The 164,333-nt window shown below is 66.3% G+C and carries 143 protein-coding genes, 1 tRNA gene and 3 pseudogenes (1 of these 147 only partly in view); 81 read left to right on the top strand and 66 right to left on the bottom strand.

All coding sequences use genetic code 11. The annotated features are described in order from the left end of the window. The 5 genes from pdxY to AE618_RS00760 form a co-directional block, all read left to right on the top strand. Positions 1-602, top strand: the 3' portion of a protein-coding gene (gene pdxY, locus AE618_RS00740) for a pyridoxal kinase PdxY (protein WP_054207146.1). It extends 247 nt beyond the left edge of the window; 602 of the gene's 849 nt are visible here — the last part of the coding sequence; the start codon falls outside the window, past its left edge; the stop codon is at positions 600-602. 179 nt (positions 603-781) lie between these two features. After that, a complete protein-coding gene (locus AE618_RS00745) occupies positions 782-1,900 on the top strand; it encodes an endonuclease/exonuclease/phosphatase family protein (RefSeq protein WP_054207147.1) in 1,119 nt (372 codons plus the stop codon). A gap of 22 nt (positions 1,901-1,922) precedes the next feature. After that, positions 1,923-2,825 (top strand): PhzF family phenazine biosynthesis protein, encoded by a 903-nt coding sequence (locus tag AE618_RS00750; RefSeq protein ID WP_054207148.1) that lies wholly within the window; start codon positions 1,923-1,925, stop codon positions 2,823-2,825. 29 nt (positions 2,826-2,854) lie between these two features. Further along, positions 2,855-3,574 carry an NUDIX hydrolase gene (locus tag AE618_RS00755; RefSeq protein ID WP_156330031.1) on the top strand — a complete coding sequence of 240 codons (720 nt, stop codon included), beginning with the start codon at positions 2,855-2,857 and terminating at the stop codon, positions 3,572-3,574. Positions 3,575-3,623: 49 nt separating this feature from the next. After that, on the top strand, positions 3,624-5,711 hold the full coding sequence (locus tag AE618_RS00760) for a M3 family metallopeptidase (RefSeq protein WP_054207150.1): 2,088 nt from the start codon (positions 3,624-3,626) through the stop codon (positions 5,709-5,711). Between the two features lie 118 nt (positions 5,712-5,829). Here AE618_RS00760 and AE618_RS00765 read toward each other — a convergent pair whose 3' ends face one another. Then, on the bottom strand, positions 5,830-6,174 hold the full coding sequence (locus AE618_RS00765) for a hypothetical protein (protein WP_054207151.1): 345 nt from the start codon (positions 6,172-6,174) through the stop codon (positions 5,830-5,832). A 63-nt stretch (positions 6,175-6,237) separates the two neighbouring features. Further along, complete coding sequence (locus AE618_RS00770) at positions 6,238-6,879, bottom strand: YoaK family protein (protein ID WP_054207152.1); 642 nt, start codon at positions 6,877-6,879, stop codon at positions 6,238-6,240. Positions 6,880-7,317: 438 nt separating this feature from the next. Between AE618_RS00770 and AE618_RS00775 the strand changes: the two genes are divergently transcribed. From AE618_RS00775 to AE618_RS00885, 25 genes and pseudogenes are all read left to right on the top strand, one after another. Continuing rightward, entirely contained in the window at positions 7,318-8,901 is a 1,584-nt protein-coding gene (locus AE618_RS00775; protein WP_054207153.1) for a 2-isopropylmalate synthase, read from the top strand. A 253-nt stretch (positions 8,902-9,154) separates the two neighbouring features. Continuing rightward, on the top strand, positions 9,155-10,429 hold the full coding sequence (locus AE618_RS00780) for a solute carrier family 23 protein (protein WP_156330032.1): 1,275 nt from the start codon (positions 9,155-9,157) through the stop codon (positions 10,427-10,429). A gap of 143 nt (positions 10,430-10,572) precedes the next feature. Next, positions 10,573-10,648, top strand: a tRNA-Lys gene (locus AE618_RS00785). A 472-nt stretch (positions 10,649-11,120) separates the two neighbouring features. Then, positions 11,121-12,359: pseudogene (locus AE618_RS00790) on the top strand (IS256 family transposase). 207 nt (positions 12,360-12,566) lie between these two features. Further along, positions 12,567-14,018, top strand: a complete 1,452-nt coding sequence (locus AE618_RS00795) for a sigma-54 dependent transcriptional regulator (RefSeq protein WP_054207155.1) — start codon at positions 12,567-12,569, stop codon at positions 14,016-14,018. A gap of 432 nt (positions 14,019-14,450) precedes the next feature. Continuing rightward, positions 14,451-15,413, top strand: a complete 963-nt coding sequence (locus tag AE618_RS00800) for a hydrogenase (protein ID WP_054207156.1) — start codon at positions 14,451-14,453, stop codon at positions 15,411-15,413. Positions 15,414-15,438: 25 nt separating this feature from the next. Continuing rightward, the gene (locus AE618_RS00805; RefSeq protein ID WP_054207157.1) at positions 15,439-17,046 is read left to right on the top strand and encodes a nickel-dependent hydrogenase large subunit; all 1,608 of its coding nucleotides are present in this window, start codon (positions 15,439-15,441) and stop codon (positions 17,044-17,046) included. Between the two features lie 75 nt (positions 17,047-17,121). Continuing rightward, a complete protein-coding gene (locus tag AE618_RS00810) occupies positions 17,122-17,508 on the top strand; it encodes a hypothetical protein (RefSeq protein ID WP_248310701.1) in 387 nt (128 codons plus the stop codon). Between the two features lie 10 nt (positions 17,509-17,518). Beyond that, on the top strand, positions 17,519-17,833 hold the full coding sequence (locus tag AE618_RS00815; protein WP_054207158.1) for a hypothetical protein: 315 nt from the start codon (positions 17,519-17,521) through the stop codon (positions 17,831-17,833). Further along, the gene (locus AE618_RS00820; protein ID WP_156330033.1) at positions 17,806-18,306 is read left to right on the top strand and encodes a hydrogenase maturation protease; all 501 of its coding nucleotides are present in this window, start codon (positions 17,806-17,808) and stop codon (positions 18,304-18,306) included. The genes AE618_RS00815 and AE618_RS00820 overlap by 28 nt, the downstream gene beginning before the upstream one ends. Further along, complete coding sequence (locus AE618_RS00825) at positions 18,303-18,629, top strand: hypothetical protein (protein WP_054207159.1); 327 nt, start codon at positions 18,303-18,305, stop codon at positions 18,627-18,629. Before AE618_RS00820 ends, AE618_RS00825 begins: the two co-directional genes overlap by 4 nt. Positions 18,630-18,711: 82 nt before the next feature. Then, positions 18,712-19,713 carry a hypothetical protein gene (locus AE618_RS00830; RefSeq protein ID WP_054207160.1) on the top strand — a complete coding sequence of 334 codons (1,002 nt, stop codon included), beginning with the start codon at positions 18,712-18,714 and terminating at the stop codon, positions 19,711-19,713. Positions 19,714-19,748: 35 nt separating this feature from the next. Next, a complete protein-coding gene (locus AE618_RS27130; protein ID WP_082364890.1) occupies positions 19,749-19,934 on the top strand; it encodes a hypothetical protein in 186 nt (61 codons plus the stop codon). Positions 19,935-19,947: 13 nt separating this feature from the next. Further along, positions 19,948-20,169, top strand: a complete 222-nt coding sequence (locus AE618_RS00835; RefSeq protein ID WP_054207161.1) for a hypothetical protein — start codon at positions 19,948-19,950, stop codon at positions 20,167-20,169. Positions 20,170-20,173: 4 nt separating this feature from the next. Then, on the top strand, positions 20,174-21,046 hold the full coding sequence (locus AE618_RS00840) for a NifU family protein (protein WP_054207162.1): 873 nt from the start codon (positions 20,174-20,176) through the stop codon (positions 21,044-21,046). Further along, positions 21,043-22,221, top strand: a complete 1,179-nt coding sequence (locus AE618_RS00845) for a hypothetical protein (RefSeq protein WP_054207163.1) — start codon at positions 21,043-21,045, stop codon at positions 22,219-22,221. The genes AE618_RS00840 and AE618_RS00845 overlap by 4 nt, the downstream gene beginning before the upstream one ends. Next, on the top strand, positions 22,218-24,587 hold the full coding sequence (gene hypF, locus AE618_RS00850; RefSeq protein WP_248310702.1) for a carbamoyltransferase HypF: 2,370 nt from the start codon (positions 22,218-22,220) through the stop codon (positions 24,585-24,587). Before AE618_RS00845 ends, hypF begins: the two co-directional genes overlap by 4 nt. Next, complete coding sequence (locus AE618_RS00855) at positions 24,557-24,844, top strand: HypC/HybG/HupF family hydrogenase formation chaperone (RefSeq protein ID WP_054207165.1); 288 nt, start codon at positions 24,557-24,559, stop codon at positions 24,842-24,844. Before hypF ends, AE618_RS00855 begins: the two co-directional genes overlap by 31 nt. Further along, positions 24,841-25,980: a hydrogenase formation protein HypD gene (hypD, locus tag AE618_RS00860; RefSeq protein ID WP_054207166.1), complete on the top strand. Its 1,140-nt coding sequence runs from the start codon at positions 24,841-24,843 to the stop codon at positions 25,978-25,980. The genes AE618_RS00855 and hypD overlap by 4 nt, the downstream gene beginning before the upstream one ends. Then, a complete protein-coding gene (gene hypE, locus AE618_RS00865; RefSeq protein WP_197280635.1) occupies positions 25,977-27,023 on the top strand; it encodes a hydrogenase expression/formation protein HypE in 1,047 nt (348 codons plus the stop codon). Before hypD ends, hypE begins: the two co-directional genes overlap by 4 nt. Positions 27,024-27,049: 26 nt before the next feature. Beyond that, positions 27,050-27,223: a DUF6732 family protein gene (locus AE618_RS27725; RefSeq protein ID WP_156330034.1), complete on the top strand. Its 174-nt coding sequence runs from the start codon at positions 27,050-27,052 to the stop codon at positions 27,221-27,223. Between the two features lie 53 nt (positions 27,224-27,276). After that, positions 27,277-27,519, top strand: a complete 243-nt coding sequence (locus AE618_RS00870; protein ID WP_054207167.1) for a hydrogenase/urease maturation nickel metallochaperone HypA — start codon at positions 27,277-27,279, stop codon at positions 27,517-27,519. Then, positions 27,519-28,448 (top strand): hydrogenase nickel incorporation protein HypB, encoded by a 930-nt coding sequence (gene hypB, locus AE618_RS00875; RefSeq protein WP_054207168.1) that lies wholly within the window; start codon positions 27,519-27,521, stop codon positions 28,446-28,448. Before AE618_RS00870 ends, hypB begins: the two co-directional genes overlap by 1 nt. Positions 28,449-28,825: 377 nt before the next feature. Then, entirely contained in the window at positions 28,826-29,386 is a 561-nt protein-coding gene (locus AE618_RS00880) for a HupE/UreJ family protein (RefSeq protein WP_248310709.1), read from the top strand. Continuing rightward, positions 29,383-29,982, top strand: a complete 600-nt coding sequence (locus tag AE618_RS00885) for a HupE/UreJ family protein (RefSeq protein ID WP_054207170.1) — start codon at positions 29,383-29,385, stop codon at positions 29,980-29,982. The genes AE618_RS00880 and AE618_RS00885 overlap by 4 nt, the downstream gene beginning before the upstream one ends. A 218-nt stretch (positions 29,983-30,200) precedes the next feature. Here AE618_RS00885 and AE618_RS00890 read toward each other — a convergent pair. Next, a pseudogene (locus AE618_RS00890) lies at positions 30,201-30,425 on the bottom strand (transposase); the annotation flags it as partial. A gap of 574 nt (positions 30,426-30,999) precedes the next feature. Next, positions 31,000-31,842, bottom strand: coding sequence for a hypothetical protein (locus AE618_RS00900; RefSeq protein WP_054207172.1), 843 nt, complete (start codon positions 31,840-31,842; stop codon positions 31,000-31,002). Between the two features lie 278 nt (positions 31,843-32,120). Between AE618_RS00900 and AE618_RS00905 the strand changes: the two genes are divergently transcribed. The 3 genes from AE618_RS00905 (at position 32,121) to AE618_RS00915 (ending at position 34,924) form a co-directional block, all read left to right on the top strand. Then, on the top strand, positions 32,121-32,720 hold the full coding sequence (locus tag AE618_RS00905; protein WP_054207173.1) for a TRAP transporter small permease subunit: 600 nt from the start codon (positions 32,121-32,123) through the stop codon (positions 32,718-32,720). A gap of 152 nt (positions 32,721-32,872) precedes the next feature. Then, positions 32,873-34,531: a TRAP transporter large permease gene (locus tag AE618_RS00910; protein ID WP_054207281.1), complete on the top strand. Its 1,659-nt coding sequence runs from the start codon at positions 32,873-32,875 to the stop codon at positions 34,529-34,531. 138 nt (positions 34,532-34,669) lie between these two features. Next, positions 34,670-34,924 (top strand): hypothetical protein, encoded by a 255-nt coding sequence (locus AE618_RS00915; RefSeq protein WP_054207174.1) that lies wholly within the window; start codon positions 34,670-34,672, stop codon positions 34,922-34,924. A 21-nt stretch (positions 34,925-34,945) separates the two neighbouring features. Here AE618_RS00915 and AE618_RS00920 read toward each other — a convergent pair whose 3' ends face one another. Next, a complete protein-coding gene (locus tag AE618_RS00920) occupies positions 34,946-36,334 on the bottom strand; it encodes a M20 family metallopeptidase (protein WP_054207175.1) in 1,389 nt (462 codons plus the stop codon). Between the two features lie 123 nt (positions 36,335-36,457). Between AE618_RS00920 and AE618_RS00925 the strand changes: the two genes are divergently transcribed. Beyond that, entirely contained in the window at positions 36,458-37,879 is a 1,422-nt protein-coding gene (locus AE618_RS00925) for an SNF2-related protein (protein WP_054207176.1), read from the top strand. A 75-nt stretch (positions 37,880-37,954) separates the two neighbouring features. Next, positions 37,955-40,582, top strand: coding sequence for a malto-oligosyltrehalose synthase (gene treY / locus AE618_RS00930; protein ID WP_054207177.1), 2,628 nt, complete (start codon positions 37,955-37,957; stop codon positions 40,580-40,582). Positions 40,583-40,731: 149 nt separating this feature from the next. On the opposite strand, the gene malQ is transcribed toward treY, so the two are convergent. Next, on the bottom strand, positions 40,732-42,798 hold the full coding sequence (malQ, locus tag AE618_RS00935; RefSeq protein WP_054207178.1) for a 4-alpha-glucanotransferase: 2,067 nt from the start codon (positions 42,796-42,798) through the stop codon (positions 40,732-40,734). A gap of 120 nt (positions 42,799-42,918) precedes the next feature. Then, entirely contained in the window at positions 42,919-45,114 is a 2,196-nt protein-coding gene (glgB, locus tag AE618_RS00940) for a 1,4-alpha-glucan branching protein GlgB (RefSeq protein ID WP_054207282.1), read from the bottom strand. A gap of 209 nt (positions 45,115-45,323) precedes the next feature. On the opposite strand from glgB, the gene AE618_RS00945 reads away from it, so the two are divergent. Beyond that, positions 45,324-45,635 carry a DUF2934 domain-containing protein gene (locus tag AE618_RS00945; protein ID WP_248310705.1) on the top strand — a complete coding sequence of 104 codons (312 nt, stop codon included), beginning with the start codon at positions 45,324-45,326 and terminating at the stop codon, positions 45,633-45,635. Between the two features lie 164 nt (positions 45,636-45,799). Here AE618_RS00945 and glgA read toward each other — a convergent pair whose 3' ends face one another. Beyond that, positions 45,800-47,332 (bottom strand): glycogen synthase GlgA, encoded by a 1,533-nt coding sequence (glgA, locus tag AE618_RS00950; protein ID WP_082364893.1) that lies wholly within the window; start codon positions 47,330-47,332, stop codon positions 45,800-45,802. Between the two features lie 217 nt (positions 47,333-47,549). Here glgA and glgX (AE618_RS00955) point away from each other — a divergent pair, with 217 nt between their 5' ends. Next, the gene (glgX, locus tag AE618_RS00955; RefSeq protein ID WP_054207179.1) at positions 47,550-49,637 is read left to right on the top strand and encodes a glycogen debranching protein GlgX; all 2,088 of its coding nucleotides are present in this window, start codon (positions 47,550-47,552) and stop codon (positions 49,635-49,637) included. Between the two features lie 155 nt (positions 49,638-49,792). Here glgX (AE618_RS00955) and glgX (AE618_RS00960) read toward each other — a convergent pair whose 3' ends face one another. The 3 genes from glgX (AE618_RS00960) to AE618_RS00970 form a co-directional block, all read right to left on the bottom strand. Continuing rightward, a complete protein-coding gene (gene glgX, locus AE618_RS00960; protein WP_054207180.1) occupies positions 49,793-51,748 on the bottom strand; it encodes a glycogen debranching protein GlgX in 1,956 nt (651 codons plus the stop codon). Positions 51,749-51,917: 169 nt separating this feature from the next. Next, positions 51,918-54,377, bottom strand: a complete 2,460-nt coding sequence (locus AE618_RS00965; protein ID WP_054207284.1) for a glycogen/starch/alpha-glucan phosphorylase — start codon at positions 54,375-54,377, stop codon at positions 51,918-51,920. A 171-nt stretch (positions 54,378-54,548) separates the two neighbouring features. Beyond that, positions 54,549-54,728, bottom strand: coding sequence for a hypothetical protein (locus AE618_RS00970; RefSeq protein ID WP_054207181.1), 180 nt, complete (start codon positions 54,726-54,728; stop codon positions 54,549-54,551). Positions 54,729-54,875: 147 nt separating this feature from the next. Here AE618_RS00970 and AE618_RS00975 point away from each other — a divergent pair, with 147 nt between their 5' ends. The 3 genes from AE618_RS00975 (at position 54,876) to AE618_RS00985 (ending at position 58,526) form a co-directional block, all read left to right on the top strand. After that, positions 54,876-56,108 (top strand): putative DNA modification/repair radical SAM protein, encoded by a 1,233-nt coding sequence (locus tag AE618_RS00975; RefSeq protein ID WP_054207182.1) that lies wholly within the window; start codon positions 54,876-54,878, stop codon positions 56,106-56,108. Beyond that, positions 56,108-57,574: a UdgX family uracil-DNA binding protein gene (locus AE618_RS00980; RefSeq protein ID WP_054207183.1), complete on the top strand. Its 1,467-nt coding sequence runs from the start codon at positions 56,108-56,110 to the stop codon at positions 57,572-57,574. Before AE618_RS00975 ends, AE618_RS00980 begins: the two co-directional genes overlap by 1 nt. Before the next feature lie 190 nt (positions 57,575-57,764). After that, positions 57,765-58,526 (top strand): SDR family NAD(P)-dependent oxidoreductase, encoded by a 762-nt coding sequence (locus AE618_RS00985; protein WP_054207184.1) that lies wholly within the window; start codon positions 57,765-57,767, stop codon positions 58,524-58,526. A gap of 108 nt (positions 58,527-58,634) precedes the next feature. Here AE618_RS00985 and puuE read toward each other — a convergent pair whose 3' ends face one another. Both puuE and uraH read right to left on the bottom strand, forming a co-directional pair. Beyond that, positions 58,635-60,053 (bottom strand): allantoinase PuuE, encoded by a 1,419-nt coding sequence (gene puuE / locus AE618_RS00990; RefSeq protein ID WP_054207185.1) that lies wholly within the window; start codon positions 60,051-60,053, stop codon positions 58,635-58,637. Between the two features lie 154 nt (positions 60,054-60,207). Further along, positions 60,208-60,561, bottom strand: coding sequence for a hydroxyisourate hydrolase (gene uraH, locus AE618_RS00995; RefSeq protein WP_054207186.1), 354 nt, complete (start codon positions 60,559-60,561; stop codon positions 60,208-60,210). 187 nt (positions 60,562-60,748) lie between these two features. On the opposite strand from uraH, the pseudogene AE618_RS01000 reads away from it, so the two are divergent. Beyond that, positions 60,749-61,981: pseudogene (locus AE618_RS01000) on the top strand (urate hydroxylase PuuD). Between the two features lie 182 nt (positions 61,982-62,163). Further along, positions 62,164-64,665 (top strand): hypothetical protein, encoded by a 2,502-nt coding sequence (locus AE618_RS01005; protein WP_054207187.1) that lies wholly within the window; start codon positions 62,164-62,166, stop codon positions 64,663-64,665. Positions 64,666-64,744: 79 nt separating this feature from the next. On the opposite strand, the gene AE618_RS01010 is transcribed toward AE618_RS01005, so the two are convergent. Then, positions 64,745-65,173, bottom strand: coding sequence for a GlcG/HbpS family heme-binding protein (locus AE618_RS01010; RefSeq protein WP_054207188.1), 429 nt, complete (start codon positions 65,171-65,173; stop codon positions 64,745-64,747). Positions 65,174-65,374: 201 nt separating this feature from the next. Between AE618_RS01010 and lysM the strand changes: the two genes are divergently transcribed. The 8 genes from lysM to AE618_RS01050 all read left to right on the top strand — a co-directional run bounded on the left by lysM (position 65,375) and on the right by AE618_RS01050 (position 73,388). Continuing rightward, a complete protein-coding gene (lysM, locus tag AE618_RS01015; RefSeq protein ID WP_054207189.1) occupies positions 65,375-65,818 on the top strand; it encodes a peptidoglycan-binding protein LysM in 444 nt (147 codons plus the stop codon). Between the two features lie 301 nt (positions 65,819-66,119). Further along, positions 66,120-67,172: a TRAP transporter substrate-binding protein gene (locus tag AE618_RS01020; protein WP_054207190.1), complete on the top strand. Its 1,053-nt coding sequence runs from the start codon at positions 66,120-66,122 to the stop codon at positions 67,170-67,172. Between the two features lie 8 nt (positions 67,173-67,180). Beyond that, complete coding sequence (locus tag AE618_RS01025) at positions 67,181-67,684, top strand: TRAP transporter small permease (RefSeq protein WP_082364894.1); 504 nt, start codon at positions 67,181-67,183, stop codon at positions 67,682-67,684. Continuing rightward, positions 67,681-69,000, top strand: coding sequence for a TRAP transporter large permease (locus AE618_RS01030; RefSeq protein ID WP_082364895.1), 1,320 nt, complete (start codon positions 67,681-67,683; stop codon positions 68,998-69,000). The genes AE618_RS01025 and AE618_RS01030 overlap by 4 nt, the downstream gene beginning before the upstream one ends. A gap of 18 nt (positions 69,001-69,018) precedes the next feature. Continuing rightward, positions 69,019-69,333 carry a rhodanese-like domain-containing protein gene (locus AE618_RS01035; RefSeq protein ID WP_054207192.1) on the top strand — a complete coding sequence of 105 codons (315 nt, stop codon included), beginning with the start codon at positions 69,019-69,021 and terminating at the stop codon, positions 69,331-69,333. Between the two features lie 139 nt (positions 69,334-69,472). After that, positions 69,473-71,782 carry a xanthine dehydrogenase family protein molybdopterin-binding subunit gene (locus AE618_RS01040; RefSeq protein ID WP_054207193.1) on the top strand — a complete coding sequence of 770 codons (2,310 nt, stop codon included), beginning with the start codon at positions 69,473-69,475 and terminating at the stop codon, positions 71,780-71,782. Positions 71,783-71,915: 133 nt separating this feature from the next. Next, complete coding sequence (locus AE618_RS01045) at positions 71,916-72,347, top strand: c-type cytochrome (RefSeq protein ID WP_054207194.1); 432 nt, start codon at positions 71,916-71,918, stop codon at positions 72,345-72,347. A gap of 117 nt (positions 72,348-72,464) precedes the next feature. Continuing rightward, positions 72,465-73,388: a c-type cytochrome gene (locus AE618_RS01050; protein ID WP_156330036.1), complete on the top strand. Its 924-nt coding sequence runs from the start codon at positions 72,465-72,467 to the stop codon at positions 73,386-73,388. 68 nt (positions 73,389-73,456) lie between these two features. On the opposite strand, the gene AE618_RS01055 is transcribed toward AE618_RS01050, so the two are convergent. The 3 genes from AE618_RS01055 to AE618_RS01065 form a co-directional block, all read right to left on the bottom strand. Further along, complete coding sequence (locus AE618_RS01055) at positions 73,457-74,077, bottom strand: helix-turn-helix domain-containing protein (protein WP_054207195.1); 621 nt, start codon at positions 74,075-74,077, stop codon at positions 73,457-73,459. Between the two features lie 125 nt (positions 74,078-74,202). Next, entirely contained in the window at positions 74,203-75,132 is a 930-nt protein-coding gene (locus tag AE618_RS01060; RefSeq protein WP_054207196.1) for a DMT family transporter, read from the bottom strand. A 206-nt stretch (positions 75,133-75,338) separates the two neighbouring features. Then, on the bottom strand, positions 75,339-76,118 hold the full coding sequence (locus AE618_RS01065) for an SDR family oxidoreductase (protein ID WP_054207197.1): 780 nt from the start codon (positions 76,116-76,118) through the stop codon (positions 75,339-75,341). Positions 76,119-76,242: 124 nt separating this feature from the next. On the opposite strand from AE618_RS01065, the gene AE618_RS01070 reads away from it, so the two are divergent. Then, on the top strand, positions 76,243-77,073 hold the full coding sequence (locus AE618_RS01070) for a UDP-2,3-diacylglucosamine diphosphatase (RefSeq protein WP_054207198.1): 831 nt from the start codon (positions 76,243-76,245) through the stop codon (positions 77,071-77,073). Beyond that, positions 77,073-78,188 (top strand): glycosyltransferase family 4 protein, encoded by a 1,116-nt coding sequence (locus tag AE618_RS01075; protein ID WP_054207199.1) that lies wholly within the window; start codon positions 77,073-77,075, stop codon positions 78,186-78,188. Before AE618_RS01070 ends, AE618_RS01075 begins: the two co-directional genes overlap by 1 nt. Here AE618_RS01075 and AE618_RS01080 read toward each other — a convergent pair. Further along, complete coding sequence (locus tag AE618_RS01080; RefSeq protein WP_054207200.1) at positions 78,127-79,917, bottom strand: cation:proton antiporter; 1,791 nt, start codon at positions 79,915-79,917, stop codon at positions 78,127-78,129. The genes AE618_RS01075 and AE618_RS01080 overlap by 62 nt on opposite strands. Positions 79,918-80,038: 121 nt before the next feature. Then, positions 80,039-81,046 carry a peptidoglycan-binding protein gene (locus AE618_RS01085; protein ID WP_054207201.1) on the bottom strand — a complete coding sequence of 336 codons (1,008 nt, stop codon included), beginning with the start codon at positions 81,044-81,046 and terminating at the stop codon, positions 80,039-80,041. 290 nt (positions 81,047-81,336) lie between these two features. Here AE618_RS01085 and AE618_RS01090 point away from each other — a divergent pair, with 290 nt between their 5' ends. After that, the gene (locus AE618_RS01090; RefSeq protein WP_054207202.1) at positions 81,337-82,182 is read left to right on the top strand and encodes an AAA family ATPase; all 846 of its coding nucleotides are present in this window, start codon (positions 81,337-81,339) and stop codon (positions 82,180-82,182) included. Here AE618_RS01090 and AE618_RS01095 read toward each other — a convergent pair. Further along, on the bottom strand, positions 82,163-82,789 hold the full coding sequence (locus AE618_RS01095) for a hypothetical protein (protein WP_054207203.1): 627 nt from the start codon (positions 82,787-82,789) through the stop codon (positions 82,163-82,165). The genes AE618_RS01090 and AE618_RS01095 overlap by 20 nt on opposite strands. 75 nt (positions 82,790-82,864) lie before the next feature. Between AE618_RS01095 and AE618_RS01100 the strand changes: the two genes are divergently transcribed. The 10 genes from AE618_RS01100 to AE618_RS01145 all read left to right on the top strand — a co-directional run bounded on the left by AE618_RS01100 (position 82,865) and on the right by AE618_RS01145 (position 93,425). Further along, the gene (locus AE618_RS01100) at positions 82,865-83,437 is read left to right on the top strand and encodes a DUF2975 domain-containing protein (protein WP_054207204.1); all 573 of its coding nucleotides are present in this window, start codon (positions 82,865-82,867) and stop codon (positions 83,435-83,437) included. A gap of 9 nt (positions 83,438-83,446) precedes the next feature. Continuing rightward, positions 83,447-83,683, top strand: a complete 237-nt coding sequence (locus AE618_RS01105) for a helix-turn-helix domain-containing protein (protein ID WP_054207205.1) — start codon at positions 83,447-83,449, stop codon at positions 83,681-83,683. Positions 83,684-83,907: 224 nt separating this feature from the next. Continuing rightward, positions 83,908-84,810, top strand: coding sequence for a cell wall hydrolase (locus AE618_RS01110; RefSeq protein WP_054207206.1), 903 nt, complete (start codon positions 83,908-83,910; stop codon positions 84,808-84,810). A gap of 148 nt (positions 84,811-84,958) precedes the next feature. Further along, positions 84,959-85,330 (top strand): hypothetical protein, encoded by a 372-nt coding sequence (locus AE618_RS01115; protein ID WP_156330037.1) that lies wholly within the window; start codon positions 84,959-84,961, stop codon positions 85,328-85,330. A gap of 71 nt (positions 85,331-85,401) precedes the next feature. Beyond that, entirely contained in the window at positions 85,402-85,929 is a 528-nt protein-coding gene (locus AE618_RS01120) for a SixA phosphatase family protein (protein WP_054207208.1), read from the top strand. A 16-nt stretch (positions 85,930-85,945) separates the two neighbouring features. Further along, positions 85,946-87,391, top strand: a complete 1,446-nt coding sequence (locus tag AE618_RS01125; protein ID WP_054207209.1) for a YcjX family protein — start codon at positions 85,946-85,948, stop codon at positions 87,389-87,391. Beyond that, positions 87,388-88,398: a YcjF family protein gene (locus tag AE618_RS01130; RefSeq protein ID WP_054207210.1), complete on the top strand. Its 1,011-nt coding sequence runs from the start codon at positions 87,388-87,390 to the stop codon at positions 88,396-88,398. The genes AE618_RS01125 and AE618_RS01130 overlap by 4 nt, the downstream gene beginning before the upstream one ends. A 177-nt stretch (positions 88,399-88,575) precedes the next feature. Continuing rightward, positions 88,576-89,973: a flagellar hook protein FlgE gene (locus AE618_RS01135; protein WP_054207211.1), complete on the top strand. Its 1,398-nt coding sequence runs from the start codon at positions 88,576-88,578 to the stop codon at positions 89,971-89,973. 58 nt (positions 89,974-90,031) lie between these two features. Then, positions 90,032-91,900, top strand: coding sequence for a flagellar hook-associated protein FlgK (flgK, locus tag AE618_RS01140; RefSeq protein WP_054207212.1), 1,869 nt, complete (start codon positions 90,032-90,034; stop codon positions 91,898-91,900). Positions 91,901-91,907: 7 nt separating this feature from the next. After that, positions 91,908-93,425, top strand: coding sequence for a hypothetical protein (locus AE618_RS01145; RefSeq protein WP_054207213.1), 1,518 nt, complete (start codon positions 91,908-91,910; stop codon positions 93,423-93,425). Positions 93,426-93,539: 114 nt separating this feature from the next. Here the strand turns inward: AE618_RS01145 and flaF are convergent, their stop codons facing one another. The 7 genes from flaF to AE618_RS01180 form a co-directional block, all read right to left on the bottom strand. After that, positions 93,540-93,911 carry a flagellar biosynthesis regulator FlaF gene (gene flaF, locus AE618_RS01150; protein WP_082364897.1) on the bottom strand — a complete coding sequence of 124 codons (372 nt, stop codon included), beginning with the start codon at positions 93,909-93,911 and terminating at the stop codon, positions 93,540-93,542. Then, a complete protein-coding gene (gene flbT / locus AE618_RS01155; RefSeq protein WP_054207214.1) occupies positions 93,895-94,287 on the bottom strand; it encodes a flagellar biosynthesis repressor FlbT in 393 nt (130 codons plus the stop codon). The genes flaF and flbT overlap by 17 nt, the downstream gene beginning before the upstream one ends. Before the next feature lie 51 nt (positions 94,288-94,338). Continuing rightward, on the bottom strand, positions 94,339-95,727 hold the full coding sequence (locus AE618_RS01160; RefSeq protein WP_054207215.1) for a flagellin: 1,389 nt from the start codon (positions 95,725-95,727) through the stop codon (positions 94,339-94,341). Between the two features lie 236 nt (positions 95,728-95,963). After that, a complete protein-coding gene (locus AE618_RS01165; protein WP_054207216.1) occupies positions 95,964-96,419 on the bottom strand; it encodes a hypothetical protein in 456 nt (151 codons plus the stop codon). A 160-nt stretch (positions 96,420-96,579) separates the two neighbouring features. Beyond that, positions 96,580-97,068, bottom strand: coding sequence for a hypothetical protein (locus AE618_RS01170; protein WP_054207217.1), 489 nt, complete (start codon positions 97,066-97,068; stop codon positions 96,580-96,582). Beyond that, positions 97,055-97,432: a rod-binding protein gene (locus tag AE618_RS01175; protein ID WP_054207218.1), complete on the bottom strand. Its 378-nt coding sequence runs from the start codon at positions 97,430-97,432 to the stop codon at positions 97,055-97,057. Before AE618_RS01175 ends, AE618_RS01170 begins: the two co-directional genes overlap by 14 nt. Beyond that, complete coding sequence (locus tag AE618_RS01180; protein ID WP_054207219.1) at positions 97,432-98,565, bottom strand: flagellar basal body P-ring protein FlgI; 1,134 nt, start codon at positions 98,563-98,565, stop codon at positions 97,432-97,434. The genes AE618_RS01175 and AE618_RS01180 overlap by 1 nt, the downstream gene beginning before the upstream one ends. A 228-nt stretch (positions 98,566-98,793) precedes the next feature. Between AE618_RS01180 and AE618_RS01185 the strand changes: the two genes are divergently transcribed. Further along, positions 98,794-99,201, top strand: a complete 408-nt coding sequence (locus tag AE618_RS01185) for a flagellar assembly protein FliX (protein WP_156330038.1) — start codon at positions 98,794-98,796, stop codon at positions 99,199-99,201. 122 nt (positions 99,202-99,323) lie between these two features. Here AE618_RS01185 and AE618_RS01190 read toward each other — a convergent pair whose 3' ends face one another. The 3 genes from AE618_RS01190 to AE618_RS01200 all read right to left on the bottom strand — a co-directional run bounded on the left by AE618_RS01190 (position 99,324) and on the right by AE618_RS01200 (position 101,598). Continuing rightward, the gene (locus tag AE618_RS01190) at positions 99,324-99,869 is read right to left on the bottom strand and encodes a 2,4'-dihydroxyacetophenone dioxygenase family protein (RefSeq protein ID WP_054207220.1); all 546 of its coding nucleotides are present in this window, start codon (positions 99,867-99,869) and stop codon (positions 99,324-99,326) included. A gap of 109 nt (positions 99,870-99,978) precedes the next feature. Then, positions 99,979-100,713: an SDR family NAD(P)-dependent oxidoreductase gene (locus AE618_RS01195; RefSeq protein ID WP_054207221.1), complete on the bottom strand. Its 735-nt coding sequence runs from the start codon at positions 100,711-100,713 to the stop codon at positions 99,979-99,981. Positions 100,714-100,767: 54 nt separating this feature from the next. Further along, on the bottom strand, positions 100,768-101,598 hold the full coding sequence (locus tag AE618_RS01200) for a hypothetical protein (RefSeq protein ID WP_156330039.1): 831 nt from the start codon (positions 101,596-101,598) through the stop codon (positions 100,768-100,770). Positions 101,599-101,819: 221 nt separating this feature from the next. Between AE618_RS01200 and AE618_RS01205 the strand changes: the two genes are divergently transcribed. Further along, positions 101,820-103,034, top strand: coding sequence for an NADP-dependent isocitrate dehydrogenase (locus tag AE618_RS01205; RefSeq protein WP_054207223.1), 1,215 nt, complete (start codon positions 101,820-101,822; stop codon positions 103,032-103,034). A 633-nt stretch (positions 103,035-103,667) separates the two neighbouring features. On the opposite strand, the gene AE618_RS01210 is transcribed toward AE618_RS01205, so the two are convergent. Beyond that, the gene (locus AE618_RS01210; RefSeq protein WP_054207224.1) at positions 103,668-103,958 is read right to left on the bottom strand and encodes a hypothetical protein; all 291 of its coding nucleotides are present in this window, start codon (positions 103,956-103,958) and stop codon (positions 103,668-103,670) included. Between the two features lie 51 nt (positions 103,959-104,009). Continuing rightward, positions 104,010-104,234 (bottom strand): hypothetical protein, encoded by a 225-nt coding sequence (locus AE618_RS01215; protein WP_054207225.1) that lies wholly within the window; start codon positions 104,232-104,234, stop codon positions 104,010-104,012. A gap of 297 nt (positions 104,235-104,531) precedes the next feature. Between AE618_RS01215 and nhaA the strand changes: the two genes are divergently transcribed. Continuing rightward, positions 104,532-105,719 carry a Na+/H+ antiporter NhaA gene (gene nhaA, locus AE618_RS01220; RefSeq protein ID WP_054207226.1) on the top strand — a complete coding sequence of 396 codons (1,188 nt, stop codon included), beginning with the start codon at positions 104,532-104,534 and terminating at the stop codon, positions 105,717-105,719. A 68-nt stretch (positions 105,720-105,787) separates the two neighbouring features. On the opposite strand, the gene AE618_RS01225 is transcribed toward nhaA, so the two are convergent. The 12 genes from AE618_RS01225 to flgB all read right to left on the bottom strand — a co-directional run bounded on the left by AE618_RS01225 (position 105,788) and on the right by flgB (position 118,448). Continuing rightward, entirely contained in the window at positions 105,788-106,444 is a 657-nt protein-coding gene (locus AE618_RS01225) for a hypothetical protein (protein ID WP_054207227.1), read from the bottom strand. Then, complete coding sequence (locus AE618_RS01230; RefSeq protein WP_248310706.1) at positions 106,441-107,616, bottom strand: cyclic nucleotide-gated ion channel; 1,176 nt, start codon at positions 107,614-107,616, stop codon at positions 106,441-106,443. Before AE618_RS01230 ends, AE618_RS01225 begins: the two co-directional genes overlap by 4 nt. 7 nt (positions 107,617-107,623) lie before the next feature. Then, positions 107,624-110,266 carry an alanine--tRNA ligase gene (alaS, locus tag AE618_RS01235; RefSeq protein ID WP_054207228.1) on the bottom strand — a complete coding sequence of 881 codons (2,643 nt, stop codon included), beginning with the start codon at positions 110,264-110,266 and terminating at the stop codon, positions 107,624-107,626. 273 nt (positions 110,267-110,539) lie between these two features. Beyond that, on the bottom strand, positions 110,540-111,625 hold the full coding sequence (recA, locus tag AE618_RS01240) for a recombinase RecA (protein ID WP_054207229.1): 1,086 nt from the start codon (positions 111,623-111,625) through the stop codon (positions 110,540-110,542). A 226-nt stretch (positions 111,626-111,851) separates the two neighbouring features. After that, positions 111,852-112,385 carry a hypothetical protein gene (locus tag AE618_RS01245; protein WP_054207230.1) on the bottom strand — a complete coding sequence of 178 codons (534 nt, stop codon included), beginning with the start codon at positions 112,383-112,385 and terminating at the stop codon, positions 111,852-111,854. Continuing rightward, a complete protein-coding gene (cckA, locus tag AE618_RS01250) occupies positions 112,382-114,892 on the bottom strand; it encodes a cell cycle histidine kinase CckA (protein WP_054207231.1) in 2,511 nt (836 codons plus the stop codon). The genes AE618_RS01245 and cckA overlap by 4 nt, the downstream gene beginning before the upstream one ends. 120 nt (positions 114,893-115,012) lie before the next feature. Next, the gene (flhB, locus tag AE618_RS01255; RefSeq protein ID WP_054207232.1) at positions 115,013-116,080 is read right to left on the bottom strand and encodes a flagellar biosynthesis protein FlhB; all 1,068 of its coding nucleotides are present in this window, start codon (positions 116,078-116,080) and stop codon (positions 115,013-115,015) included. A 6-nt stretch (positions 116,081-116,086) separates the two neighbouring features. Further along, positions 116,087-116,845 (bottom strand): flagellar biosynthetic protein FliR, encoded by a 759-nt coding sequence (gene fliR / locus AE618_RS01260; RefSeq protein ID WP_054207290.1) that lies wholly within the window; start codon positions 116,843-116,845, stop codon positions 116,087-116,089. An 80-nt stretch (positions 116,846-116,925) separates the two neighbouring features. Continuing rightward, complete coding sequence (gene fliQ, locus AE618_RS01265) at positions 116,926-117,192, bottom strand: flagellar biosynthesis protein FliQ (RefSeq protein ID WP_054207233.1); 267 nt, start codon at positions 117,190-117,192, stop codon at positions 116,926-116,928. 48 nt (positions 117,193-117,240) lie between these two features. Then, positions 117,241-117,564 (bottom strand): flagellar hook-basal body complex protein FliE, encoded by a 324-nt coding sequence (locus tag AE618_RS01270; RefSeq protein WP_054207234.1) that lies wholly within the window; start codon positions 117,562-117,564, stop codon positions 117,241-117,243. A 14-nt stretch (positions 117,565-117,578) separates the two neighbouring features. Beyond that, complete coding sequence (gene flgC / locus AE618_RS01275; protein WP_054207235.1) at positions 117,579-117,989, bottom strand: flagellar basal body rod protein FlgC; 411 nt, start codon at positions 117,987-117,989, stop codon at positions 117,579-117,581. A gap of 57 nt (positions 117,990-118,046) precedes the next feature. Beyond that, positions 118,047-118,448: a flagellar basal body rod protein FlgB gene (gene flgB, locus AE618_RS01280; RefSeq protein ID WP_054207236.1), complete on the bottom strand. Its 402-nt coding sequence runs from the start codon at positions 118,446-118,448 to the stop codon at positions 118,047-118,049. Positions 118,449-118,672: 224 nt separating this feature from the next. Between flgB and AE618_RS01285 the strand changes: the two genes are divergently transcribed. Both AE618_RS01285 and fliP read left to right on the top strand, forming a co-directional pair. Next, the gene (locus AE618_RS01285; protein WP_156330040.1) at positions 118,673-120,031 is read left to right on the top strand and encodes a flagellar biosynthetic protein FliO; all 1,359 of its coding nucleotides are present in this window, start codon (positions 118,673-118,675) and stop codon (positions 120,029-120,031) included. 194 nt (positions 120,032-120,225) lie between these two features. Next, positions 120,226-120,942: a flagellar type III secretion system pore protein FliP gene (gene fliP, locus AE618_RS01290; RefSeq protein WP_248310710.1), complete on the top strand. Its 717-nt coding sequence runs from the start codon at positions 120,226-120,228 to the stop codon at positions 120,940-120,942. A 24-nt stretch (positions 120,943-120,966) separates the two neighbouring features. Here fliP and AE618_RS01295 read toward each other — a convergent pair whose 3' ends face one another. The 5 genes from AE618_RS01295 to fliL form a co-directional block, all read right to left on the bottom strand. Then, positions 120,967-124,419, bottom strand: coding sequence for a hypothetical protein (locus AE618_RS01295; RefSeq protein ID WP_054207239.1), 3,453 nt, complete (start codon positions 124,417-124,419; stop codon positions 120,967-120,969). A gap of 110 nt (positions 124,420-124,529) precedes the next feature. Then, entirely contained in the window at positions 124,530-125,360 is an 831-nt protein-coding gene (locus AE618_RS01300) for a MotE family protein (RefSeq protein ID WP_054207240.1), read from the bottom strand. Then, positions 125,357-125,815, bottom strand: coding sequence for a DUF6468 domain-containing protein (locus tag AE618_RS01305; protein ID WP_054207241.1), 459 nt, complete (start codon positions 125,813-125,815; stop codon positions 125,357-125,359). Before AE618_RS01305 ends, AE618_RS01300 begins: the two co-directional genes overlap by 4 nt. Positions 125,816-125,831: 16 nt before the next feature. Continuing rightward, positions 125,832-126,962 carry a flagellar motor switch protein FliM gene (gene fliM, locus AE618_RS01310; RefSeq protein ID WP_054207242.1) on the bottom strand — a complete coding sequence of 377 codons (1,131 nt, stop codon included), beginning with the start codon at positions 126,960-126,962 and terminating at the stop codon, positions 125,832-125,834. 40 nt (positions 126,963-127,002) lie between these two features. Continuing rightward, complete coding sequence (fliL, locus tag AE618_RS01315; protein WP_054207243.1) at positions 127,003-127,506, bottom strand: flagellar basal body-associated protein FliL; 504 nt, start codon at positions 127,504-127,506, stop codon at positions 127,003-127,005. Between the two features lie 293 nt (positions 127,507-127,799). Between fliL and flgF the strand changes: the two genes are divergently transcribed. From flgF to flgH, 4 genes are read left to right on the top strand one after another with little or no spacing between them, the layout of a single operon-like run. Further along, a complete protein-coding gene (gene flgF / locus AE618_RS01320) occupies positions 127,800-128,543 on the top strand; it encodes a flagellar basal-body rod protein FlgF (RefSeq protein WP_054207244.1) in 744 nt (247 codons plus the stop codon). Positions 128,544-128,563: 20 nt separating this feature from the next. Next, positions 128,564-129,352, top strand: coding sequence for a flagellar basal-body rod protein FlgG (gene flgG, locus AE618_RS01325; protein WP_054207245.1), 789 nt, complete (start codon positions 128,564-128,566; stop codon positions 129,350-129,352). Positions 129,353-129,366: 14 nt separating this feature from the next. Beyond that, the gene (flgA, locus tag AE618_RS01330) at positions 129,367-130,440 is read left to right on the top strand and encodes a flagellar basal body P-ring formation chaperone FlgA (protein WP_082364898.1); all 1,074 of its coding nucleotides are present in this window, start codon (positions 129,367-129,369) and stop codon (positions 130,438-130,440) included. Positions 130,441-130,461: 21 nt separating this feature from the next. After that, positions 130,462-131,214 carry a flagellar basal body L-ring protein FlgH gene (gene flgH / locus AE618_RS01335; protein ID WP_054207247.1) on the top strand — a complete coding sequence of 251 codons (753 nt, stop codon included), beginning with the start codon at positions 130,462-130,464 and terminating at the stop codon, positions 131,212-131,214. Positions 131,215-131,532: 318 nt separating this feature from the next. Here flgH and AE618_RS01340 read toward each other — a convergent pair whose 3' ends face one another. Further along, on the bottom strand, positions 131,533-132,204 hold the full coding sequence (locus tag AE618_RS01340) for a helix-turn-helix domain-containing protein (protein ID WP_082364899.1): 672 nt from the start codon (positions 132,202-132,204) through the stop codon (positions 131,533-131,535). 474 nt (positions 132,205-132,678) lie between these two features. Here AE618_RS01340 and AE618_RS01345 point away from each other — a divergent pair, with 474 nt between their 5' ends. From AE618_RS01345 to AE618_RS01360, 4 genes are all read left to right on the top strand, one after another. Next, positions 132,679-135,327, top strand: a complete 2,649-nt coding sequence (locus tag AE618_RS01345) for a methyl-accepting chemotaxis protein (RefSeq protein ID WP_197280639.1) — start codon at positions 132,679-132,681, stop codon at positions 135,325-135,327. A 323-nt stretch (positions 135,328-135,650) separates the two neighbouring features. Further along, the gene (locus AE618_RS01350) at positions 135,651-136,712 is read left to right on the top strand and encodes an HD domain-containing phosphohydrolase (protein ID WP_054207250.1); all 1,062 of its coding nucleotides are present in this window, start codon (positions 135,651-135,653) and stop codon (positions 136,710-136,712) included. 34 nt (positions 136,713-136,746) lie between these two features. Further along, entirely contained in the window at positions 136,747-137,250 is a 504-nt protein-coding gene (locus AE618_RS01355) for a hypothetical protein (protein WP_054207251.1), read from the top strand. A 27-nt stretch (positions 137,251-137,277) separates the two neighbouring features. Beyond that, complete coding sequence (locus AE618_RS01360; protein WP_054207252.1) at positions 137,278-139,512, top strand: ATP-binding protein; 2,235 nt, start codon at positions 137,278-137,280, stop codon at positions 139,510-139,512. Between the two features lie 189 nt (positions 139,513-139,701). On the opposite strand, the gene dksA is transcribed toward AE618_RS01360, so the two are convergent. The 3 genes from dksA to AE618_RS01375 all read right to left on the bottom strand — a co-directional run bounded on the left by dksA (position 139,702) and on the right by AE618_RS01375 (position 142,690). After that, a complete protein-coding gene (dksA, locus tag AE618_RS01365; protein WP_054207253.1) occupies positions 139,702-140,124 on the bottom strand; it encodes an RNA polymerase-binding protein DksA in 423 nt (140 codons plus the stop codon). Between the two features lie 186 nt (positions 140,125-140,310). Further along, positions 140,311-141,288, bottom strand: a complete 978-nt coding sequence (locus tag AE618_RS01370) for a hypothetical protein (protein WP_248310707.1) — start codon at positions 141,286-141,288, stop codon at positions 140,311-140,313. A gap of 28 nt (positions 141,289-141,316) precedes the next feature. Continuing rightward, a complete protein-coding gene (locus AE618_RS01375; protein WP_054207255.1) occupies positions 141,317-142,690 on the bottom strand; it encodes an MBOAT family O-acyltransferase in 1,374 nt (457 codons plus the stop codon). A 178-nt stretch (positions 142,691-142,868) separates the two neighbouring features. On the opposite strand from AE618_RS01375, the gene AE618_RS01380 reads away from it, so the two are divergent. Continuing rightward, positions 142,869-144,668, top strand: coding sequence for an SPFH domain-containing protein (locus AE618_RS01380; protein ID WP_054207256.1), 1,800 nt, complete (start codon positions 142,869-142,871; stop codon positions 144,666-144,668). A 24-nt stretch (positions 144,669-144,692) separates the two neighbouring features. Here the strand turns inward: AE618_RS01380 and AE618_RS01385 are convergent, their stop codons facing one another. The 3 genes from AE618_RS01385 to AE618_RS01395 form a co-directional block, all read right to left on the bottom strand. Next, complete coding sequence (locus tag AE618_RS01385) at positions 144,693-146,222, bottom strand: acyl-CoA carboxylase subunit beta (RefSeq protein WP_054207257.1); 1,530 nt, start codon at positions 146,220-146,222, stop codon at positions 144,693-144,695. Positions 146,223-146,528: 306 nt separating this feature from the next. Beyond that, positions 146,529-147,317 carry an ATP12 family chaperone protein gene (locus AE618_RS01390; protein ID WP_054207258.1) on the bottom strand — a complete coding sequence of 263 codons (789 nt, stop codon included), beginning with the start codon at positions 147,315-147,317 and terminating at the stop codon, positions 146,529-146,531. Positions 147,318-147,349: 32 nt separating this feature from the next. After that, on the bottom strand, positions 147,350-148,345 hold the full coding sequence (locus AE618_RS01395; protein ID WP_054207259.1) for a P1 family peptidase: 996 nt from the start codon (positions 148,343-148,345) through the stop codon (positions 147,350-147,352). A 182-nt stretch (positions 148,346-148,527) separates the two neighbouring features. Here AE618_RS01395 and AE618_RS01400 point away from each other — a divergent pair, with 182 nt between their 5' ends. Further along, entirely contained in the window at positions 148,528-149,172 is a 645-nt protein-coding gene (locus AE618_RS01400) for a Spy/CpxP family protein refolding chaperone (RefSeq protein ID WP_054207260.1), read from the top strand. A gap of 66 nt (positions 149,173-149,238) precedes the next feature. On the opposite strand, the gene AE618_RS01405 is transcribed toward AE618_RS01400, so the two are convergent. Beyond that, on the bottom strand, positions 149,239-149,481 hold the full coding sequence (locus tag AE618_RS01405) for a hypothetical protein (RefSeq protein ID WP_054207261.1): 243 nt from the start codon (positions 149,479-149,481) through the stop codon (positions 149,239-149,241). Positions 149,482-149,720: 239 nt separating this feature from the next. On the opposite strand from AE618_RS01405, the gene AE618_RS27730 reads away from it, so the two are divergent. Then, positions 149,721-149,873 (top strand): hypothetical protein, encoded by a 153-nt coding sequence (locus AE618_RS27730; protein ID WP_156330041.1) that lies wholly within the window; start codon positions 149,721-149,723, stop codon positions 149,871-149,873. A gap of 30 nt (positions 149,874-149,903) precedes the next feature. Here AE618_RS27730 and AE618_RS01410 read toward each other — a convergent pair whose 3' ends face one another. The 4 genes from AE618_RS01410 to murI form a co-directional block, all read right to left on the bottom strand. Then, on the bottom strand, positions 149,904-150,494 hold the full coding sequence (locus tag AE618_RS01410; RefSeq protein ID WP_054207262.1) for an NnrU family protein: 591 nt from the start codon (positions 150,492-150,494) through the stop codon (positions 149,904-149,906). A 251-nt stretch (positions 150,495-150,745) separates the two neighbouring features. Next, positions 150,746-151,363 carry a 2-hydroxychromene-2-carboxylate isomerase gene (locus AE618_RS01415; RefSeq protein ID WP_054207263.1) on the bottom strand — a complete coding sequence of 206 codons (618 nt, stop codon included), beginning with the start codon at positions 151,361-151,363 and terminating at the stop codon, positions 150,746-150,748. Between the two features lie 295 nt (positions 151,364-151,658). Continuing rightward, entirely contained in the window at positions 151,659-152,276 is a 618-nt protein-coding gene (rpsD, locus tag AE618_RS01420; RefSeq protein WP_054141911.1) for a 30S ribosomal protein S4, read from the bottom strand. A 355-nt stretch (positions 152,277-152,631) separates the two neighbouring features. Next, positions 152,632-153,501, bottom strand: a complete 870-nt coding sequence (gene murI, locus AE618_RS01425) for a glutamate racemase (RefSeq protein WP_054207264.1) — start codon at positions 153,499-153,501, stop codon at positions 152,632-152,634. 145 nt (positions 153,502-153,646) lie between these two features. On the opposite strand from murI, the gene AE618_RS01430 reads away from it, so the two are divergent. Further along, positions 153,647-154,570, top strand: coding sequence for a bifunctional helix-turn-helix transcriptional regulator/GNAT family N-acetyltransferase (locus tag AE618_RS01430; protein ID WP_054207265.1), 924 nt, complete (start codon positions 153,647-153,649; stop codon positions 154,568-154,570). 147 nt (positions 154,571-154,717) lie between these two features. Here the strand turns inward: AE618_RS01430 and AE618_RS01435 are convergent, their stop codons facing one another. Next, positions 154,718-156,007, bottom strand: a complete 1,290-nt coding sequence (locus AE618_RS01435; RefSeq protein WP_054207266.1) for a flavin monoamine oxidase family protein — start codon at positions 156,005-156,007, stop codon at positions 154,718-154,720. 400 nt (positions 156,008-156,407) lie between these two features. Here AE618_RS01435 and AE618_RS01440 point away from each other — a divergent pair, with 400 nt between their 5' ends. Beyond that, positions 156,408-158,690 (top strand): TonB-dependent hemoglobin/transferrin/lactoferrin family receptor, encoded by a 2,283-nt coding sequence (locus tag AE618_RS01440; RefSeq protein ID WP_054207267.1) that lies wholly within the window; start codon positions 156,408-156,410, stop codon positions 158,688-158,690. 87 nt (positions 158,691-158,777) lie between these two features. Here AE618_RS01440 and AE618_RS01445 read toward each other — a convergent pair whose 3' ends face one another. The 4 genes from AE618_RS01445 to AE618_RS01460 all read right to left on the bottom strand — a co-directional run bounded on the left by AE618_RS01445 (position 158,778) and on the right by AE618_RS01460 (position 164,069). Beyond that, complete coding sequence (locus AE618_RS01445) at positions 158,778-159,803, bottom strand: ABC transporter substrate-binding protein (RefSeq protein ID WP_197280640.1); 1,026 nt, start codon at positions 159,801-159,803, stop codon at positions 158,778-158,780. Between the two features lie 173 nt (positions 159,804-159,976). Then, positions 159,977-160,786: an RNA methyltransferase gene (locus AE618_RS01450; RefSeq protein ID WP_054207269.1), complete on the bottom strand. Its 810-nt coding sequence runs from the start codon at positions 160,784-160,786 to the stop codon at positions 159,977-159,979. A gap of 119 nt (positions 160,787-160,905) precedes the next feature. Further along, positions 160,906-162,756, bottom strand: coding sequence for a methyl-accepting chemotaxis protein (locus AE618_RS01455; RefSeq protein WP_197280641.1), 1,851 nt, complete (start codon positions 162,754-162,756; stop codon positions 160,906-160,908). Between the two features lie 173 nt (positions 162,757-162,929). Next, a complete protein-coding gene (locus tag AE618_RS01460) occupies positions 162,930-164,069 on the bottom strand; it encodes a dipeptidase (RefSeq protein WP_054207271.1) in 1,140 nt (379 codons plus the stop codon). Positions 164,070-164,333: the final 264 nt, after the last annotated feature.

The raw sequence follows: 164,333 nt of genomic DNA on the forward strand, positions 1-164,333 counted from the left end.
GCTCGGCGGATGTCGGCCATGGCATTCTCTCGGCTGTCGAGCGTGTCCGCGCCGCCAATCCCAAGGCGGTCTACTGCTGCGATCCCGTCATCGGCGATGTCGGGCGCGGCGTCTTCGTGAGGCCGGGAATCCCCGAGTTCATGCGCGAGCAGGCGGTGCCGGCCGCCGATATCGTCACGCCCAACCAGTTCGAGCTGGAATTGCTGACCGATATCGAGATCAGGACGATCGCCGACGCGCATCGCGCGGTCGAGACGCTGCGCGATGCCGGGCCGAAGGTCGTGCTCGTCACCTCGCTCGTCACCGACGAAACGCCCGACGACGCCATCGACATGATGGCGGCTGATGCCAAGGGCGCCTTCCGGGTGCGCACGCCAAAGCTCGACGTCAGCGTCAATGGCGCGGGCGATGCGATCGCGGCCCTGTTCTTTGTCCACTACCTGCGCGAGGAATCGGCGGCCGCGGCGCTGGCCAAGGCATCGGCCTCGATCTACGGCCTGCTGAAGCGCACCAAGGAGGCTGGCTCGCGCGAAATCCTGACGGTGGCGGCGCAGGACGAGTTCGTCACGCCGACGCACCAGTTCGTGCCCGAGAAGCTGTAGAGCGGAATGGGTCGCCTCATCCTCAGCCCTCATCCTGAGGAGCGCCGCAAGGCGCGTCTCGAAGGATGGTCGAGAAGGCTCCCGAACCCCTTGGAGCATCCTTCGAGACGCCGCTGCGCGGCTCCTCAGGATGAGGGCTATGGGCTGGATAAGCGCTCGGGTGAGGTAGCCGGCCTGCCATGAGGCTGCGCATCGGCACCTTCAACGTCGAGAACCTGCTGACCCGCCACCGCTTCTCCTCGGGCGAGCGCAGCGACACGGCGGCTGCCATGTCGCTGTTCCATCTCCCGCGCACCGACGAGCGGGATGCCGTCGAACGCTCGCTGGCGGTGGCGCTGGAGGACGACAAGCGCCAGATGACGGCGCTGGCCATCGCCGAGGCCCATGCCGATCTGTGGATGCTGCAGGAGGTGGATTCGCTGGCGAGCCTGCAGGCCTTCTTCGCCAATTACGTCCACCGCATCGCGGACCACCGCTACGGCCATTTCACGCTGATCGACGGCAATGACCGCCGCAACATCGATATCGGATTCGCCGCACGGCGCGATCTGGTCGCGCCGCAGCACGTCTCGGTGCTTTCCCACAAGGATCTCAGCTTTGCCGAGGCCGGCGCCCATGACCGGGACCTTGCAGCACTGGGCATCCCCGCCGCTGCCAAGGTCTTTGCGCGCGACTGCCTGCAGATCGAACTCGATTTCGGCGACCGCAGACTCACCCTGTTCGGATGCCACCTCAAATCGATGAACAACGGCCGCGAGGACGGCCGCCAAGCGACGCTGCCGCTGCGCCGGGCCGAGGCGCGGGCCGTCAAGCATCTCGTCAAGCGGCATTTCGGCGAGGGCTGGCGCGAGGCGAACTGGATCGTGCTGGGCGATCTCAACGCCTATCGCTTCGGCCTCGGTCCCTTGGCCGAGCGGGTCGACGAGGGCGAGAGCGGGATCGAGCCGCTGCTGGACGATTTCGCCGTCGATCCGATGGAAAGCCTGCCGCAGCACGAGCGCTGGACGCATTTCCGCCGGTACTGGTCCGAGGCCGGCCAGAGCATGGTCGAGAGGCACATGCCGCTCGACCATATCCTGCTCTCGCCTTCGCTGGCGGCCGCCAATCGCGCGCCGGCCATGCAGATGATCCGCAGGGGGCTGCCCTATCGCGTGCCACTCGATCCGCGCGAGCCGGACCGCTCGATGGCGCGGCTCGCGACCTGTGCGGACCGCTATCCGCGCGTCGGTTGGGACCGGCCGAAAGCCTCCGACCATTGCCCGCTCACCATCGATCTGGTGATACCGCAGGCGATCTGATGATACCCAAGGAATCACTGCCATGACCCGCCGCTTCGTCACGCTCGACGTCTTCACCACGACGCCTCATGCCGGCAATCCGCTGGCGGTCGTGCTGGATTCGGACGGGCTCGACACAGCCGCGATGCAGGCGATCGCGCGCGAGTTCAACCTGTCGGAGACGGTTTTCGTCTCGGCTGCGGCCGATCCAGCCCATCGCGCTGCGCTGCGCATCTTCACGCCCAGCCGCGAACTGCCCTTCGCCGGGCATCCGACGGTGGGCACCGCCGTCCTGCTGGCCTTGCGCGATGCCGCAGAGGGCAGGGGGCCCGAACTCATCGTGCTGGAGGAGCAGGTCGGACTCGTGCCTTGCGCTGTCTCTGCGACGGGCCCGCGCGTGGGTCACGCCGTCTTCACGCTGCCGCGCCTGCCAGTGCAACTGGAGCCGGCGGCGGCGCTGCCGCTGCTCGCAGGCGCGCTTGGTCTCGATCGGCGCGAGATCGGCTTCGACCGCCATGTGCCCAGCGTCGTCTCCGCCGGCGTCGGCTTCACCTTCGTTCCGGTGTCGAGCCTCGAGGCGCTTGCAGGCGTGCGTCTCGACACCACGCTCTGGGCGCAGGCGATCAGGCCGGCCGACCAGCCCAACGCCTTTGTCTATTGCAGGCGGACCCACCACGCCGGGCACGACTTTCATGCCCGCATGTTCGCGCCGGCCATGGGAGTCAGGGAGGATCCAGCGACAGGCGCGGCCGTTGCCGCCTTCGCCGGCGTGATCATGCGCTTCGAGCAGCTGGGCGACGGCGAGCACCGCTTCACGATCGAGCAGGGCTACGAGATGGGACGGCCCTCGCAGATCACGCTGGAGCTGGCGGTCGCCGACGGTGCGCTCGTGTCGGCCCGGATCGGTGGTTCGGCCGTCATGATCAGCGAAGGCGTGCTGCTGTGAACGCGGATGCGACGCTCGGGCCTGAGGCGATGAACGATTTCGCAGATGGCCATATCGTGCGGCTGCGGCAGATTGCGGCGCGGATCGAGCCCTATGACTGGGCCTTCGCACGCGAGAACGGGGATGCCATCGCCTCCCACTGGGCCAAGGTCAGCGACGGCAAGCCCGCCATGTTCAATGGGCGCATCCTGCTGCAACATCGCGCTGCCATCGAGGACGGCGTGTTCCGGGCGGCCTATTTCGAGACCGACTATGCCGCCTTCATGACCTGGCGCGATCACGGCTTGCCTGGGCCCAGGATCCGCAACGGCTTCGCGATGGGTGCGCTGCGCGCCGCCGATGGCGCCTTCCTGTGCGGACGCATGGCTAAGCACACCGCCAATGCCGGCATGGTCTATTTCGCCGCCGGCACGCCGGACCGCAGCGACGTCCGCGAGGACGGAACCGTCGATCTCGCCGGCAGCGTCGTGCGCGAACTCTGGGAGGAGACCGGGCTGACGCAGGCTGAGATCGTCGTCGGTGAGGGCTGGGACGCGGTGTTCACCGATGGCCGCATCGCCTTCATGAGGCCGGTCACGATTCCCTTGCCGGCGGACGAGGCGCGTGCGCTGATGCTGTCGCGGATCGCGGTCATGGACGAGCAGGAGCTCGACGACATCGTGATCCTGCGCAGCGCCGCCGATTGCGACCGCCACAGAATGGCACCCTTCATGAAGCCCTATCTCGCCCATATCTACGGGCAGGGTTGATCGCTCCCGCGATTGCCCTGCCGCCCGCCAGCCAGTCGAAAGCGATGTCATGACCGCGTCCAAGACCTTTGCGCCCGAAGCGCTGCCGCTTCCGTCCGAGAACCCTTTCGCCGCTGCCTGGACGACGCCGTTCGGCCTGCCGCCCTTCGCGGCGATCAAGCCCGAGCATATCCGCCCGGCTTTCGAGGCGGCGCTTGCCAAGCACAAGGACGAGATGGCGGCGACCGTGGCCGATCCGGCTGCCCCGGACTTCGCTAACACCATCGAGGCGCTGGAACGGGCGGGGCGGGCGCTGTCGCGCGTCGGCGGCGTGTTCTACAACCTGTCGGGGGCCGATACGAACGAGGCGCTCCAGGCGATCGAGCGCGAGCTTTCGCCGATCACCTCTCGCCACTGGTCGGCGATCATGATGGATCCGGCGCTGTTTACCCGGATCGATGCCGTGTTCGCCAAGCGCGAGACGCTCGGGCTCGATGCCGAGCAGAAGCGGCTTTTGGAGCGGACGCATCGCGGCTTCATCCGCTCGGGCGCGCAACTCGGGGCCGACGACAAGGCGCGGCTTGCCGCGATCAACGAGCGGCTGGCGGGCCTCGGCACGCAGTTCAGCCAGAACGTGCTCAAGGACGAATCCTCCTACGCGCTGATCATCGAGGACGAGGCGGGTCTCGCCGGGCTGCCGCCCTTCCTGCTCGCGGCGATGGCGCGCTCCGCTGCGGATCGCGGCCATCCCGGCAAGCATGCGGTGACGCTGTCGCGCTCGGTGATCGAGCCCTTCCTGACCTTCTCGACGCGCCGCGATTTGCGCGAGGAGGCCTTCACCGCCTGGGGCCTGCGCGGCGAGAACGGGGGCGAGAGCGACAACCGCGCCATCGTCGCCGAGATGGTGAAGCTGCGGGCCGAGAAGGCGAAACTGCTCGGCTTTGCCACCTTCGCGCATTTCAAGCTCGACGACACGATGGCCAAGACGCCGGAGAACGTCCGCGGCCTGCTCGAACTGGTCTGGAAGCCCGCCAAGGCTCGCGCCGCGCAGGAGGCCGCCGATCTCGCCGCGCTGGCGCAGGCCGAGGGCGAGAACGGCCCGATCCGCCCATCGGACTGGCGTTATTATGCCGAGAAGATGCGCCAGCAGACCTATGCGCTCGATGAGGCCGTGCTGAAGCCTTATCTCCAGCTCGACCGCATCATCGCGGCCGCCTTCGACGTTGCCGGCAAGCTGTTCGGGCTATCCTTCGCGGAGAGGCCCGACCTGAAGGGCTACCATGCGGATGTCCGGATCTTCGAGGTGACGGAGACTGCCAGCGGCCGGCATATCGGCCTGTTCATCGGCGATTATTTCGCGCGCGCCTCGAAGCGCTCCGGCGCCTGGATGAGCGCCTATCGCGGCCAGCGCAAGCTCGGCGGCGAGGTCCGGCCGATCATCGTCAATGTCTGCAATTTCGCCAAACCGGCGGAGGGGAAGCCTGCGCTGCTCTCGATCGACGATGCGCGCACGCTGTTCCACGAATTCGGCCATGCGCTGCACGGGCTGCTCTCGGACGTGACCTATGGTTCGCTGGCAGGCACCTCCGTTTCGCGCGATTTCGTCGAGCTGCCCTCGCAGCTCTACGAGCACTGGTTCCTGACCAAAGAGGTGATGCAGACCTATTGCCTGCATGCAGAGACGGGCGAGCCGATCCCCGATGCGCTGATCGAGACGATCAAACGCGCCCAGACCTTCAACCAGGGCTGCGCCACGGTCGAATACACCTCCTCCGCGCTGGTTGATCTCGCCTTCCATTCGCTGGAGGAGCCCGGCGAGATCGACGCGCTCGCCTTCGAGAAGGCGGAGCTTTCGCGGCTGGGCATGCCCGAGGGGATGGTGATGCGCCACCGCACGCCGCATTTCACCCATGTCTTCGCGGGCGACGGCTATTCGGCGGGCTATTACAGCTATCTCTGGTCGGAGGTGATGGATGCCGACGCCTTCAACGCCTTTCTCGAGGCGGGCGATGTCTTCGCTCCGGAACTGGCCGGCAAGCTGAAGCGCTTCATCTACTCCGCCGGCGACACGCGCGACGCGGCTGAGGCCTACGCGCTCTTCCGCGGGCGCCTGCCGACGCCGGATGCGCTGCTGGAAAAGCGTGGGCTGGCGGCGTAACGCCCAGGCGTCATGCTCGGGCTTGACCCGAGCATCTCACGACCAGAGGTCTCCGGCGCCTCATCCGGCCTGAGATTCTCGGGTCTGCGCTGCGCTTCGCCCGAGAATGACGCGCTGGTTACCCCGGATAGCCAAACTTCGCCTTCGTCGCGTGGATCTGTCCGATCGCGCCGCCGTCATTGCCCGATGCGCACGTGGTCCGGGCGCGGGCGATCTCCGAGGAGACGCGGCTGTGGACGCCCTTGGTGGTGTGGCCGCTGGCGAGATCATTGTCCATGACGGCCTGGAAGCGCTCGACTTCGCCGGAACAGCCGGTCCCGGTCGGCAGCCGGAAGGTGCTCGGGGTCACGCCGGGCACCGTATAGTCGGACGCCGGTGGTGGCGTGGGCGGCGTCGGTTGCGAGGTCTGGCAGCCGGCGAGGGCGAGCGTCAGCAGGGCGAGGGACGAGGCGATGGCGCGCATGGCGGGCTCCGGCGAAAGGCGCGACGACCTTGCCCGATTCCCGCCATCGGTCAATCGCGGCGCTCAGTCCTCCAGAGGGACGAAGGGCAGGGCGGCCGCGAAGAGCGCTGCGGCCAGCGCCGCCAGCCAGACGGCGCCCTGGCCGACGAGGTAATGCGCGATCGCGCCGTTGATGCAGCCGGTGAGCAGCCCGATCCAGAGCAGGAAATGACGGACCCAGCCGAGGCGCGGCCCGCCGGTCAGCGCCGCTGCGATGCGCTGGCCCATCTTGACCAGCGTGCCGGTCATGTAGGTGAGCGCGATGGTGACCTCGCCGTCGCGTTGGAATACGCCGTTCTCGGCGCCCATGGCGAAGGCGAGCAGCACCGCGCCGGCGAAGCTGAAGCCCAGCAGGTCGAGCGTCGCGGCGGCGACGAGCGAGAGCGCGACGACCGAAAGCACCGCCGATTTGCGCCTGCGGCCGGCGAAATGCCCGGCCAGCGAGCCGGTCACGACGCCGCAGACGAACAGGCCGAGCACGGTGCCGGCAACCGCGATGCCGCCGCCCTTGAGCCCCGCCAGCTCGATGCCGAGCCGCGTGGTGTTTCCACTCATGAAGGACACGAAGAAGCCGCCGAGGCTGATGAAGCCGATCGTGTCGATATAGCCCGCCAGTCCCGACAGGCAGAAGGCGAGTGCGATCGCCCAGCGGTTATAGAGCATCATCCGTGGCATCTCCGGCCGCGCGCCGGGGCCTGTGGCGGGCCTGTCCGCCATCCGCGCCCCCGCCGATTCGCGCTGGCGCCATCATAGCGCCGTCGTCGCGTGCCCCGTCACGAGCGATACGGCACGAGACATATGCTTGCGCAAGGCTCGCCTTTTCGGTTACATCATGACGAGCCTTCGAGGAACGCCCGTGGTTTCGACCGCCGCCCATGTCCGGATGACCGCCCGCGCCGTTGCGCGGACGCTCCGCATGCGCGCCTCCTCGACCCCGGCGCTTGGTCTGCTCCTTCTCCTTAGCCGCCCCTGAGGGCCGGCCGGGCATGCATGCCTGGGCGCTCAGGGGAGTGACGAGAACGACGACACACCGGACATAACGCGCCTGCATCCCAAGTGGCTAACTGCCAAGAGAGCGGCGCCAGCGCTTTCAGGAACACGACCATGACCGACACGATCCGGGCCAACGGCTCCGCGACTCCCGCTTCCACAAAAGACCGCGTGCTGATCTTCGACACGACTCTGCGCGACGGCGAGCAGTGTCCGGGCGCGACGATGACCTTCGAGGAGAAGCTCGAGATCGCCGAACTGCTGGATACGATGGGCGTCGACATCATCGAGGCCGGCTTCCCGATCGCCTCGGAAGGCGATTTCGAGGCGGTGTCCGAGATCGCGCGCCGCAGCAAGCGCTCGACCATTGCCGGGCTGGCGCGCGCGATCACCGCCGACATCGCCCGCGCCGGTGAGGCGGTGCGCCATGCCGGGCGGCCGCGCATCCACACTTTCGTCTCGACCTCGCCGATCCATCTGGAGCACCAGATGCGCAAGACGCAGGACGAGGTGCTGGAGATCATCACCCGCACTGTCGCGCAGGCGCGCAACCTGGTCGAGGACGTCGAGTGGTCGGCGATGGACGCCACCCGCACGCCGCTCGACTATCTGTGCCGGGCGACCGAGGCCGCGATCAGGGCCGGCGCGACGACGATCAACCTGCCCGACACGGTCGGCTATGCCACGCCCGACGAGTACCGGATGATGTTCGCCTCAGTCCGCGAGCGCGTGCCCAATGCCGACAAGGCGATCTTCTCGGCCCATTGCCACAATGATCTGGGTCTGGCGGTGGCCAACTCGCTGGCCGCGATCGAGGGCGGCGCCCGCCAGGTCGAGTGCACGCTGAACGGCATCGGCGAGCGCGCCGGCAATGCCGCGCTGGAGGAGGTGGTGATGGCGCTGCGGGTGCGCGGCGACGTCTTGCCCTACGACACCGGCATCGACGCGACCATGCTGATGCGTGCCTCCAAGACGGTGTCCAATGCCTGCTCCTTCCCGGTGCAGTACAACAAGGCGATCGTCGGCCGGAACGCCTTCGCGCATGAGAGCGGCATCCACCAGGACGGCATGCTGAAGAACCAGTCGACCTACGAGATCATGACGCCGGCCTCGGTCGGCGTGACCAAGACCTCGCTGGTGATGGGCAAGCATTCCGGCCGTGCCGCCTTCCGCTCCAAGCTGAAGGAGATGGGCTACGATCTCGGCGACAACCAGCTGGAAGACGCCTTCACCCGCTTCAAGGCGCTCGCCGACCGCAAGAAGCATGTCTATGACGAGGACATCGAGGCGCTGGTCGACGACAACATCGCCACCGCCCATGACCGGGTGAAGCTGGTGTCGCTGACGGTGATCGCCGGCACGCGCGGCCCGCAGCGCGCGACCATGAAGCTCGACGTCGAAGGCCGCATCGTTACCGAGGAGGTCGAGGGCAACGGGCCCATCGACGCGATCTTCAACGCGATCAAGACGATCGTGCCGCATGAGGCGTCGCTGGAGCTCTACGACGTCCATGCCGTCACGGAGGGGACCGATGCGCAGGCCGAGGTCACGGTGCGGCTGACGCATGAGGGCTTCTCGGTCACCGGCCGTGGCGCCGACCCCGACACGCTGGTCTCCTCGGCCAAGGCCTATTTGGTGGCGCTCAACAAGCTGATGGCCAAGGGCGTGCGCCTGCACGCCCAGGCTGCGGCGGAGTAGGGCTCCAGCCGTAGCGCCATCCCGGGCAAGCCGCGTCAGCGGCGCAGATCCGGGATCCATGCCTGAACCGTTCCGGCATGGATCCCGGGTCGTCTCTACGCTTCGCCCGGGATGACGGCGCGTTTCCGGCACATACACTCTGATTCCAGTGGATGACCCCGCGCCCGTCTGGCGCGGGCGCGCGACTTGCCTTCATCCTGCCCATATCAGCGGCCGCCCTCGCGGCGCGCAAAGCATGGCGGGAGCGACGGCGATGGCAGGCTATTTTCCGAACTGGACCCTGAAGACCTCCGGCGCCGTCATGCCCGACGAGCGTCTGCCGGTCGCGCAGACCTTCATCGCCGGCCTGCAGCATGTCGTCGCCATGTTCGGCGCGACCGCTTTGGCGCCGATCCTCATGGGGTTCGATCCCAATGTCGCGATCTTCTTCTCGGGCGTCGCGACGCTGCTGTTCTTCATCGTCACGCGCGGGCAGTTGCCGAGCTATCTCGGTTCGTCCTTCGCCTTCATTGGCGTCGTGATCGCGGCGACCGGCTATGCGGGGTCCGGCCCCAACGCCAATATCGGGGTCGCGCTCGGCGGCATCATCGCCTGCGGCGCGCTTTATGCCGCGATCGGCCTTGTGGTGCAGGCGGTCGGCACGGCCTGGATCGAGAAGCTGCTGCCCCCGGTGGTCACCGGCGCGGTCGTGGCTGCGATCGGTCTCAACCTGACCGCTGTCGCGATGGGCATGATCTCGGCCAGCGCCTACACCAAATGGATCGCGCTGTTCACCGTCGTCGCGGTGGCGCTGGTCGCCGTCTATGGCCGTGGCCTGGCGCAGCGGCTACCGATCCTGATCGGCGGGCTCGTGGCCTATGTCGTCTATGCCGCAACGGCACCGAGCTTCGGCGCGCCCGCTGTCGATTTCGGGCGCATTGGCGCGGCTGCCTGGTTCGGGCTGCCGAATTTCGTCGCGCCGGTGTTCGACGCCAAGGCAATGGCGCTGATCGCGCCGGTCGCGATCATCCTGGTCGCGGAGAATCTCGGGCACATCAAGGGAATCGCCGTGATGACCGGGCGCAATCTCGATCATCTGATCGGCCGCGGCTTCATGGCCGACGGCGTCGCCACCATGATCGCGGGGTCGGGCGGCGGCACCGGCGTCACAACTTATGCCGAGAACATGGGCGTGATGGCGGTGACGCGGGTGTATTCGACGCTGGTCTTCGTCGCAGCCGGCATCATCGCGCTGGTGCTCGGCTTCTCGCCGAAGTTCGGGGCGGTGATCGGCACGATTCCCGTCGCCGTGCTCGGCGGGCTCGCCGTCGTGGTGTTCGGGCTGATCGCCGCGACGGCGGGCCGAATCTGGGTCGAGAACAAGGTCGATTTCTCCGAGCCGAAGAATCTTCTGACCGTCGCGACCGCGCTGATCCTGGGCGCCGGCGACCTCAAGCTGCCGCTGTTCGGCTTCGAGCTCGGCGGCATTGGCACCGCGACCTTCGGCGCAATCGCGCTTTATCACCTCCTGAACCGCAAGACCGCCTGACGGCGCAGGGCCCGCCGCGCTGATTTCGGCGGGCCGCACATATTTCTGTCACAGGTGGGTGGACAGGGCCGGGGGGCTTTGCTACATCGCCGGCCTGCCTGACGCGGCCTTGGCCGCCGAATGGCTTGCGCTTCGTGGCGTATGGGTGATTAGCTCAGTTGGTAGAGCAGCTGACTCTTAATCAGCGGGTCGTAGGTTCGAGCCCTACATCACCCACCACGGAACTCCAATAAATCAGGCGCTTACGGGAGTCGGCAATTTGCCGATCCTGGGTCACATTGGCTCCAGGTCACAGATGCTCAGATTTGTCGGAGCGTGTAGGCGCCGATCCGGGCCGAAACGGCCTTATCCTGCTCCAAACGCGGCTTTCGACCGCAGCTCCCCTAGATAAGCTGCAGCGTCTCGTCCTTGATCTCCAGCCACGAATCTCAAAGGCAGTCCTCCGGCGCCTGCGAAGCATGTCCGCAGCGCATGGGATGTGTAGGGGATGTCGAGCGACCGCGCCCCGCTAATGACCAACCTGCCAAGGTGCTAGAGCAGGCGCGCATTTGGCGTCACGCACGAGGCAGTCAATCGCGATGGCTTGCCGACAATGGTCGTGTCCCATAGCGTGGTGTAGCTGCGGGTGGTCATCGGCGATTGCCGGTTAGGTTTGGGTTGCGAACGCCAACCGTGAACCGAGAGATCCCCGATGACCGACGAGATGATGAACCGCGCGGGCTGCTGGAGAAGAGCCCTGACGCCGATCTTCTGCGCGAGATGATCGGTTTTGCCGCGCAACGTCTGATGGAGCTGGAAGTCGGCGGCCTGACCGGCGCCGGCTTTGGCGAGAAGAGCCCGGAGCGCCTGGCGCAGCGCAACGGCTATCGCGAGCGAGACTGGGAGACGCGCGCCGGCACGGTGGAGCTGCGCATCCCCGAGCTGAGGAAGGGCAGCTACTTCCCGGGTTTCCTCGAGCCGCGCCGCATGGCCGAGAAGGCGCTCACCGCCGTGATTCAGGAGGCCTACATCCAGGGCATCTCGACCCGCTCGGTCGACGACCTGGTCAAGGCGATGGGCATGAGCGGCATCTCCAAGAGCCAGGTCAGCCGGCTGTGCGACCCTTTCGGCAAATGCGGGGCATTTGCCTGTCGGGCATGGGGAGATCGACGAACGGGTCCAAGCCTTTCTGGATCGTCCCATCGAGGGCGACTGGCCCTATCTCTGGATCGACGCAACCTATGTGAAGGTGCGCCAGGCCGGCCGGATCGTCTCGGTGGCGGTGATCGTCGCCGTCGGCGTCAGCAGCGACGGCCGACGCGAGGTTCTGGGCATGGATATCGGCCCTTCCGAAGCCAAGACCTTCTGGACCGCGTTCCTGCGCAAGCTGGCGCGGCGCGGCCTGCGCGGGGTGAGGCTCGTCGTCTCCGACAGCCTTGAAGGCATCAAGGCGGCCGTCTCGAAGGTCCTCACCGCGACCTGGCAGCGCTGCCGGGTTCACTTCATGAGAAACGCGCTCGCACATGCCGGCCGCTCCGGGCGGCGCGCCGTCTCGGCTTTCATCGCCACAGCATTCGCCCAGGATGACGCCGCTGCGGCCAGCCGGCAATGGCGCAGGGTCGCCGATCAGCTCAGGCCGACCGTCCCCAAGCTCGCCGCCCTGATGGACACGGCCGAAATCGACGTGCTGGCTTACATGACCTTCCCGACGCAGCACCGCGCCAAGCTGCACAGCACGAACCCGCTGGAACGCCTCAACGGCGAGATCAAGCGCAGGACTGAGGTCGTCGGCATCTTCCCAAACGAGGCCGCCATCACCAGGCTCGTCGGCGCCATCCTGCTCGAACAGAACGACGAATGGGCCGTCCAGCGCGCCCGCTACATCACGCTGGAAAGCATCGCGCCGATCAGCGATGATCCCATCGTCAGCCTGCCAGCCGTGGCCGCCTGACCAGCCCGGCCAACGCCGGCATCGTGGTGGCCCTCGGGAGCTACACCACCATCAGGGACACGACCGATACCACCCGATACCGTTCATCGCTGGCGTTCATCGCAGACCGCTCAACCAATGAGAATCGGGGGCTGTTTTGCGGCCGGGCTTGAGAAGTCTGCGGACAGAACGTAAAGTTGCTTTGCAGTTTTGCGACGGAGAACCGGTTTGGCCACATTTCAGACGGTTCTTGTGAAGTCTACCGACGTCGCCGTTCTTGAGGGGGTCTCGCGCGCGCTCAGCGAGGCCGACGGATACCGTCTCATTTTCAGCGAGGACGACAGGTCAGCGATCCGCAGGCTTGAAGAAGTGAACGTGAACCTCTTTCTTTATGACTGCTGCGACGAAGTTCCCGAGGACGAAAGCGCGCTGTTGCGGTCACGCTTGGCGCATACCTCCTGTACGCGAATCCTCCTTCTTGACCACGAAAAGGTCAGATCCGGCCACGAACTGGCGAACCGGACGGCTTCGTACCTGTTTCTGTTCAAGCCGGTAGAGGCGATGCAGCTCAGCCTTGTTGCGAAGCGGGCGCTTGAACATGCCGAACTGTCGCGGCGTCACCGTATCCTGAGTCGCGAGCTGAAGTTGTCACTCGACGACGACATCTTCCACGGCGTGAAGGAGAGCTTTGTCCAGGGTGGCTATTCGCAGTTCGAGCGGCTGGTGTTCCTCAGCCCGAAGATGGCCGAACTGGTCTCCGAGGCACAGATGGCGGCCAAGACCAACATGCCGGTGCTGATCCAGGGCGAGACCGGCACGGGCAAGGAGCTGTTAGCCCGCGCGATCCACTTCAACTCCCCGCGGCGCAAGTCGGCGATGCTGGTACAGAACTGCGGCGGCATCGCCGAGAACGTGCTGCATTCCGAACTTTTCGGGCATGTCCGCGGGGCCTTTCCCGGCGCAATCTCGGACCGACTCGGGCTGTTTCGTGCGGCCGATGGCGGCACCATCCTGCTCGACGAGGTGTCCGACATATCGCCCCAGTTTCAGATTGCGCTACTGCGCTTCCTGCAGGAGGGCGAGGTGAAGCCCCTGGGTTCGGATACCATGCTGCACAGCGATGTCCGCATCATCGCGGCGTCGAACAAGCGGTTGGAACGGTTGGTCGAGAAGGGCAGCTTCCGGCGCGACCTCTACTACCGTCTGCGAGGCTTCCAATTGAATGTTCCATCGCTGGCCGAACGCCCCGAAGACATCCCCGCACTGACGCGCTTCTTCGTCGAGAAATATGCCGGTGTCGTCGGCCGGCATGTGCTGGGGATCACGGCGGACGCCTTGCAGCGGCTGGAGGCCTATCCCTTTCCCGGCAACGTCCGCGAACTCGAGACCGAAGTTCAGCGCATGGTCGCGGTAGCCGAGCAGGGCGGCTACATCGCCATCCGGCACCTCTCCGACAAAATCTCCAAGACTCCGGTGTACGATCGCGACAAGTTGCCGGCACTGACTTCAGAAGGGAGCCTCAAGGATATCGTCGAGCGAGTGGAGCGGTCAGTGGTCGAGCGCGCTCTCGACACCTACCAATGGAACCAGAGCAAGGTTGCCGCCGACCTGGGGTTGTCGCGCGTAGGACTCGCCAACAAGATCAAGCGTTACGATATCCAGCGGAAGCGACGGGCCTGACCGAGGAAAGCGATCCGGATGGCCTCTCCCGGCTCAGTGTCTTTGCCTTTCCGGGTCCAAGCAAGCGTTGGCCGAAATCGCAGGCTCCACTCAGAAACCGAGGCGTGCCCCATTGTCCGAGACACTTGGACCCGTCGCGATGATCCCGAAGGGACGCTGGTCCGACGATTGCGGCGGGTTCTGGTAGAGTCATTTGGAGAAGCGCGCTGCCCATCCGGCGGCGGCCGCGGCTGAACCAGCCGTTGGGTGGCAAACTAAGTTTGCAGTATGCAATTTGTTTCATCGATTTCGCTGTTCCAGGGCGCAAGTTGATTTCGATTTGCGCACCATGGCCGATATCCTGCCCGTCTTAGGATCGACTCTCAAAAGGGTAGACCGGGTCGCTAACCTTGGCTGGGGGGCCAAGGCAGCTCAACGAGAGGGAGGAAGAAAATGGCCAATCTGCTTTGGCTGCAAGGTGGTGCGTGCTCGGGGAACACGATGTCGTTCCTCAATGCCGAGGAACCGAGCGCGTGTGACCTTGTGACCGACTTCGGCATCAACATCTTGTGGCAGCCGTCGCTTGGACTGGAGCTTGGCGAAGACGTCAAGACCATCCTGAAGAAGTGCATTTCGGGCGAGATCAAGCTCGACATCTTCGTGTTCGAGGGCACCGTCGTAAACGCGCCCAATGGCACCGGCGAGTGGAACCGCTTCTGCGGCCGCCCGATGAAGGAGTGGGTCAAGGAACTGTCGGCAGCGGCGGATTTCGTCGTCGCGATCGGTGACTGCGCCACCTATGGCGGCATCCCAGCGATGGCGCCGAACCCGTCCGAAAGCGTCGGCCTGCAATTCCTCAAGCGTGCCAAAGGCGGCTCGCTCGGCACGGACTTCAAGGCGAAGTCGGGCCTTCCGGTCATCAACATCCCGGGTTGCCCCGCGCATCCCGACTGGGTCACGCAGATTCTGGTTGCGGTCGCAACGGGGCGTGCGGGCGATCTGACCCTTGACGAGTTCCACCGGCCGAAGACGTTCTTCTCGTCCTTCACGCAGACCGGTTGCACCCGCAACATGCATTTCGCCTACAAGGTCTCGACCACAGCCTTCGGGCAGCGCAAGGGCTGCCTGTTCTACGATCTGGGCTGCCGCGGCCCGATGACGCACAGCCCCTGCAATCGCATCCTCTGGAACCGCCACTCGTCGAAGACACGGGCCGGCATGCCTTGCCTCGGCTGCACGGAACCTGAGTTCCCCTTCTTCGATCTCAGCCCTGGCACCGTCTTCAAGACCCAGACGGTAATGGGTGTGCCCAAGGACATGCCTACGGGCGTCGACAAGGTCGGATACATCAAGCTGACCGCCGCCGCCAAGGGCATGGCCCCAGCTTGGGCGGAAGAAGACATCTTCGTCGTTTAAATCCGTTCAGGGAGGAACCAAGAAAATGACAGCTCTATCCAGCGTCGAGACTCTCGACATCTCTCCGGTCGGCCGCGTCGAAGGCGATCTCGACGTGCGCGTTGATATCCAGGACGGTGTGGTGACCAATGCTTGGACGCATGCGGAACTGTTCCGCGGCTTCGAGGTGATCCTGAAGGACAAGGATCCGCAGGCCGGGCTCGTGGTGACACCGCGCGCTTGCGGCATCTGCGGCGCCTCGCACCTGACCTGCGCCGCCTGGGCGCTTGACACCGCCTGGGGCACGACCGTGCCGCGTAACGCGATCCTTGCACGTAACCTCGGCCAGATCGTGGAGTCGCTGCAATCGCTGCCGCGCCACCACTACGGACTCTTCATGATCGACTACACCAACGCCAACTATGCGGCGAGCCCGTTCTACGAAGAAGCTGTCAAGCGCTATTCGCCCTTCACCGGCACCTCCTATGAGGCTGGCGTGACGATCTCGGGCCGTCCGGTTGAGATCTACGCGCTCTTGGGCGGTCAGTGGCCGCATTCCTCCTTCATGGTGCCGGGCGGCGTGATGTGTGCCCCCACCCTGACCGACGTGACGCGCGCCTGGGCGATTCTCGAGCATTTCCGCCAGAACTGGATCGAACCGCTCTGGCTCGGCTGTTCGATGGAGCGCTACGAACAGATCCAGACCCTCGAGCAGTTCGAGGCCTGGCTGGACGAAAGCCCGAAACATGCCAATTCGGACTTGGGCCTGTTCTGGCGCATGTCGAAGGAGATCGGGCTGCAACACTATGGCAAGGGCCACGGCAGGTTCGTGACTTGGGGCTACCTGCCGCATGAAGACAAGTACAACAAGCCGACAATAGACAGCCGCTCAGGTGCGGTGATCATGAAGGCCGGTACCTATGACGGTGCCACCGACAGCTTCGGCCCGATGGAGCACATCTTCACCCGCGAAGATACGACCCATGCCTGGTATGACGAAGGCAAGAGCGCCGTTCATCCTTTCGACCGTACCACCAAGCCGATCGCCAAAAATACCGTCGATACGAATGGAAAATACTCCTGGGGTACCGCCGTGCGGCACGCCGAGAGCGGCGCGATGGAGGCCGGTCCGCTGGCACGGCGTCTGATCGCTGGAAACACGACCGGGCAGGCATTCCAGCATTCAGATGGTCTCGTGCTCGACATGTACCGCAAGATGGGCGGTGCCTCGATCATGCTGCGACACTTCGCGCGGATGCACGAATTGTGCATCCTCTATCGCGAGGCGGAGCGTATCCTGCGCGAGTTCCGCCTGAACGACGAGTGGTACATCAAGCCGACTGAACGGGACGGCAAGGGGTGGGGTGCCACCGAAGCGATCCGTGGCGCTCTGTGCCACTGGATCGAAGTCAAGAACGGCAAGATCGCGAACTACCAGATCATCGCACCGACGACCTGGAACGTTGGTCCGCGTTCCGCCGACGGCCAGCGCGGCCCGATCGAAGAGGCCTTGCTCGGAACCCCGATCAAGAACAAGCATGATCCGGTCGAGGTCGGCCACGTTTGCCGGTCCTATGACAGCTGCCTCGTCTGCACCGTGCATGCGCATGACGGCGACACCGGCGAGGAGATGGCCCGCTTCCGGACCGCCTGACCCATCTCCCCCGAAGCAATCTCGCCTTACAGCGGAATTGCTTCGGGAGAAACGCACACCGGTGGGGAGGCCGTCATGAGCCAAAACAAAGATGCCGTCGCTACGGCACGGGATACGAAATACTTCACGGACCGCTACGGCCTTTCTCCGGCTGATGCGGACCATGATATGTTGCTTCGCATGATCGAGGATATCTTTGAGGATGGGCTTGTGACCGAGGTCAGCCCGTTCCCTGAAACCGACCGCGAGTTCGGGAAACTACTGGACATCCTGCGGCCGCTGAGCGCGGACGATCTGCGCCAGAAACTGGTGATCTCGGGCTGGCTTCTGGAGCCTTACGGACCAGACCGGATGCGCTGTCAGGAGTGCATGTACTATCTGGTACACCGGCGCTGGTGCGATCTGCCTGAACTCAACTTGCCTGCCAAGCCGGACTGGTGGTGCAGGCTCTGGCGCATATGAAGGTCCACCCATGATGGACATGGATGCCTTGCGTCGCTCAATCGCCGACCGCCTCTCGGCGGGGCTGCAGACCGAAGTCTGGCCACGGGCCGAAACAAGCGAAGAGGTCAATGCCATCGTCAACCGGCTTCAGCTCGAAGCCGGCGACGACCTCGACAAGAAGCTGATCATTGCCGGCTTTACCGACCACACGATTGAAGCTGAGGGCATGCCGCAACCCTGCGAGACCTGCATGTATTACAAAGTCCACGCCAGATGCTGCGATCTTCCCGAACTGATGCTTCCGGTCGAGCCCGCATGGTCCTGCAGGTTGTGGCGGATTTGATCGGACAGCAAATCGTCGTCCTGGGCTGCGGAAATCCGAACCGCAGCGATGATGGGGCGGGCCCTGCGGTGATCGAGTTGCTTCGCAACCGCCAGTTGCCAGCGTCTGTTCGCCTGTTTGACGTTGGCACCGACGGTATGGCCGTAATTTACAAAGCGCGGGGCGCCACCCATCTGCTGATTGTGGACGCTCGGGTTCCCACGGGAACACCAGGTTCGGTCTACGAAGTACCGGGCGAAGTTCTTGCAGCACCACCGGCGCGCGGAGCAGGCCTGCACGAATTTCGCTGGGACAACGCGATCTATGCCGGGCAGCGCATCTATGGCGATGCGTTTCCCGCGCACGTAACGGTCTTCCTGATCGAGGCAGAGACACTCGCGCTTGGCTTGTCTCTCAGCCCCACAGTCTCCACGGCAGTCGAGCTTGTCGCAAACAAGGTGACGACCCTCCTGCAACACTGGGCTTCGACATGAGCATTGGCATCGCCGTCCGTGACGGGTCTGTCTATCTGCCGGCGCCGGTTGTCGAGACCTATCTGCAGGGTGTCGCGGCGGTTGTGGTCCTGATCCGGGACCAGACGCTGATGGTTCTGCCGGTGCATCATGCGACGGCCGGAGGCTGCTTGCTTAAACAGCGCAACGCCGCCGGCGACCGCGTCGCGCAGGCACACGACGTATTTCAGGCCCATGGGCTGCTCGCCATGGCGGTGTCCGACTTACCGGTACATTGGAATTCTGAGATGTGCGCCCTCTGCGCTCCGATCCCCGGCGAGTTAGCAAAGTTAGTTTACAAGTAAGAAAGAAAGTAGACGGTCGAGCGTTGATGCTCTAGGGTGATCAGGGATAACGCGACCGTCAGAGTCGCGCAGGGAGGACTCGTTGGGCGCATCAAGCCGCACGAAGCAACAGGTCGACGCGGCGCTTGCGGCGGTCGAGGACGCAGACGCATCTGACTCCGACAAGGCACAGATGCTGATGGAAATTGCGATGGGCCTGCAACAGGCCCCGCGCGACCCTGAGGATCTGCGCGCGGCCGTCGATCTTTATCGCCGGGCGATCGCTCTGGTGCCGCCAAACGAAGCTCTGGGTGCCGCGCGCATTCGTGCGCGGCTTTCGACCGCGCTGATGGCGGTGCCTGGCAGCGACGCGGAGGCGATCAAGGCGGCGCGGTTGGAGATGACGACCGCCATTGCAACTCTGACGGCAGAGGGCTCGGATGCCGAGATCGCCGAGGCCGAAATGAACCTCGGGCTGATCTGCCAGACGATGGCGGGGATGGGACTTGCCCCGATCCAGCCTGCGATTAGCGCTTATCAGCGTGCCCTGCGTACCTTTGACCGGACCGCCTTTCCCAAGGAATTCGCTATCCTGCAGAACAATCTGGCCACGGCCTTCCTGTCGATGCCGTTTACCGACGAGTCGGGCAAATTGCGCGAGGCGTTGGCTGTTCAGGCATTCGAGGAAGCGCTGCGTGTCGTTACATTGATCGACCAGCCGGTCGAGTATGCGATGCTCCAGAACAACCTCGGCAATGCGCTGCAATATGTGTCTTCGGCGCACCGGGTCGAGAACGGCTTTCGCGCGCTCGAGGCCTATGACGAGGCGCTGAAGGTTCGCACTTTTCGCGACATGCCCGAGGCCTATGCCAACACCATCGCCAACAAGGCGAACTGCATGGCGAACCTGCCCGACGATCCGGCGAACCCCGAGGCGGGAAACCCGCGCAACGTCGCGGCGGCGGTGGCCCTGCTGCGCGAGGCCAAGGGCATATTTGTCGCCCGCGGGGTCGAGGACAAGGCGCAAGCGGTTGCCGAGGCGATTACCGAACTTTCGTCGCACCTCGCTCCCCACGGCGCGTTCGCGCCCAACGCCATGCACTGACCACACCGAAAAAGCTCGAAGAAGGAGACCATCGCTTGATCATACTTGCTGCATTGGCCGCAGGATGCCTCGCTGCGCCGCTTGCTGGAGCCGTGGGCGGTGTCGCGGTCGGAAAGTCAGCGCTTGGAACCGAACTCGCCGCCTATATGGGCGGCCTTTACGGTGCAATCGCCGGTGGGGTGGCCGTCGTCGCGACCATCGTCGTTCTGTCGCTGACCTGAGGGAGGGCCGCACATGTTCGCCATGGCTATGAATTCTGCGAAGCTCTTCTTCGCCGGAAAGCTGTTCAAGAACAATGGACAGGTGATCCTCCAGTTCGCTCTCGGTTCCATTGCGGGAATCGTTGTCGGCGTCGGGGTCGGTCAAATCGCCCCCATCTGGGCGGCTGCACTTGCTGCGGGAGGCGTGACCGGACTGATCCAGCCTCTCCTCCTCAAGAACGTGAAGTACGCGTGATCTAATGCCTGACAGCGGCGCCCCCGAGCACAGTGATCGTCCCGGCCTCGACCGGCTCTTGGGCGATCTCAATGCGCTCGAGGCGCTGGCCGAGGGCTGGGACGATGCGGCGCGGATTGGGGCCAGGGCGCAGGCTGCAGCAATCGACGCGCTGAACGCCGAAGCGTTCCGGCGAATGATCAGCGCGCTGAAGTCCCAAGACGGCTTCGGCAAGGCGCTGGTCGATGCGGCGCGCGACGAAGTCGTCTATGCCGTCCTGCGCCGGCACGGTATCCTAAAGCCGTCGCTGCATGAAAGGGTCGAGGCCGCGCTGGAAACAGTGCGCCCTATGCTGGCCAGCCACGGCGGCAATGCCGAGGTCGCCTCGGTCGAGGGCAACCGCGCCGAGATCCGCTTTTTGGGTGCCTGCGACGGCTGCCCGGCCTCGCAACTCACATTCTATGCCGGCGTCAAGAAGGCGATCGAGGATCATGTGCCCGAGATCACCGAAGTGCGCCAGGTCAAGGGGCTGGGCGGCGGTGGTGCCGACACGGTGCATTTCACCTCGCCCTTTGCCGAGACGCTGGGGGGCAGCTGGATCAACGCGCTCAATCTGGCGAAGCTGCCGGATGGTACGACGCTGTTCGAGACCGTCGGCGGTGAATCGGTGATCTTTGCGCGGCAGGGCGATCTGGTGACCTGTTTTCGCAACGCCTGCGCGCACATGGGGCTCGAGATGACCGAGGGTGCCGTCGAGGCGGGCATCCTGACCTGCCCTTGGCATGGTTTCCGCTATGCGCTGGAAAGTGGCGAATGCCTGACCGCGCCCGAAGTGCAGTTGCACGCGCATGCGGTGCGGGTGATCGGCTCGCACATCCAGGTCAGGATCGTGCCATGAAGGTTTCGCTCGCGCCCTCGTTTGCGCCGGTCAAGGCCGAGGGCACGGTGACAAATGGTCCCCCGCTCCTCGACCCCTCGGGCGCGCAGGTGATCTTGGGATCGGATGGCGGGCTGCTGGCCGACCCGATTACCCCGGCTGCGCATCGCCTGTTCGGGCCGCGTGGCGTCTGCCTGCATCCCGACGGCTCGTTCTGGGTCGCCGATACCGGGCACCATCGGCTGCTGGGCTGGCGCAAGCTGCCGGACCGCGACGACCAGCCGGCCGATATCCTGTTCGGCCAGCCCGCCTTTGGCCGCGAGGGGCGCAATGCCAAAGGGTCGGTGACCGCCGCCACGCTGAACGTGCCGACCGGCATCACCGCCTTTCGCGGCGGCCTGGCGGTGGCGGATGCCTGGAACCACCGGGTGCTGATCTGGCACCGCCTGCCCGAGGGACCGGACAGCCCGGCCGACATCGTGCTTGGTCAGGCCGATGCGGCGTCGGCGCTGGCCAATCGCGGCGCGGATGCGCCGGGACCTCAGACGCTTCACTGGCCCTATGGCCTGTCCGAAATCGACGGCAGGCTGGTCGTCTGCGACACCGGCAACCGCCGCCTGCTGGTCTGGAACGATCCGGTCGAAACCGGACAGCCCGCCGATCTGGTGCTGGGTCAGGACTGTTTCACCTGCCGCGACGAGAATGCGGGTGGGCCAGTCTCGGCCCGTTCCATGCGTTGGCCCCATATGGCCACCGGCTGGCGCGGCGGGCTGGCGGTCGCGGATGCGGGCAACAATCGCGTCATGGTCTGGTCCAGCTTTCCCCAAGCCAATGGTCAGCTTGCCGATTCCCTCGTAGGCCAAGCTAGGATGACTGATTGCGACCTGAACCGGGGCGCCTATTACCCGTCGTCGCTAGCGGTCAACATGCCCTATGCGCTCGGGGTGCTGGGCGACCGGCTGATTGTCGGGGATACAGCCAATTCGCGGCTGCTGGGCTTTGCCGCGGCCGGCTTTGCGGCCGAGGCCGGTTGGTTGACCGGCCAGCCTGATTTCGCCTCGAAGGGCGACAACCGCTGGGGGCTGGCCATGCGCGACAGCCTGTGCTGGCCCTACGGCCTCTCGGTCCGTGGCAGCACGGTCGCCGTGGCCGACAGCGGCAACAACCGCGTGCTGATATGGGAATCCGCGCCATGACCGGCGCGCGCCTGACCGTGCGCGGGCAGGTCCAGGGCGTGGGCTTCCGGCCCACGGTCTGGCGGCTGGCGTGCGAGATGGGGCTGGCGGGTGACGTGAAGAACACCGCCGAGGGCGTGGTGATCCGGCTCTGGGGCGAGGGGCTGGACAGCTTTCCGGGCCGGCTGCACGCCGCCCTGCCGGCGCTGGCCCGGATCGAGGAGCTGCGCGTCGAGCCCCTGGACGATGCGCCGCCTTTGGGTTTTGCCATCGTCGCTTCGGAGGCGCTCGGTACGATGCGCGGCTCGGTGACGCCCGATGCCGCGACCTGCCCCGATTGTCTGGCGGAGATCCGCGATCCGTTCCAGCACCGCTACCGCTATCCCTTCACCAATTGCACCAATTGCGGCCCTCGCTTTTCCATCGTGACCGGGGCGCCCTATGACCGAGCCCGGACGACGATGGCGCCGTTTGACCTGTGTGAGATCTGCGCAGGAGAATATGCCGACCCCACAGACCGGCGTTTTCATGCCCAACCGATCGCCTGCGGCCGCTGCGGCCCGCAGATCTGGATCGAGAAGCTCGGCCCCGGCGCGGTCAATCACGAAGCCTTTTCGATGCTCGATGACATCGACGCCACCGGCGGCATGATCCTGAACGGCCATATCGTCGCGATCCGCGGCCTGGGCGGCGTGCACCTGGCTTGCGATGCAACCAATGCCGCCGCCGTCGCCGAATTGCGCCGCCGCAAGGGGCGCAATGGCAAGGCCTTTGCGCTGATGGCCCGCGACCTGGGCGTGGTTCGCGAATTCTGCCAGATTTCCGAGGCCGAGGCCGCAGCCCTGTCGGGCCCAGAAGCGCCGATCGTGCTCCTCAAATCGTTGCCGAACGCCCTGCCCGAGGCCATCGCGCCGGGGCTGGACCGGCTTGGAGTGATGCTGCCCTACACGCCGTTCTATCACCTGATCCTGCGCCGAATCGGCCGCCCCGTGGTGATGACCAGCGGCAATCCTTCAGGCCAGCCTCAGTGTATTGGCAATCAGGAAACCCGCGACCGGCTGTCCGCCATCGCCGACTTTGCCTGCCTGCACGACCGCGAGATCGCCAACCGCATCGACGATTCCGTGGTGCGGGTGGACCTTGGCCGGATGCGCGTGCTGCGCCGGGCACGCGGCTTTGCTCCGGCTGGCCTGCCACTGCCGCCCGGCTTTTCGCGCGCGGCGCAGGTGCTGGCGATGGGCGGAGAGCTGAAGAACACCTTCTGCCTCGTCAAGGACGGCCAAGCGATCCTATCGCAGCACATGGGTGATCTCGAGGATGCCGCCACCCATGCCGACGCCGCGCGGAACCTGGCACTCTACACCCGGCTGTTCGACCATGCGCCGAGCGTGATCGCGGTCGACCTGCATCCGCAATACCTGTCCACCCAGGCCGGGCGGGCGCTGGCCGGCGGTCGTCCGGTGATCGCTGTGCAGCACCATCACGCCCATGTCGCCGCCTGTCTCGCCGAGAACGGCCGCCCGTTGGATGCGCGCCCGGTCCTTGGCATCGCTCTTGACGGCAGCGGCCTTGGCGATGACGGCACGCTCTGGGGCGGCGAGTTTCTGATCTGCGATTATCGGCGCTATGCGCGGGTCGGATCGTGCAAGCCGGTGGCACTGCCCGGCGGGGCAGCGGCGATCCGTGAGCCCTGGCGCAACGCCTATGCGCATCTGATGGCGGAAATGGGCTGGGCCGAATTCGCGATGAATTTCGACGGGCTCGAGATCTTCCGCAGGCTTTCCGCGGCGCCGCGCGCGACTCTGGATGCGATGATCGCGCGTGGCACGAATGCGCCGGTGTCGACCTCCTGCGGGCGACTCTTCGATGCGGCCGCCGCCATCGCGGGCCTGGCCTGGGAGGCGCAGGATTACGAGGGCGAGGCCGCGATGCGCTTCGAGGCCGCGATCGACGCCGCCGCGATGGCAGAGCCTGACGACATGGCCTATCCGTTCAGCATTCCGCTGACGGGGGGCAAGGGCATTCCCTATATTGAGCCGCTGGCGGTCTGGCGGGCAATGCTCGGCGATCTGATCCTAGCCACCCCGATCGGTGTCATAGCGGCCCGCTTTCACCGCGGGCTGGCGCAGGCCGTCGTGCGGATGGCCGAGCGCATCACCGAAGATACCGCCATCGACACCGTCGCCCTGTCGGGCGGCGTGTTCCAGAACGCGACATTGTTCGCGCTGGTCCATCACGGACTCGAAGCCCGCGGGCTGACGGTTCTCAGCCACGCCCGAACCCCCGCGAACGACGGGGGACTAGCAGTTGGCCAGGCCGTTGTGGCCCTGGCCGTCAGCCAAACGGAGGAAACCCCATGTGCCTTGGAATCCCAGGCCGGATCGTAGAAATCACCGATGCCCGCCGAAAGCTAGCGACAGTCGAGGTGATGGGTGTCCGCCGTCAGGTCAACGTCGCTTGCATCTTGAAAGACGAGCCGATCGAATCGCTGATCGGCACCTGGTCCCTGATCCATGTCGGCTTTGCCATGAGCCGGATCAACGAGGAAGAGGCGGCGCTGACGCTTGACGTCCTGCGCCAGCTTGGCGAGGCGCAGGCCGAGATCGAGGCGATGCAGGCCTCGGAGACGATGTTGGCATCATGAACTACACAGACGATTTCCGCGACCCCATCGCCGCGCGCGGCGTGCTGGCCGCCATTGCCCGCGTCACCGACGAGATCGGTGCCACCCGCGAAAAACCCGTCCACATCATGGAGATCTGCGGCGGGCATACCCATGCGATCTTTCGCTACGGTCTCGACAAGCTGACGCCGCCGGGGCTGGAGTTCATCCACGGGCCGGGCTGCCCGGTCTGCGTCCTGCCAATGAGCCGGATCGACGAATGCGTCGAGATCGCCGAACGGCCGGGCGTCATCATGACCACCTTCGGCGATGCGATGCGGGTGCCGGGGCATCGCAAGTCTCTGATCCAGGCCAAGGCCGACGGCGCCGACATCCGCATGGTCTATTCGCCGCTCGACGCGCTGGAACTGGCCCGGCGCCACCCCAACCGCGAGGTGGTGTTCTTCGGCCTGGGGTTCGAGACCACCACGCCCTCAACCGCGCTGACCATCCTGCAGGCGGCAGCGGACGGGCAGACCAATTTCTCGGTGTTCTGCAACCACATCACCGTGCCACCGCCCATCAAGGCGCTGCTCGACGATCCGTACATGATCCTCGACGGCTTTGTCGGGCCGGGACATGTCTCGATGGTGATCGGGGTGCGGCCCTATGACTTCATCGCCCGCGACTATGGCAAGCCGATCGTGGTGGCAGGGTTCGAGCCGCTGGACCTGCTGCAATCGGTGCTGATGGTGCTGGAACAGATCCGCGACGGCCGCGCGGAGGTGGAAAACCAGTATTCCCGCGTCGTGCCGGATGACGGCAACCCGGTCTCGATCGCCGCCTGCGCCGAGGTCTATGAGCCACGGCCCAGTTTCGAATGGCGCGGCCTGGGCGAGATCGACGCCAGCGGCGTGCGCATCCGCGCCGCCTATGCCGCCTGGGATGCCGAGGTCAAGTTCGGAATCGGCTACAGCAAGGGGCCGCGCATGGTGGCCGAGCCCGATGGCTGCAGCTGCGGCGATGTGATGACCGGCCGGATCAAGCCGCATGCCTGCCCGCAGTTCGGCAAGGGTTGCACGCCCGAAATGCCGCTGGGCGCGCTGATGGTCAGTTCCGAGGGGGCCTGCGCTGCCTATTTCCAGTATGGCGGGCTGCGGCTGGAGGAGGCGCTGTGAATGAGCGGCTGCGTCCCCCCCGGCGCGTCGTCGCAGACCGGGTGACGCTAGCCCATGGCGGCGGCGGCAAGGCGATGCGTGATCTGATCGAGGATGTGTTCACCTCGGTCTTCGCGCCGCCGGGGATGGAGGATCAGGCACGGCTGATGCATCCGTCGCTGCTGGAGCCGGGCGCGCAACTTGCCTTCACCACCGACAGCTTCGTCGTCTCGCCGATGGAATTTCCCGGCGGGGACATCGGCACCATCGCGGTCTGCGGCACGGTCAACGACTTGGCCGTTGGCGGCGCGCGGCCGCTGTGGCTGTCAGCCGCCTTCATCATCGAGGAGGGGGTCGAGATCGCCACCCTCCGCCGCATCGCCCGCTCGATGCAGACCGCCGCCGAGGCCGCCGGGGTGCGCATCGTCACCGGCGACACCAAGGTGGTGGGCCGGGGTTCGGGCGACGGCGTCTTTGTCACCACCGCCGGTGTGGGCGTGATCCCGCCCGGCCGCGATTTGATGGCGGGCAATGTCCGGCCCGGCGACGTGGCAATCGTCAATGGCGTACTCGGCGATCATGGCGCTGCCATCCTTGCCGCACGCGGTGACATGGCGCTGACCACCGATGTCATATCGGATTGCCGGCCTCTGAACCTTTTGATGGAGGCGGTGCTGGCCGCCGCGCCCGATCTGCGCTGCGCGCGCGATGCCACCCGTGGCGGACTTGCCTCGGCCCTGAATGAGATCGCCGATGCCGCCGGGGTCGGGGTCGTGATCGCCGAGACCGACTTGCCGCTGCGCGCCGAGGTCAAGGGGGTGTGCGAAATCCTCGGGCTCGATCCGCTCTATCTGGCCAACGAGGGCACGCTGGTGCTGTTCGTGCCGCCTGAGCAGGCCGAGGCGGCCTTGGCCGCAATGCAAGGCACGGCGGCCGGTGTCGGGGCCTGCATCATCGGACAGGCCACGGCCGCCCATCCGGGAACCGTGGTCATGAAGACCGTCTTTGGCGGCGGACGGATCGTCGACATGCTCGTCGGCGAACAATTGCCGCGCATCTGCTGACCAATCCAACGAGAGAGGAAACGACCATGACCAAACATTTGACGCGCGGACTGGCTGCCGTGTTTGCCCTTTTGCCTGGTGTGGCACTGGCGCATCCCGGCCACGCCGCTCCGGCGTCCCATAGCCATTGGGAACTCGCCGCCGTGGCAGCGCTGGCGCTAGCCTCGGTGACGGCTCTGCGGCAGATCCGGCGGCAATAGGCGACTGGCGGGGGCGTCCGCGGTCCGCATACACGGACGGAAAGCAGATCAGAATGCATGAGCTTGGCATGGCCCGCAGCATCGCCGCGATCGTCGGCGAACACGCACGGGGCCGCCGGGTGCGTGGCGTGCGCGTTGCAATTGGCCCGCAGGCCTGCATCGAGCGGCAGGCGTTGGCCTTCTGCTGGGACATCGTGACGGAAGGCACCGCCCTTGCGGGCGCCACCCTCGGCTTCGTCGAGGCCGAGGGTGAGACTTTCACAGTCAAAGACTACGAAATTAGGGAGGACGCGTGATGTGCGGAATATGCGGCTGTGCCGATCCGACGAACCAGGTGACGATGACCGACATGGCCAGCGGCAAGACCAGCCTGCTGCGCACCGGCCCGGCGACAGAAGTCCCGGTAGGGCTTTCGGCGGCTGAGGCGCATGCGTTTGCCCATGCACATGGCCTGCCGCATGATCATGACCACGGGCACGCGCATGACCATGATCATGCCCACCCGGATGACCATGGCCATGACCACGGGAATCAGAGCCAGGCCATGGGGACTGCGCTGCATGGCGGTGCCGTCGCGCTGGAAACCGCGATCCTGGCCAAGAACGACGCCATCGCGCAGCGCAACCGGGGCTGGTTCGAAGGTCGCGGCGTGCTGGCCTTGAACTTCGTGTCCTCGCCGGGCGCGGGCAAGACGGCGCTCCTTGAGGCAACGATCCGGGCGCTGGCGGCGCAGGTTACGATCGCGGTGATCGAAGGCGACCAGATGACCAGCAACGACGCCGAGCGTATCCGCGCCGCCGGTGCTGCCGCGATCCAGATCAACACCGGCGCGGGGTGCCACCTCGAGGCGGACATGGTGGCCGAAGCAACTCGCTCGCTCAATCCGCCTCCGGGCAGCCTCCTTCTGATCGAGAATGTCGGCAACCTTGTCTGCCCGGCCATGTTCGATTTGGGCGAAGCGATGAAGATCGCCGTGATCTCGACCACCGAGGGAGAGGACAAGCCGTTGAAGTATCCTCACATGTTCCGCGCGGTAAAGATCGTGATCGTCAACAAGATGGACCTGGCGCCGCATGTCGGCTTCGACGAGGCTGCTTGTTGTAGCAACATTCGCACCGTGAATCCGACGGCCGAGATCATCTGCGTTTCAGCAAAGACGGGACAGAACTTGAGCGCCTGGCTTGCGAGATTGTTGCAGCTTAGATCTGATTTGAATACAATCTGAATTGTATTAGTAGTTTGGTTTGGTGTTGAATCTGATCGTTTATTATTGAATTTCTGCACAATTGTCCAAAAACGTCGCTTTCCCTGAGCCGATTTCAACGGTGGATTCTCGCCAAGGGTTAGCTCTAGGTTTCGTGGACAAAGCGTAGCCAGAATTTGACTGCGGCGATTGCGACGAATCCGAGGTTAGATTCTTGTCGTAGCGTCTGGCGCGCGCCGCCAGTTCCTGAGCTTGTTGAACGGGCGCTCGATCAGATTGATTGAAGGCTGCGAGCCCAACGAACGCCTGCGCAACGCAACGCTACTGAAGGAGGACGGGCAATAATGCGGAACCGCGCTTACACCCGACAGGTGGCAGGAATGGCGGCGTTGGCAGCCATGGCCTTGTCGGTCGGATCGCCTGTTGCCGAAGCTCATGAAGCGGTCGGCGTTGCCGGCGGCTTCATGAGCGGCTTCGCGCACCCGTTGTTCGGATGGGATCATGTGGCGGCCATGGTCGCCGTCGGTCTATGGGGGGCATTTCTCGGAGCGCCGGCGATCTGGCTCCTGCCGATCGTGTTTCCGCTGGTCATGGCCTTTGGCGCAGCGCTGGGCATCATCGGGGTCCCGTTGCCGGCGGTCGAGATCGGCATTGCGTTTTCGGCCGTCCTGCTCGGAGCCATGGTGGCCTTGGCTGCGCGGCCGCCGCTGGTCGGCGCTGCCGCGATCGTCGGACTCTTTGCAATATTCCATGGCCACGCCCACGGCACCGAACTGCCCGCCGCCGCCAACGCGCTTGCTTATGCAGCAGGTTTCGTCATCGCGACCGGTCTGCTCCATCTCATCGGGATTTCATTCGGCTTCACAACGCGTTGGAGTTGGGGGGCGCCGGCCGTGCGAACCGCGGGAGGCATCATCGCACTCGTTGGTGTGGGCTTCCTCTTGAAGGGAGTGGCATGATCCACTTCGTCTTGGCACTTGCATCGCTCATCGCGGCCGTCGAGCCGGCGCTGGCTCACGCGCCGATCGAGGGCATCGGCGTGTTCTATAACGGCATGCTGCATCTCTTGTTCGTCCCGTCGCAGCTGTTGGCGGTCACAGCGCTTGGCCTCTTGCTTGGGCAACATGCGCCGCAGCACAGCCGCTGCGGCTGGTTTGCTTTCGTCGCAGCATTTTGGTTCGGCCTCGCTGCGGGATATTGGGTCGGTCAGGGCGTTCCCCAGGCGATTTTTCTCGCCTTGGCTCTGATCGCGGGATTGATGGTCGCATTTGAGTGGGCCTTCGGGCTCGTCTTCATCGTCGCGCTGGCGACAGTTGTTGGCGTTGGCATCGGCCTGGACTCCACACCGGACGGCGCCCCGCATCGCGAGATGTCGTTGGCCCTTGCTGGAACTGCGGTCGGCGGCGTGCTGCTGTTGAGCTGTGTTGGGGGCCTGGCGTCCTGCTTCACCCGACCGTGGCAACGCATTGGAATCCGCGCCGCCGGATCGTGGCCCGCCGCAACCGCCGGTATCGTGCTCATGCTCGTCTGGGTCGGGCCTAAGGTCGCGGGATAGCGAGGCCGCCTTCGAGGCGCAGAGACCAAGACGTATCGACTTGGGCGCAGGTACAGGCTCCTGCGCGCTGACCGCAGCCTCACCCGGTCACCGCACCCGGGCCTCGGCTGATCCCCGTTCGGGGCGATATGGCGTCCACGACGCTTGTCAGCTGCGAAAGATCTGGCGGATCGAGCCGGGGCTGTCAGGATTTCCGTGTGCGGGCGGCGGGTTGAACATCAGGCCGCCATGGCCCTTGTGAAGCGCTCGCCGAAGATGACGGCGAATTGAGCCTTGGCCATCACCCACTCACGAGGCCCCATCTTCCACTCCTTTTCCGAGCGGTTCAAGACGAGGAAGAGGAGCTTCATTGCGGCCTCGTCGGTCGGGAAGTGGCCTCGGGCGCGCACGGCGCGGCGCAGCTTGGCGTTCAGCGCCTCGATCGCGATGGTGGTGTAGGCGAGCAGCGTGATCGCAGCTGAGATCCTGCCATCCAGGACACCGGTGCGAGCGATCGCCACCAGCGTCCCGAGCTGCTCAGGTGTCGCAAGCTTCTGGACCTGGGCCATCTCGGCTGCTTCGGGCGACCCACCTCGATCGTGGGGCGCTCGGGAGCCTTAACCCGCCGCAGCAGGTCCACGGTGAGCCCCGACTTCTCCTCGCGCACCGGCTCGGACGCCCAGTTCCACATTGACTTGACGGTTCGCAACGTGCCCTCGGCGGTCGGGATCCCGCGCTTCGAGATGGTCTCGATCGTGGCTGCGATCTCTGCACGTGAGATGGTCGCGATGTGCCGATCGAGGTACTCGTTGAACTCCTTCATGTGCAGCTTCTTGCGGTAGTCTGCAGCTGACTCTTAATCAGCGGGTCGTAGGTTCGAGCCCTACATCACCCACCACGGAACCTCTTAAAATCACAGACCTTGCCCTTCAGGGCCTTCGGCACGGCACCGGACCATGCGAGGCGATCCGGCTTTGCGCGGTTCGTCGCGTCTCGCGCCCACGCCTGCCGGACGAGCCGTGTGCAGACGGGTGGCGGCTACGGGGCGATCTTCTTCGCCTGCAAGGGAGCGCGGGCCGCACCGTCGAGGAACCGTCCTTTCAGCGCCGGCGGCGTCGCATCGTCGGCTGGAGCGAAGCCTTCCCGGGCATAGCTGGAATCGTTCCAGGCGATCACAATGTTGCGTCCGATGTCGATCGAGAAGCGTCCGGAGACGTCGTCGCCGAGATAAGGGCACTTGCCGATCAGGGCGTCATTCGAGGTGAATTGCACGATGCCTGATCGGAAGAAGTAATAGTAGTAGATCGATTGGCCCTCGGTGATTTGCCACCAGCCGAGCATCCAGTCGGGCACCGCGATCCCCTGCTGCGCACCGGCCTCGCCGAAATACAGATCGATGTCGATCCACCCGACGATCTTCTTGGGGTCGTAGTCGGTCGCACCCTTGACGCGCTTGATCATGTCGCATCCGGCCTTCTTGCCTCCTTGCCCGCCCGCCGCTCGCCAGAGCCGTTCGCCCTCGAAGTCGAGCGCGACGTCGACATGGAACGAGGCGTGGCGAAGGATGTCGCCATATTGTGGCCGGTTGCCGGCCGTCGAGAGCACCCAGGCCTGTGGCTTGCCGGCCTTCTTGACGATGCCCTCCAGGTCGAAGCCGCCCAGATAGGTCTTCGAGCCCAGCTTTGTGCCGTACCAGCCAGTGAAGCCGTTGCATCCCGTCATGATGCCGCCACCGGCCCAGTTGTCCGTCAGGCGCTTGTGGGTCAGTCCGGTCATCTCGGCGTATTTTGCCGCGGTCGAGCCGTTTGACGTGATGACAGTCGTGCTCGACGGCAATGCGCCATCGATGATCTCACGCGCCTTATCCCGAACCGCCGACATGCCGATTGCTCCCTCTCCGGACGCCGAAGCGACGCTCACGAATGAACGGCGCGTGGACGACGCTAGCGGCAGGGGCGGAAGCGTTCGTCATCCGAACGGAGGAGGCTCGGCGGCGGGGGCGTCGACGACGTCGGCGAGCCCGCGGCAGCCGTCGCTCGTTTCGTCCAAAGGGATGAGCGGCGTGACCGCTTGTGCCGCGCATGGCCTTCATATAACCGAAGTCCAAGAATTGGGCCTGACGTCCAGCAAGGCCCAGCAAGGGATTTGGGAGCACCGACGTGCAGGGCTTACTCCGGGTCAGCCGTGTCATCGACACGATCAACGAACAGATCGGCAAGAAGGTCGCCTGGCTGATCCTGCTGGCGGTCATCGTGGCGACCGTCAACGCCATCATCCGAAAGGTCTTCAACGTCTCGTCGAATGCCTGGCTCGAGCTGCAGTGGATGCTGTTCGGGGCCGTGTTCCTGATGTGCGCGGCCTGGACGCTGAAGGTGAAGGAGCACATCCGAATCGACATCGTGAACAGCATGCTGCCCAAGAGCGTGCAGCGCTGGATCGACCTGATCGGCCACACGCTGTTCCTGATGCCGTTCTGCCTGCTGATGATCTACCACTCCTGGCCGTTCTTCACGCGCTCCTATGCGATCAACGAACAGTCACTCTCGGCCGGCGGCCTGCCGCAATGGCCGGCCAAGGGGCTCGTCATCATCGGCTTCATCATGCTGGCGTTCCAGGGCGTCTCCGAGATCATCAAGCAGGTCGCGATCATGCGCGGGCATCTCGAAGACGACGAGACGCTGCGTGGCCACGCCGCCGCGGCTGAAGCCGAGGCGCATCGCCTGCTCGATGTCGCCAAGCAGCAGGGACTGGCCCCGTGAGCGATTCCAGAGACGTCCGGACACCTGCCATGACCACCACCCGCCTGCCTCGCGTCGCTGGCCTCCTGCTTGCGCTGACCCTGATCGCTTTCTTCGGCCTGCATACTGGCGATGCCCATGCTGCCGGGCTCGGCGATTTCCTGCGCGTCAACATGGCGCCGGTGATGTTTGCAGCCCTCGTCCTGTTCCTGCTGCTCGGCTATCCCGTCGCCTTCGCGCTGGCCGCCAACGGCCTGCTCTTCGCCATCGTCGGCATCGAGCTCGGGCTGTTCCAGGAGAACTTCCTGCAGGCCCTGCCGGAGCGCATCTACGGCACGATGAACAACGACGTGCTGCTGGCGATCCCGTTCTTCACCTTCATGGGCCTGATCCTCGAGCGCTCGGGCATGGCGGAAGATCTGCTGGACACGATCGGCCAGCTGTTCGGGCCCGTCCGCGGCGGCCTTGCCTATGCGGTGATCTTCGTGGGCGCGCTGCTCGCTGCGACGACGGGCGTCGTCGCGGCCTCGGTGATCTCGATGGGGTTGATCTCGCTGCCGATCATGCTGCGCTACGGCTATGACCGGCGCCTCGCCTCGGGCGTCATCGCGGCGTCGGGCACGCTGGCGCAGATCATTCCGCCTTCGCTCGTCCTGATCGTGCTGGCCGACCAGCTCGGCCGTTCGGTCGGCGACATGTACGAAGGCGCTTTCATTCCCGGCCTCGTCTTGTCAGCGATGTACGCCGGCTACGTCTTTCTGGTCACGATGGTCTATCCAAAGCGGGCTCCAGGCTTGCCGCCGGACGCGCAGACGCTGCGCGATGCGGACGGCCAGACGCGGCGGCGGTCCCTGCTCGTCCTCACGATCATCTCCTTCGGCTTCGCCTATGCCTGCATGAAGCTCTTCACGAAGGTTCAGGCTGGGGCCGATTTCGTCATCCTGACGATGTCGATCGCCGTCGGCGCGTCTTTCGTGATCGCGATCCTCAACAAGATCCTGAGGCTTAACCTGCTGTCGCGCATGGCCGAACAGGTCGTGTTTGTGATGGTGCCGCCGCTGGCGCTGATCTTCCTGGTGCTGGGCACGATCTTCATCGGCGTTGCCACGCCGACCGAGGGCGGCGCCATGGGCGCCGCGGGCGCGATCCTGCTGGCCTTTGGCAAGAAGCGCATGACCTTCGACCTGCTCAAGCAGGCGACGGAGTCGACGGCAAAGCTCTCGGCCTTCGTGCTGTTCATCCTGGTCGGCGCGCGCGTGTTCTCGCTGACCTTCTACGGCGTCAACGGCCATGTCTGGGTCGAGCATCTGCTGGTCGGCCTGCCCGGCGGCGCGACCGGCTTCCTCATCGTCGTCAACGTGATGGTGTTCCTGCTCGCCTTCTTCCTCGACTTCTTCGAGCTCGCCTTCATCATCGTGCCGTTGCTCGGGCCTGCGGCCGACAAGCTCGGCATCGACCTGATCTGGTTCGGCGTCATCCTCGGCGTGAACATGCAGACCTCGTTCATGCACCCGCCCTTCGGCTTCGCGCTGTTCTTCCTGCGCTCGGTCGCGCCGAGGGACCGCTACCGCGACAAGGTGACGGGCAATATGATGGAGCCGGTGACGACCGCCCAGATCTACTGGGGCGCGGTGCCGTTCGTGGTGATCCAGTGCGTCATGGTGGCGCTGGTGGTGATCTTCCCGCAGATGGTGATGCACTACAAAGCGTCAGCGGTTCAGCTGGATCAGAAGGCGATCGACAAGCAGTTCGACTCGATCCAGATCCCGGGCTTGGGCGGGTCCGGCGGATTGGGCGGCTTCGACCTGAACGCTCCGCCGACCTTCAAGTAGCGGCGCACACGGCTTTGACGACACAAGACGCCGGCCCTTGGGCCGGCGTCTTGTTTTTTTGGGGCAGACGGGACAGTGGCCGCATCAGCGGACCTTTGCCGACCCTGTCGCGTTGATCCTCGAACGGAGGAACGACGTATGACTGATCTGACCATGGACCCAGCCGGAGCCGGCGGCGCGCCGACGATGCCAAACCCGCCGCAGGAAGCGCCGCCCCTGACGCCGACGGAGGTGCCACCTGCGCCGCCGGTCGAGATGCCGCCAGACGAAGCACCGCAGGGCATCCCGACCGAGCCGCCGCCCGAGCTGCCTCCCAACGCACCCCCTGAAGCGCCGCCGGCAACGCCTTACGACATGCCGCCCGACCGCGGCCCGCGCGAGCCGCTGGAGTAGGCGGGACTGGGAGCAGCGGGCTCAGACCGGCGGAGCGTTGCCGCTGCCGATGTCCCAGTAGAGCCCCGCCATCAAGCCCAGTGCCTCGCGCGCAATCGCGGTGGGCATGTGCTCGTCGGGCGCATGCTGCGAGCAGCCGGGGTAGGAGTGCGGCACCCAGATCGTCCGAAGGCCGAGAATCTCGGCGAAGATGTCGTTGGGCAGGGAGCCACCGAGATTGGGCAGCAGCGCGGGCTTCTTGTTGGTGCTGCCCGCGATCGAGTCGACCGCAAACGCGACCCAAGGATCCTCCGGGTCGAGCCGCGTCGCGCCGAAGCGCTCGGCGCCGGGCATGATGATCTCGACCATGGGGAAGCCGTGGCGATCGAGATGGCGGCGCAGCGCGGGGACGACGTCCTTCGGCTCGATGCCGACGACGAAGCGCAATGCGCAGCGCGCCCATGCGCTCGGCGGCACCGCATTGACCGGCGTCTCGGGCACGCCTGCCTTCATCGCCAGGACGTCGAAGGAGCACCAGCCGAAGACCTGCTCGGCCGGCGACAGGCCGGGCTCGCCCCAATCGGGATCGATCCGGGGGCCATCGGGGCCGCCGTCGACGACGCAGTCGGCGACGGCCTCGCGCACGGCGCGGGGCAATTCCTTCGGCACCCATTCATGGATGCGGATCTGGCCGGTGGGGGAGGTGATCGAGGCGATCGCATGAGCGAGCTGGATCGCCGGATCGGAGAGGATGCCGCCCCAATTGCCGGAATGGTGCCCGCCTTCGCGGGCGACGATCTGGAGGTCGAAGGTGATGACGCCACGCGCACCGAGGAAGACCGTGGGGCGCTCGGCATTCAGGCGCGGTCCGTCGGAGGCGATCAGGACGTCCGAGCGGAACAGCTCGGCCTCGTCGGCACAGAGCTCGCGCAGGCCCGGCGAGCCGGATTCCTCGCCCATCTCGATCAGGTATTTGGCGTTGAAGCCGAGCTTGCCGCGTGATTCAAGAACGGCGCGCAAGGCATTGATGTTGATGACGTGCTGGCCCTTGTTGTCGACCACGCCGCGGCCATACCAGCAGTCGCCGCGCTCCGTCAGCGTCCAGGGCGAGAGACCCTCGCTCCACTGCGCATCCAGCCCGCGAATGACGTCGCCATGGCCGTAGCCGAAGATCGTGGGCAGGCTTTCGTCCTCGATACGCTGGGCAAAGAGGAAGGGACCCTTGGCTTTCGGATGGGTCAGGATACGGCATTCGAAGCCGAGGCTTTCGAAGAGCGGGCGCATCTCGCTGTCTAGATAATCGACGAGGACCGGCGCGCGGTCCGGGTTCTGGCTTTCTGTCGGCATCGCGATGAGCCGCGCCAGGTCGCGCTTGAAGGCGCCGGTGTCGAAATAGTCCTGGGCATGCGCGATGGCCTGGGCGCGGGTCATGGAAGCTCGCTATCTGTCTTGCGTTGGGGAGAGGGCTGGATCGTTGCCGATCGCACCTGCCATTGATACTGCCATGCGCATGCACGGATCGGCCACAGGATACGGCGCGCAGGGGATGCGCGCATGATGACGGGCGAGGCCGGCCTGATGGTGCCGCATGCGCACCAGACCGTGGCTGCGGATGCGATCCTGGCGGCGCGAGCGGCCGGTGCGCCGGGCTTCCTGCTTGGGGACCTGACGGGGCTCGGCAAGACGCTCTCGGCCTGGCTCGCGCTCTCGGCGATGCAAGAGCAGGAGATCCTGGTGATCTGCCCGAAGGGCGCGATCCCGCAATGGCGGCGGACGATGGCGCTGTCGGGGCTGCCGGCGAAGCGCGTGACGCTGATGAATTTCGAGAAGACCAAGTCGCTCTTGGCGCCGCCCGCGGATTCCAAGAAGCGTTCGGTCCGGGCGAAGAACAACGAGCTTGCCAAGCTCGGTACGCCCAAGCGCCTCTGGCCGCTGGTGGTGATCGACGAGGCGCACCGCATCCGCAATCCGAACTCGCAGCAGGGCATGGTCTGCCGGCAGATGGCGGCCGCGGCCAGCTTCACGATCTATATGAGCGCCACCGCCGGCCAGTCGCCGCATGAGCTGTCCTATCTCGGGCCCATGCTGGCGCGGGCGGCCGGCATGCCGAGCGCCGATCTCGACGGATTCCGGGTGTTGATGAAGCAGCTCCGGATCGGCCGGGCCAAGGGGCGCTGGAAGAACTGGAGCTGGGAGCCCAACGAGGCCGACCGCAAGGTGATGGCGGACCTGCTCTATCGCGGTGCAAGGGCCATCGGCCTGCGGCGGCGGCCGGAGGAGATCGCCGGCTGGCCCGAGGTCCAGCGCGAACTGGCTCCCGTCTCGCTCGATGTCGCCGCGCGCAAGCTCTACGACGCGACCTGGCGTGAGTTCCGCCGCGAGCTCGGACTGGCCGGCGGCTCGACGCGCAAGCCGCAGGGCTGGGCGGCTGATCTGCGCTTTCGCCAGAAGGCGAGCCTGCTGCGGATACCCGGCACGGTCGATTTTTGCGATGATCTGCTCGGGAATGACGAGCAGGTGGCGGTTTCCGTCGCCTTCCTCGAAACCAGCGCGATGCTGGCCGAGTCGCTGCGCGGGCGGGGCTGGCGCGTCGGCGAAATCAATGGCGAGCGCTCGGGCACCGTCAACGAGGAGACGCGGATCGCTTTCCAGACCGGGCAGCTCGACGCGGTGATCTTCACCGTCACCGAATCGATCTCGCTGCATCGGGGCGAGATGCCGGGCGGCGAGCGCGAGCGGTCGCTGGTGGTCCACGACATGCGCCACAGCGCGATCCAGCTCCAGCAGATCGAGGGCCGCTGTCACCGCGACGGCCAGCACGCGACGATCTTCTACGCCTATGCCGAGGATACGGTGGAGGAGGCGGTGGCTGGCACCGTGATCGCGCGCATGGCGGCGATGGAGGGGTTGGCGGGCGACGATACGCGGCTGCTGGAGGCGATCGCCGGGGTCGTCGAGGCGCGGGCTGCGGCCTGAGAGCGGGAACAAGCACGGCGATCTCCGGTTCAGTCTCTCGGCCCGACTAGCGGCCAACAGCCTGAAAGTTCACCGATGCCGGATGCGCCGCAGCGCCGCGAAACCCCTCTCGCCACCTCGTCCGACGTGCCGCGTGCGACCTATCGCCTGCAGTTCCACAAGGACTTCCCGTTTTCGGCTGGCCGCGATCTTGCGCCCTATCTCGCGGAACTCGGCATCAGCCATGTGTATGCCTCGCCGATCCTGACCGCGCGGGCGGGCTCAATCCATGGCTACGACGTCGTCGATTACGATGCGATCAATCCCGAGCTCGGCGGGGAGGCCGCGTTCGAGCAGATGGCGGCTGCGCTGCGGGGGCAGGGCATCGGCATCATCCTCGACATCGTGCCCAACCACATGGCCGTCGGCGGCAGCGACAACAGGCTCTGGCTCGACCTGCTGAAGCACGGCCGCAACAGCGCCTATGCCGACTGGTTCGACGTCGATTTCGAAACGCCTGATCCACAGCTCACTGGGAAGGTGCATGCGCCTTTCCTGGGCGAGCCCTATCGGGAGGTGCTGGCGTCCGGCGCCCTGTCGCTGGTCATCCATGATGGCGGCTATGCCGTCTCCTATGGCGAGCATCTCTTCCCGATCCGCCCGGAAGACCAGGCCGAGATCGCGGCCGCCGGGGTCGATGCCTTCCGCGATGCAGACCGCCTCGATGCCTTGCTCTCGCGCCAGAACTTCGTGCTCGACTGGTGGCGCAATGCCGGCGACCGGATTAACTGGCGCCGCTTTTTCGACGTCACCCAGCTCGCCGCCGTCCGGATGGAGGAGCCTGCAGCCTTCGCAGCCCAGCATGCCGTGGCGCTGGGGCTCTACCGGGACGGGCTGATCGAGGGCCTGCGGATCGACCACATCGACGGGCTGGCCGATCCGGCGGCGTATTGCGCCAATTTGCGTCGCCATCTCGACACCCTCCAGCGGCAGCGTCCGGAAGGGCTAAGGGAAAGCCGCGCCTTGCTGCTCGTCGAAAAGATACTGGCTCCGGGCGAGCGGCTGCCCGGCGGTTGGGATGTCGACGGTTCGACCGGCTACGATTTCATGGACCAGGTCTCGGCGCTCCAGCACGACCCTGCTGCGTCGGGATCGCTTTCGGCTCATTGGGCGGTGCTCAGCGGGCGGCCGCGTGATTTCCATCCCGAAGAGGAAATGGCACGCCACGAAGTGCTATCGCATGCCTTCGACGGTCAACGCGAGCGGCTGGTCGATGCCCTCGAGGAAGCCGGCGCCGCGCAGCGCGACGCCGAGGGTCTGACCCGATCGGCCCTGCGGCGCGCTGTCACCGCCCTGACCGCGCAGATGCGGGCCTATCGCAGCTATGCCACGGGGCGCGACGACGGGGTAGGAGCCGGAGAGGCGGTGCAGGCAGCGCTCACCGCGGCTCTGTCGGGCCCTGTCGCGGATGCGCCTGCCCTGCGTTTCGTGGCCTCTGTCATCGCGGGCGAAGGCGCAGAAACGCAACGGCCTGCACGGATCACCGCGATCCGGCGCTTCAACCAGCTCGCGGCACCGCTTGCCGCCAAGGCTGTGGAGGACACCGCATTCTATCGCTACGGTCGACTGCTCTCGCGCAACGATGTCGGCTTCGATGCGCAGCGGCTCGGGATGGGGCCGGACGCGTTTCATGCCCTGATGCGCCAGCGCGCCGATGGAGCGCCCGACAGCATGCTGGCGACGGCGACCCATGATCACAAGCGCGGCGAGGATGTGCGCGCGCGACTGGCTGTGCTGAGCGAGATTCCCCGGGAGTGGATGGCGGCAACGCAGCGCTGGCGCCAGCTGGCCGAGCCCATCCGGCCCGACGGTCTCGACCCGGCCGACGAGCATATGTTCCAGCAGATGCTGATCGGCGCCTGGCCGCTCGGGCTCGCAGCCGACGATGCTGCAGGGCTCGACCAACTGGCCGGCCGTCTCGGAGGCTGGTGGCGCAAGGCGTTGCGCGAGGGCAAGCTGCGCTCGAGCTGGGCTGCGCCGAACGAGGGCTATGAGGAACAGGCGCTGCAGTTCGCCACGGATGCCTTGAATCCTGCCAAGGCCGGAGATTTCCTGCGCGCCGTGGCCGCATTTGTCGGACGCATCGAGCGGCCGGGCGCGCTGAACGGGCTCGTGCAAATGGCACTGCGCTGCACGGCGCCGGGCTTTCCCGACAGCTATCAAGGTACGGAATTCTGGGATTTCAGCCTGGTCGATCCCGACAACCGCCGGCCCGTCGATTTCGCCGCGCGCAAGATCGCTCTGGCGCAGCATCTCTCGCTCGATCTCCTGACGGAGAGCTGGCGCGACGGACGCATCAAGCAGGCGCTGCTGCGCAAGCTGCTGCGGTTCCGCCAGAGCGCACCGGCGCTGTTCGCGCAGGGCAGCTACGAGCCGCTGGAGGTCGAAGGTGCGCAAGCGGAGAACGCGCTCGCCTTCCTGCGGCGGGATGGCGATGCGGCCATGCTGGTCGTCGTCGCACGCTGCTGCGCCGAGGGCATGGGAGAGGGCGACGGACTGGTTCCCGGCGGCCACTGGTGGGGCGATACGCATGTCGCGCTGCCCGAAGCTGTCCGGCTGGGAGAGGCGGTGATCGGCCCCGAGATGCAGGGGCAGGGCGGACTTGCGGTCGGCGCCGCACTTCCGATCGTGCCGGTCGGGGTCTGGGCGCTCGAACGCGGCTGATCGCTTTCACGCCCGAACCTCCGCCGTCATCCCGGGCTTGACCCGGGATCCATTCCGGAACCTCACCGATCAGTGCTCCGGAATGGATCCCGGATTTCCGCTGCGCTTGCGTCCGGGATGACGGCGCGTTTGCGAGCGATGCAGCAGGGCTACGCCTCTCCCTCACGCGGCTGACCGAGATAGCCGAGCCGCCTGCGCACGACCTCGTCGTCGAGCAGCGTCGAGGCATCGCCGTCGAGCCTGTGGCGCCAGTTGGGCTTCTCCGTCGTGGTGCCCGGCACATTGGGCTGGGTCTCGATGCCGAGCGCGTCCTCGATCGGGAGCAGCTTCAGCGTGCAGGGTGTGCGAGCGATGTAACGGACCGCTGCATCGACCACCGGCGCGGTGTCCTGCGGGGCCGGGCGCTCGCCCTGCACGATGCCGGCTTGCTGGAAGGCGCCCCAGAGGATGCCGCGCTCCCAGGCGCGGACGCTCTGCTGATCGACGCCGTCATCGGCGGGCTCGATGTCCGCTCCGGCCCACCAGCCAGCGGTGGGGATGAGGTCGTGGGTGCTGGTGAGCGCGGCCGCGCCCGCGTCCCACTGGTCCGGCGGGATATAGCCGTGCTCGGTGCGCTCGAAACGCAGCACGCGCAGTCCCGCGACGCCCTGCTCGCGCAGATAGTCGCGGAAACCGTCGGGGAGCGTGCCGAGATCCTCGCCGATGACGATCGCCTTATGGCGCCAGGATTCGAGCGCGACCAGCCGGAACAGGGTCTCCGACGGGAAGGTGACATAGGCGCCGTCGAGTGCGCTCGCTCCTTCCGGCACCAGCCAGAGCCGGCTCATGCCCATGACATGGTCGATGCGGATGCCGCCGACATGCCGCAGGCTGGCCCGCAAGGTCTCGATGAACGGCGCAAAGCCCGATGCCGCGAGGCCGCGCGGCGAGAAGGTGGTCAGCCCCCAGCTTTGGCCCTCGGCGGAGTAGTAGTCGGGAGGCGCGCCGATGCTGAGCCCACCCAGAACCTCGTGCTGACGGCTCCAGGCATGGCTGCCCGAGCCGTCCATGCCGATGGCGAGGTCGGCGATCAGCCCGACTTTCATGCCTCCCTCGCGGCAGACGCGCTGCGCCTCGCCATAGGAGCGCGCGGTCAGCCATTGCAGGAAGATTTGGTAGGCGACCGCATCCTCATGCACGGCGGCGAAAGCTGCGACCTCCGGGCTGTCGGGGTCGCGATAGGGCGCGTCCCAGTTCCGCCAGCTCCAGGCCTTCGGGCCCTGCCGCAATTGCGCGGCGTGCAGAACCTCGAAAATGGCGTGCGATTTCAGCAGCGGCGAGGCTTCGGCCAGTGCGCGCTCGAACTCCATCCGGGCCGGCTCGGCAGCGGAACCGGGCTTGCGCAGGGCGTCGAAGAGCGCGCGCATCAGGCGCTGGCGCAGCGGCGTCGCCGCGAGCCAATCCACCTGCGCCAGCGCCGACAGCCTTGCCATCTCATCGCCGAGCCCGGCCTCGGTGATGACGTGCCGCACCATGTCCTCGGGCAGGACAGCGGCCGGGTTGGCGTGAAGCGGGTTGTAGAACAGCCGCGTCGAGGGCGAATAGGGGCTGAAATGACCGGCTTCCGCGCCATAGAGCGCATGAACCGGACTGATCGCCAGCGCATCGGCGCCGCGCGCGGCCGCCGTGCGGCCAAGCGATGCGACCCCGGCGAAATTCCCGATTCCGCCATCGTCCTGGCTGCGCAAGGAGTAGATCTGGGCGGCCAGGCCGAAGCCGGGCGCACCGCCGTTGAGATCGGCGAAGGTGATGCAACGCTCTGGGGCCGTGGCGACGGTGAAAGCGCCGTCCTCGGTATGGACGGTGTGATAGCCCGGTTCATCGAAGGCCGGCAGCATCAGCGCGCCGCCGAAGCCCTCTTCCGAGGTGACGACCCGGTGCGAGCCGCCTTCGAGCGTGACCTCGAAGCGAGTTCCCGCCGGCGCCGAAAGCGGCAGGCCGACCTGCCCGCCGACGCGAGCGGTCGTGAAGCGCGAGGCTGCCGTGGCGTCGGAGCCGGACTCGACCAGCGCCAGTGAATTGCGCAGAGCCGCGTCGCTGTCGGCGTGCAGGTCGAGAGCACGCAGGATCGCGCGCAGGCTGTCGGGCGAGACATCCCGGTCCGCCCCGGTCTGGTCGGTCCAATGCGGCGCGATGCCCGCTCGTGTCGCGAGCTGGCGCAGGGTGTCGTCGCTCATGGGGAACTCCGGAGGCAGTGATGGGGTGTGCGGACGGCGAAGATGAGCATAGCCACGCTCATCTCCGACCTGTCCGGCGGCTCTTGGCGCGAAACGAGGGTGGGTCGCCCCGGTCGGCGATCACGCCCGATCCGCGGCAGGGTCATGTTCGAGCACCAGCAACCCCAGCGGCGGGATCGTCAGCGACAGGCTCTGCTCCTGGCCGTGGGCGGGCACGGGCTCAGCCTGCGCCCCGCCGCCATTGCCCATGCCGGCGCCGCCATAGATGCCGGCGTCGCTGTTCAGACGTTCGCGCCAGAGCCCCCGCCTCGGTACGCCGATGCGATAGCCCTGGCGCGGCACGGGCGTCATGTTGGCGACGACCATGATTTCGGCTGCGCCGGGCGCGCTGGAACGGCTGAAGGCGAAGACGGCGTTGGCGGAATCGTCGGCTACGACCCAGCCGAAGCCCTCCGGCGCATGGTCGAGACGGTGCAGCGCCGGCGTCGCGCGATAAAGCGCGTTCAGGTCGCGCACCAGCCGGGAGACGCCCTGGCGGCGGTCGTCATAAGGATGAGGCCAGGGGAAGGGCGCATCGACGCTCCACTCATCCTCGGCGCCGAATTCGCAGCCCATGAACAGCAGTTTCTTGCCGGGATGGGCCCACATCAGCGCGAGATAGAGCCGCAGGTTGGCGAAGCGCTGCCAGTCGTCGCCGGGCATGCGCGACAAAAGCGAGCCTTTGCCGTGGACGACCTCGTCATGCGAGATCGGCAAGACGAAGTTCTCGGAGAAGGCATAGATCAGCCCGAAGGTGACGTCGTCGCCGTGATGGCCGCGGTAGAGCGGGTCCCGTGCGAAGAAGCGCAACGTGTCGTGCATCCAGCCCATGTTCCATTTGAAATGGAAGCCGAGCCCGCCATGGTGGACCGGGCTGGTGACTCCTGGCCATGCGGTCGATTCCTCGGCGATCGTGACGGCGCCGCGTCCGCGCGCACCCACCAGTGTGTTGAGCTCCTGGAAGAAGCTGACAGCCTCGAGATTCTCGCGGCCGCCGAATTCGTTGGGCACCCACTCGCCGGGCTTGCGGCTGTAATCGCGGTACAGCATCGAGGCGACCGCATCGACGCGCAGGCCGTCGAGATGGAAGGTCTCGATCCAGAACAGGGCCGATGCGATCAGGAATCCGCGAACCTCGCGCCGCCCGACATTGTAGATCAGCGTGTTCCAGTCGATGTGGAAGCCCTGGCGCGGGTCCTCGTGCTCGTAGAGCGCTGTCCCGTCGAAGCGGGCGAGCCCGTGCTCGTCGGAGGGGAAATGCGCCGGCACCCAGTCGAGGATGACGCCGATGCCGGCCGCGTGGCAGCGATCGACGAAGCGGGCGAAGGCCTCGGGCGGTCCGAGCCGCGCCGTCGGCGCAAACAGCGCCAGCGGCTGGTAGCCCCAGGAGCCGCCGAAGGGGTGCTCGGTGATCGGCATCAGCTCGACATGGCTGAAGCCCATATGCTGGAGATAGGGGATCAGACGGTCCGTCGCCTCGTCCCAGGAGCCCATCTGGCCCCATTCGGTCCGCAGCCAGGAGCCGACATGGATCTCGTAGGTGGTCATCGGCGCGGCGAGCGGGTCGGCCTTCTCGCGCGCCGACAGCCATTCCGAATCGGTCCAGCTGAAGTCCGGCGCGGCGGCCACGACCGAGCCGGTGCGCGGCGGCATCTCCGTGGCGCGCGCCAGCGGATCGGCCTTCCAGGGCAGGCGCTCGCCCGAGGCCGCGATCAGCGCATATTTGTAGACCGCGCCGGCAGCGATGCCGGGAATGAACAGCTCCCAGATGCCCGGCCCCAGCCTGCGGCGCATGGGATGGCGGCGCGCGTCCCAGCCGTTGAAATCGCCGACCACCGCGACATGGGAGGCGTTGGGCGCCCAGACGGCGAAGAGCACGCCGTCGATGCCGTCGATGGTCCGCAGATTCGCGCCGAGCCGCGTCGCCAGGTCGAAATGCCGCCCTTCCGCAGCCAGGTAGATGTCGTCGTCGGAGAGCAGCAGCCCAAAGCTGTAGGGGTCGGCGGTTTCGGAGATGCCGCCCGGCCACGCGGTCCGGATGCGATAAGCGGCGTCGTCCGGGCACGGCGCCTCGTAGAGTCCGCTGCCATTGCCGACCATCGGCGTGGCGCGGCGTTCCTCGCCGTCACCGATGACCAGCTCGACATAGTTGGCGCCGGGCAGCCAGGCCCGGACCAGCGAGACGCCGTCGACGGTGTGGCGGCCGAGCACCGCGAACGGATCGGGGTGACGACCCTCCTCCAATCTGGCGATGTCGCTCCCCGGGAGGGCAGGCATTCTGAGCGGCATCTGGCGCGTCATACGGTCGGGCTCCATTGCGAAACCGACTCCACGAATGGCGGGGAATCGACCATGATGCAACGCAGCGGAGCCCGCCTGCGTTCCGCCGCGACGATGCCGCATCCTCCGTTCATTCGGGTCGGGAACCAAGTGTCTTCGCCATCGTTGTCGCACTGCATTGCAGGCGCTTGAGATGGAGAATGGCGATGAGCCGGGAGCAGACCGTTCGCGACGTGGCCTATGCGATATGGGAAGCCGAGGGCAAGCCGGAGGGCCGCGACGCGGCTCATTGGCAGCAGGCCGAGGAGCGTGTCGCCGGCAGTGTGGCGGGCGGCAAGACGGCGGGCGGCAAGACGGCTTCTGTCAAAAAGACGGACGCCAAGACAGCCGAGACGAAGATGGTCGAAGCCAAGGCCAAGCCGCCTGCGAAGGGCAAGCCCGCAGCCAGCGCCAAGGATGCGCCCGCTGCGAAGCCGCCGGCCAAGGCCGCTGCCACCAAGGCCGCGCCCAAGACGTAGAGCTGATACGGGCTGCAACACCCGCCGCCGCGTCAGTGCGAGCGCAGCGAAGCCATCCAGGTCAACGTCGTGCGAGACGTTCTGGATGGCTTCGCTGCGCTCGCAATGACGAGAGAGGCAATGACGCGAGAGGGTCGCAACTGCCGTCGTAAAGGCGCTCTGCCTCAAGCCGACAGCGCCTGGGCGTAGACATCGGCATAGCGATGCGTCGGCCGGCTCCAGTCGAAGCGTTTCGCCATTGCATGCTCGCGCATCTGCCGGAACGCCGCCTTGGAGCGGAAGGCGTCGAGCGCGCGCGTCACGGCGGACGCCAGCCCCGCCCCCGTCAGCGACGAGAACAGGAATCCCGACTGCCCGTCCTCGATGGTATCGACGAGGCCACCGGTCCGATAGGCGATCGGCAGCGCGCCGAAGCGCTGGGCATACATCTGGCTGAGGCCGCAAGGCTCGAAGCGCGAAGGCATCAGCAGGAAGTCGCTGGCGGCGAAGATGCGACGCGCCTCTGCGTCGTCGAAGCCGATGCGCGCGGCGACCGCCTGGGGATGCTGGCGCGCGAGCCGCTCGATCGCATCCTCGAGGCGCGGCTCGCCGCGCCCGGTTACGACGAGCTGGCCGCCATTGGCGACGATCGTCTCGGCAGCCTCGATCGAGAGGTCGATGCCCTTCTGGTGGACCAGACGCGAGATGATCGAGAACAGCGGCCCGCGCGACGGGGGCAGCTCGAAGGTCTTGCGGATGTCGGTGGCGCTCTGGCGCTTCCACTGCCGCACGCGTTGTGCGGCCGTCTTCAGGGCCCCGGCCGGCGAGGTCCAGCTGTCGTCGATGCCGTTGACGATGCCGGTGAGGCGGCCCTCCTCCATGCGGGTCTTGAGCAGGCCGTCGAGCCCGCAGCCATGCTCGGGCGTCGTGATCTCGCGGGCATAGGTCTCGCTGACCGTGGTGACGTGCGAGCTGTAGTAGATGCCGCTCTTCAGGAACGAGACCTTGCCGTGGAATTCGGCGCCGTTGACAGAGAAGGCGAGGTCGGGAATGCCGAGCGCGCTCATCCGCGAGGGCTGGTACAGGCCCTGATAGGCGAGGTTGTGGATGGTCAGGATCGAGGGCGTGCTGAGCCCCTTCCAGCGCAGATAGCCCGGCGCCAGCGCGGATGGCCAGTCATTGACGTGGATGACATCCGGCTTCCAGTTGGGATCGGCTTCGCCGGCGGCGATCTCGGCCGCGGCGAGCGAGAGCCTTGCGAAGCGGATATCGTTGTCGCTGAAGTCGCCGCCAGCGAAGGGGCCGTAGGGCGAGCCTTCGCGATCATAGAGCTCGTCGCAGAGCACGGCATAGATCGTCAGGCCATCAGCGGTGCTGAACCGCCCTAGCGACCAGGGCGGCAGGCTCGCCGTGCGCGGCATCTCGCGAACGATGTCCATGTTGGGCCTGGCGGCGCGGACCTGACGGAAGCCCGGCAACAGGACGCGGACGTCACAGAGCGCGCGCAACTGGCGCGGCAGCGCGGTCGAGACCTCGCCAAGGCCGCCGGCCTTGATGAAATCGCCCATTTCCGAGGTGACGAAGAGCAGCTTGGTCGTCGCTGCAAGCCTTGTCGGGAGCTCGGCAGCGCCATCCTTCACCGCCGCTGCGTAGGTCAATGCGTGGCCGGATGTCGAAGGGGTGATGTCCGTTCCTGTGTCCTTCGATGTCTCGGCCATCGGCGAACTCCCCCTGCTGCGCAGCCACAACATCGGATCCTGGTTAAGGTTCCATGTTGCGCTGCAAAATATTCATGCAATTTGGAGGCCGTCGGCAGGAACCGCAACTCCCGCCTCACGTTGCACGATCTGCGGCAGGCTCGCGGCATCATTTGACAGGATCGTAGGCTGCATGCGGCAGCGCGGTTCGTCAGGCCTGACCGGTGCGAGGAATGATATGGCTGACGGAAACGGGATTCGCTTCGAGGTGAAAGCCGGGCAGGCAACGGAGCTCGGCGCCGTTCATGATGGCGATGGCACCAATTTTGCGATTTTTTCCGCTCATGCCGACAAGGTCGAGCTTTGCCTCTACGACGAGAGCGGCAAGGTCGAGACGGCACGCATCGTGCTGCCGGAATATACCGACGAGGTCTGGCACGGCTATCTGCCGGGCGTGAAGCCCGGCCAGCGCTATGGCTACCGCGTCCATGGCCGCTTCGCGCCGGAAGAGGGGCATCGCTTCAACCCCAACAAGCTGCTGCTCGACCCTTACGCCAGGGAGTATTCCGGCACGGTCGACTGGAACGACGCCCATTACGGCTATGACGTCAATGCCGAGGGCGACACCGACCTGACGTTCAGCGAACTCGACAGCGCGCCCTTCATGCCGAAATGCGTCGTCTGCGATTGGAAGGCCGATACCAACGCGCCGGGCAGGCCGAACGTGCCCTGGGATCGCACGGTCTTTTACGAGACGCATGTGCGCGGCTTCACCAAGCTGCATCCGGCCGTGCCGCAGGATTTGCGCGGGACCTTTGACGGGCTCGGCGAGAAGGCCGTGATCGACTACATCAAGAGCCTCGGCGTGACATCGGTCGAGCTGCTCCCGATCCATGCCTATCTCGACGACCACCACCTCGCCGCCAAGAACCTGACCAACTACTGGGGCTACAACACCATCGGCTTCTTCGCGCCGATGCAGCGCTATGAGGGCAAGGCGGGGCTGCAATCCTTCCGCGACATGGTCCGCAAGTTCCACGATGCCGGGCTCGAGGTCATCCTCGACGTGGTCTACAACCACACCGCCGAGGGCAACGAGATGGGGCCGACGCTCTCCTTCAAAGGCATCGACAACTTCGCCTATTACCGGACGATGCCCGACGAGGCACGCTTCTACATCAACGACACCGGCACCGGGAATACCGTCAACACCAGCCATCCGCGCGTGCTGCAGATGATCCTGGATTCGCTGCGCTACTGGGTCGAGGTGATGGAGGTGGACGGCTTCCGCTTCGATCTCGGGACCATCCTCGGCCGCGAGCCGCATGGCTTCGACCAGCGCGGCGGCTTCTTCGACGCGGTGGGGCAGGACCCGGTGCTGCGCAAGGTCAAGCTCGTCGGCGAGCCTTGGGACATCGGGCCTGGCGGCTATCAGGTCGGCGGCTTTCCGCCGGGCTGGGGGGAATGGAACGACAAGTACCGCGACACCACCCGCGCCTATTGGAAGGGCGAGCAGGGCGTCCTGCGCGACCTCGCCGCGCGGATCACCGGATCGGGCGACATCTACGATCTGCGCGGTCGGCGGCCCTGGGCGGGCGTCAACTTCCTCACCGCCCATGACGGCTTCACGCTGAACGATCTCGTCTCCTACAACGAGAAGCACAACGAGGCCAATGGCGAGGACAACAAGGACGGCCATGGCCACAACCTGTCCTTCAATTTCGGCGTCGAGGGTCCGACGCAGGATGAGGGCATCATCGCCGCGCGCGAGCGCCAGAAGCGCAACCTGCTGGCGACGATGCTGCTCTCGCACGGCACGCCGATGATCCTCGCCGGCGATGAATGCGGCCATTCCAATGGTGGCAACAACAACGTCTACTGCCAGGACAACGAACTGGCCTGGATGAAGTGGGAAGAGTTGACCGATCGCGACCGGGCGCTGACCGGCTTCGTCCAGCGCGTGACGCAATTGCGGGCCGATCACGCGATCTTCCGGCGCTCCTCCTTCCGCGACGGCTGCGTGCTGCGCTGGGTCAACCCGGCCGGCGGCGACCAGCAGGAGGAGCATTGGGACGACGAGGGCGTGCTGGCGATCGGGCTTTTGATGCATATGCCCGATGTCGAGCAGGGCGGTGACGAAGCCCTGATCCTCTTCAACGCCTTCGACGGCGACGTCGTCTTCAAGCTTCCGCCGCGGGTGAAGGCCGGGTCATGGTCGGTCGTGCTCGATACCGAGACGGGCCCGGCCTCCGACGAGGGACGCAAGGGGCTGAAGGCGGATACGGAGCTGACGCTGTCGCCGCGTTCGCTGATCGTGCTGATGTGAGGCGCACGGCTGTCATTCCGGGGCATGCCGAAGGCATGAACCCGGAACCCACGACTGGGCTGGTCCGGTTCGCGGCAGCTTTCACTCCGTCGTATTCCACCCAGTCGTGGGTTCCGGGTTCTTCGCTACGCGAAGCCCCGGAATGACAGCGATGGTCAGCCCTGACGCCAAAGCCCGACGCCACGGGCGGGCAACTCGCCGGTGAGGTCGGCCGCTGCCGGAAACACTTGCTCCCAGCCATCGCCGGGCAGCGTCAGTGGCGCCGCCTCGCGCGATCGGTTGAGCGCGATGAGCAGTCTCTCGCCGTCCCCATTCAACTCGAGACACACCACATCGAGCCCGGCCCATTCATGGTCAGGGATCGGCGTGCCGTCGGGCCTCAGCCAGCGTGCATCGGGCGGGTCTCCCGTGCCGGTCAGGAAGGTCTGCGTCGCCAGCAGCGGATGGGCGCGACGCAGCGCCGCGAGTTCGGCGACGACGCTCGTGAGGTCGCTGTCCGCGCCCGCCCAATCCAGCCAGAATGCCGCGTTGTCCTGGCAATAGGCGTTGTTGTTGCCGTGCTGCGTGCGGCCGAATTCGTCGCCGGCGGTGAGCATCGCCACGCCGCGCGACATAAACAGCGTCGCCAGAAGCGCGCGGAGATCGCGGCGGCGGGCCTGCGTGATCGCCGGGTCGTCGGTCCGCCCCTCCGTGCCGTTGTTCCAGCTATGGCTCTCGTTGTCGCCGTCGCGGTTGCCCTCGCCATTGGCCTCGTTGTGCTTGCCGGCATAGGCGACGAGATCGGCCAGCGTGAAGCCGTCATGAGCGGCGATGAAATTGACGGTGGCTCGAGGCCCGCGATGGCGGTCGGCGAAGAGATCGGCCGAGCCGGCCAGCCGCGTCGCCAGCGCTCCCGCCATGCCGCCATCGCCACGCCAGAAGCGGCGGACATCGTCGCGGTAGCGGCCGTTCCATTCGGCGAAGGGGGCGGGGAATTCGCCGAGTCGATAGCCGCCTGGGCCGATGTCCCAGGGCTCGGCGATGAGGATCGCCTGCGACAGGTCGGGATCCTGAAGGATTGCCGCGAAGAGCGGGGCATCCTGCGAATAGCCGCTGTCGGAGCGGCCCATCACCGTGCCGAGGTCGAAGCGGAAGCCCGAGACGCCGAGGCTGCGCCAGTGCCGCAGCGCGTCCATCGCCATGCGCACGACCGGCGCGCGGTCGAGCGCCAGCGTATGGCCGCAGCCGGTGTCGTTGATCAGCCGGCCGGGATCATCGGTGGCGTGGCGGTAATAGAGCGCGTTGTCGAGCCCGCGCAGGCTGATGGTGGCGCCGAATTCGTCGCTTTCGGCGGTGTGGTTGAAGACGATGTCGAGGATGATACCGATGCCGGCCTGCGCATAGACGGCGCAGAGCGCCGCCAAATCCGCTGCGCCGCCCGGCGCAAGGCGCGGATCGAGCGCGAAGAAATTGACGGGGTTGTAGCCCCAGGCATTGGCGAGGCCGAGCGGCGGCAGGTGGCGCTCGTCCATCCAGGCCGCGACCGGCATCAGCTCGACATGGCTGACGCCGAGCTTGCGGAGATGGTCGAGCAGGGTGGGCTCGGTCAGCGCCGCCAGTGTTCCGCGAATGCGATCGGGCACGGCGGGATGGCGCATCGTGAAGGATTTGACGGCGAGTTCGTAGATGAAGGTCGGCGGCGTGTCCCTCGCCATCGCAAGGGGGGGAAGGGCTTCGCTCACGATGCAGCGTGGGACGAGATCGACGGTGTCGACGCCCCGTTGCGCCATCCGTGGGTCCCAGCGGAACGGCCGGTCGACCAGCGTGGCATAGGGGTCGATCAACAGTTTCGTGGCGTCGAAGCGGTGGCCGCGCTCAGGCTGCCAGGGCCCCTCGACGCGCAGGCCATAGCGCAGGCCCGCCTTGGCATCCGGCAGCCGCCCATGATGGACGTCGCCCGTCCGGCACGGCAGGGCAAGCCGTGCGATTTCGCACTCGCCGCTCTCGTCGAACAGGCAGAGATCGACGCTCTCGCCGTTGCGCGAGAACACCGCGACGGTGATGCCGTCCTCGCCCGGCGTCGCGCCCATCCGGGCCGGCAGCGGGCAGGGCAGGATTGCCGAGGCCGTCATTCCGGGGCAGGCCAAAGGCCTGAGCCCGGAACCCAGAACCGATGGCTGCTCCCGGAGAGACCTCCGTGTTCGAGCTCTACAGGGCAGCGGCATCGATTCTGGGTTCCGGGCTCTTCGCTTCGCGAAGCTCCGGAATGACGGACGAGCCGATGCCCTCGCGACAAGGCGTTCAGGCCTTCGCGTCGCGCGTCGGAATGTTCCAGATGCGCTTTGCATACTCGCCGATCGCCCGGTCGGCGCTGAACCAGCCGCAATGGGCGGTGTTTGTCACCGACATGCGCCACCACTTGCCCTGGTCGGCCCAGAGCGCGTCGATACGGCGCTGGGCCTGGCGGTAGCTCTCGAAATCGTTGAGCACCATGAACCAGTCATTGGCGCGCAGTCCGTCGACGAGGCCGAGATAGCGATCGCGCTCGCGTGGCGAATAGGCGCCGCCGGCGACCGCATCGAGCACGCCTTCGAGATGGGGTGTCGCGGCGATGACATCGGCCGTCGGGCGGGGATTGCGCTTGGCGGCCTCGACCTCCTCGGCGGTCATGCCGAAGATGACGATATTGTCCTCGCCGACGCGCTCGCCGATCTCGATATTGGCGCCGTCGAGCGTGCCGATGGTGATCGCGCCGTTGAGCGCGAACTTCATGTTGCCGGTTCCCGACGCCTCCATGCCGGCGGTCGAGATCTGCTCGGAGACGTCGGCGGCGGGAATGATGACCTCGGCGGCGCTGACATTGTAGTTCGGCAGGAACACGACCTTCAGCCGGTCGCGGGTGGTGATGTCGTTGTTCACGACCACCGCGACGTCGTTGATCAGGTTGATGATCGCCTTGGCGGTGCCGTAGTTCGAGGCGGCCTTGCCGGCGAAGATCTTCACGCGCGGCGCCCAGTCGCGATAGGGCTCGGATCGGATCGCGTCATAGAGCGCGATCGTCTCCAGGATGTTGAGCAACTGGCGCTTGTATTCGTGGATGCGCTTGATCTGGACGTCGAACAGGGCGTCGGGATCGACGGTAATGCCGGTGTCCTGCCGGATGACCTTGGCCAGCTTGAGCTTGTTTTCGCGGCGGATCGCGCGCAGGCGCTCGTGAAGGGCGCCGTCGCCGGTATGGGCCGCGAGCCTGCTGATCTGGCCGATATGGTCGGTCAGATCGTCGCCGCAAACCTCCTGAAGCTGCCTGGTCAAGCCGGGATTGGCGCCGAACAGCCAGCGCCGCGGCGTGATGCCGTTGGTGACGTTGGTGATGCGGCCGGGGAAGACGGCGTGCAGCGGCGCGAAGACGGTCTGCTCCATCAGCTTGGAATGCAGCGCCGAGACGCCATTGACCGTATGCGAGCCGACGAAGGCGAGATGGGCCATGCGGACGCGCCGGCCATGATATTCGTCGATCAATGAGATCTGCGAGAGATCGATCTTGTCGCCGCCGCTCGAGCGCCTGACCTCCTCGAGGAAGCGGGCATTGATGGCGAAGATGATCTGCATGTGGCGCGGCAGCAGCCGTTCCATCAGGGCCACCGGCCAGGTCTCCAACGCTTCCGGCAGGAGTGTGTGGTTGGTGTAGGAGATCGTGGCGTTGGTGATCGTCCAGGCCTCTTCCCAGGGCAGGCCGTGCTCGTCGATCAGGAGGCGCATCAGCTCTGCGACGGCCAGCGATGGATGGGTGTCGTTGAGCTGGATCGCGACCTTGTCAGCGAGGTTGTCGAGCTTGCCGAACTGGCGGTAATGCCGCCGCACCAGATCCTGCAGCGAGGCGGAGGTGAAGAAGAACTCCTGCCGCAGACGCAGTTCCTGGCCGGTCGGGGTCGAATCGTTGGGATACAGAACCTTCGAGATCGCTTCGGCGCGGTTGCGCTCGGCGACGGCGCCGACGAGGTCGCCCTGATTGAAGGCGTCGAGCGAAAGCGGATGCATCGCCCGGGCGCGCCAGAGCCGCAGCGTCGTCGCGTCGCGGCCGCGCCAGCCGATGATCGGCGTGTCATAGGCGACGGCGAAGACGGTCTCTTCCGGCTCCCAGAAGACCTCGCCGGGCTTGGCCGTGGCCGTCACCGCGCCGCCGAAGCCGATCTTGTAGGAGGCCTCGCGGCGTTCGAACTCCCAGGGGTTGCGGAAGGAGAGCCAGTCTTCGGGCACTTCGATCTGCTTGCCGCCGTCGATGCGCTGCTTGAACAGCCCGTGATCGTAGCGGATGCCGTAGCCCAGCGCCGGAACGCCGGTCGAGGCCATGGCCTCCAGATAGCAGGCGGCGAGCCGGCCGAGACCGCCATTGCCCAGCGCGGCATCGGGCTCGATCGTCTCGATCTCCGAAAGATCGACGCCGAGTTCGGCCATCGCCTGCGCCATGGGGCCGGTGAGGCCGAGATTGCTCAGCGCATCGGCCAGCGACCGGCCGATCAGGAATTCCAGCGAGAGATAATAAACCCGCTTGCGGCCGGTCTGGTAGCTGTCGCGCGTCGAGCGCTGCCAGACATCGACGATATGATCGCGCGCCGCGAGGATGCCGGCGGTGAGCCAGTCATGAGGCTGCGCCACCGAAGGGTTCTTGCCCAGCGAGTAGGTCAGCTTCTTGACGATTTCGCCCTTGAGCTTCTCGACCTGATCATCCGGCTCGAAATGGACATCGGCCTGGGTCTTGATATCGGCCTGAGTCTTGGAGGCTGTCTCGGTCAAACGACGCAATCCCGGCTGTTTCAGTCGGGCGAGTGTCGAGGCAAGCCACCCTCAAGTCCAGACGAAACTGCCGCAGTGCGGTATGTTTCGTCGGCTACGTCCGAGGCGGTGATGGGGAAAGCGGCGGCGGAACCGGCCTTACTGCCTGACGGTGCCGGATTCCTCGCGGGCGTCCTGGCCGAGCTGCTTGGCGCCGGTCACAGCGGAATCGGTGAAGCCGACGACGCTGGTCCAGACATTGCGCGTGTAAAGGCCCTGATGGACGACGGCGTCATAGCCGATCGCAATCACCACAAGCACCAGCAGAATGCGAAACATGTTTCCCTCCATCCGTTGAGGCAGGGAACGCCGACCGTTGCGGCATGTTCCGCCGGGCTGGGGTGGGAGATGGCCCGCGACGAAAGGTCTCTGGCGCAGGCAGAGGTATCCGGCTAAAAGAACAAATCATGAACAAAGGAGCCTGATATGGCCCAACTGACCGTGATGGAGAAGCTGGAAATCCTCAGCGACGCGGCGAAATACGACGCCTCCTGCGCCTCCAGCAATACGACGAAGCGCAACGCGCTGAACGGTGGCATCGGCTCGACCACGGGCTCGGGCATCTGCCATTCCTATGCGCCGGACGGGCGTTGCATCTCGCTCTTGAAGATCCTTCTGACCAATTATTGCAGTTATGACTGCGTCTTCTGCATCAACCGCTCGTCGAGCAATGTCCGGCGGGCGCGGTTCTCGGTCGAGGAGGTCGTCGACCTCACGCTGAACTTCTACAAGCGCAACTATATCGAGGGGCTGTTCCTGTCCTCGGGCATCATCCGCTCGCCGGACTACACGATGACGGAGCTGGTGCGGGTTGCGGAGACGTTGCGGACCGTCCACGGTTTTCGCGGCTACATCCATCTCAAGCTGATCCCGAGCGCGAATGCCGACCTCGTGGCGCAGGCCGGGCTGTATGCCGATCGCGTCTCGATCAATGTGGAATTGCCGAGCGAGGTCTCGCTGAAGCGGTTCGCGCCCGAAAAGCGGCCGCGCGAGATCAGCGCCGCGATGGGCGGGCTCCGGCTCAGGATCGAGGAGGGCAAGGCGGAGCGGGCGAAATCCCGTCGTGCGCTGGCCTTCTCGCCGGCCGGGCAGAGCACCCAGATGATCGTCGGAGCGGATGGGGCCAGCGATGCGGCGATCCTCCAACGGAGTGCCCAGCTCTACGGCTCCTTCGGCCTGAAGCGGGTCTATTATTCCGCCTTCAGCCCGATCCCGGACGCCTCGGCGCAGCTGCCGCTCTCGCAGCCACCGCTGATGCGCGAGCACCGGCTCTATCAGGCCGACTGGCTGACGCGGTTCTACGGCTTCGATGTTGGCGAAATCCTTGATGACGGGGAGGGCGGCATGCTCGATCTCGCCATCGATCCCAAGCTCGCCTGGGCGCTGCGGCATCGCGCGCGCTTCCCCGTGGATGTGAACCGGGCCGATCGCGAGACGCTGCTGAGGGTGCCGGGGCTCGGCACCAAGAGTGTTGGCAAGATCCTGGAGACGCGGCGCTTCCGGCGGCTGCGTCTGGAGGATATCGGCAAGCTGGCGCGCTCGATTGCGACGCTTCGCCATTTCATCGTGGCGGAAGGCTGGCGCCCCGGCGCGGTGCTGGACAGCGAGCGGCTGCGCCAACACCTGGCGCCGAAGCCCCGGCAATTGGCATTGCTGTGATGCTGGTCGCCCGGCTCGATCATCCCGCGGATTTCGCAGGCTGGCGGCGGCGGGCGCGAATCCTCGCGCAGGCCGGCATCGCGCCTGGATTGGTCGACTGGCGGGTCGGTGACGAGGATGGTGAGCTGTTCGGCGGCGAGTCCGTGGACGACCTCGCTCCGGTTTCCGGCATCGAGCTGACCGTGCCGCGCGATTTTCCCGAGTTGGCGCAGGCGGTGATCTGCCATCGCGATCCCGAGCGCTTCGACCTGCTCTACCGCCTGCTGCTGCGGCTCCAGCGCGAGCCCGGGCTGATGCACGTCATGACCGATGACGACATCCACCGCGCCAACGCGATGGCCAAGGCGGCGCGCCGCGACATGCACAAGATGACCGCCTTCGTGCGCTTCCGCGAGATCGTGAGTGCCGATGGGGCAGAGGCCTTCGTCGCCTGGTTCGAGCCGGAGCATCATATCGTCGAACGGGTCTCGCGCTTCTTCGTCGAGCGCTTCTGCGCGATGCGCTGGTCGATCCTGACGCCGCTGCGCTGCCTGCACTGGGACGGGAAGACAATGCATGTGACGGACGGCGCATCGCGTGCCGACGCGCCCAGCGACGATGCGATGGAGGCCTATTGGCGGACCTATTACGCCAATATCTTCAATCCCGCCCGGCTCAAGATCAAAGCGATGACGGCCGAGATGCCCCGGAAATACTGGCGCAACTTGCCCGAGGCCGATCTGATCGCGCCGCTGATCGCGGGAGCGGGCCGGCGCGCAGAAGCGATGGTTGCGAACCTCCCGACCCTGCCGCCGGAGCGGCATGTCAGGCAGGCGCAGCGGCAGCGGGAGGAGGTGGCCGAGGCGCCGGCCGCAAGCGGAAGCTGGGCCGAGGCGAAGGCGGCCGCGCGGGACTGCACACGCTGCGGCTTGTGCCAACACGCCACGCAAACGGTTTTCGGAGAGGGTCCGCTGGCGGCGCCGGTGATGTTCGTCGGCGAGCAGCCGGGCGATCAGGAGGATCTCGCCGGCAAGCCCTTCGTCGGTCCGGCCGGTCGGGTCTTCGACCGGGTGATGGGCGAGGCCGGGCTCGATCGCAGCCGTGCCTATGTCACCAACGCGGTCAAGCACTTCAAGTTCGAGGTCAGGGGCAAGCGGCGCATCCACCAGAAGCCGAATGCCGGTGAGATCTCCGCCTGCCGCTTCTGGCTCGGGCTGGAGCGCGATTTCGTCAGGCCGAAGCTGATCGTGGCACTCGGCGCGACCGCGCTGCATGCGCTGATCGGCCATTCCGGATCGCTCGCTTCGATGCGCGAGCGCGATTTGACGCTGGACGACGGCACGGCCCTCGTCGCGACGGTGCATCCCTCTTATCTGCTGCGGCTTCCGGACGAGGCTGCGCGGCTGCGCGAGACGGAGCGCTTCCGGGCCGATCTGGAACGCGTCGGGCGGCTTGTGCCGGAGATGCTGGCTGGGATGGCGGCTTGAGGGGCGTTCAAACGCGCGTCATCCCGGGCGACCGAAGGGAGACCCGGGATCCATTCCGGAACGCCTCAGGCATGGATCCCGGGTCTTCGCTTCGCTTCGCCCGGGATGACCGGTGCGGGTTTGGGTCAGTGGTGCAATTGACCTGCGTGCCACGCCAGTGTCCCCTCCGTCTCAAGGAAACGAGGGCATCATGTTCGGGGATCTGAAGGGCAAGCGCGTACTGGTTACCGGCGCATCGTCGGGGCTGGGCGCGCATTTCGTGCGGCTGCTGGCAGTTCATGGCGCGCATGTTGCCGCTGCCGCGAGGCGGCATGATAGGCTCGTGGCGCTCGCGCAGGATTGCGCCGCGCTTCCCGGCAAGGTCGTGCCGGTCGTGCTCGATGTCGCTTCGGTCGAGGCGATCGGGGCCGGGCTGGAGGAGGCGCGCGCAGCACTCCGCGGGCTCGATGTGCTCGTCAACAATGCCGGTGTCGTCGAAACGGCGCGTGCGCTCGATCTCGACGAGGCGCAGTGGGATGCGCATCTCGACGTCAATCTGAAGGGCTGTTTCTTCGCGGCGCAAGGCGCGGCGCGGATCATGAGCCAGCAGGGAGAGGGCGGGGCGATCGTCAACATCGCCTCGATCCTGGGCGAGCGCGTCGCGGCGTCGGTCGCGCCCTATGCGGTCGCCAAGGCCGGGCTGATCCAGATGACCAAGGCGCTGGCGCTGGAATGGGCGCGGCACAAGGTGCGCGTGAACGCGCTGGCGCCCGGCTATGTCGTCACCGACCTCAACCGCGAGTTCTTTGCGACAGAGGCTGGCAAGGCGTTGATCGCGCGCATCCCGATGCGGCGGCCCGCCGATCTGACCGATCTCGACGGGCCGTTCTTGCTGCTGTGCGCGGACGCCTCGCGCTTCATGACCGGCGCGGTGGTGGCCGTGGATGGCGGGCATCTGGTGAGCGGGTTGTAAGTTCGCGCGTCATGCTCGGGCTTGACCCGAGCATCTCGGAAACCAGCGCCTTCTCGTCATGAGATTCTCGGGTCTTCGCTTCGCTTCGCCCGAGAATGACGGCGTGTTTCAGCGCATGATCTCTTTCAATCGGAGCAGCGAGATCTTTTCGACCTGCTCCAGCGCGGTCTCGAACTCGACCTCCGGCGTGCTTTTCAGCCTGACCTCGAAGGCCTCGAGGATAGCCTCCTTGGTCGCACCCGCCACAGCCATGATGAAGGGGATGCCGAAGCGGGCCTTGTAGGCTTCGTTCAACGCGGTGAAGCGGACGCGTTCGTCCGATGTCAGGCGGTCGAGCCCGGCGGAGGCCTGCTCGCCGATCGATTCTTCCGTCATCTCACCCGCAGCGGCGAGCTGACCGGCGAGGTCGGGGTGGCCGAGCAGCAGCGCGTGCAGGCGCTCGCGCGAAGCAGCGCGCATCACCTTGACCATGGCCGCATGCAAGTTCCCTGCATCGTCATGGGCGGCGGTGATGCCGGCGTCGTAGGTGGCCTCCGCGACCCAGGGTGCGTTCTCCCAAATGCGCCCGAAGACCTCGACGAAGAGCGCCTTGGGCACCGCCGAGGGGCGATAGCCGCCGGCCGGGGGATGATGGCGGATCCAGTGGCGGGCAATGTCGAGGCGCGTCGCGACCCAGACATTCTCATGGCTCTGCACGTAATCGAGGAAGCGGGCTAGCGCTGCGGCGCGGCCCGGACGGCCGACGAGGCGGCAATGCAGGCCGATCGACATCATCTTCGGCGCGCTCTCGCCCTCGGCGTAGAGCAGGTCGAACGAGTCCTTGAGATAGGCGAAGAACTGGTCGCCGCTGTTGAAGCCCTGCGGCGTGGCGAAGCGCATGTCGTTGGCGTCGAGCGTATAGGGCACGGCGAGCTGCGGCCCCTTGGGGCCGGCAAGCCAATAGGGCAGCTCGTCGGCATAGATGTCGGCCGTGTAGAGGAAGCCGCCTTCCTCCATCGTCAGCGGAATCGTGTTCTCGGAGGTGCGGCCCTGATAGCAGCCGAGCGGGCGGGAGCCGGTCAGCTGCGTCTGGATGCGGATGGCTTCGAGAATGTCGGCGCGTTCGCGCTCACGGGGCACGTCGCGGTAGTCGATCCATTTCAGGCCGTGGGTGGCGATCTCCCAGCCGGCTTCCTGCATCGACTCGACGATTTCGGGATAGCGCGCCAGCGCGCTCGCCACCGCGAAGACAGTGACCGGCATCTGGCGCTGGGTGAACATCCTCCAGAGCCGCCAATAGCCGGCGCGCGAGCCGTATTCGTAGATCGATTCCATGTTCATGTGGCGCTGGCCGGGCCAGGGCGCCGCGCCGACGATCTCGGACAGGAAGGCTTCGGAGGCGGCGTCGCCATGCAGGATGTTGTTCTCGCCGCCCTCCTCGTAATTGATCACGAACTGGACGGCGATGCGGGCCTTGCCCGGCCAATGCGGATGAGGCGGGTTGCGGCCATAGCCTTTCAGGTCGCGGGGGTAGGCGGTTTCGGTCATGGGCGTGCGGCGCTCGCAAAGTGATTCAGTTGAGAGAGATAAACGTCTGACGGTGAAGGCAAGTTACGGGCCGTCATTCTCGGGCGGAGCGAAGCGCAGACCCGAGAATCTCTGGCCGGAGATGCTCGGGTCAAGCCCGAGCATGACGAGGTGCTTAGCTCCCGCGATAGGTCGTGTAGCCATAGGGCGAGCAGTTGAGCGGGACATGATAGTGCCGGGCCGTGTCGGAGATGCCGAAGCGCACTGTGACGATGTCGAGGAAGGCGGGTTCCGGCAGCTCGACGCCGCGCGCGCGGAAATACGGGCCGATGGCGAAGTCGATCTCGTAGACGCCGGGCTTCGTCGCCTCGGGCATGAGCAATGGCGCGTCGGTGCGCCCGTCGGCATTGGTCACGGTCTCGGCCAGCGTCTCGGGGACGCCATCGACGATGCGTCGCAGCGTGACGGTGACGCCGCCGGCCGGCAGGCCACTATGCGTGTCGAGGATATGTGTCGAAAGTCCCGCCATGTTCGTCCTTCTAAACGCTTGTGGAACGGCGCTTGCCTGTCCCGCTGATGCAACCGTAATTTGACCGGCAGCGAAGTCCACCGGCAGGACCCGCCTGCAAGGTTTTGTCCAAGTCCCACTGCCAAGTCCCGCCGCCAAATCCCGCTGCCTCGTTCGACCGGAACCCGCAATGCTCGACGCCTATCTGATGGAATGGGGCGGCATGCTGCTGAGGTGGCTGCATGTGATCACGGCGATCGCCTGGATTGGCTCGTCCTTCTTCTTCATCCATCTCGATGCGAGCCTGCGGCCGGCCGCCGACATCCCGACGGGGGAGGGCGGAGTTCCCAGCCAGTATCTTGCGTGGCGGGTGCAGGGGGGGGGGTTCTAGGGGAGGCGGAAATATCTGGTCCCCCCCGCCGTGATGCCCGCCGAGCTGACCTGGCACAAATGGCAGGCCTACTGGACCTGGATATCCGGCTTCTTCCTGCTGGTCTGGGTCTATTACGCGCAGTCCGAGCTCTATCTGATCGACCCGGCGGTGATGCAGCTCTCGCCCCCGGTGGCGGGCGCCATCGGCATCGCGGCGCTCGTCTTCGGCTGGCTGTTCTATGACTGGCTCTGCCGGTCGCCGCTGGGGCGCAACGACGTCGTGCTCGGCCTGCTCGGCTTTTCCTATGTGGTGGCGGCGAGCTGGGCGTTTGCGTCGGTCTTCTCCGGGCGTGGCGCGCTGATCCATACGGGCGCGCTGATGGCGACGATCATGACCGCCAATGTCTTCTTCAACATCATGCCCGGCCAGCGAAAGGTCATTGCGGCGCTGACCGCTGGCGAGAAGCCGGACCCGAAATACGGCAAGGCAGCCAAGCAGCGCTCGCTGCACAACAATTACATCACCCTGCCGGTGCTGTTCCTGATGCTGTCGAACCATTATCCGGTCACCTATGCCAATTCGGCGGTGATTCCGGCGCTGGTGGCGCTGATCATCGTCGCCGGGGCGCTGATCCGGCACTTCTTCAATGTCCGCCATGCCGATCACGCGAAATCGCCCTGGTGGACCTGGGCCGTGGCGCTGGTGGCGCTGTGGCTCGCCTTCTGGGTCGCGATGGCCTCTTCGCCCGGCGGTCGCGAGCGGTTGGGATTGGCGCCCCTGCCTTGGCCGAAGCCGGTCCTGCTCGCGGGAACGAGCCTGCCGCCAGCCGAGGTCGCCGACATCGTCACCGGGCGTTGCGCCATGTGCCATGCGCCCGAGCCATCCTGGCCCGGCATCCAGATTCCGCCCAAGGGCGTGCTGCTGCACGAGCCGGAGACGATCGCGGCCCATGCTCGCGCCATCCGGGTCCAGGCGGTGATGACGCACGCCATGCCGCCCAACAACCTGTCGGGCATGACGCAAGACGAGCGCCGGGTGCTCGCCGCGTGGCTGGCACAGGCAAGGTAGCCCCCGGCACCTTCGACGATCTCGGCAATGAAGCCTTGACGCTGTTTCCATAGCCCGCGGCCCTGTGCCCTGCGTCATTCAGTTTCGGTTCACATGACGGCCCGCATGGTCGCATCAACGACAGGATGGAGGCTGCCTCCGAGTCCGGAGACGTCCAAGCCTGAGGGGACCGGGGGGTCCGCTTGAACACGCTTCTGAAGAAGGGCGCCGGCTATCCGCTGGCGGCCGCGGGATTTGTTTGTGTCTGGGTGGTGCTGTGCTGGCCCTGGCTGTCGGGCGCGGTGACCATTCCGTTCGACGCCAAGGCGCATTTCCAGGCGCAGATCCAGTTCCTTGCTCAGGCTTTGCACTCCGGCCAGTCGCCGTTCTGGAACCATAACGTGTTCGGCGGCTCGCCGCAGGTGGCCGACCCGCAATCGCTGATCTTTTCGCCTGCGATCCTCCTCGCACTGCTGTCGCCCTCACCGAGCTTCCGCGCGGTTGATGCCTATGTGCTGGCGCATCTGCTCGTGGGCGGGCTGGCGCTGATGATGTTCTTCCGCGATCGCGGCTGGCATCCCGTCGGCGGGCTCCTGGCCGCGCTGGTCTTCGCCTTCGGCGCCTCGGCGGCCTGGCGGGTGCAGCATGTCGGGCAGATCGCGAGCCTGGCCTTCTTCGCCATCGCCTTCTGGCTCACCGCGCGCATGCTGCAACGTTCGTCGCCTTCGGCGGGAGCCCTTGCCGGACTCGCCGCCGGGCTGATGATGGTCGAGCCCGACCAGGTCGCGCTGCTGGGCGCCTATGTGCTGATCGGCATGGTGGTGGCGCATTGGCTGGCGGGCGGATGGGCTGCCTTCCGCAGCAGCCTGGTGCCGGGCGTCGTTGCTTCTCTGTCGGGCCTGGCCGTCGTGGCCCTGCCGCTGCTGTGGACCTGGCTTTTCGCGGAAGCAACGACCCGGCCTGCCGTGGATCTGGTCGAGGCAGGGCGGGGTTCGCTGCATCCGGCCTCGCTGCTGACGGCCTTCGTCGCCGATCTCTTCGGCGCGTTGGATCCCAAGGTCGAGTTCTGGGGGCCCTACAGCCCGAGCTGGAACGCCAACGAGCTCTTCCTCTCCCAGAACATGGGGCAGGTCTATTTCGGCGCGCTGCCGGTTCTGCTGCTGATCGTGCCGGGGTTGAGCCGGGGCTGGCTGTGGGACCGGGGTATCCGCAGCCTCACCATCCTTTTTGCGTTGATGGTGCTGTTCGCGATCGGCCGCTACACACCCGCCTTCGCGTTCTTCTACCATCACCTTCCCGGTGTGAACGCCTTCCGCCGGCCGGCCGATGCCACCTTCCTGATCGGTGCGCTGGGTGCTGTCCTCGCCGGCTACATGTTGCACCGGCTGTTCAGCGAAGCCTCCCTGAAGGTGACCAAGCGGGACCTGTTCTTGGCAGGGGGCCTGTTTGCCGTCCTGGCCGCCGCCGTGCTGGCGGTCTCGGTCCAGAACGATCGGGTGGCGGCCGCGTTGCGGCCGGTGGCCTTTGCCGGGCTCTGGTTCGGCGCCAGCCTCGTGCTGCTCCAAGGACTGCGCCACCTGCGCAGCGGATGGGGCCCGCTGGTGGCCGCCACGCTTGTCACCGGCGTCGTCGCCGCTGATCTCGGCGTCAACAACGGCCCCAATGAATCGACGGCGCTGGCGCCGGATATCTACGACGTGCTTCGCCCCGAAACCCGCAACGAGACCGTGCAGGTGCTGAAGCGACTGACCGCTCAGCCTGCCGGCTCGACACGGCGCGACCGGGTCGAGCTGCTGGGCCTGGGTTTCGAATGGCCCAATGCCGGCATGGTCCACGGGTTCGATCATACACTCGGGTACAACCCGCTGCGGCTTGCGGAGTTCTCGGATGCGGTCGGGACGCGCGACACGATTGCCGGGCCCGACCAGCGCAAGTTCACGCCGCTGTTTCCCTCCTATCACTGCCGCCTCGCCAATCTGCTGGGGCTGCGCTACATCGCGTCTCCGGTGCCGATCGAGCAGGTCGATCACGCCTTGCGGGACGGCGATCTCAAGCTGATCGCGCGGACCAAGGAAGGCTATGTCTACGAGAATGCGCAGGCGCTGCCGCGCGTGCAGTTCGTCGGTGGCTGGGAACTGGCCGATTTCGACGGGATGAAGCAGGGCGGTCGCTGGCCGGAGGTCGATCCGGGCCAGGCGGTGCTGCTCGAGGTCGAGCCGCCCGTGGCGATGCCCGAGGGGCCGGCGCTGGTGAAGGCGGATATCAGGCTGAGCCGCTACGAGAACACCCAGGTCGAGATCGAGGTCACGACATCGGCAGCTGGCTTCGTCGTGCTGAATGACACCTGGCATCCGTGGTGGCGGGCAGAGGTCGACGGTGTCGAGACCGAGATCCTCAAGGCCAATGTGCTGTTTCGCGCCGTTCAGGTGCCCGCCGGCACCCATAAGATCCGGTTCAGCTTCAATCCGATCGAAGGAGCCTTGGCGGAAGTTCGCGAGCGCGTCAGCCCGGCTCCGGTCGAGGATGATGCGCCGCTGCCGCTGCCGCCGATGCATGACGAGCCGCTGATCGCCGGCGCGAGCAGCGACGGCCTGCTGCCGTCGATGCTGGCTGGGCCGTCGCAGGCGACGCGGGACTCGCTGCGCCTCGGCCCGCCACCAATCGCCTCGATGCGCGACGGGATGTCGTCGGCCCAGGTCCAGTAGCGGCCAGCAGGGCATGCAAGGAGCGCTGTCGCGCCCCTGCATGTGTCCGCAGAGATCCCAGGCCCGGCTCTGCTTCTGCTCAGGCTCCGGTGTCGGAGACCAGTCCTGCAGCCGCGATCCCTGCGACGGCGGCCGCCTCGTCATTGTCGGAGGTGTCGCCGGAGATGCCGATCGCTCCGAGAAGAGCGCCCGACGCATCGCGGATCAGCACGCCGCCCGGCACGGGCACCAGCGAGCCTCCGACCGCGTGTGTCGCCGCGTCGACGAAATAGGGCCGTTCCAGCGCCACCTTGTGCAGGGCTCGCGAGCCGAGGCCCATCGCCACCGCACCATGCGCCTTTCCAAGCGCGATCTCGCCGCGCTTGAGGCTGGTCCCGTCCTGCGCGGCGAAGAGTTTTTGGGCGCCGCGCGAATCGAGGATGGCGATCGCGAGCGGCTTGAAGCCCGCCGTGCCGGCATGAGCGAGGGCGGCGGACATGATGGTCTGGGCCTGGGCCAGCGTCAGCATCGGGGGAAACTCCTGTTATGTGGTCCAGCGCTTGTGACAGCGCTTGTCCCGCCGGGAAAGCTCTTTTCAAGAGGTGAAGGCCCGATCCGCCGCAGCGGAAGCGGCCCGGCCGGGCTGCTAAACACCTTCCGCCGCGACAGCCGCCTTGAACATGTCATCTCAATTGGGCTTCATGGGGCCCCAACGGATGGAGGAAACGCCATGGGTCTGTTCAGTTTCATCAAGGAAGCCGGTGCCAAGATCTTCGGCTCGAGCGCGGCCAAGGCCGCGACCGCTGACGAGTTGCAGAAGGAGTTGGCTGGCCACGGCCTGCCTTCCGACGTCGCGATCTCGATCGATGGCGACAAGGTGAAGGTCTCCGGCAAGGCGATGTCCACAGAGGAGGCCGAGAGGATCATTCTCGCGCTCGGCAACACCGTGGGGGTGGCTTCGGTGGAGTCCGAGCTCGCGGTGACCAAGGAAGTTCCGGCCGCCGTGTTCTACACGGTGAAGAAGGGCGACACCCTCTGGAAGATCGCCGAAGAGCATTACGGCAAGGGCCAGGGCGCGAAGTACACCGACATCGTCAAGGCCAATACGCCCCCGGTCAAGAACCCCGACCTGATCCAGCCCGGCTGGGTGCTGCGGATTCCGCCCAAGGCCTGAGCGGTCGTCCTCGCACGGCATCGTGAACAAGGCCGCGTTTCCCTGGAAGCGCGGCCATTTTCTGTGCCGGATCGCGCCTTGCGCGGCCATCCTCGCCAGCGCCCGCGGCCATCGGCTCTTGACGACAATGGTTGCGTCGGCAACTGTCTCGCCGATTGCGTAGGATTGGGCGGGTACGGCGCTTGCGCCGAGAATCCGTTGCCGGTCAAGCTATCGTCCAAGAACTGCAGAGCGGCCGTCCGAACGGGCGCCGCGCGGCGAAAATAAGATCGCCTACTCACGATCCCTGGGGAGGGAAGCCATGACATTCGATCGCCGTCGATTCCTGATCGTTGCCGGTTCTGCCGTCGCCATGCCGGCCGTGCTGCGCGCGACCCGCGCCGATGCGCAGGAGGTGACGCTGAAGATGCATCACTTCCTGCCGCCCGTCTCGGTCGCCCATTCCAAGTTCCTGAAGCCCTGGGCCGACAAGGTGGCCGCGGAATCGAACGGGCGCATCAAGATCGACATCTTCCCGTCGATGCAGCTTGGCGGCACGCCGCCGCAGCTCTTCGACCAGGCGCGCGACGGCGTCGCCGATCTGGTCTGGACGCTGCCGGGCTACACGCCGGGGCGCTTCACCGGCACCGAGGCGTTCGAGTTGCCCTTCACTGCCAACAAGCGGGCGCTGGCGAATTCGCTGGCGCTGACCGACTACGCCCAGCAGAGCCTGCAGGACGAGTACAAGGACGTCCAGCCGATCTGCCTGTGGGCACATGACCACGGCCTGATCCATGCCAACAAGCAGGTGAAGACGATGGAGGACCTGAAGGGTCTGAAATTGCGCTTCCCGACCCGTCTCGCCGGCGAGGCGCTGCGAGCGCTCGGCGCCAACGCCATCGGCATGCCGGTGCCGCAGGTGCCGGAATCACTGGCGCAGCGCGTCATCGACGGCTGCGTCGTGCCCTGGGAGGTGGTGCCGTCGATCAAGGTGCAGGAACTGGTCAAGTACCACACCGAGATTCCGGGCTCGCCGACCTTCTATTCCGCGACCTTTGTGCTGGCGATGAACAAGGCGAAATACGCCGCGCTGCCCGCCGATCTCAAGGCGATCATCGACAAGAACTCAGGCGCGACCGCCGCCGCCATGGCCGGCAAGGTCTGGGACGAGCAGGCGGTCGTGGTCTCCGACATGGTGCGCAAGCGCGGCAACATCATCACCGTGATCGAGGAGGCGGAGGCCGCGCGCTGGCGCAAGACCACCGAGCCGGTGATCGAGGGCTGGCTCAAGACCGCCAAGGAGAAGGGGCTCGATGGCGAGAAACTGCTCGCCATCGCCCGGGCGGCGCTGGCCAAGCACGAGAAGGCGGCCTGACGCATACGATGGCAACGCAGGGGAGGGGCAGCGCAGCGTCCGACTTCGACCGGGCGGTGCGGGGGATTGCGTTGATCGGCGGCATCCTGCTGATCGCGCTGTCGGTGACCGTCGTGGTCAGCGTGACGCTGCGCAGCGACCTCGTCGGCGCCGCCGGCGTGCCGGGCGATTTCGAGGTGGTTCAGATCGCGACCGCGATTGCCGCCTTCTGCTTCCTGCCCTGGTGCCAGCTCCGGCGCGGCAACATCTTCGTCGACACCTTCACACTGAAGCTGCCCGCCCGCTGGCAGCGCCGCATCGATGCGCTCTGGGACATCGTCTATGCGCTGGTGATGGCACTGGTTGCGTGGCGGCTGGCGGTGGGTGCGCGCGCCGCCTTTGCCACCGGCGAGAACAGCATGGTGCTGCAGGTGCCGAGCTATTTGCCGATCGCGCTGTGCTCAGGTCTCGCGGCACTGGTCGCTGCCGTCGCCATCGTCACCGCGCTGCGGCTGTTGAGGACTCCGGCGTGAGCGGCTTTTCGCTCGCCATCACGGGGTTTGGCATCCTGCTCGCGCTGATGGCGCTGCGGCTGCCGATCGGGCTCGCAATGATGCTGGTCGGTGGGCTCGGCTACATCCAGCTCAACGGGCTCGATCCGTTCCTGAACTATATCCGCACCACGCCCTACCAGATCTTCGCCAATTATACGCTTTCGGTGATCCCGCTCTTCGTGCTGATGGGCGCCTTCGCCGAGCGTTCGGGGCTGGCCGGCGACTTGTTCAAGGCGGCGTCCGCCGTCGTTGGGCACCGGCGCGGTGGCCTCGGGATGGCGCTGATCGGGGCCTGCACCGGCTTCGGGGCGATCTGCGGTTCCTCGGTCGCGACAACTGCTACCTTCGCGCGGGCGGCGCTCCCGGAATTGCGGCGCTACCGTTACGATCCAGGCTTCTCCTGCGGGCTCGTCGCGGTCGGCGGGACGCTCGGCATCCTGATACCGCCCTCGGTCATACTGGTCGTCTACGCGATCTCGACCGAACAGAACATCGCCAAGCTGTTCAAGGCTGCACTGATTCCCGGGCTGATGGCGGCGGCGTTCTATTGCATCACGATCGCGATCGTGACCCGGCTCAATCCGACGTTGGGGCCGGCGCAGCCGCGCATCGCTTGGCGGGATCGGGTGCGGCCGCTGCTCGGCGTGGTGCCGGCGATGGCGGTCGCGCTGATCGTCGTCGGCGGAATCTATGGCGGCGTGTTCACGCCCACGGAGGGCGCCTCGGTCGGCGCCTTCGTCATGCTGCTGATCGGCGTGCTGCGCGGCACGCTGGGTCTGTCGGGCATCGGCGAGGCGATCCTGCAGACCGCCGAAACCTCGGCGATGATCTTCGCCATCCTGCTCGGCGCCGAGATCTTCAACGCCTTCCTCGCTTTGACGCAGGTTCCGACCGCTGCCGCCGAGATGATCGCAGCCTCGGGCTGGGCACCCTATACGGTGCTGATCGGGCTCCTGCTGTTCTACATCGTGCTCGGCGGCGTGATGGACGAGCTTGCCATGATCCTGCTGACGCTGCCGGTGTTCTTCCCGATCGTGACGGCGCTGGATTTCGGCATGCCGGCCGATGATGTCGCGATCTGGTTCGGCATCCTCGTGCTGATCGTCGTCGGCATCGGCATGACCTGCCCGCCGATCGGGCTCAACGTCTTCGTCGTGGCCTCGCTGGCGCGCGACGTACCGGTGACGCGGATCTATCGTGGCGTGCTGCCCTTCGTCGCCTCCGATGTCATCCGGCTCGGTATCGTGGTGGCATTTCCCGCCCTCACGCTCTATCTGGTGAAGCTCCTGGAGTGAGATGCCGGAGCCATCGCCTTGACCGTGAACGATCTCGACATCGACGACATCAAGACCGGGCTGTCGGATGGCAGCATTCTTCTCGTCGATGTCCGCGAGCCGCATGAGTTCGAGGCCGGGCATATCCCTGGCTCGGTCTCGCGCCCGCTGTCGCGATTTGATCCCGCCGACCTGCCCAACGAACCCGGCAAGCGCATCGTCCTGTCCTGCGCCGCCGGCGTTCGGTCGCTGCGGGCGATGGAATTCGCCCAGTCCGCCGGCCTCGACGTCGACAGCCACTATCTCGGCGGCTTCAAGGACTGGGTCATGCGCGGCGAACCGGTCGAGCACTGATCCTCGTCTTGCCTCCCAAGCGCTTTGCGCCGGGCGCATCGCCGCACCCCGCTCGCCGGTGCTGACGCGGCACGCGTCCTGGCTCAATCTCTCATTCACGCGAATTGCTTTCATTCAAGCATTTGAAGGAACTCCGCCCATGCGCCCCATGAAATTCGGATTCGGACAGCCGGTGCGCCGTGTCGAGGACCAGCGCCTGACCACGGGTACGGGCCGCTACACCGACGACACCGCCGTCGAGGGCGCGCTGCACGCCTTCGTGCTGCGTTCGCAATATGCCCATGCGACCTTCAAGATCGTCGACAAGCAGGCCGCGCTCGGCATGAAGGGCGTCAAGCTGATCCTGACCGGGGAGGATGTCGCCCATCTCGGCGACCTGCCCTGCAAGGGCCTGATCAAGACCGTGTCGGGTGAGGATGTGAAGCCGCTGCCGGTGCCAGTGCTGCCGACCGACACCGTCAGGCATGTCGGCGAGGCCGTCGCCTTCATCGTCGCCGAGACGCTGACGCAGGCGCGTGACGCCGCCGAGGCGATCGAGATCGAATGGACGGCGCTGCCCTCCGTCACTGGCATCGAGGCGGCGCTCGATCCCGGCGCGCACCAGGTCTGGCCGGAGCGACCGGGCAATGTCGCCTTCGAGGCGCAGCAGGGCGACCAGGCCAAAACCGACGCAGCCTTCGCCAAGGCGGACCGCACCGTCTCGGTCACCATCGTCAACAACCGGCTCGCCTCGAATTATCTGGAGACGCGCGCCTGCATCGCCGAATACGACAAGGCCGACAAGCGCTGGACCCTGACGCTCGGCAGCCAGGGCAGCCATGGTACGCGCGAGATCCTGGCCAACTACATCCTCAAGGTCGACCAGTCGCGCATCCGCGTGGTCACGCCCGATGTCGGCGGCGGCTTCGGCACCAAGATCTTCATGTATCGCGAATACCCGCTGACGATGGTCGCAGCCGAGAAGCTGAAGCGCCCGGTGCGCTGGGTCGCCGACCGCACCGAGCATTTCCTGGCCGACACCCATGGCCGTGCCAACCTCGCCACCGCGACGATGGCGCTCGACAAGCGCGGCAGGTTCATCGGCTTGAAGGTCGATCTTGCGGCGGAGATGGGCGCCTATCTCTCGCAGTACGGGCCCTTCATCCCCTGGGTCGGCACGACGATGACGCCGGGCTGCTACAACATCCCCGCCGTGCATGTGCGCTTCCGCGGCATCCTGACCAACACCATGGCGGTCGATGCCTATCGCGGCGCGGGCCGGCCCGAGGCCGCCTATCTGATCGAGCGGCTGGTCGATGCGGTCGCGCGCGAGACCGGCAAGACGCCAGACGCCGTGCGGGCGCTGAACTTCGTCAAGCCGAGCGAGATGCCGCATGCGACGCAGACCGGCCCGGTCTATGATTCCGGAGAGTTCGAGGGGCATATGCGCCGCGCCATGGAGGTGGCCGACTGGCAGGGCTTCAAAACCCGGCTCAAGGCCGCCAACAAGGCCGGCAAGATCCGCGGCATCGGCATGGCCAGCTATATCGAGGCCTGCGGCGGCGGCGGGCCGGAGAGCTCGACCGTGATCCTCGAGAAGGACGGCATGGTGACCGTGCTGATCGGCACCCAGTCGAACGGGCAGGGCCATGAGACCGCCTATTCGCAGCTCGTTTCGCAGCATCTCGACATTCCCATGGACCGCATCCGCGTCATCCAGGGTGACACCGACAAGGTCGAGACCGGCGCGGGAACCGGCGGCTCGCGCTCGATTCCGGTCGGCGGAGCGGCACTCGACAAGGCGGCGACCATCCTCTCCGACAATCTCAAGCAGCTCGCGTCCGAGAAGCTGGAGGCCGGCATCGGCGACCTCGAGATCGTCGATGGAGCCGTCCGCGTCGTCGGCACCGACAAGGCGCTCGACCTCGCCGCCATCGCGGCGCTGCCGGGCGCGACGACCGCCATGCTCAGGGTCCATCAAAGCTGGGAGCCGCCGGCGGCCACCTTCCCGAACGGCACTCACATCTGCGAGCTGGAGGTCGATCCGCAGACCGGCGCGACCGAGATCATGAACTATGTGGTGGTCGACGATTTCGGCATGACGCTGAATCCGATCATGCTGCAGGGGCAGGTCCATGGCGGCGCGGGGCAGGGCATCGGACAGGCGCTGATGGAGGAGATCAGGTTCGACGCCGAAGGCCAGATGCTGACGGCGACCTTCATGGACTATGCGCTGCCGCGCGCCGTCGACATCCCGAACTTCCATTTCGAGACGCGCAATGTCCGCTGCGTGACCAATGCGCTCGGGGTCAAGGGCGCGGGCGAGGCTGGCGCGATCGGCGCCTGTCCTGCGGTGATGAACGCGATGGTCGATGCCCTCGACCGGGCGGCTGGCATCAAGGCCATCGACATGCCGGCGACGCCGCTCAAGGTGTTCAACGCGCTCAAGGAGGCTGGATATCGGCCCTGACGCAAGGTCACGTTTGCATCAGAGCAAGACCGTTCACGAGAATGGCACTTGGCTCGGGCGAGCGGATCGGTTGATCTGGAACGGTTCCAATCGTCGCCAGTCCGGCGACCGAAGCCTTCGAGGATACGCCTTCATGATCCGCACCGTTCTCGTCGCCGGCGTTCTGGGCCTGGGCCTCACCGCTGTCCTCGCGCAGTCCGACCCCATCGCGGAGCGGCGCAACACAATGAAGGCCGTCGGCGGGGCGACGCGCGACGGCGCGGCCATGGCCAAGGGCGAGGTTGCTTTCGATGCATCCAAGGCCCAGGCCGTGTTCAAGGTCTATTCCGATGCGGCCAAGAAGATGCCGGGCCTCTTTCCCGACAGCTCCAAGACCGGCGGCGAGACCACCGCCTCCCCTAAGATCTGGGAGGACCAGGCCGGCTTCAAGGCCGCCTTCGTCAAGTTTGAGGCCGATGCTTCGGCGGGGGCGTCAGTTACCGATCTCGCCGGCTTCCGTACGGCCTTCGGCAATGCGACGAAGAACTGTGGCGGCTGCCACGAGACCTATCGCGTCAAGAAATAAGGGCCGCGCTGCTGTTTCGCAGATGAACGAGCCGGAGCTTTCCGGCTCGTTTCGCGTTATCAGCGGGGATGCGCGCGCGGCCGGTCCGGCCGTGGCAAGCGTCTGCGGAGAATCGACATGCTGCGTCTGCGCCGTCTGCTCGTCACCCTTGTCCTGCTGGCCGCGGCGGGGCTCGGTGGCTTCTATGTTCTGACCGATCCGCGCGTGGTTTCGCCGTCGCCGGAGATCGGCACGCTTCCAGCCCCCGATCTGGAGAACGGCAAGCTGCTGTTCACGGCGGGAGGCTGCGCCTCCTGCCATGCGACGCCCAACCAGGACGACAAGCTCAGGCTCGGCGGCGGGCTTGCGCTCGGCTCGCCCTTCGGCACCTTTCACGCGCCCAACATCTCGCCGCATACGCGCGACGGAATCGGCAATTGGGGTGTGAAGGACTTCGTCGATGCGATGGCCACGGGCGTTTCGCCGGCCGGGCAGCATTATTATCCGGCCTTCCCCTATACGTCGTACCGGCTGATGCCTCCGAAGGCGCTGGCCGACATCTTCGCCTATATCCGCACGCTTGCGCCCGTCGAGGGCCGGGCGCCCGCGCATGAGCTGCCGTTCCCCTTCAATATCCGTCGCGTCGTCGGCGGCTGGAAGCTGCTGTTCTTCGAGGGAGCCGCGTTCAAGCCGGATCCGACCAGGAGCGAGGCGTGGAATCGCGGCGCCTATCTCGTGAACGGGCCCGGCCACTGTGCCGAATGCCATTCCAGCCGCAATGCACTGGGCGCGATCGTGCAGGCGACGCGCTTTGCCGGCGGGCCCGATCCCGAGGGCAAAGGCACCGTGCCCAATATCACGCAAGCGCCCGATGGGCTCGGCAAATGGTCGAAGGAAGAGATCGCCGAACTGTTGAAGACCGGCTTCACCCCGAGCTTCGACAGCGTCGGCGGTACGATGGCGGCGGTGGTGCGCAACATGGCGCAACTGCCGGATTCCGACAGGATGGCGATGGCGGAGTATCTCAAGTCGCTGCCGGCGGTGCAGGGGCCGACGAAGTAGCAGGGGTGGCGGGCGATTCTTGGAACGTCGAAGCCCTGCCCCGGGGGGCAGATGGACTGCTTACCAGCCTACTCCATCACCGCCGCCTTGAGGATGCAGACCATCATCGCCGTTCCCGGCTCGTTGCCGACGCAGCGGACGACGTGGCGGCGGTCGCAGCGGTAGCGCAGGGTTTCTCCGGCCCTGGCGCGCTGGATGATATCGCCGACCTCGACCTCGAACTCGCCCGAGCTGACGGAGAGGGATTCGATCGAGCCGCGCTGGTGGCCTTCCGAATCGAGCTCGCCGCCTGGCTCCGCCTGTACGTCGTACCATTGCAGCCATTCGACCGTCTTGATCCAGCCGACGATGGCGAGCTTGAGCTTCCCGTCTTCGGAAACCAGGATCGGCGTGTCGGCACGCGCGGTCTTCTCGATGAAGGGCTCTTCCTCGCCGCTGGAGAGCACGCGCTCGATCGAGATGTCGAGCGCCTGGGAGAGCCGCCAAATCGTCGCCAGCGTCGGGTTGGTCTCGTTGCGCTCGATCTGGCTGATGATCGACTTGGCCACGCCGGACTGCTCTGCAAGCTCCGAGAGCGAGAAGTTGTAGGCCTTGCGCAGGCGCTGGATCGTCTTGCCGAGCTGGCCCGAAATGACATGAGCCCCGGATTCGAACTCGCGTCCGCCACGCTCTTTCGTCTCGATACCCATGCTGTCTAAGCCTGCCTCGCGCACTGGATCGTTTGCGGAAGCGAACGATCGTTTGTCTGAGCGGACAATGCCTGTTCTGTGCGCGGCGGGCAAGCCGCCTCGCGGGAGGTTGCCCCGACGCGAGCTCAAGTCGCGCGAGTCGAGCCGATCTCGCGCTGCTCGCGCTTCAGCAGGCCGAGCTGCTGTTCGCGCAGGATGACGTAGATTCCCGACGCGATGACGATGGTTGCGCCGGTCAAGATCGTGCTGGCGGGCCATTCGCCGAACAGGAACCAGCCGATAATGACCGCCCAGATCATCGTCGAATATTCGAAGGGCGCGATCAGCGAGGCGTCGCCGAAGCGATAGGCCTGGACAAGAAGAATCTGACCGAGCCCGCCGAGGATGCCGATCGTCACCATCAGGGCGGCGTCGGCAAGATCGGGCATGCGCCAGCCAAAGACGAGGGTGGCGAGGCCGAGCGCACTGGTCAGCAGCATGAAGTAGAAGACGATGGCGCCGGTTTGCTCGGTCTTGGTGAGCAGGCGGACCTCGATCGAGGCGAAGGCCGAGCAGCAGGCGCCGGCCAGGCCAAGCGCTGCGCCCAGCGCCGGGCCGCCCTGGAGCCCCTGCGATAGCGTTCCGGCCGCCAGATGCGGCGAGAGCATGATCAGCACCCCGATGAAGCCAACGGTGACCGCGCTCCAGCGGTAGATTCGCACGCGTTCCTTGAGCACCAGCGCCGCCAGCACCACGACCGCGAGCGGGGCGGCATAGCCGAGCGCCACCGCATCCGAGAGCGGCAGGAACTGGAGGGCGGCGAAGCCGCAGAACATGCCGGTCGAGCCGATGACGCCGCGCTTCATATGGCCGCGCAGATTGCTCGTCTTGAGCGCGCCCGGCAGCTCGGAGCGCCAGGCGAGCCAGATCAGCAGGGGAATCAGGGCGAAGAAGGAGCGGAAGAAGACGAGCTCACCCGTGGGATAGCGCGCGGCGATCGATTTGATGCCGGCCGACATCAGCGTGAACGCCAGGGCCGAGATGAGCTTGAGGCTGATGCCGAGGAGAGGGGACAACGGACCGGCGTGGTGGGAGGGCAAGACGGCTCGAGATCGCCGCGAAAGGTACGCCCTTAGACCATGCCGCGGCCGGGCTTCAAAGCGTCAAGCCTGCAACCCCGATAGGCGGCGGGCGGGAGGGCTGCCGCTCGTCGTAGCCGGTCACGATGTCTGCGTGACTCACCTCAGCCCTCATCCCGAGGGCTGAGGTGGTCGAACGCCTCCTAGAAGCTGCCCCGGAACGCGCCGCCGTCGATCAGGATGTTCTGGCCGGTGATGTAGCCGGCATGGGCGCTGGCGAGGAAGGCGCAGAGCTTACCGAATTCGTCGGCCTCGCCGAAGCGCCCGGCAGGTACGTCCTTCCGGCGCTGCGCGGCGAAGTCGTCCACGCTCAGGCCCTTGATCGCGGCCATCTTCGTCAGCCCGCTTTTGAGCCTGTCGGTGTCGAAGCTGCCGGGCAGGACATTGTTGATCGTGACATTGGCATGGGCGACCTCGCGCGCCACGCCCGACAGAAACGCGGTGAGGCCGGCCCGCGCGGCGGAGGAGACGTCGAGCCCGGTCAGCGGCGTCAGGACGCTCGCCGAGGTGATATTGACGATTCGCCCGAAGCGCCTGGCGATCATGCCATCGACGACGCGCTGCACCAGTTCGAGCGGCGTCGCCATGTTCTGGATGACGCCTTCCAGAAGTGCCTCGCGGGACACATCGCGAAACGGTTTCGGCGGAGGGCCGCCATTGTTGTTGATCAGGATGTCGGGCTCGGGGGCCGCCGCGAGCAGGGCGTCCTGACCGGCACGGCTCGAAACGTCGGCAACGACGGGGATCACTGTCGCGCCGGTGCTGGCACGGATCTGGCTCGCCGTCGCCTCGAGGCTCGCGGCGTCGCGGCCATTGATGACCACGGTGCAGCCGGCTTCGGCCAGTGCCTGCGCGCAGCCGCGACCGAGACCTTTGCTGGAGGCGCAGATAATGGCCGTGCGGCCGGAAATTCCCAGATCCATGTCGTTCCTCCAGAGGCTTCTCGTTTCGAAACGCAGACAGACCACGGATCGCTGGTTCCGTCATCAAAGCGCAATGCAAATCAGACACATGCCGGACGCATCGCAACAGGATGGGCCGGGTGGCATGAGCGACGAGGACGACGCGAAACAGGTTCGCAGCATCTTCATCTCCGATCTGCATCTCGGCACGCGCGGGGCGCAGGCCGATCTGGTGCTGGAATTTCTGAGGGCCTACGACGCCCCGCAGATCTATCTGGTCGGCGACATCATCGACGGCTGGCGGCTGAAGAGCGGCTGGTATTTCCCGCAATCCCACAACGACGTCATCCAGAAGCTTCTGCGCAAGGTCCGCAAGGGCTCGAAGCTGATCTATGTCACCGGCAATCACGACGATTTCCTGCGCGACTTCACCGGCCTGCAGTTCGGCGGCATCACCCTCGTCGACGAGGTCATCCACGAGACCGCCGACGGCAAGCGCCTGCTCGTCATCCATGGCGATCTGTTCGACCTCGTGGTGCGCAATGCCAAATGGCTCGCCCTGCTCGGCGACTGGGCCTACACGATCGCGCTGGCCTCCAACACGGTGGTCAACAAGGTCCGCCGCCTGCTCAACCTGCCGCACTGGTCGCTGTCCGCCTGGGCCAAGAACAAGGTCAAGAACGCGGTCAACTATATCGGCGAATTCGAGACCTGCCTGGCGGCGGAGGCGCGCCGGCACCATGCTGACGGCGTCGTCTGCGGCCATATCCACCACGCCGCCTGCCGCGAGATCGACGGGCTGACCTATATCAACACCGGCGATTGGGTCGAAAGCTGCACCGCCTTCATCGAGCATCATGACGGTCGCTTCGAGATGATCCGCTGGCCGCAGGGCCGCCTCCGGGGCGAGGCGCCAGTGCCGATCGTCGTGCCGGCGCGTCCGGCGTCCGTGCCGGCGCTGGTCGAGGCGGCCTGATGCGCGTCATGATCGCGACGGATGCCTGGCGTCCGCAGATCAACGGCGTCGTCCGCTCGCTGGAGCGGATGGCGGAAGCCGGGCCCGAATTCGGGGTGACGCCGAAGATGCTGACGCCCGAGGGCTTTCGCCAGATCGGGCTGCCGAGCTACCCCGATATCCGCATCGCGCTGGCGACGCGGCGGGCTTTGGCGAAGCGGATCGAGGATTTCGGGCCCGACCATATCCACATCGCGACGGAAGGGCCGATCGGCTGGCTGACGCGGGCCGTCTGCCTCGCCCAGAAGCGCCCCTTCACCACGAGCTACCACACCCGCTTTCCGCAATATGTCGCGGCGCGCTGGCCGATCCCGGAAAGCTGGAGCTACCGCTTCCTGCGCCGTTTCCATGGACCTGCCGCGGCCGTCATGGTCTCTACGGCGTCGGTCGAGACGGAGTTGCGCCAGCACGGCTTCGAAAAGATCGTGCGCTGGGGGCGGGGCGTCGATCTCTCCCTGTTCCACCCGCGCCTGCAGAGCGTTCTCGACCTGCCGCGACCGATCTTTCTCAGTGTCGGGCGCGTCGCGGTCGAAAAGAACCTCGAGGCCTTCCTGTCGCTGCGTCTGCCCGGCAGCAAGGTCGTGGTCGGCGACGGGCCGGCCCGTGCCGATCTGCAGCGCGCCTATCCGGATGCAACCTTTCTCGGCACACGAGAGGGCGAGGATCTGGCGGCGATCTATGCCTCGTCGGACGTCTTCGTCTTTCCGAGCCTGACCGACACCTTCGGCATCGTCCTGCTCGAGGCGGCGGCGAGCGGCCTGCCGGTGGCGGCGTTTCCGGTGCAGGGGCCGAGCGACGTCTTCGCCGGCAGCGGCGCCGCGGTGCTGAACGAGGATCTGCGCTCGGCAGCCTTGCAGGCCCTGCGTATCCCGAAGGAAACCTGCCTCGAACTGGCCGCCAGCCATAGCTGGCAACGCAGTGCGGCGCAGTTCTATGGCCATATCCGGCAGGTCGTCAGCGAGCATGCCGGCCGGATTCCCCGCAACGGTGCGGCCGTCGCCCCGGCTTCGGGCGTTACAGCCTTCGCGAGCGCGCGTGTCTCGGAAGAGTTGGGGCCGCAGCGTCTGACGGCTTGAGCTCGGCGCGGAAGCCGTCTCGCCGTTCATGCACGGATGCGATGACGAGGCCCATCGGTACGCCAAGCCCGACCAGCGCGGCTTCGGACAATTGCAGGCTGGCCTCGATCGTTTCCGGCACGGCGTCGTTGACGCCGATCTCATAGAGATGGCGCGCATGGCCGGCGTCGCGGGCGCGGGCGACGATGACGAGGTCGGGCCGCAGTGCGCGTGCCGCCAGCACGGTCGCATCGACGGCGCGCTGGTTGTCGATGGTCACGATCAGCGCGGTGGCCTCTTCGAGGCCGCAGAGCCGCAGGAAATCAGGCTTGGTGGCGTCGCCATAGAAGGCTGGCTGTCCCGCCCGGCGCTGGGCGGAGATCAGCGAGGCATCGGAATCGATCACGATATAGGGCTTGCGATGCTCCTCGAGCATGCTGCCGACGAGCTGGCCGACGCGACCGCCGCCGACGACGATCGCGCGCGCGGAGTGGTCGTCGGGAGGGAGCACCTTGGCTTCGTCGGGCAGCATGACCGGCACGGCAAGCTTCAGCGACAGGGCGCGGGCGAGGCGCGCCAGCAGCGGCAGCGCGACCATGGTCAGGGAGACGCCGGCCAGAACCAGGCTCGCCGGCTCCTGCCCCAGTAGCTTGGCCGCGACGGCGCCGTTGAGCAGGACGAAGGCGAACTCGCCGCCGGGGCCGATCATGATCGCGGCTTCCAGTGCGGTCGCCTTTGACAAGCGGAACCAGCGGGACAGCCCGAAGACCAGCAGCGACTTCGTCACGAAGAGGCCGATCGCGATCCCCAGAATCGAGAAGGGGCGGGCGGCGAGCTCGGCTGGATTCACGCCCATGCCGACGGTGAGGAAGAAGACGCCGATCAGCAGCGACTTGAACGGCTCGATGGTGACCTCGATGGCGCGACGATACTCCGTCTCGGCCAGCATGAGCCCGGCGATGAAGGCGCCGAGCCCCATCGACAGCCCAGCGGCGGCGGCGATCATCCCTGTTCCGAGCGCGACCAGAAGCGTGGCCGCCATGAAGCTCTCGGAGGAGTCCGTCGAGGCGACGAGGCGGAAGAGCGGCCTGAGCGCGCGGCGGCCGACCAGCACAATGATCGCGATGGCGGTGAAGGCCTGCAGCAGCGCCTGAACGAGACCTGCCAGCAGCGAGCCGCTGCCATCCTGCGCGCCGAGCACGCTGACGAGGAAGAGCAGCGGGATCACCGCAATGTCCTGGCAGATCAGGACGGCGAAGCTGGCGCGGCCGGCCGAGGAGGTCATGCGCTTCCTGGCCGAGAGCAGTTCGACCACCATCGCGGTGGAGGACAAGGCCAGGCCGAATCCGATGATGAGCGCCGCTGCCGCCGGCTGGCCCAGCGCATAGGCGACAGCGCCGATGGCGCCCGCCGAGAGTACGACCTGGCCAAGCCCCAGTCCGAAAACCAGCCGGCGCATCGTCACCAGGCGCTCGAAGGAGAGTTCCAGCCCGATCACGAAGAGCAGGAAGGCGACGCCCAACTCGGCCGGCCCGGTCAGCGCCTCCGGACTCGAGACCGTGATGGTGCTCAGCAGCGGAACGGACGAGACGAAGCCACCCAGCCCGAAGGGGCCGAGCAGGGCGCCGCAGGCCATGAAGGCGACGATCGAATTGATCTTCAGGCTCTTGGCGAAAGGCACGATCACGCCGGCCGTCGCAAGCACCACGACGGCGTCCTTGTAGACGGAAGGATCGACGGTTCCGGCCAAGGTGGCGCGCTCTGCGATTCGGGACGGGGGAAGATGCCGCAAGACTGTGCGGTCTGGTGCGCCGCAACACAACCTTGGTTGCGTCGTCGCGGTCCAAGACGTCGCGGTCCAAGACCCTGATTCAGGTCGCCGGCGTTCCAGGCGGCGGCGGTCCAGTCAGTTCGTTATAGGCAAACTGCTTTGTCTCAATGATGTTGCCAGCAGGCCCCCAGGTGAACCTGAGGCCGTTCCAGTTGCCGAAATGCATGCCGCCTGGCTGCGTTCCCTCCCAATAGAATTGCAGATGGATGGAGGCAGCGACTTCGGCGGCCGTGCGCTGAGCAAGTTGGTAGCAGAATTCGTTGCCGTCATAACTGGCGTGGCCATTGGCCTCGGAACACGGCCCGATACGTGCCACCAAGCAACTATGGAATTCGATGCGCTTGACCTTGCCACGCAATTGTTCGAGCTGCGCCAGATCAGTTCGGCATATCCCCCCTTTTCCGGGGCCAATATAGAGGTTGCCCTTTTTGGGGTCGACAACCCGAGTCGGCAAAGTGGGATGTTGAAAGGCGCCTCTGCAGCATTGCACGAAACCTGGCAGGCCGTGCGACATGATTTTCAGCGTAAGATTGCCGCCGGCGGCATCACCTCGCTTGACGACATTGTCGATCATCCATTGCAGCGGCGTGTCACCGTTGACTTCGAGGACGTCGCCAAGCGGCTTCCAGCCGAACAGACGCACGTCATGGACGACGAACACCTTCGGTGGCCCGGGTGGCGGAGGTGGAGCTGGCGGAGGTGGAACTGGCGGATGTGGAACGGGAGGCGGGGGCAGAGGGCGAAGAGATGCCAGCTCCTGGTCGAGTGCGGCGATTGTCTTCTTGCCGACGATATCGTCGATCCGGCCCGCGTAATTCAGGATGCGGCGCGCTGTCTTGAAGCTCCGTACGCTGGCGGCCGTCGACGGCCCGTAACGCATTTTGGATAACTCGTCGGCGGAGATGGCCCCGGCGCCGAGCCGGATCAGCGCCTGTTGAATCTTGCCGACGAAAGCGCCTGTGGCCCCTGGCATCACATGACTGGAGTCGGAGACCGCGCAGGCTTCCAGGCGCGGGTCGCCGGAGAATTCCTTTGATTGCAGTGGCATCGGCCTCTCATCACGCCATGGAGGAGGTGACAGTCGGGTGCAGCATCAATCCGGAAGCTCGATCGGTTAGAACAGGAAAGATTGTTACATGACGAAATGCCGCAAGGGAACGCCGATCGCATCGACGTCGAAGCCCTTGCCGAGAGCGCGTACCGGCGCTGGCACAGCCCATTCGGGGTGCTGGCCAGTGCGGCTTGCGTAGAGCCTGCCGGTCGGAGCTTTCCCGGCGCTTGCATCCTGGGCTAGCCTTTGCCGACATTCTCCAGAAGGCTTGGTCAGAAGGTCTGCGCATGCGTTTTTCCGGCACTGAAAACTACGTCGCCACCGAGGACCTGACGGTTGCGGTCAATGCCGCGATCCGGCTGGAGCGGCCGCTGCTGGTCAAGGGCGAGCCCGGCACCGGCAAGACGGTCCTTGCCGAGGAAATCGCGGCCGCGCTGGGCGCGCCGCTGATCACCTGGCACATCAAGTCGACCACCAAGGCGCAGCAGGGGCTCTACGAGTACGATGCGGTCAGCCGCCTGCGCGACAGCCAGCTCGGCGACCCGCGGGTGTCCGAGATCGGCAACTACATCAAGCGCGGCAAGCTCTGGGAGGCCTTTGTCGCGCCCGAACGCCCGGTGCTGCTGATCGACGAGATCGACAAGGCCGATATCGAGTTTCCCAACGACCTCCTGCTCGAACTCGACCGCATGGAGTTCCATGTCTACGAGACCGGCGAGACCATCAAAGCCGCGCGCCGGCCGGTGATGATCATCACCTCCAACAACGAGAAGGAGCTACCCGACGCCTTCCTGCGGCGCTGCTTCTTCCACTACATCCGCTTTCCCGACGCGCAGACGATGCAGGCCATCGTCGAGGTGCATTTCCCCGGCATCAAGCAGCGGCTGATGGAGGAGGCGCTGAAGCTGTTCTTCGAGGTGCGCGACGTGCCCGGCATCAAGAAGAAGCCCTCGACCTCCGAACTGCTCGACTGGCTGAAGCTCCTCGTCGCCGAGGATATCGGCCCCGAGGTGCTGCGCGAGCGCGACCCGCGCAAGCTGATCCCGCCGCTGCATGGCGCGCTCCTGAAGAACGAGCAAGATGTCAGCCTGTTCGAGAAACTGGCCTTCATGGTTAGGCGCGAGGGGCGGTGAGGGGGCTGTTCGGAAGGCCTTCGCAGGGCGGGATGGCGGTGGCCAGGTCGATCTTGGGATCGATCGCGCGCGCCGCTGCGGTCAGGTCGAAGTCGCGCATCAGCAGGACATAGTCCTGCGTTTCGGACGTTTTGAGATAGCCGGTCATGGTGATGGGGGTCGCGGAGGGCTCTCCGGTGCGGCAGGCCTTGTCGGCGCCGAGCGAAAGGCTGCCGCGGTTGCCCTCGTTGCGCGCACCGGCGAACATCTCCTCGCGGAACACGCCCAGGTGGGCGGCATCCGCCGGGCTGAGCTTGAACAAGGTGAAGCGCCGTCCCGGCGCGGCCAGAACCGGCAGGGATGCGAGTTCCACAGCGTCGCGCACCTCTTCCAGCACGGCCTTGCGCTCATGGCGCCCGCCATCCTTTGCCATCGCGACGATGGTCATGGTGACGCCGCCAGGCAGGGGGCGGACGTCGGCCGGCAGGCTGATCCCGGCGCGCAACTGCGACAGATCGGTCGTGCGGATGTCGATCTTCGAGAGCTTCGGCAGGGATGTCAGGGGAACATGGCCGCACCCGGCCGCGAGGCTGGCGAGCAGGAGGCTGGCGAGGGAAAGGATGCGCATCGGATCTCTTCAGATTGGTGATTGACGTATAATAATTCATCTCTTACTTTAATTTTGTCAATCGAGGAAATCATTATGTCGATGCCGCTTCAATCCGCTGCGCCGTTTCCCCGCGACGCCGCCATGCGCCTCCGCAAGGTCAGTCTCTGGGCCCGCGCCTTCAGCTACGCCGCCGGGTCGCTGATGATCGTCGGCCTGATCTGGCTCTGGACGGATGCCGACGCGCTCTTCCATCATGCCCGCAGCACGATCGGACTGCGGGGCGCCCTGATCTCGCCTTCGCCAAGGGGCTACTGGGCCGCGTTCGGGCTCGCCTGGATTCCCGCGCTGCTCTTTGTTCTGGCGATGCTGAGGCTGGGGACTCTGTTCCGCGCCTTCGGCGAGGGCAGGGTTCTCGTCGATGAGAACGCCGCCTCGCTGCTGCGTGTGGGCTGGCTTCTGGTTGCCTGCGGCGCCGCCACCCCGGTGGTTCGGGCCCTGCAGAGCATCGCGATGACGATCGACAACCCGGTGGGGCAGAGACATCTGGCGATCACGCTCGATCCGGGCGTCTTTGCCGCCATGGCTGCGGGCGCCGCGCTGATCGCCTTCGGCCATGTGCTGCGCGAGGCGATCCGTCTGTCGGACGAGAATCAGAGTTTCGTGTAAGCCGTCCCGATGCCCGTCGTCGTCGAACTCGACATCATGCTCGCGCGCCGCAAAATGCGCTCGAAGGAACTCGCCCAGCGCATCGGGCTGACCGAGCAGCAGGTGTCGCAGCTGAAATCCGGGAAGGTGCGCGGCATGCGTTTCGACACGCTCTCGCGCATCTGCACGGTGCTGCAATGCCAGCCGGGAGACCTGCTTCGCTACGAGCCCGGCGAAGAACCCGCCGAGGTCGATGACGCGGGTTGATGGTCCGAGGGAACCGCGCGGGGGCGTCCTGGTGGCATCGCGCCTCGTCGAGCTCCTCAGGATGAGGGCTGCTGGTTCGACCGGCACCGCGCCGCCTTCCGCCCCCTCACGACCTTTCCCCTTCCGTCCTTGATTAACTTTCTGTTAAGGGTTTCAGCGTTCCTTCCGGGTGAAGACGGCCCGCCGCCTGCGGCAGCCCAGATCCCCAATCAGGAGGCTGCCGCATGAAGCGCGCCGTGATCGCTGCCGATGCTGTCCGTTTCTCGGGCATGGCCCGCACAAGCCGCAAAGCGATCCCGCTGCTGATTTCACTGGCTGCACCGGCACTGGGCGCCTGCAGCATCTCGCCCGTCGAGACTGCTGCGACGACTGCCGTGCCGGCCGCCAAATCGCCCCAGGAGGCCCGCAAGCGCGCCATCGAACTGGCGAAGGCCGATCCGCGCGAGAAGGAGTGCCTCGTCCGCGCGATGTATTTCGAATCAAACCGCTCGAACGACGGCGGACTGCTCGGCGTCGGCACGGTCGTGATGAACCGGGTGGGATCGCCGCGATACCCTGAGACGATCTGCGGCGTCGTCGGCGCCCCGCGCCAGTTTGCGGCCGGCGTCTTGACGCGCCCGATGTCGCCTCGCGACCTGCCGAGGGTCGAGGCTGTTGCGGAGGCGATCCTGGACGGCAAGCGCAACGAAGCGGTGGGCAACGCCAAGCACTTCCACATGGCCGGGATGCGCTTTTCCTACGCCAACATGCATTACGTGACCGTGGCCGGGGGCAACGCCTTCTATGTGAAGGGCGAACGGCCCGAGCGTCGCCATATCGAGGAGCCGAGCTATCAGCTCGCCAGTGTCTCTGCGCCTCTCGCCACGACCGCGTCCTCTCTGCCAACCTCGTTTGCCGCCGTGCCGCTGGCTTTCGCTCCCGACATACGCGTACCGGCGGCCGCCACGCCTTCCGGCCCCGCCTTGGCTGTGCTCATCACCGCGCCGCTGCCGCCGGGCCGGCCACTCGATCTCGATCTGCCGAAGAAGACGCAGCGTGCCTTCGTCGCTCTGCCGAAGAGCGATGCCCGCCTTGCTGCGCTGATGCCTGACAAGGCCGGCCTTCGCGGCGGATTGCGACTCGACTGAGCGCATCGAAGGCCGCCGGCCTCGGTCCTCGCGCATCACCATCGCGGCGATCACGTCACGGCCATGGAACAGCTTGGCCCGGCGGGGGTTGGGTGACGGCAAGGTCGGCTGCCGCATTCTCGATGGCCGCGAACACGAGCGGTGATTCATGAAATGGCAGGCAGCGGTCGCAATGGGTCTGATCTGTGCGGGTTGCGCCACGCAGCCGCAGACCTACGCCGAAGGGTTGGGGACGACCGATCCGAAATGGCAGAGCGCTGCCTGCAAGGCGATGAGGCAGCGGGCAGGCGGCTATGAGCAGGCCGAAAGCGACCGGTTCAAATCCGAGTTCCTGATGCACGCGATCAGCCCGTCGGGCACACTGGCGACCATCAACGTGACGAACCAGCGCAACGTTCGGCGCAGGCAGGCCAGCAGGGACGTGCATCTGGCCTGCTCCAGCCGGCCGCTGCCAGAGGAACTGACGAACATCCCCGAGATCCAGCCGCCGCCGATGCTCGATACCGGCAGGGGCAACTGACGCGAGCAAAGCCTCGGATCGGCCCGTATTGTGCCCTCGCAAAATCCGGCCTGGGCGATTAGATTGCGCTGATGCGACGCCTCATGCTGCTCCGCCACGCCAAATCGAACTGGCCCGAAGGCGTGGCCGACCGGGACCGCCCGCTCGCCGCGCGCGGACGCGAGGCTGCGCCCGTCATGGGGCGCTACCTCGCCGACGAATTGCTGCTGCCCGATCTCGTGCTGATCTCGCCGGCGCGGCGGACAGTCGAGACCTGGGAGATCGTACGCGCCATGCTGCCGGAAAAGCCCGGCAGCCATGTCGAGCCGCGCATTTACGAGGCCAAACCCGAGCGCCTGCTGAATGTCGTGCGCGAGACCGAGCCGACCGTGCGCACGCTGCTGATGATCGGCCATAATCCCGGTTTCGAGGAGCTCGCGGCGCTGCTCGCTGGCCATGGTGACCGCTACGCCTCGGCGCGGATGGCGCAGAAATATCCGACCTGCGGCCTCGCCGTGCTCGATTTCGCGCTCGAGGACTGGCGCGATGTGGCGGCGCGAGGCGGCAGGTTGGATCGTTTCGTGACGCCGGCTTCGCTGGGCGAAGGTCCAGACGAGTGATTCGGGCGCCAGGCCTGTGAGCCAGAATTCCTATCTCGACGAGGCCCGTAGTGCCGCGCTCGCCTTCGGCGACAGCCTGCTCGGCATGGCGCGGCCGCGCCTGCGGCTGGGGGTCACCGGCCTGTCACGCTCGGGCAAGACCGTCTTCACCACGGCGCTGATCCAGAACCTGATCGAGGGCGCCAAGCTGCCGGTGCTGAAGGCTGCCACCGAGGGGCGGATTTCGCGCGTGCGCCTGGTGCCGCAGCCGGACCCCGAGATTCCCCGCTTTCCCTACGAGGCGCACCGTGCATCCCTGAATGGAGAGGCCCGCCGCTGGCCGGAATCGACGCGGCGGATCTCGGAGCTGCGCGTCGAGATCGACTATGAACGCGCGGCTGGCTGGTTCAAGGGGCCGGCAACGCTGACGCTCGACATCGTCGATTATCCCGGCGAATGGCTGCTCGATCTCGCCTTGATCGGACAGGATTACAAGAGCTGGTCGCGCCAGGCGGTCGGCGATGCGCGCAAGGCGCACCGGCAAATGGCGGCGTCGGACTGGCTTGCGGACCTTTCGCTGCGCGACCCGGCGGGGCCGCCGGACGAATTGGCCGCGGAGGCGGCGAGCGATCTGTTCAAGGCCTATCTCGCCAGGCTGAGGGCCGATCCAGAGGCTGTGGCGGTGACGCCGCCGGGGCGTTTCCTGATGCCGGGCGATCTCGAGGGCTCCCCGGCTCTGACCTTCGCGCCGCTCGATCTCGGCCATGATTCCGAGCCGCAGACCGGCACGCTGGCCGGGCTGATGGCGGAGCGGTTCGAGGCTTACAAGCGTGTCGTGGTGGCGCCGTTCTTTCGCGACCATTTCGCCAGGCTCGACCGGCAGATTGTGCTGGTCGACGTGCTGGCCGCGCTGGATGCCGGAGCACCCGCGCTGGCCGATCTGGAGACCGCGCTGGGGCAGGCGCTGGCGGCCTTCCAGGTCGGGCGCAATTCCTGGCTGACGAGCCTGTTTTCGCCGCGCATCGAGCGGGTGCTGTTCGCCGCGACCAAGGCCGACCATGTCCACCACAGCAGCCATGACCGGCTGGCAGCGGTGATGTCTCATCTCGTCGCGCGTGCCTCGTCGCGGGCGCAGGGCGCGGGCGCGCGGGTCGAGTCCATGGCGCTCGCCGCGGTGCGAGCGACGCGCGAGGTCCGGATGAAGCATGGGCGCGATGACCTGCCCGCCATTGTCGGCGTGCCGGAGGCCGGCGAGACCGTCGACGGCGAGGTCTTCGACGGGTTGGGGGAGGTCGCGATCTTCCCTGGCGAACTTCCCGAGCATGCGGCTGCGATCTTCGATCCGGGATCGCATTGGCAAATCCGGGCGCCGCGCTTCCGCCCGCCGCTTGTCGAGAGCGATGCAGGCGGGCGCACCCGGCCGCCGCCGCAGATTCGCCTCGACCGTGCGCTCGAGTTCCTGATCGGGGACAGGCTGGCATGAAGGCCCCGCGCGCCATCCGTCTCGATCCGGCGGGCACAGGCCCGGCCATCGCTGCCGACGCTCGCGAGCACGGCATCGCGATTCGCCCCGAAAGCGAGCCGATCGACACAGCCGAGCCCGTCATGGTGCCGGTCGCCCGGCGACGCTGGTCCTGGGGCGGCCTTTTCGTCGCCGGCTTGTCGGGTTTCCTGACGCTGTCGATCGGCGTCTGGGCCGAGCGGACCATCGTCTCGCTGATGAATGAGAGCCCGGTGCTGGGCTATGCGGCGCTGGCCTTTGCCGGTCTCGCGGCGCTCGCGCTGCTGGTCATGCTCGCCCGCGTGCTGCGCGACATCCTGCGCGAACGGAAGGTCGAGGCACTTCGCCTTCGCGCGACCGCCGCGCTGGCCGGCAGCAGCCTGACGGAGGCTCAAGCCGTGGCGGAGGATTTGGGCCGGCTCTACGCATCGCGGGCCGACACGGCCAGGCGGCGGGCGCTGCTCACCGACAGCCTGCCGCAGTTGTTTGCGGCGCGCGACGTGTTGACGGTGGCAGAGCGCAGCCTGCTGGCGCCGCTGGACGCGCAGGCGCAGGCGCAGATCGCGCAGGCGGCGCGGCGCGTCTCGCTGGTCACGGCAGTGAGCCCGCGGGCACTGATCGACGTGGTCTTCGTGTTGGTCGCCTGCGCCCGGCTGCTGCGGATGATCGCCGGCATCTATGCCGGCAGGCCCGGCACGCTTGGTCTGATCCGGCTGGGACGGCAGGTGCTCGGCCATCTCGTCGTCACCGGCGGCATCGCGGCGGGCGACGCCGTGATCCAGCAGGTGGTCGGGCAGGGGCTGGCGGCGCGGCTTTCCGCCAAGCTCGGGGAGGGCGTCCTGAACGGGCTGCTGACGGCGCGGATCGGCCTGGCGGCACTGGCGGTCTGCCGGCCGTTGCCCTTCGTCGAGGCCACGCCGCCGACGCTCGGCGACGTCGCGGGCGATCTGACCTCGTGGCGCGGGGCGGCGGAGCAGGGCGCTTCCTGAAGCGCGGCAGATTTTGCCGGGACAGGCGGATTCTGCCCGGCTGAAAGCGCCGTGAAACATCCCGGACACCATGCAAGTCCTTGAAATATCGTGCGTGCCGGCATGGCATGGCGCGTGCAGTTATCGCCTCGAAGTTGAGGGCAGCCCTTTGGGGGCGCCGGTAGAGGTGAGGGTTTCATGGGTGTCTTCAGCGCATTGACGACAGCAGTTTCGGGAATTCAGGCGCAGTCCTATGCGCTCGAGAACATTTCCGGCAACATCGCCAATTCCCGCACGGCCGGTTTCAAGCGGGTCGATACGACCTTCTCCGACCTTGTGCCGGATTCGGCGTTGAACCGGCAGATTTCGGGTTCGGTCGCGGCCTACAGCCAGGCCACGAACTCGATCCAGGGCGACCTGACGGCGACGCGGATCGACACCAACGCCGCGATCAACGGCGACGGCTTCTTTGTCGTGGATCAGCGCCTCAATGGCGTCGGCACCAACACGCAGTTCTCCAACAGCAATATCTACACGCGCCGAGGCGATTTCGACTTCGACGCCAACGGCTATCTCGTCAACGGCGCCGGCTATTATCTCAAGGGGCTCAAGATCGACACGGTGACGGGCTCGCTGATCGGCACCCAGCCGGAGGTCTTGCGCATCACCAAGGAGCAGTTCCCGGCGAAGGCCACGACCTCGATCGAGTACCGCGCCAACATCCCGGCTTTCCCCGGCACCAATAATGCAAACGTGGCGACCCCCGGGTCGGAGCTGCTGAGCCCCACCGGCTTTACCAGCAACCCCCTGTCGACCACCGAGGGCGGAACGGGCGTCGTCATCGGCAGCGAGATCACCAGCTTCCTCAACCAGTCGATTCCCGGCGGCTCGGTCACGGTGTACGACTCGCTGGGCAAGGCGACCAGCGTCGAGCTGCGCTGGGCCAAGACAGCCAACGCAGCGGCCGGCCCGCCGGCGACCGTGGACACCTGGAACCTGTTCGTCGCCCAGGACACCAGCGCTACGGGCGCAGCCGTCGCCTACCGCAATGTCAATACCAGCATCACCTTCGGGTCGACCGGCCAGCTGACCGCCCCGGCGACCGGCAACATCGCGCTGCCGACGTTGACCATCGCCGGCACGACGATCAGCGGCATCCAGGTCACGGCAGGGGGCAACGGCCTGACCCAGAACGGCGACGTCAGCGGCCAGATCGACGCTCGCTCGATCCGGCAGGACGGCTATACGGCCGGCACCCTCGACCGGACCTCGGTCTCTGCAGACGGGCAGGTCATCGGCACCTTCAGCAACGGCCAGGTCGTGGCGCTTGCACAGCTCTCGGTCGCCCGCTTCAACGCCGACAACGCCCTGAAGCGGCTCGATGGCGGCGCCTTCGAGGAGACGATCGAATCCGGTCCCCCGATCATCGGGCTCGGCACCTCGCAGCTCATCGGTGGCAATATCGAGCAGTCCAACACCGACATCGCCGACGAATTCTCGAAGATGATCGTCACCCAGCAGGCCTACTCGGCCAACACCAAGGTGATCACCACGGCGCAGGAGATGCTGCAAGACGTCTTCAGCATCATCCGCTGATTTCGACGCAAGGCGTGGCGCGGTCCTTGAGCGTCGTGGGTAGCGACAGGAGCTGACCATGGGTCTCAGCGCGTCCCTCAATACGGCGATCGCCGGTCTGAACGCCACGCAGATCGGCATCGGCGTCGTCTCGCAGAACGTCTCGAATGCCGGGACGACGGGCTATGTTCGTCGCACCGTCTCGACCTCCGACAGCCTCAGCGGTCAGACGGTCGGGACGCAGAGCACGCAGGTCCAGCGCCTGCTGGACAAAATCGTCCAGCACCAGCTCTGGCAGGAATCGTCGGGCGCGGCCTACACCTCGACGCGGGCCGAGGTCCTGTCCAGCGTCGACAAGCTCTATGGTGCGCCTGGCAGCGCGACCGCGCTCGACACGGTCTATAATGGCTTCACCAGCTCTCTCCAGGCACTCCGGAACGATCCGTCGTCCTACAGCCTGCGCTCTGCGGTGCTGGACTCGGCGACCCAGCTCGCGAGCCGGCTGAACACGCTGTCCGATGGTGTGCAGGCGCTGCGCGAACAGGCTGAAAGCGGCATCGCCAGCGCCGTCACCCAGGTCAACGATCTGCTCGGCGCGCTGACGAATGTGAATGCCCGGATCGTCGGATCGCCCAACGATCCCGCAGCCGCCAATCTGAAGGACCAGCGCGACCTGATTCTGTCGGAGCTGTCGCAATATATCGACATCAAGACCAGTGAGGATGCGCGCGGCTCGATCAGCATCACCACTGGCTCCGGCACGCAGATCTTCGATGGCCGCCCTGCGGTGACGTTCAGCTTCGACGCGCATTCCGGCATCGGGCCGGATGATCAGTGGAGCAGCGATCCGACGAAGCGCGGCGTCGGCACGATCTCCTTGACCACCAGTTCCGGTAGCGTCCTGGACGCGATCACGAACAAGACGTTTCGGTCGGGCGAGATCGCGGCCCTTCTGGATGTCCGAGACAAGACGCTGGTCCAGGCGCAGGCGCAGCTCGACGAGATCGCGGCGCAGCTCTCCAGTGCGCTGTCGGACAAGGCAATCGCCGGAACGCCCGTCACTGCGGGTGCGGCGACGGGATTTGACGTCGATCTCACGGGATTGCAGTCCGGCAACAGCGTCACGCTCGACTACGCGGTGACGCCAGGCGGCGCGACGCAGCGCTTCACCTTCGTGCGCGTCGAATCGGGCTCGTCGCTGCCTCTGCCCGCCTCGGCCAGCGGCGATGCCAATAACCGCGTCATCGGCATCGACTTCTCGGGTGGCCCGGCGTCCGTCGCCACCCAGATTCAGGCTGCCGTCGGCAGCGGCTTTACCGTCTCCAACACCGGCTCGGTGCTGCGGATCGTCGATGACGGTGCGGCTGGAACGCGCGACGTCAAGGCGTTGACCGCGCGTCCGACGGCCACCAGCCTGTCCTCTGCCGGCGGCAGCGCCGAGTTGCCCCTGTTCGTCGATGCCGGCAATGGCGGGAGCCTCTATACGGGTTCCCATGAGAACGGTTCGCAGATCGTCGGCTTTGCTGGCCGGATCGGGCTCAACCAGGCGCTGATCGCGGACAGGTCGAAGCTCGTGACCTTCGACACGACGACAGCTCAGGGCGACGCGACTCGGCCGCAGCTGATATTGGACCGACTGACCCAGAGCACGCGCAGCTTTACCAACAGCACGGGCCTCGACGGCTCGACCGCGACGACGAGTTCGACCGTCTCGAACTTCGTGCAGCGGGTCGTGTCCTCGCAGGGCCAGGTTGTTGCGACCGCCCAGCGGCTGGACGAGGGCCAGCAGGTCGCGCTCGCAGCGATCCAGAGCCGGTTCCAGGCGACATCCCAGGTCAGTGTCGACCAGGAAATGTCGACGCTGATCGAGCTTCAAACTGCCTATGCCGCCAACGCCCGCATCATCTCGACCGTGAAAGAGATGATGGACGTTCTACTGAGAGTGTGAGCGCGCCATGACCATCACCTCCTACGGTACCGGAGCCTACCGGTCCGCCTCGCCCAACAGCTTCGTCTCGACCCGCGGCCAGCTCTCCGATCTCGAGCGTCAGCTCGCGACAAAGGAGAAGGCCGAGAGCTATGGCGCGCTCGGCCTGGACCGCATCACGAGCCTGGACCTCAACGCCAAGGTCTCGAGCCTCGATTCCTGGCTCGACGGTATCTCGCTGGCCGACGTCAACGTCAAATTGGCGACCAAGAGCGTGGAGAACTTCGCCAAGCTGGCCAGCGAGACCGTCAATGACACACGGTCGAACAGCTATGTCGCAAGCGCGACAGGCCGCTCCGCCCCTCAGGTGCTGGCCGAGGAAAAGTTCAAGCAGACGCTCGACTTGCTCAACACCAACGTTAATGGCCGCTATCTGTTCTCGGGCAAGACCTCGGACGTCCAACCCACAGTCAGCTACAGCGAATTGATCGACGGCGACGGCACCGGGCGCGCCGGCCTGCGGCAGCTGATCTCCGAGCGCAAGCAGGCGGATCTCGGCGTCTCGGGGCTCGGACGCCTGACGACGGGCGGGGCAGGGGCGACGGCGACGATCGCCGACGAGGCGCCCGTTCACAGCTACGGCTTCAAGCTGGCGGGCGCGACCAGCACCTCGGCTTCACTGGCGCCCACCTTCACCGCCGGCCCGCCGGCCGATGTCTCGGTCACCGTCGCGAGCCAACCCGTGTCCGGCGACGCCTTGCGCTTCAAGCTCAACCTGCCCGACGGCACGCAGGAGGAGATCGTCCTGACGGCGCGTGCTGCGGGCACCACCGGCCCCGCCAGCGACAGCTTCGAGATTGGGGTGGACGTCAATGCGACCGCCGCCAATCTGCGCAGCGCCATCACCTCGGCGTTGACCAAGGCTGCCTCGACGACGCTGTCGGCAGCATCGTCGCAGGTCGCGGCGAAGAACTTCTTTGCCGGTAGCGTCAGCAATCCGCCGCTTCGCGTGCCTGGACCGCCCTACGACACCGCCACGGCCGCGCCCGTGGCAGGCACAGCGGCCAACACCGTGATCTGGTATCAGGGCGACGACGATTCCGACCCGGCGCGGAGCACCTCGACCGTGCAGGTCGACAAGGGGCAACTGGTCGGCACCGGCGCCCGGGCAAACGAGGAAGCGTTCCGCGTCGGGCTCGCCCAGTTCGCGGTGCTGGCGATCGAGACCTTTCCCGCCGGCGATCCCAATTCGCAGGCTCGCTATGAGGCGACGACGTCGCGCGTCAGCGAGAAGCTCGGATTTGGCGGCTCCGTCCAGAAGCCCTCCGAGATCATCATCGACTTCGGCTCTGCCCAAACGTCGCTGGCGCGCGCGAAGGAACGGCACGAGAGCACCAAGAACTATCTGACGACGACTCTGGCAGGGGTGGAGAACGTCACGACCGAAGAGGTCGCGGTGCAGATCCTGGCACTGCAGACCCAGCTCCAGGCGAGCTACCAGACGAGCGCAATCCTCTCCAAGCTCTCGCTGACGAACTATCTCTGAGCGCGCACGCGGCGCAGGCAAGGCCGAAACGAGAAAGGCGCCGCCCGGTCGGGGCGGCGCCTTTGGCTTTGGATCGCTGTCGTCCACCCAAAGGGCGGGCCGTGGGAGCCTCTGTCAGCGCCCGCGGAGACCAGCGGCGATGTCGCGGTTGATGCCGACGAGCACGGTCAGATGCTGCGCCTGCGGTTCGGCGGAGATCTGGAAGGTCCGGTTGAAGATGAAGTTGGCGAGCGCCAGAATGTTCTGCTTGATGCCAACCGGCAGCGGGTTGTCCTCCGCAATCACCGCGGAGACCAGGAGCGTCCAGAGCTTGCGGTTATAGGCGAGCGCCTCGTCAAGCTCATTCTTGCGCATGTCCCAGTCGTCGCTGATGGACTGCAGACGCGTGGCCGCCTTGATGAGGAGGGAGGCTTCCAATTCGCGGGGGGGGACAGTGGCCTGCGCCGATTTCGCGGCGGATGCGTATGCATTAAACCCGTGTTGCATGAGCGATGAGTTCCGCTTCGTAGACGATCAGCTTTTTCGCAGCCTTGAGAGCTTTGTACAGCTCGTCACTTAAGATGCGGTTATTGATCTCGTGAACATGCGGCAGAGCGCTGGGCGCGGCTCCGACGAAATCCTGTACCAGCTCGAAATAGGTCTGATAGCCCTGGGTCGGGTCCTGGGCGAGATACATCAGCTGGATTGACAGATAGATCTTCTTGGCGGGCGTATCGGCGCTCGTCGAGGTGAGAATATCCTTCTCGCGCAGGATCGGCGCCTCGCCCTCGATGAAGAAGCGCGTGCGCTGTTCATCGTTGCGGATGACGACCTGGCCGATGATAATGCGCTCGCGCGGCTTGAGCTCGACCTTGAGTGCCATGTCTGTCCCGCCTTCTGGCTGGAGGGGAGGGGCGGGCCGAGGCGGCGTCGCTTACTGGAAGAGCCGCAGCACGCCCTGATCGGCCTGGTTGGCGAGCGACAGGGCGGTCTGCGAAAGCTGCTGGCGGGTGTTGAGGGCCAGCAGGCTCGCGCCTTCCGCGTTCGAGTCCGCCGAGACCAGGTTGTCTGCACCCTGCGTCAGGACGTTGCTCAGGTCCTTGGTGAAGTCCTGGCGGGTCTGCGCGACCGAGAGATTGGCGCCGAGCGAGGAGGAGATCGACTTCAGCGAGGTCAGCGAGCTCGTCAGTGCCGCCGTGGCCTTGTCGAGATCGGAGTCGTTCTGGAAGTTGAAGAAGCCGGCGAGCTGGGTGTTCGTGGCCTGCGAGAGGCCCAGATTATCGGCGCTGAGCGTCGAGCCCTGGATCTCAAGCTTGGACTGGTTCTTGCCGGTCTTCTCGTTGAAGGCGATCGAGACCTTGTCGCCCTGCAGCAGGTTGACGCCGTTGTAGCTCGAATCCTTGGCCAGGCTGTCGATCTGCGAGCGCAGGTCGTTGAACTGCTGGATCAGGTTGGAGCGGACGGCGGAGGTGACGTTGCTGCCAGTGATGGTGGATGTCGCGACGACGTTGTCGGCCAATGCGAAGCCGAAATCGCTGTTGTCGCTGGTCGCACCCGTTGCGACGACGTCGGCGGCGGTGCCGGCGGCGGTGATTTCGGCCGCTGTCGGAGCTCCGGCGGCAGCCGGCGTGAAGGTGCTCGTGCCAATGCCGAACGCAACCGTTTCCGAGCCAACGCCCTTGACGTTGAACTGGCCCTTCTCATCGACGAAGGCGGTGGCGAGACCGGACTTGTTGATCTCGTTGACGACGTCGCGCACGGTCGCGTTCGTGCTGAGGAACGAGGCCTTGTAGGTGGTCGTGCCGGAGGTGATGGAGATAGAAGTCGTCGATTCGTCGCCCGCCGCCAAGGTGGGACCCGCGACGTTACCGGAATAGGTCGCCGTCGCCGTGTTGGCAGTGGCGCCGTTGCTGTCGACGATACGCTTGTCGAGAGCGATGTCCTTGAGGCTCTTGCTGGTGAGAGCGGCTTCGGCGGCGGTGGCGAGAGCCGTGCCGGCTTTGGTCGGGCGGTTCTGAGCCGCGTCGGCCTGGGCCTGCTTCACCGTGGACTGGAGCGAAGACACCAGCTTGGTGATGCCGTCGATGCCCTTGGAGGCAGCCTGAATGGTCTGAATGCCGTTGGAGATGCCGTCAAGCAGGCCGGTGAGCTGGCTGGATCGATCGTTCAGCGAACCGGCGGTGAAGAAATTCACCGGGCTGTCGATGGCCGAGTTGACCTTCTTGCCGGTGGCGAGACGGTTTTGGATCGCGGTGGCCTGCGACTGGACCGAGGAGAGCGAGGAGACGGCGCTGCGAACGCCGGAGGAGAGAGTAACGGACATAACTGAGAACCCTTCTGGGATGATGCCTTCTGGCGTCGTGGCCGTTCTGGCCCTGACCTCCGAACGTTTGGCCTCCAGCCCGTAACAAGTCGTAAATTTCGACGCTCGAATGCCTCGCGTCGGCTCCTGCCGCCGGACATGGTTAAGGCGGTGCTAAGCCGATGCTGTGGGGCAAAACGAAAGACGCCCGCGCGGGGCGGGCGTCTTCGTGCTCAACGGATTGCGGGGAGGGCGCCTCAGGCGATCCGCTCGATTTCATGTCGACGGGTGTCTCGATCGTCCTGCGCCCGCTCGGTGAGCTCGCGCGAGTAGATGCGCAGTTTGAGCAGCGTCTCGTCAGGGAGTTGCGCGATCGTCTCGCCGGTGCGCGGATCCTTTTCCTCCAGCACGACGGTGCGTGTGCGCGGCTCGATCACCAGCCGGCGATCGACGGACTGCTTCACGTCTGCCTGGCTTTGCTGGCGCTGCTGCTGCTTCACGGCCGTCCGTTGCTCGAACGCGGCACGGCTCTGGGCGTCGCGGTCCCGGGCGCGCAGTTCGAGCTTGACCGCCGTTCCGGCTTGCGCGGACTGGACAGTCTGCTCGGGCGGAAGCTCGACATTTACGCTCCCTTGCGTTGCGACGACGTCGGCGCGGCTGACGGGGGGAGGGCCTCCTACGGGCGCCAGCTTGGACGCGCTGCCAAAATCCATGGTTTTACTCCTTCTGGAGTCGGGCACAGCGGCGCGATGCCGCTGCTTGCCGTTCATGCCCGAACAGGCGCAGCTGTCCGAACCTGACCAAGCTGCCGGAAAACTTTGAATCCGACGTTAGGAAGTTAGGTAAATATTGACGGTTGACGTGCCAGCGGCCTCAGAGCCGGCGCGAGACCATCAGCGGCCCCGAGTTCGGCCGTGCGAAGGCGCCTGCGCCGACGGTCGCCGTTGGGCCATAGCCCGCGGCGCGCGACGGGCGGTTGGCGTCGGCTGCCAGGTCTCGGACGATCGATTCCGAGACGGCGCGTGCGGTCGCCAGAACGATCTGGTTGGTCTCGATCAGGGTCTGGAACGAGAGATGAGCCGTCTTCAGGCGCTTGACCTGTTCGGGTACGAAGCGCGCCAGCGAGACCGCGTTGAGCTTCACCTGCTCGACGCCGCGCATATAGATACCGGCGAGTTCCGTTTTCCGCGGCTCCCGCGTCATCGCCTCCGGCAGGCGGCCGGCCCGGACCAGTTCGGTCTCCTCGCCGACGAGATGGGACAGTGCCGACAGTGCCTCCAGCACCGCCTCGATCAGCGCCTTCGCCTCGAGCGCGCTGGCGATGCGTGGCCGCTCGTCGAGAACGCGCCTAGGAACCGACATTCTGGACTCCGACGGTGCCGCTCGCCTGGGCGCTGGACTGTTCCTGCACCCGCAGCAGATCACGCAATATCTGGTCCGACAGGCCGATGCCGCCAGCCTTCTGCAGCTGCTTGGCGTATTGCTGGGTCAGCTGCGACTTGTAGATGTCACCGCCGACCCCGTTCTCGCCGAGCGGGCCCTCGCTGCCCGGCGCGGTCGCGGTCAGCTGCTGCGTGACCTGCTCCAGGAACACGGTCTCGAAATCGTCCGCCTGCTTCTTGGCCTTGGCCTTTGCCGGGTCGAGCGCGTTCGCAAGGCTGCCGATCACGCTTCCGGCCGCACCCAGAGCCAGCTTGGCCGCCGGTATCGCAAGGGTTGCACTCATCACATCACCTCGATTTCGGCCTGGAGGGCGCCTGACGCCTTGATGGCCTGGAGAATGGAGATCAGGTCGCGCGGGCCGATGCCGAGCGCGTTCAGGCCATCGACGAGTTCGGCGAGCGTGACACTGTCGCGGACCACGGCGAGCTTGTTGCCGCCGCCGGTATCGACCTTCACATTGGTTCGCGGAGTCACGACGGTCTGCCCGTCCGACAACGGGCCTGGTTGGCTGACCTGCGGCTGCTCCGTGATGGTGACGGTCAGGTTGCCCTGCGCGACCGCCACCGTGGACACCCGCACATCCTTGCCCATGACGATGATGCCGGAGCGCTCGTCGATGACGATGCGGGCGAGTTGGTCGGGCTCGATCCGGAGCTGCTCGATGTCGGTGAGCATGCGGATCATGTTTCCCTGGAAGCGGGGCGGGATCTGCAACGCGACCGTCGAGGGGTCGGTCGGCTCGGCCGCGTCGGCGCCGAGGAAGTCATTGATCGCGGCGGCCATGCGGCGTGCCGTGGTGAAATCGGGGTTGCGCAGCGCAAGGCGCAGCGTCTTCAGCTTGTTCAGGGCGAACTCGATCTCGCGCTCGATCAGGCCGCCATTGGCGATGCGGCCGACGGTCGGCACGCCGCGGGTGATCTTGCTGGCATCGCCCTCGGCGGAGAAGCCGGCGATGGCGACCGGCCCCTGCGAGACGGCATAGACCTCGCCATCGGCGCCGAGCAGCGGCGTCACCAAGAGTGTACCGCCCTGCAGCGACTTGGCGTCGCCGAGCGCCGACACCGTCACGTCGAGCCGCGTCCCTTGCGTGGCGAAGGGCGGCAGGTTTGCCGTCACCATCACGGCGGCGACATTGGCGGTGCGCATATTGGCACCGCGGGTGTTGACGCCGAGCCGCTCCAGCATCGCGGTGAGCGACTGCTTGGTGAAGGGCGCGTTGTTGAGCGTGTCGCCGGTGCCGTTGAGGCCAACGACGATGCCGTAGCCGAGGATCTGGTTGGAACGGACGCCTTCGACGGAGGCCAGGTCCTTGATCCGCGACAATGCCTGGGCCGGGCCGGCTGCCACGGCGAGGCCCAGCGCGAGCAGCGCCGCCAGGGGCTTCACCAGGGATGTCAGGGCGGCTTTGCGGAACATGGTCTCACCGGCAGGAGAAATCGATCGCTGTTCCACCTGCGATCCGCGTGCCAGACGACGACAACTTGAAAGCCCTGCTTTATCAGTTGTTTGGAAATCCGGCGCAGGGTCGTGGCGGTCGTTGTGAGGCTGCCGATCCTGCCGGGGCGGCAGTTTATGCCGGGTGATTTACCGCCTGTTAACCATCCCGGCGCGAGGGTTTTCCATGACCAGTTACGCGAGGCGACCATGATCCGGATCGATCAGCGCGCGCCTGTCTCCAACGCCGGCCCGGCAGGTTCCGCAAGGCGCGCGGGGAGCGCCGCCTTCACATTGCCGACAAAGGACAGCGCGGCCGCTGCGCGCAGCGCCAATGTGAGCGCGGCCGGCCCGCTCGACACGCTGCTGGCCGTGCAGGCCTATGAAGAGCCCCATGAGCGCAAGAAGCGCCAGGCGAAGCGCGGCCACGACCTGCTCGACGGGCTCGACCGACTGAAGGCGGCGCTGCTCTCGGGCCGCGTCAACATCTCCGAGCTCGAGCAGATCCGGGCCAATCTCGCCCAGCGGCGCGAAGCCACCGACGATCCGCGCCTCGATGACGTGCTGGCCCATATCGAGCTGAGGGCGGCCGTCGAATTGGCGAAGCTCGGGCGGTGATCTCGCGCGTCATGGTCGGGCTCGACCCGAGCATCTCGTGACAAGAAGGCTGTAGCCTTATCCGGCCCGAGATTCTCGGGTCCGCGCTTCGCTTGGCCCGAGAATGACGGCTGTGCCGGTTCTCAACGAAGGAACTGGTCCGCATAGTCCGCGCCAAGGCCGTTCGTGGCGTAGTGCGCGCGGCATTTGTCGAGCCGGGTGAAGACGTCATCGTAGCCCAGGCATTTGCCGTCCGGATCGACATAGATCATCGCGCCGTTGACCTGGAACATGGTGATCATCTCCTCCGTCTCAGGGTCGACCACCAGAGTATGCGTCTCGCCCGGCGCCTCGTAGACATAGGCACCTTCCGTCGCGACCCAGTCATGCTCGAGATAGCGCCACTGGCCTTTGAGCACATAGCCATGCACGGGCTGCGGATGGCGGTGGCGTGAGAGCACGCCGGAGCGGCGCACGCGCAGCAGGTTCATCCAGTAGCCGCGGGTGACGCTGAGGCAAAGCGGCCGGAACCAGACATTGTCGTCGACCGGTACCCAGACGCGCTCGTCGGTCGGAATGACGTTGGGAACGATCAATTCGGGCGGCGAATCCTTCGGCTGCGGGTGGCGATAGGGCGTCCAGCGTTCGGCGTCGGTGGCGGCGACAGGCATCGGGCTGGTCTCGGTCATCGCGTTTCTCCCGTTTCGTCTCATGTGAACCGGCCATTGCGAACCTGATTCAGGATCGTCCAGCATCATCCTGTGCCGGTTATATTTTTTGCCGTCAGGTGTCCGCCGCTCAGACGGCCAGATAGCCGCCGTCGACCGGCAGGATCGTGCCGGTGATGAAGGCTGCCGCATCCGACAGCAGGAACGCAATCGCGCCGCCGACATCGCCGGGCTGCCCCCAGCGGCCCATCGGCGTGCGGGCGAGAATCGGAGCCGAGCGGGCGGCATCCTCGACCAGTGGCCGGGTCAACTCGGTCTCGATCCAGCCCGGTGCCACCGCGTTGACGCGGATGCCGTCCTGCGCCCAGGCGGCGGCGAGCGATTTGGTGAGCTGGCCGATCGCGCCCTTGGAGGCAGCATAGCCCGGCGCGAAGGCCGAGCCGTGGAAGGTCAGCATCGAGGCGATGTTGACGATGCCGCTGCCGTGCCCAGCGGCGAGCTTGTCCTTCGCCGCCAGGCACATCCGCATCGTGCCGCCGAGGTTGACCTCGATGGTCAGGCGGAAGGCGTCGATCTCGAACTCCTTGCCGCCGCGCTGGATCATGCCGGCGCAGTTCACCAGCGCGTCGAGACGCGGGCAGGCGGCTATGATCGCGGCGACCTGATCGTCGCTGGTGACATCGAGCTGCGCGTGGCGGATCGCGAGGTGGGGCGGCGGGCCTGCGACCTCCTCGGCGGTGAGGCCCGTGGCGAGGACGTCGTAGCCGGCTGTCGCCAGAGCGAGCGCTGCTCCCTGGCCGATGCCGCGGGTCCCCCCGGTGACGAGGGCGAAGCGTGGGGTGGTGCGGGAGGCGTCGTCGGTCATGGACCCAAGACTATCGGCGCGGGACGCCCGCGGGAAGGGCGAGGGGCCTTGCTGTCACGGCATGGGCAGTTCCAGCCGCAGCAGGGCCGAGGCGCTGGTCAGGAAGGCGCTGCCGCTGAGGGGCATCTCGCGCCCGACATTGAGGTCGAGCGTCGTGCGCCAGGGCATGGACAGCGGCTGCGTCAGGTCGGCGACGGCTTTCACGCGCGGCGTCATCGTGGTGGCGAGGCCGTTCTGCGCCGCGAAGGTATAGCTGCCGGCCAGTGCGATCTCTGTGGTCAGCGTGACGATGTCGAGCGGCCGGAGTCGGTAGCCCAGCACGGCCTGCGCATTTTGCGCGGCGGCGCCGGTCGTCTGGAGTTGGCCGCCGGTCGCCGCGCTCCAGACGACTTGGCTGTCGCCGCCGGAGCCCCGGGTCACGTTCCAGTCGACGCGGGTGTCGTTGCGCTGCCAGCCGCCCTGGCCCGTGACGATGGCCGTCGAGAGGGATAAGCGCTCGGCGCCGAGCTTTATGCCGACGGCGCGCTCGGTGGCGGCGGGGAACGGCGACGAGGCCGGGTTGAGCCCGCGGCGGATCGGGACGGCGTCGATCTGCGGCCGCGCCAACCCGTTGCCAACGGTGCGGCCGCCCTTGTGCCGCATGGGCGCCATGAAGCCCGGCGTGTCGAGATCGGGATCGCATGATGGCGTCGCGTCCCAGTGTGGGATCGGCGCGAACAGCCGGGTCTCTGCCTCCTCGGAGAAGGCCGCGTCGAGTGGGCGCGCGTCTGGCGCCTGCTGGGCTGGGGTCTGCTCCGCATGGGCGGCGGCGAGCGGCATCGCGGCGAGCAGCAGAAGCCATGCGGCGCGGTGCAACGTCGGTGCGGGCAGGACGGCTGGAGGCAAGGCATCGTTCCGGTGCTGTGAAGGCGAAGACACAAGGCTGAACCCCGATGCCGCTTTTTTTGCGGCAGCGCAGCATGAAAGCCTTTGAAGCCAGCGGACCTTGCCCAAAAGCCGCGCTTCCCCCGAGGCCGCGAACCCGCTAGGACACGGCCAACCGCCTGCGGCATGGTTGCCGCAGGCGCGAACCGTTCCATTCTGGCCAGAAGCAGGGGTCGTTTCACATGAGCAAGATCAAGGTCGCCAACCCGGTCGTCGACATGGACGGCGACGAGATGACCCGCATCATCTGGCAGAAGATCAAGGACACGCTGATCTTCCCCTATCTCGACCTCGAGCTCGACTATTACGACCTCTCGGTCGAGAACCGCGACGCCACCGACGACCAGGTCACGATCGACGCCGCCAACGCCACCAAGAAGCATGGCGTCGCGGTCAAGTGCGCGACGATCACGCCCGATGAAGGCCGCGTGAAGGAATTCAACCTCAAGTCGATGTGGAAGAGCCCCAACGGCACGATCCGCAACATCCTCGGCGGCGTGATCTTCCGCGAGCCGATCATCTGCCGAAATGTGCCAAGATTGGTGCCGGGCTGGACCCAGCCGATCGTGATCGGCCGTCATGCCTATGGCGACCAGTACCGCGCCACCGACTTCAAGTTCCCGGGCAAGGGCACGCTGTCGATCAAGTTCGTCGGCGAGGACGGCGCGGTGATCGAGAAGGAGGTCTTCAAGGCCCCCGAGGCCGGCGTCGCGATGGCGATGTACAACCTCGACGAGTCGATCCGCGATTTCGCCCGCGCCTCGCTGAACTACGGCCTGATCCGCAAGTACCCGGTCTATCTCTCCACCAAGAACACCATCCTCAAGACCTATGACGGGCGCTTCAAGGACATCTTCGAGGAGATCTACCAGGCCGAGTTCAAGGCGCAGTTCGACGAGCTCGGGATCACCTATGAGCACCGCCTGATCGACGACATGGTGGCGTCGGCGATGAAGTGGTCGGGCGGCTATGTCTGGGCCTGCAAGAACTATGATGGCGACGTGCAGTCCGACACGGTGGCTCAAGGGTTCGGCTCGCTCGGCCTGATGACCTCGGTGCTGATGACGCCGGACGGCAAGACCGTCGAGGCCGAGGCCGCTCACGGCACGGTGACCCGCCACTACCGCGAGCACCAGAAGGGCAAGGAGACCTCGACGAACTCGATCGCTTCGATCTTCGCCTGGACGCGCGGCCTCGCCCATCGCGCCAAGCTCGACGGCAATGACGAACTCGCGAAGTTTGCCAGCCTGCTGGAGAAGGTCACGGTCGACACGGTCGAGGCCGGCGACATGACCAAGGATCTGGCGCTGCTGGTCGGACCCGAGCAGAAGTTCCTCTCGACAACCGGCTTCCTCGACAAGGTCAGCGACAATCTGCGCAAGGCGATGGCCGCCTGAGCGGGCGGGCCTTTCGTGAGACACGAGCCCGGCCGGTGACGGCCGGGCTTTTTCGTGGGGTGCGGCCGCCGGTTGCGCGCGCCCCTTCTCCCCTCGCGGGAGAAGGTGGCTCGGCGTAGCCGAGACGGATGAGGGGGCGCTGTGAGCTTACCGACTGGCTGAACATCGCGCTGACGATTCAGCGCACGGCGCCCCCTCATCCGGCCCTGCCGGGCCACCTTCTCCCGCGAGGGGAGAAGGGAAGAGGCGTCGCGGCTCCCAACGCACACCAAAACCCCCGACCGGCCTAAGCCGCGGGGTTTCGCACAATCGTTCCCAGAGGGGATGCGCGGAGCCGGGTGGCGCGCGTCCTTGCCGCGTGCCGATGTCGATGAGTCGATGTCGAGGTGTCGATGCAGCGCCGATCTCGCGCCGCCCGGCTCCGCGCGCGGGGATTTTGGGCGTCGCGGCTGTTCGTCCTTGCCTATGGGACGAAACGGCCGGTCCACCTCCGCAAGCCCCGCCTGCAACGGCAGCGCCCCGCGAAACCCGCCACTCCACCCGGCCGCACGATGCCTCGCGACAGCCCCCTTGGTCGGGTGCAGTGGGGGGAGGATAGGGCTGGGGTGGAGGCGCGGGGATAAGGGTTGGAGGTTATGCCCGGTGTCGGCTTGTAGAGCGGGAGCTCACCTTAGCTTTCAACCACGCCACCAATGCATCCCTAGTGGGTTGGCTGGCAAAGAACTCAGACAGTTCGCTGTACCATCTCGGAAACCCATCGATCTCGCTGATCGCATTCAGGATCGACGTAAGGGCTTCTCCGTCCGCGAGCACGACGGAATTGTCTTCAAAGAAGCGGTAAGCCTCCGCCATGGAGATTTCATTGCGCTGGAGTTTAAACAGCGTGTCCGCTGCAGACTGCGTGTATGCGTCCCACTGCTTCATGTTAGCCAACTTATCGCAAGAATGCCGTTCACACTCGGCTCGGAAGCTGAACTACCGGGTAGCGCGCTCTTTTAGCGGTATCAGGTTTGGAAATTGGCGCTCTATAGGATGCATCACCTCGGCGAACACAACGCCCATCACGTCTCCAACCGCCCTCGTGAACTGGTGGCGCAAAGTCTCGTCCTCGATCAAATCAACGGTTTTTCGCAAGTTTAGGAGGATGGGATCGAGGGCAAGCGCGCCATCGTAGATCTTCCTTGCGGTCTCTTCATCCACCGGTGCAGTCTCCTAAGCATGGGCAGGCGAGTGCTGTCTAGGCCCAATCCTTCGCCCGTTCTTCAGCTTGCCACAACCGTCTCCGCCGCCGCGATCTCCAGCGACACACTACGCGGCCACTGTTGCGATGCCGATCAGGGCGTCGAGGCTGAACTTGGCGACCTTGCCGGGCAGGAGAGATATCCAGGTTGCCCACGGCAGTCCGCGGTGCCATACAGCCGGCAGGGTGCCGCGCTTCGAAAGGTCGAGCGGGCAGGACGAGCGCCGGTCGGGCCGCCGGCGCGGGAACCTGTGTCTATGCCCCGCTCCTTCTCCACCTTTCGTGAATTCCTCCGTAGCGAAGCCGCGGGCGGCCTGGTCCTCATGGGCGCGGCCGTTCTCGCGCTCATGGTCGCCAACTCACCTCTGGCGCCGACCTATTTCGCTGCGCTGAAGGCCTATATCGGTCCGCTCAGCCTGCTCCACTGGATCAACGACGCCCTGATGGCGGTGTTCTTCCTGCTCGTCGGGCTCGAAATCAAACGCGAGGTCGTCGACGGGCAGCTCTCGACCTGGAGCCGCAGGACGCTTCCCGGCATGGCCGCGCTCGGCGGCATGATCATTCCCGGCCTGATCTACGTCGTGCTGAACCGCAATGATCCCTCCGCGCTGCGCGGCTGGGCCATTCCGGCGGCCACCGACATCGCCTTCGCGCTTGGCGTGCTCTCCCTGCTGGGATCGCGGGTGCCGACATCCCTGAAAGTCTTCCTCGCCGCTCTGGCGATCATCGACGACCTCGGCGCCGTTATCATCATCGCGATCTTCTACACGGCGCAACTCAACGTCTATGCGCTGCTGGGCGCGCTGCTCGTCCTGATGATCCTGCAGGCGATCAAGCACTTCGGCTATCACCGGCTCCCGCCCTACCTGTTCTTCGGTGCCATCCTCTGGGTTCTCGTGCTGTTGTCGGGCATCCATGCCACGATTGCGGGCGTCCTGCTGGCGCTGATGATTCCGATCGTGCCGACGCCGGGCAAGCCGGAGGCCGACCACGCGACATCGCCGCTTCATCGTCTCGAGCATGCGCTGCACATGCCCGTCGCCTTCGTGATCGTGCCGATCTTCGGGTTCGCCAATGCCGGCGTTTCCTTCGCTGGCATCACGCCGGCCGTCCTGGGCGACACGCTCGCCGTCGGCGTCGCCGCCGGCCTGTTCTTCGGCAAGCTGATCGGCGTTTTCGGCGCTGTCGCCCTGCTCGTGCGCGCCGGCTGGGCCGATCTGCCGGCCAACGCGACCTGGCCGCAGATGCTGGGCCTCTCCCTGCTCTGCGGCATCGGCTTCACGATGAGCCTGTTCATCGGCCTGCTCGCCTTCGAGGACCCCCTGATGCAGGACCGGGTGAAGTACGGGATCCTGGCAGGGTCGGGGCTCGCGGGGCTGGCCGGATATCTGATCCTGCGACTGCAACGGCCAGTCCTGGCCGGTGAGCTGCAAGCCAAAACCTGAGATCTCGACGACCGCGATCGGTTGGCATCTCCCGTCCTCCGCGGCGCCTTCGGCCGCCGCGACCGTCGCTATTCGACGACGATGCCCTGCCGCGCCAGCACGCGCCCCTCCGCCAGCGGCGCGTTCATGAGGTAGCGCAGCTCGTAGTCCCCCGGCGTGTCGGGCGCGTCCAGCACAGCCTCGACATTCTCGGCCGGGAAGAAGCTCGGGCCGGATGTGTCCGCTGGCGCATCCTTCGGCACGAGGACGACGCGGTCGCGCTCGCCATTGGGGCCGATGCCACGCGCCGGGAAGGCCGCTCCGCGCCGGATGCGGGTTGACGCCGCGAGCGTTGCCTGCGCCTGCGTCGCGATCAGCGGCTGCGTCAGAAGGATGACCGGCAGGCCCGCTTCGTCGCGCGTCAGGCGCAGTTCGTAGTCCGCAGCCAGGCCGGGCACCGGAATCGTGACAGAAGGGCGGGCGCCGATGGCTTCGACCAGGATGGCGCTGGACGCCGGGCTGCCGGGGCGCGCGACGGCGAGCCGCGCGCCGGCCGGCGCGCGGCTGACGACAACGCTCAGCATCGAGCCCGCCATGACGCGCTGCGAGGCGGAGATCGCGGGGCTGGCCGGAGGCGTTGCCGGTCGGCGCGCTTGCGCCTGCGCGCAGAGCGGTGCGATTACGGCCGTCAGCGCGATCAGGGTGCGCGCGTCGGCGAGCTTTGCTCTCAAGGCCTTGGCGCTCAAGGCCTGGGCCTTCCCGGCCGCGCCAGCGCCCGGATGTGAGCGGCAAGCCGGGGGCTGCGCGCGGTCAAGGCGCGGAAATCGATCTGATCGAGCACGAGCAGTTTGGTCGGCGCGGTGGCGACGGCCTCGCTGATGCCGGGCGAGTGGCTGGTGATCGCGACATCGTCCAGGGTCAGCGCGCCAAAGAAGTGGCCTTCGTCCAATGTGCTCCTCCCGTCCGGCTGCGCAATCTCGACCTCGCCGCTGGCGATGAAATAGAAGGCTTGCAATGGCTCGCCCTCATGGGTGACGACCGCGCCGGCCTTGACCGTCCGGGCCCGCAGGAACTGCATGACCTCCGCGATCTCGACGGCGTCGAGTTGGCCGAAAAGCGGCACGCTTGCGATCATGCTCCAGGTCACGACGAATTCGCGGCGATGGATCTCCTGCGCAAAGGCCGTCGCGACGATGCCGACCGGCAGGGCCAGCATGACCAGGCCGAGCACCGCCGTCACCGCCGCAACGGCCTTGCCCGCGATCGTGATCGGGAAGACGTCGCCATAGCCGACCGTGGTCAGGGTGATGATCGCCCACCACATCGCATCGGGAATCGTGCCGAACTTGTCGGGCTGGGCTTCGTGCTCGACGAGATGCATCACGCTGGCGGCCATCAGCATGACGCCCATCAGCACGACGAAGCAGGCGAAGAGGGCTTTTCGCTCGGCCGAGAGCGCGGCTGCCAACGAAGCCATGCCGGGCGAATAGCGCCCTAGCTTGAAGAAGCGCAGCAGGCGCAGCAGCAGGAGCACCTTGAGATCGCCGAGCCCAAACAGGGCAAAGGCGAGCGGCACCGTCGCCAGCAGATCGATGATCGCCGGTAGCGACATGGCATAGGCGAAGCGTGCGCGCGCCGGACTAAGCGCGCGATAACGCGCATGTTCTGGGGCGGCCCAGAGGCGGGCGGCGTATTCCAGCGCAAAGACGACGAGCGAAACCGCCTCGAACGCCTGGAAAACCGGCCCGAAGCGCTGCGCCAGCTGGGGAATCGATTCCAACACGATCGCCAGGACATTGGCGCAGATCAACAGGACGAGGCTGCCATGGATCCAGGCCGCGACCGCATCGTCGCCGGCGCCATGGTCGATCCAGAGGTGAACCCGGCGCCGCCATCCTGCGAGGGAGGAGGCGGCCACCGTCAGCTCAACCCATCGCCGCGGCGACGGCATCGAGCGCGGCTTGCGCCTGCGTGCCGTCCGGTCCGCCGGCCTGCGCCATGTCACGCCGTCCGCCGCCGCCCTTGCCGCCGAGCGCCTCCGACGCCGCGCGCACCAGCGCGACCGCGTCGAAGCGCTCCGTCAGGTCCGGCGTGACGCCGACCACGACGCCCGCCTTGCCGTCCTCGGCCACGCCGACGATGACGACGACGCCGGAGCCGACACGGCCCTTGGCCTCGTCGACCAGGCTCTTCAGATCCTTCATCTCGACGCCGGTGACGGCGCGCGCGAGCAGCTTGGTGCCCGCGATCTCCCGAACCGGGTCCTGCGCCTCGCCGCCGCCGCCCATGGCGAGCTTCTTGCGGGCCTCGCTCAATTCGCGGTCGAGCTTGCGGCGCTCCTCGATCAGCGCCGCCAGACGCGGGCCGGCCTCATGGGCGGGCACCTTGAGCAGACTGGCAAGTCCGTCGAGCAGACGCGATTCGGTGTTCAGCCGCAGCCGGGCGCCGTTGCCCGTCATCGCCTCGAGCCGGCGCACGCCTGCGGCGACCGCGCTCTCGCCGACGACACTGACGAGGCCGATATCGCCGGTGCGCCCGGCATGGGTGCCGCCGCACAGCTCGATCGAGTAGGGCTCGCCGGTCGCGTTGGTGCCCATCGACACGACACGGACCTCGTCGCCGTATTTCTCGCCGAAGAGGGCCCGTGCGCCCGAGGCGATGGCCTCGTCGATGCTCATCAGGCGGGTGGAGACCGGCTCGTTCCTCAGCACGATCGCATTGGCGATCTCCTCGACCTCGCGCAATTCCTCGTCCGAGATCGGCTTGGGATGAGAGAAGTCAAAGCGCAGACGATCGGGCGACACCAGCGAGCCCTTCTGCGCGACATGATCGCCGAGCACCAGCCGCAGCGCTTCGTGCAGCAGATGCGTCGCCGAGTGATTGGCGCGGATGGCGCTGCGGCGGGCATGATCGACGCGAAGCTCGACCGGCTGGCCGAGCTTGAGCTCACCCTCCTTCACGGTGACGCTGTGGGCGAAGACATCGCCTAGCTTTTTCTGCACGTCGCCGACGGTCGCGAGGAGGCCGGCGCCACGCACCGTGCCGGCATCGCCGACCTGACCGCCGGATTCGCCATAGAACGGCGTCTGGTTTACGATCATCAGCCCGCTTTCGCCGACGGACAGCGTCTCGACCTCGGCATTGTCGCGGATCAGCGCCGTGACGACGCCCTCGGCGGTCTCGGTGTCGTAGCCGAGGAATTCGGTCGCGCCGAGCTTGTCGCGCAGCGGGAACCAGAGCTTCTCGGTCGCGGCCTCGCCGGTGCCGGCCCAGGCGGCGCGCGCCTTGGCCTTCTGCTGCTGCATGGCGGCATCGAAACCGTCGGTATCGACGGTGACGCCGCGCGCGCGCAGCGCATCCTGCGTCAGATCGAGCGGGAAGCCGTAGGTGTCGTAGAGCGTGAAGGCGACGTCGCCCTTGAGGCTCTGGCCTGAGGTCAGGTCCTTCGCGGCGTCGTCGAGCAGCGTGAGGCCGCGCGCCAGCGTGGTGCGGAAGCGGGTCTCCTCGAGCTGCAGCGTCTCGGTGATCAGCGCCTCGGCGCGCAGCAGTTCGGGATAGGCGCGGCCCATCTCGCGGGTGAGCACCGGCACGAGCTTGTGCAGCAGCGGGTCCTTCGCGCCGAGCAGCTGCGCATGGCGCATGCCGCGGCGCATGATCCGGCGCAGCACATAGCCGCGCCCTTCATTGGAGGGCAGCACGCCGTCGGCGATCAGGAAGGCCGAGCAGCGCAAATGGTCGGCGATGACGCGGTGGCTCGCCTTCATCGGCCCGTCGGAGGGGACGTTGGTGAGGTCGGCGATGGCGGAGATCAGCGCCGCGAACAGGTCGATGGCGTAGTTGTCATGGGTGCCCTGGAGCACGGCGGCGATGCGCTCGAGACCCATGCCGGTGTCGATCGAGGGGCGGGGCAGGTCGGTGCGAATGCCCCCGGCCGCCTCCTCATACTGCATGAAGACGAGGTTCCAGATCTCGATGAAGCGGTCGCCGTCCTCGTCGGGCGAGCCCGGAGGGCCGCCGGGGATATGGTCGCCATGGTCGTAGAAGATCTCGGAGCAGGGTCCGCAGGGGCCGGTGTCGCCCATGCGCCAGAAATTGTCCGAGGTCGGGATGCGGATGATCTTGTCGTCGGAGAGCCCGGCGATCTTCTTCCAGAGGCCGTGCGCCTCGTCGTCCTCGGAGTAGACCGTGACGGTGAGCTTGTCCTTGGGCAGGCCGTATTCGCGCGTGACCAGGGTCCAGGCGTGGGTGATCGCCTGTTCCTTGAAATAATCGCCGAAGGAGAAATTGCCCAGCATCTCGAAGAAGGTGTGGTGACGGGCGGTGTAGCCGACATTGTCGAGGTCGTTGTGCTTTCCGCCGGCGCGGACGCATTTCTGCGCGGTGGTGGCGCGGACGTAAGGACGCTTCTCCTGGCCGGTGAAGACGTTCTTGAACTGCACCATGCCGGAATTGGCGAACATCAGCGTCGGGTCGTTGCGCGGCACGAGCGGGCTCGACGCCACCACCTCATGGCCCTGGCCTTTGAAGTAATCGAGGAAGGTGGACCGGATTTCGTTGACGCCGCTCATCGCTGTTTGAACTCTTGCTTCATCGGGCTGCCGTCCGGGCGCAAGACCGGCGGTTTCCAAGCGTTCTAGTCAGGCGCCATGCCGCTGTCGAGAGATCGCGCGTTGCCCAACGCCTTGCGCCGAAACGCAAACGGACGGCCATCAGGCCGCCCGCGTTTCGCAAGACGTCATTCTCGGGCGAAGCGAAGCGCAGACCCGAGAATCTCGTCGATGAGAAGGCTGGTTTCCGAGATGCTCGGGTCAAGCCCGAGCATGACGTTCAGCGTATGAGGCTCAGGCCTCGCCCTCGTCGAGATCGTCGGCGCTCGGTGTCGCCTCGTCGAGGATGCGTTCGGCGACCAGGCCGGAATTCTGCCGGATCGTCGCCTCGATCTTGGCTGCCATCTCGGGATTGGCCTTGAGGAAGGCCTTGGCGTTCTCGCGGCCCTGGCCGAGGCGCTGGCTGTCGAAGGAGAACCAGGCGCCGGATTTCTCGACCATGCCGGCCTTGACGCCGAGATCAACGAGTTCGCCGACCTTGGAGATGCCCTCGCCGAACATGATGTCGAACTCGACCTGCTTGAAGGGCGGTGCGACCTTGTTCTTGACGACCTTGACGCGGACCTGGTTGCCGGTGGCCTCCTCACGATCCTTCAGCGTCGCGACGCGGCGGATGTCGAGGCGCACGGAGGCGTAGAATTTCAGCGCGTTGCCGCCGGTGGTCGTCTCGGGCGAGCCATACATCACGCCGATCTTCATGCGGATCTGGTTGATGAAGATGACCATGCAGTTCGAGCGCGAGATGGAAGCGGTCAGCTTGCGCAGCGCCTGGCTCATCAGACGGGCCTGAAGGCCGGGCTGGACATCGCCCATCTCGCCCTCGATTTCTGCACGCGGCGTCAGCGCCGCGACCGAGTCGATGACCAGAACGTCGATCGCGCCCGAGCGCACCAGCGTGTCGGTGATCTCGAGCGCCTGCTCGCCGGTGTCGGGCTGCGAGATCAGGAGATCGTCGAGATTGACGCCGAGCTTGCGGGCATAGACGGGATCGAGCGCATGCTCGGCATCGACGAAGGCGCAGACGCCACCCTTCTTCTGGGCTTCGGCGATGGTGTGCAGCGCCAGCGTCGTCTTGCCAGAGGATTCAGGGCCGTAGATCTCGATGACCCGCCCCTTGGGCAGGCCACCGACGCCGAGCGCGATGTCGAGGCCGAGCGAGCCGGTCGAGATCGTCTCGATTTCGATCGCCTGCTGGTTCTTGCCCAGCCGCATGATCGAGCCCTTGCCGAAGGCGCGCTCGATCTGCGAGAGCGCCGCATCCAGCGCCTTGGCCTTGTCCATCGAGGAACCTTCCACCAGCTTGAGATTCGCCTGACTCACGATCGCGCTCCTTATGGCAGGGGCGCGGGGACATCTCAATCCGCGCCGGTGAGGGCAGGATGGTCATGGTTTGTTCTTGTTCGCAAGTTCTTTTTCTGTTCTCTTTTCGTGACTCCTGACAGGAGATGGCAGGAGCGGCTCTGCGGGGCGCCAGCGGGTCGTTATCCGATTCCATTGTGCGGGTAAGGAGACCGCTGGCGATGGCGTGCCGAAGCTGAGCCGGGCTCTAGAGTGTCGGTGGCGCCTGCAGGGCGGCGCCGAGCCGTTCCAGTTCGAGCGTGTAGCAGTAGAGCGCGAACAGGATGGCGACCAGCAGCGCGCCGCGCCAGGCGATGTCGAGCGGGCCGAGCGCCAGCTCCGGCGCGTGGCGCAGGAAATAGACCGAGAACAGCGCGCCGCCCCAGATGAAGCCCAGGCGGCTCGAGAAAGCCAGGAAATGGCCGAGGGGGAGGCTCAGATAGCCCGCCGGCACCGGAGTGGTTCTCAGGCGATACCAGTAGAAGGCCTGGCCGAGGCCCGCCGCGATCAGCAGGTCCAGCACGCTGCGCGGCGTGGATGCGTTGGGCGTGCCGAGGTTCTCGATCAGGATGCGGAAGGCTGCGTGGATGTTGGCGAGCATGACCGCAGCGCAGGCGGTCTGTGCTCCGAGCAGCACTGCGTAACTGAGCAGGCCGCTACGGCTGGGGTTCCCGTTCGCGATTGGCGTCGCCGAGGCCGGTGAGCCGGCTTGCTTCGGCCCGGCATCAAGCCCCCGGCTCATCCCATCGCCGCCTTCACCGTCTCCACGAGCTGCTTCATCGTGAAGGGCTTGGGCAGGAACTGGAAATCCTCGCCCTCGGGCAGGTTCTTGCGGAAGGCCTCCTCGGCGTAGCCGGAGACGAAGACGACCTTGGTGTTGGGGTTGCGCTGGCGCAGTTCGCCGAGCAGCGTCGGGCCGTCCATCTCGGGCATCACCACGTCGGAGACGACGAGGTCGATCTTGCCGTCATGCTGGAGGAAGATGTCGAGCGCCTCGACGCCCGAGGCGGCCTCGTGGACGGTGTAGCCGCGCGAGACCAGCATGCGGGCGTTGAGCGCGCGTACCGCATCCTCGTCCTCGACCAGCAGGATGACGCCGGCGCCAGTGTGGTCGGCGGCGATCTTCTTGGGCGCCTCCTTGATCGCGGCTTCGGCTGCGATCTCCTCTTCGCTGGGCACATGGCGCGGCAGGAAGATGCGGAAGATCGTGCCGCGTCCGACGACCGAATCGCAGAAGACGAAGCCGCCGGTCTGCTTGACGATGCCATAGACCATGGAGAGGCCGAGACCCGTGCCCTTGCCGACCTCCTTGGTGGTGAAGAAGGGCTCGAAGATCTTGTCGAGATGCTCGGGCGCGATGCCGGTGCCGGAATCCTCGACCTCGAGCAGGACGTAGTCGTCCGGGGGCAGGGCGGCGTGGCCGAAGCTGGCGCAGTCGCCGCTGGCGACGTTGCGGGTACGGACGGTGAGCTTGCCGCCGTCGGCCATGGCGTCGCGGGCATTGACCGCGAGATTGACGATGACCTGTTCGAGCTGTCCGAGATCGGCCTTGACCGGCCAGAGATCGCGGCCCTGGCGGACGTCGAGCGTGACCTTGTCGGCCACCACGCGCTTCAGCATCAGCGAGAGATCCGAGAGCACGTCGCCGAGCTCCAGCACCTGCGGGCGCAAGGTCTGGCGGCGCGAGAAGGCGAGCAGCTGCCGCACCAGCGCCGCGGCGCGGTAAGCGTTCTGCTTGATCTGCATGATGTCGGGGAAGGAGGGGTCCGTCGGCCGATGGCTGGCGAGCAGGAACTCCGAGGCGTTGATAATGACCTGCAGCACGTTGTTGAAGTCGTGCGCGATGCCGCCTGCGAGCTGGCCGACGGCCTGCATCTTCTGGGCCTGGTCGATATTGTCCTTGAGCTTGCGCTCGGCGGTTGTCTCGAGCGCGTAGATGATGGCGCGCTCGCCGTCGCCATCCTCGGTGGCGGCGACGGGGGAGAGGTAAAGCCTGGCCGAGCGGGTCTCGTCGGCGGCCAGCGTCAGGTCGAGCGGGGCGATCTCGGAGCGGCCCTCCATCGCCTCGCTCAGCGCTCGGTCGAGGCCGCCGCCGGCGGCGACGAGGTCGTGGATGGTGCCGGGCTGCGGGCCGAGTTGCTGACCGTTCTGGGTCAGGCGCGCGAAGGCGGCATTGGAGCGCAGGATCGTGCCGGTGCGATCGACGGTGGCGATCGCCATCGGTGTCGAGTGGAAGAAGCGCGCGAAGCGGATCTCGGCCTCGCTGCCGCCATCCGTGCCGGCCTCGCCGGGGGCGCGGTTGAGGACGAGCGTGCGCGAGGGGCCGGCGCGGCCATCGCTGCCGAAGGCGACCTGATGGTGCAAGCGGACGGGGAGGGGCACACCGTTGCGGCGCTTCAAATCGACGTCGAGCACCTCGATGCGGACATCGCCGGGCTGGCCCCGGATCGCCTGGAGCAGGGCCGCGGCGCCGGGTGTGGCGATATCGTCGAGATGCAGGCCGCCCGAGCCGAAGCGGGCGAGGTCGAAGTCGAGCCAGCCCGAGAGCGTCGCATTGAGATAGGAGACCTCGCCATCGGCGTCGATCGAGACGAAGCCGGCCGGCGCATGGTCGAGATAGTCGATCGCGTGCTGGAGTTCCTGGAAGGCATTCTCCTGGCGCTCGCGCTCCGGCGTCACGTCGGAGACGGACCAGAGCGTCGCCTGGCGGCCGTCGCGGCGCACGGGCAGAACCTTGATGCGGTACCAGCCGACGGCCCCGCGGCCGCTGAGGGCGGGCTCGAGCCGGATTTCCTCGGCGAGCCGGCGGTTGTCGCGTGCCGCTGCGGAAAGACGGTAGATCGCCTCCGAAACCTCCGCGCGGCCGGTGAACAGGGCGCCGACCGGGCGGATGTCGCTGGCGCCGCGCGCGCCTGCCAGCGCGAGATAGGCCTCGTTGGCGTAGACGATGCCGTTCTCGCCCTCGGTGACGACGACGCCCTCGTCGGCGCTGTCGACGATGGTCTTGGTCAGGTCGTTGCGGGCCGCGCGGCCGGAGAACTGGATCAGGCCGATCGCAAAGGCGAAGAGGCCGAAGACGCCAATCACCGACAGAAGCGCGAGCAGGCCGAGGATCAGCGGCTGGGCCCATTCGTTGGCGATGAAGCCCAATGCGACGGCGGCGCCGACGAGCAGGCCCGCCACGAGCAGGATGACGCCGATATGGCCGGGCTTGTCGGATCGATCGATCGCCGTGGTGGTTCCGCCCATTGCGGTGTGGCCCGTCCCGTTGCCGCAGCACCGCCCGTCGGCGGCATTGCGCGTGTCTGATTCAACGCATGATGTCGTCTTGAAAACCGGTCCCCACGTCCGGCATCATGCCGAAGCGAGTTAGGCGCGGCGGGCCTTCAGGCGCAAGACGTATCCGATGACTTCGGCCACCGCCTGATAGTGTTCGACAGGAATTTCGTCGTCGATCTCCACGGTGGCGTAGAGAGCCCGGGCCAAGGGCACGTTCTCGACGATCGGCACGCTGTGCTTGCCCGCGACTTCGCGGATCTTCAGCGCGACCGCATCGACGCCCTTGGCCAGGCAAAGCGGCGCCGCCATGCCGGGCTCGTATTGCAGGGCGACGGCGTAGTGCGTCGGGTTGGTGATGATCACCGTCGCCTTCGGCACCGCCGCCATCATGCGCTTGCGCGCGCGTTCCATCCGGATCTGGCGGAGCCTCGCCTTGACCTCGGGATTGCCTTCCGAGTTCTTGTACTCGTCCTTCAGCTCCTGCTTCGTCATCTTCTGGCGCTGGTACCAGGTGTAGCGCTGCCAGCCGAAGTCGCCGAGCGCGATGACGGCGAAGAGGGCCAGCGCGCTCGCCATCAGCTTGATCGCGAGAACCAGCGTTGCCGGCAGCAGGGCCGCGATATTCATCTGGGCGAAGCTCTCGAGCCGGTCGTGCTCGTTCCAGAGCGTGACCCAGAGGACGGCGCCGACCAGGCCGGTCTTGGCAAGGCCCTTGGCGAAATTGACCCAGGCCTCCTTGCCGAACATCCGCTTGGCGCCGGCCATCGGCGAGATGCGGCTGAACTTCGGCATCAGCGGATCGAAGGTCCAGAGCGGCTTGTGCTGGATCAACGCGCCCACGAGCGCGGCGCCGAGGATGAAGCCGAAGGGCAGGCCCAGCGCCATGAAGCCGGTCATGACTCCCTTCTCCGCGGCATGGGCAAAGGCCGAGCCGTCGGAGGGGACCTGATGGGCGTTCATCAGGAAGCTGCGCAGGGAGAGCGCCGCATCCTGGGCCGAGGCGGCGGCGGCGACCAGCAGCGCCATCGTCAGGCCGCAGAGCACGAAGAAGGTGCCGATCTCCTGCGATCGGGGGACGTCACCCTTCTCTGTCGCCTGCTCCAGCTTTCGCTGGGTCGGGTCTTCTGTTCTGTCCTCGTTGTCGGCATCCTCTGACATGAGCCGTCAGTTCCCCGTGAACTGGCGCAGAAAGCCGCCGAGATCGTTGAGGAAGACGCTCATCATCACGCCGACCACGGCCAGCAGCACGAACATGCCGCCGAAAATCGAGGCCGGTATTGCCAGAAAGAAAACCTGGAGCTGCGGCATCATGCGGGCGAGAACGCCGAGGCCCAGATTGAAGAGCAGGCCGAAGATGATGAAGGGAGCGGAGATCTGGACGGCCAGCGAGAAGCCCTGGGATGCGGCCCGCACGGCCAGCGCCATGACGTCGCCGAGTTCTGGAGAGCCGCCTGGCGGAAGCACGCGATAGCTCTCATGGATCGCGACGATGGCGACGTGGTGCAGGTCGCTGGTCAGGACCAGGGTGATGCCGAGCATGGTCAGCAGATTGCCGATCGAGGGGTTCTGCTGGCCTCCGGTCGGATCGATCGTCGTGGCGAAGCCGAGCCCCATCGTCTGGGCGACGAGCGTGCCCGCGGTCTGCAGGCTGGCCATGACGAAGCGGGCGCAGACGCCGATGACGAGCCCGATCAACACCTCGCCGAGAAGCAGCGCGACCACGCCCGACACGTCCGGCGGCAGGCGCAGCAGCGGTCGGGCCATCGGCAGCACCACGAGCGCGACGAAGAAGGCGAGCGAGAGCCGGGCGCGCGAGAAGATGAAGCGCTCGCCGATTCCCGGCATCAGCATGACCAGCGTGCCGACGCGCGCGAAGACGAGCACGAAGACGGCGCTGATCTCGGGCAGGATCGCGATCTGCATCGTGCCGCTGGCACTCCGCCGCCAAGGGGACTGCCGCAGGGCCGGCCCATCGGCGATGGCGAGGCGCTGCTGCGGCAGGATCATTCGCCCGTGGCGATTCGGACGGCGACCCGTCCCATATAGCCCGCCAGCGCGTCCCCCATGAACGGCAGAAATAACATCAGCGCGGCGAAGACCGCCAGAATCTTGGGCACATAGACCAGGGTCTGTTCCTGGATCTGGGTCAGCGCCTGGACGAGCGAGACGGCCAGGCCGACGACGAGCGCGACCATCATCACCGGGCCGCCTGCCTTGAGGAAGACGACGATGCCGTCGCGGGCAAAGTCGAGGATGGCTCCGGATGTCATATCGATTCCCTTTTGCAGGCCGCGTATCGCTCGGCCGTCGTCGCGGTCTCAGACCGGCATCCGCATGATTTCTTCATAGGCCGCGATGACGCGGTCGCGCACGGCGACCAGCGTCTCGATCGCGGCCTCGCTTTCCGCCACTGCGGTGACGACATCGACGACATCGGCGCGACCGGCCGCGACCGAGGCGGCCTGCCTGTCGGCCTTGCTGCCGGCATCGGCGGTGGCTTCGAGCGCCTTGCCAATCATGGAGGCGAAATCGGGACCGCCCGTCTCCGACGCACCGGCAGAGGCCGGCTTGCGGAGCAGGTTGCCCGCACCCATTCCCTGGATCGAGGCATAGGCACCTGCAGCGAAGCTTGGCGTGGCCATGGTGTGCTACCCCTTCAGGCGCGCAGGATGTCGATGGTGCGCTGGATCATCCGGCGCGTCGACGAGATCAGGTTGAGGTTGGCCTCATAGCTGCGCTGGGCCTCGCGCATGTCCATCGTCTCGATCAGCGAGTTGACGTTGGGCATGCGGACATTGCCGCTGGCATCGGCTGTGGGGTTGCCGGGCTCGAACTTGATGCGGAAGGGGCTCTGGTCACGCTGGACGCGGCCCACATCGACGACCTGCGCCTCCAGCTCGCGGTCGAAGCGGCGCTGGAAGGTCGGGATCTTGCGGCGATAAGGATCGGCGCCGGCTCGCTCCGGCCCCGAATCGGCATTGGCCATGTTCTCTGCGATGATGCGCATGCGGCCGGACTGGCTGCGCAGGCCCGACGTCGCCACCGCGATGCTCTTGAGAAGATCCATCTTGCCTGTTCCTTGCAGCGTGAGGCGTCGGCGCGCGACGTCAGCGGCCCAGCCTTGTCAGCGACCTTTGCCGATCGCGATCTTCATCAGGCCGAGACCCTTGCTGTAGAGCGAGGCCGCGAGCTGGTATTCGGACTGGTTCTGCGCGACCTTTGTCATCTCGTCCTCGAGATTGACGGCATTGCCGTTGGGCGTGATCTCGAAACGCTGGGCGCGCGTGCTATCGAAGCCACCGCGACCGCCACTCAGGCCCATATGGCCGGAACTGGTCTGGATCAGGCCGACATTGGCCTGGGCGGCGCCAAAGGCGGGTCCTTTGACGTCCATGGGACGGAAGCCCGGGCTGTCGGCATTGGCGACGTTCTCGGCCAGGACCTTCTGACGCGTCTGGTGCCATTGCATGCGCGTCTTCAGCGCCTGCATCAGGTTCCCGCCTGTTCCCAGGGCAGTGCTCGCCATGGCCGTGACCCTCTCCGGACCGGGCGGAGCCCGGTTCACTGGGTAAATCTTGCCGGGTCCATGGTTAACGAACGGTTAAAACGGCCGCCTTTCGAGCATCCGGTTAACCACGCATTCACCATGTTTCCTGAAAGCGCGGGCGCTATGCTATAGCCAGCGTGTTCAACGTCAGGTGGACTTACCGGCAGCCGGGGCCCGGCCCGCCGTCGCATATGAGGCAGACCTTGCAGAGCTTGTTTGGCTTCGATCTCCCGACCGCACAGAAGTGGGTCATCGCCTTTGGCGTCATCCTGGTCTTGCTCGTGCTGCTCGGCCTCTTCGCGCGGCAGATCAAGGACGGTCGGCTGCGGATGAAGGGCCAGGGCGGCGGCCGGACGCGCCAGCCCCGGCTCGGCGTCGTCGACATCCACGACCTCGACCGTCAGCGCCAGCTCGTGCTGATCCGGCGCGACAATGTCGAACATCTGGTCATGATCGGCGGAGCCTCCGATGTGGTCGTCGAGACCAATATCGTGCGCAGCGGGGCGCGGACGGCGATGCCGGCACAGAGCGATCTCGGCCTGCCGGATCGGCCGCTGCCCTTCGACACGCTGGTTCCGCAGGAACCCGGCCGCCACGAGCCGGCGCGTCACGAGCCCTCGGAGGACATGCGCCGCGCGCCCCCGCCGGCTCCCGTTGCGCTGGCTCCATCGGGGGAGCCGCCACAACCCCCGACCCGGCCTGTGCAGCCGGTCTCTCGCCCGGCTCAGGCCCTGACGCAGGCAGAGGCGGCGGTCGCAGCTGCGACGGCGGCCGGCGGCATGGCGGCGCTGAGCCTCGCCGCAGCATCGACACCGCAGGCTGCGCCCATTGCTCCCACGCCCTCGGCTCCGGCGCCTGCCCCGGTGGTCCAGGCGCCGCATTTCACCCGTGATCCTGCGCCCGCCGCCAGCGCCGGGGAACTCGACGATATGGCGCGGCAGCTCGACGAGGCGCTGAAGCGACCGTTCTCGGCCGTGCGGCCGGCCCATGCCCCGGTCGAGCCCGCGGCGCCCCTCGCACCCGTCGAAGTCGCGCCCGTGCGGGCCGAACCGCTGGTCGAGGCTGCTCCGTCGGTGCCGGTTCCTGCGCCTGCGGCCATGCGCGCCCTGCCGATGGATGTCGAAGCGGAGCTGGAGATGGCCCTCGGCCTCAAGCCAGAGCGGACGAGTCCCAAGCCCTCCTCCTTCAACGCGCCGGTCGCTCCGCCGCCGGTTGCCGCGCCGAAGCCGTTCGAGCCGGCAGCTCCGGCCGAGATCCCCACGATTGTCGAACCGGAGCCGGTCTCGTCGCTGCCCGAGCCGGAGATCGAGCTCGAGCCCGAGACTATGTTCGAGCCTGAGCCGGAGACGGGCAAGGACGAGCCCGAGCCGGTCGTCGAGGCAAAGCCGGCCGAGGAGGAAGCGGCGTCCGAGCAGGAGCCCGTCGTCGAGGTTGCCGCCAGGGACAGCGTCGACGAGCCTGCACCGGAACCGGAGCCGAAGCCGATCGATCCGTTCTCTGTCGACGCCATCGAGGCGGAGTTCGCCCGGCTGCTCGGCCGCGATCCGAAAACCCGGCCCTGAGCACTGCGATCAACAGGTTTTGAGCCGACGCGGCACTCTGACGCCGCCAAGCCGGTTGCCGGGCGGCGAAGCCCGGACTTAGCGTTGCGCGGCACGATCGTCTGAGTCGGGCGAAATGACGGCTGCGCGTGAGCATGACCTGCAATCCAATGAGATGGCGGCGCGCAAGGCGCGCGGGTTTCGTCGCGGCCTGCATGACGCTGTGGGCGGCGCTCGTCACCGTGCCGATGGGGCCGGCGCTGGCGCAGACGCTGTCGCTCGATCTGGGGCAGGGCGGCGGCGTGGCCGAGCGCGCGCTGCAGCTGATCGCCGTCATCACGGTGCTGTCGCTGGCCCCGTCGATCCTCATCATGGTGACGTCGTTCACCCGGATCGCGGTGGTCTTGTCGCTGCTACGCTCGGCGCTGGGCACGCAGACCGCGCCGCCCAACGCCGTGATCATCGGATTGGCGATGTTCCTGACCGGCTTCGTCATGGCGCCGACCCTGCGCGAGGCCTATGCCTCCGCGATCGAGCCGCTGGTCGCGGGCCAGATCCAGCCGGCGGAGGCGTATAATCGCGGCGTCGTGCCCTTCAAGACCTTCATGCTGCGCCATGTGCGCGAGAAGGACCTGGCGCTGTTCGTGGAGATGTCGCGCGAGCCGGCGCCAGCGACACCGCAGGACGTCCAGATTCAGATCCTGGTGCCGGCCTTCATGATCTCGGAGCTGCGCCGGGCCTTCGAGATCGGCTTCCTGCTCTTCGTGCCGTTCCTGATCATCGACCTCGTCGTGGCCTCGATCCTGATGTCGGTGGGCATGATGATGCTGCCGCCGGTGACGGTGGCGCTGCCGTTCAAGCTGATCTTCTTCGTCCTGGTCGACGGCTGGGGACTCGTCGCCGGATCGCTGGTGAAGAGCTACGGCGTCTGACGCGGGGCGCCTCGGCCTTGCGCCTCAGCTGCGTCCGGGCGCAGGGGGAGCCGCTTCGGGTGTCGCACCAGTCGATGCCGGCGCAGGGGCCGGGGCAGGTGCCGGCGCCTCGCCGGCCGGCGGGACGGCCGCATCCGGCTTCTTCTGGCGAACCGCCGAGGAAAAGGCCGGGTAGCGCTCGCGATAGGCGCTCATGAAGTCCGACAGCGTGTCGGAGCCGGCGGCGGCGGCCGCGCGGGCGATCTCGCGGATGTCGGCTGACTTCGCGCGGTTGGCGCCAGTGACGAAGGCGAAGGTGCGGGCATCGCTGCTCTGGGCCATCTTGGTCGCGAACTTGCTGCGCAGCCGGTCGAGCGAGAGCCCCTCATTGGCCATCACATAGGAGATCGCGGCGCGCATCACGTCGGAGCGCGCGCCGTCGCCGAGCGGCGCCGGGCCGCGCCAGGCCTCGTCCAGGATGCGCTCATGCGCCTCGCCGGCCTCGCGCCAGCGCCGTCCGGTCCAATAGATGTCGGCGCGCAGGCGATCGACCTCCGGGCCGCGCTCCGCCTCGAGCAGATCGAGCGCCTGGTCTGTGCGCGACAGGTCCGACAGCGCCTTGGCTTCGAGCAGGAGCCTGGCGCGCTTGACGTCGCTGGGCAGCTCGATCAGCCGGGTGGCGTTCAACGCACGCAGCGCGTCGGTCGGCTTGCCGTTCATCAGGTTGACCATGGCCAGCCGCGCCGCGACGGTCGAGCGGGCCGCACCGGTCAGGCGCCGATCCATCTGGTAGCGCAGGATCTCGCCGGCCTGGTCGAGAAGGTCGAGTTCGATCAGGCGGTCGGCCAGAAGGCGCGTGATCTCGTCGCCGCGCCGGCCGATCGGCAGGAACTCCTTGAAGTCGTAGAACAGCGCGAGAGCATCGATGCGCGAGAGCTGCTCCAGACCCTTTCCGCCAAAAAGGTCGGCGAAGCGCTGCGCCGTCTCGTCATGGAGACGGCGCGTCAGCGGGTGCTCGGGGAAGCTCTCATTGGCGCGGCGCGCGATCATGAAGGCGTCACGCCAGCGCTGCTGCTCGGTGTAGAGCCGTCCGAGTTCGCCCAGCGCCTCGATTTCGAGCTCGCCGCCGCGCCAGATGATCGAGACCGTCTCGAGCCGCGCCATCGCCTCGTCGGCGTTGATGTCGTTGCGTTTCTCGGCCTGAACCAGTCGGACCGCGCGCAATTGCGCTTCCGCCGCCACCGGCCGGCTGAGTGCCTCGAAGAGCGGCTTGTATCCCGCAAGCGCATTGTCGGGCCGGCCGCTGCCATCATCGAGCATGGCTCGCAGCAGAGCGATCTGTTCCTTGTCGATCGTGCCGGCGGGCATCTCGCCCAGCGCGTCGATCTCGCGCTCCGCTACGGCCATGTCGCGCGTCGCCAGCGCCGCGCGGGCTTTGGCGGCGCGCAGTTCCCCTTGAAGTTCGACCGGGTAGCTGTCGAGCACCGTCTCGGCGCGGCGGAATCCCGCCATCGCCTGCGCATTGCGGCCGAGCCGCTGGTCGACGAGGGCACGCCACAGGCTGGTGTCGGGATCGTCCTTGATCGGGGCGGCGTCGAAGGCGGCGGCGGCTTCCTTGTGCCGGTACATCTGCGTGGCGATCAGGCCTTTCAGGAACAGCGCCTCGCGATTGGCGCGCATCGCCGGGTCGTCGGCCATTGCTGCCACCAGCGGGCCCTTGGCTTCCGACATCATCCGGTTGGCCGCATAGAAGCGAGCCAGGGCAAGTCGGGTCTCGGATTTGCGGGCGCGGGAGGCGCCGGCGATCTCGCTCTGGAGGATGCGCTCCTGGTCGCGCACGCCGGCGATGCCGAGCTTGCCCCACAGCTCGGGGTCGAGCAGGGGGGCTTGCGTCTTGGCGGTCTGGGCCAGGCCGTCCTTGCGCTCGTCCGGCGCGTCGAGCGTCACCGTCAGTCCGCCGCTGCGGCCGATCCGCACCTGCTCGGTTCCCGCACGCACGACGACGTCGTCGGAGCGCGGCGCGACGGCCAGCCCGTGCGCGGTCGGCAGCAGGCCAAACTCGACGAACTGATAGGGCTTGGCCGTGACATGCGCCGGGCCGGTGGCGGTCGCGACCGCAACGGGCACGCCCGAGGGACCGGCGTCGAGCCAGTGGACGCCCGTCATGCCGGGCAGGGGCACTGCAATGATGGTCTGGCCCTGTTCGTCGATCGAGCGGTTGGGAACCAGCGGCGCGGCCGGTTTGCCGCCTTGCTCGCCGAAGCCGAGCGACCAGGTCGTGCCGTCGTCGAACATCCGCGTCAGCGGCTGGCCCGCCAGGCGCAGGCGCACCAGCGTCACCTTGCCCTCGCGCGCGACCGTCGCGTCCTCGATGACGCCGGGCAGCAGACCCTTGAGGTCGGCCGGGTCGATCGTATCGCGGGTGTCGAAGACGAGCGTCGCGATGCCGGCCTCGACGAAGCCGGCGGCGCCGGTGATGCGCGGAAAGCGGAAATCGAGCCGGGTGCCTGTCGCCGCGATCTTCACGGCCTGCGGCGCCGGGTCGACCTCGCGCGCAGCGATGGCGGCGACGGCCGGCTGCACGGCAGGCTGGGCCGTAGGCGGCTTGACGGGCGCCAGCGCAGGCGGGTCGGCCGGCGCAGCGGACGCGGCCTGGGGTGTTTCTGCCGGGGTCGGAATCGCCTGCGCGATCAGCGTGGCGGGTGCCTGAGCCGGCTTCAGCAGATCGAGTACGAGCCCGTCCTCGTCACGGAAGCTGCGGATCTGCCAGTCCTTGGGCAGGGAGAGGGCGAGGGTCGTCGCGGACTTGCCGGTCTCTCTGGAGACCAGCGCGACGCCGTCGGGCAGGGTGCTCCTGACCATGGCGGGATCGACCGTCATCGATTTGTCGAAGGTCAGGGTCAGAGCGGTCCCGACAAGATCGGTCTTCAGGAGGGTATCGGGAGGCACATCGAAGAGCAGCCTTTCGAGCGTCGGCAGGCTGGCTCTGCGCAGGCCGAGCAGCCTCTGCGGCTCCTGCGTCTGGCGCGCGGCTTCGCGGCCGCGGGCCTCGGCGAGGCGCAGGCGCTCCGACAGGTCGGCGAGGACCTCCGCCGGGGGGCCCGGCAGCACGCCGGTCCAATTCTCCGGCAAAAGATCGATGAAGGTTCTCTCGCCGGCCTCGATCAGATTGGCGCGATAGGATTTGGCGAGCGCGAAGCGCAGGCCGCGCCCATCGGGATCGACCCGGGCGACCGAGACGTAGGCCGGCAGCTCGCGGGCGATCTTGGCGACGTCGATCTTTACGCTGGTACCGAACGCGACCACCAGGACGCCATTGGAGACGCGGATGCGCGTCGGCGTCGGCTCGTCGAAGACCAGGGAGAGACGGCCAAAGCCGGGCGGCATGACCTCGCCCCGCAGCGTCGCACTGGCGGCGAGCGCCGGCGCGCCGAGACCGGCGGCAGCGGCGAGGGCGTAAAGCCCGATGCCGAAGGCAAGGGAACGTGGGAGACGCAAAGCCGGACACTCAACCCAACGCGACAAAGCCGGGTCAGGCGAACAAGCCCTTTCCCGATCATGCCGACGCTAGCGTGCCAAGGATAATGGGGGGTTAAGGGCGATCGTGCTCAGCGCCGTCGGGCGGGCGCGATCGCGGGGAGTTCGGTGCCGGGCAGGGAGGCGGGGTCGATCGCGGCCCGCTGGGCGCCGGGGCCGCGGGGGACCGTCGCCAGGGCGACCGTCAGCTTCTCGGCCCGGTCGGGAGCCATGGCCGCCAGGACCTCGGACATCTTGCGCGGGTTCATCTGTTGGACGACCGGCACCAGGACGTCGAGGCCCAACCGGTCGAACACGCGCGCGGCGTCCTTGGGCTTCATCGCCTCATACATGATGACGAGGCTCTTGATCGCCTTCGACTCGTCGGCTGGAGGTTTGCCGGCGGGGCCGCCTGCCTTGGTCTCGAGGTCCTTCAGGTCGCCGACGCGGCTGTCGAGCTTCTTTTCCGCGGCGTCGAGCAGGCGCTCGCGGAGCTCGAGCTCGCGCATGCGCGCATCGATCTCCTCGCGCCGCTCGCCGAGGCGTTCAAGCAGGGCGCGCTCGGCCGGCGAGATCGGTGCGGCCGTGCCATTGACGAGGCCGGCCTTGTTCTGCGGATTCGCAGCGCGGGCGGCTTCGGCCTTGGCATCCGCTTCTGCTTTGTCCTTTTCCTTGTTGGGGTCGGGAGCGGGATTGGAGCCCGTGGTCTCTGGATCGATGAAGGTGGCGTTCGAGTCGTGAGCAGGCGCGATCGTCTTGGCGACCGCCCCGACCTCGGAGAAGGGCCTGGCCGTCGTGAAAGCCGTGGGGCTGGAGGGAACCTTTCCAGGATAAGGCTCCGCCGTCCAGGCAAGCAGCTTCAGCGCCAGGAGAGCCATGGCGCCGAGGATGACCGCTGGCAGGAGGCGGGGCCGTTCGATCACGCAGCCTGACCCTCCAGGCGCCTTGCTGCACGAGCACGGATCGCGGCGGCGGACTGAGCGGCGTTGGCCAGGCGCGAGATCGGGGTCGGCTCGGCGGCGGGCTTGGGCTCTTCAGCCGGCCGGGGCGCGACCAGTGTGGCGGCGCTGACGATCTGGCCGATGCGATCCATCACGACCTGGCCGGCCTCGATCTGGGCGGCGAGGTCGGCGGCGTAGCGCTCGGCCGTCTGCAGGCGTTCGGCCAGCGTGCGGTCGCAGTCGCCGAGCGTCAGCTTCAGACCCGCGATGGCTCGCTCGGCGGTATCGGTGGCGGCGATCAGCGCGCCGACAGTCTGGCGCATGCCGGATTCGTCGGCCTTCAGGCGCTCGATCCGCTTGGTCAGGATGAAGCAGGTGATGATGGTGGCGACGAGGAGGCTGGCAACCAGCACATCGGCGATGAGAGCGATCGTCATGCGGCAGGCCCTGTCGTCAGGAAGAGTGGCTGAGATGGTTGGTGTCGAAGGCGGCGATCGTCGTCTTGGAACGCCGCAGCGGGCTGACGATCTGCACGGCGATCTTGTCGTCGACCCGGCCGATGCGTCCGTCGCTGACGATGAAGTCGCCGCAGCGCAGCGAAACGACGGCGTCGGGACGCGCATCGAACATCAGCGTGTCGCCGATCTCCAGGTTCATCATCCGCTTCAGCGGCATCTGCGTCTCGTGCAGCACGCAGGTCACGGGAACGTCCGTCTGCCAGACCTCGGTGGCAAGATGGTTCTCCCAGATCGGATCGCGGCCGAGCTTCTCACCCATGAAGCTTTCGAGCAGCAGATCACGGATCGGCTCGATGGTCGCATAGGGCAGCAGGATATGCAGCGCGCCGCCGCGCCCTTCCATGTCGAATTTCAGCTCGACGCGGATGGCGGCATTGGCGGGGCGGGAGATCGAGACGAAGCGTGGGTTGGATTCGATGCGGTCGATCGTGAAATTGACCGGCGAAAGCGGTTTGAAGGCGGCCTCGGCATCGCTCAGGATCAGCGAGATCACACGGCGGATCAGCCTGATCTCGATCGAGGTGAAGGGGCGCCCGTCGACGCGCGGCGCGGGCTGGCCGCGCTTGCCGCCGAACATGGTGTCGAGGACCGAATAGGTCAGCGCCGATTCGATCGTGATCAGGCCGAAATTGTCCCACTCCTCGCATTTGAAGACCGAGAGCATCGCCGGCTGCGAGATCGAGTTCATGTAGTCGCCGAAGCGTACAGAACGGATGCTTTCGAGGGTGACCTCGACATTGTCGGTGAAGAAATTGCGCAGGCTGGTCGAGAGCAGGCGGACGAGACGCTCGAAAATGATTTCGAGCATCGGCAGGCGTTCATACGAGACCGAGCCGGAATCGACGATCGCCTGGATGCCGTTGCGCCCCTCCTTCTCGTCGCCGAGGGAGAAACCGAGCATCGTGTCGATTTCTTCCTGGCTCATCAGGCGGTCGGTACCGCCTTCGGGCTCGCCCTCTTCCTCGACGATATCGGGCATGGTGGCCCATTCGGCCGCCATGCCCTCCGGGCTCAGCGGCTCGTTCTTGGGGGCCGCGTCGACATTGTCGCGATCGCTGGTTGTCATGTGTCTGTGGTCGCTTCCGGCTGTGTCGTTGCTGTCCCGCTCACTGAACCAGCAGTTCCTTGAACAGCACCGCGTCGACCTTGGCCGGGAAGACCGTGACGTTGACGCGGCGCAAAAGCTCTTCCTTCAGGCGGTACATGCCGGCCGAGCCTTCGAGATCGGAGGGCCGCAATTCCCGCATGAAGACCTGGAAGGCATCCTCGACGCGCGGCAGCAGCGGCTTGATATCCTCGGAGACCTTTGCGTCGGCGATTTCGAGAACGACCTTGACCTTGATGAACGGCTGGCGGTCCTGCCCGCCGGTGATGCCGATCACCATGTCCTTCATCTCGACGAATGAGACGGGCTTCTTGACGTTCTTGGCCGCTTCGGCGGCGGCCACTTGCTCGGCCGAAGGCTTCTTCAGAAAGAAAAACCAGCCGCCGCCCCCGAGTGCCGCCAGCAGCACGACGCCGCCTGCGATCATGATCAGCTTCTTCTTGCCGCCCTTCGGCGCTTCCTCGCTGGGAGCGCCTTCCTCGTCGGTCTTGGGCTTCTTCGACATTGCCGGCACGCCTTAGGATTCGAGACGGACCGCGCGCCTGCGTGGGCCATCTCCCACACCCTGAACAGTCACGGTTAACGCGTCGTTAAGGGGGGCAATTTCTGCCGGGTCGATCTTGCCGCCAGGCCGTGACATGCAGGGCGAAACAGCTCATCTAAAATCAAGTTTCTTCTATAATATCAAAGTCTTGTCGAGATTAACCATGCTGGCATGGCGCTTGCGGACATGGTTTCGTGGCTGCTGCGCTGGGGAGCGTCGAAGCAGCCGCGGAACGAACATCGGGAGACTATGCCGTGGAGAACGCGCTTCTCGTCGGCCTGTCGCGTCAGATTGCTCTGGCTCGTGAGCTGGATGTCATCGCCAACAACATGGCGAATGTCGGGACCAATGGCTTCAAGGCGCGCTCGGCGCGCTTCAACGAATTCATCATGCCCAAGGCCAGCGCGGAGACCTTCGCGCCACGCGACCGGCCGCTCTCCTATGTCATCGACAAGGGCACGCCGATCGACCTGTCGCAGGGCACGGTCGAGCGGACCGGCAACCCGCTCGACGTGGCACTGCGGGGCGACAACTACCTTGCCGTCCAGACGGCGGGTGGGGAGCGCTATACCCGCGCCGGTTCGCTCGAGATCAACGGCCGGGGCCAGCTCGTGATGCAGACCGGCCAGCCGGTGCTGGGCGAGGGCGGGCCGATCACCTTCGGTTCGAGCGAGAGCAACGCCAGGATCGCCGCGGACGGAACCGTCTCCACCGACCAGGGCATCCGCGGCAAGCTGCGCCAGGTGCGCTTCGCCAATCCGCGCGCTCTGGTCAGCGAGGGCGACAACCTGTTCTCCTCGCCGACCGCTCCGGTCGCCGCCGGACCCGAGGCCCGCCTCGAGGCGGGTGCGAAAGAGGGATCGAACGTCAAGGCGGTGATCGAGATGACCCGTCTGATCGAGGTGCAGCGCTCCTATCAGAGCATGGCGACGATGATGTCGAAGACCGACGAGCTGCGCAGCAAGGCGATTTCCCGCCTCGCCGACCAGCAAGCCTGACCCGGAGAGGAGTCAAGCCCATGCGCGCCCTTCAGACTGCAGCGACCGGCATGTTGGCCCAGGAACTCAACGTCCAGGTCATCTCCAACAACATCGCCAACGTACGCACCACCGGCTACAAGCGACAGACCGTGCATTTCCAGGATCTTCTCTACGAGAACTTCCGGCGCGCAGGGTCCGCGAGCTCGGATAGCACGCAGGTTCCGGCCGGAACCTTCGTCGGCTCGGGCGTCAAGACCGTCTCGACCGGCCGCATCATGAGCCAGGGCAACCTGTCCTCGACGGAGAAGCAGTACGACGTCGCGATCCGCGGCGAGGGCTTCTTCAGGATCCGGATGCCCGACGGGCGCACGACCTATACACGCGACGGTTCGTTCGACCTCGACGCGCAGGGGCAGCTCGTCAACCGCGACGGCTATCAGATCGAGCCTGGCATCACGATTCCCAACAACGCCACCAACGTCAACATCAACGCGCAGGGCACGGTCGAGGTGCTGCTGCCCGGCCAGACGGCGCCGCAGCAGCTCGGCCAGCTGCAGCTCGTGCGCTTCGTCAACAAGGTCGGTCTGGAATCGATCGGCGACAACCTGTTCGTCGAGACGGCTGCCTCCGGCCAGCCGATCGACGGTGTCGGCGGTGGCGAGGGCTTCGGCACGCTGCAGCAGAACTATCTCGAAGAAGGCAACGTCCAAGCGGTCACGGAGCTGTCTTCGCTGATCGCGGCGCAGCGCGCCTACGAAATGAACTCCAAGGTCATCACCGCCGCCGACCAGATGTTGTCGGCGACGTCCGCGATATTCCGCGGTTGAGGAGCGAGCGCATCATGATCCGTTCCCCGCTCTGCATGGCCACCCTGATCCTGCTGGCCGCTCCCGCGCTCGGTGCCCCGCCGCGCGGCGCAGCCGAGCATCCCGTTGCAGTCGCGGCGCTGACTGCCGGCCAGGTCGCGCCCGGTCAGGCCTCGCCGCCGCAGCTTCCCCGCAGGCTGCAACTGCGCACCGAACTCACGCTGATGCGCGACATCGTCAGCTTCGGCGACCTCATCGCCGGTGTCGGCGCCGAGGCGGCTGCGACCCCGGCCTTCCGCGCGCCCGCGCTGGGCGAGACCGGCACCATCCAGGTCGCCCGCATCGTCGACGCCGCGATTGCGGCGGGGATCATCGCCACCGCGGGCGAAATCGAGAGCCATGGCTCGGCTCAGGTCGTGGTCACCCGCGCGGCGCGGCGCATATCGGCTTCTGATATCGAGGAGGCGGTGCGGGTCGGCTTGCAGGAGCGTTACGGCGTCGATGCCCGCGCCTTCGCGCTCGCGATCGACGGCGGAGCGCCGGTAGTCGCGGTCGAGCCCGAGCTCAACGGCGACGTCACGGTGACCGATCTCGTTTATGACGCTCGCGCCCGCCGGCTTCAGGCAAGGGTGACCGTGCCCGGCAGCATGGCGATGCGGCTCAAGCCGGTACGGATCGGCGGCCAGCTTGTCGAGACGGTCGAGGTCGTCGTGCCCAGGCGCGCGATCGCGCGCGGCGAGACGTTGGGCAAGGCCGATGTCGCGATCGAGCGCCGGCCGCGCGACGGCCAGGCCGGCGACCTGATCGGCGACCCGCGTGCCGCGATCGACAAGGTGGCGCGGCGCGTGCTGATCGCCGGAGCGCCGCTGCGGGCGACTGACGTCCAGCGCGAGGAGATCGTCGGCAAGGGCGATCTCGTCACCATCATCTACGAGACGAAAGGCCTGATGATCACCATGCGTGGCCGGGCCGGAGAGGCAGGCGCGATGGGCGATGTCGTCTCTGTCACCAACCCCCAGTCGAAGCGCGTGCTTCAAGGCACGGTCAGCGGTCCCGGACGGATTTCCGTCCAGGCGTCGTCGGCCGGCCGCTTCGCCAGCGCGCAATAAGTTCGTCACGGAAAGCACGCCATGACCCGCGATTCCCTCTTCAAGCTCTCCAGCGTTCTCCTGCTCGGGGTCTCGCTCGGTGCCTGCGGCGCCGCCGACCGGCTCGCCAATGTCGGCGCGGCGCCCGCGCTCTCGCCGATCGAGGACCCGACCGCGACCAAGGGCTACAAGCCCATACAGATGCCGCTGCCGCCGATGGAGCATGCCTCCTTCGCGCCCAACTCGCTCTGGCGCACCGGCTCGCGCGCCTTCTTCAAGGACCAGCGCGCCCGCCAGGTCGGCGACCTCGTCACCGTCAAGGTCAAGGTCACAGACAGGGCAACCCTGAACAACACGACCAAGCGCAGCCGCAAGAACGGAGAGGATGTCGGCGCCGACAACGCCTTCGGCTTCGAGAACAAGCTCGACAAGTTCCTGCCCGACGGCGCCAGCGCAGGCTCGCTGCTGAAGCTCGACTCGGCCGCCTCCAGCGAGGGCGCCGGCTCGGTCAACCGCTCCGAGACGCTGGCGACCAATGTCGCGGCCGTTGTGACGCAGACCTTGCCCAACGGCAATCTCGTGATCGACGGCAAGCAGGAGATCAGGGTGAATTTCGAGGTGCGCGAGCTGATCGTGGCCGGCGTGATCCGGCCGGAGGATATCGAATCCGACAACACCATCGACTCGACCAAGATCGCCCAAGCCCGCATTGCCTATGGCGGACGCGGCCAGATCACCGATGTCCAGCAGCCGCGCTACGGGCAGCAGGTGATTGACATTATTCTCCCGTTCTAAGGCAGCTCGCTGCTTTCGAAACCCGGCCGGTGCGGAACGCTCCCCGCTTATTCCCGCGCCTGCCGGCCGGCGGTCTCCTCCCGAGCCGCCGTCCTCAAGAGGCATGATGCCGGCCGACAACAGGCCCCCGCTTTTCGCGGGATCATGCTCGCTCTCGGCCGCCCGCCCACGCTCCCCAGCTCTTCGGGGCAGGCGGCCGCATACAAGCCCCGCGTCCTCCCGACGCGGGGCTCTTCGCGTTGGATCAACCGACCCGGCCAGCTGCAGAAACCGGTCCTCAGCGGTTCACGCTCGAGGCCACGGCTGTCTGCCTGCCGCTCAATCGCGCGCGAGCTGCCTGAGCTGATGCAGGTCGGTGATCGTCATGTTCATGCCCGAGATTTCCACGCCATGTTCCCGGAATACATGGAAGAGGCGCGAGAGATTGGCTGGCGACATGCCAAGCTCATAGGCCAGAGCGCGCTTGGAAAAATGGATCTTTACGGTTGCAGAGTTGCCGTTCCTCTCCATCGCGGCGAGAATCCACTGGCCAAGACGTTGCTCGGCCGTACGCAGCTTGTGGTCGAGCAGCCGGTCGATCATCAGCAGGTTGATCCGGGAGGCATGCACCAGCGCGGCATGACAGACGGCCTGGTCATCATTCACCGCCTTGAGGAACGCCCTGGCTTCGATCGCGATCGTTTCGCTGGGCTCTCGCGTGACGATGGAGAGCACGCTTGGATGGTTCTGGATCGCAGTGGAGACCTCGAACACGATCGGTGCAGAGGAGGTGGCGATAATGGTTTCGGCGTCGTTCAGGTGTGCCCAGCCCTCGACCGAGCCGGAACGCAGGCAATAGACGTAGTCCGGTACCTGTCCCGCTTTATTGATCGTGATGCCGGCAGAGAAGGATTGGAAAATACAGCTGGGAACAAGCTCCAGTAATGTGCTCTCTTTGGCGCCAGAAAACATCGGGAACGTCTTCAATATTGGAATAACATCTTTTGGCATTCAGTTCTCAGTTAAATTAACGTTACGGCATTAGCGGAAGCCATTCTGGCGTTCACGGCAATTTCTACGGCCGAAGGGCGGTAGATTTCAAGATTCAAATGGAACGTTTATCCAGGACATGGCGAGAAATGAACTTTGTCAGTCTGCTTTTACCTGACCGGGTCACCGGACGAAACTTATCATACCGGGAGGATCATCATTGCGACAAGCGTTCCGTAGCGTTCCTGGCGACAGAATGTTCTTTCAGCGCGGACGAGTTGCTCCATGAAGCAAGGGAGAAGGTCGCTGAAGAGATGCGGCCTGCGAAAAAATTGATCTAAATCAATTAATTGCTTCACCATTTAAATTCTTAAATTCCGCATTAAGGCGTTTCGGGCATCGTTCCCAAAAGATCGCAGGGTTCACGGGACGGCCATGTCAGCACTCATCGCTCGGATAGCTTCATTCACAGTCGGCGCGAAGATCGCCGCGATCATGGCCCTGCTGATGTTGCCAATCGGGCATCTGACGCTGCTTTTCGTGCAGCAGGTCCGGAAAGACGTCGCCTTCTCGTCGCTGGAGATCGAAGGCGCAAAGGTCCTGAATCCGCTTTGGGGCGCGCTGTCGATCAGCACCTCGCCGAATCCAGATGCCAGCGCGTTGAAGGCCGCCGTCGACATGACGAGCGCCGTTCGCGTGGCCGCTGTCGAGTTGAAGGCCAGCGAGGCCATCGCAGCCTTTATCACGGCGCTGGCCGCTCCGAACGCCGCCGCGAAGGCCTGGGATGCCGGACAGACTGCGATCCAGAAGATCGCCGACGGCTCGAACCTCACGCTCGATCCCGATGTCGATTCCTACTACATGATGGACGTCGTCGCCGTGCGTTTGCCGGAACTGGTCATTGCCAAGGCGGCCCTGGAAACAGCGCTCCTGCCATATCTGGCAGGCAGCGCCCGAGCGTCCGTTTCAGCCCATGACGCCCTCGTCGAGGCTGCGACCCGCTTCGATATCGCATTGGCCGCGGCGCGCGGCTCTCTCAAATCAGGCATCGCCGGCAATCCCGACGGATCGTTGGGCAAGTCACTCCTGCCGATCATGGACCGCTTCGGGGTGGCGTCCGGCCGCGTCTCCCAACTCGTGGGTGACCTGCGGCTCGCTATCGCGAAGGACGGGCCCAGCCTGGTGAAAAAGATCGAGTTCGACGGCGCCGCCCTGGCCTTCAGCGGGAGTGCGCAGGACCTCTGGCAAGCCGTCCAGGCCGAACTCATCCGCCTGGTTACGGTCCGCATCGACGGCGTCCAGAACAAGGCACTGCGCGATTTGGTGATCGCCGCATTCGGCGCGCTTTTGGCCATCGGCGTTGCGCTCGTGTTCGTCCGTACGATCCGCAATCCGATCGCCGACATCATTGCGGCGCTGAGGCGCTTCCAGCTCAACGACTACTCCGGGAGCGTCCCGCATCTGGCGTTGCGCAACGAGATCGGGGAGATCGCGCGGGCCGTCGATCGTGGCAAGGCGGAGTCGGAGCGCACGGCGCTGACCGTCGCGGCGATGAACCAATCACCGACGATGCTGATGATCACCGATCCCGACGAAAGGATCACCTTCATCAGCGCCTCGCTCGCCGCGTTTCTGATGCGCCTAGAGCCGACCTTCCGTGCCGCCGAGCCGGATTTCTCGGTAGAGACGATGATGGGCCAGCACATCGACTGTTACCGGGGCAACGGAAACCTCTCGCGGACATTGCTGATCGACAATGGCGACGTTCGCAAGGTGCGCTATGACATCGCAGCCGAGACCATCATGGTCGACATGGCCTATATCTGCGCCAAGGACGGATCGCGGATCGGCCACACCTTGATCTGGCGCAACGTGACAGCGGAACTGCTGGGTGAAGCCGAGGTCGCATCGGTCGTCAGCGCCGCGCAGCAAGGCGACTTCTCGGCCAGGCTGCCGCTCGACAACAAGGAGGGCTTCGTCCGCGAGATCGCGGCCGGCCTCAACAATGTCTCGGCCCTCGTCGAAAAGGCGACCGGCGAGTTCGCGGACGTGATGGACTCGGTCGCCCGCGCCGATCTGACCCGCTCCGTTTCGGGGGATTATGCCGGCGTCCTCGGCTCGCTGAAGTCGAGCATCAACGCCACTGTCGGGCATCTCGCCTCCACGGTGAAGACGATCCAGGTGACCTCGGCCGATGTCGGGCTCGCCGCGCGCGAGATCAACATGGGTGCCGACGATTTGTCGAAGCGCACCGAGGAGCAGGCCTCTTCGCTCGAGGAGACCGCCGCCACGACCGAAGAGCTCGCGGCCTCCGTCAAGGCCTCGGCCCAGGCCTCGCGGCAGGCGGCGTCCATCGCCGGCGAGGCGATGCAGGCCGCGCAGTCGGGCGGCGCCATTGCCGGCGATGCCGTCGCGGCGATGGCGCGCATCGAGAGCGCCTCGCAGAAGATCTCCGACATCATCCGGGTGATCGACGACATCGCCTTCCAGACCAACCTGCTGGCGCTCAACGCGGCGGTGGAAGCCGCCCGTGCGGGCGATGCCGGCAAGGGCTTCGCGGTCGTGGCCTCGGAGGTGCGGACCCTCGCGCAGCGTTCGAGCGACGCCGCCAAGGACATCTCGGCGCTGATCTCCTCCTCCAACAGCGAGGTCGGCGAGGGCGTCAAGCTGGTGCGCCAGGCCGGCGAGCAGCTGAGCCAGATCCTGGCCTCCTCGCGCAAGGTCGCCGCCACCATCGCCGACATCTCGGCGGCGTCCGGCGAACAGGCCAACGGCATCGACGAGATGAGCCAGGCGGTGGCCCATCTCGACGAGATGACCCAGCAGAACGCCGCGCTCTCCGAACAGAGCGCAGCCTCGGCCGCATCCCTCTCCTCCCGCATCGGGCAGCTCAACGACCTCGTCGCAGCCTTCAGGACAGGACAGGAGGGCGCGGGGGCTCCCGCTGCCTATCGCCCGCCGGCGCCGACCGCTTCAGAGCCTGCGCGTCTGCGCCAGCTCGCCGAGGCCGCCTTCGTGCAGACCAGGGCGCAGGCGCCCCAGCTTTCGACGCCGAAGGCCCAGCCCTCGGCTTCGGCGCCGCGCCCCGCGGCCCGAAAGGTCGCGAATGGCCGCGCCAACGATGCCGGTTGGGAAGAGTTCTGAACAGCAAAGCCATGGCGTTGCCGTTGAGCATCTGAAGGCGTGAATTCACCTTTCGGCGGAAGGCGGACGGCGATGACGCAGCGTCCAACTCCTTTAGATCGCGACTGATTGCTTGCATTTTATGATGCTTGATTGAGCATATTTTAAGAGGAATGCGCGATGATGATGCAAATATGGAGAATAACAGGCCGGTCGGTTCATTTGAATAGTATCTCGCACTAGGGGTCATTTTGCCACCCGGTCGAGTGCGCACATAACAACGCTCGGGCAGGCCATGTCATTTGCCATGTGGCCGCGCTCGACCGCAATCAAGGCGACTGCCCATGAAGATTCTGATTGTCGACGACAACCGGACTTACCTGATGGTCCTGCGCGGCATCGTCAACAATATTGGCGATCACGAGATTTTCGTGTTTGCCAACCCGCTGGAAGCCCTGGATGCAGCCGCAACCACTGAATTCGACCTGGTTCTGGTCGACTATCTGATGCCCGAAATGGATGGCGTCGCTTTCATCCGCGCGTTGAGGCGTTTGCCGAATGGCAGCGATCAACCCATCGTCATGGTCACGACGAACGAACAGCGGGACACGCGGATCGCCGCGCTCGATGCGGGTGCAACGGACTTTCTGCGCAAGCCGATCGAGCCTGTCGAGTTGCGCGCACGCGTGCAGAATTTGCTCAATCTGCGAGAGGCGCAGACGGCGATGCGAGATAAGGCCGTCTGGCTCGCAAGGGCAGTGAAGCGGGCTACGCAGGAACTCACCGACAGCCACCGCGACATGGCCGCGCGTCTGGCTCGCGCCATCGAGTGTCGCGATGGCCATACCGGCGACCATGTCGTCCGCATGGCAGCGCTGTGCCGGCTCGTCGCGGAGGGGTTGGGACTGGACGAGGAGCAGTGCGACATCATTCACGCAGCCGCCCCCATGCACGACGTCGGCAAAATCGGCATCCCGGATCGCATTCTGCAGAAGCCTGGACGCCTCACTGACGAGGAGATGGAGCTGATGCGCACGCATGTGTCGATCGGCGAAGCCATCCTGACGAATGGCCGGTCGGGCCTGATGCAATGCGCCGAACGGATCGCGAGTTGTCATCACGAGCGATGGGACGGCAAGGGCTATCCGCGCGGCCTCTCGGGGAATGCCATCCCGATCGAGGGGCGGATCGCGGCGGTCGCCGATGTCTTCGAGGCACTTTGCGCCAACCGCGTCTACCGGCCGGGACGGCCGATCGAGGAGGCCCGCGATTTCATTCGATCCGGCGCCGGCACCCATTTCGACCCGGCTTGCGTGGCGGCTTTCGAGGCGCGCTGGAGCCAGATCGCCGCCCTGATGCAGCCGGTCGCGGATCCGCCTGCCGCGCAGGTTGCTCTCGCAAGCTGATTTTCAAGTTGCCCTGTTCACGAGGCTTTCTGTCATGATCAAATGCATCGTTGCCGCATGCCTTGCACTGTTTGGCGTCGCCAGCCTGGCGGTGGCAGCAGAGATCCCTCCGCCGAAAGCGGCCGTGATCCTGACGGTCAGCGGAAAGATCGCCAACTCCAACAGCGCGGCCGGCGTGGCGTTGGATGCGGCCATGCTGGACGCCCTGCCGGCCAAGACAACCATTGCCGATACGCCATGGTATCCTGCGAAAACGCGGTTCGAGGGGCCGCTGGGCTCAGCCCTGCTCGATCTCGTCGGTGCAACCGGGACCATGCTGCGGGTGACGGCGCTGAATGACTACGTCGTGGAAATTCCGGTTGCGGATTTTCGAAAGTGGCCGGTCATCCTTGCGACGAAGATCGACGGCAAGCCGATCTCCGTCCGCGAGAAGGGGCCGATCTTCGTGATCTATCCGTTCGACCAGGAGCCCTCGCTCTACAATGAACTCTATTTCGGGCGATCGGCCTGGCAGCTCAAGTCCATCGAGGTGCGCTGACGATCGGTCGGAGCAAGGCCGCAGCCGATGCAGAACCGCCTGTCCAATCTCGGGATCCTGACGCTCGTCTGCATCAGCCTCTTGCTTGGCGGCGTCGTGCTGGCGACGTTCACCGCGCTTGGATCGCGCCATCGCGCCACGGCAGAGAGCGTGCGCGAGGACGCGGTCTGGGCCTCCTATCAACTCGACCGTGAGATCAAGAAGCTCGCTGGTGCGGTTCGCGAGCTGACGGGGGGGTTCACGGATGCGCGTCGCGCGGACGTCATCCTGCGCTACGATATCCTCTACAGCCGTACCAGCGTGCTGACGAGCGACCACTACGTTCGAAAATTCGGAGATGATGCCGAACTCCTCAGGCTGGCGCAGGATACGCGGGAGCGCATCCTCAAGCTGGCGCCGCTGGTCGATGCACTTGGGCCGTCTGCCGAGCAGGCAGATCGTATTTCGTCGTTGCTGGTCGAACTGGATTCCCTCGGGCAAGTGTCAGAGCGCTTGCTGAACGTGTCCAATCTCGCGCAGTCGCGCATCAGGGTGGAGGATCGCGCGGCGCTGGGTGCGGATTATAGCCGGTTGGCGAACGCCATGACGGCATTGATCGCGTCGCTTGCGTTGATCGTCACCTATCTCGGCATCCAACTGTACTTCATCCGCATCGCCCGGCGCCGGTTCGAGCGGCTGAGCGTCGAAAACGCCGATGCGGCGAAGCGTGCCGAGGCCGGCGCGCGTGCCAAATCGATCTTCCTGGCCACCATGAGCCACGAGATCCGGACTCCCCTGAACGGGATCATCGGCATGGTCGACGTCATGCGGGATTCCGTCATGAACGCCGGGCAGCGCGAAAGGCTCGGCATCATCGGTGACTGCAGCGACACACTGCTTGCGCTGATCGACGACATCCTCGACTTCTCGAAACTGGAATCGGGGGCGGTCGATTTCGAGATGGCGCCGTTCGAACTCGGCGAGGTCTGCGCTGCCGTCACCAATGTCATGGGGCAGCGCGCCAGCCAAAAGGGCATCGCGTTGCATGTCGACAACCCGCAGGCCATCGTCACGACGGATGCCACGCGGCTTCGGCAGATTCTCTTCAACCTGGTCGGCAATGCGGTGAAGTTCACTGACCGCGGCTGCGTGAAGCTCACTTGCAGCCTGGACCATGAGGACCGATTGCGCGTCGAGGTCGAGGACACCGGCATCGGCATTCCGCCCGAGGCGCGCGACCGCCTGTTCCAGGACTTCAGCCAACTCGATATCACCATCAACCGCCGCTATGGCGGCACCGGACTCGGGCTGGCGATCTGCCGCCGCCTGATCCGCGCACTCGGGGGAGACATCGGGGTCAGCCCGCGCGAGGGCGGTGGAAGCCGCTTCTGGTTCACCTTGCCGGTCGGCCCGGTGGCCGAGTCGAAGGGGCTTCGTGGAACCGAGGTCGATGCCCCGATGGACCAGCGGTTCTCCGGCCGCGTTCTCGTGGTGGAGGACAATCTCGTCAATTTCACCGTCGCAAGGGAATTGCTGCAGCGAAGCGGCCTTGAGGTCGACCACGCCCCCGATGGCGCGATCGCGATCCATCTGCTGGGCGCCACGCATTACGATCTGGTGCTGATGGATATGCAAATGCCCGTCATGAGCGGGCTCGACGCCACCCGGGCCATTCGCGCACAGGGGCGGACGGCGCTGCCGATCATTGGACTGACGGCGAACGCGTTCGCCAGTGATCGTGAGGAATGCATGGCCGCCGGCATGAGCGACTTCGTCGCGAAGCCGATCAACCGGGCCAAAATGACGGGAATTCTCGCCAGATGGCTGCCGGGACATCCGTCATCGCGCGAGACGACGTCCGATGCGACGCCCGATGACCACCTCCGGGCCGGCGATGGGGGCATGCTGATCGACGAGGCGGTCAGAGGGGCCTTGAGGCGCGAGATCGGGGCCGACCTGCTCGACGAGCTGACGCGCGGCTTCTGGGCGGAAGCGACCGGCATGGCCTCGGAAGCGAGCAAGGCCTTAGCCTCGGGAGAGCGCCATGGAGCTGTCCGTGCCGTGCACACACTCAAGGGCGTGGCCGGAACGCTCGGATTGACCGCCGTCGAAGCCGCCGCGCAGGCTGCCCAGCATGCGATCGAGACCGATACGGTGTTCGACATGGCCGCACTCCAGACCGCGATCTTGCGGACGGTGCTCGCTTGCGAAACCGAGATCGACGGCGACGCGGCGACGCCAAAGCGGGACGTCATCCAAACCATCGCCCGCCGGAGCGCCTAGACCAGCGCATTCGCACTGTCCGGGAGGACGCATCGTCGGCTGATCGCGCCCGTCCTGCCACCGACGCATGTTCGAGGGGCACGACGCGATCGACGGGTGGCGACAAGGACGCCGGCTTGCGACAGCCCGCAAAAAAGCCCCGCTTCCTGCCGGGGCGGGGCCTCTTGAATCGGGGCGGACTGCGGGAGCTCAGTCGTCGCGGAAAACCCGCTCATTGCGCTCGTGGCGCTCCTGGGCTTCGAGCGAGAGCGTCGCGATCGGGCGGGCCTCGAGGCGCTTCAGCGAGATCGGCTCGCCGGTCTCCTCGCAATAGCCGTAGGTGTTCTCGTCGATCCGGGCGATGGCCGATTCGATCTTGGCGATCAGCTTGCGCTGGCGGTCGCGGGCGCGCAGCTCGATGGCGCGGTCGGTCTCCGAGGAGGCCCGGTCGGCGATGTCGGGGTGGTTTTCGCTCTCGCTCTGCAGCGTGACCAGCGTCTCGCGGGCTTCCTTGAGGATTTCCTCCTTCCAGGCCATCAGCTTGCCCCGGAAATACTCGCGCTGCCGGTCGTTCATGAACGGCTCGTCGTCGGAGGGTTTGTAGTCCGCGTCGAGGGTAATCTGCTTCGACATAGGCGCACTCTCTGAGTTGGTCGTCCCGCAGCGCCCACCGACCTTGCCGTGGGAGGGCCGCCGATTTGGCGCCCTTATAGCGAGGGACCGATCCGGGAACAATCGGGTTACCAAGCACCATCCCGTGCCGTCGCAGAGCCGCCCTTCACGCCCGTCGCAGCCCTGCTGGGTGCGGCCTTTGGGCTTTCAGCGCAGGCGTGCCAGGGCGGCCGCGATGTCGGCCTCGACCAGTCGCGCGATCGGCTGGCGATAATGGCTGTGGTCGAAGAACTGATTCGGATCGCGCAGTTCCGGCCTGTCGCGACGCCAGTCGATCAGCGCGGTACGCGGACGCTTCGCCGCCAGCGCGGCGAAGGCATCGCGGCAGGCGGTCTCGGAGGACGCGTCGGGTGTGCCGGGCGCGGGCAGGGCGGTGCGGTAGACGGGCGGGCGGACAAGGATCACCGGCAGGGTCGCAGGCGCCGTGGCGAGCAGGGTCGCCAGCTGTTCAGCTGCGGGATAGCGCCCGGTCAGGTTCCGGGTCAGGGCCTCGCCCGTGCCGTCGAGTTTCGCACGGATCGCGGGATCGGCGTCATAGCCCTGCGAGGCGTAGTTCGACTCGTAATCCCAATAGCCGTCAGGCCGAGCACGCTCGGGGCTGCGCGCCGTCACGAAGGCGAGCCGGCGCTGGAACTCCTCGATCACGTCGAAGCGCATCAGCCCGACGAGATAGTCGCGCAAGGATGCCGTGTAGAGCCAGTAGGGGAAGGGCAGGGCCGCGGGCAGGGCCGGGTCGCCCGTGCACCAGTAGTCGTCGACGCCGATGACGAGCGCATCGGCCGTGCCGCGATGATGGCGCAGGAACCAGTCGATCAGCACCAGCGCCTCTTTCGGCCGGCTGCCAGGCGCGATCAGCGAGACGAATGGGCTGCCGGTCGCCTGCGTCAGCCGCTCCGGCGAGATCAACTGGATATGCGAATTGCCGAAGATCGCGGCGCGAAAGGCCGGGTCTCGGCCCCGGCTGGCGGCGGCGGTGCGCGGGCCTTGCGGGCGGACGCCGTCGTTGAATGTCAGCGGCGTGCGCCCGGTGTCGTAGGGGTCGAGTAGGAAGGCGAGCGCCACCGTGCCGACCAGCGCGACCGCTGCCGTGACCGCAAAGGTGCGTACGAAGCGCGCCCAGCGCATGGCTGCGCCTGGGGCAGCCGTCTCGGGCTCAGAACTGGAAGTAGATGAACTCATAATTGGCGTCTTCGCCGATCTTGAACAGGATGAGGACGAACAGCGCGGCAGCCATGACCGCCAGCCAGCGGGACGGCGGCAGCCGGTGGACAAGCGCCCAGGCGGTGGGGCCGATGATCGCGAAGGCTGCCGCCGGCAGCAAGGCGCGCCATTTGAAGCCCGTGCCGAGGGGAGCAAAGCCGAGCAGACCCTTGTAGATCGCCAGCGCCGCCTCGAAGCTCGGGGCCCGGAACAGCACCCAGCACAGGGTCACGAACAGGAGGGTCAGGAACCAGCCGAGGATGGCGGGCATCGGCCACCCGGAGCGGCGCCAGAACAGCGCCACGATCAGCGCTAGCCCATGGGCCGCGCCCCAGGCGACATAGGTCCAGCCTGCGCCATGCCAGAGGCCGCCCAGCGCCATCGTGGCAAACAGCGCCCAGACCTGCCGTGGCAGGCCGTGCTTCGAGCCGCCGAGCCCGATGTAGAGATAATCGCGCAGGAAGCGCGAGAGGGTCATGTGCCAGCGCCGCCAGAAATCCTGGATGCTGGCGGCGCGATAGGGCACCTCGAAGTTCTGCGGCAGCACGATGCCGAAGAGCAGCGCCAGCCCCAGCGCCATGTCGGTATAGCCCGAGAAATCGAAATAGATCTGGAAGGCGAAGGCCAGCGTGCCTTGCCAGGCTTCGGCAACCGAGACGACCTTGCCGGCGGCGGCTGCCGCGAAGACCGGGTTGGCGTATTCCGCCAGGGGATCGCCGAGCAGGACCTTCTTGGCGAGGCCGGCGGTCAGCAGCAGAAGCCCACGTCCGAAGCGCTCGGCGGCATCAGTGCGCCGATAAGGCCGCTCCTCGAACTGGTGCATGATCTCGCGCCAGCGCACCAGCGGCCCAGCCAGCACCTGCGGGAAGAAGGCGATGTAGAGCCCATAGCGTACGAGATCGAAGCGCGGGGCCTGTCCGCGCCTGAGATCGGTCAGGTACATGACATGGTGGAAGGTGAAGAAGGAGATGCCGAGCGGCAGCGCCAGATCGAGCTTCGGCGCCGGCAATCCCGGAATCATCGCAGCGAGATCGGCGAAGAAGTTGAAGTATTTGAACAGTGCCAGCACGGCGAGGTTGCCGATGATCGCGGCCGTGATCAGCCCGCCGGCCCTCGTCCTGTGGAAGGCCTCGGCGATCAGCCAGTTGAGCGTGATCGAGACGACGAGCAGCGGCAGGAAGCGCCAGTCCCACCAGGCATAGAAGGCCAGCGACAGCGCGAGCAGAAGAGCCAGCCGCCAGGCCGGCACAAAGCGCTCGACGAGCCCGTGCAGGCAAAGCGCCAGCGGCAGGAAGGCGAGCAGGAAGGCGAAGGAGTTGAAGAGCATCGTTGACGCGGTTGGAGACCCAGCGTCGCATTAGACGAATCGTCGGCAGGTGTCATGCGTGCGAATTGATTCGCCGCAATGCTCGACGTCCGCGCCACTCAGCGCGAATCTCCTTGACGGCCACTGCCATCATCCGTTCCGTCGGTGGGCGCAATGTAAGGATGAAAGCAAGAACGCCATGCTGATTCTCATTCTGACACTTGTGGCGCTGCTTGCAGCTGTCGTTCTTGCGGTCCTTGCGCGGCGCGGCGATCCAGAAGCGGCGATCACGCCAGGCGCCGCGCTGGCGCTGAAACGCGGCACCACGCTCGGCGCGGGGGCCGGACTGGCCGCTCTCGTCGCGGTCTTCCTGTTCGCGTCGACTTCGTATGTCGTGGTCGGTCCGAACCAGGCGGGACATCTCAAGCGCATCTATGGCGGCAGCGATCTGCCCACCGGCAAGATCATCGCCGTGAACGGGGAAAAGGGGCCGCAGGCTGATATCCTCGGTCCAGGCTTCCACTTCATCCCCTTCGTGAACGTGCTGCATCAGGTCGAGCAGTTCGACGTCGTCACCGTGCCCAACGGCTCCTATGGGCGACTTGTGGCCAATGACGGCATGGCGACGCCGACCGGCACCTTCATGGCGCCGGCGATCCCGGACGACCGGATTGAAAAAATGCTGGACGGGCGCACCTTCCTGACGTCGGGCGGGTATCGAGGCGCCCAGGAAACCGTACTGAAGCCCGGCATCTACCGGCTCAACCGCTATCTGTTCGACGTCGAGATCAACAACCGCACTGTCGCCAGCGTGGTGCCGGCCGGCTTCGTCGGGGTGATCAAGTCGAATGTCGCCGCGCCTGGCGTCGCCTGCCGCGAGGAAAAGGCCCAGACGGCGGACAGTTCCGACGCCATCGTCGTTCCCGTTGTGCCCGCGGGCTGCGTTGGCATCTGGCGCAGCGTGCTGTTGCCGGGTGCGTACTACCTCAACCATCAGGCCTACGAGATGACCCAGGTCGATACCCGCGTACAGACCTGGGAATACAAGGGCGGATTCCGCAAGCGCATCATCGATCTCTCTGTCGACGATCAGGGCCGGATTCGACAGGTCGAGCGCTTCGTCGAGCAACCGACCCCGAAAGAGGCCGCCGATCAGGCGATCTTCGTCAAGATCGAAGGGTGGGACATTCCGGTCGAGTTGCGCGTGGTCGTTCAGGTTCCGCCGGAAAACGCGCCGCTGGTGGTTGGCGGCGTCGGCGGGCTCGAGCAGATCGAGGACCGCATCCTGACCCCGACGATCCGCTCGATCGTCCGAAACGTTGCCGGCTCGTCTATCCGCGTGCCTGTCCGCAATGCGGCTGGCGAACTTGCCGGTCAGTTCCAGACCCGCCCAACGCGCGTCCTCGACCTGATCGACAACCGCGACGCGCTCGAAAGCACGATCGAGCAGCAGATTCGCGTCGAGGGTCGCAAGGCCGGCATCGAGATCAAGGAGGTCCGCATGGGCGAGCCTTCGATCCCGCCCGAATTGCTGGTTTCGAGGCTGCGCGAGCAACTCGCCGAGCAGCTCTCGCGCGCCTATACCCGCGAGACCGAGGCGCAGAAAGTCAGGCTCGACACCGAGGCCGCGCGCGCGCGGGCCGACCAGCAGCGCGAATTCGTTGCGGCCCAGATCGGCGTGCAGGTCGCCGAGCAGCGCCAGAAGGAACGCCAGCTTCTCGGCCAGGCGGAGCGCGGCTACCTTGAGGAATTGGCCAAGGGTCAGAACGCCCAGGCCAACGTGCTCGGGCAGGATCGCGTCGCCTACCTGCAGGCGCTGGAGAAAGTGCTGGCCACGCTCGAGAAGAAGCCAGAGCTGGTCAATCTCGTCGGGAAGCTCGTGCCGAACACGGTCGTGACGAGCGGCGGCGATGGGTTGGCGGGCGCGGCGGCGCTTCTCTCAGGTGCGTTGTCGTCGCAATCGACCACGCCGACCGCTCAGAACCGGCCGGCGCGTTGAGACCACTGCGGCCGACGCCGCATCTCACAACGGAATGTTGTCGTGCTTCCGCCACGGCCGCTCGACACTCTTGGTCCTGAGCATGGCGAGCGCGCGAGCGATGCGGCGGCGGGTGCCGTGGGGGAGGATGACCTCGTCGATATAGCCGCGCTCGGCCGCCACGAAAGGCGACATGAAGCGGTCCTCATATTCCTTGGTCTGGCGCGCGATGGTCTCTGCGTCGCCGCCGCGGAAGATGATCTCGACCGCGCCCTTGGCGCCCATCACCGCGATCTGCGCCGAGGGCCAGGCGTAGTTCACATCGGCGCCGACATGCTTGGAGGCCATCACGTCATAGGCGCCGCCGAAGGCCTTGCGCGTGATCACCGTGACGAGCGGCACGGTGCATTCGCTGTAGGCGAAGAGCAGCTTGGCGCCGTGCTTGATCAGCCCGCCATATTCCTGCGCCGTGCCCGGCAGGAAGCCGGGAACGTCGACGAAGGTCACGATCGGGATCTCGAAGGCGTCACAATAGCGCACGAAACGTGCGGCCTTTCGCGAGGCGTCGGAGTCGAGCACGCCGGCCAGCACCATCGGCTGGTTGGCGACGATGCCGACGGTGCGGCCCTCGATGCGGCCGAAGCCTGTGACGATGTTGCCGGCGTAAGCGGCCTGGATCTCGAAGAAGTCGCCCTCGTCGACCGTCTTGAGGATCAGCTCCTTCATGTCATAGGGCTTGTTGGGATTGTCGGGGACGAGTGTGTCCAGGCTCATGTCGACGCGGTCGGGCACGTCGAAGGACGGCCATTCCGGCACGCCGACCGTGTTGTTGGCGGGCAGGAAGTCGAGCAGGCGGCGCACCTGCAGCAGCGCCTCGACATCGTTCTCGAAGGATCCGTCGGCGACCGAGGACTTGGTGGTGTGGACCTTGGCGCCGCCGAGCTCCTCGGAGGTCACCGTCTCGTTGGTCACGGTCTTCACCACGTCGGGGCCGGTGACGAACATGTAGGAGGTGTCGCGGACCATGAAGATGAAGTCGGTCATCGCGGGCGAATAGACGTCGCCGCCGGCGCAGGGGCCCATGATGACGGAAATCTGCGGGATGACGCCCGAGGCCGCGACATTGCGCTTGAAGACCTCGCCATAGCCGCCGAGCGCCGCCACGCCCTCCTGGATGCGGGCGCCGCCGGCGTCGAACAGGCCGACGATGGGGGCGCGCATCTTCAGCGCCATGTCCTGGATCTTGATGATCTTCTGGGCATGGGTCTCAGAGAGCGAGCCGCCGAAGACCGTGAAGTCCTTCGAGAAGACGAAGACGGTGCGGCCATTGACCGTGCCCCAGCCGGTGACGACGCCGTCGCCGGGGATCTTCTCGGCCTTGTCCATGCCGAAATCGACGCAGCGGTGCTGCACGAACATGTCGAACTCCTCGAAGGAGTCCTTGTCGAGCAGCAGGTCGATGCGCTCGCGGGCCGAGAGCTTGCCTCTACCGTGCTGCGCCTCGATGCGCCGGGTACCGCCGCCCTGGCGCGCGCCTTCGCGGCGGGCTTCGAGCTGGTCGAGAATGTCTTTCATGATGGACGCCCCGGAGCCGACGAATGGTCTTGTCGCTTCCGGATTAAGCGGGCGCGGGGCGGGAGTCCATCGGCAGATGGTCGTGCAAGAACGTGGGTGGGCTGTCACAAGCGAGCGCCAGGTTACTCCCTCCCCCCCGCTTGCGGTGGGGAGGCCCGCGCTGGGGGGCAGTGCCGCTCGGCACCACGATTACGGGCAGCGCTCCGGCTTTGCGGCCCCCCACCCTAACCCTCCCCACCGCAAGCGGGGGAAGGGGAAGAGCCCGCCGGACACGTCGCTGGTGCCCCTGCCAACCGGGCCGGAGTCTCACCCCTGCGTGAGCAGCAGCACCGCCGCGTCGAATTCCGTCCGCCGGATGGCGCGGCGCTCGGCGGCGTCCTCGTCCTGGCCCCAGATGCCGATCTGGTAGTCCTCGTCGAGATGGGCAGCGGCCCAGATCGCATCCGCATCGCGCTGACCGAGGGCGAGCGCCAGCATCAGGATGGTCGAGCCGGTCAGCGTCATGACGTTATGGGCGCCGGCCAGCGCGACGGGCGCGGCGATCTTGGCGACGTGGCGGGCGACGGCGTCGAGCGTGGTCTGAGGCTGCTCTGCGAAGACGATGCCCTGTGCCAGGATGAAGCGCGCGCCGATCGCGTCCTCGACGCCGTGGCGGATCGGTTCCCAGACCGCGTCCTGCAGTGCGACCAATTCCTGCGGTTCGCCGGCGCGGTAGCAGAGCGCGTCGCTGCCTGCATAGCGCACGATCTCGGCGCGCACCGCCTCATGCTGGTCCGCGACCCCATCGAGCGCCGAATTGACCAGCCGGGTCAGCGGCATGCGGGCCGGATCGATCTTTTCGCTCGGTGCGTGCCATTCGGCGGCGAGCGCCTCGGCGACGGGGCGCGATGTCACCGCCAGCGGGTTGCGGGCCGGGGTGCGCGCTGTGCGGCCGTCGAGCGCGACATGGAACAGCCCGTCGCGCTCCAGCACGGCGGCGCTTTCGTAGAAGCGGCTCGGCAGGGCGTTGCGCATCGCTTTTTGCGCGGCGGCGACGGGATCGGGCTGGCGCAGGCCTTCGGCGCCGAAGCGGGCGAGGAAATCATCGGTCGACATGGCCGGGCCTCTAGCACGCTCTGCCTGCGCGGTCAGCCTCCGAAGCGATCGCGCCAGGCGGGTTTCGCGCCCGGAAAGGGCAGGGCGGTGGCGGCATGGACACCGCGCGCGACGGCGCGTGCCAGCACGTCGGCGGCCGTCGTGCAGAGTTCGGTCAGGGCGAAGGCGTCGGAGGGTGCGCCGGAGCGACCGGTCGCGGCGGCGAAGACGACGTCGCCGTCGAGCGCGCCATGGGCCGGGCGCAGCGCGCGGGCGAGCCCGTCATGGGCCGCCAGAGCCAGGCGCTTGCACTGTGCCTTGGTCAGCACGGCGTCGGTTGCGACCAGCGCGATCGTGGTGTTCTGGCCCGTGCCGCCCTTGAAGCGCAGATCGAGGTCCTCGGGCGCGATCGCCGCCGGCCAGCCATGGCCGCCGAACTCGCCGGCCTGCTCGTAAGGCGCTGCCCAGAAATGCTGGCCGTCGCCGATGGTCGCCGTGCCGACCGCATTGACCGCGACCAGCGCGCCGACGACGCCGGTCGCGGCGCGGGCACTGGCCGAGCCGATGCCGCCTTTCAGGTTCTGCGTGGTCGCGCCGAAGCCGGCGCCGGCCGTGCCGAGTTCGACATCGAGCGCGGCGGCCTCGGCTGCAAGCGCCCCGAGGCGGCGATAGGGCGGCTCGGTCGTCCCCTTTGTCCAGGGCTTGTCGCCGCCGTTGAGCAGATCGAACAGGATCGCCTGCGGCACGATGGGGACGCGCAAGGGGCCGATGGGGAAGCCGCGGCCCTGGCCGGCGAGCCAGGCCATGACGCCGTCCGCCGCCGAAAGCCCCCAGGCCGATCCGCCGGAGAGTACGATCGCATCGATATGCTCGACCGTCATCTCTGGTTCGAGCAGGCTGGTGTCGCGGGTGCCCGGCGCGCCGCCGAGGATCGCGACTGAGGCCACGGTCGGCCGCTCGAACAGGGCGACCGTCACGCCCGTGGCGGCCTGCGCGTCATGCGCCTGCCCGACCAGTACGCCGCGGACATCGGTGATAAGGTTGCGCATGGGACTCTTAAGCCGTTGGAGGGCTGGGAACGCAGCGGACGCCGGGGCGTTATATTACCGACTGTTCATGATTGCGTCATCGCAAGGACAGCGCCGCAGGGCCAAGGTAGCCCTCATCGCGAACCGGCTTCGAGACCCGCTCAGCGACCGACATATCCAACGACCTCCATGGGAGAACCCGCATGAAACCCATCGCCCTGATCGCAGCTACCTCCATCGCTGCGCTGGCCGCGAGCTTCGCGATCGCCCAGCCCCAGCCGATCCCGCCCGCGGGCGGGGACCGCGACGGCCCGCGGTCCGAACGCTCCGACCGCTCCGAGACCCGCGAGCAGCGCCGCACCGAATGGCGCGAGCAGCGCGCCGAGCGCATGCAGGCCCGCATGAACGAGCGCCTCGCCAAGCTGCGCACCGACATGAAGCTGAAGCCGGAGCAGGTGCCCCTGTTCGAGCGCGTCGAGGCGGTCATCAAGAAGCGGGCCGAGGACCGCCGCGCCGGCTGGTCGGCCATGCGCGAGCAGCGCGAATCTTTCCGCGACGCCGACATCATGGAGAAGCTCGACATGATGGCTGGGCGCCAGGGCGAGCGCGCCGCGCGCTCCAAGGAACTCGCCGATGCCGTGCGGCCGCTCTGGACGACGCTGAGCGACGAACAGAAGACCGTGGCGCGCCGCGCCGTGCGCGAGGCCATGGCCGAGGGCCACGACATGATGCGGCGGATGCATGAGCGCTTCGACGAGCGCCGCGGCGGGCACGGCCATGACGACGACGATCGCGGCCCGCGCCGCTGGCGCGAGGATCGGGGAGATCGCGGCGACCGTCGCGGCTGAGCTGCAAGGCTCACCCCCGGAACAGACGAAGGGCGGCTCGCGAGAGCCGCCCTTTTTCGTGTTCGATCAGGTGCCGACCGCGTCGGTGACGCATTTCTTGGTGAAGCTGGTCTTGGCGGCGCCAAACAGCTTCTTGTCGGCGGCCTGCTTGTCGCAAGCCGCGCCGGCGTCCTTCTCGCATTTCGTCAGGAAGCTGGTCTTGGCCGCGCCGTTGAGCTTCTTGTCGCCCGCCTGGACGCTGCAGCTCTGGGCCTGGGCGAAGGTCGAGAGGCAGGTCAGGGCCAGGGCCGCTATCAGGGTCTTCGTCATCGCTGGTGATTCCCGTTCCCATGGTTGGGACGCCAAGGGTTAACCCAGCGTGAGGCGAGGGCAAGCGGCATTTCCGGGACCTTCCGCCATGATTTGGCCGCAGGCGCTAACGCCTTGCGAAACAAAGCAGAAACGGCCGTTTACCGTGACCGTTCAACTTCGATTCATGTGTTTCCGTTTACGCTTCGGAAGTGATTGCGAAACACAGTTCCGCAGTGAGTTCGAGGAAAGGGGAAGCCATGAAGGCGACATGGTTGATCTGGGGAATGCGCGGCTTCATCGGCCTCGTCTTCGTCGCGAGCCTGTTTGGACCCTATGGCCTGTCGATCCTGATCGGCTGCCTGGGGATGGGATGCTACTGGTTCCGCGACGAGGTGGGCTCGCATCTGTGAGGGCGGCTGAGACCGCTACCGGATCCCCGTTCAGCCGCGGGTGATGACGGGCACCCCGATCAGCAGCGGGTGGAGCCAGACCGCGAACACGACATAGAGCGCGAGCCCTGAGACGATCGCGATGACGTCGCTGCGGCCGAAGGCGACCTTGGCCATGGCGGCGCTGCGGGCGATCTCTTCCGGCCTGCGCTTGATCGAGATCCGCGCCATCACCGCCCAGGCCAGGAAGCCGCCGAACAGCAGCATGCTGCCGAGGTCGCCATTGGCGAGGAGATGGGCGGTGGCCCAGATCTTCACGGCCAGCAGCATCGGGTGCTTGACGCGCGACAGGAGCCAGGAGGGCCGCTTGCCCACCGCCAGCAGGATGAAGATTGGCAGGTTGAGCAAGAGCGCCAGATGCCGCGTCCAGACCGGCGGCTCCCACACGACCGTGTAGCCGGCCGCGCGCTGGAGCCCGTAGCCATAGATCAGCAGCCCGAAGCCGATGACGGAGACGGCCGAATACAGCCCCTTGTAGCCGCTTTCGCCGAGCCGGCCGATCAGCTTTGCGCGGAGATCGCGCTTCATCGTGACGACGTGCATGCCGAGGAACAGGACGAGGCCGAGGATCAGCAGGAGCATGCGGGAAACGCCTCAGGTTGGAGCGGTTCCAACCATGGACTGGCGGGGTGGGGTTTGGCCATGGGTTTCGTGGGGAGGCATGAAGGCGACGGGGTCGCTCTGGGCGAAGCGGGGCATTATCGGCCTCGTCTTTGTCGGACTCCTGGTTGGTCCCGATGCGTTTCGGAGCCGAATCGGCTGTCGGGACGGCGAGCTGTTGGTTTCGCAACGCGGTCAGGTCGCGTGTGTGAGTTCAGAGATGGGAGCGGGCGTTACGGACGACTTCCTGCCGGCTGTTCGATGACCCGACCCGACCGCGCCCATGAGAAGGCATCTTCCAGCCGATCATCCCCCCAGAAGACCTCCCGGCCAACGACGAAGTGCGGTGAACCAAAGAGGCCGAGAGCACGCGCCTCGTCAGCGCTCGCCGTCATCTTGGCGTCCATTTCGACAGCGTTAATCCGGTTCAGGATTGTCCCGGCATCACGGCCCATCTCAGTGAGCATTGCTGTGAGATTCTCGTCCATCCCAGGTGGTCTGCCGCGCAGGAACCACCAGTCGAAGCTCGCCAGCGCATACTCTTTCGCCCACCCCTCTTCGCTCGCCAGCAAGGCGGCTTTGAAGTTAAGCGTCTCTGGATCGCTGGGATAGGCTGGCTGCGTGGTCGGAAATGGCAGACCGTGCATTTCCGCTCGCCGCTCCAAATCGCGCCACATATAGGCTGTCTTGGCGCGGCCCGAGGGAAATGGAACATGGTTATGTTCCCGCAGTAGCGCCCGCAGATTATAGGGGCGCCAGTTGACGCTGACACCTTCGCGCTCGGCCAGAGCGCCTATTCGCTTGACCGTCAGGTAAGTGTAGGTGGAGCCAGTCCAGAAATAGAAGTCCACAGGGCTGGGCACAATTCGGTCTCTCGTTAAGTCTGCAGCATATCGCTGGCTGCCCCGGCGTCAACAATGCGGCGCCTGCAATGATACGCTGCATGCGATCCGGCGGAACTTGGCGCGGTCGTCGCCCTCTGCCTCGAGATACAATCCTGCCTCGTCGTCTCCAGCTATTGCGTGGAATGGGGATCGCGGCTCGAGGCGCGCAGGCAAAACGAAACAACGAAAAAGGGGACGGCGATCGCTCGCCATCCCCTCGAATATCTCCGGCAAACGGGCCTCGCGGCCCGCGCCCATTCGATCAGCGCGAGTAGAACTCGATGACCAGGTTGGGTTCCATCTGCACCGCATAGGGCACGTCCGTCAGGGTGGGCGTGCGGGTGTAGGTGGCGGTCGACTTGGTGTGGTCGGCGTCGATGTAGTCGGGCACGTCGCGCTCGGCGAGCTGGGCGGCCTCGATCACGATGGCGAGCTGGCGCGAGCTCTCCTTGATCGCGATCACGTCGCCCGGCTTCACCTGGTAGGAGGCGATGTTGACGCGCTTGCCGTTCACGGTGATGTGGCCGTGGTTGACGAACTGGCGGGCTGCGAAGACCGTCGCGACGAACTTGGCGCGGTAGATCACGGCGTCCAGGCGGCGCTCGAGCAGGCCGATCAGGTTCTCGCCCGAATCGCCCTTGAGGCGGATCGCCTCGGCGTAATAGCGGCGGAACTGCTTCTCGGAGATCGAGCCGTAATAGCCCTTCAGCTTCTGCTTGGCGCGCAGCTGCGTGCCGAAGTCGGACGGCTTGCCCTTGCGGCGCTGGCCGTGCTGGCCGGGGCCGTATTCACGACGGTTGACCGGGGACTTCGGGCGGCCCCAGATGTTCTGACCGAGGCGGCGGTCAATCTTGTATTTCGCCTCATGGCGCTTCGACATATCGCGTGTCCTCTTGAGTTCGCGAAGTTGAGGACCGCGCCCTCCTGCTCTCCCGCATGGGGCGGGAGCGACAGATCCGGCTTCCGAAGAAAGCGGATCACGGGTGCGGAAAAAAGCCACGCGGGCCTTTTGGGCCCGCGCGACGCCGGCTTAGAACCATGCGGGGTGGGATTTGTCAAACAATAAGGGCGCGGGGAACCCTCTCCCGTAGGGAGAGGGCAGGGTGAGGGGTCGGCCGTTGGACGGTTTGCCGTGTCCTCACCGAGGCTGCGCCGTGAGGTCGTTGGTCCGCTGGTCCAGGGGCCAGCACCTCACCCCTGCCCCTCTCCTTACAGGAGAGGGGTTCCCCGCGCCCTCAGTTTCCCAGCGGCATCGGCTCGATGACGACCTCGGCCAGGCCGTAGCCGGCGAGCGCGATGCGCAAGGGGCCGGTGATGCCGGCTCCGTTGGTGAAGACGGCGATGGCCTCGTTGGCGCCGCTGTGGCTGGCGGGATCGTCCGGACCCAGCAATTGCACGACGCGGCGGGCGATGGCCGGGGCGGGGTCGATCCACTCGACCGGCCAAGGCGCGAGGCGGCGCATGCGCTCCAGCAGCAGCGGATAATGCGTGCAGGAGAGGGTGACGACATCGGTGCGCCGGCCGCCCTGTTCGACGAAGCAGGGCGCGATCTCGGCGGAAATAGTGGCATCGTCCACCGGCTCGCCCTTCAGCGCGGCTTCGGCCAGCCCTGCGAGCTTCGTCGAGCCGACGAGCGTGACCTCGCAGCCGCCGGCATAGCTCTGGATCAGGCCGCGCGTGTAGTCCCGGGCGACGGTGCCGGGCGTCGCCAGCACCGAGATCAGGCGCGACCGGGTCAGGGCGGCGGCGGGCTTGATCGCCGGCACGGTGCCGACGAAGGGAATGGCGAAGCGCGCCCGCAGCGCCGGCAGCACCAGCGTCGAGGCGGTGTTGCAGGCGATCACCACGAGATCGGGATGGAAGCGCGCGACCAGCCGTTCCATCACGCTGAGAACCCGGTCGACGAGGTCGGACTCTGCCAGCCGGCCATAGGGAAAGCCGGCATCGTCGGCGGCATAGACGATATGGGCGCCGGCTTGCGCCTGCACCACGCGCGACAGCACGGTGAGGCCGCCGAGGCCGGAATCGAAGACCAGGATGGTGGGGGTGTGGCGCGGCAGCGCAACCGTGCGGGAGGCCATTCCGGCCAGAAGATCGACTTGCATAGGCCTGTGTGCCTGCCAGCGTGACGAAGCGCAGATTGCGCCAGAGCCGGGTTAAGAGACCGTCAAGACGGCGCAAACATGACCGCATCGATTTAGTTGACTCCGTCCACTATATCGCGAAAGGATCGGCGCAGGAGGTTGCCTCATGCCGACCATCGACCCATCCGTCGCGGCGATCCGCCGCTTCAACCGCTTCCATACCCGCTGGGTCGGCGCGCTGAGCGGCAGCCTGCACGGCTCGGGCTTCGCGCTGACGGAGGCGCGCGTGCTCTACGAGCTGGCGCAGCGCGATGGCTGGCTTGCGGGAGAGCTGGCGCGCGATCTCGGGCTCGACCCCGCCTATCTCTCGCGCATCCTCAAGCGCTTCACCACTGAGGGCTGGCTGGAGCGGACGCGCTCGCAGGCGGATGGACGCGCGCTCAGCCTGCGGCTTACGCCAGCGGGGCGGGCGGTGTTCGGCCCTCTCGATGACGCCTCACGCGGGCAGGCGGCTGCGGTGCTGGCCAGGCTCGGCCCGGCCGAGCAGGTCCGGCTGGTCGCGGCCCTGGGCAGCGCGCAGGCGCTGCTCTCGGGCGAGAGGCCGGTGGCGCCGGTGATCCGTGACCACCAGCCGGGCGATATCGGCTGGGTGATCTCGGCGCATGGCCGGCTCTATGCGCAGGAGTATGGCTGGGACATCGGCTTCGAGGGCTTCGTCGCCGAGATCGCCGGACAGTTCCTGCAGCGGTTTCAGCCGGGCAAGGAGCGCTGCCTGATCGCGGAGCTCGACGGCGCGCCTGTCGGCTCGGCCTTCGTGGTGCGGGAATCCGACGAGGTCGCCAAGCTCCGGCTCGTCATCGTCGAGACGCGGGCGCAGGGTTTCGGCCTCGGCAAGGCGCTGGTGGCGCAGGCGATCGGCTTTGCGCGAGAAGCCGGTTATGAACGGATGGTGCTCTGGACCAACGACATCCTGCACGCAGCGCGGGCGATCTATATGGCGCAAGGGTTCCGGCTGATCGCGGAGGAGCGGCACCATTCCTTCGGCCAGGACCTCGTCGGGCAGAACTGGGAGCTCGACCTGCGGGGTTAGGGCATGTCGCCTTGCTCGGAACCACCCCGTCATTCCGGGCTTGCCCCGGAATCCATCGGAGGGCTCCGGCGCCTTACGATGGATCCCGGAGCTGCGCCGCTTCGCGGCTTGTCCGGGATGACGGCGCGGTTTTTGAAAGCCCGGCGCTTACGCCTTGATCCGCGCCACCGCTGCCGCAGCCGCCCGCCCTGCCAGGGTCGCGCCGCCGACCGTCATGGCGCCGCCACCAGCGGTGGCCTCGCCGGCGATGAAGATGCGGCCGCCGATCGGCTCGGCCAGCTGATCGCGCGCCGTCTCGCGGCCGGGCAGGCAGACGGAATAGGAGCCGCGCGAATACGGGTCGGTCCACCAGGCCGGGAAGGAGATGCCGGTCACCGCCTTGCGGACATCGCTGCCCAGCATTTTCGTCAGCAGCTCGGTGACATAGGCGCGCGCGGCTTCCGTGCCCGCGACGGAAAGCGCGCGGGCATGGTCGCCGCCGCAATAAGCGATGACGATGTCCTTGTCGTCGGGGAAAAGGTCGAGGTTCATTAGCTGGCCGGGCGAGCCGGCCTCAAGAAAGCTCATGCCCGGCGCGATGCCGAAGCGATTGCCCTCCACCTTGAGCGCGATCTTGGTCAGCGCGCCCATGCCGAGGCCGGCCAGCGCATCGCGGTTGCGCGCCGGCAGTTCCGGCGTGAAGCGGATCGCGCCGGCCTTCAGCACGCCGACGGGCACCGTGACGATGCAGGCGCTCGCATGCAGCGTGCCCGACGGGGTCGTCACCGCGACATCGGGGCCGTCCCAGCGGATCTCGCTGACGGGCTGGTTCAGGCGGATGTCGAGCCCGGCGCCATGGCGCGCGACGAGGTTGCCGTAGCCCGAGGGCACGACGAGATCGTCACCAGCCCAGAGGCGTTGATAGTCGCGCGCGGAAATCCTGTCCGATTCCTCGCCGATCGAGAGCAGCAGCCCCGACGAGGCGATCTGCGACATGTCCGGGCCGAGATCGCCGAGGAGGTCCCTGACCGAGAGGTCGTGCTTGGTGAGATCGACGGTTTCGAGCCGGCGGTCGATCTGGCCGAAGGCCCCACGGCGCTTCAGCCGGTCGGTCTCGGCCATCGGCCTGCCATTGGCGAAGACCTGGAAGCCGCCGCCCCAGGGCTCGTTTTGCGTCTCGACGCCGAGTTCGCGGGCGATCTGGACCCAGGGGTTGCGCTCGGCCCAGTGGATGAACATCGCCCCGGCATCATAGGCCGGTCCAAGCGAGGTGTCGGTGAAGGCACGGCCACCGACGCGGCCGCGCGCCTCAAGCACGATCGCCTTGCGGCCGGCGGCCCGGAGATCATGGGCGGCGGCGAGACCCGCGGCGCCGGCACCAATGACGATGACATCGACCTGGACATCGGATTCCGCCGCGCGCGCGCCGCGCGTCGGCAATGCCAGCGCTGCCGCCATCGCTCCTGATCCTGTCACCATCCTGCGTCGGTCGAGCATGCGTGCGGGGCCCCGGTCAGCCCGCTCATGTTGGGCTGGTATCGCTGCGTTGCAACAAGAAGGTGTCGGAGCCGTGGCCACGGGCGATCACGAGATCGGGAGCCCCAGCGATGCGGTGTCGGGATGCGAACGGCTTTGATTGGAACGATGAAACAAAACGGTCTTGATTAGAGAATTTCTATTGTTGTGTTGTTCGTGCATCGGAATGTGTTCTTCGCATGTCTGACGATTGACAGTTGTCGAGTCGCTCCATATCCGATGAGAGCCTTATCCTAGCGTATAAGGCCTTGTTTATATTCATTTTAAACTGATGTCATGTGGCGGCGCGAGCCGGCTGCGCCGACGAGGACGGGTTAGGGCGATGGGGATGCATTCTGTCAGGCTGCGCGAGGGTGTCGCGCTGGGAACTTTGATGGTGGTTTTGCTGGGTTCGCCGGCACTGGCGCAGCAAGGCCGCACCCGGCCCGCGCCGGCTCCGGTGGCCGAGGCGCCCGTCGCGCTCGACCAGATCACGGTCCAGGGGCAGGGCGAAGCCGGCGGCGCGTTGCTGCAGGGGCCGACCACGACCCGCACGACCCGCGAGGAACTCGACCGGCAGCAGGTCCAGAGCATCTCCGATCTCGCCAACCGCGTCGAAGCCGGCATCAGCTTCAACCGGCAGAACAACAGCATCAACATCCGCGGCCTCGACGGCGCCCGCGTGCTGACGACGATCGACGGCATCCGCCAGCCCTTCCTGACGGACACGCGCAACGACCGTTCGTCGACCAACGCCTTCGATTTCGATTCGCTCTCGACGCTCGACCTGCTGCGCGGCGGCAGCGGCGGCGCCACCCTCGGCAGCGGCGCGCTCGGCGGCGCGCTGGCGGTGCGCACGCTCGACCCCAAGGACCTGATCAAGGGCAACAAGACCTTTGGCGGCCTCGCCAAGACCGGCTTCGACAGCACCGACGATGCCTGGTTCGGCAGCACGGCCGTCGCGGCGCGGCTGCAGCAGACCTATTTCCTGCTTCAGGGCAGCTTCCGCAACGGTGGCGAGACCAAGAACGGCGGCAGCAACGACACGATCGGCGCCACGCGCACCGTGCCGAACCCGGTCGATTTCAACCAGTACGGCTTCCTCGGCAAGATCCATCACTATAGCGCCGACGAGGCGCATCGCTTCGGCCTGACGGCGGAGATCTACAAGCGCGAGGACCGGATCCAGACGCTGACCTCGACCGTGTCGACGGCCGGCAATTTCAGGCCCGGCAGGTACGAGCAGGGCGAGGATGTCGAGCGCAAGCGCGTCTCGCTGTCCTATGACTTCAAGCTGCCCGGCGCCTTCATCGACGAGGCGCAGGCGACGCTCTACTGGCAGAACGTCAAGCGCAACACGCTGGTCAACGCCTATCGCTTCACCAGCGTCGTCGGACCCTATGCCCGCGACAACGAGAACGAACAGAACGCCTATGGCTTCAACGGCCATCTGATCAAGAACTTCAACACCGGCATGTTCTCGCACAAGGTCACGCTCGGCACGGAACTGCGCATGACCGAGCTGGAGCAGTATTCCAAGGGGCTCGACAACTGCCCCACGCGCCCGGCCTCGGGCCTGTTCACCGGGGCGTTCACGGCCTGCAACAACCTGCATACCAACCAGGCCGACCAGCCCAAGATCGACGGCAAGGCGGTCGGCTTCTACCTGCATGACGAGATCGGCATGCTGGACAACCGGCTGCGCCTGACGCCGGGCGTGCGCTACGACTGGTATGAGGAACAGCCGCAGGACACGCCGGCCTACAGCAATGGCGGGTCGCGGCCCGTCGGCCTGCCGCCGTCCAGCAGCGACTCCGCCTGGTCGCCGCGAGTCCGGCTGGAATACGACATCGTCAAGAATGCACCTTACGTGAAGGACGTCACCGCCTTCGCGCAGTGGTCGAAAGGCTTCCGGGCGCCGACGGCCAGCGAACTCTATGGCCGCTTCGGCGGGGTCGGCACCTATCTGCGCGTCGGCGATCCCAATCTGAGGCCGGAAACCAGCAACGGCGTCGATGTCGGCGTCCGCTTCGGCGACAAGGCGTTCGGCGGCTCGCTGACCTATTTCCATACCAACTATCGCAACTTCATCGACGTCGTGCAGATCCAGGCGCCGGGCGGGCTTTATCCCCAGGGCGGCATCCAGGGCCCGCAGAACGTCGCGCGGGCGGAGATCCAGGGCTTCGAGGCCAACCTGCAATACGCCTTCGCTCAGAACTGGCTGGCACGCGGCTCGTTTGCCTATACCCGCGGCAAGAACAAGGACAACGACACCTTCCTGAACTCGATTCCGCCCGTGCAGGGCATCGTCGCTGTGGCCTATGGGACGGAGCGCTGGGGAGCCGAGGTCTCGGCCAAGCTTGCAGGGAAGCGCGACGACGTCGCCGCGACAACGGGCACGAGCCAGGGCTTCAAGGCGCCGGGCTATGCGATCTTCAACGCCTCGGCCTGGTGGAAGCCGATGCCGCAGATCGCCGATCTCGAAGTCCAGATCGGCGTCTACAACATCTTCGACCGCAAGTATTTCGATGCGGTCAACGTGCCTACCGGCGTTCTGGCCCAGGCGCGGGACTACTACAGCGAGCCCGGCCGTACGGTGAAGGCGACGGTGAAGTACCAGTTCTGACCGGCCTTGCGTTTCGAGAACCGGACTCTCACAGGCCGGCCCTTCGGGGCCGGCTTTTCTGCGGGGGAGGAGGGGCCGGCGCGCCGCTCACCGCCCGGCCGTCTTCACGCCGCGCTCGTAGAGACCCTGATCGAACAGGCCGTCGAGCGCCGGGGACTTGGCGAAATCCCCGAGTTCGACCTGATAGGCGAGAAGCTCTTGCGTCGCCTCGCGGATGCGGGCGGGGTCGGTGACGAAGGTCACGGCCGGCGAGATCAGGGCGCGGGCGATCGTGTCCTCGGCAACGAGACCGCCGCCGAGCGCCGCCAGCACCAGCGGTGCCGCCTTGGCCGGCTCGTTGCGAAGCTGCTCGGTCGCGCGATGCAACAGGCCGACGAAACGTTCGACCAGATCGGGCCGGCTCTTGATCAGCTTGCCGGAGGCGGCGATGACGACGCCGGGAATGTTTGGGAACATGTCGGTCGAATTGACGATGCGCCTGATGCGCGGGTCGCGTTCGGACACCAGTGTGGCCGAGGGTTCGAGCAGCGTGCCGCCATCGATCGCACCTGTCAGCATGGCCTGCTGCACCACCTCGATGCCCATATTGACGATCTCGACATCGGCCCGATCGACCCGGCCGATCTTCCAGAGCCAGTGATGGAGGGCGACAGTGGGCACGCCGCCGGGTGGCAGCGTGCCCAGCTTGGCCTTGCGGCCCGTCGCGACCCTGAAGGCCGCGAAGACCTTGGCCGGATCGTTGCCTGTCTCGGCGAAGGCCCTGGCGAGGGCAGGGCCGGCCATGAAGGCCGTGCCGCCGATGGCGGCGGCGGACACGACCGAGGCGTCGAGCCCGCGTGCGCGGGCGACGGCGACGGGTGCGACGCCGACGGCGAGGATGTCGATGGTGCCCGACGCGAAAGCCTGAATGGCGTTCGGGCCGGAATCGAACTTGCTGAGCTTCAGATCGAAGCCGGCCTCGCGGGTCGAGCCGTCGCCGGCGAGCACGAACAGCGCGCTGGCTCCGATCACCGGCACATAGCCGACACGCAGCGTCGTGCCCTGGGCGAAGCCGGGGCGCAGTCCAGCCACGGTGCCGGCGGCCAGGGCCAGCAAAGTCCTACGGTCGATCATCTCAAGCTCCACGCGACCCCGCAACGAGCGCCGACGCGGGTTGGCCGGAAACATGGCATCGGATCGATAGAGAATGGTTCCGAAACACGCCACCATGAGAGATGGAAATCGTCGCAGACCCTTTGCGAAAGGGAAAATCCGTCCATGATCGGGGCCCGGTTGCGCCGTTTCCGCTACTCGTCCTCGACAGGTTTCGGGACGCGTAGTCGCCTCGGCCCCTCGGTCAGCGACTTGAACACGCCCCGCAGCGTGCGCGCTTCCTGCTCGGTCATCGCGAGGCGATGCAGGATGTCGCGCAGATTGGCGGTCATGACCTGCTTCTTGCCGGGCGGGAAGAAGCCGCAGATGTCCAGTTCGCTTTCGACATAGTCGAACATCGACAGCACAGTGGCGCGGGTCGCCGGCGGCGACAGATTGTGCTCGCGGAAGGGCGGCTCGCCGCCGGTCGCCTTGATCCATTCATAGCCGGCGAGCAGCACGGCTTGGGCGAGGTTCAGCGAGGCGAAGGCCGGGTCGACCGGAAAGGTCAGGATCGCATCGGCAAACGAGATCTCCTCATTGGTCAGGCCGATGCGCTCGCGCCCGAACAGGATGCCGACGCGCTCGCCCGAGCCGACGCGCTGCGCGATGGGCGGCATCGCCTCGGCCGGGGTCATCACGCGCTTCATCTGGCCGCGCTCGCGGGCCGTCGTGGCGAGCACATGATGGAGATCGGAGATGGCCTCGGCCGTCGTCGGATAGAGCGTGGCGTTGTCGAGGATATGGCCCGCGCCCGAGGCCGTGGTGGTGGCGGCCTCCTTCAGGCCGCTCCCGGTCGTCCAGCCGTCGCGCGGCGCGACGAGGCGCATCTCGGAGAGGCCGAAATTCGCCATGGCGCGGGCGCACATGCCGATATTCTCGGCCATCTGGGGCTCGACCAGGATGATGGCCGGGGCAGGGGCCTGGACGGCCTTGCGGGTGCGGTCGGTGCCGGAACCGGTCATGGAAAGGGCTCGCTCACAGGAACTGAGAGCGAGCCCTTAACGGATCGGGCGGCTTCGGCAAGGCGTTGCCGTCGTTCATCCCCTTTGCCAGCGGGACATGTGCGGGAGCGCGGGCCCGTTCAGGCGGCCTGACGCCGGGGCACGGCCTGTGGCCGTCCCCCCGTTGCCTGGGTGCGGAATGTCGCGACCAGGGCGTTGAGTGTCTGGATCTGGCTCATCAGGGATGTCGCGGAGGCTGCACTTTCCTCGGCGAGCGCCGCGTTCTGCTGTGTCATCTCATCCATATGCGCGACGGTCTGGCTCATCTCGTCGATGCCGTTCGCCTGTTCGGCTGAGGCCGAGGAGATATCCGTCACGGTCGCCGACACCTTGCGCGACGCATCGACGATCTGCGTCAACGCCTCGCCGGCCGAGCGCACCAACGCCACGCCCTGCTCGACCTCGCGGCCGGATTCGCCGATCAGCCCGGAGATGTCCTTGGCGGCGTCGCCGGAACGCTGTGCCAGCGTGCGCACTTCCGATGCCACCACCGCGAAGCCCTTGCCGGCGTCGCCGGCCCGGGCCGCTTCGACCGCCGCGTTGAGCGCCAGCAGGTTGGTCTGGAAAGCGATGTCGTCGATGACGCGGATGATGTCGGCGATCTTCTGCGAGGCGGTTTCGATCCGTGACATCGCGTCGATGGCGTCGGTGACGATGGAGCCGCCCTTTTCGGCCACGGTCATCGCTTCGCGAGCCAGAGAAACCGCCTGGCGCGAGGCGCTGGCCGATGCCTTGACCGAGGCGGCAAGCTCCTCGGTGGTGGCGGCGGTCTGCTCGAGCGAGGAGGCCTGTTCCTCGGTGCGCTTCGACAGGTCGTCGGCGCCCGTGTTGATCTCGCGGGCCGAGTTGCCGACATCGGCCGAGGTGGCCTGGATCGTCATCACCGTTTCGCTCAGGCGCGAGACGGCAGTGTTGAAGTCGTCGCGCAGCTTGGCGTAGTCCACAGCCACCTCTGCATCGATGCGGCAGGTCAGGTCGCCCTTGGACAACAGGTCGAGACCGTTGCCGAGGAGCGCCATCATCTCGCGCTGCTCGTCAGCGAGCCGCTGCTGTTCCGCGATGCGGGCGGCGCGCTCCTGCTCGCCCCGCAGCCTTGCGGCATCGGCGGCCGAGCGGGACTGCTCGGTCTCCGATTCCAGACGTCGCATCGCGAGACCATTCTGCTTGAAGACCAGGACGGTGCGGGCCATTTCGCCGACTTCGTCCTGACGCTCATGGCCATCGACGGCGGTATCGAACTCACCGGCGGCAAGATTCTGCATCGCCCCTTTCAGCCTGTCCATCGGCCGTGTGATCGTGCTCGACGCCATCCAGATCGCGCCGAGAAGACCCAGCAGCAATCCACCCCCGCTGGCGGCCAGCGTCACCATGACCGTCTGGTTCGTTCGCTGGCCGAGATCGGCGGTGCGTGCGTGGGTCTCGGACAGAACCGAGACCGTCACGGCGGTCAGCCGCTGGACCACCTTGTGCAACTTGCCATCGAGTTCGTCCATCATCGCGAGGGCCTTGTCGTTTTCGTCGCGGATGCCCAGCGCGATGGCCTCATCGACGTCGGCCTTCATCGCTTTGAGCTCGACAGCGATGGCCTCGTATTGCGGCCGAGCGGCGGGTGCGGCCGCGCTCGCTTCATCGAGATAGGTCAGCGTCTGGGCATAGGAGGCGTCCGCCTGCGCCTTGCCGGCGGCGCTCCCCGCCGAGTGGTTCGGGTAGGCGATGACCTTGTAGGCCTGGGCGATCAGATCGTTGCTGCTGCGCGAGGCCCGGACACCGGAGAGGATCTGCCTGGGGCGTGTGTTCAGCATCTCGCTGTAGTCAGCATCGATGGTGCGCATCTGGCTCGCCGCGAACAGACTGGCGGCGATTCCGATCATGCCGACCAGGGCGATCGCGGCCGCGATGCGCGTGCCGATTTTCAGGTTGCTGAGTTGCATGAAGGCCATCTCTGCCAGTCTTAGAACGGGCCTTCACGTTGCATCTTGTATAGTTAAAATCTCATCAAAATATACAGTCTTCGACCGTCAAATGAAGGTCATACCCATTTTTCTACTTGACGCATGGTCATGTCTGCCAGTCTTGGGCATGGACCGTTACTTCGTCCCTGGCGTCAGATGCGGAGCGCTTCCACCGCCGCCAGCACCCGCAGCGTGTTGCCGCCGGCCAGCTTCTCCAGATCGGCTTCTGACCAGCCGCGGCGGATCAACTCGGCGATCAGGGCCGGGAAGACCGAGGTGTCTTCCAGCCCATCGGGGTTGATCCAGCCGAAAAAGTCCGAGCCGATGCCGACATGGTCGTGGCCAATGCGCCTGGCGAGATAGTCGAGATGGTCGCAATACTGCGGCAGCGTCGCCTTCGGGCGCGGGCCGGCCTTGCGCGCAATCTCGGCCTCGGCCTTCTCGTGGTCGAGCCCGTCCGGCGTCTTGCCGTACTGGTCCTTGGCGGGCCTGTGCCAATCGCGCGAGGCCTGGCTGATGAAGTCTGGTACGAAGGTCGCCATCACGACTCCGTCATTGCCGGCGACGCGGTCGAGCACGTCGTCGGGGACGTTGCGCGGATGGTCGCACAGCGAAAACGCGTTGGAGTGCGACCAGAACACCGGGGCGCTGGTCACGTCGAGCGTGTCATGCATCACCTTGGGCGAGACATGGGCGAGGTCGACGACCATGCCGAGCCGGTTCATCCGGCGGATCACGTCCTTGCCGAAGGCGCTCAGCCCGTCGTTGCGGGGCGCGTCGGTGGCGGAATCGCACCAGTCATGGCTGTCGTTGTGGCAGAGCGTCATCAGCCGCACGCCGAGATCGTAATAGGCATCGAGCGCATCGAGCTCGTTGTCGAGCGCCGATCCGTTCTCGATCGTCATGAACAGCGCGATGCGTCCTTCCGCCTTCGCGGCGATGACGTCGCTGGCGCTCAGGCCGGGGCGGAAAACATCGGCGTGGCGCTTCAGGATGTCGCGCATCAGCGCAATCTGGGCGAGCGCAAAACCGGCGGGCTTGGGGTGTTTGGGCGGGACATAGGCCGCGAAGAACTGGCCGGCGAGCTTGCCGGCCTGCATGCGGGGAATGTCGGTGTCGCCCTCGGCATGGATCTTTGTCAGGTCGTAGACCCCGACATCGCCTTTCGCCTCGCGGGCGAGCCGGATGACATAGGGCAGGTCGTTATGGCCGTCGATCAGCGGGGCGCGCTCGAGCAGGGCGAGCGCCGCAGCATAGGCATTGTCATGGATGGGTGGTTTGGCGAGGGCCATGGGGCGAGCCTTGGGGTTGGAATCGAGGGCGGTCGCGATGGTGGCAGGTCACGCGGCGCGAGGCGAGGGGGCGCGGTGCATGCCCATCTCGCTATCACGCAAGCCACGTCATCCCGGACAAGCCGCGAAGCGGCGCCGATCCGGCAACTGTATCGATGCGCGTATCATGGCTGGAATGCGGTCTTGGTTTTGGCCATGGCGTTGAGCACAGTGAGGAGCTTTCTGGCGACGGCGATGATGGCGACTTTGGTCGCGGCGGAGCGT

Source organism: Allobosea vaviloviae (assembly GCF_001298265.1).
Classification (GTDB): domain Bacteria; phylum Pseudomonadota; class Alphaproteobacteria; order Rhizobiales; family Beijerinckiaceae; genus Allobosea; species Allobosea vaviloviae_B.

Excerpts from the sequence above, each read along its gene's own strand:
- flgB (WP_054207236.1), bottom strand. The coding sequence starts at position 118,448 with ATGGCGAGCACTGCCCTGGGAACAGGCGGGAACCTGATGCAGGCGCTG.
- AE618_RS01045 (WP_054207194.1), top strand. The coding sequence starts at position 71,916 with ATGATCCGCACCGTTCTCGTCGCCGGCGTTCTGGGCCTGGGCCTCACC.
- AE618_RS27730 (WP_156330041.1), top strand. The coding sequence starts at position 149,721 with ATGAAGGCGACATGGTTGATCTGGGGAATGCGCGGCTTCATCGGCCTC.
- AE618_RS01340 (WP_082364899.1), bottom strand. The coding sequence starts at position 132,204 with ATGCCAAAAGATGTTATTCCAATATTGAAGACGTTCCCGATGTTTTCT.
- AE618_RS01120 (WP_054207208.1), top strand. The coding sequence starts at position 85,402 with ATGCGACGCCTCATGCTGCTCCGCCACGCCAAATCGAACTGGCCCGAA.
- AE618_RS01040 (WP_054207193.1), top strand. The coding sequence starts at position 69,473 with ATGCGCCCCATGAAATTCGGATTCGGACAGCCGGTGCGCCGTGTCGAG.
- AE618_RS01210 (WP_054207224.1), bottom strand. The coding sequence starts at position 103,958 with ATGAAGCAGTGGGACGCATACACGCAGTCTGCAGCGGACACGCTGTTT.
- AE618_RS01020 (WP_054207190.1), top strand. The coding sequence starts at position 66,120 with ATGACATTCGATCGCCGTCGATTCCTGATCGTTGCCGGTTCTGCCGTC.
- AE618_RS00920 (WP_054207175.1), bottom strand. The coding sequence starts at position 36,334 with ATGACCCGCGCCCAGGCCATCGCGCATGCCCAGGACTATTTCGACACC.
- AE618_RS01065 (WP_054207197.1), bottom strand. The coding sequence starts at position 76,118 with ATGGATCTGGGAATTTCCGGCCGCACGGCCATTATCTGCGCCTCCAGC.
- AE618_RS01070 (WP_054207198.1), top strand. The coding sequence starts at position 76,243 with ATGAGCGACGAGGACGACGCGAAACAGGTTCGCAGCATCTTCATCTCC.
- flhB (WP_054207232.1), bottom strand. The coding sequence starts at position 116,080 with ATGTCAGAGGATGCCGACAACGAGGACAGAACAGAAGACCCGACCCAG.
- glgB (WP_054207282.1), bottom strand. The coding sequence starts at position 45,114 with ATGCCTGCCCTCCCGGGGAGCGACATCGCCAGATTGGAGGAGGGTCGT.
- AE618_RS01135 (WP_054207211.1), top strand. The coding sequence starts at position 88,576 with ATGGGTGTCTTCAGCGCATTGACGACAGCAGTTTCGGGAATTCAGGCG.
- AE618_RS00970 (WP_054207181.1), bottom strand. The coding sequence starts at position 54,728 with ATGTTTCGCATTCTGCTGGTGCTTGTGGTGATTGCGATCGGCTATGAC.
- AE618_RS01450 (WP_054207269.1), bottom strand. The coding sequence starts at position 160,786 with ATGACCGGTTCCGGCACCGACCGCACCCGCAAGGCCGTCCAGGCCCCT.
- AE618_RS01350 (WP_054207250.1), top strand. The coding sequence starts at position 135,651 with ATGAAGATTCTGATTGTCGACGACAACCGGACTTACCTGATGGTCCTG.
- dksA (WP_054207253.1), bottom strand. The coding sequence starts at position 140,124 with ATGTCGAAGCAGATTACCCTCGACGCGGACTACAAACCCTCCGACGAC.
- AE618_RS01105 (WP_054207205.1), top strand. The coding sequence starts at position 83,447 with ATGCCCGTCGTCGTCGAACTCGACATCATGCTCGCGCGCCGCAAAATG.
- AE618_RS00800 (WP_054207156.1), top strand. The coding sequence starts at position 14,451 with ATGGCCAATCTGCTTTGGCTGCAAGGTGGTGCGTGCTCGGGGAACACG.
- AE618_RS00985 (WP_054207184.1), top strand. The coding sequence starts at position 57,765 with ATGTTCGGGGATCTGAAGGGCAAGCGCGTACTGGTTACCGGCGCATCG.
- flgH (WP_054207247.1), top strand. The coding sequence starts at position 130,462 with ATGACCCGCGATTCCCTCTTCAAGCTCTCCAGCGTTCTCCTGCTCGGG.
- AE618_RS00975 (WP_054207182.1), top strand. The coding sequence starts at position 54,876 with ATGGCCCAACTGACCGTGATGGAGAAGCTGGAAATCCTCAGCGACGCG.
- AE618_RS00840 (WP_054207162.1), top strand. The coding sequence starts at position 20,174 with ATGCCTGACAGCGGCGCCCCCGAGCACAGTGATCGTCCCGGCCTCGAC.
- AE618_RS01395 (WP_054207259.1), bottom strand. The coding sequence starts at position 148,345 with ATGCGCAACCTTATCACCGATGTCCGCGGCGTACTGGTCGGGCAGGCG.
- AE618_RS00900 (WP_054207172.1), bottom strand. The coding sequence starts at position 31,842 with ATGTCGGCGGTTCGGGATAAGGCGCGTGAGATCATCGATGGCGCATTG.
- AE618_RS01050 (WP_156330036.1), top strand. The coding sequence starts at position 72,465 with ATGCTGCGTCTGCGCCGTCTGCTCGTCACCCTTGTCCTGCTGGCCGCG.
- AE618_RS00755 (WP_156330031.1), top strand. The coding sequence starts at position 2,855 with ATGAACGATTTCGCAGATGGCCATATCGTGCGGCTGCGGCAGATTGCG.
- AE618_RS00845 (WP_054207163.1), top strand. The coding sequence starts at position 21,043 with ATGAAGGTTTCGCTCGCGCCCTCGTTTGCGCCGGTCAAGGCCGAGGGC.
- AE618_RS00820 (WP_156330033.1), top strand. The coding sequence starts at position 17,806 with ATGGTCCTGCAGGTTGTGGCGGATTTGATCGGACAGCAAATCGTCGTC.
- AE618_RS00885 (WP_054207170.1), top strand. The coding sequence starts at position 29,383 with ATGATCCACTTCGTCTTGGCACTTGCATCGCTCATCGCGGCCGTCGAG.
- AE618_RS01410 (WP_054207262.1), bottom strand. The coding sequence starts at position 150,494 with ATGCTCCTGCTGATCCTCGGCCTCGTCCTGTTCCTCGGCATGCACGTC.
- fliR (WP_054207290.1), bottom strand. The coding sequence starts at position 116,845 with ATGCAGATCGCGATCCTGCCCGAGATCAGCGCCGTCTTCGTGCTCGTC.
- AE618_RS01205 (WP_054207223.1), top strand. The coding sequence starts at position 101,820 with ATGAGCAAGATCAAGGTCGCCAACCCGGTCGTCGACATGGACGGCGAC.
- AE618_RS01145 (WP_054207213.1), top strand. The coding sequence starts at position 91,908 with ATGACCATCACCTCCTACGGTACCGGAGCCTACCGGTCCGCCTCGCCC.
- AE618_RS01405 (WP_054207261.1), bottom strand. The coding sequence starts at position 149,481 with ATGACGAAGACCCTGATAGCGGCCCTGGCCCTGACCTGCCTCTCGACC.
- AE618_RS00910 (WP_054207281.1), top strand. The coding sequence starts at position 32,873 with ATGGCGCCGGTGATGTTTGCAGCCCTCGTCCTGTTCCTGCTGCTCGGC.
- AE618_RS01095 (WP_054207203.1), bottom strand. The coding sequence starts at position 82,789 with ATGCGCATCCTTTCCCTCGCCAGCCTCCTGCTCGCCAGCCTCGCGGCC.
- AE618_RS01360 (WP_054207252.1), top strand. The coding sequence starts at position 137,278 with ATGCAGAACCGCCTGTCCAATCTCGGGATCCTGACGCTCGTCTGCATC.
- AE618_RS00750 (WP_054207148.1), top strand. The coding sequence starts at position 1,923 with ATGACCCGCCGCTTCGTCACGCTCGACGTCTTCACCACGACGCCTCAT.
- AE618_RS00770 (WP_054207152.1), bottom strand. The coding sequence starts at position 6,879 with ATGATGCTCTATAACCGCTGGGCGATCGCACTCGCCTTCTGCCTGTCG.
- AE618_RS00780 (WP_156330032.1), top strand. The coding sequence starts at position 9,155 with ATGGCAGGCTATTTTCCGAACTGGACCCTGAAGACCTCCGGCGCCGTC.
- AE618_RS01085 (WP_054207201.1), bottom strand. The coding sequence starts at position 81,046 with ATGCCACTGCAATCAAAGGAATTCTCCGGCGACCCGCGCCTGGAAGCC.
- hypB (WP_054207168.1), top strand. The coding sequence starts at position 27,519 with ATGTGCGGAATATGCGGCTGTGCCGATCCGACGAACCAGGTGACGATG.
- AE618_RS01185 (WP_156330038.1), top strand. The coding sequence starts at position 98,794 with ATGATCCGGATCGATCAGCGCGCGCCTGTCTCCAACGCCGGCCCGGCA.
- AE618_RS00870 (WP_054207167.1), top strand. The coding sequence starts at position 27,277 with ATGCATGAGCTTGGCATGGCCCGCAGCATCGCCGCGATCGTCGGCGAA.
- AE618_RS00765 (WP_054207151.1), bottom strand. The coding sequence starts at position 6,174 with ATGCGCGCCATCGCCTCGTCCCTCGCCCTGCTGACGCTCGCCCTCGCC.
- AE618_RS01270 (WP_054207234.1), bottom strand. The coding sequence starts at position 117,564 with ATGGCCACGCCAAGCTTCGCTGCAGGTGCCTATGCCTCGATCCAGGGA.
- AE618_RS00805 (WP_054207157.1), top strand. The coding sequence starts at position 15,439 with ATGACAGCTCTATCCAGCGTCGAGACTCTCGACATCTCTCCGGTCGGC.
- murI (WP_054207264.1), bottom strand. The coding sequence starts at position 153,501 with ATGCAAGTCGATCTTCTGGCCGGAATGGCCTCCCGCACGGTTGCGCTG.
- treY (WP_054207177.1), top strand. The coding sequence starts at position 37,955 with ATGCCGGATGCGCCGCAGCGCCGCGAAACCCCTCTCGCCACCTCGTCC.
- AE618_RS01440 (WP_054207267.1), top strand. The coding sequence starts at position 156,408 with ATGGGGATGCATTCTGTCAGGCTGCGCGAGGGTGTCGCGCTGGGAACT.
- AE618_RS00815 (WP_054207158.1), top strand. The coding sequence starts at position 17,519 with ATGATGGACATGGATGCCTTGCGTCGCTCAATCGCCGACCGCCTCTCG.
- uraH (WP_054207186.1), bottom strand. The coding sequence starts at position 60,561 with ATGGCGGGACTTTCGACACATATCCTCGACACGCATAGTGGCCTGCCG.
- glgX (WP_054207179.1), top strand. The coding sequence starts at position 47,550 with ATGGCTGACGGAAACGGGATTCGCTTCGAGGTGAAAGCCGGGCAGGCA.
- AE618_RS01455 (WP_197280641.1), bottom strand. The coding sequence starts at position 162,756 with ATGCAACTCAGCAACCTGAAAATCGGCACGCGCATCGCGGCCGCGATC.
- AE618_RS01170 (WP_054207217.1), bottom strand. The coding sequence starts at position 97,068 with ATGTCGGTTCCTAGGCGCGTTCTCGACGAGCGGCCACGCATCGCCAGC.
- AE618_RS01400 (WP_054207260.1), top strand. The coding sequence starts at position 148,528 with ATGAAACCCATCGCCCTGATCGCAGCTACCTCCATCGCTGCGCTGGCC.
- AE618_RS00980 (WP_054207183.1), top strand. The coding sequence starts at position 56,108 with ATGCTGGTCGCCCGGCTCGATCATCCCGCGGATTTCGCAGGCTGGCGG.
- flbT (WP_054207214.1), bottom strand. The coding sequence starts at position 94,287 with ATGGCACTCAAGGTCGAGCTCAAGCCGCGCGAGCGCATTATCATCGGC.
- AE618_RS01090 (WP_054207202.1), top strand. The coding sequence starts at position 81,337 with ATGCGTTTTTCCGGCACTGAAAACTACGTCGCCACCGAGGACCTGACG.
- AE618_RS01390 (WP_054207258.1), bottom strand. The coding sequence starts at position 147,317 with ATGTCGACCGATGATTTCCTCGCCCGCTTCGGCGCCGAAGGCCTGCGC.
- flgC (WP_054207235.1), bottom strand. The coding sequence starts at position 117,989 with ATGGATCTTCTCAAGAGCATCGCGGTGGCGACGTCGGGCCTGCGCAGC.
- hypD (WP_054207166.1), top strand. The coding sequence starts at position 24,841 with ATGAACTACACAGACGATTTCCGCGACCCCATCGCCGCGCGCGGCGTG.
- AE618_RS00775 (WP_054207153.1), top strand. The coding sequence starts at position 7,318 with ATGACCGACACGATCCGGGCCAACGGCTCCGCGACTCCCGCTTCCACA.
- hypF (WP_248310702.1), top strand. The coding sequence starts at position 22,218 with ATGACCGGCGCGCGCCTGACCGTGCGCGGGCAGGTCCAGGGCGTGGGC.
- AE618_RS01380 (WP_054207256.1), top strand. The coding sequence starts at position 142,869 with ATGCTGATTCTCATTCTGACACTTGTGGCGCTGCTTGCAGCTGTCGTT.
- glgX (WP_054207180.1), bottom strand. The coding sequence starts at position 51,748 with ATGACGGCCTCGGCAATCCTGCCCTGCCCGCTGCCGGCCCGGATGGGC.
- AE618_RS01435 (WP_054207266.1), bottom strand. The coding sequence starts at position 156,007 with ATGGCGGCAGCGCTGGCATTGCCGACGCGCGGCGCGCGCGCGGCGGAA.
- AE618_RS01355 (WP_054207251.1), top strand. The coding sequence starts at position 136,747 with ATGATCAAATGCATCGTTGCCGCATGCCTTGCACTGTTTGGCGTCGCC.
- fliQ (WP_054207233.1), bottom strand. The coding sequence starts at position 117,192 with ATGACATCCGGAGCCATCCTCGACTTTGCCCGCGACGGCATCGTCGTC.
- AE618_RS00880 (WP_248310709.1), top strand. The coding sequence starts at position 28,826 with ATGGCCTTGTCGGTCGGATCGCCTGTTGCCGAAGCTCATGAAGCGGTC.
- AE618_RS01430 (WP_054207265.1), top strand. The coding sequence starts at position 153,647 with ATGCCGACCATCGACCCATCCGTCGCGGCGATCCGCCGCTTCAACCGC.
- AE618_RS27725 (WP_156330034.1), top strand. The coding sequence starts at position 27,050 with ATGACCAAACATTTGACGCGCGGACTGGCTGCCGTGTTTGCCCTTTTG.
- AE618_RS00855 (WP_054207165.1), top strand. The coding sequence starts at position 24,557 with ATGTGCCTTGGAATCCCAGGCCGGATCGTAGAAATCACCGATGCCCGC.
- AE618_RS01460 (WP_054207271.1), bottom strand. The coding sequence starts at position 164,069 with ATGGCCCTCGCCAAACCACCCATCCATGACAATGCCTATGCTGCGGCG.
- AE618_RS00835 (WP_054207161.1), top strand. The coding sequence starts at position 19,948 with ATGTTCGCCATGGCTATGAATTCTGCGAAGCTCTTCTTCGCCGGAAAG.
- AE618_RS01375 (WP_054207255.1), bottom strand. The coding sequence starts at position 142,690 with ATGCTCTTCAACTCCTTCGCCTTCCTGCTCGCCTTCCTGCCGCTGGCG.
- AE618_RS01175 (WP_054207218.1), bottom strand. The coding sequence starts at position 97,432 with ATGAGTGCAACCCTTGCGATACCGGCGGCCAAGCTGGCTCTGGGTGCG.
- AE618_RS01370 (WP_248310707.1), bottom strand. The coding sequence starts at position 141,288 with ATGCGCTGGGCGCGCTTCGTACGCACCTTTGCGGTCACGGCAGCGGTC.
- AE618_RS01165 (WP_054207216.1), bottom strand. The coding sequence starts at position 96,419 with ATGGATTTTGGCAGCGCGTCCAAGCTGGCGCCCGTAGGAGGCCCTCCC.
- flaF (WP_082364897.1), bottom strand. The coding sequence starts at position 93,911 with ATGCAACACGGGTTTAATGCATACGCATCCGCCGCGAAATCGGCGCAG.
- fliM (WP_054207242.1), bottom strand. The coding sequence starts at position 126,962 with ATGACAACCAGCGATCGCGACAATGTCGACGCGGCCCCCAAGAACGAG.
- puuE (WP_054207185.1), bottom strand. The coding sequence starts at position 60,053 with ATGACCGAAACCGCCTACCCCCGCGACCTGAAAGGCTATGGCCGCAAC.
- AE618_RS00825 (WP_054207159.1), top strand. The coding sequence starts at position 18,303 with ATGAGCATTGGCATCGCCGTCCGTGACGGGTCTGTCTATCTGCCGGCG.
- malQ (WP_054207178.1), bottom strand. The coding sequence starts at position 42,798 with ATGAGCGACGACACCCTGCGCCAGCTCGCGACACGAGCGGGCATCGCG.
- AE618_RS01110 (WP_054207206.1), top strand. The coding sequence starts at position 83,908 with ATGAAGCGCGCCGTGATCGCTGCCGATGCTGTCCGTTTCTCGGGCATG.
- flgA (WP_082364898.1), top strand. The coding sequence starts at position 129,367 with ATGATCCGTTCCCCGCTCTGCATGGCCACCCTGATCCTGCTGGCCGCT.
- cckA (WP_054207231.1), bottom strand. The coding sequence starts at position 114,892 with ATGGGCGGAACCACCACGGCGATCGATCGATCCGACAAGCCCGGCCAT.
- AE618_RS00810 (WP_248310701.1), top strand. The coding sequence starts at position 17,122 with ATGAGCCAAAACAAAGATGCCGTCGCTACGGCACGGGATACGAAATAC.
- nhaA (WP_054207226.1), top strand. The coding sequence starts at position 104,532 with ATGCCCCGCTCCTTCTCCACCTTTCGTGAATTCCTCCGTAGCGAAGCC.
- lysM (WP_054207189.1), top strand. The coding sequence starts at position 65,375 with ATGGGTCTGTTCAGTTTCATCAAGGAAGCCGGTGCCAAGATCTTCGGC.
- AE618_RS01190 (WP_054207220.1), bottom strand. The coding sequence starts at position 99,869 with ATGACCGAGACCAGCCCGATGCCTGTCGCCGCCACCGACGCCGAACGC.
- fliP (WP_248310710.1), top strand. The coding sequence starts at position 120,226 with ATGACGCTGTGGGCGGCGCTCGTCACCGTGCCGATGGGGCCGGCGCTG.
- AE618_RS01130 (WP_054207210.1), top strand. The coding sequence starts at position 87,388 with ATGAAGGCCCCGCGCGCCATCCGTCTCGATCCGGCGGGCACAGGCCCG.
- AE618_RS00925 (WP_054207176.1), top strand. The coding sequence starts at position 36,458 with ATGATGACGGGCGAGGCCGGCCTGATGGTGCCGCATGCGCACCAGACC.
- fliL (WP_054207243.1), bottom strand. The coding sequence starts at position 127,506 with ATGTCGAAGAAGCCCAAGACCGACGAGGAAGGCGCTCCCAGCGAGGAA.
- AE618_RS01445 (WP_197280640.1), bottom strand. The coding sequence starts at position 159,803 with ATGATCGACCGTAGGACTTTGCTGGCCCTGGCCGCCGGCACCGTGGCT.
- AE618_RS01180 (WP_054207219.1), bottom strand. The coding sequence starts at position 98,565 with ATGTTCCGCAAAGCCGCCCTGACATCCCTGGTGAAGCCCCTGGCGGCG.
- AE618_RS01055 (WP_054207195.1), bottom strand. The coding sequence starts at position 74,077 with ATGGGTATCGAGACGAAAGAGCGTGGCGGACGCGAGTTCGAATCCGGG.
- AE618_RS00760 (WP_054207150.1), top strand. The coding sequence starts at position 3,624 with ATGACCGCGTCCAAGACCTTTGCGCCCGAAGCGCTGCCGCTTCCGTCC.
- AE618_RS01305 (WP_054207241.1), bottom strand. The coding sequence starts at position 125,815 with ATGACGATCGCTCTCATCGCCGATGTGCTGGTTGCCAGCCTCCTCGTC.
- flgG (WP_054207245.1), top strand. The coding sequence starts at position 128,564 with ATGCGCGCCCTTCAGACTGCAGCGACCGGCATGTTGGCCCAGGAACTC.
- AE618_RS01195 (WP_054207221.1), bottom strand. The coding sequence starts at position 100,713 with ATGACCGACGACGCCTCCCGCACCACCCCACGCTTCGCCCTCGTCACC.
- AE618_RS01115 (WP_156330037.1), top strand. The coding sequence starts at position 84,959 with ATGAAATGGCAGGCAGCGGTCGCAATGGGTCTGATCTGTGCGGGTTGC.
- AE618_RS01385 (WP_054207257.1), bottom strand. The coding sequence starts at position 146,222 with ATGAAAGACATTCTCGACCAGCTCGAAGCCCGCCGCGAAGGCGCGCGC.
- AE618_RS01010 (WP_054207188.1), bottom strand. The coding sequence starts at position 65,173 with ATGCTGACGCTGGCCCAGGCCCAGACCATCATGTCCGCCGCCCTCGCT.
- AE618_RS00745 (WP_054207147.1), top strand. The coding sequence starts at position 782 with ATGAGGCTGCGCATCGGCACCTTCAACGTCGAGAACCTGCTGACCCGC.
- AE618_RS01345 (WP_197280639.1), top strand. The coding sequence starts at position 132,679 with ATGGCCCTGCTGATGTTGCCAATCGGGCATCTGACGCTGCTTTTCGTG.
- AE618_RS01075 (WP_054207199.1), top strand. The coding sequence starts at position 77,073 with ATGCGCGTCATGATCGCGACGGATGCCTGGCGTCCGCAGATCAACGGC.
- rpsD (WP_054141911.1), bottom strand. The coding sequence starts at position 152,276 with ATGTCGAAGCGCCATGAGGCGAAATACAAGATTGACCGCCGCCTCGGT.
- AE618_RS01100 (WP_054207204.1), top strand. The coding sequence starts at position 82,865 with ATGTCGATGCCGCTTCAATCCGCTGCGCCGTTTCCCCGCGACGCCGCC.
- glgA (WP_082364893.1), bottom strand. The coding sequence starts at position 47,332 with ATGGCCGAGACATCGAAGGACACAGGAACGGACATCACCCCTTCGACA.
- AE618_RS01245 (WP_054207230.1), bottom strand. The coding sequence starts at position 112,385 with ATGAGCCGGGGGCTTGATGCCGGGCCGAAGCAAGCCGGCTCACCGGCC.
- AE618_RS00915 (WP_054207174.1), top strand. The coding sequence starts at position 34,670 with ATGACTGATCTGACCATGGACCCAGCCGGAGCCGGCGGCGCGCCGACG.
- AE618_RS01025 (WP_082364894.1), top strand. The coding sequence starts at position 67,181 with ATGGCAACGCAGGGGAGGGGCAGCGCAGCGTCCGACTTCGACCGGGCG.
- alaS (WP_054207228.1), bottom strand. The coding sequence starts at position 110,266 with ATGAGCGGCGTCAACGAAATCCGGTCCACCTTCCTCGATTACTTCAAA.
- AE618_RS00945 (WP_248310705.1), top strand. The coding sequence starts at position 45,324 with ATGAGCCGGGAGCAGACCGTTCGCGACGTGGCCTATGCGATATGGGAA.
- flgK (WP_054207212.1), top strand. The coding sequence starts at position 90,032 with ATGGGTCTCAGCGCGTCCCTCAATACGGCGATCGCCGGTCTGAACGCC.
- AE618_RS01160 (WP_054207215.1), bottom strand. The coding sequence starts at position 95,727 with ATGTCCGTTACTCTCTCCTCCGGCGTTCGCAGCGCCGTCTCCTCGCTC.